The organism is Enterococcus crotali (assembly GCF_000633635.1).
Taxonomy (GTDB): Bacteria; Bacillota; Bacilli; order Lactobacillales; family Enterococcaceae; genus Enterococcus_L; species Enterococcus_L crotali.
Genome location: NZ_AYPQ01000001.1, coordinates 807,399 through 986,487 on the forward strand (window position 1 = coordinate 807,399; position 179,089 = coordinate 986,487).

149 protein-coding genes, 13 tRNA genes, 1 rRNA gene, 2 other RNA genes, 16 pseudogenes and 1 other annotated feature (1 of these 182 running past the window's edge) are annotated in these 179,089 nt (G+C 36.6%); of the genes and pseudogenes, 37 read left to right on the top strand and 144 right to left on the bottom strand.

Annotated features, from left to right (window positions below; all coding sequences use genetic code 11):
- From pyrE to V192_RS0103895, 15 genes are all read right to left on the bottom strand, one after another.
- Window positions 1-387: the 5' portion of an orotate phosphoribosyltransferase gene (gene pyrE, locus V192_RS0103825; RefSeq protein WP_025869025.1), read on the bottom strand. Its footprint begins 249 nt before the window's first position; the window shows 387 of its 636 coding nt (coding positions 1-387); its start codon is at window positions 385-387; its stop codon lies off the left edge, out of view.
- Window positions 384-1,103, bottom strand: coding sequence for an orotidine-5'-phosphate decarboxylase (gene pyrF / locus V192_RS0103830; RefSeq protein ID WP_025869026.1), 720 nt, complete (start codon window positions 1,101-1,103; stop codon window positions 384-386). Before pyrF ends, pyrE begins: the two co-directional genes overlap by 4 nt.
- Window positions 1,100-2,029 (bottom strand): dihydroorotate dehydrogenase, encoded by a 930-nt coding sequence (locus V192_RS0103835; protein ID WP_025869027.1) that lies wholly within the window; start codon window positions 2,027-2,029, stop codon window positions 1,100-1,102. Before V192_RS0103835 ends, pyrF begins: the two co-directional genes overlap by 4 nt.
- Window positions 2,026-2,808, bottom strand: coding sequence for a dihydroorotate dehydrogenase electron transfer subunit (locus tag V192_RS0103840; RefSeq protein ID WP_025869028.1), 783 nt, complete (start codon window positions 2,806-2,808; stop codon window positions 2,026-2,028). Before V192_RS0103840 ends, V192_RS0103835 begins: the two co-directional genes overlap by 4 nt.
- A 134-nt stretch (window positions 2,809-2,942) precedes the next feature.
- Window positions 2,943-6,122, bottom strand: coding sequence for a carbamoyl-phosphate synthase large subunit (gene carB, locus V192_RS0103845; protein WP_025869029.1), 3,180 nt, complete (start codon window positions 6,120-6,122; stop codon window positions 2,943-2,945).
- Window positions 6,122-7,201: a carbamoyl phosphate synthase small subunit gene (locus V192_RS0103850; RefSeq protein ID WP_025869030.1), complete on the bottom strand. Its 1,080-nt coding sequence runs from the start codon at window positions 7,199-7,201 to the stop codon at window positions 6,122-6,124. The genes carB and V192_RS0103850 overlap by 1 nt, the downstream gene beginning before the upstream one ends.
- 2 nt (window positions 7,202-7,203) lie before the next feature.
- Window positions 7,204-8,487 (bottom strand): dihydroorotase, encoded by a 1,284-nt coding sequence (locus V192_RS0103855; protein ID WP_025869031.1) that lies wholly within the window; start codon window positions 8,485-8,487, stop codon window positions 7,204-7,206.
- A 9-nt stretch (window positions 8,488-8,496) separates the two neighbouring features.
- Window positions 8,497-9,423 carry an aspartate carbamoyltransferase catalytic subunit gene (locus V192_RS0103860; protein ID WP_025869032.1) on the bottom strand — a complete coding sequence of 309 codons (927 nt, stop codon included), beginning with the start codon at window positions 9,421-9,423 and terminating at the stop codon, window positions 8,497-8,499.
- A gap of 158 nt (window positions 9,424-9,581) precedes the next feature.
- Entirely contained in the window at window positions 9,582-10,868 is a 1,287-nt protein-coding gene (locus tag V192_RS0103865) for a solute carrier family 23 protein (RefSeq protein WP_025869033.1), read from the bottom strand.
- Between the two features lie 33 nt (window positions 10,869-10,901).
- On the bottom strand, window positions 10,902-11,546 hold the full coding sequence (gene pyrR / locus V192_RS0103870; protein WP_025869034.1) for a bifunctional pyr operon transcriptional regulator/uracil phosphoribosyltransferase PyrR: 645 nt from the start codon (window positions 11,544-11,546) through the stop codon (window positions 10,902-10,904).
- Between the two features lie 319 nt (window positions 11,547-11,865).
- Window positions 11,866-12,771, bottom strand: a complete 906-nt coding sequence (locus V192_RS0103875) for an RluA family pseudouridine synthase (RefSeq protein ID WP_025869035.1) — start codon at window positions 12,769-12,771, stop codon at window positions 11,866-11,868.
- A complete protein-coding gene (lspA, locus tag V192_RS0103880; RefSeq protein WP_025869036.1) occupies window positions 12,758-13,234 on the bottom strand; it encodes a signal peptidase II in 477 nt (158 codons plus the stop codon). The genes V192_RS0103875 and lspA overlap by 14 nt, the downstream gene beginning before the upstream one ends.
- A 6-nt stretch (window positions 13,235-13,240) precedes the next feature.
- Window positions 13,241-13,942 (bottom strand): CBS domain-containing protein, encoded by a 702-nt coding sequence (locus V192_RS0103885; RefSeq protein ID WP_025869037.1) that lies wholly within the window; start codon window positions 13,940-13,942, stop codon window positions 13,241-13,243.
- The gene (locus V192_RS0103890; RefSeq protein WP_025869038.1) at window positions 13,942-14,325 is read right to left on the bottom strand and encodes a hypothetical protein; all 384 of its coding nucleotides are present in this window, start codon (window positions 14,323-14,325) and stop codon (window positions 13,942-13,944) included. The genes V192_RS0103885 and V192_RS0103890 overlap by 1 nt, the downstream gene beginning before the upstream one ends.
- A 140-nt stretch (window positions 14,326-14,465) precedes the next feature.
- On the bottom strand, window positions 14,466-16,136 hold the full coding sequence (locus V192_RS0103895; protein ID WP_025869039.1) for a formate--tetrahydrofolate ligase: 1,671 nt from the start codon (window positions 16,134-16,136) through the stop codon (window positions 14,466-14,468).
- Window positions 16,137-16,319: 183 nt separating this feature from the next.
- On the opposite strand from V192_RS0103895, the gene V192_RS0103900 reads away from it, so the two are divergent.
- Complete coding sequence (locus tag V192_RS0103900) at window positions 16,320-16,520, top strand: cold-shock protein (RefSeq protein ID WP_025869040.1); 201 nt, start codon at window positions 16,320-16,322, stop codon at window positions 16,518-16,520.
- A 38-nt stretch (window positions 16,521-16,558) separates the two neighbouring features.
- On the opposite strand, the gene V192_RS0103905 is transcribed toward V192_RS0103900, so the two are convergent.
- Window positions 16,559-17,002, bottom strand: a complete 444-nt coding sequence (locus V192_RS0103905; protein ID WP_025869041.1) for an EbsA family protein — start codon at window positions 17,000-17,002, stop codon at window positions 16,559-16,561.
- Between the two features lie 82 nt (window positions 17,003-17,084).
- Between V192_RS0103905 and V192_RS0103910 the strand changes: the two genes are divergently transcribed.
- A complete protein-coding gene (locus V192_RS0103910; protein ID WP_025869042.1) occupies window positions 17,085-17,480 on the top strand; it encodes a ribonuclease HI family protein in 396 nt (131 codons plus the stop codon).
- Between the two features lie 157 nt (window positions 17,481-17,637).
- Here the strand turns inward: V192_RS0103910 and ybaK are convergent, their stop codons facing one another.
- The 5 genes and pseudogenes from ybaK to V192_RS0103935 form a co-directional block, all read right to left on the bottom strand.
- Window positions 17,638-18,090 (bottom strand): Cys-tRNA(Pro) deacylase, encoded by a 453-nt coding sequence (gene ybaK / locus V192_RS0103915; RefSeq protein ID WP_051581930.1) that lies wholly within the window; start codon window positions 18,088-18,090, stop codon window positions 17,638-17,640.
- Between the two features lie 136 nt (window positions 18,091-18,226).
- A pseudogene (gene aroD / locus V192_RS19225) lies at window positions 18,227-18,981 on the bottom strand (type I 3-dehydroquinate dehydratase).
- A 14-nt stretch (window positions 18,982-18,995) separates the two neighbouring features.
- Window positions 18,996-20,198 (bottom strand): MFS transporter, encoded by a 1,203-nt coding sequence (locus tag V192_RS0103925; protein ID WP_025869044.1) that lies wholly within the window; start codon window positions 20,196-20,198, stop codon window positions 18,996-18,998.
- Between the two features lie 16 nt (window positions 20,199-20,214).
- Window positions 20,215-21,093, bottom strand: coding sequence for a shikimate dehydrogenase (locus V192_RS0103930; RefSeq protein ID WP_025869045.1), 879 nt, complete (start codon window positions 21,091-21,093; stop codon window positions 20,215-20,217).
- A 16-nt stretch (window positions 21,094-21,109) separates the two neighbouring features.
- Window positions 21,110-23,170: an oxidoreductase gene (locus V192_RS0103935; protein WP_025869046.1), complete on the bottom strand. Its 2,061-nt coding sequence runs from the start codon at window positions 23,168-23,170 to the stop codon at window positions 21,110-21,112.
- A 395-nt stretch (window positions 23,171-23,565) separates the two neighbouring features.
- Between V192_RS0103935 and V192_RS0103940 the strand changes: the two genes are divergently transcribed.
- Entirely contained in the window at window positions 23,566-24,519 is a 954-nt protein-coding gene (locus tag V192_RS0103940; RefSeq protein WP_025869047.1) for a LysR family transcriptional regulator, read from the top strand.
- A gap of 25 nt (window positions 24,520-24,544) precedes the next feature.
- Here V192_RS0103940 and V192_RS0103945 read toward each other — a convergent pair whose 3' ends face one another.
- The gene (locus V192_RS0103945; protein ID WP_025869048.1) at window positions 24,545-25,717 is read right to left on the bottom strand and encodes a class I SAM-dependent rRNA methyltransferase; all 1,173 of its coding nucleotides are present in this window, start codon (window positions 25,715-25,717) and stop codon (window positions 24,545-24,547) included.
- Window positions 25,718-26,031: 314 nt separating this feature from the next.
- Here V192_RS0103945 and V192_RS0103950 point away from each other — a divergent pair, with 314 nt between their 5' ends.
- The 3 genes from V192_RS0103950 to V192_RS0103960 all read left to right on the top strand — a co-directional run bounded on the left by V192_RS0103950 (window position 26,032) and on the right by V192_RS0103960 (window position 29,505).
- Complete coding sequence (locus V192_RS0103950) at window positions 26,032-28,131, top strand: LTA synthase family protein (RefSeq protein WP_128080797.1); 2,100 nt, start codon at window positions 26,032-26,034, stop codon at window positions 28,129-28,131.
- Between the two features lie 107 nt (window positions 28,132-28,238).
- The gene (locus V192_RS0103955; RefSeq protein ID WP_025869050.1) at window positions 28,239-28,949 is read left to right on the top strand and encodes a hypothetical protein; all 711 of its coding nucleotides are present in this window, start codon (window positions 28,239-28,241) and stop codon (window positions 28,947-28,949) included.
- Between the two features lie 4 nt (window positions 28,950-28,953).
- On the top strand, window positions 28,954-29,505 hold the full coding sequence (locus tag V192_RS0103960; protein WP_025869051.1) for a hypothetical protein: 552 nt from the start codon (window positions 28,954-28,956) through the stop codon (window positions 29,503-29,505).
- Window positions 29,506-29,549: 44 nt separating this feature from the next.
- Here the strand turns inward: V192_RS0103960 and V192_RS0103965 are convergent, their stop codons facing one another.
- Window positions 29,550-31,019: a sensor histidine kinase gene (locus tag V192_RS0103965; protein ID WP_025869052.1), complete on the bottom strand. Its 1,470-nt coding sequence runs from the start codon at window positions 31,017-31,019 to the stop codon at window positions 29,550-29,552.
- The gene (locus V192_RS0103970; RefSeq protein WP_025869053.1) at window positions 31,020-31,739 is read right to left on the bottom strand and encodes a response regulator transcription factor; all 720 of its coding nucleotides are present in this window, start codon (window positions 31,737-31,739) and stop codon (window positions 31,020-31,022) included.
- A 150-nt stretch (window positions 31,740-31,889) separates the two neighbouring features.
- Here V192_RS0103970 and V192_RS0103975 point away from each other — a divergent pair, with 150 nt between their 5' ends.
- A complete protein-coding gene (locus tag V192_RS0103975; RefSeq protein WP_025869054.1) occupies window positions 31,890-32,663 on the top strand; it encodes a Cof-type HAD-IIB family hydrolase in 774 nt (257 codons plus the stop codon).
- 25 nt (window positions 32,664-32,688) lie between these two features.
- Here the strand turns inward: V192_RS0103975 and V192_RS0103980 are convergent, their stop codons facing one another.
- Window positions 32,689-32,877, bottom strand: a complete 189-nt coding sequence (locus V192_RS0103980; protein ID WP_025869055.1) for a hypothetical protein — start codon at window positions 32,875-32,877, stop codon at window positions 32,689-32,691.
- 253 nt (window positions 32,878-33,130) lie between these two features.
- On the opposite strand from V192_RS0103980, the gene V192_RS0103985 reads away from it, so the two are divergent.
- Window positions 33,131-33,892 (top strand): threonine/serine exporter family protein, encoded by a 762-nt coding sequence (locus V192_RS0103985; RefSeq protein ID WP_025869056.1) that lies wholly within the window; start codon window positions 33,131-33,133, stop codon window positions 33,890-33,892.
- A gap of 12 nt (window positions 33,893-33,904) precedes the next feature.
- Entirely contained in the window at window positions 33,905-34,363 is a 459-nt protein-coding gene (locus tag V192_RS0103990) for a threonine/serine exporter family protein (protein ID WP_025869057.1), read from the top strand.
- 44 nt (window positions 34,364-34,407) lie between these two features.
- On the opposite strand, the gene V192_RS0103995 is transcribed toward V192_RS0103990, so the two are convergent.
- From V192_RS0103995 to V192_RS19230, 6 genes are all read right to left on the bottom strand, one after another.
- A complete protein-coding gene (locus tag V192_RS0103995; RefSeq protein WP_025869058.1) occupies window positions 34,408-35,193 on the bottom strand; it encodes an ABC transporter ATP-binding protein in 786 nt (261 codons plus the stop codon).
- The gene (locus V192_RS0104000; protein ID WP_025869059.1) at window positions 35,190-36,077 is read right to left on the bottom strand and encodes an ABC transporter permease; all 888 of its coding nucleotides are present in this window, start codon (window positions 36,075-36,077) and stop codon (window positions 35,190-35,192) included. Before V192_RS0104000 ends, V192_RS0103995 begins: the two co-directional genes overlap by 4 nt.
- An 18-nt stretch (window positions 36,078-36,095) precedes the next feature.
- Window positions 36,096-37,085 carry a tryptophan ABC transporter substrate-binding protein gene (gene trpX / locus V192_RS0104005; RefSeq protein ID WP_025869060.1) on the bottom strand — a complete coding sequence of 330 codons (990 nt, stop codon included), beginning with the start codon at window positions 37,083-37,085 and terminating at the stop codon, window positions 36,096-36,098.
- 393 nt (window positions 37,086-37,478) lie between these two features.
- Window positions 37,479-38,045 (bottom strand): GNAT family protein, encoded by a 567-nt coding sequence (locus V192_RS0104010; protein ID WP_029948116.1) that lies wholly within the window; start codon window positions 38,043-38,045, stop codon window positions 37,479-37,481.
- Window positions 38,046-38,157: 112 nt separating this feature from the next.
- A complete protein-coding gene (locus V192_RS21905) occupies window positions 38,158-38,301 on the bottom strand; it encodes a hypothetical protein (RefSeq protein WP_239644558.1) in 144 nt (47 codons plus the stop codon).
- A gap of 23 nt (window positions 38,302-38,324) precedes the next feature.
- Window positions 38,325-38,819: a hypothetical protein gene (locus V192_RS19230; RefSeq protein ID WP_239644559.1), complete on the bottom strand. Its 495-nt coding sequence runs from the start codon at window positions 38,817-38,819 to the stop codon at window positions 38,325-38,327.
- 524 nt (window positions 38,820-39,343) lie between these two features.
- Here V192_RS19230 and V192_RS0104020 point away from each other — a divergent pair.
- Complete coding sequence (locus V192_RS0104020) at window positions 39,344-40,462, top strand: 5-methyltetrahydropteroyltriglutamate--homocysteine S-methyltransferase (RefSeq protein ID WP_025869061.1); 1,119 nt, start codon at window positions 39,344-39,346, stop codon at window positions 40,460-40,462.
- Window positions 40,463-40,482: 20 nt separating this feature from the next.
- Window positions 40,483-41,604, top strand: coding sequence for a 5-methyltetrahydropteroyltriglutamate--homocysteine S-methyltransferase (locus tag V192_RS0104025; RefSeq protein ID WP_025869062.1), 1,122 nt, complete (start codon window positions 40,483-40,485; stop codon window positions 41,602-41,604).
- Window positions 41,605-41,646: 42 nt separating this feature from the next.
- Here the strand turns inward: V192_RS0104025 and V192_RS0104030 are convergent, their stop codons facing one another.
- Window positions 41,647-42,591 (bottom strand): DUF7916 family protein, encoded by a 945-nt coding sequence (locus V192_RS0104030; protein ID WP_025869063.1) that lies wholly within the window; start codon window positions 42,589-42,591, stop codon window positions 41,647-41,649.
- Between the two features lie 247 nt (window positions 42,592-42,838).
- On the opposite strand from V192_RS0104030, the gene efbA reads away from it, so the two are divergent.
- Entirely contained in the window at window positions 42,839-44,545 is a 1,707-nt protein-coding gene (efbA, locus tag V192_RS0104035; protein WP_025869064.1) for a fibronectin-binding protein EfbA, read from the top strand.
- 29 nt (window positions 44,546-44,574) lie between these two features.
- Here efbA and V192_RS21910 read toward each other — a convergent pair whose 3' ends face one another.
- The 3 genes from V192_RS21910 to V192_RS0104045 form a co-directional block, all read right to left on the bottom strand.
- On the bottom strand, window positions 44,575-45,507 hold the full coding sequence (locus V192_RS21910) for a peptidoglycan D,D-transpeptidase FtsI family protein (protein ID WP_239644568.1): 933 nt from the start codon (window positions 45,505-45,507) through the stop codon (window positions 44,575-44,577).
- The gene (locus tag V192_RS21915; protein WP_239644560.1) at window positions 45,507-46,382 is read right to left on the bottom strand and encodes a penicillin-binding protein 2; all 876 of its coding nucleotides are present in this window, start codon (window positions 46,380-46,382) and stop codon (window positions 45,507-45,509) included. Before V192_RS21915 ends, V192_RS21910 begins: the two co-directional genes overlap by 1 nt.
- Window positions 46,383-46,553: 171 nt before the next feature.
- Entirely contained in the window at window positions 46,554-46,958 is a 405-nt protein-coding gene (locus V192_RS0104045) for a MerR family transcriptional regulator (RefSeq protein WP_051581924.1), read from the bottom strand.
- 105 nt (window positions 46,959-47,063) lie between these two features.
- Here V192_RS0104045 and V192_RS0104050 point away from each other — a divergent pair, with 105 nt between their 5' ends.
- Window positions 47,064-47,900, top strand: a complete 837-nt coding sequence (locus tag V192_RS0104050) for an oxidoreductase (protein WP_025869066.1) — start codon at window positions 47,064-47,066, stop codon at window positions 47,898-47,900.
- Between the two features lie 66 nt (window positions 47,901-47,966).
- Here the strand turns inward: V192_RS0104050 and V192_RS0104055 are convergent, their stop codons facing one another.
- Window positions 47,967-49,415: a DEAD/DEAH box helicase gene (locus V192_RS0104055; RefSeq protein ID WP_025869067.1), complete on the bottom strand. Its 1,449-nt coding sequence runs from the start codon at window positions 49,413-49,415 to the stop codon at window positions 47,967-47,969.
- A 665-nt stretch (window positions 49,416-50,080) separates the two neighbouring features.
- Between V192_RS0104055 and V192_RS0104060 the strand changes: the two genes are divergently transcribed.
- Complete coding sequence (locus V192_RS0104060) at window positions 50,081-50,719, top strand: DUF998 domain-containing protein (protein WP_025869068.1); 639 nt, start codon at window positions 50,081-50,083, stop codon at window positions 50,717-50,719.
- A gap of 84 nt (window positions 50,720-50,803) precedes the next feature.
- Here the strand turns inward: V192_RS0104060 and V192_RS0104065 are convergent, their stop codons facing one another.
- The 24 genes and pseudogenes from V192_RS0104065 to V192_RS0104175 all read right to left on the bottom strand — a co-directional run bounded on the left by V192_RS0104065 (window position 50,804) and on the right by V192_RS0104175 (window position 77,480).
- Entirely contained in the window at window positions 50,804-53,047 is a 2,244-nt protein-coding gene (locus tag V192_RS0104065) for an ATP-binding cassette domain-containing protein (protein WP_025869069.1), read from the bottom strand.
- 395 nt (window positions 53,048-53,442) lie between these two features.
- Entirely contained in the window at window positions 53,443-54,426 is a 984-nt protein-coding gene (locus tag V192_RS0104070) for an aldo/keto reductase (RefSeq protein ID WP_025869070.1), read from the bottom strand.
- A 520-nt stretch (window positions 54,427-54,946) separates the two neighbouring features.
- Window positions 54,947-55,462, bottom strand: coding sequence for a YjbQ family protein (locus V192_RS0104075; RefSeq protein ID WP_025869071.1), 516 nt, complete (start codon window positions 55,460-55,462; stop codon window positions 54,947-54,949).
- Window positions 55,463-55,465: 3 nt separating this feature from the next.
- A complete protein-coding gene (locus tag V192_RS0104080; protein ID WP_025869072.1) occupies window positions 55,466-56,167 on the bottom strand; it encodes a triose-phosphate isomerase in 702 nt (233 codons plus the stop codon).
- Window positions 56,168-56,181: 14 nt separating this feature from the next.
- The gene (locus tag V192_RS0104085) at window positions 56,182-57,009 is read right to left on the bottom strand and encodes a class II fructose-bisphosphate aldolase (protein ID WP_025869073.1); all 828 of its coding nucleotides are present in this window, start codon (window positions 57,007-57,009) and stop codon (window positions 56,182-56,184) included.
- An 11-nt stretch (window positions 57,010-57,020) separates the two neighbouring features.
- Window positions 57,021-57,305, bottom strand: a complete 285-nt coding sequence (locus tag V192_RS0104090) for a PTS sugar transporter subunit IIB (RefSeq protein WP_025869074.1) — start codon at window positions 57,303-57,305, stop codon at window positions 57,021-57,023.
- Window positions 57,306-57,330: 25 nt separating this feature from the next.
- Window positions 57,331-58,668, bottom strand: coding sequence for a PTS galactitol transporter subunit IIC (locus tag V192_RS0104095; RefSeq protein WP_025869075.1), 1,338 nt, complete (start codon window positions 58,666-58,668; stop codon window positions 57,331-57,333).
- A gap of 18 nt (window positions 58,669-58,686) precedes the next feature.
- Complete coding sequence (locus tag V192_RS0104100; protein ID WP_025869076.1) at window positions 58,687-59,142, bottom strand: PTS sugar transporter subunit IIA; 456 nt, start codon at window positions 59,140-59,142, stop codon at window positions 58,687-58,689.
- Between the two features lie 2 nt (window positions 59,143-59,144).
- A complete protein-coding gene (locus V192_RS0104105; protein ID WP_025869077.1) occupies window positions 59,145-61,118 on the bottom strand; it encodes a BglG family transcription antiterminator in 1,974 nt (657 codons plus the stop codon).
- 188 nt (window positions 61,119-61,306) lie between these two features.
- Complete coding sequence (locus V192_RS0104110; RefSeq protein ID WP_025869078.1) at window positions 61,307-62,212, bottom strand: magnesium transporter CorA family protein; 906 nt, start codon at window positions 62,210-62,212, stop codon at window positions 61,307-61,309.
- 148 nt (window positions 62,213-62,360) lie between these two features.
- Window positions 62,361-62,789, bottom strand: coding sequence for a MarR family winged helix-turn-helix transcriptional regulator (locus V192_RS0104115; protein WP_025869079.1), 429 nt, complete (start codon window positions 62,787-62,789; stop codon window positions 62,361-62,363).
- Window positions 62,790-62,992: 203 nt separating this feature from the next.
- The gene (locus V192_RS0104120; RefSeq protein WP_025869080.1) at window positions 62,993-63,961 is read right to left on the bottom strand and encodes a LacI family DNA-binding transcriptional regulator; all 969 of its coding nucleotides are present in this window, start codon (window positions 63,959-63,961) and stop codon (window positions 62,993-62,995) included.
- Window positions 63,962-63,974: 13 nt separating this feature from the next.
- Window positions 63,975-67,279 (bottom strand): annotated as a pseudogene (locus tag V192_RS19240) (GH36-type glycosyl hydrolase domain-containing protein).
- Window positions 67,280-67,293: 14 nt separating this feature from the next.
- Entirely contained in the window at window positions 67,294-69,444 is a 2,151-nt protein-coding gene (locus V192_RS0104130; protein ID WP_025869081.1) for a glycoside hydrolase family 3 N-terminal domain-containing protein, read from the bottom strand.
- A gap of 56 nt (window positions 69,445-69,500) precedes the next feature.
- Window positions 69,501-70,331: a carbohydrate ABC transporter permease gene (locus tag V192_RS0104135; RefSeq protein WP_025869082.1), complete on the bottom strand. Its 831-nt coding sequence runs from the start codon at window positions 70,329-70,331 to the stop codon at window positions 69,501-69,503.
- A 14-nt stretch (window positions 70,332-70,345) separates the two neighbouring features.
- Window positions 70,346-71,229, bottom strand: a pseudogene (locus tag V192_RS19245) (carbohydrate ABC transporter permease).
- A 118-nt stretch (window positions 71,230-71,347) separates the two neighbouring features.
- Entirely contained in the window at window positions 71,348-72,589 is a 1,242-nt protein-coding gene (locus V192_RS0104145; protein ID WP_025869083.1) for a sugar ABC transporter substrate-binding protein, read from the bottom strand.
- Between the two features lie 434 nt (window positions 72,590-73,023).
- A complete protein-coding gene (locus V192_RS22700; RefSeq protein ID WP_338030834.1) occupies window positions 73,024-73,266 on the bottom strand; it encodes a zinc-binding dehydrogenase in 243 nt (80 codons plus the stop codon).
- A gap of 39 nt (window positions 73,267-73,305) precedes the next feature.
- Window positions 73,306-74,049, bottom strand: coding sequence for a zinc-binding alcohol dehydrogenase family protein (locus V192_RS19250; protein WP_338030835.1), 744 nt, complete (start codon window positions 74,047-74,049; stop codon window positions 73,306-73,308).
- Between the two features lie 219 nt (window positions 74,050-74,268).
- Complete coding sequence (locus tag V192_RS0104155) at window positions 74,269-74,583, bottom strand: carboxymuconolactone decarboxylase family protein (RefSeq protein ID WP_025869084.1); 315 nt, start codon at window positions 74,581-74,583, stop codon at window positions 74,269-74,271.
- A gap of 23 nt (window positions 74,584-74,606) precedes the next feature.
- Complete coding sequence (locus V192_RS0104160; protein WP_025869085.1) at window positions 74,607-75,020, bottom strand: cupin domain-containing protein; 414 nt, start codon at window positions 75,018-75,020, stop codon at window positions 74,607-74,609.
- Window positions 75,021-75,056: 36 nt separating this feature from the next.
- Window positions 75,057-76,040 carry an aldo/keto reductase gene (locus V192_RS0104165; protein ID WP_025869086.1) on the bottom strand — a complete coding sequence of 328 codons (984 nt, stop codon included), beginning with the start codon at window positions 76,038-76,040 and terminating at the stop codon, window positions 75,057-75,059.
- A 164-nt stretch (window positions 76,041-76,204) separates the two neighbouring features.
- A complete protein-coding gene (locus V192_RS0104170; RefSeq protein WP_025869087.1) occupies window positions 76,205-77,011 on the bottom strand; it encodes a hypothetical protein in 807 nt (268 codons plus the stop codon).
- A 70-nt stretch (window positions 77,012-77,081) separates the two neighbouring features.
- Window positions 77,082-77,480: a MerR family transcriptional regulator gene (locus tag V192_RS0104175; protein WP_025869088.1), complete on the bottom strand. Its 399-nt coding sequence runs from the start codon at window positions 77,478-77,480 to the stop codon at window positions 77,082-77,084.
- A 142-nt stretch (window positions 77,481-77,622) separates the two neighbouring features.
- Here V192_RS0104175 and V192_RS21495 point away from each other — a divergent pair, with 142 nt between their 5' ends.
- Window positions 77,623-77,760: a hypothetical protein gene (locus V192_RS21495; protein WP_158001090.1), complete on the top strand. Its 138-nt coding sequence runs from the start codon at window positions 77,623-77,625 to the stop codon at window positions 77,758-77,760.
- Window positions 77,735-77,917: a hypothetical protein gene (locus tag V192_RS0104180; protein ID WP_025869089.1), complete on the top strand. Its 183-nt coding sequence runs from the start codon at window positions 77,735-77,737 to the stop codon at window positions 77,915-77,917. The genes V192_RS21495 and V192_RS0104180 overlap by 26 nt, the downstream gene beginning before the upstream one ends.
- A gap of 240 nt (window positions 77,918-78,157) precedes the next feature.
- Here V192_RS0104180 and V192_RS0104185 read toward each other — a convergent pair whose 3' ends face one another.
- From V192_RS0104185 to V192_RS20815, 9 genes and pseudogenes are all read right to left on the bottom strand, one after another.
- Complete coding sequence (locus tag V192_RS0104185) at window positions 78,158-78,862, bottom strand: SIS domain-containing protein (RefSeq protein WP_025869090.1); 705 nt, start codon at window positions 78,860-78,862, stop codon at window positions 78,158-78,160.
- 24 nt (window positions 78,863-78,886) lie between these two features.
- Window positions 78,887-79,528, bottom strand: a complete 642-nt coding sequence (locus V192_RS0104190; RefSeq protein WP_025869091.1) for an L-fuculose-phosphate aldolase — start codon at window positions 79,526-79,528, stop codon at window positions 78,887-78,889.
- 18 nt (window positions 79,529-79,546) lie between these two features.
- Window positions 79,547-81,324, bottom strand: a pseudogene (locus V192_RS19255) (L-fucose isomerase).
- Entirely contained in the window at window positions 81,311-82,801 is a 1,491-nt protein-coding gene (locus tag V192_RS0104200) for a rhamnulokinase (protein WP_025869092.1), read from the bottom strand. The pseudogene V192_RS19255 and the gene V192_RS0104200 overlap by 14 nt, the downstream one beginning before the upstream one ends.
- 4 nt (window positions 82,802-82,805) lie before the next feature.
- A complete protein-coding gene (locus V192_RS0104205; protein WP_204367676.1) occupies window positions 82,806-83,606 on the bottom strand; it encodes a PTS system mannose/fructose/sorbose family transporter subunit IID in 801 nt (266 codons plus the stop codon).
- Window positions 83,584-84,396 (bottom strand): PTS mannose/fructose/sorbose/N-acetylgalactosamine transporter subunit IIC, encoded by an 813-nt coding sequence (locus V192_RS0104210; RefSeq protein ID WP_025869094.1) that lies wholly within the window; start codon window positions 84,394-84,396, stop codon window positions 83,584-83,586. The genes V192_RS0104205 and V192_RS0104210 overlap by 23 nt, the downstream gene beginning before the upstream one ends.
- Before the next feature lie 63 nt (window positions 84,397-84,459).
- On the bottom strand, window positions 84,460-85,353 hold the full coding sequence (locus V192_RS21100) for a PTS sugar transporter subunit IIAB (RefSeq protein ID WP_025869095.1): 894 nt from the start codon (window positions 85,351-85,353) through the stop codon (window positions 84,460-84,462).
- Complete coding sequence (locus V192_RS0104220) at window positions 85,353-86,693, bottom strand: alpha-L-fucosidase (RefSeq protein ID WP_025869096.1); 1,341 nt, start codon at window positions 86,691-86,693, stop codon at window positions 85,353-85,355. Before V192_RS0104220 ends, V192_RS21100 begins: the two co-directional genes overlap by 1 nt.
- A 17-nt stretch (window positions 86,694-86,710) precedes the next feature.
- Complete coding sequence (locus V192_RS20815; protein ID WP_025869097.1) at window positions 86,711-87,409, bottom strand: GntR family transcriptional regulator; 699 nt, start codon at window positions 87,407-87,409, stop codon at window positions 86,711-86,713.
- Window positions 87,410-87,584: 175 nt separating this feature from the next.
- Between V192_RS20815 and V192_RS0104230 the strand changes: the two genes are divergently transcribed.
- The gene (locus tag V192_RS0104230) at window positions 87,585-88,325 is read left to right on the top strand and encodes a DeoR/GlpR family DNA-binding transcription regulator (RefSeq protein ID WP_025869098.1); all 741 of its coding nucleotides are present in this window, start codon (window positions 87,585-87,587) and stop codon (window positions 88,323-88,325) included.
- Window positions 88,326-88,413: 88 nt separating this feature from the next.
- Here the strand turns inward: V192_RS0104230 and V192_RS0104235 are convergent, their stop codons facing one another.
- Window positions 88,414-89,565: a hydroxymethylglutaryl-CoA synthase gene (locus V192_RS0104235; protein ID WP_025869099.1), complete on the bottom strand. Its 1,152-nt coding sequence runs from the start codon at window positions 89,563-89,565 to the stop codon at window positions 88,414-88,416.
- Window positions 89,566-89,750: 185 nt separating this feature from the next.
- Between V192_RS0104235 and V192_RS21105 the strand changes: the two are divergent.
- Window positions 89,751-92,170 (top strand): annotated as a pseudogene (locus V192_RS21105) (hydroxymethylglutaryl-CoA reductase, degradative).
- Window positions 92,171-92,277: 107 nt separating this feature from the next.
- Here V192_RS21105 and V192_RS0104250 read toward each other — a convergent pair.
- Complete coding sequence (locus V192_RS0104250) at window positions 92,278-92,823, bottom strand: NADPH-dependent FMN reductase (RefSeq protein WP_025869100.1); 546 nt, start codon at window positions 92,821-92,823, stop codon at window positions 92,278-92,280.
- Between the two features lie 379 nt (window positions 92,824-93,202).
- Window positions 93,203-93,715, bottom strand: a complete 513-nt coding sequence (locus V192_RS0104255; RefSeq protein ID WP_128080789.1) for a hypothetical protein — start codon at window positions 93,713-93,715, stop codon at window positions 93,203-93,205.
- A 565-nt stretch (window positions 93,716-94,280) separates the two neighbouring features.
- Between V192_RS0104255 and V192_RS0104260 the strand changes: the two genes are divergently transcribed.
- From V192_RS0104260 to V192_RS0104275, 3 genes are all read left to right on the top strand, one after another.
- Window positions 94,281-94,733, top strand: coding sequence for a MarR family winged helix-turn-helix transcriptional regulator (locus V192_RS0104260; protein ID WP_025869102.1), 453 nt, complete (start codon window positions 94,281-94,283; stop codon window positions 94,731-94,733).
- Between the two features lie 27 nt (window positions 94,734-94,760).
- Complete coding sequence (locus V192_RS21110; RefSeq protein ID WP_025869103.1) at window positions 94,761-95,585, top strand: sulfite exporter TauE/SafE family protein; 825 nt, start codon at window positions 94,761-94,763, stop codon at window positions 95,583-95,585.
- A gap of 763 nt (window positions 95,586-96,348) precedes the next feature.
- Entirely contained in the window at window positions 96,349-96,678 is a 330-nt protein-coding gene (locus tag V192_RS0104275) for an outer membrane protein assembly factor BamD (protein ID WP_025869105.1), read from the top strand.
- Window positions 96,679-97,471: 793 nt separating this feature from the next.
- Here V192_RS0104275 and rplS read toward each other — a convergent pair.
- The 5 genes from rplS to V192_RS0104300 all read right to left on the bottom strand — a co-directional run bounded on the left by rplS (window position 97,472) and on the right by V192_RS0104300 (window position 101,385).
- Window positions 97,472-97,819, bottom strand: coding sequence for a 50S ribosomal protein L19 (gene rplS, locus V192_RS0104280; protein ID WP_010761540.1), 348 nt, complete (start codon window positions 97,817-97,819; stop codon window positions 97,472-97,474).
- A gap of 134 nt (window positions 97,820-97,953) precedes the next feature.
- Window positions 97,954-98,610: a chloramphenicol acetyltransferase gene (locus tag V192_RS0104285; RefSeq protein ID WP_025869106.1), complete on the bottom strand. Its 657-nt coding sequence runs from the start codon at window positions 98,608-98,610 to the stop codon at window positions 97,954-97,956.
- A gap of 36 nt (window positions 98,611-98,646) precedes the next feature.
- Window positions 98,647-99,384, bottom strand: a complete 738-nt coding sequence (gene trmD / locus V192_RS0104290) for a tRNA (guanosine(37)-N1)-methyltransferase TrmD (RefSeq protein WP_025869107.1) — start codon at window positions 99,382-99,384, stop codon at window positions 98,647-98,649.
- Entirely contained in the window at window positions 99,374-99,898 is a 525-nt protein-coding gene (gene rimM / locus V192_RS0104295; protein WP_025869108.1) for a ribosome maturation factor RimM, read from the bottom strand. Before rimM ends, trmD begins: the two co-directional genes overlap by 11 nt.
- 119 nt (window positions 99,899-100,017) lie before the next feature.
- Window positions 100,018-101,385 (bottom strand): Nramp family divalent metal transporter, encoded by a 1,368-nt coding sequence (locus tag V192_RS0104300; RefSeq protein ID WP_025869109.1) that lies wholly within the window; start codon window positions 101,383-101,385, stop codon window positions 100,018-100,020.
- Between the two features lie 499 nt (window positions 101,386-101,884).
- Here V192_RS0104300 and V192_RS0104305 point away from each other — a divergent pair.
- Window positions 101,885-102,274: pseudogene (locus V192_RS0104305) on the top strand (TVP38/TMEM64 family protein); the annotation flags it as partial.
- A gap of 86 nt (window positions 102,275-102,360) precedes the next feature.
- A complete protein-coding gene (locus V192_RS0104310; RefSeq protein WP_025869111.1) occupies window positions 102,361-104,163 on the top strand; it encodes a glycerophosphoryl diester phosphodiesterase membrane domain-containing protein in 1,803 nt (600 codons plus the stop codon).
- A gap of 48 nt (window positions 104,164-104,211) precedes the next feature.
- On the opposite strand, the gene nth is transcribed toward V192_RS0104310, so the two are convergent.
- The 7 genes and pseudogenes from nth to V192_RS19275 all read right to left on the bottom strand — a co-directional run bounded on the left by nth (window position 104,212) and on the right by V192_RS19275 (window position 109,891).
- Window positions 104,212-104,859 (bottom strand): endonuclease III, encoded by a 648-nt coding sequence (nth, locus tag V192_RS0104315; protein WP_025869112.1) that lies wholly within the window; start codon window positions 104,857-104,859, stop codon window positions 104,212-104,214.
- A gap of 11 nt (window positions 104,860-104,870) precedes the next feature.
- Window positions 104,871-105,586 (bottom strand): annotated as a pseudogene (locus V192_RS19270) (DnaD domain protein).
- Window positions 105,587-105,622: 36 nt separating this feature from the next.
- A complete protein-coding gene (locus tag V192_RS0104325; RefSeq protein WP_025869113.1) occupies window positions 105,623-107,122 on the bottom strand; it encodes a carboxypeptidase M32 in 1,500 nt (499 codons plus the stop codon).
- A gap of 9 nt (window positions 107,123-107,131) precedes the next feature.
- Window positions 107,132-108,295 (bottom strand): THUMP domain-containing class I SAM-dependent RNA methyltransferase, encoded by a 1,164-nt coding sequence (locus V192_RS0104330; RefSeq protein ID WP_025869114.1) that lies wholly within the window; start codon window positions 108,293-108,295, stop codon window positions 107,132-107,134.
- A gap of 131 nt (window positions 108,296-108,426) precedes the next feature.
- Window positions 108,427-108,801, bottom strand: an RNA gene (gene rnpB, locus V192_RS21115) — RNase P RNA component class B.
- 23 nt (window positions 108,802-108,824) lie between these two features.
- On the bottom strand, window positions 108,825-109,256 hold the full coding sequence (gene gpsB / locus V192_RS0104335; RefSeq protein ID WP_025869115.1) for a cell division regulator GpsB: 432 nt from the start codon (window positions 109,254-109,256) through the stop codon (window positions 108,825-108,827).
- A gap of 93 nt (window positions 109,257-109,349) precedes the next feature.
- A pseudogene (locus V192_RS19275) lies at window positions 109,350-109,891 on the bottom strand (SLOG family protein).
- A 61-nt stretch (window positions 109,892-109,952) separates the two neighbouring features.
- On the opposite strand from V192_RS19275, the gene recU reads away from it, so the two are divergent.
- The gene (gene recU / locus V192_RS0104345; protein WP_035010757.1) at window positions 109,953-110,594 is read left to right on the top strand and encodes a Holliday junction resolvase RecU; all 642 of its coding nucleotides are present in this window, start codon (window positions 109,953-109,955) and stop codon (window positions 110,592-110,594) included.
- A complete protein-coding gene (locus tag V192_RS0104350) occupies window positions 110,584-112,914 on the top strand; it encodes a PBP1A family penicillin-binding protein (RefSeq protein WP_025869117.1) in 2,331 nt (776 codons plus the stop codon). Before recU ends, V192_RS0104350 begins: the two co-directional genes overlap by 11 nt.
- A 45-nt stretch (window positions 112,915-112,959) precedes the next feature.
- Here V192_RS0104350 and V192_RS0104355 read toward each other — a convergent pair whose 3' ends face one another.
- The 4 genes from V192_RS0104355 to V192_RS0104370 form a co-directional block, all read right to left on the bottom strand.
- Window positions 112,960-114,561 (bottom strand): CTP synthase, encoded by a 1,602-nt coding sequence (locus V192_RS0104355; protein ID WP_025869118.1) that lies wholly within the window; start codon window positions 114,559-114,561, stop codon window positions 112,960-112,962.
- A gap of 242 nt (window positions 114,562-114,803) precedes the next feature.
- Window positions 114,804-116,474 carry a peptide ABC transporter substrate-binding protein gene (locus V192_RS0104360; RefSeq protein ID WP_025869119.1) on the bottom strand — a complete coding sequence of 557 codons (1,671 nt, stop codon included), beginning with the start codon at window positions 116,472-116,474 and terminating at the stop codon, window positions 114,804-114,806.
- 33 nt (window positions 116,475-116,507) lie between these two features.
- Window positions 116,508-117,878 carry a transglutaminase family protein gene (locus V192_RS0104365; protein WP_025869120.1) on the bottom strand — a complete coding sequence of 457 codons (1,371 nt, stop codon included), beginning with the start codon at window positions 117,876-117,878 and terminating at the stop codon, window positions 116,508-116,510.
- 16 nt (window positions 117,879-117,894) lie between these two features.
- Entirely contained in the window at window positions 117,895-118,959 is a 1,065-nt protein-coding gene (locus V192_RS0104370; protein WP_025869121.1) for a dipeptide epimerase, read from the bottom strand.
- Between the two features lie 285 nt (window positions 118,960-119,244).
- Here V192_RS0104370 and V192_RS0104375 point away from each other — a divergent pair, with 285 nt between their 5' ends.
- On the top strand, window positions 119,245-119,811 hold the full coding sequence (locus tag V192_RS0104375) for a helix-turn-helix domain-containing protein (RefSeq protein ID WP_025869122.1): 567 nt from the start codon (window positions 119,245-119,247) through the stop codon (window positions 119,809-119,811).
- Between the two features lie 123 nt (window positions 119,812-119,934).
- A complete protein-coding gene (locus V192_RS0104380; protein WP_025869123.1) occupies window positions 119,935-120,276 on the top strand; it encodes a metal-sulfur cluster assembly factor in 342 nt (113 codons plus the stop codon).
- 357 nt (window positions 120,277-120,633) lie between these two features.
- On the opposite strand, the gene V192_RS0104385 is transcribed toward V192_RS0104380, so the two are convergent.
- From V192_RS0104385 to ppdK, 7 genes and pseudogenes are all read right to left on the bottom strand, one after another.
- Window positions 120,634-121,068: a hypothetical protein gene (locus V192_RS0104385; RefSeq protein ID WP_025869124.1), complete on the bottom strand. Its 435-nt coding sequence runs from the start codon at window positions 121,066-121,068 to the stop codon at window positions 120,634-120,636.
- Between the two features lie 473 nt (window positions 121,069-121,541).
- Window positions 121,542-121,889, bottom strand: coding sequence for an EamA family transporter (locus tag V192_RS0104400; protein WP_025869125.1), 348 nt, complete (start codon window positions 121,887-121,889; stop codon window positions 121,542-121,544).
- Window positions 121,886-122,254: an EamA family transporter gene (locus tag V192_RS0104405; protein ID WP_025869126.1), complete on the bottom strand. Its 369-nt coding sequence runs from the start codon at window positions 122,252-122,254 to the stop codon at window positions 121,886-121,888. Before V192_RS0104405 ends, V192_RS0104400 begins: the two co-directional genes overlap by 4 nt.
- 15 nt (window positions 122,255-122,269) lie before the next feature.
- Entirely contained in the window at window positions 122,270-123,238 is a 969-nt protein-coding gene (locus tag V192_RS0104410; RefSeq protein WP_025869127.1) for an alpha/beta hydrolase, read from the bottom strand.
- A 190-nt stretch (window positions 123,239-123,428) separates the two neighbouring features.
- Window positions 123,429-124,729 (bottom strand): annotated as a pseudogene (lysA, locus tag V192_RS19280) (diaminopimelate decarboxylase).
- A gap of 91 nt (window positions 124,730-124,820) precedes the next feature.
- On the bottom strand, window positions 124,821-125,921 hold the full coding sequence (locus V192_RS0104420) for a serine hydrolase domain-containing protein (protein ID WP_025869128.1): 1,101 nt from the start codon (window positions 125,919-125,921) through the stop codon (window positions 124,821-124,823).
- A 135-nt stretch (window positions 125,922-126,056) separates the two neighbouring features.
- Complete coding sequence (gene ppdK, locus V192_RS0104425; RefSeq protein WP_025869129.1) at window positions 126,057-128,666, bottom strand: pyruvate, phosphate dikinase; 2,610 nt, start codon at window positions 128,664-128,666, stop codon at window positions 126,057-126,059.
- 171 nt (window positions 128,667-128,837) lie between these two features.
- Between ppdK and ccpN the strand changes: the two genes are divergently transcribed.
- From ccpN to V192_RS0104440, 3 genes are all read left to right on the top strand, one after another.
- Window positions 128,838-129,473 carry a transcriptional regulator CcpN gene (gene ccpN, locus V192_RS0104430; protein ID WP_025869130.1) on the top strand — a complete coding sequence of 212 codons (636 nt, stop codon included), beginning with the start codon at window positions 128,838-128,840 and terminating at the stop codon, window positions 129,471-129,473.
- Between the two features lie 116 nt (window positions 129,474-129,589).
- Window positions 129,590-130,405, top strand: a complete 816-nt coding sequence (locus V192_RS0104435; RefSeq protein WP_025869131.1) for a pyruvate, water dikinase regulatory protein — start codon at window positions 129,590-129,592, stop codon at window positions 130,403-130,405.
- Window positions 130,406-130,417: 12 nt separating this feature from the next.
- The gene (locus V192_RS0104440; protein ID WP_025869132.1) at window positions 130,418-132,313 is read left to right on the top strand and encodes a fructose-bisphosphatase class III; all 1,896 of its coding nucleotides are present in this window, start codon (window positions 130,418-130,420) and stop codon (window positions 132,311-132,313) included.
- Window positions 132,314-132,360: 47 nt separating this feature from the next.
- On the opposite strand, the gene V192_RS0104445 is transcribed toward V192_RS0104440, so the two are convergent.
- Both V192_RS0104445 and V192_RS0104450 read right to left on the bottom strand, forming a co-directional pair.
- A complete protein-coding gene (locus tag V192_RS0104445) occupies window positions 132,361-133,020 on the bottom strand; it encodes an ABC transporter ATP-binding protein (RefSeq protein ID WP_025869133.1) in 660 nt (219 codons plus the stop codon).
- Window positions 133,021-133,035: 15 nt separating this feature from the next.
- The gene (locus V192_RS0104450; RefSeq protein WP_025869134.1) at window positions 133,036-134,559 is read right to left on the bottom strand and encodes an ABC transporter permease; all 1,524 of its coding nucleotides are present in this window, start codon (window positions 134,557-134,559) and stop codon (window positions 133,036-133,038) included.
- 339 nt (window positions 134,560-134,898) lie between these two features.
- Between V192_RS0104450 and V192_RS19285 the strand changes: the two are divergent.
- Window positions 134,899-135,833 (top strand): annotated as a pseudogene (locus V192_RS19285) (serine hydrolase); the annotation flags it as partial.
- Between the two features lie 46 nt (window positions 135,834-135,879).
- On the opposite strand, the gene V192_RS0104460 reads toward V192_RS19285, so the two are convergent.
- From V192_RS0104460 to V192_RS0104505, 10 genes are all read right to left on the bottom strand, one after another.
- A complete protein-coding gene (locus V192_RS0104460) occupies window positions 135,880-136,518 on the bottom strand; it encodes a V-type ATP synthase subunit D (RefSeq protein ID WP_025869135.1) in 639 nt (212 codons plus the stop codon).
- A gap of 6 nt (window positions 136,519-136,524) precedes the next feature.
- Window positions 136,525-137,901 (bottom strand): V-type ATP synthase subunit B, encoded by a 1,377-nt coding sequence (locus tag V192_RS0104465; protein WP_025869136.1) that lies wholly within the window; start codon window positions 137,899-137,901, stop codon window positions 136,525-136,527.
- Window positions 137,894-139,675 carry a V-type ATP synthase subunit A gene (locus tag V192_RS0104470; protein ID WP_025869137.1) on the bottom strand — a complete coding sequence of 594 codons (1,782 nt, stop codon included), beginning with the start codon at window positions 139,673-139,675 and terminating at the stop codon, window positions 137,894-137,896. The genes V192_RS0104465 and V192_RS0104470 overlap by 8 nt, the downstream gene beginning before the upstream one ends.
- Window positions 139,676-139,802: 127 nt before the next feature.
- Window positions 139,803-140,114, bottom strand: a complete 312-nt coding sequence (locus V192_RS0104475; RefSeq protein ID WP_025869138.1) for a V-type ATP synthase subunit F — start codon at window positions 140,112-140,114, stop codon at window positions 139,803-139,805.
- Window positions 140,104-141,105, bottom strand: coding sequence for a V-type ATPase subunit (locus tag V192_RS0104480; protein ID WP_025869139.1), 1,002 nt, complete (start codon window positions 141,103-141,105; stop codon window positions 140,104-140,106). The genes V192_RS0104475 and V192_RS0104480 overlap by 11 nt, the downstream gene beginning before the upstream one ends.
- A 97-nt stretch (window positions 141,106-141,202) precedes the next feature.
- Window positions 141,203-141,784 carry a hypothetical protein gene (locus V192_RS0104485; protein ID WP_025869140.1) on the bottom strand — a complete coding sequence of 194 codons (582 nt, stop codon included), beginning with the start codon at window positions 141,782-141,784 and terminating at the stop codon, window positions 141,203-141,205.
- Between the two features lie 13 nt (window positions 141,785-141,797).
- Complete coding sequence (locus V192_RS0104490; RefSeq protein WP_010760283.1) at window positions 141,798-142,271, bottom strand: V-type ATP synthase subunit K; 474 nt, start codon at window positions 142,269-142,271, stop codon at window positions 141,798-141,800.
- A gap of 15 nt (window positions 142,272-142,286) precedes the next feature.
- Entirely contained in the window at window positions 142,287-144,290 is a 2,004-nt protein-coding gene (locus V192_RS0104495; RefSeq protein WP_025869141.1) for a V-type ATP synthase subunit I, read from the bottom strand.
- The gene (locus tag V192_RS0104500) at window positions 144,277-144,603 is read right to left on the bottom strand and encodes a hypothetical protein (RefSeq protein WP_025869142.1); all 327 of its coding nucleotides are present in this window, start codon (window positions 144,601-144,603) and stop codon (window positions 144,277-144,279) included. The genes V192_RS0104495 and V192_RS0104500 overlap by 14 nt, the downstream gene beginning before the upstream one ends.
- Window positions 144,604-144,769: 166 nt before the next feature.
- Window positions 144,770-144,817: a sequence feature (sodium ion sensor (DUF1646 type); this cis-regulatory element may regulate processes involved in with the transportation of sodium ions), on the bottom strand.
- A gap of 215 nt (window positions 144,818-145,032) precedes the next feature.
- Window positions 145,033-145,350, bottom strand: a complete 318-nt coding sequence (locus V192_RS0104505) for a hypothetical protein (RefSeq protein ID WP_025869143.1) — start codon at window positions 145,348-145,350, stop codon at window positions 145,033-145,035.
- 336 nt (window positions 145,351-145,686) lie between these two features.
- On the opposite strand from V192_RS0104505, the gene V192_RS0104510 reads away from it, so the two are divergent.
- The 3 genes from V192_RS0104510 to V192_RS19290 all read left to right on the top strand — a co-directional run bounded on the left by V192_RS0104510 (window position 145,687) and on the right by V192_RS19290 (window position 149,072).
- Entirely contained in the window at window positions 145,687-146,016 is a 330-nt protein-coding gene (locus tag V192_RS0104510; protein ID WP_025869144.1) for a hypothetical protein, read from the top strand.
- Between the two features lie 460 nt (window positions 146,017-146,476).
- The gene (locus tag V192_RS0104520) at window positions 146,477-147,391 is read left to right on the top strand and encodes a helix-turn-helix domain-containing protein (protein WP_025869145.1); all 915 of its coding nucleotides are present in this window, start codon (window positions 146,477-146,479) and stop codon (window positions 147,389-147,391) included.
- Between the two features lie 559 nt (window positions 147,392-147,950).
- Window positions 147,951-149,072 carry a glycosyltransferase family protein gene (locus tag V192_RS19290; RefSeq protein ID WP_239644561.1) on the top strand — a complete coding sequence of 374 codons (1,122 nt, stop codon included), beginning with the start codon at window positions 147,951-147,953 and terminating at the stop codon, window positions 149,070-149,072.
- Window positions 149,073-150,089: 1,017 nt separating this feature from the next.
- Here V192_RS19290 and V192_RS0104530 read toward each other — a convergent pair.
- The 3 genes and pseudogenes from V192_RS0104530 to V192_RS0104540 form a co-directional block, all read right to left on the bottom strand.
- Window positions 150,090-150,902, bottom strand: coding sequence for a hypothetical protein (locus V192_RS0104530; RefSeq protein ID WP_128080791.1), 813 nt, complete (start codon window positions 150,900-150,902; stop codon window positions 150,090-150,092).
- 512 nt (window positions 150,903-151,414) lie between these two features.
- Window positions 151,415-151,498: pseudogene (locus V192_RS21680) on the bottom strand (oxidoreductase); the annotation flags it as partial.
- A 71-nt stretch (window positions 151,499-151,569) separates the two neighbouring features.
- Window positions 151,570-152,142, bottom strand: coding sequence for a DapH/DapD/GlmU-related protein (locus tag V192_RS0104540; RefSeq protein ID WP_025869147.1), 573 nt, complete (start codon window positions 152,140-152,142; stop codon window positions 151,570-151,572).
- Between the two features lie 124 nt (window positions 152,143-152,266).
- Here V192_RS0104540 and V192_RS19295 point away from each other — a divergent pair.
- Window positions 152,267-153,132 (top strand): annotated as a pseudogene (locus V192_RS19295) (LysR family transcriptional regulator).
- A 243-nt stretch (window positions 153,133-153,375) separates the two neighbouring features.
- Here the strand turns inward: V192_RS19295 and ssrA are convergent.
- The 18 genes and pseudogenes from ssrA to V192_RS0104635 form a co-directional block, all read right to left on the bottom strand.
- Window positions 153,376-153,742: a transfer-messenger RNA gene (gene ssrA / locus V192_RS21120) on the bottom strand.
- Between the two features lie 136 nt (window positions 153,743-153,878).
- The gene (locus tag V192_RS0104550; protein WP_025869148.1) at window positions 153,879-154,202 is read right to left on the bottom strand and encodes a DMT family transporter; all 324 of its coding nucleotides are present in this window, start codon (window positions 154,200-154,202) and stop codon (window positions 153,879-153,881) included.
- 175 nt (window positions 154,203-154,377) lie between these two features.
- A complete protein-coding gene (locus V192_RS0104555) occupies window positions 154,378-154,809 on the bottom strand; it encodes a VOC family protein (RefSeq protein ID WP_025869149.1) in 432 nt (143 codons plus the stop codon).
- A gap of 66 nt (window positions 154,810-154,875) precedes the next feature.
- Entirely contained in the window at window positions 154,876-155,355 is a 480-nt protein-coding gene (locus V192_RS0104560) for a GAF domain-containing protein (protein ID WP_025869150.1), read from the bottom strand.
- Between the two features lie 619 nt (window positions 155,356-155,974).
- The gene (locus V192_RS0104565) at window positions 155,975-156,772 is read right to left on the bottom strand and encodes a MurR/RpiR family transcriptional regulator (RefSeq protein ID WP_025869151.1); all 798 of its coding nucleotides are present in this window, start codon (window positions 156,770-156,772) and stop codon (window positions 155,975-155,977) included.
- A gap of 11 nt (window positions 156,773-156,783) precedes the next feature.
- Window positions 156,784-157,880: pseudogene (gene aguA / locus V192_RS0104570) on the bottom strand (agmatine deiminase).
- 118 nt (window positions 157,881-157,998) lie between these two features.
- The gene (gene arcC, locus V192_RS0104580; protein ID WP_025869152.1) at window positions 157,999-158,937 is read right to left on the bottom strand and encodes a carbamate kinase; all 939 of its coding nucleotides are present in this window, start codon (window positions 158,935-158,937) and stop codon (window positions 157,999-158,001) included.
- 10 nt (window positions 158,938-158,947) lie between these two features.
- Window positions 158,948-160,038 (bottom strand): annotated as a pseudogene (gene aguA / locus V192_RS19300) (agmatine deiminase).
- The gene (locus V192_RS0104590; protein ID WP_025869153.1) at window positions 160,025-161,431 is read right to left on the bottom strand and encodes an APC family permease; all 1,407 of its coding nucleotides are present in this window, start codon (window positions 161,429-161,431) and stop codon (window positions 160,025-160,027) included. The pseudogene aguA (V192_RS19300) and the gene V192_RS0104590 overlap by 14 nt, the downstream one beginning before the upstream one ends.
- Window positions 161,432-161,522: 91 nt before the next feature.
- A complete protein-coding gene (gene ptcA, locus V192_RS0104595; protein ID WP_025869154.1) occupies window positions 161,523-162,548 on the bottom strand; it encodes a putrescine carbamoyltransferase in 1,026 nt (341 codons plus the stop codon).
- A gap of 564 nt (window positions 162,549-163,112) precedes the next feature.
- Complete coding sequence (locus V192_RS22805; protein WP_025869155.1) at window positions 163,113-163,889, bottom strand: helix-turn-helix domain-containing protein; 777 nt, start codon at window positions 163,887-163,889, stop codon at window positions 163,113-163,115.
- Between the two features lie 249 nt (window positions 163,890-164,138).
- A complete protein-coding gene (locus tag V192_RS0104605; protein ID WP_025869156.1) occupies window positions 164,139-165,569 on the bottom strand; it encodes a 6-phospho-beta-glucosidase in 1,431 nt (476 codons plus the stop codon).
- 39 nt (window positions 165,570-165,608) lie between these two features.
- A complete protein-coding gene (locus V192_RS0104610) occupies window positions 165,609-167,492 on the bottom strand; it encodes a beta-glucoside-specific PTS transporter subunit IIABC (protein WP_025869157.1) in 1,884 nt (627 codons plus the stop codon).
- 124 nt (window positions 167,493-167,616) lie between these two features.
- Window positions 167,617-168,453 (bottom strand): BglG family transcription antiterminator LicT, encoded by an 837-nt coding sequence (gene licT, locus V192_RS0104615; protein ID WP_025869158.1) that lies wholly within the window; start codon window positions 168,451-168,453, stop codon window positions 167,617-167,619.
- A gap of 267 nt (window positions 168,454-168,720) precedes the next feature.
- Window positions 168,721-169,766: pseudogene (locus V192_RS21925) on the bottom strand (tyrosine-protein phosphatase).
- Window positions 169,767-169,775: 9 nt separating this feature from the next.
- Window positions 169,776-171,035 (bottom strand): PTS sugar transporter subunit IIC, encoded by a 1,260-nt coding sequence (locus tag V192_RS0104625; protein WP_025869159.1) that lies wholly within the window; start codon window positions 171,033-171,035, stop codon window positions 169,776-169,778.
- 24 nt (window positions 171,036-171,059) lie between these two features.
- Window positions 171,060-171,362 (bottom strand): PTS sugar transporter subunit IIB, encoded by a 303-nt coding sequence (locus V192_RS0104630; RefSeq protein ID WP_025869160.1) that lies wholly within the window; start codon window positions 171,360-171,362, stop codon window positions 171,060-171,062.
- 26 nt (window positions 171,363-171,388) lie between these two features.
- Complete coding sequence (locus V192_RS0104635) at window positions 171,389-171,724, bottom strand: PTS lactose/cellobiose transporter subunit IIA (RefSeq protein WP_025869161.1); 336 nt, start codon at window positions 171,722-171,724, stop codon at window positions 171,389-171,391.
- A 254-nt stretch (window positions 171,725-171,978) separates the two neighbouring features.
- Between V192_RS0104635 and V192_RS0104640 the strand changes: the two genes are divergently transcribed.
- Complete coding sequence (locus tag V192_RS0104640) at window positions 171,979-174,639, top strand: sigma-54-dependent transcriptional regulator (protein WP_025869162.1); 2,661 nt, start codon at window positions 171,979-171,981, stop codon at window positions 174,637-174,639.
- A 128-nt stretch (window positions 174,640-174,767) separates the two neighbouring features.
- Here the strand turns inward: V192_RS0104640 and V192_RS19310 are convergent.
- Window positions 174,768-175,977: pseudogene (locus V192_RS19310) on the bottom strand (MFS transporter).
- Between the two features lie 143 nt (window positions 175,978-176,120).
- Here V192_RS19310 and V192_RS0104650 point away from each other — a divergent pair.
- Window positions 176,121-176,657, top strand: coding sequence for a PadR family transcriptional regulator (locus V192_RS0104650; RefSeq protein ID WP_025869163.1), 537 nt, complete (start codon window positions 176,121-176,123; stop codon window positions 176,655-176,657).
- Between the two features lie 412 nt (window positions 176,658-177,069).
- On the opposite strand, the gene V192_RS0104655 is transcribed toward V192_RS0104650, so the two are convergent.
- From V192_RS0104655 to rrf, 15 genes are all read right to left on the bottom strand, one after another.
- Window positions 177,070-177,486 carry a VOC family protein gene (locus V192_RS0104655; RefSeq protein WP_025869164.1) on the bottom strand — a complete coding sequence of 139 codons (417 nt, stop codon included), beginning with the start codon at window positions 177,484-177,486 and terminating at the stop codon, window positions 177,070-177,072.
- 161 nt (window positions 177,487-177,647) lie between these two features.
- Window positions 177,648-177,731, bottom strand: a tRNA-Leu gene (locus V192_RS0104660).
- Window positions 177,732-177,747: 16 nt separating this feature from the next.
- Window positions 177,748-177,818, bottom strand: a tRNA-Cys gene (locus V192_RS0104665).
- 33 nt (window positions 177,819-177,851) lie between these two features.
- Window positions 177,852-177,923, bottom strand: a tRNA-Gln gene (locus tag V192_RS0104670).
- 15 nt (window positions 177,924-177,938) lie between these two features.
- Window positions 177,939-178,011 (bottom strand) — tRNA-His (locus V192_RS0104675).
- 31 nt (window positions 178,012-178,042) lie between these two features.
- Window positions 178,043-178,115: transfer RNA gene (locus V192_RS0104680), tRNA-His, on the bottom strand.
- Window positions 178,116-178,128: 13 nt separating this feature from the next.
- Window positions 178,129-178,199, bottom strand: a tRNA-Trp gene (locus tag V192_RS0104685).
- 9 nt (window positions 178,200-178,208) lie between these two features.
- Window positions 178,209-178,289 (bottom strand) — tRNA-Tyr (locus tag V192_RS0104690).
- 3 nt (window positions 178,290-178,292) lie between these two features.
- Window positions 178,293-178,365, bottom strand: a tRNA-Phe gene (locus V192_RS0104695).
- A gap of 14 nt (window positions 178,366-178,379) precedes the next feature.
- Window positions 178,380-178,453, bottom strand: a tRNA-Asp gene (locus V192_RS0104700).
- Window positions 178,454-178,462: 9 nt separating this feature from the next.
- Window positions 178,463-178,535 (bottom strand) — tRNA-Val (locus V192_RS0104705).
- A 12-nt stretch (window positions 178,536-178,547) separates the two neighbouring features.
- Window positions 178,548-178,619, bottom strand: a tRNA-Glu gene (locus V192_RS0104710).
- A gap of 15 nt (window positions 178,620-178,634) precedes the next feature.
- Window positions 178,635-178,723, bottom strand: a tRNA-Ser gene (locus V192_RS0104715).
- Window positions 178,724-178,770: 47 nt separating this feature from the next.
- A tRNA-Asn gene (locus tag V192_RS0104720) sits at window positions 178,771-178,844 on the bottom strand.
- Between the two features lie 7 nt (window positions 178,845-178,851).
- Window positions 178,852-178,967 (bottom strand): 5S ribosomal RNA (gene rrf, locus V192_RS0104725).
- Window positions 178,968-179,089 lie beyond the last annotated feature (122 nt).

The window sequence follows — 179,089 nt, forward strand, 5'->3', positions numbered from 1 at the left end:
TCCAGTCGAAATCAAGTCTTCGATCACAACCATTTTTTGACCTTTAAAAATACGACCTTCGATTTGGTTGCCTTTTCCATGTTCTTTCGCTTTACTGCGAATATAAACCATCGGCAAATCCAAAATATCTGCTACCCAAGCGGCATGGGGAATCCCTGCTGTCGCTGTTCCTGCAATAACTTGTACATCTGGATAAGCTGCTTTGATTTTCTCTGCTAAGCCTTTGGCAATATCTTTACGAACAACTGGATAGCTCATGGTGATCCGGTTATCACAATAGATTGGACTTTTGATGCCACTCGCCCATGTAAATGGTTCATTCGGGCTTAAAAAGACTGCTTCGATTTCTAATAAATCTTTGGCAATTTTTTTTGCTAATTCTGTCATTTGCTTGCTCCATTCCACTCATTTTTTATTTGTTGGTATGCTTTATAAGGTTCCTTAGCCTGTGTGATCGGTCGTCCTACTACAATATATGTCGAGCCGATTTTTCTTGCATCTGTTGGTGTCACGACACGTTGTTGATCGCCAATATCACTACCGCTTGGACGTATCCCTGGGGTTAAACACACAAATGTATCACTTGTTGCTTGATGAATGTCAGCGGCCTCTAATGCAGAACAAACGACACCATCTAGACCAGCTTTTTCGGTACACTCCGCATAGTGAATCACACTTTCCTTTAAAGGGACTTCAATCAATTGATCTTGTTGCATTTCTTGTTCACTTGTTGAAGTAAGCTGGGTCACAGCAATCAAAATAGGCACTTGTGCTCCAGGTTGGGTTCCTTTTATTAAGCCTGCTTTTGCGGCTTCCATCATTTTAACGCCACCTGCCGCATGAACATTCGTAATATCGACACCGAGTTTGGCTAGGCCGACCATTGATTTTTCAACAGTATTTGGAATATCATGTAATTTTAAATCAAGAAAAACAGCATGACCCATTCCTTTCAACCAGCGAACGATCTCTGGTCCTTCTTGATAAAACAGTTCCATTCCTACTTTAACGAATAACGATTCCTCTTTAGGGAATTTAGTTAAAAAATCGGCTACTTCTATTTTTGAAGGGAAGTCTAAAGCAATGATTGGTCGTTGACTCATACGTTTTTTTCCTCCCGAACGTCTTTGATTAGTTGCTCTAATGACTCAATACCAAGTTCCGCCATCCTTTTCGGCAACTCATCGATCAATTTAGGGCAAATATACGGATCTGTAAAATTAGCAGTCCCAACGGCTACAGCGCTTGCTCCTGCCATAAACATTTCTAAGACATCATCTACCGTTTGAACACCACCCATACCAATAATCGGCAAGCTTGAAATTTGAGAAACCTGATGGATCAAACGAATGGCTACAGGCTTGATTGCAGGTCCTGACAAACCTCCTGTTTGATTAGCCAATACCGGACGACGAGTTTTTAAATCGATCCGCATCCCTAACAATGTATTGATCATTGAAAAACCGTCTGCTCCGCCCGCTTCGATTGCTTGAGCGATTGGCACAATATCTGTCACATTTGGGGAGAGTTTTACGTAAATTGGAACTTTAGCTACTTTTTTCACTGCTTGTGTTAATTGAAAAGCCACCTCTGGATCTGTTCCAAATGCAATTCCACCATGTTTTACATTGGGACAGGAAATATTTAATTCAATGGCTTTAACATTTGGCGCATCACCAATTTTACGACAAACCTCGACATAATCTTCTTCACAAGCTCCTGCAACATTAGCGATGATCGGTACATCATACGCTTCAAGTGCTGGAAGTTTGTCATGCATCACTACATCCAAGCCTGGATTTTGTAGACCAATCGCGTTTAGCATCCCACTAGGTGTTTCAGCTACTCTTGGTGTTGCATTTCCAAATCGTGCTTGCGGAGTTGTTGCTTTGATCATAATCGAGCCAAGTTTTCCTAAATCGTAATATTTAGCGTATTCTTCACCAAATCCAAAACAACCACTTGCAGGAATGATAGGATTTTTCAACTCTAAACCAGGAATACTGATTGCTAACGGATTTTTCATCATAAAACCACCTCACTGGCTCTAAAAATCGGCCCTTCATCACATACTTTGACGCTTTTCGTTCCTGTTTCGTCATCTGGCACATGACATACACATGCGTAGCATGCCCCCATTCCGCAAGCCATCCGCTGTTCTAAAGAAAGAAAAACATTCGGGTTCTCTGGAAAAACCTGTGCAATCATTTTTAACATTCCATTAGCACCACAGGCATAAACTGCATCAGGCTGCTCTTTTTGAATTGCATCCAACAAAAGATTCCCTACATTGCCTTCAACGCCAAATGAACCATCGTCTGTCGCAAATCTCGTATCCCCTAAAGCGACAAATTCATCTTGGAAATAAGCAACTTCTTTAGAAGCATAGCCAAGAAAATGGACAACCTCAATGCCTTTTTGCTTTAATTGTTTTGACAATTCATACATAGGGGGAATCCCGATCCCGCCACCAATCACATACGCTTTTTGACCAGCTGTTAGACAGTTCACGTCAAATCCATTTCCTAACGGTCCCATAACATCTAGGACATCACCTGTCGAAAGTTCAGAAAAAATTTTAGTTCCATCCCCTTCTGTTCGGTATATGATCGTACATGTCTTATCTTTTTTATTAATTTGATTGATGCTGATCGGTCTTCTTAAAAGCATATCTGCTCGCGGTACTTTTATATGAATAAACTGCCCAGGCTTGTCCATCTCATTGACTAATTCTCCTGTCAACGTCATTCGGAAAATTCTCGGCGCTAATTGTTGTTGAGAGGTGATCGTCATTATTTCCTGTTTCATTTGTTCCACTCCTTTACAACTTAGGGGTGAGAAAGAGTAACTATTACGCTTCGATCAAATCATATGCAGTGCTAAAGCACTACTATCTTGAATGTTTCGGAGATAAACACTTTTTTCTCACCGTTTATTTGAAATTAGATTGACTCGGTTGAAAATGCACGTGATTCTAAGACTTTTAAAATGGCTTCTGCTGTATCTAAAGAGGTGAATAATGGTACGCCATGTTCCACAGCTTCTCGACGAATCAAAAATCCATCTTGATTAAGATCCGAACGATTTTTATCCATGGTATTTACAACGACTTGTGCTTCACCACTACGTATCAAGTCTAGAACCGTTTCACCGCCTTCGTTTATTTTAAGAACGGTTTTCACTGACAGTCCATTGTTTATAAGGAAATCTGCCGTTCCTTTTGTTGCAATCAGGCTATACCCGATATCATTGAAACGTTTTGCTAATACTAGAGCTTCTTCTTTCGTCTCATCAGCGATTGTAAACAGTACTGCACCAAAACTAGGCAAATGCAGCCCGGAAGCTTCAAAGGCTTTATATAGTGCTTTTTCTAAGCTGTAATCAGAGCCCATCACCTCACCAGTAGATTTCATTTCAGGTCCTAAGTACGTATCGACTTTTTGAAGTTTCGTAAATGAAAAGACCGGCGCTTTGATGTGAACTTGCTGGCTTTCAGGATATAGACCGTCTTGATAGCCTAAATCAACTAGTTTCTCACCAAGAATTGCTTTTGTTGCTACTTGAGCCATCGGAATTCCGGTAATTTTACTTAAAAATGGGACGGTTCGACTTGCTCGAGGGTTGACTTCAATCACATAAACTTTCTCCTCGTGAATAACAAATTGGATATTCATCATACCGATACAGTTAAGGCCAATTGCTAGTTTTTTTGTATAATCTGCAATTGTTTGTTGAATTTCTTTTGATAAAGTTTGCGGTGGATAAACGGCCATTGAATCCCCTGAATGGACTCCAGCACGTTCAATGTGCTCCATAATGCCTGGAATCAAGACTGTCTGACCATCACAAATCGCATCGACTTCGCATTCCTTACCCAATAAATAACTGTCCACTAGCACCGGATGTTCAGGAGATGCTTTAACTGCATTGCGCATATAATCTTCTAAGTCTTTTTGATTCTCAACGATCTCCATTGCCCGACCACCAAGTACATAGCTCGGACGAACCAATACGGGATACCCGATTTTATTGGCTACCGCGACTGCTTCTTCAGCACTCGTAGCAGTATCTCCTGGTGGTTGAGGAATATCTAATTCTTGTAATGCTTGTTCAAATAAATCACGATTTTCAGCTCTATCCAAATCTTCGATCGATGTTCCTAAGATTTTCACGCCTTGTTTGACTAATGGTTCAGCTAAATTGATTGCTGTCTGACCACCGAATTGGACGATCACTCCAGTTGGTTGTTCTAATTCGATCACATTCATCACATCTTCTAATGTTAATGGTTCGAAATATAGTTTATCTGAAATCGAAAAGTCTGTTGAGACTGTTTCAGGATTACTATTCATAATAATTGCTTCATAACCTGCGGCTTGGATCGCTTTTACTGAGTGGACTGTTGCATAGTCAAACTCCACACCTTGCCCGATTCTAATAGGTCCTGAGCCCAATACTAATACAGATGGTTTTTCAGAGCGAATACTTTCGTTTTCAAATTCATAAGTACTGTAAAAATAAGGTGTTTGTGATTCAAATTCTGCAGCACAAGTATCGACCATTTTGTAGACAGGAAGTACGTTTTGTTCGTGCCGATAGTCTGCAACAGCTTGCTCGCTTAACTGCCATAATTCAGCAATTTTTCTATCAGTAAACCCATTTTGTTTGGCCTCTTTTAAAATCCCAACATCTTTGATATTTTCTTGCAAGGCTGTTTCCAACTCAAAAATATGAAGCAGCTTATCTAGGAAGAATAAATCGATTTTGGTAAGTGTAGCTAAATCTTCGATCGTGAACCCTCGGCGAATCGCTTCTGATAGATAAAATAATCGGTCATCTTGTGCTTTCACGATTTTTTCAGTCAATAACTCATCGCTAACTTCTTGCATTTCTTTCAACTCGTTGTGGTATGCGCCGATTTCAAGTGAGCGAACGGCTTTTAACAATGACTCTTCAATGTTACGACCAATTGCCATGACCTCGCCAGTTGCTTTCATTTGAGTGCCTAAACGTCGTTCCCCTTTTTCAAACTTATCAAATGGCCAACGGGGGATTTTAGCAACAACATAGTCCAATGCCGGCTCAAACTCTGCATAAGTTGTCTCTGTAACAGGATTTTTCATTTCATCTAATGTTAACCCCACAGCAATTTTTGCAGCTAATTTGGCAATAGGATATCCCGTTGCTTTACTAGCCAAAGCGGACGAGCGAGATACTCGTGGATTGACTTCAATCACATAATAATTAAAACTGTGAGGATCCAAAGCTAACTGAACATTACAGCCACCTTCTATTTTTAACGCTCGGATGATTTTTAGAGAAGCATCACGAAGCATTTGATATTCATGATCAGACAAGGTTTGACTTGGTGCAAATACGATTGAGTCACCTGTATGGATTCCGACAGGATCGAAATTTTCCATGTTACAGACAACGATCGCATTATCCGCAGAATCACGCATGACTTCATACTCGATTTCTTTAAATCCAGCAATACTTTTTTCAATCAAACATTGAGTAGCGGGAGATAATTTCAGCCCATTTTCAGCGATAATCCGCAGCTCTTCTTCATTATCACACATGCCACCACCTGTACCGCCTAAGGTAAATGCAGGACGTACAATGATTGGATAACCGATCGTATTAGCAAAGTCTACCGCTTGTTCAACAGTATTGACGATCTCACTTTCAGGGATCGGTTGGTCTAAGTCTTCCATTAACTGTTTAAATAAATCACGATCTTCTGCTTGGTCGATCGCATCCAATTTTGTTCCCAACAGCTCAATCTTTAATTCATCTAGAATACCAGAAGCAGCTAATTCCATTGCCATATTTAGTCCTGTTTGACCACCTAATGTCGGCAGGATTGCATCTGGACGTTCTTTTCGTAAAATACGAGAAACAAATTCTAATGTGATTGGCTCTATATATACTTGATCTGCAATTTCTTTATCTGTCATGATTGTAGCTGGATTTGAGTTGACCAAAACCACTTCATATCCTTCTTCTCTTAAAGCAAGACAAGCCTGTGTACCGGCATAATCAAATTCAGCGGCTTGGCCAATTATAATTGGTCCAGAACCAATTACCATGATTTTTTTGATGTCTGTTCTTTTTGGCATTAGTCTTGCTCCTTCCATGCATCCATTAATTCCATAAATTCGTCAAACAAATGAAGCCCATCGTGTGGACCCGGTGCGGCATCTGGGTGATATTGCACTGTAAAAGCAGGATATTGGCGATGTCTAACACCTTCTACTGAACCATCATTGACTTCCGCATGAGTAATCAACAACTTTTCAGGATCAACGGTTGTTTCATCTACTGCATATCCATGGTTTTGCGAGGTAAAATCAATTCTTCCTGTGGCGATTTCTCTAACAGGATGATTTAAGCCACGATGACCAAATTTCATTTTGTACGTATCTGCTCCATTTGCTAAAGCAAACAGTTGATGGCCTAGACAAATTCCGAAAATCGGTACCTTCCCTTGAATAGCTCGAATCATTTCGATTGCTTCTGGCACATCCTTGGGGTCACCTGGTCCATTTGTCAGCATCACACCATCTGGTGAAAGTTCTAAAATCGTTTCAGCATCAGTGTTGTATGGTAAAACGGTCAAGTTACAATGGCGCTTTGATAGTTCTCTTAAAATACTATGTTTCAAGCCAAAATCAACGACGACAACATTACGTCCAATACCCGGACTTGGATATGGTTTTGTTGTAGAAACTTGAGCTACTTGATTCTTAGGTAAAACGGTTGCTTTTAGCTGATCAAATTCATGAGTCAAATCATCATCAGCATCTACAAAAGCTGCTTTCATTGTTCCGACCGAACGAAGTTTTCTTGTTAATGCACGCGTGTCGATTCCTGAAATTCCAGGAATCCCTTTTCTTTTTAGAAATTCATCCAACGTCATCTGGGCACGCCAATTTGATGCAAGTCGTGCATGTTCTTTGACGATTACGCCTTTACAAGTTGGAGAGATCGATTCATAATCATCGCGATTGACACCATAGTTGCCGACCATCGGGTAGGTAAATGTAATAATTTGACCATTGAAACTTTGGTCAGTGATTGTTTCTTGATAGCCTGTCATACTTGTTGTAAACACGATTTCGCCCACAACATTAACATCTGCACCAAATGCTTTTCCTTCAAAAACGGTTCCGTCTTCTAGTATCAATAGTCGCTTCAAATTTATGCATCTCCCTTAGACCAAGCTGACTGTCCATCAACAAATGTCATTAATGTATTTCCTTTAACCTTCCAGCCAACAAATGGAGTATTGATTCCCATTGACTCAAACTCTTTGTCATCAATGGCTTCTTCTAACTCTAAATCAAAAACGGCGATATCTGCTTGAGAACCGATTGTAAGTGTCCCTGCATCTAGACCAAAAATCTCAGCAGGCTTCGTTGCCATCCAGTTGATCACTTGTTCTAATGTGAATTTTCCAGTTTCAACAAAATTCGTATAAATCAATTGAAATGCTGTCTCACTCCCTACAATTCCAAATGGTGCCTTTAAAAAGGTTTGATTTTTTTCTTCCAATCCATGAGGCGCATGATCTGTTGCGATACAATCAATCGTTCCATCCAGTAAACCTTCGATCAAGGCATCACGATCAGATGTTGCTCTAAGAGGTGGATTCATTTTCCAAAAACCGTTATCCTCTGGAATATCTTCATCAACTAAAATCAAGTGGTGAGGAGCAACTTCCGCCGTGACATGAATGCCAGCGCGTTTTGCATCGCGGATCACACGAACACTTTCTTTCGTTGAAACGTGACAAACATGGTAGTGAACCCCAGTTTCCCCTGCTAAAACAACATCTCGAGCAATCTGTGATGCTTCTGTAGAGCTTAAAATCCCTGGTAAACCTAGTTTTTTAGAAATCTCACCTTCATGCATGACTCCGCCAAAAAGGAGTGACTCATCTTCTGTATGGGCCACGATTGCCATATCCAGTGCCGCAGCTTCTTTCATGGCAAGGTACATTGTACCGGCAGTCTGTACACCTACTCCGTCATTTGTAAATGCAAAAGCGCCCACTTCTTTTAACGCTTTTTGATCTGTCAATGTCTCACTACGTAATTCTTCAGTGATTGGCGCATATTGTAGCACTTTTACCACCGCATTCTTTTCAATGATTTCATAGACTTCTTTTAATTTCTCAGCGGTATCCGGTACAGGATTTAAATTAGGCATAGCACAAACAGTTGTATATCCACCTCTTGCAGCTGATTTGCTACCAGTTTCGATTGTTTCTTTGTAAGTAAAGCCCGGCTCTCTTAGATGAACATGGACGTCAACTAATCCTGGAGTGATCAGCTGTCCTTTAGCATCGTAGACTTTTTCAAATGTACTTTCGTCAAAAGATTCTCCAATTGCTCTGATCTTACCATCTTCGATCCAAATTTCTGCTGGAATTAACTGGTTGTCTTTTTTAATGATTTTTCCATTTTTGATAAGTGTTTTCATGTTGTTCACCTATGCCTTTCCGTGTAATACTGCTTCTAAAATTGCCATTCTCATATAAACACCATTGCTCATCTGCTGGATGATTTTAGATTGAATTCCTTCTACCAAAGAATCCGCCAATTCAACATCTCGATTAACAGGAGCAGGATGCATAATGATTGCATGTTTTTGCAGACGTTTCGCTCGCTCAACAGTTAAACCATATTGCTGATGGTACTCTTCTTTTGAAAACATTTCGGAGCCATCATGACGTTCATGTTGTACTCTAAGCAACATCATCACATCGACAGTTTCAACCACTTCGTCTAAAGGCATATAATGTCCATATGCTTCAAATTGCTTGTCGTACCATTCTTCTGGTCCTGAGAAGAAGATGGTTGCACCAAGTCGTTTTAGCATCTGCATATTTGATTTTGCCACTCTAGAGTGAGTGATATCACCAACAATTGCAATTTTTAATCCTTCAAAGTGTTTAAATTCCTCATATATTGTCATCAAATCTAGTAAACATTGGGTAGGATGTTGACCACTACCATCTCCACCATTAATGATGGAACATTGGATCGTTTTGCTTTGGATCAGTTCATCATAGTAATTTTCTTCGCCATGACGAATGACTGCCACATCAACTCCGATTGCCGACATTGTCAGCACTGTATCATAAAGCGTCTCACCTTTTTTTACCGAGCTCATACTTTCTTCAAACTCGATTACTTCGATCCCTAATTTTTTTTCTGCAACGTCAAAGCTCTTATGCGTTCGTGTGCTATTTTCAAAGAACAAATTTGTGGCAAAGTATTGCTTTTTCTCTGGCTGCCATGTCGCTCCTCGTTTAAATTCCTGTGCACGATGGATCAGGCCCATAACTTCCTGGTCACTTAATGCTTCAACGGTTAAAAGATGTTTTAAACTGATACGTTCAGATGTGATGATCATGCATTCATTCCTCCTTGTTTTAAAAGCTGGAAGAGCTCGTTCATCCTTGACAGAAAAATAGAAAATTATGGCTGCGGTGCTCATTACCTCATTTATAATTTGTCTTTTTTCCGAGAGGCTAGCTCTTGAAGCTAGATAACGATCGTAACAACGTTTCTCTAGTTAGACGTTTCTTCACTACGTGCTGTTTCAGGTAAGATCAAGTTTAAAATAATTCCTAAGACTGTTGCTAATGCCATTGATGATAACTCAAAGGTATCTAGTTTAAAGACTAAACCACCGATACCAATGACTAAGATCACTGATGCAATCAGTAAATTCTTTTTCTTGTCAAAATTGATTTGATTATCGATTAGGATTTTCAATCCGCTTGCCGCAATTACTCCGAATAAGACGAAGCTGATTCCCGAAATAACTGGGCCAGGTATGCTTAAGATGATTGCGCTCAATTTCCCTACAAAGCCAAGTCCAACGGCGAATACCGCTGCTCCTGCAATAACGAACACACTATGTACTCGTGTAATTGCAAGCACTCCGATATTTTCTCCATAGCTTGTGACAGGAGGGCCACCGACCAAACCTGCTACAATCTGTGCAGCACCATCGCCCATCAATGTTTTTGATAAACCTGGATCTTGGAAGAAGTTTCGTTTTGTTAGTTTATTTAAAACCATCAAGTGACCGATATGTTCTGTCATTGTGACAAAAGCGATTGGTGCCATTGTTGTAATTGCATTTAAATGAAGTTTTGGTTGATATTGAACAAAAGGAATTTCAAACTTTGGCATAGCAAACCAAGCTGCATTTTTGATTGGTTCGATGTCTACGATTCCGAACAATAACGCAACGAGATAACCACTAACGATTCCGAGTAAAATTGGAATCAAGCCTAAAAATCCTTTGAAAAACATGTTATAAAAGATAGTTAATCCAAGTGTGATCAAGGCCACTGCGATAAATTTAAAATCGTACTCTCCATTGTTGAACATGGCATTATTTGCTGCATTAGAAGCAAGTCCTAATCCGATGACCATCACAACTGGTCCAACTACGATCGGTGGTAAAATTTTATCTAACCAAGCTGAGCCAATTTTACTAATGATGATTGAAACGATTAGATAAACTAACCCTGTTGTCATTGCACCTTGAGCGATCGCCGGATAGCCGTCGCTTTTCATCAGCATCTGCATAGCTGCGATAAAGGCAAAACTACTTCCTAGATAAGCCGGGATCTTCCCTTTCGTTACGAATAAATAGACGATTGTTCCAAGACCAGAACTGACTAAAGCAATTCCGGGATCGATTCCTACTAAAATCGGAACTAAAACTGTTGCACCGAACATTGTAAATAAATGCTGTAAACTCAAACCGATCCAATGTGCTGTCTTTGGTCTATCATGAATATCTAAAACTGCTTCTTCATTGCGAAATTCTTTTTCTGTCATCTCAACCTACCCTATCTTTGCTATTGTATTTGTCTACTCTTCTGTGCTTGCGATCAAAATTCGATCTGCTCCGTCTTTTTCTTCTACTTCAACTATGATTTCTTCTGCCATTGACGTTGGAATATTTTTCCCAACATAATCTGCTCGAATCGGAAGTTCTCTGTGTCCTCTATCTACTAGGACTGCTAATGAAATTTTTCTTGGTCGTCCAAGGTCCATTACTGCGTCCATTGCCGCCCGGATTGTTCGACCTGTAAAGAGTACGTCATCAATTAAAATCACTTCTTTTCCTTCTAGTGAGACGGGAATATCCGATGAGTGAAGTTCTGGTTCTTCTAATGAGCGGTCTTTCATTGATTGTCCATCCATATCGTCGCGGTATAACGTAATATCCAGCTCACCAACTGGGACCTCAATATTTTCTAATTGTTTTAAACGTTCGGCAATCCTTTGAGCAATGTAGATTCCTCGAGTTTTGATCCCTACCAAAACGATATCTTGAATTCCTTTGTTTCTTTCGATAATTTCATAAGTGATTCTAGTTAGTGCGCGTTTCATGGTTACTGCATCAACGACTTCTTTTTTTGCATTTTTTTCTCCTCCTGAAAAGTTGATTTTTACAGATGCCTTATGGGCAACTTGTTTCAGTGTAAAGGCGTTACACTTGCTCTTTTTCATGTGTCTTAGTGCTTGTTTTTCCTTATTTTAAGTAGTTTAGGCTTTTGGGTGGTTCGCTCACTTCGTTCGCCAAGTTCTGTTCATCATCGAATCACTTTGTTCTTTATGTTTCACAGCAAACAAAAAATCCTCCCACCCGTGTTCGGATAGGAGGATTGAATTTATCTATACAAAGATACCATTCAGTTCACACAGATTTTTTCTAAGCGCACTTAGATATTGTTCTGCATGTTTCCTTCTTAGCCTCACGGGACTACTCTTAAAGGATTACTTATTTAATTTTCTTTCTCAAACAGTGTACCTTTTCTTTTGAAATAAATCAATCATTATTTCTTAATTGGTCCAAAGTTTTTTCAAAAAGCTCTGGCAATGGTGCTTCAAAGACCATCATTTGGCCAGTTGTGGGATGTTTAAAGCCTAGTACTTCTGCGTGCAAAAATTGACCCTTGCCTTTTAACGTTTTTCTTGGTCCATAGAGTGGATCACCTGCAACTGGAAATCCAATGTATTTCATGTGAACACGTATTTGATGGGTACGTCCGGTTTCTAGCTGTAATTGAACGAGTGTATACCCCTCAAATCGTTCTAACACTTCAAAGTGAGTGACTGCTGGCTTGCCACCTTCGATCACCGCCTGCATCTTCCGATCATTTTTTGAACGACCGATTGGTGCATTGATTTCGCCTTTATCATGAGATATTTCACCATGTACTAAGGCCACATATTTTCTAAGTGAGGTCTTATCTTTTAATTGCTCTGCTAGAGCAACATGAGCTTTATCATTTTTAGCAACCATCAGTAAACCAGACGTATCTTTATCGATGCGGTGAACGATACCTGGACGAATGATCCCATTGATCGATGACAAATCTTTGATATGATACAATAAAGCATTTACTAGTGTTCCATGTTGATGTCCAGCAGATGGATGAACCACCATGCCTTGAGGTTTATTAATAACTAAAACATCATCATCTTCATAAACGATTTCAATTGGAATATCTTCAGCCAAAACATCAAGTTCTTCTGGTTCTGGCACATTGATGCTGATTTCGTCATTTTCTTTTACTTTATAATTTGAGCGAGTGATCTCACCGTTGACCGTAATATTTTGATCTTTTAACCACTGTTGAATTTGCGAACGGGAATGATCTTTCAATAACTCAGTTAAAACCTTATCGATCCGTCCTTTTTCCTGTTTTACTTTTACATTAATTTGCTCCATTTTTTCCATCCTTTGCTGCTTTTTCGTCTAAAATCAAATAAATAAAAATACATACTACACCAATAACCAGTACAGAGTCAGCAACATTGAATATAGGAAAGCTAATAAATTCTGTTTGGAACATATCAACAACATACCCTAGACGGATGCGATCAATAAAATTTCCGATTGCTCCAGCTAAGACTAAACTCAAACCAACTGTAAACCACTTACTTCCATTGATATTTTTAACTAAAATATACATCACTACAATGACTACAATCACTGTAACGATATAAAAAAACCACATTTTCCCTTCTAAAAGACTCCATGCGGCCCCGGTGTTACGAAGATTCGTAAATGACAAAAATCCAGGAATAAACTCCTTAGTTTCTCCTAATTGAATATTGGTCACCGTTAAATATTTGACCCATTGATCTAAACCGATCAAAACTGCACTGATAATTAGATACACTGCTAACAACGGCTTTCATTCCTTCTCTAAATTATTATATAAATCTCTTGGACGGATAATACCAAGTAAACTGCCATTTGGATTACCATCTTTTGTAATCAGGATTGCTTCTAGTTTAACCTGGCTCACAAACATTTCCTCAACTTGAAACACTGTCGTCTCTTTGCTGACAAATTGGTAGTTGCTCTCTTTATAATTGCTTGCTAAAAGTTCAGAGGCTTTTCTTCCTTCTAAGTGAATATCTCCTTTTGAACTTTCAATCGCTAACCAGATTCCTAAACCACGAACAGTGATCAACCCTTTAAATAACCCATCATCATAAATCGGAAATTGGGAGTATTGCTTACGAGCAACAATCGACAAAATTTCTTTGATTGAAATATTTATATCAAAACCGGTCACTTTCTTGGCAAACCGTGGGAGAACTTTTTCTGGACTGATCAATGCTTTTTCGATTTCAAACATGCGATCGACTGCCCAATCATTGGGTTCCGCTATCACAAAATCAGTTGAAATTCGTTCATGGACAATAGCATTTCTTAATTGAGCCATTTGTAGTAAATCATCTTGAAAGAGCGGAATTTGACTATCTTTTTTTCTAGATAAGCGTCGAACCATTTCACTAAAGCCCATATTCGTTGGGTTATCTAATTGTTCTCGAAACCACTTCTCGATGCGATTAAAACTACTTAAAAATTCTTCTGCTCTTACGCCCATCACATTTTCTCCTTAATAACATACGCTTTGTTCAACATAGAAAATACAAAAATAAGATAAATAACAAGCAACAGTCCAATTCCTACTATATTCAAATGCAACACAGGAATTAAAAACATTCCAACAAAGAGTATAACATAAACCAAGATCAAAGTTGGATTCATTGTTATTTCTAGATCAATAGTATGCCCATGATCATTCACCACAAGAGGCGCACTCTTCAAAAAGAAGAACTTAGCCTGCAGCGTGCATTCTGATTCATTTGTCTCGATTTGTTTCGTTTCATTTTGGCTTAAGTAAAACCACTTCTTATCATTTTTTAGGACCTCGATCGGACTCCCCATTCCATAAAATCCGGTATTTCTAGTACAACGAATATTCATGCTGATTCCTCCTCGAGCTTTAGTCTAAAGTATATAACAAAATCTGGTAGACTGGAAGAAAGAAGTTATCTTGAGTTAAAATAGATTACATGAAAAAAACAAAAGCCGATTAAAAATAGACTTTTGTTTTTTTATATAGATCAAAATAATCCAATCGCATTCCCATCTTTATCAACATCCATCTTTAAAGCTGCTGGTTTTTTAGGCAAACCTGGCATCGTCATGACGTCTCCTGTCAATGCAACAATAAAACCCGCACCAACTTTTGGTACTAATTCACGAATCGTTATCGTAAATCCCTCTGGACGCCCCAATGCTTGAGGATCATCCGATAAAGAATATTGCGTTTTAGCCATGCACACAGGTAGACGGTCCCAGCCATATTTTTCAAAAGTAGCCAGTTGATTTCGCGCTTTTTTGGAGAAAATCACATCATTTCCACCATAGATTTTCGTTACGATTGTGTTGATTTTATCCTCCAGATCCATACCGTTTTGATAAATCGTTTTAAAATCTGCTGTTTGCTTTTCGATAACTTGAGTGACACGTTTGGCTAATGCGACGCCACCTTCAGCGCCTTTTTCCCAAACACTTGTTAATTCAACTGGCACATGTATTGATTCACATAAATCACGTAAGGCTACGATTTCATTCTCGCTATCATTGATAAACTCGTTTATAGCAACTATTACCGGTAATCCATAACTTTTCATGTTCTCAATATGTTTTTGTAAATTTGAAAACCCTTTGACTAAAGCCGGAATATTTTCTGTATTTAATTCTTGCTTATCCACTCCTCCGTGCATTTTTAACGCACGGATCGTCGCAACAATTACAACAGCATCAGGAGCTTTTTTCAGGTTAGGTACTTTAATATCTAAGAATTTTTCTCCCCCTAAGTCAGCGCCAAAGCCTGCTTCGGTCACAACATAATCCCCAAGTTTCAATGCGGTTTTCGTTGCTAATATACTATTGCAGCCATGAGCGATATTTGCAAAAGGTCCGCCATGAACAAATGCGGCAGTGCCGTAAATGGTTTGAACTAGATTAGGTTTGATCGCCTCTTTTAACAACAAAGTCAATGCCCCTTGCACACCCAAATCGCTAACAGACACTGGCTCACGATCAAAGGTATAGCCAACAACGATATTCCCTAACCTAGACTTCAAATCTTCTAAATCTGTTGCTAAACATAATATAGCCATGATTTCACTGGCCACTGTAATATCAAAGCCATCTTCACGCGGCATCCCTTGCATCGGACCGCCTAAACCTACATTGACATGACGCAATGCACGATCATTTAAATCTACAACTCTTTTCCAGATAATTCTTCTCACATCAATATCAAGTTCATTTCCTTGTTGAATGTGATTATCCAACAGTGCTGAAAGCGCATTGTTAGCAGTTGTAATGGCGTGCATATCCCCAGTAAAATGCAGATTGATCTCTTCCATAGGTAGCACTTGAGCATAACCTCCACCGGTCGCTCCACCTTTGATCCCCATAACAGGTCCTAAAGAAGGCTCCCGTAATGCAATCACAGTCTTTTTACCAATTAAATTCAACGCATCACCTAAACCGATCGTGACAGTCGATTTTCCCTCTCCTGCTGGTGTGGGATTGATAGATGTGACTAGAATCAATTTTCCTTCTTCATTTTTTGACAAACGCTGAATCGTTGAAAAATCGATTTTGGCTTTATATTTCCCAAATAATTCTAGATCTTCATTGGTTAATCCAATACTTTCTCCTACTTTATTGATAGGTAATAAATCAACCTCCTGAGAAATCTCGATATCCGTCTTCATAAAACACCCTCTTTTCCCGAACTATACATACATATATTTCGAATTCGTTCAGTTATTCCTTATTATACCGTTAAATACCACCTATTTCCATCATAAAAACAGATTTTTTACAAAAGATTGACGGGTTGCTGTTTTCACTTTATAATGATGCTAGACTTTAGAAAATAAAGGAGCGTGATTTGAATGGAAAAAGGGTTCGTCAAGTGGTTCGATAATAGAAAAGGTTACGGCTTTATTGGTTACAATGAGGACGAGGAGATCTTTGTTCATTTCACAGCAATCGAAGAAGATGGCTTTAAGTCATTGGAAGAAAATCAAGCCGTAGAATTTGAAGTGATGGAAGGTACACGTGGTTTACAAGCCGCACATGTGAAGAAAATATAAAAAAAACAGCATCCACACAATGTGTGGATGCTGTTTTCTTAATAATGTTTGCTGATGGTTAATTTCGGATCTTCAATAATTGCCGCTGTGAACGTCTGCTGCTGTTTCAGCGACGCTATAAATGCTGTTTTATTTTTTTTCGTCATAATAAACATCTGTGAACGCTCTTTCAATTCAGAGGATTTCACTTCGATGCATTTAGGACCGACTCGAATGGTTTCGATTGCGGATAATGTTATTTTTTTTCGTTTAATTGGTAATAAAGCATGTATAATCAACTGATCATCGTCGATTATAAAATAACGATTGCAGCCTAATAATGCAAAGAAAACGAATATACCCAAAACAATATTACTAATCAAATAAGGACGAGTATGTTCCAATGTCAAAATTAAACTTAAAAACAAAATGCCAAATGTACAAGACCAATAAATTATCAACGTTGATAATTCTGGTTGCCAATGATAGACTTTTTTCTTCATGTAGCGACCCCTTAATAAAAATTCAGTATGTTATAATAGTAACATACTTCAAGTTTGAACTAAAAGAAATAAGGAGAATTTTATGTTACGATTATATGTCGATGCTGCAACAAAAGGAAATCCAGGTCCTAGCGGTGGCGGAATCGTTATTGTAGGAGACGAGCTTCACGAGCAATTACATGTTCCTCTTGGAGAATGTTCTAATCACGAAGCTGAATTTAAAGTTTTTATTAAAGCCTTGGAATTAGTCATCGAAAAACAGCTAAATAACCAGACTGTCCTGATTCATTCTGATAGCAAGATCGTTGTTCAAACCATCGAAAAACAATATGCTAAGAACCCTCTATTCAAACCTTATCTTAAAATCTTTCAACAAATAGAAAATAACTTTCCCTTATTGCTGGTAAAATGGCTTCCTGAGAGCCAAAATAAAGGAGCAGATACTTTAGCTCGTCAAGCAATACAAAAATACCTGTAATCGATAATTGAAGCAAAAAGCTTCTCCTCTTTAGCCTTTAAAATCCCCCATCGAGAAAATAAAACAATACTCTTTCTTTGGGTTCTTTTTATTGTGCATTTTCGAATTTCTAGATTATCCATGATTCAAGCTGTTTTGTAGATTTTTTGATTGATTCTCACATCGTCAAAGCTACTATTTTCCCATTTGTTACTTGAAGAATCGATGATGGGGTCAATTCGATCTGCATTCCTCTTTTGCCAGCTGATACAATAATCGTTTCAAAGTTTTCTGCTTCTTTTGCAACATAAGTTGGAAACAATTTTTTCATGCCTATCGGTGAACAGCCACCTCGAATATATCCTGTTGTTTCTTCCAAATCTTTTAAATGGAGCATATCAACTTTTTTATTTCCACTTGCACTAGCTAATTTTTTTAAGTCTAGTTCTTTATTCCCTGGAATCACCGCTACAACGGGGCCTGTTTTATTCCCAACCGTTACTAGGGTTTTAAATATTTTCCCATCTTCGATCCCAATTTTTTCAGCAACGCTATTTGCACTTAAATGATCTTCGCTCCATTCAAATTCATATTCTTTATATGTGATTTTATGTTGTTCAACAATTCGCATTGCATTTGTTTTTTGTGTCTTCTTTTTCTTAGCCAATTTTATTCACCTCACAATTAAGTTTATCAAAGAAATCAACGGATGCAAGAAAAATAGACTAGTCAGAAGTGAGTTGCTACGTTTCTGACTAGTCTATTGATTATAATGCTAAAGTTTTAAGAATTTCGCGTAGTTCTCCTACAGGCACTTGACCTGGTGCTGATGCTTTTTTAGCAGCACCAAAAGTCATCGCAGAACCAAACGCTTCACCGCACATACGACTGACCATTCCTAGTTGTCCCATAGACATTGTAACAATTGGTCGATCTGCATGTTTTGTTTTCATTTCATTAGTTGCTTCTAAAAGCGTTAACACATCGTCTGAAGATTGCGGCATAACAGCGATTTTACAGATATCCGCATTTTTTTCCTGCATTTTGCATAACCTTGAAATAATCTCACTTCTTTCAGGTGTTTTGTCAAAATCATGATTACACATCACGATTTTGATCTTTTTTTCATGCGCTGCTTGAATCGTTTCTTGAACGAGAGTGTCATCCATAAACAATTCAACATCTAATAAGTCGATTGCCCCTTGTTCAATAACTGTTTTGTATAAACCAAAGTATTGCTCATCCGTGAAAGCAATTTCTCCGCCTTCTTGTTTTGTTCTGAAGGTGAAAAGTACTGGTTTATCAGATAAAATTTCTGCGATTTTTTTGACATTTCAGCAGCCACTTGAAAATCTGCAACTTGATCAAAAAAATCAACACGCCATTCAACTAAATCACAATCGATCGTTAACAAATGCTTAGCTTCTTCTATTAATTCTGTTTCATTTTTACCTACTAGAGGAACAATGATCTTTGGACTCCCACTTCCGAGAGTCACATTTTTAACTGTAACTGTGTTCATTTTTTGTATCCTTCCTATTTAGATGTATCGATTGTTTGGCGGTAACGAATAAAAATAATGACCGCTAAGACAAAACCGATCCCTGCAATGATCGTATCGAATAACATAATACCACGTACATTGGTTTTGGCAATTTGAGCTGCCGCCACTGGAATAACAAATGAAGCAATACTCCCAAATGTATAATAGATCCCTGTGATCGTCCCTTTACCTGCTGGGAACATTTCGCCCATTACTGTTAATCCCAATTGTAACACGCCTCCAGCTGCAAAGAAACCAACTAAAGCCGCTCCGATCATACAAACAAGTGGTGTTGGGAATAACCACATAATCGCGATCGTCAAAAATGAAACAAAGGTATAAATAACAACTAAATAAACTGAACGAACTTTTGAAGCCATAATTGCTGTAAATGCTACACATAATAATGAACCAATAGAATAATACGAAACTAGTACACCTGCATCTGTTTGGGCCATACCTGCCACTTGTTCACCATAAGTTCCGATAAACTGACTGATTAGATAAAACGTTGCTTGTGCGATAAAACCATAGATAACAAAGGCAACTCCTTCTATTGCCATTTTAGGTTTTGACTTAAATTTAACTGCTGGAGCCTGTTCAACCACTTCTTCTGTTTCTTCTGCAAGTTTTGCATCTGCATCTGGGAAAGGTTGTTTCCACAAGTAAATCGCATTTACTCCTAATAAAATTGCAGCGATCATGAAGGACCAACCAAACCATAAATGGTTAGAAGCTAAAAATTTAATGAGCAGTGGTAAAGCGAATTGACCACCTTGAATAAAGGCTTTTAACAAAACTGTTGCTGTTCCTGCTGTTTTTGGAAATGACTCCATCAACGCAGGATACGTACCAGAATCAAGGAATGAATTGGAGATTCCAGCAATTACTGCGAAAAACATCGCTAACTCAACACTCGGGCTATACAATATACCAAAGAAGTAGGCCGCATACGTCACCATTCCTAAGTAAATGAATGGCTTACGTCCAAATTTATCAGACAAGCGTCCTGAAATCATGATCGCAATCAAACGCCCGATCCCTAGCATTGAAATAACTTTGGCGATTCCCATCAAATCAGTGTCCCATTGTGTCATCAAAGAATTTTGATTTTGTGAAATAATAATAACGCCCATCCCATGGACAATGTAGTTGATATATAGACCTATGGCGGTCGGTGTGTATTTATTTTTCATCATTTTCTCCTAACTGTTAGTCCTTAAATAGTAGTTCTTTAATATAGTCAACCGGCATATCTTCCCCAGTAAAGTGTTTGAATGCTTCTGCCCCTTGATAAAGCATCATGCCTAATCCGTTGATTGTTTTCTTCGCGCCATGTTCACGAGCAAATTTTAGTAATTTTGTTTCTTTAGGAATGTAAACCACATCAAAAACCACTAAATCTGGACGGATAACTTCTGGATCATTGATTAGACTTTCTTCTTGTAGAGGTTTCATTCCAACTCCAGTCGCATCGATATAGATACTACTTTCGCTAATTGACTGCTTAAACGCTGCCTGATCAGATAAATCACTTACTGTTGCTGTACATTCAGTATTTTCGTTGATTTTTTTCACAGTCTCCTCAGCAGTTTTATAGTGTTGATCATTGATATTAAAAATCCGTAACTCTTTGGCACCGTCTAAAGCAGCTTGGATCGCAATTGCAGTACCTGCTCCGCCAGCACCGGTCATTGTAACGATTTGATCCTTTACTTCTACGCCTTCTTCTCTTAAGGCACGCATAGCGCCCGTTCCATCTGTTACATGTCCAACTAAATGACCTTTTCCGTCTTTATTTGTCACTGTATTTACTGCGCCAACTAATTTTGCCGCTGGTGAAAGCTCATCTAAATAAGGAATAATTGCTTGTTTATTTGGCATAGAAACATTTGAACCACGAATTCCTAATGCACGAATCCCTTGCACTGCATCTTTCAATTCTTCATTACCAACTTCAAATGCCATGTAGGCGTAATCTAAACCTAATTTTGCAAATGCTTCATTATGCATGGTTGGTGATAAACTATGACGAATCGGTGTTGCTATCAAACTAATCAATAATGTGTGCCCGTCAATTCTTTCTGTCATTTTAAATTCCCTCGCTTTATATAGTTTGTGTTGCTTTTTGCAAATTTTTAGCTTGTTCAAATAACATTTTTTGCGTCCGAGTATTTTCCAGTACCTCAATTGTTTTTAAAATATCCCGAGCTTCTCTAGTTCCTTCCATGATTCGTCTAGCAACCTTACTATCTCCCATATTTAAAAGTACAGCACCGTTACTTCTAGCATACTGATCTAGTTCACGGATCATCGGTGCCTCAGCACGCATACCTAAACATACAAACCCTAAGTCAAATGGCAACTCGATCATTTCATCATTTTTTTCAACTAAGAAACTATGTTCTTTAACTTCCATCAGTTTTGTTTCTACATGAACTTCTACGCCGAATTTTTCTACGATTTCCATCATTGCAAGCTTAGTGATCAAATCTAAATCTTTTCCAATTTCACCTTGCATTTCCACAATACTAACTTTTTTAGCGCCACGTTCAGCGTAATATTCTACAACGTCCAAACCTACAGCACCACCGCCGATCACAACGATTTCTTTTCCTTCGAATTCTTGGAATTTTGACATATCATCTAAAATGTCAAAAATAGAAAAGATTTTTCTGTTTGGATTATCTAATTGTTCTTTTAAACCATTGATTGGTGGCAATAAAGGTTTTGCACCAGTTGCATTCACAATAATATCTGGTCCGATTGCTTCAATGTCTGACAATGTTGCAGTGTGATTGAGATGAATCGCTAAGTTATCCAGTTCTTTACAACGATTGATTTCATACGTAATGAAATCATCGATTCTTTTCTTATCCGGGAAACGAGCTATTTCATGCCCTAAACCACCTAGATAATCTTTTTGTTCAAAGAGTTCAACATTTACCCCAACTTCAGCCGCTGTTGCAGCAGCTTCAAGTCCAGTCGTTCCCCCACCGATCACCACCATTTTGGTTGGATGTAACACAGGCTTCATTTTGTAATCATCTTCATAATGTAGATCTGGATTGACTGTACAACGCATTGGACGTGCTTTAGCAATTCGATGGTCTGCACAACCAATATTGCAAGAAATACATTTTCTTAACAGATCTTCTTGTCCGTTCGCTACTTTATTGACCCAATTAGGCTCTGCAATCAATCCTCGACCCATTGCCAATAAATCTGCATCGCCAGACTCTAGTATTTCTGTCGCACGTTTTGGACTACGAATATTTCCAGAAGTCACAGTAACTTTGTCAGGGAAGCGTTCTTTGACAGCTTTTGACATGTAAGCACGCCAACCATCCGCTAAGTTCATTTTATCGATTTGATATTGTAAGCTGTCATTCAAGGCAGCAGAGACATTTAAAATATCTACTTCATCTGCAAAATAACTTAAAATTTCGATCGTGTCTTCTAATGTATTGCCGCCTTCCAATAATTCATCCGCACTAAACCGAAGTGAAATCGGGAAAAACGGGCCGACAGCTTTTCGGACTGCTTCAACGACTAATTTAGTCAAACGAGCGCGATTTTCTGGACTTCCGCCAAATTTATCCGTTCGTTTATTGTATAAAGGTGATAGAAATTGACTTAAAAGATACGAATGTCCTGCGTGAATTTCTACACAATCAAAGCCAGCACGTTGCGCTCTTAAGGCTCCATCTGCATAGCGATCAACGATTCCATAAATTTCTTCTTCAGTCAATGGACGTGGAATTGGATTGCCTTTTTTTGAAGGAATGTTTGATGCTGAAACAGGTTGCTCTCCTTCTAAACGTAATCCATAGGCCGATGCTCCTGCATGGTTGATTTGAACTGAAGTACAGGCGCCATAAGCATGCATTTTTTCATTAAAATGCCATAGTCCAGATATATATTGATCATTATCCATTCTTAATTGGCGAGCACCATTTGTCCCCATAGGATAATCAATACAGACGTTTTCTAACGTAATTAAACCAGTTCCACCTTTAGCACGTTGTTCATAATATGACACATGCTGCATACTGAATGTTCCATCCATATTGGCGAAGTTCGTTCCCATTGGTGGCATAACAACACGGTTTTTTAAGGTCATTCGTTTTACAGTTAAAGGTTCAAAGATTGCTTGATAATTATTCATGATAACCTCCTAAATTTAAAAGCGAAGCGAGCTCGTTCAGCTCTGACAGAAAAACAGGAAATTGTGACTGAGGTGCTTTTTGCCTCATTCATCATTTATCTTTTTTCCGAAGAGCTAGCCCGCGTAGCTAGATAACATAAAAGCGGAAACAGCTCGTTCATTTTTTGTTAAAAAGCGAGTTCACTAAAATGTTTTTATGATTGTTACTTTATTCACAATCCCTATGAATTTATTCTAATCCATCAAACCAATAAAATCTAATGAATGTTTTTTATACTTTCTATAAATGAAATTTATGTATAGACCTTGCTTCATTTTTGCTTTATTTGATGCATATTTCTAAAATTATTGATAAACTGTGCTTATAAATGAATTACTGATAAGGAGTATTACTTATGAATTTGCGACAACTAGAGTTTTTTAGAATGTTGGCCGATACCCAACATATGACCCATGCAGCCAAATTATTAAATACCACACAGCCTAATTTAAGCCACTCCATGTCAGAATTAGAAAAAGAATTGGACGCACAACTATTTGAAAAAAAAGGAAGAAACATTCAATTAACAAAATATGGGAAATTTTTCTATACATATGTTTCAACTGCTTTAGAAGAATTAGCTAAAGGTGAACGTGCTTTAAAGGAATTAGTTAGTCCAGAAAAAGGCTTGATTGATTTTGGTTTCATTTACACAGCAGGTTCCTTTTTAGCTCCGATGTTGATGAAGGAATTTTCAACCTATCCTGGCAATGAACAAATCCGCTTTAACTTATTTCAAGGCAATTCGTCTGATATGACGGATTTACTCTTAAAAGAAGATGTGGATATTGCGATTACATCTAAGCTAAAAGAAGACGAACAACTTAACTACGAGATTTTAACGGAACAAGAGATTGTTTTGGTTGTGCCATTAACTCATCCTTTAGCTGCATATGACAGTATTTCGTTAAAACAAACAAGTGATTATCCTTTTGTTTATTTTAACGAACGAAGTGGTTTACGTCCTTATCTGGATAAACTATTCACTGCAGCTTCTATCACACCAACAATCGTTTGTGAAGTAGAAGAAGATCACACCATGCTTGGATTTGTAGCGCATGATTATGGAATCGCAATGATGCCAAAAATCCCATCCATTTCTGCTTATAATGTCAAAATCTTGACTATTGAGGACAATGTTTACCCGCGTTATATTTATTTAGCGACCAAAAAGGATCATTTTCTTTCACCGGCTGCTTTACGCTTTAAAGAGTTTATTGTTCCATTTGCGCAAATATGTTTTATCAATAGAAAAAAAGCCCGAAACAAAATCAGTTTTTGTTTCGGGCTTTTTCCGAATAGAGAATGAAAGCAAAAGCAGCCAAACTCAGGGTCTATTTTTTAATTTCGATGAAAAAAACTTTCAAATAATTTCCCTCTTCAAAGTGCTTGTTTGTTTTAAAATCACTAGGTAATTGATAGGTTTCCTTGAACTCATATCGAACCTGTTTTTCTTCTAATGCTTCAATAATCATTTTTTTATATTTATCCAAAGAGATATTTGCAGCATTGGTTGAAGCAATCAGTAAACCTTTGTCCTTTAAAATAGCAACGGAATCCTTGATCAACTCACCATAATTTTTAGCCACAGAAAAAACTTTTTTCTTATTTCGAGCAAAACTTGGTGGATCTAGAATGATTACATCATAACTTAGCTGCTTACGAACTGCATATTTAAAATACTCAAAAACATCCATTACGATGATTTTTTGATCGTCTATCGCCAAGTGATTCACTTCAAACTGCTCCTTAGTCTTAGGCAAACTACGCTTAGCTAAATCAACACTCGTTGTCATACTTGAACCGCCCATTGCACTAGCAACAGAGAAAGCTCCTGTATAGCTAAACATATTCAATACTGTTTTCCCTGCGGCAATCCCTTCTACCAAACGTCCTCGTACTTCCTTTTGATCTAGAAAAATCCCTGTCATCAGACCATCATTTAAATACGTGGCATAAGTGACACCATTTTCATAAACCAATAGTGGTTCCGGCGCATCTAGCCCGAATAATTTTTGAGATTCCGGTAATGACTTGTTAGCGAAACGGATCTTTTCATAGGCTCCTTTAATCTCTGGAAAAGCTACTCTAAAAGCTTGGATAATTTCTTGCTTCTTCTTATATAGAGTTTCGTTATACCAAGAAAATACTGCGAAATCATCATAACGGTCAATAATCAAACCGCCAAGTCCATCTCCTTCTCCGTTAAATAAGCGATAAGCGGATGTCGACTCATCTTGCTCAAATACCACGCGCCGATTTTTCGCATTTACAAATAGCCCTTCTAGAAAAGGTGAATCCACATTCCCCTGCCAATTAACGAGCCAGCCTATTCCTTTGTTCTGTTCCCCAAGGTAACCAGTTGCAATAAATTTACCTTTACTGTCGATAAATTTGACCCATTCCTGTGAAAACGACTTTTGCTCATCGAATAAATCTTCCTTTTGGATAAGGGGATATCCGCCTTTAAATTTTTTTTCAGATTTTTTTGTGACCATTATATTCATTTTTCATTACATCCTTTAGACAAATTTGACTTTTTTTATAGGCAAGCATGCCCTTGCCCGTGTCCTTATCATTCGCTAGTATATCAAAAAATATCGCTTCTGTCGCTAGCTTTAACTACTTTACTATCCATCAACATATTAAGAAAAGTAAAATTTTATTAACTTTTCCGCCTCAAAAATCTGATTTAAATTGACATAAAATTGTAGAGAGAGTAAAATTGGAACAGTATATCGAAAGCATTTGAAACATTTCATTGCTTTCTTTTAGATTTGACTTTGGAAAGGATACGTTTACTTTGAATATTATAAAAAAAATGCATATGCCTAAATTTTTAAATACCCGGCTGGGACTTTTTGGGTTTGTTGCTGTGTTGATTTGGCTGAAAAACATTTTTGCTTATACAGTTGATTTTCATTTAAGAATTGAAAATGCTCTAGAATATTTCATTCTCTTTATCAATCCAATCGCTTCTACCTTTTTCTTATTAGCGATTGCATTATATATAAGAAGAAAGAAAGCTTCTTATATTACCATGATGGTGATTTATTTCTTGATGTCGTTACTGTTATTTTCAAACGTGGTGTATTACAGAGAATTTACTGACTTTATCACTGTCAACACTATGCTTGGTGCTGGTAAAGTCGCTAGTGGTCTTGGTGAAAGTGCTCTACGCTTGTTTAGACCTTATGATGTGCTTTATTGGCTTGATTTTATTATTGTCGGAATTTTGTTGATCACTAAAAAAATCAAGATGGATGAACGTCCAGTTAGAGCCCGTGTTGCCGTTTCAATCAGTATGTTGTCTGCTTTGTTCTTTGTAGCAAACTTAACTTTAGCTGAAACTGCCCGCCCTCAATTATTAGGACGTCAATTTTCTCGTGACTACATCGTTAAGTTTTTAGGTTTAAATGCTTTCACAGTGTATGATGGCGTGACTACTTACCAAACGAACCAAGTCCGAGCCGAAGCTAGTGAAAATGATATGGATGCTGTTTCTGATTATGTTAAAGACCATTACGCAGCACCGAACCCAGATACATTTGGTATGGCCAAGGGTAAAAATGTTATCTATATCCACTTGGAAAGTTTCCAACAATTTTTGATCGATTACAAATTAAAAGATGAAAAAGGTGTTGAACATGTCGTCACACCATTCATCAACAGCTTATATCACAGTAACAGCACCTATAGTTTTGACAACTTCTTCCATCAAGTGGGACAAGGAAAAACAAGTGATGCTGAAACAATGTTTGAAAATTCATTATTTGGATTAGATCAAGGTTCTTTATTTACTCAAGTCGGTGGTAAAAATACCTTTGAAGCCGCTCCTGCTATTTTAGGTCAAGAAGCAGGTTACACCAGTGCTGTCTTCCACGGAAACGCTGGTAACTTTTGGAATCGTAATGAGACGTACAAACATTTGGGCTATAATTACTTCTTTGATGCAAATTACTACGATGTCAATGAAGATAATTCATTCCAATATGGCTTGCATGACAAACCATTTTTCCAACAGTCTACACAGTACTTGGAACATTTACAACAACCATTTTATTCTAAATTTATTGCTGTTTCTAACCACTATCCATATTCTCAATTTACAAATGACGAAGCTGGATTCCCGATTGCTCAAACATCTGACGAAACAATCAATGGTTATTTCGCTACAGCAAACTATCTAGATAAATCAGTTGAAGAGTTCTTTAACTATTTAAAAGCGTCTGGCTTGTATGATAACTCTGTCATTGTCCTTTACGGTGATCATTATGGTATTTCAACTTCTAGAAATGATAACTTAGCTGAATTAGTTGGTAAAACAAAATCAACTTGGAATGACTTTGATAACTCAACAATGCAACGTGTTCCATACATGATTCATGTTCCAGGTCAAACAAACGGTGGTATCAATCATACTTACGGTGGTCAAATCGATGCTTTGCCTACCCTATTACACTTAATGGGTATTGATACTAAAAATTATATTCAAATGGGACAAGATTTGTTCTCTAAAGAAAATGAACAACTAGTTGCCTTTAGAAACGGGAACTATGTTTCACCCAAATATACGATGCTTGGCTCTAGTATCTATGAGACAGCTACAGGTCGATTGCTAGAAGAACCAACTGAACAAGAAAAACAAGAAGCGAAAGAATTGAAAGACAAAGCGAATCTACAGCTTCAAATGTCCGACCAAACAACCAATGGCGATTTGCTACGTTTCTACACAAACAGTGGATTAACACCAGTAAATCCAGATGATTATAATTACAAAGATCAATTAAAACAATTAGAGAAAATCGAAGAAGACAAAGGTAAAAAATCAACGAGTGTTTACAGTAAAAACAATAACACCTCAACGGTCGATAAATACCATACGGAATCTTACCAAGATTATCTAAAATCTGGAAAATAACACAAAACAATCATAAAAGCTTGAGTAAATTACTCAAGCTTTTTTATATCTTATTCATAATTAATTCATATTCTTCTTTTATACTTAGTTTAGTGAGGTGAATAGATTTGAAAAGCATACGTTACGCTTTCGCCAGCGTTTCTTACCATAAAAAAATTTCCTTTGGCATTGGTGTCTGCTCTGCTTTTTTTCTTTTTGTTTTAACCGGTCTTTTGAATCTTATTGACATTGAAAAATCGTTTTATGACCAAATAAGCAAGCTGGTTAATGCTGCCGACTATCACATCAATTATCAAAAAACTATTCAGTTTTACTCCTCATTATATCTAATTACGTTCTTTGTGTGGGGAATTCTGATGACTACTTTGCTTGTTTTCTCGTTAAAAATAAAAAAACAAGATATGATGAAATGGCGCATTATGGGATTTTCCAATCGATTTGTCATTAAGCAATCTATATTAGAAAGCGTTATTCCAATGATCACCGGAATGATCACTGTGGCTGTGTTTCTCATTGTCTGTCAACATACATATGAATATATCTTGATACAGGCCAGGCCGTTGTTTACACAGAGTTTAGGCATCAAACCAGTTGCTTTTTTCTCATCGAACATATTGGTAGAAAGTACGCCCAATCATTTAGCAAGTACGGCTAGTAATACACATTTTTTATCTATGAGGATTAGCAGCTTACCGATTGTCGCCATTTTCAAAGCTTTTTCAAGAAACTGTCTATTATTATTGTGTGTCACATCTGGAATCACCCTATTTTCAACCTATTTTCTTTCATTAAATTCAAAAAAAGTATTTAGGACGTGAGTAAATGAATTTTCCTTTAGCAAAAAATTGGACCGAAGATAGTTTTAATGAACTATTTCAACAACAACATATGACTGTCGTTTTAGAGGATCAAAGCAGTATTCAAGCAGATTTTTACTTTCTCATTGATAAAACATTCGATATGAAACAGTCGATGGCGATTGGTTTTATTTTATCTGAGAATACTTTTTTACCTTATCTTTCTATCAGAGACAATCTCTTTGTCGGCTCTTCTATCAAAGAAAAAGATAAAAAGCAGTTGCTCAATACATTATTTGATTATGTCACTCTTGATTCTAGCGTATTGATCAAATCAGAAGATGCTTTGACCACTTTTGAACAAATCAAACTGCAGTTAGTCCAATTACTTCTTATAGATAAAGATATCATCATTATTGATGATATCTTTCAAAAACTCTCTATTGCACAACGTCAAGAACTATTACCATTGCTTCAAAAAATAGCGAAAGAAAAAAAGAAAGCTATTTTAGTTCTAACAAATGATATTCAAATCGCTGAAAGTCCTTATATGGATAAAATTATCAAAACAGCTTAAAAAAGATCTAGTTAAACAATTTTGTTTAACTAGATCTTTTTTATTTAGTCTTCATCTTCTATTTCTACGTCAGGAAATGAAATAGTAAAGCTTGTCCCCTTACCTTCTTCACTTGCTACACTAATCTTCCCTTTGTGCAAACGAACCAACTGCTGAACAATTGATAGACCTAATCCAGACTCGCCATATTTAGTGTTTTTCCTAGATGGATCTACTTTATAATAACGATCCCAAATATTTTGCACTTGTTCTTCTGACATTCCAATACCGGTATCAGAAATCGTGATAATCGTTTCTAAGTAGCCTTTTTGTAAGTGAACCCGAATCTCGCCATCTTGGGTAAACTGTATGGCATTTTGAATAATATTGACCATGATCTGAACAAAACGATCATAATCTGCATACACATCAATTGCTTCATCCGCTTCTAAAATAAGCGTATCATTTGCAGAAGCTGCCTTACTCTCTAACTGGGTAAGAATATTCTTCAACGTTTCAGTTGCATCAAATTTTTTCACCACAATACTAATTTGGTTCGTTCTGATTTTTTCATAATCTAGGTTTTCATTCACTAATCGAATTAAACGAGATGTTTCATTTTGCATGAGCTTGATAGCATTTTCTCTTTGTGTTTCTGGAATTGCATTATATTGTAGTCCCTCTAACAATCCATTGATCGTCGTCAAAGGAGTTCTCATCTCATGAGAAGCATCTGCCATGAATTGTCGCCGTCGATCTTCTTGACGATCGATTTCTTCTCTCGATTCTTTCAGTGATTCGGCCATTTTATTAAAATCTTCTGCTAAATCATCAAATTCATCCTTATCATGTGTTATGAGTTTGATATCAAAATTACCGCTAGTTATCTCTTTCGTTGCTTTTCTCATACGGTTGATCCGCTTTACTTGAAAACTAGCGAAGAAATAGCTCAAGATCAATCCTACAATACTCGATATGATAAATCCTTTAAACAAGTTGGCTGTGATTGCATCGACACTGTCAGAAACATTCTTAGCCGGTTGAGTGATCACTAGTGCTCCTATGATCGTATTTTCATTTGACTGGGCATTGGTTTGGCTCACTGGCAGCATCACATAAGATGACATTTGCTTATTCCCATAAATATCTTTATCTATCGTTGTATACTCTTGCTGTCCAGCCATCAAACTGTCCCAATTACTTTCGATCAATGAGTAATCCAATTTCCTTTTTGTATTGACTGGATATTGAATCGCCATTTCCCGATCGATAAAAACAAACTGCACGTCTTGATTACTTAAGACACTCTCAGACAGGGTAAATGACATATTCAGTAATTCCTGATCTGTCATTCCAGGATAACGATTGATCGAGTCTTTCGTCTTCCAGGCTGACTGAGCATACCCTCGCAGCTGCTCATAATTTGTATCCTGCATCGTTTTTTTTGTAAGTTGTGTAAAAGAGGTGCCCACAATCAAAATAATGAGAATAATCACACCCCAAAAGGCTAGTAATTGTTGATATAAATATTTCATCTAAGCTACTCCAGAATCATCAAATTTATACCCGACGCCCCAAACCGTTTGAATCACTTGCGGTCCTACTTTTTCAATTTTTTGACGTAATTTTTTTATATGCGCATCTACCGTACGCTCATCTCCAAAATATTGATAATCCCAAACCATTTCAAGTAATTGTTCTCGTGAAAAGACTTGCCTTGGTTTTTTCGCTAAAGTATACAACAAATCAAATTCTTTTGGCGTTAATCCGTCGATCAGTTTATTATCGAGATACGCTTCTCTTGTCTTAGTATTCATTTTAAAATGGTCTGTCTCTACATCAAATTGATCATCTGAACGATTCGCACCATCTGGAGCATGTTCACCGATCTCTGAACGGCGATGTAATGCTTTTATCCGAGCAATCAGTGTTAGAGGGCTAAATGGTTTTGTGACATAATCATCCGCTCCCATTTCCAAACCTATAACTTGATCACTTTCAGAATCTCTAGCAGTCAACATAATAATCGGAACTGTATTAGAAACTTTACGGACTTCACGACATACCGCCATGCCATCCATCGTTGGTAAGTTCAAATCTAGGGTGATCATGTCCCATTTTTCAGGATTTTCTAAAAATGCATCCAATCCTTCCTTTCCATCATATTTAAATGTAGCTTCCCAGCCTTCATTTAAGAAAAACATTTGCATCATTTCTGAAACTGATTCGTTATCTTCTATCATTAACACGTTCATTATTTACTCGCCTCTTCCCTTCAAGTTTAACGTCATCTATATTATACTCTAAAAACTAGCTAGCTCCAATAACTTCTACCTTTCTTCAAAAAAGCTTTGTCTTTTGTTCAATCTTTGATAAGATTAGGGATGAAAGGACGTTGAAAATTCATGGAAAATATACAAGCAGTTGCTTTTTTTGATTTAGATGGAACATTATTGAACAACAAATCACAAATTACGCCTGAAATAACAGAGGCTATCCGCTCTTTAAAAGCCAATAATGTCTTACCGATGATTGCTACTGGCCGAACAGTTGTAGAGATCGAACATATTATGAAAGACAGCGGTATTGATTCAGCAATTGTCATGAACGGTCAATTTATTCAAGTAGAAGGGAAAAGAGTTTATTCAGATGAGTTTAGCTATGACGAATGTCTGAAAATGTATGAGCACGTCAAAAGCTTGGGACATGAGATTTCCTACTATAATGACCAACAAATTTGGTGTTCTGGTCACAACGAAATCGTTGCAAATGCATATTCGTTTATTCATTCAGAAGTCCCTGTAATCGATCATTCCAGCTTAAAAGATAAAACAGTTAATATGATGTTGGTTTTATCTGAAGATGGTGACGAGCATTACCTCAAACATTTTCCAGAAATGACCTTTTACCGCAACGGTCCCTACTCTATTGATACTGTTAGAAAAGGTGTTTCTAAAGGAACAGGAGTTAAAAATCTGTTTCAAGCCTTAAATTTACCAGCTGTTCCGACTTTTGCTTTTGGTGATGGGATCAATGATCTTGCTCTTTTTGAAGCGTGCGATAATAAGATTGCAATGGGCAATGCACGGATCGAATTAAAAGAGCGTTCTAGTTTTATTACTAAGAAAAATACAGAAGGCGGAATTGTTCATGCCTTAAAGCACTTTGATTTGATATAAAAAATCGTGCAAAAAATCCCACTTCTTATTTAGAAGATGGGATTTCTTTTTTATGTCTTTTTTGATGAACACAGATAACGGTTCCTGTCACTTGAATCAGTAAGAGAAAAAGCAAAATTGCACTTAATCCTATATGTCCCTGATCGAATGTCCTTTTTAACAATACAAGTAAAATCAGACTGCTTACTGAATAAAGTGACCATTGTTTATCCATAATATCTAGACCCCTTTGGTTTGTTATCTATAAGGATAGGACTTTTAGATACAAAAAGCAAGGATCTTTTAGGTATATGTGAATTTTCCAACAATTTTTTAGTATTTCTTTATATTTCTAAGGAAACTCTAAACTTATGACTCGCACATTTTTTAATTCTTTTTCCTTTTAAAATGCTCTATCCATTTCAAACAGTTCAAATAAATGATACACTGATTTTACTGCAAATTTTACTGTAAGGAGTTTTTGATTTATGGATGTACAAAAACACTCAAATATACAACTTATTTTAGATACCTGTTTAATGGCAGGGAAAATCATGACAGAAAGTGGTTCTGAAGTTTATCGTGTGGAAGATACAATGAATCGAATTGCTGAAAATGCTGGTCAAAAGGAAAGCGTTAGTTATGTAACGGCAACAGGTCTGTTTATGGGATTTCGTTCAAGCAATTATACGCAATTAGAAAATGTAACTGAACGAAGTATCAACTTAGAAAACGTAGCCATCGTTAATAACCTATCCCGAAAATTTGCTGACAAGGAAATCTCGTTGGAGGAACTTCACCTAAAACTTACGAATATCAATCATGAAGCGCCAACTTATTCGATTCCGTTACAAATCTTTGCATCTGGGATCGTCAGTTGTACATTGATGTATATTTTTGGTGGGAATTGGAACGATTTTTTTGCGACCTTCTTCATTGGAATGATAGGTTTTAGTGTTGCTTACTTCACTAAAAAATGGCTGAACATCAAATTTTTGGATGATTTTCTGGCGGCTTTTACAATTGGTTTGTTGGCTTATTTAGCAGTGAGGTTTCACTTAGCTGGAAATATTGATAATATTATCATCGGTGCTGTCATGCCCCTTGTGCCAGGCGTTGCTATCACAAACTCATTCCGAGATATTTTGGCGGGACATTTACTAAGTGGCACTGCTCGCGCAACAGAAGCGATTTTTATTGCTGGATCGATCGGTATTGGAATCGCGATTGTTTTTAAATTATTTATGTAAGGAGAAGTGAATGTGGAAGTTGTGATTCATTGTTTATTTAGCTATATTAGTACAGTTACTTTTGGCATCGTTACAAATGTGCCTAGAAAAGCGCTAAATGCTTGTGGTATCACTGGCGCTTTTGGCTGGATGATTTATTGGTCTACTAAAAATCTCGAAGCAGGAGGGATTTTTGCTAATTTTCTTGGTGCAATCGGTATTGGTCTGTTAAGTATTTATTTTTCACGTAGAAAAAAAATGCCAATGACGATCTTCAATATTCCTAGCCTGGTTCCTCTAGTTCCAGGAGGACCTGCCTATCAAGCTGTTAGAAGTATTGTTTTGGGAGATTACGTTGGTGGAGCTCATTTCATCATCAAAGTAATTATGACCGCAGGCGCGATTGCTGCCGGTTTTATGGTCACTGGTATTGTTGAACGTTTATTGAAAAATATATTGGATAAAAATAAATCTGTCATCAAAAATCAATAAAAAATCATTCAAGTAGCTCTCTAAGCTCTTGAATGATTTTTTATTTAGTCAATCGAAATCTCTTGCTCTCCTTCTTCAAAGAACAATAGTAAATCTTGCAAGGACAACTTCTCTTTTTCTTCTTTATTTAAATCTTTGATGATTCGTCCTTTTTGTAAAACAATCAACCGATTTCCGTAGTTTAAAGCATCCTCCATACGATGAGTGATCATTAAACAGGTTAGCTGACCTTCTTTGATTCGCTGATCTGTCAACTGCATCAATTGCTTCGAGGTTTTGGGATCTAAAGCGGCAGTGTGTTCATCCAAAAGCAATAGCTCTGGTTTGGTCAGAGTTGCCATCAGCAGACTTAACGCTTGTCTTTGTCCACCAGAAAGGTTACCCGTTGGTGTATCTAAGTGATTTTCTAAGCCATTTCCAACTTCACTGCAGATCTTAGTAAAAAAAGCTCTTTCTTCATTCAATTTGCGTAGCCGAAAGCCTCGTCTTTTTCCTCGATGGAGTGCCAATAGTAAGTTCTCAGCAACAGTCATTCTTGGTGCTGTACCCATTTTCGGATCTTGAAAAACCCGCGATAGATATTGGGCACGTTTTTCTTCAGAATAAGTAGTAATATTCTGATTGTTGATAAACAAGTCCCCTTCACTTAAAGATAATGTTCCTGCAATACTATTGAATAATGTACTCTTGCCAGCCCCGTTGCCACCTAGTACTGTGACGAATTCCCTTTGAGAAATTGTCAAGTTCACATGATTTAAAATCGTTTTTATCTCATTCATTCCATTATCAATATTTTTCGTTGCATTTTTCAGCTCTAAAACGACACTCATTTGTCTCCCTCCTTTTGCGATAAGAAATGCAGATTCAAAGCCTTTTTCAGTTGTGGAATCATTAGACATGCAGCTAGTATTACTGCAGAGAAGATTTTTAGATACGTTGTGTCAAAGCCAAGCTTGATTACAAATAAAATCAATAATTGATAGATAATACTTCCAACAACAACAGCCACTAAGCGTTCAGCAAAAGTCAATTCACCAAAAAGCACTTCTCCTATAATGATCGATGCTAGCCCGATAACGATCACGCCTGTTCCCTTATTTACATCTGCATAACCATCATTTTGAGCAATAAGTGCGCCAGATAATGCAATCACACCATTTGATAAGGTTAACCCTAGTATTTTCATAGAATCTGTTTTTATTCCGATCGATCGAGCCATATGCTCATTATCACCTGTTGCAATGTATGCTTGACCTAAATTTGTATTAAAGAAAAACAGTAATAAGCTAATAATGATCGTGAGGACAATCACCCCTAAAAAGATAATGTCATAATAATTAGGTAAATTTAGTTGAAAAAAGAAGTCCTGAATTTTGGGTTTATTCAATAAAGAGAGGTTTGGTGTCTGCATTACATAAAGAATCACCGAATTCAAACCGGACATAACTAAAATACCCGCTAAAATTACTGGAATCTTGCCCTTAGTAAAGAGTAATCCTGTCACCAAACCGGCGCACATACCCGCTAAAACCCCCAGTAGAGTTGCTAAAATCGGATGGATTCCAGATGTGATTGCTGTAACACAAACTGCTCCTCCTAACGGAAATGAGCCTTCTGTCGTCATATCTGGAAAATTTAAAATACGATAAGTCATAAAAATGCCTAATCCTAGTATTGCCCATAACATTCCTTGTCCAATTGCTGAAACAATCATTTGATCCTCTCCCTATACTTATTCTATAATAGTCGCTTTTGATTTAATTTTATCTGAAATTGAAATACCTAATTTTTCTGCTTGCTTTTGATTGATGATAATATCGCCTGTTTTAAAAGTATAAATCGGCGTTGTTGCAGGCTTGGCTGTTCCTGATAAAATAGCTGCAGCCATTTTCCCTGTTTGAACGCCTAAGTCAAATTGATTGATCCCAACTGTAGCAAGCCCACCTTGTTCAACCATTGTATCAACAGATGGGATAATCGGTGTTTTGGTTTTGTTGGCTTCATTGACGACTGTTTGCATCGCATTAGCTATCGTATTATCCGTTGGGATATAGATCGTATCAACTTCACTTGTCATGACTTGAACGGTTTGCGCTATTTCATTACTGGAAGGCACAGCAAATGTTTTCACGGTCAATCCTTTTTTCTCGGCCGCTTTTTTTGCTTCCTCTACTTGGAATTTAGAATTTTCTTCAGATGAGGCATAAAGAATACCGATCTTTTTACTTTTCGGTAATATTTCTGTTAATAAATCAAATTGAGCGTCTACTGGGGACTTATCGCTAACTCCAGTAATGTTTCCTCCTGGTGTTTGGTTATTTTTAACTAAGCCCGCACTAACAGGATCAGTGATAGCACCCAGAACAATAGGTATTGCGGTCGTCGTATTTGCCAATGCTTGAGCTGCCGGTGTGGCAATACCAATCAAAACATCTGCCTTTTTTTCTTGGACTAATTGCTGGCTCATAGTTGCTAATTTACTTTGATCAGCTTGACCATTTTGAAACGCGATCGTCATATTTTTACCATCTTCATACCCTTTTTCTTTCAGTCCAGCTTGAATTCCTTTATATATCTTATCCAAAGCAGGATGACTAACAAACTGCAACACCCCGACTGTTGGTAACTTTTCTGGAGTAGCTTCTTTTTTTTCTACAAAAAATGATCCGATTAAAAAAATAACAATGACTGCTACCACGATCGATAAACGATTTTTTTTCATATCTTCTCCCCCTAATTAAACACTGACTTATTTTGTAAAATCATTAAATTCAAACAAAAAAACAACGACAAATCCTAAAAAGGAGTGGTCGTTGTTTTATAACAAAAACCACATAGATCATCCATCGTCTATGTGGTCAAAATTCATCTTGAACAAACCGACATAGATACAAATTTTAGAATTTGTCTTCTAAAGTTGCATCTATGAGAGTATCATACATACAACTATCTACGCCAGTTTTGCCATGAATTATTCAATTCGCTGATTGGTTTTGATAGTCGGTTCATGTAATCACTCCTCTAGTTTTTCTATTAAAGCAAGTTTACACTAAAAAGAATTTGTTCGTCAAGCCTAAAAATAGACTAATTTAAGATTTTTTTGATTTTGTGTTCTTTATTTTGTTTTTTTTAACTGTCTACGGTAGCTGCAACTGTCTTTATTTTCTTTAAAAGGATAGAAATCTAAGTTTGTAAACATTTTCTGAGAAGCTTTATTCCAATTGAAAATTTCACTTACCGTAATAAAATCACGGTTCATTTTTTTTGATTTATAAATAAAATATTTTGTGACCATTCGACCGATTCGGCGATTACGAAACGCTTGATCGATCACGATAGCATAATCATCTTCTGCTAGCCAGACGTCTCCAATAATCTGACAATGGTCACCATCGTTGTATTCAATATAATAAAGGAGCCCGTGCTGATTTTGCCATTCATACATTCGTTTGATTTGTTCTTTGCTGTATATGATTTTTATTCCGACAATATTGCGCATACTTTCTGGATCTTGATACCATTTTAGAGACTCTTTACGCATTTTATCAAAAGGAAGCAAGCGAACTTTCTCATTGATTCGGACTTTTTTTACTGGTTTACGATTGAAAGAGGACTCAGTATTTCTCTGAGTCCTCTTATTTAATAAGTCAGTTGCCAAAGTCCGCCATTTAATACTTGTCACGTCGTTCACTTCTCACATAGACCCGCTGTAATTTAGTTCTTTTTATAAAAAGTCCCAATAAAATGAATTGAATAAATTCTTTCATATCAAGCCCTTCTTTCTAAAATTTGATTTATTGCGCTACTGGTTCAGCCTCTGCCGATTGTTCTACTGCTTGCCCATCCACTGCTGTTGATTGAGTTGTTTCGGCAGTTGAATCTTTTGGTTCTGTTACTGAAGAAGCTGGCGGTTCAACACTTTGTTCTAGACTAGACAACGGCAACTGATTTAAAGCCAGAATTAATAAGGTATTGACATCAAAACTTGCATCAATAGGAATCCTATTTTTTCTTTGCCATTTTCAAAGAAAATGACCGTCACTTCATCCCTTTTAACAGCATATTTCTCTTCGATTTTCTCTGGATCATATACAATAGGATAAACAAATATACTGTGATTAAATTCTTTGATTTTTTTAGAATCTTTTAACACTTGAATCACTTGATTGTATGTTTTTCCACTTGGCACTGAAAACAAAACAGTCATAGCAGTTTTTTCACTGATTTCTTTATCTGCCGTTTGGGCATCTAAGTAGCTTGCTTTTTTTGTTAGTTTTTCTTGACTCACTAGAGATTTGATTTCAGATGAACGAATATTGGCCTGTACCCGAGGTACTACTATAAATAAACTTATAATCAACACAACAATCACAGCTATAATAATTGCAGTAAGTTTTTTCTGTCTGTTTAAAGAAGCTACAAAATCATCCTTAACATCAATAAAATTTTTCTTCATTTGTTCTCTCCTCTACAACTTATATTCTTATTATACTAGTAGTTTATTCCTTTGCCTAGTATAACAAATAAAGCGAGATCTTTTTTTACAAAAAATTAGAATATTTCCGCGAATAAAGTCAATAAATATTAAAAAACAACAATAATAAAAAGGGGATTTCAGCTGTTGACAAAACAAAGTACGTAGCCTATACTTTCATTAATGATGAATATATTAAAATACGATGAAAAGAAGAGTACTATTTTTAGATAATTGATGAGAGAGTCTCGGTTGCTGAAAAGAGATAGTTTGAAAAAATAGGAAGATGGTCTTTTCGTAAATAGTGGCCAACACTTGTACAGTCATTATTGGGAGCGCCCATTATAGCGCCAAGGTATCGATCATAATATTTGTACCTATAGAGGAAAATCTTGTGAGAGATTTTTGAATTAAAGGTGGTAACACGATTAGTCGTCCTTTACTTTTGCAAAAGTATTGGGCTTTTTTTGTGTTCTTTAATAAATCAACTAAATGGAGGAATCAATATGCCTAACAGTAACCCAAAAATCCCTTTTCGCTATGATATTGTTGGAAGTTTTCTACGGCCAGATTCGTTGAAAAAGGCTCGTAGCGCTTTCGCCAATGGTCGCATTTCCAAAGAAGAATTAACAACCGTTGAAGATCAAACAATCATTACTCTCATTGAAAAGCAAAAAGAAGCTGGTCTTCACGCAGTAACCGATGGTGAATTTCGCCGTCGTTGGTGGCATTTGGACTTTATTGCAGGTCTAAATGGCATCACTGTATACGACTTTCAAACAACTGCCTTTGGTCTCACAACTGATGCTCAAGGAAGCTATGTCAGCGGACCGTTATCGTTTTCAACTGATCATCCATTTCTTGATCATTTTCGATTTACACAAAAACATGCATCGCCTATTTTAGCGAAACAAACGATCCCTGGACCGAATATGATTTTCTTAGATTCATTGATTTTATCAAAACAATACAATGAAAATCCTATTTATGACTCCTTAGAAGCGTTCAAAAACGACTTGATCACAACCTATCAAGAAGCGATCCAAGCTTTCTATGACGCAGGCTGTCGCTACCTACAATTAGACGATACAAGTTGGGGTGGATTATTCGATGACCGATTCCGTGAAATGATCAAAACAAATGGGTTTGATGCCGATGTCCTCTTAGATGACTTTCAAGAGGTGACCGAAAAAGTTTTAGCCAATAAACCAGATGACCTTGCCGTTACCTTCCATTTCTGTAAAGGTAATTTCCAATCTCACTGGCTGTATAATGGTTCTTATGAAAAAATCGCCAAAAATTTATTTTCGATCGAAGCCTTCGATGGCTTTTTCTTAGAATACGACGATGAACGCTCTGGCAGCTTTGAGCCGCTTAAGGATTTAAAAGATCAACGAATTGTTCTAGGTTTAGTGACAACGAAACATGGTCAACTAGAAGAACCTTCTGAAATCACAAAGCGCATCAATGAAGCCAGTAAATTTGTGCCATTGGATCAAATTTGCCTCTCCCCTCAATGTGGATTTGCTTCCACTCATGAAGGAAATCATCTAACAGAGGTTGAACAATGGGAAAAAATCGAGCTTGTAAAAACGATTGCCGAAACGATTTGGCAAGACGCTTAAAATAAAAAGGAGGCAATAATATGACTATTATTAAAGAAATTCCATTTCGCTACGATCAAGTAGGTAGTTTTTTGCGACCAGACGTGCTAAAAAAAGCCAGAGTAGATTTTCAAAATCAAACAATCTCGGCTGCTGAATTAAAAGGAGTTGAAGATGCTGCGATCATCGACTTGATCAACAAACAAGTTGAAAATGGCTTAAAAGCTGTAACGGATGGTGAGTTTCGCCGTAGTTGGTGGCATCTAGATTTTCTTTGGGGACTAAACGGCGTGGAACAAACCACTCCTGAACACGGCTATCAGTTTAATCAAGTTGAAACGAGAGCCGCATCTTACCAAATAACTGATAAAGTTACTTTTAACGCTGAACACCCGTTCTTTGACGCTTTTACATTCTTAAAAGAGCACACACCGGAAGGAGCTGTCCCAAAAGCTACAATTCCTTCTCCTACCTTACTTTTTAATCGTAAAAGTGATACATTTACTTATGCAAGTTATACAGATGAAGCTGTTTTTATCGATGATTTAGCTAAAGCATATCATCAAACCATTCTAAAATTTTATGACTTAGGTTGCCGTTATCTACAATTAGATGATACTTCTTGGGGAATGTATACAGGTTTTATTGAGAATGCTAAGACACAAGAGGAAATCAAGCACTGGCAACAACAATGTGAAGCAGGCGTTGCTGTTATAAACAAGTTACTTAAAGATTTGCCCGAAGATTTAACAATTACAATGCATGTTTGCCGTGGGAATTATAAGTCTGACTGGGCAATTGCTGGACCCTATGACCACGTTGTTGCTTATTTAGCGCAATTAAATATCGATGGCTACTTTTTAGAGTATGATGATGATCGCTCTGGTGGATTTGAGCCATTAGAGCGAATTTACAAAAACGGACCAGCAAAAAAAGTCGTCCTTGGTTTAGTAACGTCTAAATTTGCTGCACTGGAACCAGTTGCTCGTTTGACAAGTCGAATCAATGAGGCAACGTCCTTCATTCCACTGGAAAATCTTTGCCTTTCTCCTCAATGTGGTTTTGCTTCTACAGAAGAAGGAAATCATTTAACAGAAGATGAACAGTGGGCAAAAGTCCGACTAGTTGTCGACACAGCTAAAGCTGTTTGGCAAGATGCTTAAATAAAAACAAGAAATGGTCGAATAACCATTTCTTGTTTTTATTTATCGATTAACTGAACGAGCCATCCGGTTGATTGTATGGCGCATGCCTCTAATCGCAACTGACATTTCATAAATATTTTCTACAGGAGCTAATCCACCATATCCTGCATCACCAATATGCTGGATATCCACTCCACAAATTTTATTTGTCAAGGCGATTTGGCGAATCGTCTCTTTACTTGCACTTTCCTGGCTGGTACCAATTGCAGACATAGTCAATAAATCGTATTTTTTCGCAATTGCGACAGCAGCTTTCATATCATCTTCTGTAAAGCCTTGGACAGTTCCTACAGCAGGCAATAACAAAATATCCGCACCTGCTTTGGCATAGGCTTCTACTGCTTCTGTCGACACAACTGGTTCATCAGAGCCTGCACTGTGCATTTTTCCAGCAATGATCAAGCCAGAGAAATTTTCTTTGGCGACTTTAACTGCTTTAGCTATTTCTAGATTGGTCACACCAGTCCCAGGATTTCCCGTTAAACAAATAAAATCCACACCCATTTTTTCCGCTTTTTGTATCGTTTCTTTTGAACTTGTCCGACCATTACTGATGGTTAGCTTTTCACTAAACATCGCTGAAGATTCATCTACTGGTTCTAAATTTACACCGATTGGACGACCTACAAGCTCCTTTAAAATAGGAATCGGGTTGATGTTATTTCTTTCTGGATGCTGCCAATAGGTCATAACTTCTTCTAAAGACATTCCAGGAATTCCTTGCACGACTGGATTGAAACAGTCGAAAACATTCAGTAAAATCAAGTCTGCCCCAAAAGCAGCAGCCACTTCTGCATTGCTGATGTCTCCGGCTTGTGGTGAGGCCACTACTACATTTTCAGACAAAATCGTCCGCCCTTCACTAGCCTTGATCGACTGCTTTAATTCTTCGGCAGTCATTTTTGCTACTTCGCTATAGCTTGCACTAATTAATCTTTTTACCATGACATTTCCTCCTCGTATATTCTATAATAATCAGGTTTTGCCTGTGCAACAGACTCACTCCTCTTTACCTAAACCGCAGAATAAATAACACTTTATTGATTATACCAAAAATCTTAAGAAAGCGCAGTCATTTAATCATTTGCTTAATCAATTTCACATTCTACCACTTTTATTTTCCAGTTCCTTTATAATTAAAAAGAACTCCGTTATAATGATACTATTATGTATATAGAATTGAGGGATGTTTATGTCATTTGATGGCGTATTTACTCATGGAATGGTTTCAGAACTATCTGAAACGTTAGTCAGCGGTCGAATTTCAAAAATTCACCAACCGTATGAAAATGAAATTATTTTAGTTATCCGTACAAAAGGGAAAAATCATAAATTGCTCTTGTCAGCTCATCCAAGTTATACTCGCGTACAACTGACGGAAATTGCCTATGCTAATCCTGAAACACCACCAAACTTTGTGATGATGTTGCGCAAGTTTCTTGAAGGAGCTATTTTAGAGCAGATTCATCAGGTCAACAATGACCGTGTGATCCATTTTACTTTTACTAAAAGAGATGAGTTGGGCGACTTACAAAACATTGTGCTGATCGTTGAATTGATGGGCAGACACAGTACGATCGTCTTAATAAACAAAGAAAATGGTAAAATTTTAGATGCAATCAAACATATCGGTAGTTCTCAAAACAGCTATCGTTCTTTACTACCTGGTGCTGAATACATCGATCCACCAAAACAAGAACAAGAAAATCCTTTTTTGACGAGTAATGAAAAAGTTTTTGAAATCCTTTCAAAAGCGACAGAACTAAATGGCAGCTACTTACAAAAGAATTTTCAAGGTCTAGGTAAAGATACTGCGGACGAATTGGCCTTTCAATTAAATGGGCGACCAAATGAAAAAATGCTGGTGTGGCAATCTTTTTGGACTTCAATTGAAACTAGAACTGATCCAACACTAACAATAACAGAGAAAAAAGAATACTTTACCCCACTGCCATTTGCTTCTCTTGAAGGAAAACAAGAGCACTTTGAATCATTAAGCCAACTGCTAGATGCTTTTTATGGCGGAAAAGCCGAAAAAGACCGAGTAAAACAGCAAGGCGGCGAGTTGATCCACAAAATCGAAAATGAATTGAAACGAAATCAAAGTAAAGTCGTGAAGCTTCAACAAACATTAGCTGATACCGAACATGCTGAAAACTATCGTCGTGATGGGGAGCTGCTCACAACCTTTATGGCCCAAGTCCCAAAAGGAGCTGAATTTGTTGAGCTGCCAAATTATTATGAGGAAGATCAGCTATTAAAAATAAAATTAAATCCCGCCCTGACACCCAACCAAAATGCCCAAAAATATTTCCAAAAATATCAAAAACTTAAAAATGCAGTAAAGGTCGTACATGGACAGATTGAACAAGCAACTCAGGAAATCAGCTATTTGGAATCTGTTTTAGCTCAGCTGGAAATCGCTGGTCCTATGGATATTGAAATGATTCGTGAGGAATTGATCGAACAAGGATATGTAAAGAAACGTGGTCCTAAAAAACAAAAACAACCGAAAAAAAGTAAACCAGAAGAATTTTATTCCAGTGACGGCAGCTTGATTCTTGTCGGTCGTAACAATCTGCAAAATGATCAACTTACCCTTAGAACAGCTAAAAAGACAGATATTTGGTTACACGCAAAGGATATTCCTGGCTCTCATGTGATCATCAAAGCAAGCGATCCATCTGATGAAACATTACTAGAAGCAGCCAATCTTGCAGCATATTATTCTAAATATCGATTATCTGCACAAGTCCCTGTTGATTACGTCCAAGTAAAACATGTTCACAAACCGAATGGTGCAAAACCTGGGTATGTTATTTATGAAAATCAAAAAACAATTTATGTTACACCAGATGAACAATTATTAGATACATTAAAAAAGAACTTTCCTCAGTAGGAAAGTTCTTTTTTAGGTTCATTTTCATTTTATTCAGCCACCATAGCTCGCTGAACAAGTTTATTAGATACTTCAGAGATAATCGTGTTTGCTGAAACACCTTCTAATGCTGGTTTTTTGAGCGTCATATAAAAAATATACTTTGGATCTTCAGTTGGCGTAATCGTAACAACCGAATGTAAGTATTCCTGTTTTTGATAACTGCCATTTTCAAAAAACTCAGCTGTCCCAGTCTTAGCTGAAACATTTAATCCTTCTATTGCATATTCTTTTCCCATTCCATACTTAGGATCAACGGTAACGTCTTTCATGTATTCCAAGACTTTTCCAGCTGTGTCAGCAGAAATAGGTGTTCCTACAACTTCTGGCTGCATTAGTGTTTCCTCTCCATTTTCTGAAACAATTTTACTAACGATACTAGGTTTTAGCATTTTCCCACCATTAGCAATCGCAGTATAGGCTTGAAGCATTTGTAAATGTGTGACAGAAATCCCCTGTCCATAAGACGTCATCGCTCTATCCACTGTGGTCTTATTTTGGATCTCTCCAGCAGCTTCGCCAGCTAAGCCAATGTTGGTACTTTTACCAAAGCCAAATTTGTTCAGATACTCTTGCCATAAGTCCGGCATTCGTTCTTGAAGTGTAACCATCCCAACATTACTTGACCAAGCTAAGCCTTGTCTAAAAGTCATATCCCCTTCTCCAACACCATTGTTCCAATCGCTGATCACTGTATCATCGATTTTAATACTTCCTGAGGCAAATTGTTCACTTTCATTAAACTTATTTTCTTGAAGGGCACTTGCTACCATCATGCTTTTCATCGTTGAACCTGGTTCATAAACATCTTCTACAAGAATATTTCGCCAGCTATTGTCAACCTCACCCAAACCTTTTTTTGTATCTAATTCAAAAGTTGGACGTTGGGAAGTCGCAACTATCTTGCCGGTTTTGGCCTCCATCAAGTTGCGGTGATATGCTCTGGTCGATATTTTTCCTCCGCATTGTCTAATAGCTCCTCTAGATAAAACTGGAGATTACTATCTAATGTGGTGTAGACATCACTTCCATCAACTCGCTTATTTTCTTTTACACTACCAGGTTTTACGTCACCCAAGGCAGAGTTTTTTTCGTAGCTACGAGAACCATTTTTGCCAGATAGGGTATCATTATACGCTTCTTCGATCCCCATTTCTCCCTGTTCTTTACCTTGGTCATCTTGCTGAGTATAGCCAATAAAATAAGAGGCGAATTTTCCAACTTGGTAAGCGCGTTTTTTTTCTTCTTTAAAATATATGCCAGAAATTTTTTGCTTATCTAATTCTTCTTGAATACTTCGTTTTGTTTCAAAATTCAAATTTTTACCATTTGTACCAAATTCAACAGTTGTTACAGTCTCTCCTTCTTCATTTACACTAGGTTTTAATTGCTTTAATGTGGTATTTTCATCTATTTTTACATATTTTTTAAAAATATCCGCAATCGCTGTCCAATCTTTTTCTTGTACATATAATTTCTTGCCGTCTAAATCAGTATAGTTTTTATCTAAAATCGCATAAAGTGAAAATGCACTTGAATCTTCAACTAATATATTGCCATTCCTATCAAAAATCGATCCTCGTTTAGCTTCCAATGTTTCGTGTACTTCGTAGAGCTCTTTCGATTTTTCAGAAAGAGAAACTCCTGCAACTTTCCCTGTAATCAAGATGCTCGACAATCGAATCGTAAATAATAAAAAAATCAAAATGGTTAAAAATAAAACAATAATGCCGACTCGTTTTCGATTTTTGATGGTTGTAAGATTATGCTTATTCATTATCTCTTTAAATTTTTTCATTCTAAGGTATCTCCAAATTGTATTTTACTGTTACCACTGCTAAAAATAACTATTTATAAGCAGAATTTTTACTACTTTGACTTCTTCATTTTACCTCTTCTATACATCATTTTTTTGCTCTTGATTGGTTTCTTAAACAAAAATTAGAGTATTGTAACAATAAAAATACATTTAATGATTTATCTTAGGATTTCTATAATCAATCCCTTCTTGTGAAAATATTTCTTCGTAATATTGTTCCTTTTCTTCTAAAATCCGAATTTTTCTCTTTAATTTTATTAATTCTTTTTCAGCATTTTCTCGTTGTTTAGTAATCAGCTGTGAACGTTCATTAATCGTTGTATTCCCAGCTTCACAAAAATCTATGTACCGTTTTACCTCAGTTAAACTCATTCCTGTTGTCCTTAATGTTTGAACGATTTGCACCCAGTCTAAGTCTTCAATTGAAAATTGGCGTACATTGTACTCATTTCTAGTGACATGAGGAAATAATCCTTGGTTTTCATAAAACCGTAATGTATGGGGTGAAATGTCCATTTTTTTTGCTACTTCGTTGACTGTATACAGCTTTTTCATCTTCTTTCCATTTGACTGAGAGTTACTCTCAAGGTTTATAGTTTGATTGTACCATGATAAAGCGCCTTAAAATGTTGCTATGAAAAAAGTATTAGGAGGAAAAAAATGACAAATAACGAAAAGGTTTGGTTTATAACAGGAGCCTCAACAGGCTTTGGAAAAGCACTTACTTTAGCATTGCTTGAGCGCCATTATCGAGTGGTCGCTACCGCACGAAATCCCCAAGATATTGAACGTTATTTAACAAACGAGACTGATGTGTTAGTCTTGCCTTTAGATGTTACCGACAAAGGACAAATCGAACACGCGGTCAAGCGTACGATTGACTATTTTGGTCAGATTGATGTGCTTGTAAACAACGCAGGAATTGGGTATTTTTCCTCAATTGAAGAAGCCGATGAACAGGAGGTTTGGAAATTATTTGATGTTAATTTTTTTGGCCTGGCGAACGTAACGAATGAAATCTTACCAATAATGAGAAATGCACAAGCAGGGCATATTTTAAATATCTCTTCAGTTGGCGGTCTTGTCGCGTTTTCCGGATTTGGGTATTATCATGCCAGTAAATTCGCTTTAGAAGGCTACTCAGAAGCACTTTATCAAGAAGTAAAACCACTTGGAATTTATGTCACGTTAATAGAACCAGGTGATTTTACCACTGATTTTGCAGGTCGTTCCGCCAAAGAAAATACAAGAAAAATTGTTGATTATGAAGAAACTGCTGGAAAAAATATTCGTGGTCTTCGTCAATTAAGCGGTCATCAACCAGGAAATCCAACATTGGCAGCGAATGCGATGATCAAAATGACTGAAAGTTCAATGACACCACCCTTGCGGTTATTGTTAGGAAGCGATGCTTATACGTATGCAACTGAGAAAAATAAAGCCGCCCAAATAATGATTGAAACCTGGAAAGAGCTAACACTAACAACCGACTATTGAAGAGGATTGATTCAACATAAAAAAGTACGTAACTCAGAGATCGATTGAGTTACGTACTTTTTTAGATTATTTTTTTCTAGCAACATGAACTTTCAATTGCTTACCTTTGATCGTTCGTTCTTTCATGGCTTGGATGACGAGTTGGCCTTTTCCATTTAAAATATCAACATAGGTCACATTCTCTTGAATGGTAATAATTCCGATGTCCTCTGAAGCAACTCCTTCAATTTTTGAAATAGTTCCTACAAAGTCAAGCGCTCGTAATTTCTTTTTCTTACCACCATTGAAGTAAACTTTTGTGATTTCCTCATTTACTCGTTTTGCTTTTTGATGTTTTAGTTTTTGTTTTGTTGTGATTTTGGCTTCAAATGCAGTTTTGCTTCTCGCAACTAATTTAGCATTTGGTAATGTGATGTGCGTCATGCTCAGTTCTGCAAAATGTTCGATTTCTTTTTTCAGCGTTTCTTCCTTCGGTGTGACAAAAGTTAGCGCAAATCCTTCTTTTCCAGCCCGACCTGTTCGTCCTACACGATGGATGTAGCTTTCTTTTTCAAAAGGAACATCTAGATTGATGACATGTGTGATATTTTCGATATCAATACCACGAGCCGCTACGTCTGTCGCTACAAGATAACGAAACTTCCCTTTTCTAAAAGCATCCATTACGTCAAATCGATCTTCTTGCATCATACCACCATGCAATTTGCCAACAGGATAACCTGCTTCAACCAAGAAATCGTACGTATCGTTGACTTTTTCTTGTGTATTCCCAAAAATAATGCAAGTATCCGGATTTTCAACAATTGTCACAGCTTCTAAAGCGTCCATTTTACTTTTTTCAGTAACAGCTAAAAAAGCATGTTGGATTTTTGGCGTTGTTTTTTCTGTCGCAGCAATTTTTATCACCGTTGGTTCATGCAGATAGGAACGGCTCATTTGTTCGATAGCATTTGGCATCGTTGCAGAGAATAACAAGGTATTTTTGTTTTTTTGCAGAGCTGCGATAATTTCTTTTACTTGATCGATAAAGCCCATATTCAGCATTTCATCCGCTTCATCAATAACGAGACAATTGATTTTTTCAAGTGGTAGACTTCCTTTGATTATATGATCTAGTACTCGTCCAGGTGTTCCTACCACAATATGACTTTTTTGTTTTAATTCTGATTTTTGTTTGATATACGATGCTTTTCCATAAACTGCAGTTGCTTTAATTCGTTTATAGCGACCAATATTGATCAAATCTTCTTGAACTTGCTGCGCTAGTTCTCGGGTGGGTTCCAATACAAGAACTTGCGGTTTGTTTTCAGCCCATTCTACTTTTTCACAAAGCGGGATGCCAAAACTAGCGGTTTTTCCACTCCCTGTCTGTGACTGAACCAAAACATCTTTTCCGTCCAATACGGCTGGAATAACGGCTTGTTGAACAGCCGTAGGTGTATTATAGCCTAAATCTGATATTGCTTTTACGATTACATCACTTAATCTATCATCAACAAAATATGTTTTATCCATGTTTCCCTCATTCTTCTATCTATTCGATTATTTTTTTAACGAGCATTTAATTGATAAAATAGAAACAGAGAACGAGGTTAGGATAGAAACTTATTTCTAAAGAGTTGCTTCTACCGTTTATTCGAATTCCAAGTAACTGGTTATAACGCTTAGAGTTATAGACCCGCGCCTCTTCTTTTTTATACTTATCACTCAATTGCTTATTATCTACGAAAAAGCATTGAACTGCAAGCTTTCAAGAATTCTTTTTCTAAATTTTTATTTTTCATTCGATTATTTATCAATCGTTTGCTCCATATTTGAGGGAAATCGCTCACCATATACTTTGAAGTCAGAGAGTTTGCTCATTTCAGCATTAGACAAGTGGTGGTCCGAACATGATATTGCTAGTGAACATGAGTTGACTAAAACCATTATTCATCCCCAGCTTGGTGAATGAATGTTTGAACATACTAGCTATACCCTTTCTGATAAAAATAATCTCAAAATGTATGTCAGCCTACCTAAAAAAGGCAGTGCTACAGAAAAAAAGATTGCAAACTTTTTAAGTAAACGCGACCGCAGTCTCTAGACAAAAAGAAAGCAAAATTTTAGCCAAAAGCCACATAAAAAGCTAAAATTAAATTTGAAATAGACTGATGACAACATATAAAGAAGGTTTTTTTATGAGATTTCTAAAGAAATATGGTTTTTTTATCATGATTTTGGTTATTTTAAGCGAGCTTATTGTGCCGTTTATCTTGATTGCTTTTTATCCTAATTATGATCCACTCTCAATGTTGATCAGCGACTTTGGTGAAGATGGCAGCCCAACAAAAACGTTTTTTAAAATATGGCAACTGGTTGACGGTAGTCTCCTTCTCTTAACCATCCCTAGTTTTTATGAACGATTCAAAAAAACATCCAAACAATTGGCTGTTTGGTTTAGCGTTATGATAGCCATTTTTGCAGTAGGTGACTGTCTTGTTACTAGCCTATTTGACCGCTCGCCTAGCGTAGCAACTATTGATATTGAAGCTGTGATCCATGATTATGCATCCGGTGTTGGTTTTGTAGCACTACTTATTGCGATTTTTCTTTTAATCAGGCTTTATATTTTAGAAGAAAACCAGTTAGCTATTCGTGGACTTTTCATTGTTTTTATCATTTCAGCTTTTTTTATGTTTCTATTTGCAGCACCAAAAATCCCCGTTGTAAGAGCGCTTCACATTCCTTATCGTGGGCTTTGGCAGCGAGCCAATTTATTATTTCTTTATCTGCCATTCTTCTTTGTGGCTATTGAAAATGTACATTCGAAAAAATAGAATCAAAAGACTGGAACAAAAATGACTGGGAGATAGCCTTATCAGCTATCTCCCAGTCACAGTTCCTACATACCCTACATAACATTACAAATATGGTTTAGTAATCAAGTCACTTGAAGTTGCTAACTCTTGTGGAGTGCCGCTAAACATTAACTCGCCCCCCTTATTCCCCCCCTCTGGTCCCATCTCAATAACCCAATCTGCTTGCTTAATAATACTTAAATGATGCTCTAAAAGAATCAAACTACTACCTTCATCGACCATTTGATTAAACAATTTCAACAACTGACCAATATCTGATAAATGTAAGCCATCCGTCGGCTCATCCAACAAATAAATCATGCCTTTCTTATGAAGTTGGTTTGCTAATTTCAAACGCTGTTGCTCGCCTCCTGAAAGTGTTGTTAAAGATTGGTTCAAACGTAGATAGCCCAATCCTACCTCTATTAACGTTGATAATTCCTTTTTGAAAACTTGATCAATAAAAAACTCACAACTCTCATTAACAGTCATCGCTAAAACATCCACAATTGTTTTGCCTTTATACGTGTATTTTAATAGTTCAGGATCATAACGTGTGCCATGACAAACTTCACAAATGGTCACGATATCTTCCATAAAAGCCATATCAGAAACAATCACGCCTTTTCCGTGACATCTTTTACAAGCACCTTTTGAATTATAGCTAAATAAGGCAGCACTTACGCCATTTTCTTTAGCGAACAGTTCACGAATTTTTCCAAAGATGTCCAAATAAGTTAAAGGCGTAGAGCGTAAATTGATCCCAATACTTTTTTGTGAAATGGCTACAATCTCTTGATTATTCTCAATGGCAGTTTGACGAATAACCTCGCCTAACGAAGATTTTCCTGAACCAGCAACGCCACAAATCACAGTTAATATACCTAAGGGAATTTCTACGGAAAAGTTTTTTAAGTTGTGGCGAGTCGCATTCTTTATAACAAAAAAATCTTTTGGTTTACGCGGTTTTACTTTTATAGGAGTTGTCGTCTTTAACGCAGTGCTCGTTATTGTCTTTGTTTTAAGAAACTTAGTATAATCGCCAGCAAATTGAAGTTTTCCACCCTCTTCTCCTGCACCAGGTCCCAAATCAAGAATATAGTCAGCGGAACGAATCAGCTGCGGATTATGTTCCACTAAAATCACAGTATTCCCTTTGATCTTTAAAGAAAGTAAGGCATTATTGATACGTTCAACATCTTTAGGATGTAAACCTGCGCTTGGCTCGTCTAAAATATACATCATGTCATTTAATGCGCTGTTAATATATTTTGAAATTCTAATACGTTGTGCCTCCCCACCAGAAAGACTACCGGTCGATCTACCTAAAGTTAGATAGCTTAAGCCAATATCAATTAAAGCGTCTAATCGTTTTTGAATTTCAGGCTTAATATCTACAGCTAGCGGGTCATTGATTTTCTCAATGAAAGACATTAATTCATCTAGCGAGTACATCACAGCATCGGCAATACTTTTCCCAAAAATTTTACAGCTTCTCACTCGCTCATTTACTCGAGTGCCATGACACTCTGGACACGTTTCAACTGTCACAAAACGATCCAATTGCTTTTGATGTCTTTTTCCTTCATCTGATTGAAGAATACTCCGTTTCATTCGAGGTATCAGCCCTTCAAATAGTGCTGTATGCGGCCATTTTTCAGATGGATTTTTCAATTTTTGTTGTGGTGCATATAAAAATGATTCTAGTTCTTTTTTTGAATAGTCCTTTATCTTTTTATTCAAATCAAATAGACCACTATCTGCATAACGTTTCCAGCGCCAAAAGCCAGGCTGAAAAGTGGGAAAATCAATTGGTCCTTCGTTCAGTGATTTATTAAAATCGACTAACTTATGAATATCGATAGTTGTTATAGTTCCAATACCATCACATTCTAGACATTTGCCGTCAGGATGATTGAAAGAAAAAGTATCGGAATAACCAACAAATGGTTTCCCTACTCTTGAAAAAAGTAACCGTAAAAAAGTATAAATATCTGTATAACTTCCCACCGTCGACCGAGAATTTGCTGACAGTTTCTTTTGCTCAATGACAATTGCAACAGGTAAATTTTCTATATTTTCAACAGTTGGTCTACCGTATTTAGGCAAATATTTTTGTAAAAAACTTGGAAAAGTATCATTCAACTCTCTACGCGACTCAGCAGCCAAAGTATCAAAAATCAAAGAAGATTTACCTGATCCAGAAACACCTGTCACAACTGTTAATCGGTGTTTAGGAATTTGAGTCGTCACATGTTTTAAATTATTTTGGGTAGCATTTTTTATCTTGATCCATTCATTTTCCATATCGTTCCTCCTATTTAATCAATAAAGTCTTCTCCATAGTTTAAATAATGACTGCGGCTATTCTCCCTTAACTATTTATTATAGAACTATAGATAGTCTATTGCGAATAATGCGATGTTCTACTCTTATTGATCATACGTTTACAAAAAACATTCACTTCAGGATATTATCATTTATGAAAAAGATTGCACTTAGATTCAAATCAAACTAAACTTTCTAGAGTTGTCTGTTCAAACCCTTTTCACACAAGACTTGTTCCCAACAGATAATCAAGCGACATCTATAAAAAGACTTTTAGTATCATCTGAAGTTTCTCCACGCGACACTAAAAGTCTTTTTGATATTCAGTTTTTTTATTTCTCTTTTTTAAGACTTTTGCTCAAATATGTCTTTTTTTAACGCCCAGTACGTTTTTTCTCTGCATCTGGATATCGATCGCCCACAATGTTAATTCTTTGTAGAGCTTTGGTAATGATCGCTTTTTCTTCTGAAGTAAACGTAATGTCTAATGCATGGATATTCTCTAAAATACGTGCTTTTTTAGTTGTCCCTGGTATTGGAACGATCCAAGGCTTTTGATCAAGTATCCAGGCAATCGCAAGTTGTGCTATTGTAACATTCTTAGCCTGAGCAAGTTCTTGCATAAAATCAAGTAAGACTTGATTAGCCTTCATTGCTTCTAGGGTAAATCTAGGTAGCTCTCCCCGATTGTCATTTTCGTTAAACTTAGTATTTTGGTTCAACTTACCTGTGAGATATCCTCGGCCAAGTGGGCTATATGAAACCAAGCCAATTCCAAGCTCTTCTAATACTTGAAAAATTTGTTTTTCAGGTTCACGCCACCAAATTGAATACTCACTTTCCACAGCTGCCAAAGGCTCAACGCTATGCGCTTTCCGTATCGTTTGGGGTCCTGCCTCTGAAAGACCCCAGTGTAAAATTTTCCCTTCTTGTTTAAGTTTTTGAATTGTTAGTGCCACTTCTTCAATCGGAGTATTTGGATCAATTCGATGGATATAATATAAATCGATATAATCTGTTTTCAATCGCTTTAATGAGCCTTCTACAGCTGCCATGATTGTTTTTGAACTACTATCTGGTTCATTTTTCAATCCATTAATTTTAAAACCGCCCTTCGTTGCGAGCTGTATCTGATTTCTTTTTCCAGCGATTGCTTCTCCGACTAATTCCTCATTTGTGTAAGGACCATATACTTCTGCGGTATCAAACATTTGGATTCCTGCATCAATTGCGGTGTGAACGACTTCGATCATTTCATTTTTGTCTTTTGCAGGACCTCGATGATAATTTAATCCCATACAGCCAAACCCGATTGCTGACGTTTCTAATCCACTTGTGCCAAGTTGTCTTTGTCTCATAAATCATTTCATCCTTTCTGAATCACGTTTTGATACGGAACTAATTTAACTTATTTTATCTGTTAGAGTACACTATAAGTCAAGCACTATATCAGCTAAAAATCAGCAAATGTAGTGATTCTGTGAAAGTTTTATTGAATTAATATGAATAAAGAAACTACACAATCATTTACAGATAGATAAAAAGCACTGTACCATAAATTTAAACAAAATTAGAAAGAAGAATCTCAGAAGGATCAACGAAGAATTAGCCTTCATGATTCCTTAGGTCATCGGTTCCTTCTTAGCCATAATAACAATTATAATTTTTGTAAAACATTTAAGAAAAAAGTAACGATAATTGATAGACTTACCAAAAAGATCAGACAAACTCCAGAAAGTTTGTCTGATCTTTTCTATTCAACCAACATTGTCAGGTTAGTACTCTTCTTTAGAACTCATTACTAACAATTCGTCTCTTTCGGCTACATTCAATCTATACACATATCCATGTTTTCCTATCTTGGCTTTTCGGTTAAACTTATTCCCCCAAAATCATTAACAGGCATTTTCTGCTTCGTTTACGATTTTGATCAAAATCTATAAAATATATAGAACCAACCGAACCAATTTGAATACTTGCATCTTTGACAATGAATGTTTCGCTAGCACCAAATAGCGAAGCTCTAATATGGGCATCACCATTTAAGATTGTTCCTGGATCACAAGGATAATTGGGATCGTCCAAGCTCATTAGAAACTCAAGATGTTTAGCGCCTGGATAACGATAGTTTGTTTCTTCTGACAACTCCCTTGGAATGATCTTATCTAGAATTCGATTTAAATCCACTTGTAGAAATTCGTCGCCATTAAAATCCACATCATGGACATACTCCTCAAAAATCACTGAACAGGTGGTATGTGGTGATTGAACCATGCAGATACCATTTTGAAGTCCACTTTCTTTCACAGCTTGCTTTACTTCCTCAGTGATATTGTGATAACTGACACGTTGTCCATTAGACGTTAAATCTAACTCCGTCGTATATGTTTTCATCTCTTATTGCTCCTTTACCTCTGTTCTGATTTTAACAACTTCTCTCACCAGATCACGCAACGTTTGAAGAGGATCTTTTGCGCAGACGATCCCACTTGTACCACCTGTTCCATCCGCGCCAGATTCTAAGGCCTGACGAACATCCTCAACAGTGCTGATTCCTGCAGCTTGAAGTACAAATGTCTTAGGTGAAACAGATTTGACCGCTTGATTTGTTTGTCTCATATATGAAGTGTCACTAATATTTCCAGTACCGATCAATTCGGTCGGCTCACAAACCATTACATCAGGGGTGAGCATTGCAATTGCTTGAGCTTCTGTAATCGAATCTGCACAGGCAATAACTAAAATTCCTTGTTCTTCTGCTCTTTTCATAATGGTAACTAACTGATTGATCCCTATAGGATGTTCAGCATGGTTCAAAAATGTTGCTTGTACGCCTGCTTCCACAAGCCCTTCTGGTAAAATATACCCCATACCTGGACCAACAGTTAAACCGTCCATATGTTGCACCGTAATAATCAAATGGTTTGTTGCTTGAGCAATGCGATACGCATCTACATACTGAACTGTGAAAAAAATATCTAGGTCATATTTTCCAGCCAATTCATCTGCCTCTTTTGCTAAATTTAACGCTGCATCTCCATATAAATATGCTTTGGGGTTTACACAGAAAAATGGCGCTCGAACCGTTCTTTTTTTCAACATACTCACCTCTTTTATTTAGTTGCAAATACTGTATAGTAATGTTCCAATGTATTTTCCAGTGCTTGATTGGTTAGCTTTTTTAACTGAAAATAATCTGTTGGAGACTCTCGTTCAATTGCTTTCATTGCAGCCGTAATAAAATCAGTAAATATATTGATTTTACTTATTCCTTCTGTTGCACATCGATGCAAGTTCTCATCACCTGAAGATGAACCTCCATGTAAGACGAGCGGTGTTTGTACAGCTGCTTTAAGTTCTGCTAAACGCTCAAAACTAATTTTAGGTGTTCCTTTGTAAAAACCATGAGCTGTCCCAATCGAAACGGCTAAAGAATCTACATTTGTCATTTCAGCAAAACGCACTGCATCCATTACTTTTGTATAAATGGAATCGCTATGATCATGATTTTCATAATTCACACCAGAGCCCACAAAACCGATTTCTGCTTCAACGACAACTTCTCTTTCATGGGCATAATCTGCTATTTCTTTGGAACGACGAGCATTTTCTGCAAATGAATCAAGGGACGCATCGATCATAACAGATGAAAAACCTAAATCTATCGCTTGCTTTATGATTTTTTCATCTTGTCCATGATCTAAGTGTAATACCACGGGTACATTTGCTTTTCTTGCAAAATAGTTTCCAATCAAGGCCGCCTCTTCTAATGACATCATATCCATATGCGCTTGCGCAAAGGCCAGAATCAATGGCTTATTCAGACGTTCAGCCACAGTTACATATGAACGTGCTGAATCTAAATCAAAGAAATTAGCAGCAGGAATGGCATATTGATCTTTTTGAGCATTTTCAAATAATTCTTTAGATGTAACTAACAAAATAATTCCTCCTATTCTTTGATTTTAGCTTCGATTTCTTGATACATTTCTTCAGTTCCCATTCCCGTCAATAATGGCAATCCCATAATTATTTTATCCTTTATTTTATCTGGTACGACAGTTGTGCTAACGATAATATCGTAATCATCTATTCGGTTCATCTCATCTGCGACTTTTGATTGATATAAACGCACATCATTTTCATACCCCTTTTCTTTCAACCATTCTTTCACTTTGTTTGTGACGATTGTAGAAGTAGCTACACCTGTGCCACACATGATCAACATTTTTTTCATCATCGATCCTTCCTCTCATTTCTATTTATTTAGTTCCTTGTCTTCTAGGTAAAATTTTATTCACATAGATCATTCCGCAAAGTACAACTACACCTATGATCGCTAAACCACCCCAGCTCAATAGTTTTGTCAAGCCAACATACATCCACGTCGTCCATAAACCACCCTCAGCTAGTGCCGTAATACTTGAATTCCCTTGTAAGTCAAAGTTTGCTGCCTTTGCTGACATCGTCACTAAAGGTGCGACCCAAGAAGTGATATAAAGAATACTTACCATATAAATTGAACCTGCGATAACCGTTCGAACGATGTTTCCAGCAAAAACGGCAGCCATTAAACAAACTAAGAAAGGAATCGTTGCAAGGTCTCCAAACGGTAGGGTTGTATTTCCTGGTAAAATAACGGCTAATAAAATTGTAATTGGTACCAATAACAGAGAAGATGACAACACTGCTGGATGTCCTACTGATAGTGCTGCATCCATCCCAATGTATAATTCTCTTCCAGGAAAACGCTTCTTCACAAATTCATTTGCCGCTTCTGATATTGGTGTCAAGCCTTCCATCAATAAAGCAACCATTTTCGGCATCAAAACCATCACAGCACCTGTTTTAACTGCAAGTTGTAAAACTCCAGCAACATCATATCCTGCAAAAAGTCCAATCACTAAACCAATTAGAAAACCCATCACAGTCGAATCACCGAAAATACCAAAACGTTTTTGGATCGTTTCAGGATCTGCTTTCCAGTTTTTGATTCCAGGAATACGATCAAACAACCAATTCATTGGAATCGCAAAGATAAAACCAGGTGCCGCAGTCCCATGAGGAAAGGTAATATTAGGAAAGCCATAGAATTTTTTCACGATGGGTCCTAAAATATCACCGAATAACAAAATCATCATCATATAAACAACAGTTGCTGCGATTCCAATCGCAAAATTGCCAGTCAAGGCATAGACCAACGATGCAATAAATGCACCATGCCAAAAATTCCAAATATCAACATTCAATGTCTTAGTTAACCCTAAAATGATCAACACCACATTTAGTAATACACCTATCGGAATTGCCAAACTTCCTAAAACAGTTCCATATGAAATTGCCGCAGCTGCAGGCCACCCTACATCGATCGTTGTCAAATTTAGACCAAATCGTTCTACCATAGCTTGTGCTGCAGGTCCTAAACTGCTACTTAATAAATCAATCACCAAATTTAACCCTACAAATCCAACACCGACCGTCAAAGCAGAAGTAAAAGCTTTAGCTGGTTTTGTTCCAAGAATCATACCAAACACAAATATCAAGATCGGTAAAACGACGATTGCTCCTAAGTCAACAAACCACTGTAATGCATCTAACATATTCTTTCCCCCATTTCTTTACGCTAAGCCAACATGATGAATAATTTCAATAAATTCTGATTTTGTTTGGCAATGATATAATTTTTCCATTATTTCTGGTTGTTGAATCATACCAATCAGTTTTTGCAACATTTCTAATTGTTCATGCGGTTCTTTCAAAGCCAGCATAAAAATCATCTGAACATCGACTGGCTTATCTGCTGTTCCCATTTCAAAAAATGTGATCGGTTCTTTTAATGACATAAAAGCAATCTGAGATTTTTTTACATACTCACTGTCCGTATGTGGAATTGCAACGCCAATATTATTAACTGGAAGTCCTGTTGGAAAACGTTCTTCTCTTTCAATAATATGTTGGAGAAAACTATCTGTAATAAACTGTTTCTCTCTTAATTCTTTTGTTAATCGTTGAAATGCTTCATTTCTGTCTTTAACTTCTACCTGAAATTCTGCAATCTCACTATTAAAATACATCGTCAACATTCCCTCCTTTTCAAACAAGCTATCAGTTCTTCCACACTTTGACTTTGGATGATCTGTTCAACACGCTCTTTTGAATCGATTCTGTCATATAAAGCTGAAACTAAGTCTTTTGCTATGACCATATCCTTTTCTGCAATTGCTATGGTGACGATCAGACGAACCTGATTGACTCCCCACTGAATCGGTTGCTTAGTCGTCATAAAAGATAACTTCGTTGCTTTAACTGTATCTGGTGCCCCGTGTGGAATCGCTACTCCACTAACAATACTGGTATTACCTAGCTCTTCCCTTTGAGCTATTGACTCTTTAAATCCTTCATTCACCAACCCTAATTCTTGATATTGTTGAATTAAATAGTCTAAAACCTCTTCTTTTTGATAAAAGTCTTGGTCTAAAAAAATTAATTCTTTTTGAATAAATGGGATCAAAGAGATTGTGCTATTTTCATTTGAATACGTAAACGTTTTTTCATGTTCACTGATGTTGGATAAATAAGTTGCAATCATTGCCACTTCTTCTGCGGTGGGTAAAGCTGATACGTGAAGAACTGGAATTTTCTCCATTTCAAGTGGAATTGCGGCAATGATCAAGTCGATATCATCCACTGGATTTTCCAAGAGCTGTTTTTCTGTTCCAATTTCGACAACGACACTTGCAGGCAAGTTTTGTTTGATGCGATTAAAAATCAACTCAGATGTTGCTAATCCATTGCCACAAACAATCAGCACATGTTTCGTCAATTGAATTTTTTCAAAAGCAACTTGAAAATGAATCGTCAAAAAGGATACTTCATCTTCATTTAAAAAGAGTGAGTAGTATTTTTCAAAAACCACAGACGCAAATTGCGTTAAGGTGAACATCGTAGTGTATTGCTTCTTTATACTATCCTTAAGTGGATTTCTCACATAAATATCATTTTTCAGTCTGTGGAGCATCGGCATGATATGGGCAATCAACGACTGAAATAGCTGCTCATCTTTATCCACTTGTACATCAAGCAAATGTGTCATATCATTGATCAAGGCATTCGTGACATCCTTCATTTTTTGATCCGTGGGTAGATCTGATACTCCGGGCATAACACTGTGCGCAAACAATAATGAACATACATATTGGATATCATTTTTGGAAAAAAGGCACTTTAATTCTTGATTGATTTCTTCTGAGAAGTTTAGAGCAACCATGTAAAGCTGCATTTTCTGTAAATCCTTAAAAACAAACTCATTTTGTTTTTCCACATGATGTCCAGCTTTAAGCCTCGTTAGAAAAATAATCAGGGACATTTTTAAAGAGTGAACAAAATAATCATTAAGTATTTTTCCGGTATGAATCATTATTTTTTCAATAAACTCGTGCACTAATTTAATGATTTGTGGGTCGATAATTTCAGAAAGAAAATTCAAACTATCTTTTTGACTTTTTTCAGCATATGGATGGTATCTTTTGCTGTAGCGTATTAAATATTTCTTATAGACTTTTTGAATCACCGTTTCTTTTTCCAAAGCATTCGTTTTACGTTCATGAAGTTCAAGAAGCTCAGTCTTTTTTAAATAATGTAGCACTTCATCCATATCTTTTTTGATCGATTGTTTACTGACTAAAAATTGCGTTGCATAATCGTCATACGTTATTTTTTCATCGTAAAGTAAAATAGCTGAAATCATGCTCAATTGCCGGTAAACAGGCGAAAATGCTTCCTCTTCTAACACAAGAATGCGATTTTGTTGCAGCATTCCTTTTAAACGTTCTTTTGCTTCCTTGGTTCCACTTAAATAAATTCCTTTTCTTGGCGCTCGATCAATCGTTAAGTCATTTTCACTAAGGTAAGCCTCAATATTTTTTAAGTCTCCATAGGTCGTCTTATTTGATACAGAGAGCTTCTTACTGAAAAAGTTGGTTGCTTGATATTCTTGTTGCTGCAGTAGTAAACGAATCAACTCATTTTCTCGTTTTGTTCGTTTTTCCATTTATCACACCTCCGGAAAGCGCTTTCCATAAATGAAGTATACGAATATTTTAATAGATAGTAAATCATCTTCTAGTTCCACATTAATGTGGAACTCGTTATTATGCTCGTTATTTTATGCATTAAGAAAGAAACAAAAAACAGTATCGGGAATCATTTCCCCATACTGTTTAGCGATTTGTCTCTCTATTATTTTAAAATCAGACGTAAGATAAATGATAAACCAAACCAACCGATCATACTTATACCAATGGCAATCACCCAGCCTAAAAGGTTATGTTCTAAAGGTAAAGGCATATTCATCCCAAAAAAGCCAGTTACTATTGTTGGAATTGTTAATAAAATAGAAAGGACAGTCAAAATTTTCATCGTATCATTCAAATTATTATTTAAAATATTATTATACGTACCAGATAATTGCTGTAAAACTTGTGCTGTTAACTGCGCCATTTCAACTAGTTGTTTTGCCTCGATCAATGTATCTTCCCACTGTTCTTTTTCAACTTCATCCAACGATTGGAAAATCGCGTTCATTTTGATTTGTTTTAATAAAACCGCATTTTGTTTGGTCGCAGATATAAAATAAGCAACGCCTGTTTCTACATCTGATAGCGCTAATAAATTCTTTTTAGTTGTTTTTTCTTTCAACATCGCATTAATATGATTTCGCTCTCGATTCATTTCTTCTATCACAGGGAAAAATTTGTCTGTAATCAAGAATAAGCTTGAAAATAAGAATTTAAACACAGAAATTTCTGGATTACTTTGTAGATACTTTTCCATATGTTGAGTAATATAAGCATTTGCATGATTCGTTATCGTCAATAATTGTTTATTTTTAATTAAAAATGTCATTGGTACAGCTTCATAGTGATTATCATTCTTTTTATTTTGCGGGACATTGTAAATCAAGATAAAAGCATCCAGTTCATTATCATACTCTATACGGGCCCGCTCATTTTTATCTAGTGCATAAGAGATAATCTCACTATCAATACCATATTGTTTATATAAATCCGAATCAGTTGCAATCTGATCGGAATCAATGTTGATCCAAATATTTTCACCCTTACCAAATTTTTTTTCCATTATCATATGAAAACCTCCTAATTATAAATACATACTGGGTTCCAATCCCCCTTGATAGAAAAAAGTTTATAGTCTCAGGGCTTATTTATTATCTTATTTTTTGAAAACGAGAACATGCAACCTGATAAGGTTATTTACAAGCAAAGAAATCTTCTTATTTCTCTTCAAAGTTCTTTCTAGCTTTCATTATGTTGCTTTCCAGTTGTTCTTGTTCTTCTTTAGTCAACCCATTACGAACTTTCTTATCTAACTGTTCAAAAATTAGATTGACTTGTTCAACCAACTGCTTACCTTCATCAGTAAGGAAAATATTTTTCTGTCGCTCGTTGTCTTTAGGTATTTTGCGATAAATCAGATTTCGTTCTTCTAAGCCTTTTAAAATATTTGTGACTGTTGCTTGTTTTTTACCTAAATAATCTGCTATTTCTCGTTGAATGGTTCCCGGATGAAGAAAAATGTAACTAAGACTACGGGCTTGTAAACTATTTAATTGTAATGTTTTCAATCTCGTCCCTACATATGTTTGTTGTAGCATAGCTAGTAAATAAACTTTTTCTGCTAGACCGTCTCGATTTGAAATCATTTCTCATCACCTCTTCCTTAATAGTTTAAACTAAAACAGTTTATTTTACAACTATTTAAAAAGCATCTATTTATATATAAAAAGGTGAGCGAGATATAACTCTTCGAGTCATATCCCACTCACATGGAATCCGGATAAATGGCGGGAGCAAAAGCAATCCTTTCGGAAATGAACATCATTTTAGAATGTATTAGTTGCAAGCTTTAAGTCCTTTTAGAAAACGAGTCACCCTCAATAAAACTGGTATAAATATGTTCATCTTCGGTTTGTTCTCCAGCAATCAACTGAATAATTTTTTCAGCAGCCAACATCCCCCAACGGTGTTTAGAATAAGAAATCGTGGCTAAGCGTGGCTGTACAAAAGCGCTAATATCAATATTATCGAAACCAATCAAACGAATATCCCGACCTATTTTATAATTGGCTTCTTTCGCATATTTATAGATACCGATCGCCATCTCATCATTCAATGCAAAAATATCGACTGGCAATTCTGGTTGTTTCTCCATAATTTGTTTCGCTGCTCGATAGCCTGACGGCTCAGTAAAATCTCCTGAGACGATCTGATACTCAACACCGAAGCGCGCCAATTCCTTGATGCTTGCCTCTAAGCGCTCTTGTCCGTCATAACTTTTTTTAGGGCCTGAAACGATAAATATTTTTTTTGTTTGACTAGCTACTGCCTTCTCAATCGCTAACGTGGCCCCTCCTTTATTATCTAACAAAACCTTGCGGACGTTTTGATGGGTGATTACTCGGTCTAATATCACAAGAAAATGACCGCGATCCGCAAATTGCTCAATTTCTTGATTTTTAAAGGTCCAATCCAGTACAATTGCCCCATCGATCATCCGTTCGGGAATAAATAGATGCGATTTATTGCCACTGCAGACAATCATTTCAAAGTCATGAGCTTCCAACCCTTTTTTGATCCCATCAAGTAATTCACCATAAAAACTACCACCATAATCAGCAAGGTACACTCCAATAATATTCGTTTGTTGCCTTTTCAGCGTACGAGCAGCCATGTTAGGAACATAATCCAATTCATCTGCAATCGCTTGAATTCTTGCTCTAGTTGCTTCAGTGACTTTTGGACTACCGTTTAGTGCATAAGAAACAGTTGAAATTGAAACCCCTGCTTTTTTTGCAATTTCCTTGATTCCTACCATGTACGCTCATCTCCTAACAAAAAATATCTAGTTGGTTTTCTTTTTGATTTAAATGCGTTCTCAATTTATCTATAGAAACAATTAATCCACCTTGACGATATGGATTGCGTTCTCGCGTTGCGGCTAGTTCTTTACCATTCACTAAGATCATTTCTTTTGGATCACCCAAATGAAAAATGATCGTTACTTCTTTACCTGCTATTTGATAAATCATCTCTAATCCGTCTAGTTCAATTGGCAATACTGGATCAAGCACCAGTTGCTCTTTATCTTCTCTGATCCCTAAAACATTCGACAGCAGTTGATTCATGTAAATACCTGGTCCACTGGAATAAATCCGCCAACCGCCTTTCACACCAACACGCCCCTCTTTTAGTTGGCTAAACTGTTCCTGCGCATCATATCTGGTTTTGAAATCGCCGTCAGAGCTACTAAAGTAAGCATTTGCTTGGCGTATTTCAGCATTTTTGACATGTGTCTTGATTTGAATCGGGTTGATTCTGTTTAATGCTTGCCAAGTTTCCTCAACATGCCCTAGCTTAGCCATTGCCTCAGTATAACGAATGTGGGCATGCACATATTGTAAACCAATTTCCCGACCAAAATTCGCTGCTTGTTCCGCTCGTTTAAAGTTTGTGCTTACACCGCCTCGATAAGTCGCCGGATGATTCATCAGACGAACACCATCTGGAAATTCTAAATATTCTTTTATAATACCATAATGGTGCTCAACTTGCTCAATCGTTAACAATTCAGCAATTATACTACGAGTCATAGGCAGTAGACGATACTGGATTCCTGTCTTTTTGTCGGTTGGGTGAATCATTAATTCAACATGCTCGGTATCTTCCATGTAAACAAACCCTGGAATCGTTTCTGTTGATAACATGTATTTTTCAAAATCTGCTTTAATGTTTGCAGCTAGTTCCTGTAAATGCTCACCATAGACACTATCGATTTCTACAAGCAAACCAGATAGTTTTTCAACTACTTGATAGGTTAATGCCACAGTCCAGCTACTTGCCATATACTTTTTCAGTTTGTTGTCATACGGCTGTAGCGTATCATCCCAATCCCCATCGCTATAACAAGATAAATAGGTTCCTTGTAAGAATGATCTTCAATGAACTGAATTTCTTTTTTTACATGTTCAAGTAATGGATACGCTTCAGTTGTTTTTGTGAAAGTTATGCGGTCAGTATACGGAACTTTTTCTTTTAAAATCTCAAAATCTTTTGTTTTAGCCAAATAATCAGCTATAATTTTCATCGGCCAGACTATGATATCGCCATGGCTCTCATCTGCTTTTTGCTTTTCATAGCGATCGAACATGAACCACTGCGGCCAATTTCCATCATCTTCAAATTGATTAGCATACACATTTTTGATGATCGAGCCCACAACTTCTGGTCGATTGACTGCAAAGAAATACTCTGTAGGTCCTTGGGACACATCTCTAGTTCCCCAAGCAGCACCGCCGTATTGTTCCAATCCGTGTGGTGAAAGATAGTGCACCAGCATATTATGTGTATACCATCGAGATAAAACATTCATTGATTCTACGGCTTCTGTTTTGTGGGAGAGTTGAAAGTTATTCAACAGTCCATTAACAAAGGCCAGATACTGAACATTTTCCTGTTCTTGAGTTGTTCTTATTACTTGAAACGGCGAGCCAGTGATGTTGCCTTGAATCTGCATCGAAAATCCTTGGCTTGCTTCAATAACAAATGTCGTTAGAACACCTTCTGATTGACTAGATAAAAACAATCGTTCGTCCGTCAATTCAAAAGGCTGATCAATTGCAAAATAATACGTCAAATCTGGATAATTTTCATGAATCACAGAATCAGTTGACGCTTTCACCGTAACCAACTGGCTTGTTTTCGTTACTTCGTATGCAGGTTCTTGCTCATCTGCATTCATTACTAGCTGATTCGTTACAGCAAAAGTACGTTTTATGCCCTTGAGACTCGTTACTTCTGTGCGAACTTCTCGTGTATCACACAAAGTAAAAGTTTTCACTATGATTATATCATCCTCTAATTTATAATACCATGCAGCATTGTTCAATCCCATCTCAAAGGCAGAGGGCATCGTTAGTATACGCCAATTTCCACCTTCTTTAATATAGATTCTTTGCCCTGATTGCTTCAAGATATTTAAAGAATTACGGCTATTACTCATTAATTTGTTCATCGATGTATTTCCCAAGACGATTTGAGAATTGAACAGACCGTACATATAAACTGTTGTACTCAGTATGGGCTGTTCCACGCTTAATTCTGTTCCACTTAAAAGAATATGTCCATGCGCTCTTTCCATCGCAACTTCTTTTTCTTTCAAGACAACATGATGATAATCCTGAGTAAAAAACGAAGCAACCTTACCATCGATTCGCTCAACTAAATGTTGATACGGAAACAGCTCAACTAATTCTTCTTCAGTAAATGTGTCTCCTGTAATTGGTGTACCTACTTTTTTTTCAATGCAAGTTCCTTTTCCATCAATTACTTCTTTTTTTAAGCTCTCATAACTTTTTTTGATATCTTCCCTCAAAACCAAAGGCTGTTTGATCACTGCTTCTTGATTTTTTAGCGGAGCGCCATAAAAAACTATGGTTGTTTCTTGTTCTGTTACGTTATATTTTTCTGTTTGCAAAGCAATATAAGCAAACTCATATTGGTAAACTTCATTTGCTAAAAAAGCTTGACTCAGAGCCTTCACTTGGTTTGTTTCTTTGTAATCACGTCCAAAAAATTGATAGCCATCTGTCGAAAAACTGACGATTGGATTTAAACTACCTTGCTCAACAACCGGGAAATTGCCCTCTTGCGGTTGGTTTTGTCTAGACGAAATAACAATACTTCCATTCTCTTTTGTTACATGATGATCCACATATTGTGACATATAGGCTTCGTTTGAACGAACAGCCCCGGTTGTTGCATTACCGATATCTTGACCGTAGATGACATCGACTTTTTGCCCAGTTCCTGCTAATTCCACTTGCCAAAACCAAATGCCTGATTCTGCTACTTGAAAATCAACTCGATAGGTCACGTCTAAAAAATTTCCTTGCCAAGATATTTGCTCTTTGCCGATATAAAGTTGACTAGTTGCATTAGAACCAATCATCGGTACCGACTGAATGCCATTTTCATCGTGAACTCTTAAATAAAGCTGATTTAAACTACCATCTAACGCATTTCCATTTAGTTGATTGATCATTATATTTTCATGCAGGATTTCGTAAAGGTCGCCATTTTCTAAAAAGGAGACCGTTGTTCCGTTATGCTTAAATAATTGCTTATTATGCGTCATATTTCTCTTCCCATCTACTTTAATAATTTGAATGTTTTTGTTAATACATCTTTACTACTTGATCCGATCATTACATCAAACATTCCAGCATCACTGGTATTTTGTTGATTGCTATGAACATAACGTAACAATTCCTCGGTAATTTTAAACTGGACGGTCTTTTTACCACGTGCAGGAATTAATACTTTTTCAAATCCTTTTAATTCTTTTACCGGGCGAACAACTTCACCGATTTGGTCTCGAATGTATAATTGAACCGTTTCTTCACCAGCGATGTCCGACTGATTTTCAATTGTAACGGTCGCTGTAATGGCTTCATTCAAGGTTAACTCGCTAGCATCTAGCTGCAAATCAGAATAAACAAATGTACTGTAGCTTAAACCAAAACCAAAGGGATATTTTGCAAAATTGGAAACATCCAAATATTTTGTTTCATATTTCTCTTGTGAGCCAGGTTTATACGGTCTACCTGTGTTATCGTAATTGTAATACACTGGCACTTGTCCTACCGTTTCAGGAAATGACATACTTAAACGCCCACTCGGATTGTATTCACCATATAAAATATCTGCTAAGGCTGCGCCGCCTTCGGTTCCTGGAAACCAAGCCTCTACGATCGCTTTTGCAGAATCGATCCCTTGAAGATCTAACGGTCGGCCATTGTAAAGCGTCACGATGAGATTATCATTTACAGCTTGTATCTCTTTGAATAAATCCAATTGAGCTTGAGGTAAGCGAATATCACTACGACTTGAGGCTTCACCACTCATCCAGTCTTCTTCACCAAGAGCTAAGACGACTTTATCTGCCTTTTTAGCAAGAGAAACTGCTTCGTCAATCGCTGCTTGACTGGGTTCAAAATAATCAAACGCTTCTTTTCCAATCACATAATCTCCGCCAAGCTGAGCAACACCTTGTATCAGAGAAACCGCTTCTGCTTTTTCCCCTTGCCAAGACCAAACGCCTAAGACATCATTTGAAGCTGCTGCAGGTCCCACAATCGCCACTTTCTCTTGCTTAGATAACGGTAAACTATTTTCATTTTTCAGCAAAACGATCGATTTTCTAGCAACTTCTCTAGCTGCTGCACGATGCTCTTTTGATAGGACAACTTCTTTTTCTAAAGCAACATCTGCTCCCCGATGAGGATTTTCAAACAATCCTAGGTCATTTTTCAATGTCAAGATACGTAAAACAGCTTCATCCAATAGTGACTCGTCTACACTATTTTCTTCTATCAGTTCTTTCAAATTTTCTGTAAAACATGTCGTCATCATTTCAATATCAACACCTGCTTCAATCGCAAGTTGGGCCGCTTGTTTTTTGTCTTGGGCTACACCATGAGGAATCAGCTCGATCACAGCTCCCCAATCAGAAATAACAACACCGTCAAAACCAAATTCTTTTCGTAATACCTCTCTAAATAGCCATTTATTTCCTGTTGCAGGAACTCCGTCAACTGTATTAAAGGATGTCATGACTAATTTAGCCCCTGCATCAAGAGCCGCTTGATAACTAGGTAGGTAACTCTCCCTTAGTTGTCTTTCCGACATATTTACAGTGTTGTAGTCACGCCCACCGATCGCTGCACCATATGCCGCAAAATGCTTGACACAAGCCGCCACACGAAAGAAATCATTTGTTAAATCTTCTCCTTGATAGCCTTTAACAAACGCTTCTGCAAAGCGACTATTTAAAAAAGGATCTTCACCCGTTGATTCCATGACACGTCCCCAGCGAGGGTCACGAACCAAATCAACCATCGGTGAAAACGTCACATGTAAACCAGACACTGCTGCTTCTTTTGCTGAGACTTCCGCCACTTTTTTAGCTGCCTCTAAATCCCACGAACTGCCTAAACCAAGGGGAATTGGAAAGATCGTACGAAATCCATGAATAATATCAGCCATCAGAATCGTAGGAATCCCTAGCCGATTGTTCTCCATATAAGCTTTTTGTACCCGAATCGCTTCTTTTGCTCCTGAAATGCCGAGTGTTGTTCCAGCATTGTTGATGTCATCGTGGGTTAAACCAAGATTGGTCATGGGTCCTGTTTTTTCTTCTGCTTTTTCAGAATAGAATTCTGCTGCTAATTGCAAGAGTTGTCCTACTTTTTCATCTAATGTCATTTGCGTCAATAATTCAATCAGTTGCTTTTGCTCCATATTTATTCACCTTTTCCTTTTTATTTGGAAGATACTCGTAGTTTTAACTTGAATTGTTATTTAATTCCTGAAACATTGAACCCTTGTAAAATATATTTTTGAAAAATCGAGAACACGATCAAAATTGGAATAACCATAAAAGTTGCACCCGCCATCTGTAACGCATAGTTTGTCCCATGTTGGCCTTGTAGCAGCTGTAGCCCAACAGATAGAGTATAATATTTTTCATCATTAGCGATGATCAACGGCCATAAGAATGAATTCCATCCACCAATAAAGGTCAAAATACCCTGAACCGCTAAAATAGGACGACTTACAGGTAAAATGATTTTAAAGAAGATATACCATTCACTCGCACCGTCTAGTCGTGCGGCTTCAAGCATTTCATTTGAAATAGTATTCATAAATTGTCGAAATAAAAAGATCCCAAAAGCGCCTGCTAACCCGGGTAAAACAATGCCTATCAACGTATTGGTAAGACCCACTGAATTCAACAGGAGATAAACTGGAATCATTGTCACTTGTCCTGGAATCATCATAGTTGCTAAAACCATCATGAAAAGCCAGTTTTTGCCTTTAAAATCAAACTTGGCAAAACCATAACCTGCCATAGCATTCAATAAAAGCCCTACAAACGAACAAGCCGTAATAATCAACGTATTTTTAAGATAGGTCCCAAAGTTTAATCTGATAAATAGTTCTTTAAAATTATCGAATGTCGCTGCCTTTGGTAATAGACTAGGAACGATCTGGTTGATTTCTGCATTGGTTTTAAATGAAGAAAAGATCATCCACAAAAACGGGAAAAAGGTCATAACACCCAGAACGCCTAAGAGGATACCTATAAAAAGCTTGAAACTCATTTGAGCATTTTTATGTGACTGCATATCGTTCCCTCCTTTTATCCTTCATTTTCTTTTTGCTTTGTTTGAATTTTCATTTGAATGCCTGTCACGATAATGATCGCAATAAATAAAATCACTGAACCCGCAGCTGCATAACCAAATTTATTATATTGAAACCCTCTTTGATAAATGAATAATGCGACTGATAAGGTACTATCAAGCGGACCACCTTTGGTCATGACGAATGGTTCATCAAAGAATTGGAACCAGCCAATCAAAGTTGTCACGGTTACAAAGAAAATCGAAAATTTCAGTAATGGAATGGTAATTTTTAGAATCTGTTGCCATTTGTTAGCACCATCGATTTCTGCCGCTTCATAATATTCTTTGGGGATTCCTTGGATCGCTGCTAAAAAAATCAGCATATTTAAGCCAATCGCTTTCCAAACAGCTATGATGATCAACGAAGTTTCGATGTACCGGGATCTGTTAGCCACATGATGGGACCAACATTTATATAGGATAATAGATGATTTAATAACCCAATCGTTGGATTGTATAAGTACATCCAAACAACCGATACTGCCACTGTATTTGTGATCGAGGGACTATAAAATACTAAACGCATAAAAGAAAAAAATTTGTTTTCTCCAAAATTGATCATAATTGCTAAAGCTAAGGAAGCAATAATCACCAGTGGTACGCCGATAATGACATAATAAGCAGTATTGAACATTGCTTGACCGAATACCTTGTCATTAAATATGTTCAAATAATTATCCAAACCGACAAAATTGATCCGGGAAAAATCAGCTAAACCAGCCAAACTCATATCCGTAAAACTAATGGTTACTGCTATAAAAATGGGGATAATCGAAAAAACAAGTAATAAAGCAATAGCTGGAGCTATAAAAAAATAAGGTGACTTTGATTTTTTCATTTTTTTCTTTCCTCCTTATAAATAACCAAAAGGAATAAAAACAAGCATTCTAGTAGTTGTACACCTATTTAAAATGAACAACTTATTCTATGTTTTTATTCCCTTCGCCTCATTACTATTACTTGATCAGCGTCTCTGTTTGCTCATTTAGTTCATCCATAGCATCTTGAAGATTCTTGCCACTTACAACAACTTGTTCCCATTGCTTCATGAAGTTTTGTGAAATCTCATCCCATTGCTTTAATAAAGGCATTGGTTGTGATTCATTTAGTTGTTTTCCAAATACTGAAATCAATGGATCACTTTTGAAAACCTCAGCGTCCCATGATTTCTTGTTTGTTGGGAGTGAGTTGGTGCTTTCAAAAAATTTTGTTTGATTTTCAGGTTTTGAAAGGTATTCGATCAGTTTCAGTGCATCAGTTTTTTTCTTAGAGCTGTTAAATACAGCCAAGTTTGCTCCACCAGTAACAGACATATTGTTTACAGGTCCCTTGGGTAATTCAGCAACACCCCATTTTCCGTCAATATCAGGAGCGGAATCCTTGATACTATTGATCATCCATGGACCACTGATAAACATCGGAACAACTCCTTCGCCACCAAAACTTTGACCGATTTCCAAACCTAAATCTGTTTTAGGAGCCGAGCCATCTTGAACTAGTTTATCCAAGAATTTTAAAGCATCTACCATTTCTGGCTGATTAAAAAGCGGTCTATCTTTCTTATCAAATAATTCCGAGCCATTTTGTCGAGCAAACATGAACCCAAAAGTCGGCTCTTTCAGCTCCACTCCAAATCCATATTTATTATCACCGCGTGCCGCTAGCTTTTTAGCTGCCTCAGCTAATTCATCCCATGTTTTTGGCGCTTCTTTATACCCCACACTTTCTAGTAAATCTTTTCTATAATATAATCCACGAGTTTCTGTATACCAAGGAACGGCATATGTTTGCCCGCTGAATTCAGTTGTTGCGACAGAACCATCAAAGAAGTTATCTGCTTTCATCACATTACTTTTCTTTACATCATCGCTTATATCCATCAATGCGCCCGCATCAACAAATTCGCTCATATACGTTGTCCCCATTTGGACTACATCAGGGCCTTCTTTAGAAGCAACTGCTGTGAGTAACTTATCTCTTGAAGTAGCCCAAGGAATGCTTTGAATCTTGACTTTGATTCCTGATTCTTTCGTAAATTCATCCACAATCGGCTTGATTCCTTGATCCCCATCACCCATATACCAAAATATCAATTCGTCTGAAGCGCTTTCTTTATTTCCTGAAGAACAGGCTGCCATAACACCTACAGTTGCAAATAAAGTAGTACCTAATAAGCAAAGCTTTTTCCAAGATTTCATACTTCCACTCCCTTAATAATATTTAGTGAAACGTTTCTACAAAAATGATTATATTCTCTAGAGAAATAAAAAGCAAGCGTTTTCTTTCGCTTTATAGACATTTTATGAACAGTAATAAAAGCTTCATCAAGAATTCTAGTAGAAACGTTTCACTGAAAATTCAATAAAGAAAACAGTTTATTCAACAGAATTTAAATGGAATGTTGCGTAATATAGTTCTTTGATCAACTTATCAATACAGGAGAAAAATAACACAACTTAAAAAAGCAGCTCAGATATCCAGTCTTTTGACTGACATCTGAATTGCTTTTTTGAGACTCATCCTCTATTTTCTTATCTCCTTGAATTATCATAAAGAGAGCGGTATAAATAACAGGAAAGAAATAGTGCCTTTAGAATTATAAGGAGTTGAATACTGCTAACTCGGCCGCTTTTTATTGAAAGTCAGATAACACAACTTTTCCAATAGAATTACCTGATTCAATCAACGCATGTACCTTTCTCATATTTTCAGCATTGATTGGTGAAAATTCTCTTTTTAAAGTGGGGGTTAATTGATTTGTTTCAATTAAGTTGGCGATCTCATTTAATATTTCATGTTGTCTCACCATATCGGAAGTTTCGTATTTTTCTCGAGTAAACATCAATTCCCAATGGAAAGAAACACTTTTATCCATTAATGCGCCTAAATTTACTGGTTTGTTCAGTCTGGTGATTTAGGTAATGTGTCCTTCTGGATTAATGATCTTGCACATTTCATCCCAATTTTTTTCTGTACTATATAAATTTAAAATATAGTCAGTCCCGGATAATCCAAGTTCAGCTAACTGCTCAGATAAAGAAAAATGATGATTAATGACTTCATCTGCTCCTAGTGATTTTATCCATTCGATACTCTCATCTTTTGAAGCTGTTGCGAGAACCTTTAAGCCACTCATTTTAGCAAGTTGTATCGCAACTGATCCAACTCCACCTGCACCATTGATAATCAAAATTGTTTTTCCGGCATCCTTAGATTTATCAATATTCATCCGATCATACATTGATTCCCAAGCAGTTAAAGAGGTTAAAGGTAAGGCAGCAGCGTTAGCAAAATCCAGATTTTTAGGTTTTCTTCCGACAATTCTTTCATCTACAATATGATATTGTGCATTGGTTCCGCTACGTTCTAGAGCACCTGCATAAAAAACTTCATCACCAATTTCAAATAAAGAGCAATTTTCTCCCACCTCTGTTACAACCCCTGAAGCGTCCCAGCCTAAAATACGATAATCCTTAATAGTACTATCTTTAGGACTCCTTGCACCAATGTCCACTGGATTAACAGACACTGCCTTGACTTCCACTAAAAGATCTCTTGGTTTTAGATCATGAGGTTTTTCAATTTCCAAATCTAAAAAACTATTTCTATCGTCTATCGGTAAATATTCTTTTAACCCAACGGCCTTCATCATAATCATAAAATCATCCCTTTCCTTCTTATTCGCTTATTGTACACCTCCTATATTCTTTATGTAAGAACGCACATTTTTGTGCATTAGGAAGGAATCAATAGTACATCTGAAGAGAAAGGGAAAGCAGTGGAAGCAAAATACATCTTCTTTTTATTTGTAGTAGTCAACATCAAATTAATCTTGTTTCTTTGGTAAAAGCGTCATTATAGTAATAGGATCGTTATTTTATTCACCGAAAATTTCTTTTGCTAGAGCAAACGCAGACCACGCTTTTGGCCATCCTGTATAAAAAGCTAAATGAGTGATTAATTCCACCATTTCTTCTTTTGTCACGCCATTTTGTTTGGCCATTTTCATATGAGCTTCTAATTGCGGTACACCTTGCGTTAATAAGCTTGAACAAGTAATCAAGCTACGATCACGTGGTGAAAGTTGTTCTTCTCTCGACCAAACTTCCCCAAATAACACGTCATCATTTAATTCTGCAAATTTTGGTGCAAAAGCACCTAATTGATCTCTGCCAGCAGTTTGTTTTTTCATTAGGTAGGACTCCCATCTTTTATTCATTTTTTTAATTGATCATATGATTCATCAGAAACAGGTTCTAACCATTCAGGCGTGCCCGCTGTAATCGCTAAATGTTCAAACCAGCTATCGCTTGTCGCTCCATGCCAATGCTTCACGCCATCGTGAGTGACGATCACATCACCAGCAGTTAAAAATTGAGCAGCCTTCCCCTCTTCTTGATACCAACCTTCGCCACCAGTTACTAATAACAGTTGAAATCCATCATGGTGAATATGCCAATGATTACGACAGCCAGGTTCAAAGGTAACATTGCCCACACCTACATTGACCTTGGGATCTGCAATTAAATTGTTTAAATAACTTTGACCGATAAAATATTGCGCATACGCCTCATTTTTTTCTCCTACAGGAAAAATCACACCGTTTTTTACTTCTTCAAATTTTGCCATTCGTTATTCCTCCACTTTTTATTCGTTTATACAAATTTATTTATGACCAATGATGACATGGGGAACATAAGGTTCTTCTAAGAACTGCACCTCAGCTTCAGTTAAAATCAAATCCAGAGCAGGAATTGCATTCATCAAATGACTTTCTTTTGTTGCCCCAATAATAGGTGCCACAACAGGCCCTTTTTGAAGCAACCAAGCTAGAGCAACTTGGACACGTTCCACACCTCGTTTTTCAGCGATTTCAGCTACTCGTTCAACGATGATTCGATCTTGATCAGCCGTGGTATCATATTTTGACCTCGCTGTTTTATCTGTTTCAAAACGCTTCGTTTGTGCACTCCAATCACGAGTCAAGCGACCAGATGCTAATGGACTATATGGTGTAACGGCAATTTTTTGATCTTCGCACAAAGGGAGCATTTCTCTTTCTTCCTCACGGTATAGCAAATTCAGATGATTTTGCATCGATACAAATTTTGTCCAACCATTTTTTTCAGCCACTGCTTGTGCTTTCGCAAATTGCCAGGCAAACATCGCAGAAGCGCCAATATAACGGACTTTTCCAGATTTGACTACATCATACAAAGCTTCCATCGTTTCTTCGATCGGTGTATTGTAATCCCAACGATGAATGATATATAAATCAACATAATCCATCCCTAAACGTTCTAAACTAGCATCAATTTGATGGAAAATCTCTTTTCTTGAAAGTCCGCCACTATTGGGAACATTTTTTTTCATCGTAGTAAACAATTTGGTTGCAACAACGATTTCATCACGATTCGCATATTCATTTAACGCTTTACCAAGAATGCGTTCACTGGCACCATATGAATAAACATTGGCTGTATCAAAAAAATTGATTCCTAAATCCAAGGCCTTTTTAATCACCTTTTTGCTTTCTTCCTCTTCCAATACCCATTCGTGAAAGCCACTATTAGGATCACCAAAGCCCATTGCACCTAAACAGATTCTTGAAACTTCCATTCCCGTATTGCCAAATTTTACATAGTTCATTTTATTTCCTCCCTATTATAAATTACTTTTTTACCACTACATACATTTTACTTCTTAAAGTGAACTCTAAGTCAAGGACTAGAAGCAATAAATAAAAAAAATTCTGAATCATGCTCCCCTTCTTAAATACTTAGAAGTAGAGGATGATTCAGAAATTTATTCTTTTAATCATTTAATATATCAGAAATCCAATGACCAAATTCACATGCTAAATGCAATTGATGCTGTTGAATCATGTAGTTTGGTAAAATACTAGGAAATTCAACTAGCGCTTTAAAACGAAACCCATTTTCTTCTTTTTTAACTTGATGACGAACACCGCCAATAATTGTGCCATTTTCCAAGCGTGCTGAGCCAGCTGCTTGAACCTCGTAGCCAGGAGTCAATTTCGATTGTAACCCTTCTTCATCGCCATAATGTGCAAAAAAATGTGTAGGTAATGGTGAGCCACCAGTGACTTCAACAACTTCTTGAATGGTTGGTGTAATACTTTGCAGCACATAATGATCTGGATTTGATCCAAGATTCATTGCTAAATGAACTTGATTGTTTTTCATCATGATTTCTGTAATGCGCTGCATAACCTCATGAGGTTCCAAATCACTATTTGGCACAACAATTTCTGTCATACTATATTTTCGCTTGCCCTGTGAGATTTTTGTTGCGATAACAGAGCCAAAATTGCCAAGGGCAGATTTTTTCTTTAAATGATTGCGAAGCTGATCAAGCCCTATATTCATTTTAATTCTTAACACTTCGTTTTGCATTGCTTCGACATTTTTTTGCTTCATCCATTCGTCAAATGATGAATCATCAGAAATATTTGCAATATTTTTTAAAACTTTATACGTTTTGATCAACCGTTTGTATTCCCACTCAATCACTTTTTCAGATGGAACAACCAGCCCATCTATTTCAAATATCAGTTTATCTGTTTTGATCATTGGTATTCCACTATCTAAATCTGACAATTTTTATTTTCCCTCTGTAGTGCTTGAAGAAATACGGTATAACATGTAACATAATGGCTCAATTTCTCTTTCAGATTATCTTATTCATATTAAAATCTCTTAGTGTGTTTTCAACAGGAATCATATGTTCATCATAATTGGCTAATTTAAACTCTAGCCGTTCAATAGCTGTATTTAATTCTGATGCTTTTTCTTTCAGTTCTGCAATCTGGTCAGCAATGATTTCTTTACGAGCTGGAACTGTTTCATTTCCAACTTGAAATAGTGTCAAATATTCCACTAACGATTCAATAGATAAGCCAGCATTTCTCATCTGTCTGCTAAAAACGATCCAGCGTAAATCTTCTTCATCAAAATTACGAATCCCATTAGCACTGCGTTTTACAGGTGGAATCAAACCAATTCGTTCATAATATCTGATCGTATCTGCAGAAACCCCACTTAATTCACTTACTCTTTTTATATTCATGTCCTGTTCCTCCTCTACGCAATCCTTGATAAGCCTCTTTCTTCTTCATTATAAAACAAGTTTCTTCTCTTTTACAAACTTTCTTACTGACTTAGAATTCACTTCAAGAGATAAATTAGCCTCACAATGAACCATTGGAGGAATGACAAACGTTAGTGTTACACTTGTTGAATCTGGTGACATTCGCACAGAATTCCATTATGATAGTGCTCAAGTCACTGAACCGATGCCTGAATATATGACGATAATCCATTTTGACTACGTTAGACCCAGCAAATAAATTAGCCGCTGGTGAACTTGTCAGAATGGCAACAAGAATTATTGAAAGTGTAGCAATTGAACCTACGCAATTACGAGATAGTATGATTCAAACATTGGCAAAACGCGTGGTGGATTTTAAAAAGCAAACTGAATTGGCTGCTTCGACTGATTTTTAATGGTTTATTTTAAAAGAATAATCGATTGATGGATGGATGGCGTAATTTTTTTAGCATAAAGTGAAAAACTTATCTTCCGGTCTGTGCTTTATCAATTTCACATAACTGGTACAACAAAAGTGAATAAGAGGTGAGAAACAAGTAGCTTATACTACTCATCTCTCGACCTCTTTTTAATCGATTCACCAAAATTAGTAGTTCTTTCATAAGTGAATAAACCATGAAAAAACAATCTTTTAATCAAATATGAAAAATTCGATCTGCATAGCGTTTCTCAATTTCCAAATTGTATTCCATTCCTCCATCAATATTAGCACTCCTATACACAGGAGGAACAAAGCCACGTTGCACCATAAGCTCAAATGCTTGATACATCGTTTGCTGCAATAACAATGTCGCTGCAAATGAAGACGTCCCGCAAACCTTTGTATCCAATCCTGGAATACTCAAAGCAGCATCTCCTTCAATTGAATGGTTATCTAATACTACATCAGCATATTCGTACAACAATTTACCATTACTATGTCGTGAAGTAGACTGTTTAGACACAGAGAGCGCTGTCACTACAATCAGCTTATTTCCATGCTCTTTGATTCTTTCTGCTAATTCAATGCTCATTGGATTACGCCCAGAATTGGAAATCAGGAAAAAGACATCATTAGGACAGATCATCATCTTGTGCCCTAACATTTTCCCCACACCTTCGAATTGTTCATACATCCCACCGGCAGGGTCCATAATTGTTTTTGAAGGAATTAATCCACCCGCACGGCCGCTGATTTCAAGAGCCCCAGCGTAAGAATGACCACTTCCAAAGGCTTGCGTAACGCCCCCCTCGATGATTCCATCTGCAACGATTTCTGCCGCTTTAGCAATATTTTCACGTTCTTTTATTTCTAAAAGATCCGTTAATTTTCGACATTCATCAAAAAAAGTAAGGCTCATAATTACTTGCTCCTTTCGTTTCTATCAGATTTGACCATATGTTTCAAACTTGGTAGCCATCCGCAACATTTCAGCATCGTCCAAAACAACAGGTTCTCCAACACTTTTAGCCCGGTAATAGATGTTTGAACAATACTCGACTTCTTCTAAAACATTATAGGCATTTTCAAGATCTTTATGTCCCACTAAAACACCATGATTTGCAAGTAAAACAGCCTTTCGGTCCTCCATCGCCGCATAAGCATTTTCGGCTAATTCTTTTGTTCCATAACTCGCATATTTTGCACAGCGCACGTCCGGTCCTGCCACAGCAATCATATAATGAGTAGCTGGCAAGGTCCAACGTAATTCAGCCAGTACCGTCGAATAAATCGTATGTGCATGAATCAAACTATTTAAGTCCGTTCTTTTTTCATAAAATATTTTATGCATAAACCATTCACTAGAAGGCTTCTTATCGCCTTCAACAACTGTCCCTTCCAAAGTCATTAAAACTAAATCAGCTTCTGATATTTCTTGAAAAGGAATACCTGAAGGCGTAATCAGCATCAACTTGTTTTCCCGATCAAAGATGCTAAGATTGCCGCCGGTTCCCAAGGTATAGTTGTCTTGAAGCAATTTTTTCCCATAAGTAATAAGTTTTTTTCTTTCTTCGATCATTTGCATATATTTAACTTCCCATCTTTATTTATATAAGGGTCCATAGAATTGACAAGCAGCAAAATCTGCACCTTCTAAATTGTCCGTGCCAAAACCGGAAAAAGCATGAGGTCTAAAAATTCGATTTTTTGCTACATTGTGGAATGATACAGGGATTCTTAACATACTAGCCAGAGTGATCAATTCAGCTCCTACGTGTCCATAAACAGAAGCACAGTGATTGGATCCCCAGTAATTCATGACTTCATATACATCTGTAGACTCATCTGCTAAGCTGGGCGCAAACCAAATGGTCGGCCAGGTTTGGTCCGTTCTTTGATCTAGTACTTCATGTATTTCACTTTCCAGTTCACAGGTAAAGCCTTCAATGAGTTGAATCGTTGGGCCAACCCCCTCTACAAGATTGATTCTAATCATCGTCAAGGGCATTTCACCTTCTGAGGCATATTGTGAAGAAAAACCGCCGCCCCGAAAATATTCATAATTTGCTCGACACCACTTTGTTTTCTCTAAGCACTTTTGAATATCCGCTTCTGTCATTTGCCAAAACTCTTTCATAATAGAAGAACCCTTCTCATCTTTTACAGCCCCAGTTCCATCTAGTGCCGATGCTCCCGAATTTAGCAAATGAAGAATACCACCTTTAGCTTTGCCTTGTAATTTTTTGCCCGTGATTCGCTCAACAGCTTCTGGTGACCAGTAGGTTCGAACATCGGAAAAATTGGTGCCTTATTCGTTAAAAGAGTTGCCAATAGCATTGAAGCGCCATTTAGCGAGTCATTTTCTGTTGCAAAAGCAGTCGGTGTTCTTCGACCATTCCAATCAAAAGTTGACGTCATGATTGCTTCAGCAAAATCACCATTTGGTAACCAATCAGTCCATTGACGTTGACCTTGAAATCCTCCTGCTATGGCATTTCTGCCTCTGGCTTCTTCCAACCAGCCACGTTCTTCTAATTTTGGATTACCAAATAAAATATCACGAATGATCACTGCTTGTTTGGCAATAAATGACCAGTCCTCTGATTCTGGAATCACTTTGGATTTAGTAATGACATCGGAATAGTTTTTTCCTTGATTTATATCGATTCCTTCATGGCAATTCATTTCGATCCACTTTAAAGCCTTCTCGTACTCAACTGGATCATAGATCGTTAACTGCATTCTCCTTAATATTTCTGTCATATCAACAAATTCCACATTCATACCAAGATAGTCATTAAAAAATTTACTGTCGATTTGTGAACCTGCGATTCCCATAGACGAAGATCCGATATTGACATAAGATTTATTTTTCATTTGCCCAACAGTGATAGCTGCCCGAGCAAAAGATAAGATTTTTTCTTGAACATCTTCTGGTACCGTCTGATCATCTAGATCTTGCACATCCTGTCCGTAGATTTTAAACGCTGGGATCCCCTTTTGTGCATAGCCTGACATCGCAGCAGCTAGATAAACTGCTCCTGGGCGTTCGGTCCCATTAAAACCCCAAATCGCTTTAATATGAGTTGACTCCAAATCCATTGTTTCTGTTCCGTAACACCAGCAAGGAGTAACTGAAAGAGTAGCTACTATGTTTTCTTGTAAAAATTGTTCACGTACAATTCCAGCATCCCCTTGACCGCCGATTGTACGGTCGGCTACGATACATTGAACAGAAGTCCCGTCCGCATAATGTAGATTTTTCTCAATTAGTTCTTTAGCAGCCATTGCCATATTCATTGTTTGTTCTTCAAGACTTTCTCTAACGCCCCCTTGTCTGCCATCAATTGTTGGGCGAATACCGATTTTAGGATAATTCATTGGTTCTATCCTCCATTATCTTTTTATAAATAAGATAATCAGCGTTCCATTTACTGACCTCTTTTGGCTCGTAGTGTTCAAATACTACATTCTTGCTGATTAATTGTTCTAACTGCCTTCTTGATGCAGCTTTATTGGCTTCAAATTGCATTAAACAGTTACCAATTGCTGAAGCTTCAGATAAGCCTGCCTTCACTCTTTTATTCAGACAATTAGCCGTATACTGACATAATATCGTCGATTTAGCGCCGCCTCCAACGATTATTATTTGCTTGTCCTCGATCCTTAGATCAGTGTTAACATTTAATTCATCTATGGTATGTCGATATTTAAAGGCTAAGCTTTTATATATACTTTCAAAAATTTCAGTAGCCTTCTGTGGTACATTTTGATGCGTTTTCTCTGCGAACTGCTGAATTTTTTTGACGATATTTCCAGGCGTTGCAAAATCCGGAGCATCTGTATCGAAGAAGCAAATATTCTCTTCATTTTTATCATGTTGACCAATCATGCTTGTTATTTTTGAGTAATGATATCTTTCCCCAATCGTTTGATAGTCTCTTATTGCTTCTTCGATCAGCCATAATCCAGTAAGATTCTTTAATAATAGCGTTTTGCCAGAAGCACTTTTTTCATTAGAAAATTCTAAATCCATTATTTCTTGTGTGATCATCGGTGTTTCCACTTCTAAACCAAGCAAAGACCAAGTACCCGATGAGATAAACAGGTGATCTTTTAGCTCCGGAATACTATATACGGCACTGGCAGTATCATGAGCAGCAACATTGATCACTTTTACATTATCCAGTGATAACTCTGGCACGATATTCGGCTTCACTTTTCCTAAAACAGTCCCTGCTGCAACGAGCTCTGGAAAAATGCGATCTGGTAAATCCAATTTCTCAATCAGTTCTTGATCCCATTGCTTATTATATGGATTTATTAATTGTGTAGTGGATGCAATACTCAGTTCTGTTCGTGCGATTCCTGTTAGAAAATAGTTCAGTAAATCGGGAATCAGCAGGAAATGTTGTGCTTGATCGAGCACTCCAAATTCCTTTTGTGCTACTAATTGAAACAAGGAATTGATCGCTAACGTCTGCAGTCCAGTTCGTTCAAACAAGTAATCTTTACTTAGCTCTGATTGAACCCTACTATAGGTTTGATCTGTATAATTATCCCGATAAGAATAGGGTAAGGTAACCAAACCTTCTTTACCAACCAAGCCAAAATCCACTCCCCAAGTATCAATTCCAATACTTTGAAAATCCGGTACACTGGAATGTGCTAGTTGAAGTCCAACTATTATTTCCTTAAAAATCTTGTTGATATCCCAATAGATATGATTATTCTTATAAATGTTATACGCTTTAAAACGGTGAATTTCTCTAAATGTAATGGCTTCATCTACTAATTCCCCTAAGACTACGCGCCCTGAAGAGCCACCTAAGTCAATTGCTACAACCGTTGTGTTCATCTCGCTACCCTAAAATGTTCAAAGCTCGTAATAGAATCGCTAACACAACAATAAACAAAATCGCCCTAGTAGAATTAAAATGCTTTGTTCCAAGCAAATAATAAACCAGTGCTACAACTAATACTGGTACTAGCATTGGCATAATTTGATCCAATGTTTCTTGCAGTTTTAATGTGACTTCTCCAGATTTAAATTCCCAAACAATCGGGGCTTTTACAACAGAAGGAATCAGCGCACCGATCACAGTGATCCCAAGAAGTGTTGCAGCGTCGGTTAAAGCTGATAGACGACCAGACATGGCGCCAACTAATTTCGCTCCTTGTTTATAGCCAATAAACACAGTATGATAGCGAAAAATCAGAATAGCTATATTCACTAAAATCCATATCAACACACCGATTGCATTGCCATTCAAAGCCATATATGACGCAACAGAACCGAAGACCGTTGGGAAAAGTACGCCGAAAATCGTATCTCCAACGCCAGCAAACGAACCCATTAACCCTGTTTTAATACTTGAGACGGCTTCTTTAGATTCAATGCCTTCGATTTCTTCTGCTGCGATATCGATACCTAAAATAAACCCACCCATATGTGGCGTAGTATTAAAAAACTGATTATGAACGAGCATCATCTTTTGCAAATCCTCTTGTTCTGGATACAATTTTTGCAGGGCAGGCAGCATCGCATAAAGATAGCCTGGCGCCATCATTTTTTCATAGTTCCAAGCCATTTGACTGCCGTATAGCCAATTGATACTAACTTTTTTCAAATCTTGCTTATTAATCTTCGTATTCTCCATCATGAAGACCTCCATTCATATTTGCTGAATAGACAACGGTTTGTTGTTCCTTTTGATTTTGTTCCTTGATCGTGTCTTTAAAGGCTTTCAAAGCTAAACCAAAACCAATCAATGCGACACCAAACATCGGAACACTTAAATAAGCCACTGCCGCAAATCCCACAATAAAATAAGTAATATAATTTTTTACTGGTAGATACCTGAGTAAAATTGCAATCCCTACGGCTGGAAGTAATCCCCCCGCTGATGCCAATCCATTCGTTAGCCATGCCGGAATGTAGTTCAACATTAGATTTACTAACCCTTCTCCAAACACCAACATGACAAAAACAGGCAAGGACCGTGAAAGTCCCCATGATAACACACCTAAACGATTGTTTAATTTAACCTTCTTAACATCTGTTTTAGCGATAGCTTTATCAATTCTCTTTTGGAAAAATACATTACAAAATCTTGCCAAAATATCTAACTGGACCATCAACAATCCGACTGGAATAGCTAAACTTAAGCCAAATTCAACCCCTTTATTCGACAAAATAGCAAACGTTGTTCCAATGATCGAAGCTGTCATATAATCAGGAACTGATGCGCCTCCGTACGCCTGTATCCCTAACCCCATTAGTTGAAGCGTTGCTCCAACTGCTAACCCTGTTTTGATATCTCCCATAATGATTCCCGCAAGCATTCCGATAATAACTGCTTGTCCAGCTAGAATATTTGTCCCCAACATTTCAACTACACCGATAAACGCTAAAAGCGTCAATAGAATGATTTGCCATATTTCAATGTTCATTTATGTTCCTCCTCGATTTAAAAGTTGAGCGAGCCTTGTTTCATTTTCAATAGAAAAAGCCAATCAGAGATAATCAGAGATTTTTTTCTTTTCTTCATTTGGCACCATTTGAACATTTACGTTGATGTTTTGATGTTCAAGATATAGTAAATCGTTTAATTCCTCTTTAGAGATATAAACAGACTTCTTCAACAACTCCCTATGTTCCTTTTTAGACATATTACCGACCGTAACACTGGGCATTTGCACACCAAACTCAAACAATTGCTTCACTATCGAAGGATTTTTTACGATGATCAAAAGCCTTTCTTCGCTGTAAAAACCTTCATTGATTCGTTTAGCTGCATTGTCAATTGTTAAGATACTTAATTTGATATTTTTAGGACAAGCCGCTCGTAAGGCAGACTTTTCCATGTCACTTTTAACAATTGTATCGTCAATGATCATGACCCTTGTAGCTGATAAATGACCGATCCAAGAAGTTGCAACTTGTCCGTGAATCAGCCTTTCGTCGATTCTTATCTGAATAATTCCATTTTTTTCTACATTTACTGGAATAATTATTTTTTTCTCCACGGCCTTATCCTCTGTTTGTTTTCCTTCATAGCTAAACAGCTGATCTGTTTTAGCAAGAACATCAGAAATTCTTTCTCCTAGAGCGATTGGAATGAGGAATTGCAACGAAATTCCTGTTAAAATCCCTACTGTAGAGGTTCGATTTTCATAAACCATTTTTGACGCGTTATACGGCGTTCCACCATAAATATCTGTTAAGAAAATAAACTCTTGGTCTCGGCGACTATCCAAAATTGCATTGATTTTTTCGATTAGATCATCTCTGGACAACTCCTCTGTAAACGACACGGCAAAAATATTATCGTGTTTTCCAGTAATCATTTCACAACTTGAAAGGCACGCTTCAGAATATTGCCCATGAGCAACAATGAGATAATTCATTACAATTCCTCCTTTAAAATCAATTCAATAACAGGAACAGTACTAAAAGGTTTTCGAATCGGTAAGTTTAAGATGACTGACTCTGGATCTAACGATTCTTTGATGTTTACCTCCGTAATTTCTTTACGCAAGTCTTTATAGGACGGCCGTACTCCTGTAATTGTTTTCGAATCTTTAAATTGTATTTCAGACCCATCACTCATTAAACGTGCGAATTTGATTTTACCTCCTAATCCGTTAAGCAAAATCGTACGATAAGGCCATGAGAAACAGTGTAAATAGATGCGATTCCCCTTTTGAGTATATCGGCAATCTTGTGGCGCTTCATAGTCACTACGTCGACAACCATAAATCGCTTCTGAATGATATTTCATCCAGTCTTGTATTTCACTTAATATTTCTAAACTAGTTTTATCCCACTCCCCTCTGCCATTTGGACCAACATTAAGCAGCATGTTGCCATTTTTCGAGACATTATCAACTAATAATTGAATGATCGTATCTGCGCTTTTCCAGTCTAGATTATTCCGGTCATATCCCCAACTGCCATTTAATGTCTGACAAGCTTCCCAAATCAATTCCTTTCCATTTTTTTCCATTCCGTTGGTTCGTTGGTATTGTTCTGGTGTCCCTATACCTCTGTGAAGGTCTAATCGATCATTGATGATTATTTGAGGTTGCAGCTCTAAAATAAGTTCTTCTAGTTTTTCAGAATCCCACTCTGCTTTTCCTTTTCCAATAGAATTTCCCCAATCCCTCGTAGGATAAGAAAAATCAAACCATAGATAATCAATCGTTCCATAATTCGTTAACAGCTCTCTAATTTGGTCTTTCATAAATTGCTGATAGGTAACCATATCTCCTGGATGCGTTTTAATATATTCCAGATTATTCCGCTCCGGATGATACCCATCAACTAGAAAATCAGCACGCTGCCAATCCAGTAAAGAATAATAAAAGCCAACTCGAAGCCCTTCTTTTTTAAAAGCCGTCACTAATTCATCCAGCAAATCTTTCCCATACGGTGTATTCGTGATTTTATAGTCAGAATAATCCGTGTCCCATAAGGCAAATCCGTCGTGATGTTTCGCTGTAATGACAACATATTTAAAGCCAATGTCTTTTGCTTGTTTTGCCCATTCTTCCGGCTTTAACAAATCAGGATCAAACACCTCAAAATATTTCCGATATTCCTCTACGCTTTGTTCCTCCAGTGTCATTCCCCACTCATGGCGTGCTGCTACCGAATACAAGCCAAAGTGGATAAACAAGCCAAATCGATCATGGACAAACCATTTCGGATCCCCATAATTTTCTGGCCACTCAATTTCTCTTACCATCTTAATTCCTCCATTTATCAAAACGATTTCAGCGTCAGCTGATAATGTTTATAATCCAAAAATGTTTCAATGATTTCATAAATTTTTCCATCAATAAAACTTTTCTTATAAAATTTAATTACAGGCGTTCCAATACTTAAATTGATTTTTGCCAAATCTTCGCTAGAAATATCATCAACAATTTGGATTGTCTCTTCAAATTCAGTGTTAAATGTATTGATTTGGAAATGTTGATAGAAATTTTTTGACACAGAAAGGCCATCTTTTGCTGTAAGAAAATCGAAACTTGAAAAATATCTCTCTGGTATAAAATTTCGTTGTAACGTAAATGCTTGCCCATTAACATACTTTATTCGCTCGACCACATAGACTTTTTCTACCTCTTTTATTTTCAATAGCTGATTATTGACATGATCAACACTTTCATAGATGTTGACGAGCTCTGTTTTTTGAGTATCCATTTTTGAAAAGCAGTTATTTTCAGTGAAATAGACTTTTCGATCCACCATTGATTTTGTGACAAAGGTGCCTGCTCCTTGTTTTCTATAAATCAGATTCATGTGTTCTAAAATTGAGAATGCTTTGGTAATCGTTGTTTTACTAACTCCATATTTTTCCATCAATTCTTTTTCTGTAGGGAGTTTATCTTCTGGAAATACTACCTTCTCTTGAATCTGCTTTTTTAGATCATTCACAATATGTTCATATTTGTTCACACCGCCACCACTTTCCCTCATTCACCATGATAAATTTAATAAGTAAATCGCTTACACACATGTTACAATAGTCTTATCGCAAATTCTATAAATAAAAAAATATTGAATTTTATTCACAAAAACAGAATAAATTATCCATTTTTATTCAAATAAGTTCACAACGGAGGAATGTTATATGCTTGAAAATGAACGACAAGAGGAGATACTTGCAGTTATCAGAAAGAAGAAATACATTAAACCAAAAGAATTAAGCCAATCACTATTTGTCAGCCTTTCCACTATTAGAAGAGATCTTATTCATCTTGAAAAACTAGGTCTGATCCATAAAAATCACGGACAAGTATCTCTTTTTGAAAACAATGAACCCGCTCATGAATTAAGAGAAAAAGACCATTCTATCGAAAAAAATTATATCGCTAAACTCGCCTCCAATTATTTAGAAAATGGAAAAACTATCTTTTTAGATTCAAGTACCACGACAAATGCTTTATGTCCTTATATCAATGAATTCAGTAATTTGACCATAATTACGAATAGCTTGAAAAATTCCCTTGACCTCTCCACTAATCCCTCTAATCAGGTAATCGTTACAGGTGGCACTTTAAAACCATATTCAGTGTCTTTATTAGGAGAAAAAGCCTCTTCTTTTATCCAGGAATTCAATGCAGATTTAGCTTTTTTTTCATGTAAAAGTTTTGATTTATCTGGGGTTTACGAGGAGGACTTTCAACAAGGGTATTTAAAAAACAATATGATTTCACAAGCAAAAACAGCGATATTACTAAGTGATCTCTCTAAGTTGTATAAAAAAATTTTTTTACGTTTTCAACCTATGCAGCAATTGACACGATCATTCTTGATCAAAAACCAGATAATAAGTTTATTGAAAGCTGTCATTCTCTTGGATGTGAATTAGATTGGTAATAAAAAATCGATAACATCGTGTATTAAACTGCTGTAAAAAGCACTTCAATACACGATGTTATCGATCGTTTTTAATTAAGTTAATTTTCCTTGTAAAATCTTACTGTATTTAAAACAGAGGTAATACTATATAAAAGTGGGTCCTCATAATCTTGATCTACATTAATTTCCAGGTGATCATTAAACATCTCTTCATACGCTGAAATCGACAACTTTTCTCGTTCCTGTAACTGTTTTTGATGAAGATCCGTTAATAAATATTTTTGATAACCTTCAACCAGTGTGCCACTAAAGAATTCGGCTACCGCACCAGATCCATAGCTAAATAAACCGATTTGGTCTCCTGCATTCAACTGACCATTTTCCAACAATGAAATCAAACCAAGATACAATGAACCAGTATAAAGATTGCCGACTTGTCGACTATAAATAATACTTGCTTCATATTTCGCCAAAATTCGTTCTTGCTCTTCTTGCGATTCCTCTTCCAACGCAGCTAATAAGGCTTTTTTCCCCATTTTTGTATAGGGAATGTGGAAAGCCAACGCATGAAAATCCGCTATCGTCTTTTTTTGTCGTTCTTGATATTCATCCCAGACTTTTTGAAATGCTTGGATATAGGTCTCATTTGATAAATGTCCGTCCACCATTGGATAATCATGTCCGACTGGCCGCCAAAAATCATAGATATCTTGTGTTAACGCCACACTATCATCGTTCAATTCCAACATTCTTGGATTACTTGATATTAACATAGCAACAGCCCCGGCACCTTGCGTTGGTTCCCCACCAGAAGCTAATCCATACTTAGCAATATCAGAAGCAATCACTAATACTTTGCTGTCTGGATGACGATAAATATGAGCTACGGCAAACTGTAAAGCCGCGGTTCCCGCATAACAAGCTTCCTTTATTTCAAATGCACGCGCAAATGGTTGAATCCCTAATAAACGATGTAAAACAACCGCCGACGCCTTCGATTCATCGATGCCAGACTCCGTTCCTACGATTACCATATCGATTTGTGCTTGATCTTCCTCTGTTAAAATATTTTTTGCGGCATTTGCAGCAAACGTCACAATATCTTGTGTTTTTTTGTTGACCGCCATTTTGTCTTGTCCAATACCAATATGAAATTTATTTGGATCTACCCCTCTTGCCAAAGCTAAATCGGTCATATCTACATAGTATGGTGGAACAAAAAAACTAATTTTATCGATACCAATAGTCATTGTTTATCTCCTCTATCATTTTTCTCAATTCGTTACCTACTATAATTTATCATAAATTCGAACAAGATTGGTAGAAAAAAGAACAATTTAAAATTTGTTAAAGAATTTTAGAACTTCTATTAATATGATTTATAGAGTATTCTTTTTTCACAAACCATGGTATATTTCATATTGGAGGTGACGTCGTGGAAATCGTAATTATCGACGCCTTGAGAACACCTAACGGCAAGTATCGAGGACAATTAAAATCATTATCTGCAGTAGAACTAGGTACAATCGCTGCAAAAGAGTTACTTAAACGAAACGAAAAAGCAGTAAAACATATACAAAGAGTCGTTTTTGGAAACGTGCTACAGGCTGGCAATGGGCAAAATCCAGCAAGACAAATAGCACTTAATAGCGGATTAAACTTTGAGGTTCCGGCTTTTACCGTCAATGAAGTTTGTGGTTCAGGCATGAAAGCTATCAGCTTAGCAAGACAAGCTCTACTGTTAGGTGAAGCTGATATTGTTTTAGCAGGAGGAACAGAAAGCATGACTACTGCTCCTGCAATCACTTACAAAGAACAAGACACCTACACAAAACCTGTTCCAACCATGATGGTAGACGGACTAACTGATGCTTTTAGCGGTAAAGCTATGGGATTGACCGCAGAAAACGTGGCTGAACAATTTGCCATTTCACAACAAATGCAAGATGAATTTGCGGCCCAATCACAACAAAAAGCAGCAATAGCTCAAGAAAAAGGTAATTTCATCGATGAGATAGTCCCTATCACTATTGAAGGTTCTATTTTGAAAGAGGATGAAGGGATCAGAAAAGATACCACAGTCGAAAAATTAAGCACCTTAAAGACTGTCTTCAAAGAGAATGGTTCTGTTACTGCGGGGAATGCTTCCACAATCAGTGACGGTGCTTCAGCCATGCTGTTAACAACCAAAGCCTTTGCCGAGCAACATCACATGCCTTACATTGCCGTTATAAAAGATGTCACTGAGGTCGGTATTGATCCTAGTATTATGGGTATTTCACCGATCAAAGCCATTGAAACCTTGTTAGAGCGCAATAACATGCGCGTTGAAGACATTGATTTATTTGAAATCAATGAAGCCTTTGCTGCTTCTTCAATCGTGGTTAAAAATGAATTAAACATCCCTGACGAAAAACTCAATATTTGGGGCGGAAGTATTGCCCTAGGTCATCCTATTGGCGCTTCTGGAACAAGGATCGTGTCTACTCTAGCTCGCCAATTAGAATCAACTACTAGTCACTTTGGCATCGCTGCACTTTGTGTTGGTGGTGGTTTAGGACTCGCTATGCTCCTTGAACGACCTCTTAAGCCTAGCGCTGATAAAAAATTTTATCAGTTATCACAAGAAGAACGATTAACATTTTTACAAAAAACAGGAACGCTTTCTCTCAAAAACAGATTAGAGTTAGAGAATATGTCTTTAGATGAAGATATCGCAAGTCACTTGATTGAAAATCAAATCAGCGAAATGGCTTTGCCACTTGGTGTTATAACAGACATTTTAGTAAATGAAAAAAACTATCAAGTACCCATGGCGACTGAAGAACCTTCAGTGATTGCAGCATGTAGTAATGGTGCTAAAATATTAAGAAACGCCGGTGGAATTCACAGTGAACTATCCGAAGGTCTTTTAAGAGGCCAAATCGTTTTCATGAATGTTTTAAATGGACTCTCTATAGAAGAAAAAATCAACCGATCAACAGCAGAAATTTCGCACATGCAAAAAAAAGCTATCCGTCTATTGTAAAACGCGGCGGTGGCTTAAAAAAAATCCAAGTCCGCCATTTTCCTGAGGATACTAGTTATCTATCCGTAGACCTACTCGTTGATACAAAAGATGCTATGGGCGCCAACATTCTTAATTCTATTTTAGAAGGGGTTGCTGATTTATTCAGGCAATGGTTTGATGAAGAGATTCTATTCAGTATCTTAAGTAATTATGCGACAGAATCTTTAGTAACTGCCACTTGCTCGATCCCATTTGCCAATTTAAGTAAAAATAGAGATTTAGCGGCTGGCAAACTGATCGCAGAAAAAATTACTGCAGCTTCAACATTCGCTCAGCTAGACCCCTATCGTGCTGCTACACATAATAAAGGAATCATGAACGGTGTAGAAGCTGTTATTTTAGCTACAGGTAATGATACTCGTGCAGTAGCAGCTGCTGCCCATGCCTATGCAGCTAACAATGGAACATATCACGGGTTAAGCCAGTGGCAACTTGTAGATGGAGCCTTGCAAGGAAAAATCGAGCTTCCTTTAGCAATAGGAACTGTTGGAGGGGCTATCGGTATTTTACCTAAAGCACAGGCTGTATTAGAGATTTTAAATGTCGCAAGCGCCAAAGAGTTGTCAGAAGTGATTGCAGCTGTAGGTTTAGCACAAAATTTAGCGGCATTACGAGCGTTGGTCACTGAAGGAATCCAACAAGGTCACATGTCCTTACAGGCACGTTCATTGGCGATGTCGATTGGGGCAAAAGGCACAGAAATCGACGTGATTGCCGAAAAATTAAAACAAGGAACAATGAATCAAGAACAAGCTTCAGCCTTTTTAATAAAATTAAGACAATAGCAAAAAAAGAATCTAGAGGAAATTCTCTAGATTCTTTTTTGTCCTGCGTTAAAATGCCTTTACACAATTTGTAAATGAAGCAAGAAACGACTTATTCTTATTGGTAACTATTTAAAATTAGAAACGAATTGGCTGAATTTTTCTCCAGCCCCAGCTAAAAAGTCTTTTGTACCCTCATTATTTGGTTCAAGATTTTCATTAAACAATTTATCAGATTGACCAATATATAACTCAGGTTGTTGCATAGTCGGCATATCTAAAAATACCAATGATTGACGCAACACATGATTAGCCAAGACTCCTGAAATACCAGAGATCGATTGAGAAGCTACTAACGCAGGTTTACCTGCCCAAACATTTTCACCCCAAGGACGAGATGCAACATCTAATGCATTTTTTAATGCGGCTGAAATACTTCTGTTGTGTTCAGGTGTAACAAAAATAAATGCATCTTGAGCTGCAACGTCTTTTCTAAAAGTCGTATACTCTTCTGGAGAATTTGCATCATAGTCCTGATTGTACAATGGTAAGTCTTTAATGTTTAAAAATGTTACATCTGAATCTGCTGGCAACCCTTTTACAATTGCTTTTGCGACTGCCTCTGAATAAGAATTCTTTCTTGTAGATCCTACAATTACACCATATTTTGTCATAATAGATACTCCCTTTCACTTACTTTTAGTAAGTTAATGTAATTTCATATTATCACATCTATTTAGAGAATGCAAGTCAAAAATATTATCTCAACTAATACCTCGCTCAACCAACTGTTCAATAAACGTTTTTAAGAACGTTACAACTTGTCTCAAGAAATAATTTTTCTACTAATTAAACACAAACAACCACCATGACTTCCTTGATATTATGCACAGGAAAGTCATTGATGGTTATTTTTTCACTCACTTATTTGCTAGAATCACCATAACGATCTATAGTCGATTCCCTTATCCTATCGATCAATATTATTTCGATCTGACATTTACTAAAATTCCACTCTAAGTATACGCCTTATTCCTTAAGAGCAGTAGTCATTTATCCGATTAACTCATACTCAGGTGAAATCTGTGAAGCACTAAGATTCTCAACTAATTCGCTAACCTTTCCTTTAAACAAGCAATTCCCCGCTGCTAAACTTGTATAATCTATTGGTCTTATCAACTCTGCCGGTTTCGGTAACACAACAGCCCGACTCTTTTCTAATATCTCTGCTACAAATTGAGAACAAAAATAATATTTTTCACGTTGATATTGAATTGAGAGCTTACAACAAACTAATCCAATGATATTGTATCGGTACTGTTGCTTTTGCATGATCATTCGTTGGACTTCGGACAGCGCTTGTGTAAAGACAGATTTGGATACTTTCAGTTCGTATAAGGCACAAGGCATATCTTTATGGTAGTCAAAAAAACAATTAGTCAAGCTCTCTTGAATAAGTCCTGCGGGTAGAGGAAAGTGCGGCTGCTTACGACCAAAACTATAGAATTGCGATAACGTATCGTCAAAGGCAATGGAGACATGTGTGTAATCATCTGTCGTAGCCATTTGGATTAATCTTGAAATATATGTTGTAGAACGAGTTAAAAGAATATAAATACTTTTCATGGTAACCTCCCTTTTGCTTGTCAGCGCATCATTTATCTACTGTACCACTCATCTGATACAGAGGTGATGTTCTTATTTTATTAAATATAATTGATTTGTGTTATACCGTTGATATAACGTAAAGAATGATTTAATGTCTTTTTAGAAACTTACTGATTGTTATGCTTTCATTTTAATCTATGGTAATTCTCACATGGTATACGCTACATTAAAAATTAAAAACAAATTGCTTCGGACTATTCAAGCATCTTTTTTACGATAATAGATGGACTGTAATCGTTTATATTTTCATTCTTTTAATAAATTTTACCCTTTGATAGCTTTTATATTTAGCTGTTCCATTTCTTTCATTAAACAAATCATTCTTTTTTCAATCATCACTTTTAGAACTATAATTTTTTCATGACCAAAAAAAGTTCAATATCATTTTTTTGTAAGCTTGACGTACAATAAAATTGTATGCTACGATGACAATATACTTGATATTACTAAGGAGGTTTTTTCTATGTCTACAACACAACAAAATATCGTAACATCTTTTATCACTTTGACCGAAAAAATAGCAAATAGTAAAACTAACGTTCTTGACTTTGGTAGTCCAGAAATGACTTTTTACCGTGGAGAAATCCATATGATTAAAATGATTGGTGATTTTCCTGGGATATACAGTTCTGAACTTGCCCGTAAGTTAGGAATTACTCGATCGGTGGTTCATCGAACTATAGGAATTTTACAAAAAAGAAAGTTACTCTTTAAAGAACCTAATGTAGACGATAAGAAAAAAGTTCACCTTTTCCTAAGTGATGCAGGTCAACAAGCCTACCACTTTCATGAAGAATACCATAAAAAATACGATCAAGAGCTTTTTGATTACCTTAATCAACTCTCTCCTGATCAATTAGACGTTGTTGGCGGATTCCTAAAGCATGCGACTGAATTGATCGATCATCATGCTTAAATCAGTGATAGAAATGAGGTTATGATAATGACAACTTACATTTTAGGTGTTTCAATTTTAGGAGTATTTGTCGGGGTGGTATCTGGCATGTTTGGGCTCGGTGGCGGTGGAATCATTGTTCCCGCATTACTTCCTTTACTTCCATTAATTGGAGTAACACAATCAGAGCTAATGTTTATGGCTATGGGCACATCCTTTGCCACAATGATTATAAGTACTTCTGCGACTGCCTATAATCAGTATCGAAATCAAAATATTGATTTTACTCAGGTTAAATCATTTTTACCATTACTGTTATTAACTGCTTTAGTTACCAGTCAGATCATCACTACAATCAATCAAAATTTTCTGAAGCTCTTTTTCTCCTTTTTTTTAGTTTATTTTGGCTCTAAAATGCTCATTCAAAGTAAACAAGAAATCAGGCAGATTAGAGAAAAACCAAATTTTTCTAAAACTAAAAATTATCTTGCAGCAATTGGTATCGGATTGATTGCAACTTTAGGAGGTGTTTCTGGCTCCGGTTTAATTGTTCCCTTTTTCAATAAAGCAGGCATGAATATCAAAAAAGCAATTGGAACTGCTACTTTTTGCGGGGTTTTCTTAACCATCTTTGCTACAATTGGATTTATTATTAGTGGTCTAACATACCCTAATTTACCATCTTATTCATTAGGCTTCATTCATCTCCCTACTGTTGCCATCATTTCAATATTATCTGTCCCTATGTCAAAAGTTGGTGTTAAATTAATGCTAAAAATTTCTGATAATAATATCAAACGTTATTTTGCGTCGTTCCTAATTACTCTTAGTCTCTATATGATATTCATGGCTGTAAAAGCGTTACTTGACTAATCACAACAATTTGGTATTCATCCTAAATTGTAAAAGCTTTGAGCACCTATCGGTCGCTAAATAATTGATTAGTGCTCTAATTTTTTAATAGTCGTATGATAAACAATCTTGTATATATACCATTTAGATTGCAGTAAACTGAAACCTGTATTTTATATGGACAAATGTTTCTTCATAAGAAAATAAGAAAAATGAAACTCTTGATAACTTCAATTAAATTGAATTTCTTCTGGATTTATATTTTATTCAATGCCTTGCTCATATTTAATCATCCTTTTTGATTGTTTCGATTTTCTTAATTGTTAGTTTTGGAGTATGTTTCTAGTATTGCTAATTCTTTACGTAGTTTCATAGCTACGAAAACTGTAATAACATCAGCAATTGGCTGTGCGAAAATAATGCCATTTTTTCCAAAAATATATGTAAAAATCAAGATAATTGGTATAAAACAAATTCCTTGTCTACAAATCCCTAATAAAAAGCCCTCTTTTACCTTACCTATTGCTAAAAGAAGTGATGAATATATTGTATAAAAGCCAAATATCATAAATGATAAACCATTTTTTGAAAAACATCAGATCAGGCGAGCAAATATAAACGACGAAAGATTTTGTAGCAAAGTTAAATATTAACGAGACGATATTCGGGGAAAAATCTGATTGAAATTAAAAAGTACGATTCTGCAATCTGCATAGTTCGTGCCTCTTATTTTGTGATATAATCAATTTGTTACAAATATTAATTTGTGAAATGGGGAGAAATATTGAAAAGATTAAGTACTATATTAGTAGCGTTGTTTGTAGTTATTGCATTGGTGGGTTGTGGAACTAAAGAAGTAAAACCAGATTACACTGAAGCAAAAGCAGAAGAAGCTTTAAACAACGGTGAGGATTTGGAAGGTAAAACAGTGAAAATTAAAGTATTAGAGTATGTCCCAGATGGACCGCTAGGTTATACAATTCAAGCTGGAGAACACCTCAATTTTATTTCTTCGGATAACCCTAAAATAAAAAATGGGGACGAATTAGTAGTCAAGATCAAAAAAGTCGAGAATCTAATGGGTTCTTTCATAATCACCTATGATAAAGTATAATTAAAAGATTGTGAACACTCTATATTTTTAGAGTGTTTTTTATAGATTTCAATAAACTATGAAATAAATAAAAAAAGAGTGATACAACAAGGTGGAGAGAATAATTGCCGAACGGTAATTTTAAATACTTTGAGCATTACAAAGATTCATATAGAGATAAGTAAAAAGGTTCCGTTAATCTAACTAGCAAATCAAAGGTAGCTCAGAAAGAAGCTCACTCTTGAGTACTGTGGACTTGCTAATGGCGTGAAAATATAATTGGAAATGATACCTTGTTAGTAAAATAGATACTATTCTAGTTAATAATATTTTGAAGGATTTTCACTACAGTGAAAGAAACTTGTCAAATAAGTATGTCTCCATTATTAAGTCAAAGCTTAAAAATATTTTTAGCTATGCAGCAAAAAAAAAGGTTACCTTATTGATAATCCCATCGATAAAGTCGAAATACCATATAAAAGAGATCAAAACTCTTCTAAAAATTAGAGATAAATTTTTAGAAACTGAAGAGTACGAAGAAATTATAGCCATTTCTATGGACCACAATAGGCGTTACAGGCTATTGTTCCAGTGGTTATACCTTACAGGAACGAGAGTCTGATCAAACTATATCAAAGGAATTAAAGATAAATAAAAAAAAGACATCGAACTTTTGTAGCCCCCTTGCCCCTTTTCTGCCTCCTTTTACTTTTAAAAAAAATTATTATCAAATCCATATATCAATTAATAAAACAAAGCAAAAAATAAAACCCCTTGAAAATCAAAGGGTTCATTGTTAATCAATAACAAGTTTTTAGCGACGGATTTCTTTAATACGAGCTGCTTTACCATGTAATGCACGTAAGTAATAAAGTTTCGCACGACGAACTTTACCATAGCGTACTACTTCGATTTGAGCAACACGTGGTGTGTGTAATGGGAATGTACGTTCCACACCAACACCGTTAGAAATTTTACGTACTGTATAAGTTTCGCTGATACCAGCGCCGCGGCGTCCGATAACAACTCCTTCAAATAACTGGATACGTTCGCGTGTTCCTTCGACTACTTTCGCATGAACGCGAACAGTGTCTCCAGGACGAAACGCAGGGATATCCGTACGTAATTGTTCTTGTGTTAATTCTTGAATTAATGGATTCATTCTTTTTTCTCCTCATTCCAAACATTCTTATGGCAACTGCCACAGCGGAATATCGTAATAGTTGAGCGCTTTGCACTCACTGAAATAGTGTAACATAGGTATTCAGAGCTGTAAAGTAATTTTCTTGATATCTCTTAGATAATCGGTTCGATCACAAGATTATCTAAATATCTTTGCAATTGATTGACCAATTTCCCTAAATGGATGCCATCAACGAGACGATGATTGACCTGAACAGAATAAGGTAAGACTAAATGATCTCCTTGCTTTTCAAACTTTCCCCAAGTCACTTTTGGTATCGAATCATCACGATCCATACTTAATTCATTTCCTAAATTTGTGAAAGAAAACCAAGGTAAACATGAAAATTGAATCATTGTATCTTGTTGATACTTCGATTTTGGAAAGTAGACTTGTTGAAGTTCACTAGCTTTTTTTGCTTCGTTAGAAAATTCCTTCAAGCTACCTTCAAAATCAAGTGTAACGATATGAAATAGTTCACTATTCATTTTTAAATCAGTAAAACTAGGAATCAATCGCTCAAGTAAAACAACCTCTTCCCCACGAATTTTATACCGAAAATTTTCAATAGAATTCATGACATTTGTCGTAGCTCCAATCAAGCCATAATAAAAAGAAATATCGTTACGTTTCACGTACTGATAAAAATGAGTCACATCAATTTGCGTTGTTATGTCATAAAGAGGGAACACATTATCTCCAGAAAAAAAATCAAAATGTTCTTTACGATCCCAAGTTGTTTGATCAATGACTTTGGCTGGTACGACCATCCTTAGACCTCCTTTTAAACTAGAGACAACCTGTTGCTATACTTTCTCGTTTCGAATTTCTTCCAACCATTTTTCTTGTTGTTCTGTTAAGTCAACTTTTTCAAGCATATCTGGTCTACGCTCTAAAGTTCTTCTTAATGATTCTTTTTGCTGCCATTCATCGATTAATTTATGATTTCCGTTGGTAAGTACTTCGGGTACAGTCATCCCCTTGAATTCAGCAGGACGTGTGTATTGCGGATGTTCAAGCAACCCAGTTGAATGTGAGTCAGTTTGCGCAGATAGTTTATTCCCCAACACATCAGGAAGCAAACGAACCGTGGCATCGATCATGACCATAGCACCTAACTCTCCACCAGTTAAAACATAATCCCCTAATGAAACTTCATCCGTAACCAATGAACGAATCCGCTCATCGTATCCTTCGTAATGACCACAGATAAAAACCAAATGCTCTTCTTCGGAAAACTCTTCCGCCATTTTCTGGTCAAATCGTTTACCAGCTGGATCTAGTAAAATCACACGTTTTTTAGTTTCCGGAGAACCTTCTTCAATTCTTCGTAAATTATCATAAATCGGCTGCACTTTTAAAAGCATCCCAGCGCCACCGCCATAAGGATAATCATCAACCGACTGATGCTTATTATCTGAATGATCCCGGAAATTAGATACATTGATTTCCAGTAAGTTTTTATCTACAGCTTTCCCAATGATCGATTCTCCCATCGGCCCTTCAAACATTCTTGGAAAAAGCGTCAATACATCAATTTTCATCATCGATCAAGCCTTCTGGAATTTCTACACGAACGATTCCTTCTTCTAAATCAACAGATTTAACAACAGATTCAATATAAGGGATCAAAACATCTTTTTTCTTTGGTCTTTGAACAACCCAGACATCATTAGCACCTGGTGAAAGAATTTCTTTGATTTTTCCTAGTTCTTCGCCATTTTCGTCAATAACAGTCAAGCCAATGATCTCGTGATAGTAAAACTCATCTCCAGGTAGATCTTTCAACTCGTCTTTCGACACTTTCAAAATTCCATCACGATATTTCTCGACATCATTAATTGAAAAATGATCTTCAAATGTTACAATATCAAAATTTTTATGTTTGCGATGAGTTTTGATCGTTAATTCGATTGGCGCCTTTTTTTCTTGAAATAATGTCAAAACTGATCCTTTTTTATAGCGTAGTTCTGGAAAATCTGTTTGAGAAATTACACGTACTTCCCCTTTTAAGCCTTGGGTATTGACGATTTTCCCAACATTTAAATATTCAGTCACTTAAAACCCTCATTTCAAAATTTTAGTCTTGTTTATTCTACCATTTCTATAGGCTGAATTCTATTATATATACATAAAAAGAAAGCCATTCAATGAAGAATCGCTTTCTTTTTAACTTTCTATGCGTTGACACCTGTTAATGTTCCGTAAATTAAGAACAAATTCAAAGCCGTCAATACAATCGCGATGATCCATGCCAGAACTTTTACCCACATTGGATTAGCAAATTTGCCCATGATTTTTTTATCACTCGTATACATCGTCAATGGAATAATCGAGATTGGTAAAGCGATACTTAAAAATACTTGGGTATACAACAACAAATCTTCCACCGCGGACTCTCTACCGCCGTATATAATCACGCAAACGATTACTGGAACGATCGCAATCAGACGTGTTACAACTCTACGCATCCATAGCGGCATTTTCAAATGAATAAAGCCTTCCATCACAATTTGTCCTGAAAGTGTCCCAGTGATCGTTGAATTTTGTCCAGAAGCAAGTAAAGCAATAGCAAATAAAATACTTAAAACTGGACTGGCAATATTTCCTACAATATCAGGATTTTTCAACGCATCAAACAAATCAACAAACTTCCCTAGATCACTATTTGTGCCATAAAATAAAGCACCACCCAAAATCAACAATAAACAATTCACGATAAAAGCCACCGTTAATTGAATATTTGAATCCCAAATTGTAAAACGAATCGCTTTGGCCTTTTCCTTGTCATCGTTACGATCAAACTTTCTTGCTTGAGCAATGGAAGAATGCAAATATAGATTATGCGGCATAACTGTAGCACCTACAATTCCTAGCGCTAAAAACAACATTGATTTATCACTAGCAATCCGAGTATCAGGAATAAAGCCTCGCAATACTTCCCCAATATTCGGATCAGCAAGAGCAACCTCGTAAGCAAAAACAAAAAAGATAACAGCAATCAAACAGGCTACAATTGCTTCAATTTTTCTAAAGCCTAATTTTGTCAAAAGTAACAGTAATAAAACATCAAAGGTTGTAATCAATACACCGATCAATAGTGGAAAGCCAAACAGTAATTGTAAGGCTACCGCTCCACCAATTACTTCAGCAATATCTGTTGCCATGATCGCAAGTTCTGTAATGATCCATAAAACAAAACCCGTTTTTTTGCTTGTATGCTCTCTGGTCGCCTGAGCTAGGTCTCTACCTGTCACAATTCCTAATTTAGCGGCCATACTTTGGAGCAACATTGCAATCAAGCTTGATAATAAGATGACACTTAACAAAGCATATTTATATTCTGCACCACCAGCGATCGATGTAATCCAGTTTCCAGGATCCATATAGCCAACTGCTACAAGTGCTCCTGGTCCGCTATAAGCCATCAATGTTCGCCAAAAGCTAGCATTTTTTGGAACATCAACTGTATTGTTGATTTCTTCTAAACTAGGGCCATTTGCATATTCCAACAACTTTTCTGCTTCATTTTTCTCTTCTTTCATGTTTATCCTTCTTCCAACTATAAATCATCAGGTTTATATTATTATATTTTTAGGTACACCTTAATCCTTAAAACAATTATAATCCTCTCATTGTTGCTTGTAAATAGGAAACACTTAGTTATTTTTTCAATTAGGGCTAAAGTAGGATGTTTTTAACTGCGATTCTTTGTATAATAATTTTATCAGATTGGTTCTTACAACTTTGTTCGTCAAAATCGATAAATAACAATGGTAAAATAATAGGAAGACTTTTATAATAAAGATAGTTAATTTTAAGGAGATGATACACATGAGCATCGCGCTTTCAAGAAAAATTATTAACTGCATTTCAATCGTAGGAATCATCGCAACGATTTCTGTAACGATTTATTTTATGCGATTAGGTGTTTTTAAGGATGTAGACGCGTTGAGAGGGTTAGTCGGTGACTCAGTCATCTTAGGACCTGTACTGTTTATTTTGGTGCAGATCGTTCAAGTTGTTATTCCAATCATTCCAGGCGGCATCAGTTGTGCTGCAGGTGTTTTGATTTTTGGTCCTTTGGCTGGATTCATTTATAATTACGTGGGTATTGCGATCGGCTCTGTCATCATATTCATGTTAGGCCGCCAATACGGTAAACCATTTATCTTAAGTTTAGTTAGTGATAAGACTTATAATAAGTACATTGGTTGGTTGGATAACGAAAAACGTTTTGAGCGCCTATTCGCCTTAGCAATTTTTCTTCCGATCGCACCAGATGATGCGCTTTGTTTAATGGCTGGTTTAACCAAAATGTCACTAAAGAAATTTACTTTGATCATTATTTTAGCAAAACCTGCGTCAATTTTCTTATATAGCTTAGCTTTGATATATGGTGGTACTTATTTAAACGGTTTGCTAGGATTTTAAAATAAAAAATTATATAATAAAGACTTGAATGGGATGCTTTCGTGTCCTATTTTCTTTTTTCAATTTACATAAGGGTGGAATAATTCATGAAATACCTAAAAAATAGTGTTAAAAATCTAATCGACTTTTTTGCTGGCACTTCAGCCTATCTTCGTGATGTCTTGTTGATGCACGGCTTTATGCTTTTCATTTTGCTCCCTCTTTTAGCTAGCTCTACCCGTTTTATTTTAAAGCGGGGAAATATCAATTATCTGTCATATGATACACTTCCAATAATTTTTGCAAAGCATCCTGGTGTGTTAATTGCTTTGATCATTGTATTATTGGCGATTGTGATCAGTGTGTTTTTTGAGTTTACCTTTTTATTGTTAAGTATTTTTTTCATTAAAAAAAAGCAGCCGATTTCTCTAACAAACTTGTTAAAAGGAACGTTACTTCAGCTTAAAAAAATTCGTTTCAGTACCATACTATTCTTCTTATTTTATTTTTTCTTAGTTTTACCGCTTAGTGGTTTAGGTTTTAATTCAGATTTATTGGCAAAAATAAAAATTCCAGCGTTTATAATGGATTTCATTTTTGCTAATCGCGTAACTATTATTGCCTTGGTTCTTTTGGGCTATCTACTCTTTTTCTATCTTTCTATCCGTTTGATTTTTGCATTACCTGAAATGATTTTAAGAGATGTACCCTTTCGTCAAGCAGTCAAAGAAAGCTGGCGTTCAACGAAAAATCACTTCTTTAGGATTCTTGGGCAGTTTATCGTGATTGGCGGAAGTATTCTACTGGTTTTTATTCTGAGTACTACCCTGATTCTTAGTGCTCAAGCAATTATTGAAACGACATTTCCTAGTTATGCTTTAGTCAGTGCAGTCGTTGCAATGACACTTTTACAGTTTATTTTACTGCTTAATATTATCTTCTCAACTGTAGGAATTTTTTATATTACAATCGATTATATGGACGATGAGGGGTTCTTACCTGACTTACCTCAATGGTTTTTCACTCAACCTACACAGCAGAAAAAAGAATGGACTGCTCTAAAAGTTAGCGGATTTGCCTTTATTGCAGTGATTTTTGGGATTGGCGTTGGTACTTACAACACTGATTTCCTAAGTAAGCCTTCCGTGACAGAGCCGTTAACATTCTCTCACAGAGGGGTTGACGCAAATAATGGTGTGCAAAACACTTTGCCTGCTCTTGAAAAAACAAGCGCAGAGCATCCTAACTATATCGAGATGGATGTTCAAGAAACCAAAGACAAACAATTTGTAGTCATGCATGACTTTAATTTGAAAAAACTTACTGGTGTGGATAAAAGGCCTAATCAATTGACCTTAACCGAATTGACTAAATTAACTGCTAGGGAAAATGGAATGGAAGCAAAAGTGTGTTCCTTTGATGAGTACTTAGCCAAAGCCAAAGAGCTAAACCAAAAGCTACTGATCGAGATCAAGACTACACCACAAGACAGCCCAGATTTAGTTGAACATTTCATTGAAAAATACCGTTCGATCATTTTATCAGAAAAGCATATTATTCAAACGTTAACTTTTAGCACAGCAACAGAACTAAAAGAAAAAGAACCTGACTTTTATGTTGGCTATATTCTTCCATTTAATATTGTAGGGCCACCCGTTTCAAATGTGGACTTTTTTACAATGGAGTATACAACTTTAAATCGAAATTTCATCAATGCTGCACATAATGATGGCAAAAAAGTTTATGCTTGGACTATCAATGATGAAGATACAATGACGCGGATGATGTTTTACGGTGTGGATGGAATTGTCACAGATGAGTTAAAACTGCTCAATGAAACAATCAAAACGGATTTAGATGAACTGACTTATTCAGATAAACTGTTTCATTTCGTTATAGGAATCGGTTAAAAAGATAAATAGAGTGACGTAAACGATAAATTGTCTACGTCACTCTATTTATTTTGAATTCATTCGTGTTTTGCCCTCTTGGCACATATAAAGAAGCGGACAGATATCACATTTAGGATTACGCGCTAAGCAATGATAGCGTCCAAAAAAAATCATCGTATGATGGGTTTTTACCCATAATTCTTTAGGAATTTTTCTCATCAATGTTTGTTCAACTTCCATGACATTAGCATCTAATTTGCAGATCCGTAAACGCTTTGACACTCGTTCAACATGGGTATCAACTGCAATTGCTGGTTCACCAAAAGCATCCCCCATCACCACATTAGCTGTTTTACGACCAACGCCTGGCAAAGAAACTAGTTCTTCTCGAGTTTCAGGTACTTTTCCATCAAATTGATCTAGCAATTGAGCGGCACACGCTTTAATATTCTTGGCTTTATTTCGATACAGACCGATTGTTTTGATTTTTTGAATAATCTCATCTATCGGGGCTGCCGCCAGTGCCTCAGGGGTTGGATAGGCCGCAAATAATGCAGGTGTTGCTTTATTCACAGAAACATCCGTTGCTTGAGCACTTAAAATAACAGCGATTAATAGTTGGAATGGACTTTTATGGGTCAATTCACATGCAGCTTCCGGGAACATATCATACATGATTTCTATAGCTTCCATTGTTTTTTCTTTGGAAAGCATTTATCTACCTCCTATTCACTATCTTCTGGGTTTAGCCAATTGTGAAGAGTAACTTTAGGAATTGGCTCATTTTGAGCACCTTGTTGCTCGATTTCCTTTTGAATCAACGCTTGTTTTCGACGTTTTTGATCTTCAGCCACTTGCTCTTTTGTCGTAATATTTTTACGCTCCCAAGCAAGTAAGATTCGATCGATATATTTTAAACTATACGCTTGATTTAACACGGCTTCTCTTAAGGCTAGTCGGATAAGTTCTGGTTGATAGTGATCTGTTTCAAGCCACTGTCCGATCATTTCCAGTTCAATTGGCGATAACTGGCGTCCAAACTCTTTTTCAAACCCTTGATAAAGCTGCTTGATCGTTTCTTCTGATGTCGCCTCTTTTTGCTTTTCCGTCTGTTTTTGCTGCAAAGATCAATTTTTTCAAAAATCGGTAGTAAATCATACGTATCCATCATTTGACCTTGATCGTTTTGTTTTGTTTCAATGATCAAAAAGCCACGTGAAACAAGTTGATTCATCAATTTATAAATAACATCGATTGGCTTGCCCATCATTTGACTGATTTCAGCTAAATCTGGAAACAAATCACCTTTTGCTTGGGAACGAAACAACTGCAGCCAGAATAAAAATTCTTCGTCCGTTAGACCTATTTTTTGATAATTCTCAATGACCAAATTGGAGACAGTCGTTTCACCGGCTTTCAGGTATTCATTGATAGATAACATAACTGCTCCCTCATTTCTGTTGCTAGATAATAATTGTTATTCTTTGATTTTATAGACATCATAATAGATTGATTTCATATAATCAATCAAATATTGTGGATTCAGTGCTTCACCCGTCGCATCTAAAATCAATTGATTTGGTTTTCTTGAGGCACCATATTGGTGGATATAATCAGTTAACCAGTTTTTGATTGAAGAGTAATCATCACTAGCTAAAACTGCATCTACATCAAGCTCTTTGCCCATTGCATGACGTAGTTGAGCAGCATACATGTAGCCTAAGGCATAAGATGGGAAATAACCAAAACTACCGCCAGACCAATGAACATCCTGTACGATGCCTTCTAAATCATTCTTAGGTCGAATCCCTAAATATTCTTCGTACTTATCATTCCAGATTTGAGGTAGATCATCGACGGAAACCTCTTCATTAAAAATCATTTTTTCAATTTCATAACGAATAATGATATGAAGTGGGTAAGTTAAACTGTCTGCTTCAATTCGCACCAAACTCGCCTTTGTCTCTTTTAATGAATCATAAAAAGTATCAAAATCAATATCATCAAAAGTACCTTCTGTGCACTCTTTAAAAAATGGGAATTGTTTTTGCCAAAACTGTTTATTACTACCAATAATAATTTCATTAAATAACGATTGAGACTCATGGATCCCCATAGAAGCGCCAGTTGAAAGTGGCGTGTAATCATATTTTGGATCGATACTTTGCTCGTAGATTCCATGACCCGCTTCATGGATGACACCAAATGTTGCCATTGAAAAATTCGTTTCATCCCAACGCGTTGTGATCCGTGCATCATTGCGATTCAAATCTAGCATGAATGGATGAACCGTATCATCTAAACGTCCACGAGAAAAATCATAGCCTAACTGCTCTGCAACTCCTGTTACAAAGGTTCTTTGTTGTTCTTTTGTTACACGTCTAGATAAAAAATCAGTACGAGGGACTGTTCCTTTTTCAGCAATCTGGGCTCTAATTTCCATGATTCCTGTTTTTAATTGAGTAAAAATTTGATCTAATTTTTCAACACTTAACCCAGGTTCATATTGATTCAACAAGACATCATAATTTGTTGCTTCATCTTTTTTCCAAAATGGAATAAATTCCTTTAAGAAATCGATAATCGTTTGGATTTCGTTTTTCATTTTAGCGAAATCTTTCGCTTTTCTAGCTTGCAGCCATGCTGTATGAGCATTGGTCAATGCAGTATTATACGCCTGCATCCGCTCAGCAGGAATGCTATGATTTAACTCATATTCTTCTTTGATCTTCTTATAAACGGCTAAACCGACTTCTGATAGCTCATCAGAGTGCGTGTCAAAATAAGCTAGAGCTTCTTGAACTTTTGGTCCCACGCTACGCTCAAATGACATTCCTGATAAATAACCGACAGCTTCGCCTCTAAACGCACTGCTCGCTTCTGGCATTCCAGTTTGGCTGTCCCATTCTAGCAAACCCAAAGCTTGGTTTATCAATTCGATTTCTCTGATTTCTTGCAAAAATTCTTGTTCTTTCATAACATTCACCTACTCTTCTCTTGGTTTTCTCGGTGGTCTTTCTCCCCAATATTGGAACAAATCAGTACGTAATGCACCATTATATAATTTTCTCTTTTTCGTAGCTCTTGCGCCATAATATTGTTCAAACGTTAAATCACTCGTTAAGATATATTTGCTCCACGTTTTAAGTGGACGAAAAACTTCGCCCATTTCTTTGTATAATTTACGCACGGATTCTTCTTCGCCTAAACGTTCTCCATAAGGCGGATTAGCAACCATTACACCGTATTCTTTTTCTGTCGTAAAATCACGCAACGCTAGCTGTTTGAATGTGATTGAATCACCTAAACCAATTTCTTCCGCATTCGCTTTGGCGATTTCGATCATTTTGCCATTGATATCAGATCCCATAATATCTAATTCAATATCATAATCGGCTTTCTCATCTGCTTCTTTACGAACTTTTTCAAAAACTGCAGAATCAAACCAATCCCATGTTTCACAAACAAATTCACGGTTAAACCCTGGTGCAATATTATGACCAATTAACGCTGCTTCAATACAAATAGTACCAGAACCACAAACCGGATCGTAAAAAGGACGATCTTTGCGCCAATTCGTTAACGCCACTAATGCCGCTGCCATATTCTCTTTTAGCGGTGCCCCACCTTTTTCAATACGATACCCCCGTTTAAATAAACTAGGCCCAGTTGTATCAATCGTTACAGTCACATGATCTTTTAAAAGAGCAACTTCTAATTGGAAAAATGCACCTGTTTCTGCTAGAGGCACGGTCGCAGGACGATGGTAAACTTCTCTCAAACGATTAACGATCGCTTTTTTAGTGATCGATTGGCAATCTGGTGTGCTGTATAATTTAGATTTGATGGATTTTCCAGCAACTGGAAATTCTGCATCCATCGGTAAATAATCTTCCCATGGTAATGCTTTAACTTTTTCAAATAACTCATCAAAGCTAAACGCATCAAATTCGCCAACAATAATTTTGATACGGTCTGCTGTTCTCAACCATAAATTAGCCGTAGCGATGGTTTCCATCGTCCCTTCAAATAAGGCTTTGCCATTTTCGACTTCGCATGGAATACCTAAATCACGTAATTCTTTCCCTACTAATGCTTCTAAACCACTTGCTGCCGTTGCAACAAGTTTAAATGTCTTTTCTTCTGTCATTATATCTCCTCTTGTTCTTGTTATCGTTAAGAACTGTTCCTTACTCTATCTATACTAAAATTTTGTTTATCTCTTACTTTAAAAAAAGCCTTCACAACAAAGTTGGAAGGTCATCCTGAATACTTGTAATTTTCTGTAAGCCATGTTCTGTATCGAATGCCTCTCAGGGAAAGACACTCGACGGTCATCATCTATCTGCAGAATTAATTCTGCCTCTTCTACTCGTTCATTTCCTTTAGAAGAGCGCCCCTACCATTGTTTGGGTTGCTCGCTCGAGGGGTTTACCGCGTTCCACCAATTCCGTTTCCAAAATTGCTTCGTCACTGTGGCACTTTCAAGGGTACTTTGACATAGTCGAAACCTTAGTCATTTTTCCTGCCGTTATTCTATTACTAGAATACCTTAGCTTATGATTTCGCTAAGCACGAACACTACAGACATCTCAGTCTGTGCGAGCATGGACTTTCCTCAGCCTGAATAAATTCAAACCGCGATCACCCGAAAATTACAAAATACTGCTTTCAATCGATTAAAATTGACGTGTTTCTGAATTGTCTATCTCGCGTTCATATGGATTGTGCAAGTTGCTTTCATATGGATTAGAATGGCTCATACCTGAAATTGGATTTGAAGCAGGAGTGTCATCTAATTTTTTACCGAAAACCTCGCGTTCTAAATTAGACAAACGTTTTAGAATATCGAAGTTTGTAACAGCTGCACTTTTAGGCATTTCTTGTCCGCCGCGTGGTGGCATTGCTTGTTGTACTTTAGAAGCTTGATCAAGTTTTGCTAGTAACCGGTTATTTTCTTCTTGTAACGTTAAAATTTCTTTGTTATACGCTTCATAATCCTTGATTACGTTATCTAAAAACTCATCAACTTCAACTGGATCATACCCACGCATTTTTGTTTTAAATTCTTTTTGTAAAATATCTTTTGGACTGTATACTAAATTTGCCATACTTACACCTCATTATTTTCTTTGATTAGGATAAAAGTTCATAGTTCAACAGCATTATTGTATCGGAAAATCGTCAGAAAATCAAACAGATTCTCACGAATCCATCGAGTTTTGTAAATCATCCATCGTTATCTGGCGGATTTCGTAAGGAAATTTCTCCGAAAAAAGTTCCGCATCCTTTAAAAAATACTGCGTCTTTCCTGGATATTCCTTATCATAAACAAGTAAACTTGCTCCAGAATGTTCCAATAAAAATCGTGTATGCATTTTTAATTGTGCTGGCGATTTATAAGGTTGATGACTCACTGAGTCGACAAAATCTGCTAAAAGTTCAACTTTTTCTAAATTTGCGCGATTTTTTCATTCCAATTATTCCCAAAATCTTTAAATGGATAGATCAATCCTAGCATTAATTCCGGATAATCGTTCTTCAATTCTGCTACGACTTCCGCTGCCCAAATCTCTGTTCCAAGATTGCCTGAAACCAAAACCCACTCCAATCCAGTATCTAAATAGCCCATAATTTCCTTTTTTAATACATTTTTAATAACTGTAATTTTAGGGTCATTGTCCTGAAAAGCCCCGATTTCAAAGCTTTTATAACCAGTAACATAAAGTGTTTTTACGTTTTCCATAGACATTCCTTTTCTTTCATAAAGATTTTTTGTTATAATGTTGGCTAGGAGTGTGATAGAAATGGCTTTTCATTATCCTAATGGTACTCCCTATAATAATCATGAAGCACCCAAAACAAAAAAACAAGTAAAAAAACAAAAATCAATCCAATTTGGTAAACGAGGAATGGATTTCGAGGAAGAAATCAATAAAAGTAATGCTTATTATCAGATGCACAGTAAAGCTGTCGTCCATAAAAAGCCCACACCCGTTCAAATTGTAAAAGTTGATTATCCCAGCCGAAGTGCCGCTGTCATCAAAGAAGCTTACTTTAGACAAGCTTCTACTACTGATTACAATGGGGTCTATAAAGGATATTATCTGGATTTTGAAGCGAAGGAAACCAAGAATAAAACCTCTTTTCCTTTTAAAAACTTTCATCAACACCAGATCGACCATATCCAACAATGTTTGGCTCAAGACGGAATTTGCTTTGTTCTATTGTGGTTCTCTTCATTGAATAGATGTTTCTTTTTTAGCGGAGAAGAATTAGTAACTTGTTGGTCAGAACAAGAAAAAACTGGGAAAAAATCGTTGCCTTTATCTATTATTGAAAAAAATGGAATAGAGATCCAAATTGGAATTGCACCGCGGGTACCCTACTTGGATGCAGTCGAGCAACATATTCAATCAAACAAAGGAGTTGCGATTAATGACAACTGATGAAATAAGTTCACGTGCAGCTAGACACGGACATACCTCTACTTCTAACGGTAATACAAACATACCGTCTAATGGTGGTAAAAAACCAAAGAAAAAACGAATCTTTTTAAAAATATTTCTAGGATTAGTTATTCTTGGAATCGTCGGTCTTCTGGCAGGTGTCGGTCTTTTCTGGTCCTACGCTAAAGATGCTCCTAAAATAGAAGACGATAAACTAAGTGCTACAGTCTCTTCAAAATTATACGATGCAAATAATGAAGTCTTTGAAGAACTCGGTGCTGAAAAACGAGAAATGATCAAACCAACAGATGTACCTCAATTACTTAAAGATGCTGTCGTATCGGTCGAAGACAAGCGTTTTTACAAGCATAGCGGTGTTGATCCGATTCGAATACTTGGTTCTGCTTTCTCAAACTTTAAGACAGGTGGTCTGCAAGGTGGTAGTACACTGACGCAACAATTGATCAAACTTTCTTATTTTTCTACAAAGGAAAAAGATCAAAATCTTAAGCGAAAAGCTCAAGAAGCCTGGATGGCAATGCAGTTAGAAAAAGAAAAATCAAAAGAAGAGATTTTAACGTATTATATCAATAAAGTCTATATGGCAAATGGCTTATACGGTATGGAAACTGCTGCTCAGTCATATTTTGGAAAACCACTAGCTGAGCTGTCGCTTCCCCAAACTGCGCTTTTAGCTGGGATGCCGCAAGCCCCCAACGACTATGATCCATATGTAAAACCTGATGTGGCTAAAGAACGACGTGACGTTGTTTTATACACAATGAAAGAAAATGAGAAAATCACTCAAAAAGAATATGAGGATGCTAAAGCTACTCCAATCGACGATGGCCTGCAACCTTTAAAACAATCAAATGAAAATCGTAAAATTGTTGATAATTATATCAAGGAAGTTATCGCTGAAGTGGAAAGTATGGGCAAAAATGTGTACACAGACGGTTTGGACATACATACCAATCTTGACATGAACGCACAAAAACGACTGTATGATATCATTAATAGCGATACTTATGTAGAATATCCTGATCCAGATTTCCAAGTGGCTTCAACTGTGATCGATGTCAAAACAGGTCAAGTCAAAGCACAAATCGGCGGACGAAATATTCCTGATGACGTGCAGCTTGGCGAGAATTTAGCCCTAAATGTTCGACGTGATGTTGGTTCAACAATGAAGCCCATCGCTGACTATGGTCCAGCCATTGAAAACCTTAATTACTCAACTGGACGAATCATGATGGATCAACCAACCACTTATGAAGGAACCAATATTCCTGTAACAAATGCTGATATGCAATATTACGGTGCTCTTACTATGAGAAAAGCGATCATGTACTCACGTAATACCACAGCAATCCAAACATTCGATACTGTAGGTAGCGACAAATCAGCAGAGTTCCTTAAAAACTTAGGGATCGAATTTAAAGATATTGTTGCTGCAAATGCAATTTCAAGTAACACGAACGAGATCGATGGAACAAAATACGGTGTGTCTTCTTTAAAACTAGCTGCGGCATATGCTGCTTTTGCTAATATGGGCGTATACAATAAGCCTTACTACGTTAACAAAGTTGTATATCAAGACGGCTCAGAAGATGTAACTGAAACTGAAAGTAAACGTGCTATGAAAGATTCAACCGCTTATATGATGACTGACATGCTTAAAGACGTAATAACTGGAGGAACAGCCTTCAATGCAGGAGTTCCTGGTCTCATCCAAGCAGGTAAAACCGGTACAGCCAACTATACTGAAGATGATCTGATTAAAATGGGTGCTTCGCAATCGTCTAGTATTGCTCCTGACAGTACTTTCGTTGGCTATACACCTCATTATGCTGTTTCAGTTTGGACAGGCTATAACGATCGAAAAACTCCGATTCCTTTTGAATATTGGGGAACCGCTTCTGATGTTTACCGAGAAATGATGACCTATCTTTCTGAAGGTGTTTCAAATGATGATTGGACAATGCCTGACAGCGTGATTCGTTCTGGTAGCGAGCTCTATGTAAAAGGAGCTTACGAAGAAAACTTGTTGCCTTCAAATACAAGTTATGATACTTCTGCTTCTTGGGAAAATCCAATAAGCTCTGAACCAGCAACAACAAGTAGTTCTACTTCTGCTTCACAAACAGAACCATCATCAACACAACCTAGTGATCAGCCAGTTTCTTCTACACAACCGTCAGAGCAACCAAGTTCAACACCACCAACGGAGCCACCAGCAAGTAGTGATCCACCAGAACAACCATCGAGTACGCCTCCTGAACAAAATAATGCAGCTGGAAGACGATCCCCTTCCAGCTGATGTATAAATAAAAAGATACGATGCTCTCGCATCGTATCTTTTTATTTATTGATTATTTAAAGCGGCCTCAACGAAACCTTTAAACAAATGTTGCGGTCTATTTGGTCTAGAAATCAATTCTGGATGGAATTGGCAACCAACGAAGAATTTTTTATCTGGTAATTCAACAATTTCAACTAAGCGATTGTCTGGCGAAACCCCAGAGAATACTAAGCCCTTTTCTTCAAATAATTGGCGATATTTATTATTGAATTCATAGCGATGACGATGACGTTCTTGAACCACTTCTTGTCCTTCGTATGTCGCAGCTGTAACACTACCTTTTTTCAGTTTACATGGGTATAAACCTAAACGTAATGTTCCACCAAGATTTTCAACATTTTCTTGATCTGACATCAAATCAATGATGTTATTAAGAATATCTGGATTATTTTCAGCAGATCCTGCATCTTCTAATTTTACAACATTACGAGCAAATTCAACACAGGCCATTTGCATACCTAAACAGATACCTAAGAATGGCACATCATTTTCGCGGGCAAAACGAATCGCTTCGATTTTTCCTTCCACTCCACGATCACCAAAACCACCAGGTACTAAAATGCCATCAGCAGCTTTTAAAGTCTCCGCAACATTTTCTTCTGTTAGCTCTTGTGAATCGATCCAATCAATGACAATATCAGAATCAAAAGCAAAACCAGCATGTTTCAATGCTTCTACCACTGAAAGATAGGCATCAGGAAGTTCCACATACTTACCTACTAAAGCAATTCTAGTTGTCTTCTTTAAGCCTAGTACTTTTTCTTCTAAAGCACGCCATTCCGTCATATCTGCAGCTGGTACATCTAGTTTTAAGTGATCACAAACAATTTGGTCCATATTTTGAGCTTGTAATGCTAATGGAATTGAATAAAGCGTCTCAACGTCACGTGATTCAATAACCGCTTCTGGTGCTACATCACAAAATTGAGCTAATTTATTTTTTGTTCCTTGAGAAACTGGTAATTCTGTACGAACGACTAAAATATTGGGTTGAATCCCTAAACTACGTAATTCTTTTACACTGTGTTGCGTTGGTTTAGTTTTCATCTCGCCCGCCGCTTTTAGATACGGAATCAGCGTTGTATGGATATACATCACGTTGTCACTGCCAACGTCTGCTTTCATTTGACGTAACGCTTCTAAAAACGGTAGTGATTCGATGTCACCGACTGTTCCTCCGACTTCTGTAATAATAATATCCGCATCTGTCATAGTTGCTGCACGCATGATTTTATCTTTGATTTCATTTGTGATATGAGGAATAACTTGTACAGTTGCCCCTAAATACTCACCCTTACGTTCTTTTCTCAATACCTCTGAATAAATCTTCCCTGTTGTCACATTTGAATATTTATTTAAGTTGATATCGATAAAACGTTCATAGTGACCTAAGTCTAAGTCTGTTTCGGCACCATCATCTGTGACAAAAACTTCTCCATGTTGATAAGGACTCATTGTTCCTGGATCCACGTTGATATAGGGATCAAATTTTTGAATCGTTACTTTCAAGCCGCGATTTTTTAATAAACGCCCTAAAGATGCGGCAACAATACCCTTCCCAATCGAAGAAACTACGCCGCCTGTAACAAAAATGTATTTTGTCATAATATAAAAAACCCTTTCTGAAAATAGATTTGTAGAGATAAGTAAACAACAAATTACTTTCTTGCTTGTTATGAAAAAGTAAAAGCTCCCTATTCAAAATGAATAGGGAGCTGAAATTTGTTGTAAACTTCTGACCTTCTCAAAGGTGCCCAAGTAGTATAATACAAGCAAATTAGTTTGAGGTCAAGTTTTTCTATTGGAAGATTTTTGTTTTTTTAGTAAAGTTTTAACGCTTCGTCCATTTATTCTTTAATGTAAGCATTTTTATATGTGCTCGTTGCACCAAAGTTATGATATTCGATTCCTTCCACTCCTGGACGGACCAATTGTCCTCTGGCTTGTTGATACAATGGAATCAAGGCTACATCTTCTTCTACTAATACTTTTTCAGCTTCAATCAATGCTTGCCAACGTTTTTCTGGTTCATTTGCATATTTATTTGATGCATCATCGATTAGCTGATCGTATTTTTCGCTGCGGTAGCTTGTTTTATTTTTCGTGCTAACTGAACTTTCTAAGAAAGTCATCGGGTCTTGGTAATCAGGTCCCCACATGCTGACAGAAAGCTCATAGTCACCTTTTTTCATCAGTTCGATCGAGTTATTCAACGGAACAGTTTTTACATTAACTTTCAAACCTGGTAATGTTTTTTCTAGTTGACCTTGAATGAATTCAGCTACTTTTTTATCTCCATCACCATCTTTGGATAGTAATTCGATCGTCACATCACCGTTCAATTCTTTTTTCGCTTTTTCTAAATATTCGTTCGCTAGTTTTTCATCTGTTTTTACTAAGTCGCCTGCTTCTTTCCTGAAATCTTCTCCTGTTTCGGGATTAGCAACAAAATCTTTAGGAATATAGCCATAAATATCTTTAGAACCATCAGCTAAAATGTTTTCAACTAAGCTTTTCTTGTCAAGTGCATAGGCAACTGCTTTTCGCACATTTTCATTGGCAAAGATCGATGGCTTATCATTTCTTTTTTGGTTCATTCTTAACGAGTAAACTTTGGAGCGTTGGATCGCTTCGTAATCTGGATTGTCTTTATTTTGTTTCGCAAAATCTCCGGTTAAAATGGCTACGTCTAGCTCACCTGACTCATAAAGATTGAACACAGTGTTGGTCTCTTTTAAAACTTCAAAATGAATTTTTTCTGATTTTATTTTATCTGCATCATAATAATTAGGATTTGCTTCTAAATCCCAAGACATTGATGCTTGATCCCAATTTTTCATTAGGAATGGTCCATTAGAAACAATATTTTCGCTAGATGTTCCGTATTCTTTGCCTTTTTCCGTCACAAACTTTTCATTTTGCGGGAAGAAAGGTGAAAATGCTAGTAATGACGTGAAATAAGTGACTGGTTTAGCCATTTTGATTTCAAGTGTATAATCGTCTAATGCTTTTACGCCTAATTCGTCTGCTGATTTTTCTTCGTTTACAATCTCTGTTCCGTTAAGAATCGTTCCATCCATCAAGAAAAAGTAATTCGCTTGATTTTTAGGGTCTGCCATTTTTTTCCAAGCGAAAACAAAATCATTGGCTGTTACCTTATCGCCATTTGACCATTTGGCATCATCTCTCAATTTTATTGTATATGTTTTACCATCTTCTGAAATCTCAGGCATGTCTTTGGCAACGGCTGGAATAATCGCATCTTTTTCATCTAACTGATAAAGCCCTTCAAAAACATTCGATTGTGCATTAACGCTTGGTTCATCTTGAGTGAAAATCGTATCCATCGAGCCCACTTCAGATGCTTCCATCAAATTCAATACCTTTGTTGATTTTTGACCAGATGTAGCTGTTTTGTCTGTGCTGTCTGCTGATTTATCGCTTGTATTCCCCCCACAAGCTGAAAGCAGCAGTATTGTTGTGATCAATGTGATGCTTTGTTTTAACCCATTTTTCATACGTTCCCACCTATTCCTTCTCTTTTTTATTTATTACACAAGTTCCTCCATTGCAATCAACTCTTGTTTTACCTCTAAATATGCATAAGGAAGTCCTTGGTCTTCATATTCAAATTCTCCACGCTGATTATCGATCGGATCTGCTCGTAAAAACTGCTTTGGCGGATTGAAGTCTGTTTGGATCTCACTGTTTGCAGGCATCCTGAAAATATCTAAATTGCCAAAGTAATAATTCCAGCGATCTAAATCACCATTTCTACGTGCACCGCCGCCAAACGATAGATCGGCAAAGACCCAACCATAAGGCGCCACATAAAATTGTGTCCAGTCATGACAGCCAGTATAGTATTGCGATACATATAGCCCTGACTGCCATTTTGCCGGGATATTAGCCATGCGACACAAGGTTATAAACAAAATTGCTTGGACGCCACAGTCACCCTTTAAATTGACCGCTGCATACTCTGAGATATTATCGATCGTAAAATATTCGCGCATAAATGAATAATTGACTTTTGTTGTGATAAAATCATAGATTTTTCGGGCTCTTTTAATTGGATTAGTCTCACCTGCCAAAATCTCAGTGAGCAATTGTTCCAAATATGGTGTGAAACGAATATGAGGCAACGCTTCACTCAATTCAAATTCTGGTTGAAGTTCAGAGGCTTTTTCTGGATCTAATTCAACATAATCGACTTGATTGATATAACTATATTCCACTGAGAATACTTGATCTTCTTCCAAAGTTGTTTCGAAATAAACGGTACGTTGGTCTTCATTCTCTGGTGCAATAAAGGTCGCTTCTGGTGATGTCTTTAGAATCTGAATATCAGAAACCTGTTTACACTCCTTGGGTAAAGGCAGATATACCTTAACTATTTCTCCAGGACGTTCGTATTCTTTTTTGACTTGAATACTGGTTTTTAAATGAATTTTTACCTTTCTTCCCCCATGTTCTTTCATCATTTGAACATTTTGGGTCAATTCTTGTTTTCTTAAGCGATCGACTTCGTTATCCTCTTTTACAAGTAACCGTGCTTCATAATCACCTTGTGTTTTGATCAAATTCATTAAAAAGCGACGCTGAAAATGAATCTTTCCGTCGATATAAAGCCAATCTACTTTTCCAGTTTCTTTTAAGTGCGTTAACTCATGATCTTGGTAGTCTTTGAATGTTTCTTTCATCATCTTATTTGCTTCAACAAAGTCAAATGGGTACTCGTTAATACCGACGATTCGGATAATATCTTGTTCGATTTCTAAGCGTTTCCTTAATGATTCTGGTATATCATTCGATAGCAAGTGTTGAATCAATTTATCAGCACCTTCAAAATCACCATAATTTTTTAATTTGATCACGTCTTCTGGTAGAGGCACACTCATATATTTTAGATCATAATACATTTGACACTCACCTTCCTTATTTACTTAAACCTAAACCGGCTTTATTTGATAGTGCAATCGTACTAGTCGCTGTAAGTCCAACACCACCAGGAATTGCTACTTCATTGAGACCGAATGTTGCATCTAAATCAGCTCTTGTGATATTTTTAGTTGCAGCAGCAAGATGAGCCGCAGCTGTCACGCCAATATTGGTTTCTTCGACCATACACCCAATCATGCACTCAACACCAGCTGCTTCACAGATATTGTTGATTTTCAGCGCTTCATGTATGCCACCGCATTTCATCAACTTGATATTCACAAAATCAACTGCATGCGCTTTGATCAAACGTAAAGCATCTTTGGAATCAAAGCAGCTCTCATCGGACATGATTGGTGTCGCTACATTTGCTGTAACAAATGCTAACCCGTCGATATCGTAATATGCTACTGGTTGTTCCACTAATTCAATCCCATACTCTGCTAAGTGGTTGATTGTGTTTACAGCCTCTTTAGGTTTCCATCCTTGATTAGCGTCTAAGCGTAAATTTATCTGACTGCCGACCGCATCTCTAATGGTTTTGATTCTAGCAACATCAGCGGCAAATCCAGTTCCCACTTTTATTTTCAAAGTATCAAAGCCCTGTGAAACTGCTAGCTTTGCCTTTTCAGCCATCACCTCAGGCTGATCGATCCCGATCGTCATATCCGTTTTAACGTTTGAATCAAATCCTCCCAAAAGTTTATAAACCGGCAGATTTGCTTTTTTTCCAAATAGATCGTAACAGGCAATATCTATTGCTGTTTTTGCTGATGGTGCTTTGGCAGCCGCAGCATTCATAATACTGTGGATTTTTTCAATATCTAACGGATCAACACCGACCAGTTGTTTTTCAAATAATTGAATGCATTCAGTGGTGCCTTTTAATGTTTCGCCTGTAATCAAAATTCCCGGCGAACCTTCCCCATAACCGATCATTCCTTCATCCGTCTCGATTTCAACGACTGCGCTCATTGAATGTTCGATCGTCCCTAATGAAATCGTGATTGGTTCTTTCAATTTAACTGCTTTTGATACTACATTGATTTTAGTTATTTTCACTTCATTTCCCCCAATATTCTGCGCTTTTATCTATTCAATTTTATAGTTTAAAAAAATCTTAACATTACCAAATGATAATTTAATCATTCTTTTTTTAATTTTGAATTAAATTTTCACACATTTTTTGAATTAGTAGTTACAATTTTAAGTTTACTCTATGGAAATGTCAATATATTAATGAGATTTCCACGTGTTTTTTCTCATTAAAACCTAAGTGCTTGTAATTTTGTAACGAATTCGAGATAATATGAATGAAAAAAGGATTCTAACAAAGGACGGCTGCAAATGGAATTTAGAAAAATAAAGACCCTAAGGAAAGAAAAGAAAATCACTTTAACTGAACTTGGAGAAAAAACTGGCTATTCCGCTAGCTTTTTATCACAAATTGAGCGCGGTACGAACCGCCCTTCGCTTGAAGCACTAAGAAAAATTGCTGACTCATTGGGAGTCACCGTAGCTTATTTATTGGCAAATGAAGCACCACAGGTTATACAAGATGACGAGACTACGGAGAATGGTTATAAGATCATCCGTAACTCTTCAGGTACTGTTTATAATCCGTGGCAGACAAACTCTACTTATTATGATACATTGTTCAATTTACCTGTACATACAAATAATATGGTGATTTCTAAAATCTATATCGATGCTCAATCTTCATCCAGCGGTCGGAAAATTGCTCATAATCTTTGTGAAATTAATTACGTTTTAAAAGGTGAAGCAACGGTTGAGCTAAAAGACGAAGTGCTTCTCTTACAAGAAGGAGACGCGATATTTTTGGAGGCTTTTACCCCACATAATATTCTTAACGCCACTGAAAATGAGCTAATGCTCTTTACTCTACAGTTTTAATTTAACCGATTCTCGTCGTTTTTTTCAGTTTTCAACACAGGCTCATTGAAAAAGATTCTCATTTACAAAGCTTTTAAAAAAAGGTATCATATGGAAAGAACGAACTGTAAAGGAGTGGATACAATGACTGAAACAAATCAAGAATGGTCTACTGAAGAGATTGAAGATATCAAGGAACAAATATTAACTGCTCTAGAAACTGTGATTGACCCTGAACTCGGAATCGATATCGTTAATTTAGGATTAATCTATGAAGTTGAATTTGCACAAAACGGTGATACTGTCATCAAAATGACCTTAACAACCATGGGTTGCCCTCTAGCTGATGTTTTAACTGATCAAATCCATGAAGCCTTAAAAGAAATTCCAGAAGTAAAAAATCCAGAAGTAAAACTTGTCTGGTATCCAGCGTGGACGACTGATAAAATGTCGCGGTATGCTCGAATTGCTTTAGGTATCAGATAAGACGAATATATCAATGATCCTACCGTTGAAAATTCAATCATTCCAACAAATCGAATAGGTCTCCTAACTGTTTTTAATATAACTGTTAGGAGGCTTTTTTTGTGAATCTCTCCAACTCTTGTTTTCAGCTTCTATGCTAAGCAAGAATTTCCACTATATTTACATGATCTTGCCTCCAAAATGCCAACACTTTCTATAAGTCAATTATACACGACATTAAATCTTAAGTAAATTCCATTTATTGAAATTAAAATAACAACGAGTTCTTACTAAGAAAAGAAGGGTTCGCTATCATTGAACCCTTCTTTTTAGCGAGGAATGCTAGTTTTTCAAAGAACCCAGCTATTTTGGTATCATTCACTCACCATTTTCATCTGCTTTTGCTGACTTTACCTGCCATTTTCCATCAGCTGTAATCGCTAGTAGATAGTTATCCGCATCTTTTGGGATTTGAACAACTACTTTTCCAGAATAGCTTCCTACTTTATCCACTAAAGTTGCTACAGTCAGACCACTACTATCCAACAGTTTAACCGTAAATGTAGCTTTTCCATCATGTGTAAGAGTAATAATCACTGGACCTTTTTTGAAAGCTAAATTGCTGATCACTTCATCCCCCATACCGCTTTTTGACAGTAGTGTACCACTTGTTTTATCATCACCGCTACTATAGCTACTGCTAGCCCCTACTCCATAATTATCATCTCTGGCACTTTGGGGGCTATTGTATTCTAATTTACACCCTGACAAAACAAACAATAAAACAAATAATAATCGTATATTTCTTTTCATGCATTTCCCTCCTTACATCCGCACAATGACACATCCTGATAAAAGCATTAACAACATAATCAAAACCAAAACACTTTTTAAGCCGTTCTTCATACTACCGCCTCCTTCATAGTGGAGCTTTTTATTTAATATATAAGATTATTTTCAATACCACCTTTCATAAATCACCCAACATTCTTTTCTACACAAAAAAGCATTACTGTAAGTATTCTCCAAAAGATTACTTACAATAATGCTTCATTGATTTTACTTATTTCTTATTTGCTTTCAAAACTGCATTTAGCATGATGATCCCTGTAATGATCGTTGTCAAAGCCTGTATTAACTTGATTTTATCGAGTTTTTTTGATTTATTAGACATCGTAATCCCTCCTGCTAGTTATGAGTCCATCATACAACTAGAATGCTCTCATTACCAATAACAAGCCTGCGTTATTGTCAGTCTTTTTAAACTAAGAAACGAACCGAATTCCTCACTGACTAATAATAAAAACACCAACAATGATCAACACAACTGCCAAAACTTTTCGAATACTCAGCTTTTCTTTAAAGATAAAATAAGAAATGATCACTGTCCAAACATAGGTCAAAGAGGTCATTGGAAATGCGATAGAATAGTCTAGAAATTTTAACAAAACGATATTCGTTAATGCACTTAAAATATATAAAAAGGAACCTAAATAAATCCAACCGTTCGTCAGTACAAGCTTTAAACTTAATCGTGGAAGATCATTCATCCCTTTTTTTAAAGCCAATGCCCCTGCACTTCCAGAGAATGTCGTAATGATAAGAATCGTCAAGACTGCTGCATAATTGATCATACGGTTTCCTCATTTCCTTCGATTCCCAAGAGAACTGATCCTGCGATAATAAATCCTGTACCTAACAATTTATACCAAGTAATACTCTCATTTAAAAATAGCGCTCCTAAAACAATCGACAAAGCAAACCCTAAACTCATCATCGGTTGTAAAATGGAGACTTCTCCATAGCGAAATGCTGCCATCATGAAAAACATTCCAGCGCCTGCAGCTATAAACCCCACAACATATAAAACAATTGCATAACCACCTGTCCCATCGGCACCAAATTTCCATGCCAATTGACCTAAACTACTTAATACAGCGGCAATCAAGATCAGTAAAATACCTAAGCTTAGTTTCTGTTGCTTATTTTTTGCATCCATATTTGTTCTCCTTTCCTAACAATAGCGAGCAATAAATTCAAAAACAGTATCAAAATAATGTGCTGGTTCATAGATAAATGAAGATAAATGAGGAGCCTTTTCAATGATCAAACTTTCTTTCACGCCATTCGTTGCCTCCATATTTTCATAAAGCATTTGGTGAGGAACAAATTTATCACCTGTGCCATGTATAAACAAAGTAGGTAAATCATTTTTTGCTAATTGAGCGACTGAAGACGCTTCTTTAAGCGAATACCCAACTTTTTTTCTAGCCCAGCGATCAGCAATAGTCAAGATAGGAAATGCTGGTAATTTGAAAGCCGAACGTAGCATTGCACCAAACTCACTGTAAACTGAAGAGTAGCCACAATCAACAATCAGTCCTTTAATATTTTTTGGTAATGTTTCGCCGCTTACCATCATCACTGTAGACGCTCCCATCGAGCCACCAAACAAAACGATTTCAGCTTGAGGCTCGATCGTCAGTACCTCATTGATCCATTTTAATAAATCCAAACGATCCAGCCAGCCCATGCCAATAATATTCCCTGTACTTTGGCCATGCGCTCTTAGATCTGGGATCAACATATTATAGTGTTGTTCAGAAAACTTAGACGCCACAAAAGACATATCACGCTGACCAAAGGAACGATAGCCATGAACACAGATTACCCATTTTTTACTTTCAGGATGTGGAATAATCAAACGACTATACAGTTTTTCCTCTCCGACCTTTAACCAATGATCCTGAGCAAATGACTCTTGCCAAAAAGCCGAGCCAAGTTCATTTTGTTCTTTCTCAATAAGATCATATTGAGATGTTCCTTTATTAAAATTATCAGGGTTCATCATTTTATGTCCTGTTTGGTCATACCACTTATTGTTTCTAAAAAGTGCTACATTCAAGAAAAAGTTTGCTGCATAAACGGAAACAGCAATAAACACAATAACTAAAATAACCAAAACTAATAATAACCACTTCAAAAACAACACCTCACTTCTAAGATTTAAGTCCTAATTTAAGTATACTCCTATTTATGGAAAAAAGTATGGATGTACTCAAACAATCAACTTTCAAAAAAAACGTGAGTAGAATATAACTCTTCGAGTCATATCTTACTCACGTGGAATCTGGATAAACAGTGATAGAAACACAAATCCTTCGGTTCAATACCTATTCACAATCCAAAGCAATCAGGTCTTCAAACGTTTCACGGCGAATGGCTAGCTTATCTTGTCCATTTTCTACAAAAACAACTGCAGGTTTAGGATTTCGATTATAGTTATTGGCCATCGAATAACCATAGGCACCAGTACTTGTAATAGCGAATAAATCTCCTGGTTCCATCGGCGGCAATTCGATATTTTTGATCAAAACATCGCCAGATTCACAGTACTTCCCAACAATTCTAAATTCTTTTGGCAATTCTGAGCTAATCCGATTCGCTAAGAAGCCATCATATACTGCATCGTATAAAGCTGGTCGGATATTGTCTCCCATACCTCCATCCACTGAAACGTAGCGACGGACCTCTGGAATCACTTTTTGTGAGCCAACAGTATAGATCGTCGTTCCAGCTTCAGCAATGATACTGCGCCCTGGTTCGATCCAAATTTCTGGGAATGAATAATCAAGTAATTCACATTGACCTTTTACAGCATTTACGATTGCTTTGACGAACGCTTCAGGTTCTAGCGGATCGTCTGCTTTGGTATATTGCACGCCAAAGCCACCACCCATGTTTAAAATATCCACTGTATATCCTAATGTTTGTTTCCACTCATTTAAAATCAACAACATTTTCTCAACAGCCGCTAAAAAACCTTCCGCGGAAAAATTTGTGATCCAATATGACAATGTGCTCCTTTTAAAATAAAGCGCTCCTCTGCTAAAAGCATTTCTAATGCTTGTGTAGCTTGCCCACTATTCACATCGAAGCCAAATTTAGAATCTACTTGCCCTGTCAATATATATTCATGAGTTTCAGCGTCTACACCTGGCGTAATACGAAACATAACATTCTGCTTCTTGTCCTTTTCTTTTAAAATAGCACTTAATAACTCGATCTCATAAAAATTATCGATAATAATGGTGCCTACGCCCTGCTCAACAGCATACGCCAACTCTTCTTTGGTCTTATTATTTCCATGAAATTCGATGTTCTCAGGTGACATACCACCTTTGATCGCTGTATAAATTTCTCCAGCAGAAACGACATCACAACCAAGCTCTTCTTCTTCTAAAAGCTTATACATCGCTAAACAGCAAAAGGCTTTACTTGCATAAATCACCTTGTTTTTTACTCCTAAAGAGTTGAATGTTTGTTTAAATCCTCTTGCACGCTCTCGAATATGCGCAACATCATAAACAAATAATGGTGTCCCATATTTCTCGGCTAAACGAACCGTGTCACATCCACCGATCGTTAAATGCTCTTGTTCATTAAATTCTGCTGTTCCAAATAATAGTGGCATCTCTTCACCTTCTTCAATTGATTTATTAAAAATAATAGCATAAAAATGAAAAACTTCCTATCTATTTTTCATCATCTTCACAAATAGTCACTCAAATTTTTAGTAATTGATCGTATAGTTCCTCACTCAATGCCTGCATTCCGTTATTAGCCGCTTGATTTGCAAAAAGAATCACTATATTTTGATTATCCTGATCACCATAAATAACAGTATCATAACCACCTAAATTACCTTCTGAGTATTTCAAATCATCAAAATAGACCATCCCTGCCTGATACCCTGCTTTTTTTACATTTGCAAGTTGCTCATATTCCTCTTGTTCAAACAGTTTCCCATCTTCTAAGCTTTGAATAAATAGCCAAAAATCCTCGGTTGACATGTACATATTGCCTGCTCCTAACAAACTAGAAAACAGCTTTTCACTGGCTGGAGATGGATCTGTTTGATAATCTTTCCCCGCATAAAAATAAGGTTTTGGAATTGCTTCATCTTTAGGTAAAGTATCCCAAAAATAAGTGTTGGTCAATGCTAACGTATCAATCACTCTTTTTTGGATAACTTCTTCATAGGATTGACCTGTTAGTTTAGAGATAATCCCAGCAAGCAGCGTATAATTACTATTAGTATAATTAAATTCCTTATTTTCAGTAACAGACAATGCCTCTAAAACATTATCTAGTTGACTCGTCTGATCTGTCAAAAGTTTATCCGGTTCCTCTTCTGCCATCAAGATACCAGAACTATGATTGAGCAAGTCTTGAATTGTAATTGTCTTACTAAATTTGATATCAGGATAAAAAGTGTCTAATGTTGTTTCCACTGTCAGTTTTTTTTCTTTGACCAGTTCAAAAATAATCGTACTTGTAATCACTTTTTGTAAGGAAGCAATTGGAAAAATTCCATTTACTTTATTTAGTCGCTTATTTTGCACATCGGCATAGCCATAGCTTTGCTGATAAAAAATCTGGTTTTCGTGGATCAACAACGCCTCTCCTTTAAAGTGACTATCCCTAATCAGCTGATTAATCAGTTCTTTTGAGCTTGATTTAGTCGTGGCCTGTTCCTTTGATTTTTCCTCTGACATAGGGTTTATCAATCGTTCGTTTTCTTTATTAAAAAACCAATTACCCAGCAAAATAGACAGTAATAAGACGGCACCTAGCCAAACAAGCCAATTCCAGCGCTTACTCATTTCGTTCACTTCTTTCTCAAAATACTTCTGTCATAAATTATACCATTTATAAAACAAAAAACAGACTACTAAGAAAAAGAAAAACGATAGACTAAAACAATGCCCTAAAAAAGGCCTATTTTAGTCTATCGTTTTTTATTGCTCTTGAGCAATCGTTAAAATTGCCGCTGGAATTCGGTACGGTGAGCATGAAATATAGTCTACGCCTATTTTTTTTAAGAAACGAATAGACTGAGGATCACCACCGACCTCACCACATACACCGATTTTGATCGCCGAATCGAAGTTTCTTATTTTATCCACTGCAATCTTCATCAACGTACCTACACCTTCTTCGTCAATATGCTGAAAAGGGTCTTCTTTTAGTAACTTTTTCTCCTGATAAGCACCAATGAATTTTCCTGCGTCATCTCGTGAAAAACCATAAGTCAGCTGAGTTAGATCATTTGTTCCAAAACTAAAAAAGTCAGCAACTTCTGCAATTTTATCAGCAGTCAAACAGGCTCTAGGGATTTCCAGCATTGTTCCTATTTTATAAGAAATTACTTGACCCGTGTTATCAAATACGTTTTCAATGGTCTGAACTAGACGCTCTCTTAACCATTTCATCTCCTCTTGACTACCGATTAGAGGAATCATGATTTCAGGGACATTTGTGTTAGCCTCGTCTTTTTGAGCAACCTCTATCGCACTTTCAATAATAGCGGCTACTTGCATTTCGTAAATTTGCGGTGTGGTAACTGCTAAACGGCAACCACGATGGCCAAGCATAGGGTTTTGCTCATGCAGTTCTTCAATGCGATGCTTGATCTCAGCCGTCGTCCGCTGTGTTGCCTCTGCTAAATAGTTGATCTCTTCTTCAGTTTGCGGCAAAAACTCATGTAATGGCGGATCCAGCAAACGGATAGTACATTCTTTCCCTTTTAATAAAGTAAAGATCGCTCGAAAATCTTCTTTTTGAAACTCTTTTAATTTATTCAAAGGAGGCATTAAGGCTTCCTCGTTTAGTGCAAGAATCATTTTGCGCATTTCAACAATTCGTTCTTCACCGAAAAACATATGCTCTGTTCTAGCTAAACCAATTCCTTGTGCGCCTAGTTTAAGTGCTGTTTTAATATCTGCCGGTGTTTCGGCGTTGGCTTTGACACTGATGCCTCCTTCTTCTTTAGCCCAATCTGTGATTGTTTCTAGCAGTTGCCATTCGTCCCCTTCAACATAAGGAATACTCCCTCTATAGATGGTTCCTGTTGTTCCGTCTACAGAGATTGTCTCCCCTTGATGTAAAGTAACATCGCCCGCTGTTGCCTGCTCCAAAAATTCATCCACATAAATTTCTTCACAACCCGCAACACAACAAACACCCATTCCTCTGGCAACGACAGCCGCATGAGAGGTCATCCCACCTCTTGATGTGACGATTGCTTCACTTACCACCATCCCTTCAATATCTTCCGGTGAAGTTTCTTGACGAATCAAAATGACTTTTTCTCCTTGATCGCTCGCTTTTTTGGCCTGCTCTGCAGTAAAATAGATACTTCCGTTAGCGGCACCTGGACTTGCTGGTAATCCTGTAGCAAAAATTTGCGCATTTTTTAAGTGATCTGGTTCAAAAACTGGATGAAGTAATTGCGTCACCATTGACGGGTTGATTCGTTGGATCGCTTCTTTTTTTGAAATAATTCCTTCTTCTACTAATTGAATACAAACTTTAAAAGCAGATTTTGCCGTTCGCTTGCCATCTCTCGTTTGCAAAAGATATAGTTTGCCATTTTCTATTGTAAATTCAATGTCCTGCATATCGCGATAATGACTTTCCAACATAGAACTCAAGGTCAGAAATTCTTGATAGACCTCTGGTAGCAACATCTTAAGTTCACTAATCGGTTGAGGCGTCCGAATTCCTGCCACAACATCTTCTCCCTGAGCATTCAATAAGAATTCACCGAAAATTCCCTTTTCGCCAGTTGCTGGATTTCTTGTAAAAGCGACACCAGTGCCGCTAGCAGAGCCAAAGTTTCCGAAAACCATTTCTTGGATATTAACTGCTGTGCCCAATGAATCAGGAATATCATGTAAACGACGGTAGGTGATCGCTCTCCGATTATTCCATGAATGAAAAACCGCTTCTACTGCTAAGGTTAGCTGTTCATAGGGATCTTGAGGAAATGGCCGATGAGTCACTTCTAGAAAAATGTCTTTATAAACCGCTACCAATTCCCGCCAATCTTCAGCCTGCATATCAATATCTGAACAATATTTTTTCTTTGATTTATAAAAATCCAGCTGTTCTTCAAATCGGTTCTTGTCGATTCCGCAAACAACATCACCAAACATTTGCAGCAGCCTTCTATAGCAATCATAAGCAAAACGAGCATCGTCTGTTTTTTCAATCAAACCGATAACAGTCTTGTCATTTAAACCTAAATTTAAAATTGTATCCATCATTCCAGGCATTGAAAATTTTGAGCCGCTTCTTACTGAAACCAACAATGGATCAGAACTATCACCAAAACGCTTGTTTGTCCTACTCTCCATGCTGACGATATGTTGTCGGATCTCTGTGTTAAGTTCAGTAGAAATCTCTTCTTTTTTTTCTAAATAATCCAAACACGCCTCTGTTGTTATCGTAAATCCTGTAGGTACAGGCAACTTCAATTTTGTCATTTCAGCCAAATTGGCACCTTTTCCACCTAGTAAATCTTTCTGTTCTTTACTTCCTTCCGAAAAATCAATCACATATTTCACGAGCAAACTCTCCTTCTCTTATATAGTGTATCACATTTAACTAATTATGATTATATTGTGTATCACATTGGTTGTCAACAAGAATTAGTATGACTTATTTTTATGGTTGCTTTATTTTTATAAGAAATATATAATCATTAGTGTGTCACATTTAGAAAGTAGGTTGATAAAATGAAACTTACCTCAAGACAATTGGAGATCATCAAAATCGTCAAGGAAAATGAGCCCATCAGTGGCGATAGCATCGCAAAAACACTGGGTTTAAGCCGAGCAACCTTGCGAAGTGATTTAGCTATTTTGACGATGACTGGTTTGCTTGATGCAAGACCAAAAGTTGGCTACTTTTATACAGGTCAAACAATTGAACCTTTACTCTATGAAAAACTGTATAAAAAAACGGTCAAAGATATCATGCTTCCTCCCATACTTATTCATCAAAGCACAACTGTTTATGATGCTGTAACTAATTTGTTTATGTACGATGTTGGTTCTTTATATGTAAAAAATGACCAAGATGAATTAAATGGTGTCTTATCTCGTAAAGACCTATTACGGGCAGCTATCAGTAATCCGAATACCGAGAAAACACCGGTAGCTATGATTATGAGCCGAATGCCAAACATTATTACGATCACAAGTGATCGAACGATTTTGGAAGCTGGCGGATTGTTATTGCAGCATAGCATCGATACCTTGCCTGTCGTTGAAATAGATCAGCCAAAAAAAGTGATCGGAAAAGTAACAAAAACCCGGATGATGGCTTATTTCATCAACGCTGGGAATGACATTGAAAAAGAAAATTACTAGATGATCAGAAAAAAATCTTTGAAGTTTTTCACAAGTAGATTATTGACGAGATTCACTGTACCATACAACTAAATTTATTCTGTGAGGAGTAACCATAGAAAAAGGAGAGTATAATCATGCAAACAGACAAAATCAAGATTTATTTAGTATCAGATTCAGTTGGAGAAACGGCCCAAAAAATTATTTCTGCCGTTTCAGCCCAATACCCCAGTATCGACATGAGCGATATTCAACGCTTCCCTTTTATTACAGATGAAGAATTACTTCAGCCTATTTTAAGAGATGCTCTACATGATAAAGCAATCGTCGTTACAACACTGGTAAATAAAAAACTGGTCGCCTTGGTCAAAGATTTCGCCAATCGAACGAGCTTGCAATATGTCGATTATATGAGTCCATTAAGCGAAATAATTGAAGGAACATTTGGCGTTCAGCCATTACAGGAGCCTGGTGCAATCCATAAGTTGAACGAACAATATTTTAGTCGTGTTTCTGCTATTGAATTTGCTGTGAGATATGACGATGGAAAAGATTCAAAAGGCTTTTTAGAAGCTGATTATGTATTATTAGGGGTTTCCCGCACTTCAAAAACACCTTTAAGTATGTATATGGCTAACAGAAATCACAAAGTTGCTAATCTGCCTTTGATTCCAGAGGTTTCTTTGCCTGCTGAGTTAGATCAAATCGATCCTAAAAAAATTATTGGCTTAACAGCTAGTATCGACAGTTTAATGGATATTCGTAAATCTCGCCTACATTCTTTAGGTTTGAAAGAAGATTCCGCATATACTAATGCAGACCGTATTCAGGAAGAATTAGATTATGCTAATCGTGTGTTTGAAAAATATAATGCTCTGGTCATCAATGTAGATAAAAAATCCATTGAAGAAACCTCAACAATCATTGAAGATTTAGTTCAAAACAAACAGTAAGGAGATCTTTAGATGAGTAACGTTCAAGACAATGAGCTGATTGCCGAAATCATAAATCTCGAAGCTATTTTAAATCTACCTAAAGGGACGGAGCATTTTATCAGCGATCTCCATGGAGAATTTGATGCGTTTGATCACATTTTAAGAAACGGTTCAGGCAGTATTCGCGACAAGGTTTATACCTTATTCAACCAAGAACTTTCTGCACAACAGCTGAATGACCTTTGTTTTTTAATTTATTATCCCGATTCAAAGATCCATTCTTTAAAGAAGCAACAGGCGTTGGCTCAAAATTGGTGGTTTGAAACAATCGAACGTTTATTGATCATTGTTCGTTTCACATCAAGTAAATATACTCGCTCTAAAGTTCGCAAAGCATTGCCTAAAACCTACGCATATATTCTAGAAGAACTAATTTATCAATATGATGAAACGACTGATAAAAAAGCGTATTATCACCAAATAATTAATGTGATCATTGAACTTGGCGAGGCGGAACGCTTTATAACAGATCTTGCTTACTTAATTCAGCGCTTCGTGATCGATCATTTGCATGTGATCGGAGATATCTACGATCGAGGCCCTCATCCTGATAAAATAATGGATGCCTTGATCAACTATCATTCCCTAGATATCCAATGGGGAAATCATGATATCATATGGATCGGTGCTGTCAGTGGATCAAAAGCTTGTTTAGCTAATGTCTTGCGAATTTGTGCTCGTTATGGAAATCTCGACCTTTTAGAAGAAGCTTACGGGATTGATTTGCATTTATTAAAAGCGTATAGCCGTAAAATATATCAGGAAAATCAGTCATTTTCACCTAAGAAAAATCCATACAGAAACCTTACTCAGACAGAAACAACAGATGCGATGAAGATTCAGCAAGCGATGGCCATCATACAAGAAAAACTTGAAGGCCAACTCATCAAGCGTCGACCTGAATTTCAAACGGATCATCGTTTATTACTAGATAAAATTCATAAGAATCAACTTGTGATCAATAATCAAACTTACAAATTAGTCAACACTTGTTTTCAAACTGTGGATTGGTATGATCCTTACCAATTGTCTACGGAGGAAGAGTCAGTCATCACCGATTTATTGCAGCAATTTCAACATTCGAAAAAATTGAATCAGCATATGGCTTTTCTGATAGAAAAAGGCTCGCTTTATCTGTCTTACAACCATAATTTATTGATTCACGGCTGTATTCCTCTTACTGAGGACGGTTCTTTTCAATCTATAACCTTTAATAATAATACGTATGCAGGTAAGAAATTACTTGATTTCTTTGAATCGACTATTAAACATGCCTTTGCTAAACCGTGGCAAACGGAAGATTTTTCAACAGATATCGTCTGGTATCTTTGGTGTGGTGAAAGCTCTTCGCTGTTCGGTAAAAAAGCAATGAAAACGTTTGAACGTTATTTTATCAATGAGAGCAGCACACATGTGGAGGTGAAAAACTCGTATTATGAGTTAAGAAATAACGCAAATATTTGCAAACATATCCTAAATGAATTTGGGCTTAATGACGATGATTCCCATATCATCAATGGGCACACTCCTGTAAAACAAATCAAAGGAGAATCACCGATCAAAGCTGATGGCACGATGCTTGTCATAGATGGCGGTTTTTCACGATCCTATCAAAAAGTAACTGGGATCGGCGGTTACACGCTTTTATACAATTCTTTCGGGATGCAGTTAGCAGCACACAAGCCTTTCTCTGATAAAAATACTGCAATCGAACAAAATGATGATATTATATCTACACGTCAAATTGTTGATCGCCAAAAAAAACGCTTGAAAGTCAAAGATACTACAATTGGCACAACCTTGATCAAAGAAGCAGAGCTGTTAAAGCAACAACTAGCAGCTAACCACCGTTCAGCTGTTAACTAAAACAAGAACTAAGACAACATTGATTGCTTGCCTTAGTTCTTGTTTTTTTATTTAAGCACATTGAACGCTCGATTTCTTAATTCATAGACTTTATCACATGCATCAGCCACTTCCTGCTCATGCGTCACAATAACAACACACTTTTGCTGTTCATGCGCTACCTTTTGAAAAAGTTGAACCATTTCTTTTGAGGTGTGTTCATCTAGATTTCCTGTCGGCTCATCAGCCACGATCAATTCATGATCACAACACAGCGCTCTAACGATTGCGACACGCTGCTGTTGTCCACCAGAAAGCTGTGTGACGTTTTGACTTGCCAGCTTTTCATCAATCCCTACTTTGGCTAAATTTTCTAAAGCATATGCTTTTTTATCCGTTTGTTTGGAAGCAGATATTGCCATCGCAGTCAAAACATTATCTAGTGCCGACATATAAGGTAGTAAATTATACGCTTGAAAAATAATCGAGACATCATTTTTCCGGTAATTTCTAAGCCCTATTTTACTTAAAGACTCACCGTTGTATAAAATCGTTCCTACTTTAGGTATATCTAATCCAGCAATCAACGAAAGAAAGGTCGTTTTTCCAGAGCCACTTGCCCCTAAAATTGCATACATCTTCCCTCGTTGAAATTCTAAATTCACATTTTTATACAAAAATTCCTGTTCGTTTTTATACCAATAACCTACTTCTTGCGTCTGTAACATCGCATTCCCTCTTTTCTATGTGGTCAATATTTTTTTAGGCTGTAATCTTAAAATTCCGATGGACGATAAAAGAATCGAGAAGAAACTAATCAAAATACCTAATCCTGCTAAGATTGCAATCTCTTTTGGTTGAACAGAGATATTCAACTCTTCAATAGCATTTTTTGTTTCTTCAGAACTCTTGCTAAGTCTGTTCATATCACCTCTAGGACCACCTTGTTTTTGTTCTCCTCCACCCATTCCAGGAGAACCTTCTTGATTATTCCCTGTTTGCTGAATAGTTTCTGTTTGTTGATTGATCAATTGCTCACCAACTACATTCCCTACGATGCCGCCACTAACAGTCGCAATCGCTAACGCGACTAGCATACAAATAATGATTTCACTAAAAAATTGTAAAACAACTTTGAAACGAGACTCTCCCAGCGACAATAATACACCTATCTCATATCGTCTTTCCCTAATAGTCATCATCACGATCAAGGTCAAAATGATCACTCCAGCCACCGCTACCAAAATAACAATGTTTTTTGCAAAACTTGCAACATTATTCAATGGTTGCAGCATTTGTTGGTAGGCTTGATCATTCGTTTGTAAACTGAAGCTGTCTGTATCGATCAGTTTTTCAGCTTTTTCAACAAAAGAATCCATTTGTTTTGGATCATCAAGAGTATAAGCTGCAGAGTCGATCGTCCCTTTTGAATCATCCCCTTTTAAGGTATTAGCAAATGTGTAAGAAGTATAAAGGGTGTTCGCTGGATTTAAAAAATTAAACATCATCCCCATACTGTCACCATTCTCGGAAGTTTCGTAAATCCCTTTAACGATTAGTTCATAGCTTTTTGTCTCATCTTCCGGATCTGTCACTTTGAAGCTATCACCGACTTTCAGCTCATTTGCCTCAGCCAAAGTTTGTTCAATAACAACATTAGCTGAACCTTCGTCTGATTCACTGATTCCTTCTCCACTGATAATTTTGGCAACACCTTCAGAAAAATCACTTTGCTTTGCCAGATCCATTACACCACTTATTTGAAAATCACTTTGTTTTGAACCAGACATTGGTCCGCCGCCCATACGACCGCCTTCTCGAGGCTGCTCTTCTGGTATTTCATTGCTTTGACTCCCCTCAGTAGATGACATTGTGGCCTCACTTTCAGATTCATTGGAAATCGGTGTGATACCATCGCCTGCTCCAGCTGAAGATGATGCTAGAAAAGAATAGGATTTCACATTATCCAGTGCTGCAATCTTTTGCGCATCTGCTAATGAAACTGGCGTTAAACTAAAACTACCTGGATCTGGTCTCTCACCACTATCACTCTCCTGACTTTTTTTCATTGCAGCTTCTCGATTAGCTGAAAGCGTGACGGTTGCACCTACACTTTTTTTAGCATTTTCCGTTGCTGTCAGCGCCGCACTTTGAATCGTTAATCCAGCCAAAACAAAAATCAAGATAGCGGAAAAAACAGCACATAATAAAAATGTTCGTCCCTTTTTTGTTTTCATGCTTACTATTGCTCGTTTAATAAAATTCATATAATTCCTCCTTGATTTATCACTAACCCCACTACGCTTTCGTTGAAAATCATAAAAATAAAATAGCTGTTCTTTTTCTATCTTTCATTTTGGACTTCAAGCATCACTTGGAACTTATCTGAGCGTAGTGCTTGTGAACAGGTACAACATTAGTTCATCTACCTTAAACAAACCTTAAATCAGAATCGTACTTTGTCTTTTATCTGACCTTGCAAATCTATTGAAAAAATGATTAAATGGTTGTGATCGTATTTTTAGTTGAACGGTCTGGATAATTTTTGATATGATTGTAATAACTTATTTTTTGAAAGGAACGAAAGGTATTTGGAAAAAAAGAAAATGACTCTATATGGGATGATTTTCTCTATTTGTTTCTTTTTGATTGTGTCGTTCTTTTTTTCACCTCATACAGTAGACTACGCAAATGAAACAGAATCGAGTGAAAAAATTCCTATTCCAGCAAAAAAAACGGATGATTCTGCCGTTAAAAATATAAAAACTCCTGAAAAGGAATCTCCTGAATTGACAGATTTTTACCATAAAGTCGAGCAAACCATGATAGATGCTGCTAAAAACTTCAACGGCGATGTTGGAATGACTTATGTAGACTTAACAACGGGAAAGCAAATTTCAGTCAACGGAACAACAGAATTTTACAGTGCCAGTACAATCAAGGTTCCTTTAGCTATGATGATTGCTGACAAAGTTCAATCTGGTAGTTTAAAATGGGATGATCAGCTTACTTTTAACGAAAAAGAAGACTATGAGGATGGGACTGGAATTATCATCAATGATATTCAGCCAAAGTATTCACTAAGAACATTACAAGAATACAGCATCACGTATTCTGACAATATTGCTAAAAATATGTTGTATGACACATTTGGCGGAGATATTGCGGCGAAAAAAGCCTCTATGCTCATTTCTTGCAAAAAGAAACCGAATGGGACGATGCAAAATTTACTTCTGAGGACGCAGCAAAAATACTCAAAATCCTCTACAAAGAAAAAGCAACAAATCAGGAGTATCAAACAATTTATGACTACATGAAAAATACAGTCTTTCATGAACGAATGGATACACCCACAACATCGGGTAAAGTAGCACACAAAATTGGATCATATGCGGGTTTTCTACATGATATTGGTATTTTAGAAACAGAGCAGCCATTCATTCTCACCATATTTACTAATGGACAAACAGATGCTGGTATTCCATTTATTGCTTCGGTTACAGATCAGTTGTGGAACATTCAAAGTAATGACTATCCCAAAAATAAAGCTATGATAATGGAATTATCCACTATCACAGCTTTATTTTTTATGTGGCATTGCTGCCCATATTTTTAATTTTAATGAGACGAGTAATCTCACTACGCTCGTTTTCTTCCAACTTCATTTGAATATAATAGATCGTTTCTTCTAACTGAGGAATCGTCATGTACTCTAAGGCATTTACACGTCGCCGCGTTTTTTCGATTTCTTCTGACATCAGCTGGCACGTCTTCTCCACTTCAGCTAGTTCCAATAATTTCGGCAAAATAGTCGAAATTTTATCAAAAACACTATCTAATTCTGCATTTGAATTTAGATAACCATAATTCAAAGGCGCTTGTGTCACCGTTTCATCATAGTGAAAGTTCATGATTGGTACAGTAACGCTCATAATATTTTTTTCAATCACATCTAATGTGATATCATCAGCCGGTACAGCTACTAATTCTTCAATGAATGCTTCATTTAAAGTAGCATTAGCCAATACAAAATTAGACAATGCCGTCGTCAATTCCTGCTCTACATCGATCCGTAACTGATTATTTTTTTTGACAAGCAAGATAAAACGACGCATCAGTTCATCTTGTTTATCTTTTAATAATTTGTGCCCACGCGTTGCTGTGCCAAGTTGTTTTTTTAAACGAGAGAGTTCCATTCTTGTAGGATTCACATTTAACCGAGCCACTTTTGATCACTCTCCTTCAGTCAAATACTCATCTAACATGTCATCTTTGATTCGTTTTAATTCTGTTCTTGGTAACATCGACAAGAGCTCCCAGCCAAGATCCAGCGTTTCATCAATCGAACGATTCGTGTAAAATCCTTGATTTACGTATTCTTTTTCAAATCGATCCGCAAATTTCGCATAAATTTTATCAACATCAGACAATGCGGACTCTCCAAGCACGACAGCTAGCTCTTTGGCTTGTTTTCCTTGAGCATAGGCCGCAAACAACTGATTCATGGTCGGCGCATGATCGATCCGTGTCTTCCCTTCACCAGTCCCCTTATCTTTTAGACGTGATAATGATGGTAATACATCGATTGGCGGCTGGATGCCGCTCTTGTACAAGTCTCTAGACAAAATAATTTGTCCTTCGGTAATATAGCCTGTTAAATCAGGGATCGGATGCGTCTTATCATCTTCTGGCATCGTTAAAATCGGTATCTGGGTCACAGAACCTTTTAACCCGCGAATACGACCTGCACGTTCATAAAGTGTCGCTAAATTGGTGTAAAGATAACCTGGATAGCCACGTCGACCAGGTACTTCGCGACGTGCAGCAGAGATTTCACGTAATGCTTCACAGTAATTGGTCATGTCTGTCATGATCACAAGAACATGCATCCCTTTTTCATACGCTAAATATTCGGCTGCAGTGAGCGCCATTCTCGGTGTAGCGATTCGCTCGATTGCAGGATCATTAGCTAGATTCATAAACATCACCGAACGATCAATGGCACCTGTTTGACGGAAATCTTCCATGAAAAATTCAGCTTCTTCAAAAGTAATCCCGATTGCCGCAAAAACAACCGCAAATTCTTCATCGCTATTTAGCACATTTGCCTGGCGAGCGATTTGCGCGGCTAGTTCTTTATGTGGCAAACCTGAACCCGAAAATACCGGTAATTTTTGCCCACGAACTAAAGTATTTAAATGATCAATCGCAGAAATTCCAGTTTGGATAAACTCATCTGGATAGTCTCTGGCAACAGGATTGATGACTTCACCATTGATATCAAGCATTTTCTCAGGTAAAATTTCAGGTCCATTGTCTTTGGGACGACCTAATCCATCAAAAATTCGACCCACCATATCTTCTGAAACACCTAATTCAAGAGGATGACCTAAAAAACGAACTTTTGAATCGCGCAGATTGATGCCGCTGGTTCCTTCAAAAATCTGAACCATTGCTTTGTCACCATTGATCTCAAGCACTTGTCCACGCCGAATTTCACCGTTTTGCATCCGCACCTCAATCAATTCTTCATATTTTACGCCTTCCACTTTTTCAACGATCATTAAGGGACCGACAACTTCATTAATCGTACGATATTCTTTAATCATTTGTCATCCCTCCGTCTGCAACAATTCGCTTCAGTTGTTGTTTAATGTCATCTACTAGTTCATCTAATTGATCGATTTGCTCTTCCGGCAAGTATTTACTTCTAGCGATTTGGTCTCTTAGACTTACAGTTCCAGCCATAATCTCGGATAAATAAGCCCCTAAAGTCAAAGCCATTTGTCCTTCTTTGTAGAAAGTCAAAATCAAATGCAGCATTTTATACTGTTTTTCCCTTGACGTAAACGTATCCACCTCATCAAACGCATTTTGCTGTAAATAATCCTCACGAATCGATTTTGCAACTTCTAAAGTTAAGCGATCTTTATCTGACAATGAATCGATCCCAACCAAACGAACGATTTCATCTAATTGTGACTCTTCTTGTAAAATACGCATACCTTCTTGAACCATTTCAGACCAATCAACTTGTAGCTGCTGATCTAAATATTTCCCCACTTCTGAATCGTATAAAGAATAGCTTTGTAACCAATTGATCGATGGAAAATGACGTTTCTGTGCTAAAGTAGCGTCCAAGCCCCAGAAAACTTTTACTACACGCAGCGTATTTTGAGTAACTGGCTCAGAAATATCTCCACCAGACGGCGAAACTGCACTAATTGCGGTAATGCTTCCTTCACGATGGTCTTTTCCTAATGCAATAACTTGTCCAGCCCGTTCATAATATTCAGCTAATCGACTACCTAAATACGCAGGATAACCCTCGTCACCGGGCATTTCCTCTAAGCGTCCGCTCATTTCACGTAAAGCTTCAGCCCAACGAGAAGTTGAATCGGCCATGATCGCCACAGAATAGCCCATATCACGGAAGTATTCTGCAATGGTGATTCCTGTATAGATGGACGCTTCACGAGCTGCTACTGGCATATTAGAGGTATTGGCGATCAAGACTGTTCGCTCCATTACAGACTCGCCTGTACTTGGATCGATCAACTCAGGAAATTCATTCAATACATCTGTCATTTCGTTCCCGCGTTCACCACAACCAACATAGACAACTAAATCAACATCTGCCCATTTCGCAATTTGATGTTGAACAACTGTTTTTCCTGCACCAAATGGGCCTGGAACGGCTGCTGCTCCACCTTTAGTTACTGGAAAAAAGGTGTCGATGACCCGTTGACCTGTTAGAAGTGGGACATCTGGATTTAATTTTTCTAAAATTGGACGACTACGACGAACAGGCCATTTTTGCATCATAGTAAATTCTTGTTCACCAGTTGCAGTTTCAATGATATAAATGGTTTCTTCGATCGTAAACTCACCTTGCTTAACCTCTTTTACAGTTCCGCGGATGCCAAAAGGAACCATGATTTTATGCGGAATCACCTTTGTTTCTTGAACGAATCCAATAATATCTCCTGTGGAAACTTCGTCTCCTATAGAAACGGTTGGTTCAAATAGCCATTTTTTACTTCTGTCTAACGCTGGAATTTGCACTCCTCTACTTAAAAAGTTACTTTCTGTTACGTTAGCAAGTGTATCCAACGGGCGTTGAATCCCGTCAAACATCTCCGAAATCAATCCAGGTGCCAGTTCAACTGATAATGCTTCACCCGTTGTTATAACTGGCTCACCAGGACCGATTCCCGTTGTTTCCTCATAGACTTGAATAGATGCGACATCTCCTCGCATCTCAATAATTTCTCCGATAACACCCAGATCTCCTACATGACAAATATCCTGAATACTTGCATCAGACATATTCTCAGCCATCACTAAAGGGCCGGATACTTTAATAATTCTACCAGTTTGCAAAATCATTCCTCCTATTCAGTAAAGCTGAGCAGGCGTTTAGCTTTTAAACAAATTAATTTATCTATTTGCCAAAAGATCTAGCCTGCGAATTTAAATCACACCTACTGCTGAACATCTCTTCAACAGTCTACAAAATATTCTGACCAACGGCTCTTTCAACATTATCCTGAATTTCCTTCAAGCCGATACCTTTAGTTCCATTATGACTTGGGATCAGTATAATCGCCGGAGTGACTTCACTTTTATACCGTTGAATCGTTTCAACGGCTAATTCAGAAGCATCTTCTGTCACAAAGATAACGCCAAAATTATTCTTTGCCATTGATTCGATCGTCTCTCTAACTTGATTTGACGAAACCGCGTAAACAACCTCAAAGCCAAAAAGTTTGAAAGGCATCACAGAATCTCTATCACCGATTACACCGATTTTATACACCATCTGTCACACGCATCCTTTCTCTAATGACTTCTATTGGAAAATCACTTCGTTTACTAACTAAAATCAAGCGTAGATTCTTCCATTCCACTTCCTTAGCATTTAAAAAAGCCAGCAGCGGCAATGGACCAAACGCCATGATTTTTGCTTTATCATACAAACTTGTCAGATAATTATCTTTGACTTTTTCAAATGCAACCAAATCCAATTCTTTGGTTTCAGCAGAAACAATCGGTGCGAGCAAGGTACCATAACTCGTTCCTAAAACAAATTCTGTAAACACAGCTAATGACTGGTCTGTATATTCTAAAAATTGTTCTTTTGAAATATTGCCTGAACTGGATAAAACTGTTGATAAGAAATTTTCATGCTGTCCTTGAATAATTCCTCTAGCCATTGTGGAAATATTGGTTAAATCAATAAAAGCTATGACCTCTGCTTTGATATCTTGATCACCTATTTTTTCAGCTAACTGGCGTTGAAAGGTTAGAAAATTCCGATCATAGATAATATCGATTGCCTGTAGCATAGAAGATTCTTGAAAATAATCCAATACTTCAAGAATCGCTGACATTAATGCCTCTGGTAATTCTGTCGATAGACGTGTACGAATTGCACTTTTTAACGTCTCAATGGAATAACGACCATCATCAATAAACAGATAATCCAACTCTTTTCCAGTTAGCTCAGCTTTAGTCAAAACTTTTAAATTATGAAACGTGATTCTAGATGTATAGATTGTTATGACTTCTGGTTCTGGCGCCATTTCGTACAACCATTCATATAATCTGCCTTTCTCTTTTGAATAGATATATTCAAACCGTTCAGTGAAATCAGCTGTCATATACGCACCATACACAGTATTTTTCAAAATATCCTTTAGTTCTTCTGTATTTTTAGCATTCAATAATTGTTCATATTGAGCATTACTCAATAATTCTGTTTCTTTAAGACGAATCAAAGGATTGATTTGATTATATGCAGTCTCTTTCATCAGGATCCTCCTAATCTAGTAAGTAACGATGTTCCTCTTAGTCATCTTGAGCTTAGCTAGATAACACATTGCAAAACATACTCTTTAAACATTCGTTTTATTGAAACAACAGTTCCGCTATTTTAAAGCTTTCCATTTTTTTGATTTCCTGAACAAGGGTAGAAAATAAAAAGTTATATTCGATTCCCTCTTTGGCAATAATAAATCCGCCAACAGCTGGAATCACTTCTTTCTCTAATCTCAGAGTCAACCGATCAGTAGAATGTGCCAACAACCATTGTTCTGACAACTTTCCTTTTGAAAAAGCACCTAATTGCAACACAACTTCGCCTTCAATCGGTAGTTGAACAATGATTTGCTGAGCAAATAGCTGAAATTCACTCTCTGACCATTGATTCATCCGCCCGACTGCTTCTGTAAATAACTGTTCTAAGTAGCCTTGTTTTTGATTCAATGTGGCTTGTTTGATCTCCAACTGTTGTCGATTTTGTTTTTGCTTAAATGATTTATTGACCTGTTCTTCATTTTTTTCGATTATTTTACTCTCTTGTAAAATCAAGGCTTCTTCTTGTTCTTGATATTCTCGGTCGATCCGTTTCATTTCTGCTTCTTTCATCTCCGAAACTTCTGTTTGACCTTTTTTTAGAATTTGCTCGACGATTTTTTCGATTGCATCCATGTTTTTCCTCCTGTTACTTCACATTTAGTACAAGTAAGAATGAGATAACGAACCCAAGAATGGCATAAGTTTCAACCATGGCAGCGTAAATGATCCCTTTTGTTGCATGCTCTGGTTTCTTCGCTAAAATTTGAATACCAGCTGCTGCTACACGACCTTGCGCAATCCCAGAAAATAAACCAGCAAATGCGATCGGCAATGATGCAACAAAATAATCCAACCCTTGAACCATTGTCATATCATTGTTTAAATTAATAAAAATCAAGAAAGCAATAACAAATCCGTACAATCCTTGTGTACCCGGCAAGAGTTGTAAAATCAAGGCCTGCCCAAATTTTTCTGGTTGTTCTGTTGTCAATGCTGCAGCTGCTTCACCAGTAAAACCAACACCTTTTGCTGAACCAATTCCAGCTAAAATCGTTGCCATTGCCATTCCTAAGACTGCAAAAAGAATGCCACCGTTGTTGTTAATTAAGTAATCTATCATGTTATTATTCCTCCACTATTCTTTGACTTTTGATTTTTTTTCAATGTTCATATATTTTTCTTCTGTTTTTAGCGGTTTAAACGCACGACCACCGCCAGAGTAGAATTTTCCGAAAAACTCCACATATTGTAGACGTGCACCATGTACATAAGCACTCAATAAGCTTAAAAAGAGATTCAATGCATGCAAAGCAATAATCAATAAAATTCCGACTGTAAACCTAGCTACAGGCGGCATAAATGCTACTAGCATATTAAAAGCTGCAGCAATACTCCCACCAGAAATCCCTAACGCCATTAGTCGAGTATAGCTGACTAAATCTCCAATATAACTGGTCAACCCATATAAACCATATAATCCTTTAGCCAAGCCTTTAACTTTTGATTTCGTTTGAATAATCGGCACGATCACAATAGATAACGCAGATATGACTGCTACAACAATCCCTGCTGTCACTAATCCGTCATTATCGAATACCAGCATCCCCAAAACAATAATCAAAATACCTACCAATAACCCTTGCCAAGCAAAGCTTTCGCTGATACTATCCAAATATCGTTTGCGCTTGGTCAGTTCGATCCCATTGACCATTAACCCAGTTAATAGCTGAATAAATCCGAAAATAACCGATAAAATCAAAATCGTATTGACATCTTCTGTGGTCGATAAAATTGGAAATGGCAGTTGAATACCAAACAATACTTTTGGCAAAGCCTCGCCAAAAATCGACCCATAAATAAAACCCCAGATAATTGTTGGAAACGATAAAATCAGAAAGAAATCAGCAAACCGCTTCATTCCACGTGGTAAAACTAAAAACTTTAGTGCAAGTAATGCACCAAAAAGCATTAATAAACCATAGCCAATATCAGCCACCATCATTCCAAAAAATACCATATAAAATGGTGTCATGATCGGCGTTGGATCGATTTCATCATATTTTGGCAAGCTATACATCTCCGTAAGCATCTCAAATGGTGTCACGAGAGAATTATTTTTTAACTTTACTGGGATATCCGTTTGAATTTCAGTGGCTGTCGGCTGGTCAAAAGCGATATACACTTCATTCTTTGGCAATGTGTCTTCTAATGCACTCGTCAATTCTCGTTTTTCATCTACTGGAATCCACCCTTGCATAATAAAGAAATACGTTGTATTCAACAGATGTTTTTTCGCTTCTTCACGATGAATATACGCATAGGTCATCTCTTCAGCAAGAAACAATTCTTCCAAATGAGCTCGATGAGAAGACAGCTCGCTCTTAGTGTGCTTTTCTTGTTCGACAAGTAATGCCAATTGTTCCTTATTCTGTTGGTAGGCTTCTTTAGGCAGGATATCGTATGGATAATTGAATTCGTTAAAACTATAACGTGCGGTGATTTCCGCGACCTGTGCTAGTTGACTTTTTAAATAAACCAAGCTGTAATACACATGATTTTGACTATGATAAATTTCCTCGACATAAATAGAGTCAAGGTTTTCTAGATCTGCTAAAAATAACGTATGGTTGGCTGAACTGATCGAGCCAAGTAAAATATCTGTATTTTCAGATGGATTCATTTTGGGGACGATATCTAAATATTGCCAACGAGCAAGCCATTTTTCCTTGGATAACAGCTCTTTTCTGGTAGAATCAATTCTCGCCAATTCCCTTTTTAGCTCAGCTATTTCCTTTAAATAACCACTGATTTTCCCTTCATCAAAATTCTCTTCCAATGAAGTCAGTGTCCGAACCTGTCTTTTTAACGGTTTATTTTTTGAGGAGCTCTCTGAAAAACGTTCGATAAATGTTAATGAATCTTGAATTTCCAACAACATTGTTTGAAAACGTTTCTTTTGACTGTCATCTTCTGCCAATAATGTTTGGGCGAAGTTTTTTTCTATATAAGAACTATCTACATTTGAATGAAAAAAATCTTTGATCTCGATTGCTTGCATCCCTTGAATGGCTTGAAGAATTGCTTCTTCTTTTTCTGAAGCAGCTATGATCGTCATTTTTTCCATTTTATTGACTGCCATAGATTTTTTTCACCCTTTCTATTACATAATCAATAATAGATTCCTGATTCTTTTCATATTTTTCTCTAAAATCTTGATTTTGTTCTTTCGCTTCACTTAGTAAAATATCTTTTTCTTTTTGCAGCTCCGCGTTTTTTTGTGTCTCTAATTCATGAAGAAGTGCTGTGATTTTCTCCTGACTTACCATTTGTTTTTGCTTGAATTCCTCTGCTTTTTTTTGTTCGTATAAGTCAAGTTCCGTTTTAACCGTTTGTCTCATTGTTTCAACATTTATTTCTGCTTCGCGAATTTTATCTAGTGCCTCTAAAACCATTTTTTCACCCCTAGCATCAGATTATTTTGTCTTCATCCTTATTATTCAATGTCTACCCTTTTATTACAATCAAAAAGAGAATAACTCTTGCTTTTTTTAACGCAAATCGTATTCCCTTAAAAATTTTGATTGAAAAATAAAAAAAGGGCGTAAGTTCAAAAAACCATTCTTCTCACCCCTTGAAGAACCTGATCCTTGAAGCTTGCGCCCAACCATTTTTATTCATATGTCTGTATCTTAGCAAAAAAATACTAAAATTACAACTGATTTTCTAGTAAACTTTATCTGACTTATAAAAAAAAGTCCACCTTCATTTGAAGATGGACAAGGAGTCTTACTCATGAGAGTAAATGAAAAAAAGTTTATTGTTAGGATAAGTTTATCTTACTACCCTACTTCTATTTTTACAAATAATACGCACAGTAATCTCTAAAAAAAGAAAGCTTCTAATTCATATGGCGCACGACTTACTCGCTCGACAATCGTTTCTTTCCAGACATCAGTGAACCAATCATACTGCATTTGATTGATAATACTTTTTTTCAATTCAACCATAAACGATTCTTCATTGATCTCGTCTTCATAAAATGAGCCCATCAAGGCTATAAGTTTCGTGTTATTATGTTGCTGAAATCGATATACTCGACCCTTTTCTATGTAATAAAACCAATGATTAATAATAATTGCAAAACGATCTTCTCTATTTTCCAATAAGATCCTAAACTTTTCAGGTGTGATTTTTTGCATAACTGTACTCCTTTTACTATTCCCTACTACCCATCAATAAGAATTATTTTAGATTAAATCAAGTGAATAAACATAAAAACTACTCTTTTTCATTTTTGTTTAACTAGTTTTTGACCAAAATCCTTGTTTATCATATCAAACATTTAATGGATAGACAATCTTAGTTTGAATCAAGACTTCTTTTTCAATCTTCAAATTATGATAATCTGATTGAATTCTTAAAAAAGTGAATAAAACGGGTGATTTTTCAAATTATTTTATTTTTATGTCCGAAATTCCGTACTATCTGATATAATCAAAGAAAGAGTAATCAATTCAACAACTGGAGGAGAAACAATGGAACAACATTTGGTAAAGATAACAACAACTTTCCATAATACATGGTTAGTCTCTCAAAAAAGCGATGCTTTTTCTGAGAAAAATGATATTCTATTTGGCGATACATTGCGGCTATCCATTTCTAAAAATGATTCTTACTTTTTTTCAAAAGCGATCGCTTTAACCTATAATCAAGAAATTCTCTCTAGAGAAATACCGACTGATAGTGAGGTCGAGTTTTTTGATTACATGAAAATGGTTGAAGAGAAATCATTTTCAAAGAGCCTAGCGGCCAAATATGGTTTAGAAGCCTATATCATGCCTGTACCGTTGGAAGAGTCTAATTAAAAGCAAATCAAATAATAGCCTCTGATTTACTTCATTCAACAGGAAAAGTAAATCAGAAGCTACTATTTTGCACTTTTTTTGTTACGCACTTTTTATTTATACATTTAGTTTTTTAGTTAAATTCTTTGTTTACAAAATTGTTTTCTAATCCAATTTAAATAAGAGATAGTTCAATACGTTTTAGACTCCTCCTGTAACTACAAATACAGAAATAGCACTAGCAACAACTGCTATTAATGAAATCATAAACACACCTCCACTCATTTTTTTAAAAATCAACGTTTGCAAACAAATAATTTTCCTTAGGTAAAGAATAACAAACAGACGAAAAAAAATAAAGCCTTAAAATTCAAAAGTGCGAAATTAGCATAAAAATCCGAAAAAATATTTATTTTTTTATTAAAAATAGGAATATATTGTTAAATTCATGCTATAATCGCATAAGAAGGGAGAGAAACGCTTGGATATCACAGAAACTTTACGTTTTTTTAGACATAAATTGAAGTTAACTCAAAGAGAAATGATGTCTGAATTTACAGATCCATCAACTTATTCAAAAATTGAAAGCGGCAAACGCTCTTTAAAAGTAAATGAACTAGAAGAAATACTAAATCAAACATCCATTAGTGTTGAGGAATTCTTTAGTTTCACAACATTTGATAAGCAACAACAAGATTTCAGAGAAACATTCTATTATTGCGGTGCTCATTTAGAAAATAAAACCACGAAACAAAAGTTGCTAAATTATTATTATTCACTACAAAATAAAGAAAAAAAATCATTACGAGATTTATCAAATTATATTGGTATTAAAAATTTTTTCAATGCACATTGGGAAGAAGTTCATCCAGTGACTTTAGAGGAAGTAAATGATATTTTTGAAGATTTACTGAACAAATCTTTCTATATTCAATATGATTATATTATCACAGCAAATTTGATTCGTTTTTTCAATGCAAAGCAATCTGATTTATTACTTGCAAGGATGTTCCCAATAAAATACGAAGAACAACGTGATTTCACTACTAAAAAATTTGCTCATAATATCTTGATCAATTTAATTTCAATGCGGTTATACGCAAAAGATTATAATAGCGCTGAAAAATATATCAAGCTAGCAAAAAAACAAGATAAACAGAATGAAAATTACAGTTTTAAGTTGAACCTTCAATATTTAACAAATCTCTTAAATTATATTCTTGAAGGTGAACCTATTTATATGGAACGAGTATATGACTTTATACATCTATTGGAAAATACAGGTGACATTTTACAAGCTGAACAAGTAAAAAAAGAAGTGAAAATGTTAACACATGAGCGAGATAGCGAAAAAATGCTAAATAACTATGCGGTCGGATTACTTAAAGAGTCCTAGTTTAACAAACCAAGAATATCCCACCTCTTTCAAGGTGGGATAAGGAGTATTACTCAGATTGAGTAAAATGAAAATACTGTTAGGGTACATTTATAATACTACATCGTGTTACAAATATCAACCCTTTGGTCAATAAATATTCTATATTTGTTCGTTTGTTGTTTTTCCTTCCAAATACCTTAAGTTTGCCTTCTAGTCATTCACCCATTTTACTATCCTACTCAATGATTTTCACCTAAAAAAATTATTTTAGCTTTTAAATTCAGATTCCCCTGTGAGTATTGTTTCTTAATATCAATTATTTTATATTTTTATTCGTTATTCTGTTAAAATAAAGAAAATAAGATAAAGCAGGCGAACATTTTTGAATATAAAATATAACAAAACCAACCTAATCATTTTATTACTTTTATTATGGATCAGTATTCTTTCAATCTTTCCGTACTTTTTTAACAACTATATTTTTAGTCAAGATGATCTAATCTTTCATCGAACAAGATTAGAAAGCTATACTCAAGCTGTTAGACACCTTGATTTTTTCCCCCGAGTCTTCCCAACGATGGGTTTAAATTTTGGCTATGGCGCCGATTTATTCTATCCATCTATTTTGTTGCTGCCTTTTGCGTTTTTTAGAATCATCGGACTCTCTTTTGTTCCTTCCTACTATTTGTATCAATTATTGATCAGTTTTATTACTGCTATTACTTCTTATTATTTTCTGTATTCTATAAAAAAGACAAAAAAACAAGCACTTTTATTTGCTTGCTTTTATACTCTTTCTACTTATCGATTGATTGATCAATCTGTTCGTGCAGCGCTTGGAGAAACCTTAGCTTTTGCATTCTTGCCATTGTTTGTTCTGGGAGTCTACTCCATTTTTTATAGTGATAAACACCGCTGGCAATTACTTGGTATTGGAATGAGTTTATTGATTGCTGGTCATTTGATTACTGCCTTTTACTCTGTTGTCTTATTGTTGGTCTTCCTATTGATCAATTGGAGAAAATGTAAGTGGCCTCAAATGAAAAGCTTGATTAAAGCTGGTTTATTATCTCTTGGTTTATCTGCGTGGTTTTTATTTCCTTATTTTGAACAAATCTATCATTTAACATTTAATTTTAGTAATACAACACTTTGGGCAAGCGGTTTGAATTTTAGCTTAGGTAATTTGTTTTTAAATAGTCTTTCCAATCTGAGTGCGCCATTCACCGAATTAAAACCTAATATTGGACTATTACTTTTAGTTGCTACCATTATTGCTGCTGTTCATTTCCGAACATTAACACCTTCCAATAAACGCCTTACATTCGTCACAATTTTTATGCTCTTATTTGCTACAAATATTTTCCCGTGGGGCTTGTTTAAAGGATCAGTGTTGGCGATGATCCAGTTTCCTTGGCGATTATTATTATTTGCCTCTTTTTTTACCAGTTTACTTGCGGTTTGTTTGATTGAACAATTCCGGCTTTTTTCTGGTAAATATCTAGCCGTATTTATTGCTCTATGTAGTTTGTTAACAATCAGCTTTAACGTGAACAATTTAATGCAAAGTAACATCCAAAATAATGTTACTGTGACCAATGAAAATTTTAATGATTTTTATGCATCTGAAATCGGTCATGGCAAAGAATATCTCATCAAAGGGACGGATTTCAAAAGCTATTTTGCCGCTCCTGCCTGATCATCGACGGCATTCCTTATACCAATTCAGCTAGCCAAACCAACAACACATATAATTATAGCAGCTACACCTTTCAAACGAATGGGACTCAAGAAGTGCAACTAACTAAGTTTTATTACAAGGGCTATGAAGTAAGCGACGGAACCAAAAAAATCGACTCATATAATAAAGCTGGTTTAGTCACAGTAAAACTGGATTCTGGTGTTCATACGCTTACTATCTCATATAAAAAAACAATGATACAAAGAGTCTCAGTTATCCTTTCAATTTTAGTGATCTGTGTAATGGTTTTGTTCAAGCAAAAAACGACTAGCCGACGATAATGCCGTAATGCTAAAATGATTTTTTTGATTAAAAACAAAACACTATTTCTCAGCATGGTCCTTTTTGAGCTTTGCTAAGAAACATTTAAAACATTCCCATTTCTATAGACAGAAAAAGGGAAAAACCTACGATAAAGGTTTCTACAGTAATGACTGCCCATACTAAATTCAATATACTATAACTCATTATTTTAATTGAAGTTAGTGTGGTTTTTCGTTTATCAAAGGACCAAAAATAAGTTATGGGTATACTTAATAATGACAAGATGAGCAGAATAAGAATAAGTGTCTGCTCATTAGACATATCGGAAAACCTAAACCCAAAAGCTAACTGCACGCAAACAAAAATACTCGCTGTTAATAAACAATATACTCTTGAATGACATTTTTTTATTCCAAAGAATAATGCTAAACACAAAATAACTAACGGAAATATCGGAAATATTAATAATGACATTCTTTCACCTACTACTTTTTTTAAGTTTCAACTTTTTCTAGATTTAACCATTGAAGGTTTGTACTCCTAAAATAGTTAAAGCCAAATTGAACATTCTGCTCGTTAAGTTGCCTGACTGATTTTGGAGTATTTATCTGATTTTCACATATCATGTTCAATAGGTGTCTCAAATACCATCTGGAGAAGAACCATTTTTATTTGTTATGTTCTTACAAGAATAAATGTAAAGCTTTTTTCCTATTCTGCATTTTCAATACTAAATTTCACTGAAAAATTACTGTATTCTTTTAATTCATCTATTTTAATCGACTCCTCGATATTGCCTTTAATCCCATGTTCTGATTTAATGATTAAGATTATTTGGAATTGCTCTTTATATTTAGTTAGCCAATCGAGCTTTTCACTCGTTGAAGCATAAATAAGCCATTCATAGTCCTTTGCTATCGTCTTATAGCCCGCAACTTCTAGTGGTTCTATAAACATACGTGCATTGTATCTTTTTAGTTCTTTTACTTTGTCCGTTATCTCAGCAAAATCAAACGGTTGAACTTTGTCAGTCAACTGATAAGACTCAGCTAAATATGAATCAACTTCGGTGAGAAATTCATTTCCAAACAGCTCACTAACTCTAATATTAAGCGCCTCAATCAAGTTAGAATATAGCCAAAGGGATTCCTCTTCATCATGAACAACAGTCGTTTTGAATTCTAAACGATTTTTTGCTTTTTTTTTGCTTATATCTTTTGTTATATCCGTAACATATTTTTCTTCAGCCGTTTTTAAATCATTCTCACTGAATAAAATCGACATCCTGACACTGCCACCTTCGTCGGCTAATATTCTATTCATTTTTGCTTTTGTGTTTTTTAGCCCTAAATCATTTTGAATAAAATCAGTTGCTAATTCATCTGCATACTTTCTATCTGTACTTGACACGCAACCTGTTATAAAGAACAATAATCCCATTAAAATCAACAATCTTTTCATTTGGTCATACTCATTTCTAAAATTTATTATTTTTGAAAACTCATTTAAAAAAGCTAGGTTCAATCAAATATCTTATCCGATCATCTTTGTTTAACTAAATAGACTTTTGTATTTCAACGCATCTAAGAACCATTTTTTCCCCTTTATTGATATTGTTTTCTACTTTTTTACATCTTCAACTATTATTTCGGCTAACAATATTGCTGTAGCAGAGTAGAAATACTGGCCTATATTTTTAATAGCTAAGACCCACTTCTTAAAAGTTCATTATCCTATCTTTATTGTACCAGAAACGAATGTTTTTGATAGGTTGCTTTTTATTAATCTTAGGCGTGATCGTACTGGCTGTTGTTATGATTTTTGTTGTATAGCAAATTTATCATGTGCTTGGATTGATCTCCTAAAGTAACTTTATTTTAGGGCTTCAATAATATAAGTCGGATTTGTGAATAGCTAGTCTTCAAAAATATATATACTTGTCAGAAAAGCATTAATTCTATTGCGATAAGAAAATAGAATAGAAGTTTTATAATACTGGGGTTCTTTTTAACTTTTTATTTAACCCAAACTGTAAATCACCAAGGTTGACTAGTTGGGCCTACAGTAAATTCATTAACATTCACATCTTCTGGTTGATCGATTGCATAAACAACAATTTTATCTTTAATTGTCATTGTTCTCTTTAGAACTTAAATATGCAACTCTAATTGAACTACTTCCGTTATTTTGCCTATTCATCTTCTTCGATTTTTCGAATCACTCTGGCTGGACTACCCACTACGACCACATTATCAGGAACATCTTTTGTCACCGTTGAGTCTGCCGCAACAATCGAATTTTTTCCAATTGTGATTCCAGGTAAAACAGTCACATTTGCCCCAAGCCATGCGTTCTTCTTAATACAGATCGGCTCTACCTTGATTCCGCGCCGATTTTTAGGAGAAATCAAATGATTTACTGTAATTAATCTAGATCCTGGACCAATCAATACTTGATCTTCGATCGTAATACCACCCAAATCAACAAAAGTCACATTTTGATTAATAAAAATATCTTTGCCAAAGATAATATGCTTACCGAAATCACTATAAAAAGGTTGGGAAATTTTCACAGATGAATCAATTTTTTGCCCAGTAATTTTCTCTAGATGCTCTAAGACCTTTTCATTAGGATAATACTGTGCATTCATCATCATTATTAATTGCTCGTTATTCTGCTTTACTAAATAGATTTCCTTAAACAAGGGTGAATCTTTTACTATCTCTTTTCCTACAATTTTCTGCTGTAAATCCATGTTTTCCATTTATTTTCCTCCTGACATATCCATTAAATTTTCACTATCCAAAGTATATACGAATCCGTTATACTTAACTAATACCAATAAAACATAGATAACTATTCTTTTTAGTTATAGGAAGGACGATTAAATGGAGCTTCGTGTATTAACGTATTTTTTAGCAGTCGCAAGAGAAAAAACAATTAGTAAAGCAGCTGAAGTCCTGCATCTGTCTCAGCCAACCCTTTCAAAGCAATTAAAAGAATTAGAAGACGAACTTGGTGTGACCTTATTTACTAGAGGAAATCGATCCATCACATTAACCGAAGATGGTATCTATTTAATGAATAGAGGGAAAGAAATTCTATCTTTGGTTGAATCAACGACAACAAATCTCGGCAAAAATGAAGTAATCAGTGGAGAAATAACGATTGGCGGTGGAGAAACACAAGCTTCGAGTTTGTTGGGCGTATTTTGCACGAGCTAAGAGATCATTATCCAGAAGTTAATCTACACCTCTATAGTGGTAATGCGGATGATGTATTGGAAAAAATTGATAAGGGTCTTGTAGATTTTGGGCTCGTTATAGATCCAGTAGAAAAACAAAAATACGAATATATTCGACTGCCTTTAATTGATTCTTGGGGAATTTTAGTCAATACCTCACATCCTTTAGCTAGTCAACAAACAGTGCAGCCAGAAGATATTCAACATACGCCTTTACTTATTTCAAATCAATCATTCGTTGATAATCAGCTGTCTGAATGGTTTGGAGGAAATATAGAGCACCTGAATGTTGTTGGCACATATAACCTGCTTTATAATGCGTCGTTGTTGGCAAAAAAAGGCGTTGCGAGCGTTCTTTGTATTGACGGAATTGTAAATACGTCTAACACAAACCTAACCTTCGTTCCTTTTTTTCCACCATTAACCGCAAATATCAACATTGTTTGGAAAAAAGACAAGAGCTTTTCAAGTGCATCAAAGGAGTTTTTACGCTTACTGAAGTTGGTTTAGTTTCTTTGTTGTTTTCTCAGAAAAAACGGTATTGATTTACATTGGGGCGGTGTAGATTTAAAACAGTATAGTTAAAATTATTTAGACTCTATTGAATGTATATATCAAAGGGAAGACCAACTACCCCTTTGTTTGTAAATTTCGTAGAATTGTAACGATGGTACTCAATGCAAAAAAATAGACAGTAGAAACGCTGTACAAACCTCTGTACATCACCGTTTCTACTGTCTGTCTCCATAAAAAGTATGGAGACGGCGGGAGTCGAACCCGCGTCCAAACACATTGCCACTTAAACTTCTACGCTCATAGTCATACTATTTTAAGGCTTCGCTGAAGTTCATGCCGCATAACAGGCCCAAACTCTCGCTAGTCTGATGATCTCTTCTACATTTTACAGACGGAAAAATGTAGTGTATCCCACTTAATTTGAGACCCTTACCCGAGCACATGGCGATGCCGGGAGGATCTTCACCCGCTGTTTTTACGCAGCTAGAGCGAAAGTATTGTTTGTGTTTTTAGCAGTTATATTTAACTGTAACGTTTTTACGTAGACGTAACCTACGAAACGCGATTCAAGCTCAACTATGCCTGTCGAATCCGTAACGTCCCCGTTAAGATTAAATAGCATAATATACGCTTTTGTTAGTATAACATATTTATCTTGAATTTTAAAGGTTTAAGAGCTGATTACTTCCCTTTTGTTTGTAACTAGATAACACTTTTTAAAACAGTTTTCAGATCAAAAATCAATGACCTGTTCCAAAAGTATTGACTAAAACTGTACCGATCACAATAAAACCAATACCGATCACTGTTGGCGTATTGATCTGTTCTTTCCAGTAAACCACTGAAAAAATCGTGATCAAGATAATTCCAACCGCTCCCCACAAAGCATACGCTACATTTAACGGCATATATTTGATCGCCTTAGACAAACTATAAAAACAGACAACATATGCAATCAGACATTCCACCGATGGTAATAGCTTAGTGAATCCGTCAGTTGCTTTTAATAAATTTGTTGCAATAACTTCACTTATTATGGCAATAAAAAGATAGATATACCCTATCAAACTCGTTCCCTCCTCTTATAACACCTAAATCATTATAGCAAAATTCTAGCTAAAAGAAACCTAGATTTTTTAAACTAATTAACAGCAAGTTTTAGATAAAAAAACATCAACAGATTTAGTGATTCAAAATCCATTGATGCGTTTTCTTCTATTTTATTCATTTCTTTCCAAATCAAGGTTCAACATAATAATTCAACATCCAATTGATGCCAAATTTATCAACGACCATCCCATATTTTTTCGACCAGAATGTTTCTCCCAGCGGCATTGTTACTTTTCCCTCTTCAGCCAATCGATTGAAAATTCGATCGATTTTCGCTTCATCTTCCGTGCTTATCACTAAAGATACATTATTTCCTTGAGTAAATGTTAAACCCATTCCATCTGGCACATCAGAAAACATAACAGGAACACCTTCAATTGTCATGGATGCATTGATTACCAAATCTTTCCAAGCCTCAGGTGTTGGGTGTTCAGGATCTTTTGGCGCATCCGCAAAAGTCATGATCCCTTCATTTTTCACCTCGAACACAGACTCATAGAAAGCAATTGCAGCCGCCGCTTCGTTTTTAAAATTCAGATAGACTTCTAACATGTTCGTCATCCTCTCAAGCTATTTTCAATAATTATCTCATGACAAAATAGATTAAGCGAAAGGAACGCTCATATTTTAATCAAAGTCTGTATCTATCAACAAGGTTGCGACAAAGTTTTCTAAATATTTTTGATCCATCTCATCATAGCCATTAGTTACTGAACTATCCAAATCTAAAACACCAAGTAATTTTCCCTCTTTGACCATTGGCACGACAATTTCTGAATGAGCTGCTGAATCACAAGAGATATAATTTTGATGATTTTTCACATCATCGACGATCAATGTCTTACGTGTTTCAGCCGATTCACCACAAACGCCTTTTCCCATCTTGATTCGAGTACAAGAAACCTTTCCTTGAAATGGACCTAGAACTAATTCTTCCCCATCAAACAAGTAATAGCCGGCAAAAACTGTATTTGGTAATGCATCCGCTAATAATGCAGACGAATTGGCAAGATTGGCAATTTTATCATGTTCGATTTCAATAATTGCTGCTTGTTGCTGTATTAGAAGCTGGTAAGCTGCTGACTTTTCTTCTTTAGTATTCCACATTGTTTCGTCACACTCTTTTCTGTAGTTAAAAATAGTTAATTTAGTTGGCTTTTTTTATTATAGCATATCTTTTCTTTAAACTATTTTTCAAACTTTCACATAAAAAGAAAGATCGCTAGCCTATTATTTTGTCAATACTTTGTTTTTTTATTAGGAAAGATATTCATACTCTTCATAACAAGTTCAAACGAATTCATACTTTCTTCAAGCTTTTTTATGTTTGATTTAATCTATTAAGGTTATAGTTTAATCATAGTAAACAACCAATATATTTTGTGGATGAACGTGGTGTTAAAACTCTTTGAGGACTAACGGATGTTTATTCTCGACCTGATGAGGTGTAGGTTCGAATCCTACCGTCCACGTACGTGCAATTTTTGCACTTGATCATACAATCATTAACCAAGAAAGGACAGATGTTTCATGACAAAATTTTTAGTTACAGGTGCAACCTTATCAGCCCTTACCCTTGCTGCGTATTCGCTTTTTAAGCACATGCCAAAACATCAACATGACTATGGCAAACTATAACAACAAAGTTGTCCTGAACTAAACATGTTCAAGACAACTTTTTTTGTTATATAATTGATACTTTACTCACAAAGAGTGACACGTTGATTTATTTAAACACCAAATGATATTCCCCTTCTTCGGCGTTATCTAAATATTGATATAAAATCAATTCCATAATTGCCAACATTGAAATATGAGAAGTAATTTCCATTTTATTTAAAAAGAGCTCATCTGTAAATACATAAAAATTAATATCACTCATATTTTGAACTACATTATTATCTGCACCTGTGATTGAAACAAGTAAGGGATGTGTTGTATTCTTTAAACGCTGGATCAATTGAATCCATTCTTCATCTTTTCCTTGATAGGTCAAAATCAACACCATGTCTTCAGTCTTTATTTGCTTTTGTACGACCGCGCGCATTGATTGATCTTCAGGAAAAACCACTAAAAATCCTGCAGCAACAAATAAGTACTTCACGTACTGCATTAGTTGCTTATTCATCCCTTTAGCAAATAGATAAATTATAGGTTTTTCCTTTAAGTATTCCCCAACCTTGACTAAACTATTTTTATCGATCACCCGAACAGATTCATTAATATTTTTAAGATACTCTTCTCGGTAATCTTTTTGAGAAACAACAAAAGGGCTGACTTTTTCCTCTTTTTTTTGATTTAAAAGCGTATATTTGATGACTGTTGTAAATTCACTATATCCTGAAAAACCAATTTTTCTAACAAATCGAAGAAAGGTCGTTGTGGATACAAAACAATCATCCGCTACTTCACGAATACTTTTATTTTTAATTTCATTTAGGTTTTTCACAACATAGTCAAACAGTAGGTGCTCATTTTTCGTTAATTCTGAAACGTGAGGGTTCACTACTTCAAAAAAGTCCATTTTCTTCCCTCCTAGCTGTTTTTAGGAATACTTTGAGCAATACAATGAATATTTCCGCCACCCAGCAGAATTTCACGGGCAGAAACACCAATAATTTTGCGGTTTGGGTATATTTTTTCTAACAATACTTTTGCAGCATGATCATTTTTATCGTTAAATAAAGGATAAATGATGCCTCCATTCGCTGTGTAATAGCTAACGTAAGTCGCAGTCAGTCGATCTCCTGGAAACCGCGGCAGCATTCCATTAACTGGGTCCACGCCTTGGCTTTCTTCTGTTGTGATATACATCGGTTCAGGCATCAGCATCTTATGAATAATCAATTTACGGCCTTTGGCATCTGTTTCCTTTTTCAGCTGTTCATATGCAGCGTTTGAGATTTCATATTGAGGATCATTAGGATCATTGGTCCATGTCAGTACGATCTCACCAGGACGAACAATATTGATCATATTGTCGATGTCTCCGTTTGTTTCATCTAAAAAGAAGCCTTGTTTCAGCCATATGATTTTTTCTACATTACAGTAAACCTTCAGCACTTCTTCGATTTCCTCTTTTGAAAGTTTACCATTTCTACCTTCTGAAAGTAAAACTTCTTCTGTCGTATATAATGTTCCATCACCATCAAAATGAATCGAACAACCTTCTAAAATAAATTTTTCTAAAGAATAGTAGTCCATCCTATTAAACTCGCATAATTTTTCAGCGATCAAATCATCTTGATCCCATGGAAAATATAGTCCATCTAACAAGCCGCCCCATGCATTAAAACGCCAATCTACTCCACGAACTTCACCAGTTTTATTTGTTACATATATTGGTCCATAATCTTTGATCCAAGCATCATTATTACTCATTTCCATCACTCGGATCGATTCTGGAAGTATTTGCCGGGCATTTTTATATTGCTTAGCTGAAACCAACATCGTTACTGGTTCAAACATCGCAATCGTTTGGGCTACTTCAGCGTAAGCTGCTTGAGCAGGTTTAGCGCCATTACGCCAATTGTCAGCTCGTTCTGGCCAGATCATATAGGTTTCTTCATGCGGCTCAAATTCTCCAGGTACAAAAAACCATCCATTTTAGGATTGCTAATTGTTAATTTCATACGAGCTTGTCTCCTTTACCTTATCCGTTACTAGCATTTTTATATGTAAGCGATATATTTTTAATATATCAGAAAAAAAGAGCAGAAACTAGTTTTTGCCTCTACTCTTCTAATAAAACTAACTCGTTATAATTGTACCGGTTTCTTCAGTTAACAAATTTTTGATATTTTCTAAGGAGGTGATCACGGCTTTGCCATTGGTATTTTCTTTAATAAATGTTATTGCCGCTTGTACTTTAGGCAACATACTGCCTGGTGCAAACTGATTTTCTTCCATATACTTCTCCATATCAGCAACCGTGACTTTCGTTAGATCAGATTGATTTGGTTGATTAAAATTGATGCTGACATGATCCACACCTGTTAAAATCACTAACATATCTGCTTGAATTAAAGCGGCAATTTTTTCAGAAGCGAAATCTTTATCAATCACAGCTTCTATTCCATGATACGTATCATCTTTCAAAATAACTGGAATTCCTCCTCCTCCGCCTGCAATTGTTACAATACTATTTTCGACCAGTTGCTGAATAACTGGATATTCAACGATATCGATCGGTTTTGGTGAAGGAACGACTTTACGATAACCGCGACCAGCATCTTCTATATACGTTGCAGATGTTTGTTTTTTTTCTCTCTCCATTTCGTCCTGACTTAAAAAAGGACCGATGGGTTTACTTGGTGTTTGAAATGCTGGATCTGTTTCACTGACAACCACTTGGGTCAAAAGAGTTGCTACATTTTTTGAAATATTTCTTTTTTTCAATTCATCAACTAAAGCGTTCTCCAACCAATAGCCAATACTACCTTGAGTCATTGCAACAGCGGTGTCAACAGGCATTGCTGGATTTTTTTCTGTTGCACCTACTTGCTGTTGTAATAATAAGTTCCCAACCTGTGGCCCATTGCCATGTGTGATGATCAATTCATGGCCTGCTTCAATAAAATCAGCTAAATAATAAGCCGTTTGTACTAATGCTTGTTGCTGCCCTTTGGCACTAGGATCTGTAGTTAAAATGGCATTTCCTCCAAGAGCCACTACGATACGTTTTTTCACTTATTTCACCTCACTTTGGTACTTGTTGGGTAATACAATGGATATTCCCACCGCCTAAAAGAATTTCTCTAGCAGGCACGCCAACAATTTTTCTATCAGGATATAATTTTTGTAATAACGCAATGGCTTTTTCATCATTTGGATCATCGAATAAAGGTAAAACGATCCCGCCATTTGCCGTGTAATAATTTGCATAACTAGCAGCCAAACGATCTCCTTTTTCTCTAGCAATGTTCCTGCTACTGCATCAACGCCTAAACTTTCTTCTTCTGTAATTAAAATCGGTTTAGGTACATATAATTTATGAACAACTAGTTTGCGGCCCTTGGCATCTGTTTCGTTTTCTAAAATATCCAAACATTCTTTTGAAATTTCATATTGTGGATCACCTTTGTCATCTGTCCAAGCTAATACAACTTCTCCTGGTTTGGTAAAATTCACAATATTATCTACATGACCATTAGTTTCATCTAAATAAATACCACGCTTTAACCAAATGATTTTTTCTAGTGACAAGTATTCTTTTAGAACTTGTTCTATTTGTTCTTTTGAAAGCTGCGAATTTCTACCTTCTGATAGTAGACATTCTTCTGTTGTGATCAACGTTCCTTCACCATCTACATGAATAGAACCACCTTCTAAGACAAAATCATTTAAACGATATCGATCGAGCCACTCTACTTCACAAATTTTTTGTGCTACTTGGTCATCCTTATCCCAAGGGAAATAAAGACCATCGACTAAGCCTCCCCATGAATTGAAGGTCCAATCCACACCACGAATGTCTCCTTCATCATTCTTCACAAAAGTTGGTCCACAATCTCGAACCCAAGCATCATCGTTAGCAATTTCAACAACACGAATATCTTCTGGCAACATATGACGGGCATTATCATATTGTTCAGCAGAGACACCCACAGTCACTGGTTCAAACTCACTGATTGCAGCAGCCACATCTACAAATGTTTTCTGCGCAGGTTTGCCACCGTTACGCCAATTATCTGGACGTTCTGGCCATAAAATATATACGCCCCGATGCGCTTCAAATTCCCCAGGCATGCGGAAACCGTCTTTTTTCGGTGAACTATCAATTGTTTTCATGTTTTAAACTCTCCTTCTCTTGATTTTTTTCTGCTTCTTTTTTAGCATACTCTTTATCCCCTAAGCGAATACAAATTTCTCCAATGATCGTTGCAGCCAGAGTTCCGATCAAAATCGGTATTTTTTCCGTAAACTCTGTACTAGATAACGGAACAATCGAGAAAAATAAAGTAATAGCTAACAATGCTAATGGAATATAAGCAATAATTTTTAATAAAACAGGTCCTCCCGGCACTTTGAATGGTCTTTCTTTATTTGGATCGATTTTACGTAATTTCAAAAAAGCTGGAAACATCATGATATAGGAAAGCAATAATGCCACCACATTCAAGGCAAAGAACGCCCAAAAGATATTTTCATTTGGAATAAACGGTGCTGCCACTACTAACACTGAGGCAACTATTCCATTTACAATGGAAGCACCGACTGGCATTTCATTTTTAGGATTTTCTTTGGCGAATACTTTTGGCATATCATGATTTTTGGCAGCATAAAAAGCAACATAGTTTACGCCTAGTGCCCAAGAAATTAGATTCGCCGCTAATGTATACATAAACAATAACCCAATAATGATCACAAACGGATTGATTCCACCGACTAGTAAAATAAAGCTATCGATCAGCCCACCTGACGTTGATAATTGATCTGCTGGGACAGCTGCTCCCATTCCAAATGCAGCAAATAGGTAGAAGAATGCGATCAAAATACCTCCGAAGATAATTGCCTGCGGAATTTGTTTTTTAGGATTTTCCATATCACTCGCTAACGTTGTAACCACTTCAAAGCCCAAGAAGTTAAACAAAATAACTGAGATAAAACTTAAACTTTCTAGATCAAACGTTGGTAATAGTGCTTTTCCAGAAAAATCATTGGCCATCCCTTTGGTCACCGCATGATAGATTCCTAATACACCTAGGCAAACCATGATCGCTACTTTTGCAAAAGCTGCAAGGTTTAAAATCCATTTACTATCACTAACAGGATAACAGCTAATGAATGTCACTGCCCAAATAAAGACTAATTGACCAATCACTAATGCTGGTGTTCCCAGCTCCAAACCAAAGATCTGTGTCATCACTTCCGTAAAAAGAACAGCCAAGCTTGCCATCCAAATTGGAAAATTTATCCAATAAAACCAAGCGACTCGTGCTCCCCAACGACGGCCAAAAGCCATTTTGACCCAATCATAGATGCCACCGTCTCCTGTATACGTGGTCCCTAGTTCAGCGGAAATCAACCCATAGGGCAGGAAAAATAAAATAAGTAAAATACCCCACCAGAAAAATTGTGATGAACCAATTGCAGCGGCAGGAGCAGCAGATTCAACAACAAGTATGACAACAACTGCCATTAGAACTGCGTCAAACAACCGAAATTTCTTTTTTTCTTTCATGTTTTGTACGCACCTTTCATTAAAGAAATGGAAATAGAAGTAGAAAAGATTTTATGATCGACTCCACTTCGTTTCCATCATTTCTCTAAATTCACTTAGCAACTACAGCATTTCTCAACATCAATTCAAATTCAGCATTATACTGTTCGCCAACTGCTTCACTAGCATAATCTAGATACGGATTCATAAAGTAAACTAATAATGAACGCATTGCCGTTAAACGATTTTCAGCTTCATCTAAAACGATAGAGTAAGGAGCATCTAATACTTCGTCTGTCACTTCTTCCCCTCTTGTTGCAGGTAAACAATGTAAGAATTTAACATGAGGTGCCGCTCTATCGATCAAGCCTTGATTTACTTGATATTTTGGATAGAAGGTCGCCATCCGTTCTTCTTCTGATAATTCAGCTTCATATAAGCCATACCAAACATCTGTATAAATAAAATCGGCGTCTCTCATTGCTTCTTCTGGATCTTCTGTGATCAAAACACTGCCGCCAGAAAGCTCAGCATTTTTACGACCGATCGCCAATGTTTCTTCTTTGATTTGGAAGCCTTTTGGTCCGAATTGAACAAAATCCATTCCCATTTTTGTTGCCATAAACATTGTAGAAACACAGACTTGAGTGGCATCTCCTACAAAGACGATTTTACAATCACTAAGTTTTTTCCCTGCTGGCAAATGTTCTGTCATTGTAATGATATCGCCTAATTCTTGTGTAGGATGGTTATAATCACTCATACCATTGATAACTGGGATCGTTGCATCTTTTGCCAGATCGACAATGGTTTGATGACGTTCAACACGAGCCATTAAGATATCTACTAAACGTGATAACACGCGAGCTGTATCTCCTAAAGATTCGTGACCGCCCAATTGAATTTGTCCCGGCGCTAAATATTGTGCATGGCCGCCAAGTTGTGTCATTGCTGTTTCAAAAGATACTCTAGTGCGAGTTGACGATTGTTCAAAAATCATTCCTAATGTTTTATTTTTTAAGAGCGGCGGATAGTAACCATTTTTAATTGATTCTTTTAATTTTAAAGCTAGTTGGATCATAAAATCGATTTCTGCTTTCGTAAAATCATTTGTATCAACAAAGTCTCTTTTTCTCATCATTGCTTCCACCAATCCATTTTTAGTTTTTTATTGTCGGATTCCTCGAGTTTTCCTTTTGACACACTAAGGATACCTCGATTGTTACACTTTTTAAAGCGGTTTCCACGCTCTTGATAAGGAGAAAAGCAGCTTGTATTTTGTTCCATTTTACGTAACAGGTTACAGGCCTTTATGCAAAAATGAGTGGAACATAACTCTTCGAGTCATATCCCACTCACGTGTAATCCGGATATACGGAGGGAGCAGAAGCAATCACTACACTTCGCTTCGATCACATCAAATTCTAAGTGCTAATTCGGAAATAAGCTGAAATTGCTGTAAAACACAGCGAAGAACGTGTTGATGCTTTCTCACCAAAGGCTCGTCGCAGATAAACATTGTTGCACAGTACATACTTGGTCACAAAAAATTTGAAGAGCACCAAGTAGGTACCAATCATCATCAGTTCGTAAAATCACTGTGATTCTTGGCAATTTTCGTGAATTCCTTCTTATTTCTCGGGATTAAACACTTCTGTCCCATTCTCTTTAATTAGATACCATCAAAAAATTGCTGTTTGTTTTAACTTGCTCGTTTAGAATAATTTACCCCCATCACCAGACAAATTAGTCCTACAATTAGCGAAGCTAAGCCATTTGATAAAAAATAATCAAAATAATCATTTATATTCGTGTAAAGCCCTGTAAATAAGCCTGTCAAGTAACTGCCAAACATCGAAGCAAAACCTAATAATGAAAAAAATAAAAAAAGATTTAGTTTAAAGATATATGTGACAGCAATGACCAGCCAAATTATTATCAGCCAAAGCAGTGCCAATGGAATCCCTAAATTCATTAACCATTTTGTCTGGTTGATTTGCGAGAGATACAGTGAATATTGGATACTGGCTAACAAGGGAATCAATAATAAACTAGCCGTAAAAAAGGCTTTTATTAATTTACCTCCCATAGATTTATACAAGGTAATTCCTATTGCTATTGCATAGATCAAACTACTCGTTACAATTAATGACCATGATAAATGACCAGTAATTAACAGATCTACTAACAGACAAACACCAATACTTATTACACTTAAAATAGCTAAAGTCAGATTTACATACTGATAAACGGTTTTTTTCTTTAATTCTATCATTACCTTCTTATCTCCTTTCAATAAGTTATCCAAAGATATTTCATAAATATCACTCAATATAATAATATTTTCGATATCAGGATAGCTTTTCCCTGTTTCCCAATTTGAAATGGCTTGTCTTGAAATAAATAGTTGTTTCGCAACTTCCTCTTGAGTCATTTCCAATTCTTTTCTTCGTGACTTTAATTGTTCCCCAATATTCATATTTTCCTCCTTCTAAATCTAAATTAACCATCTTTATATCATTGTACCAGAAAGTATTACTTGCAAACGGAAAAAAAGGGATGCAATAAACTATTGCATCCTTGATTTAACAAGCTTTTTGAAATAGACACAACTATTTCTCTTACTCATTGATAACAACAAAAACACAACTACTCTAGCTGTGTTTTTGTTGTTATTCTATTCAATATTTTTTTACTTTAAAATCCACTTACCTTTAAGGCGTAACTCTTAGTTTGTTAAATCTTCCCCATTAGTCGCAATGACTTTTTTATACCAGTCAAATGATTTTTTCTTCGAACGTTTCAACGTACCATTGCCCTCATTATCACGATCGACATAGATAAAGCCATAACGYTTTTTCATTTCRCCTGTTCCKGCTGAAACAAGATCGATACAGCCCCATGTTGTATACCCTAATAGGTCTACGCCRTCAAGTTCTACCGCATCTTTCATCGCTTGGATATGTGCGGCTAAATACTCGATACGATAATCATCGATCACGTTGCCATTTTCGTCTGGTGTATCTACTGCTCCTAAGCCATTTTCAACGATAAACAATGGTTTTTGGTAACGATCATATAAGTCATTCATTGTTGTACGTAAGCCTAGTGGATCGATTTGCCAGCCCCATTCACTTGCTTCCAAGTATGGATTCTTCACTGAGGCAAAGATGTTTCCAGCTGTTTTTTCATTGATCGCAGGATCAGTTGATTGAACACGAGATGAATAATAAGAGAAGGAGATGAAATCCACTGTGTRTGCTTTCAGTAATTCTAAATCACCGTCTTCGATCGGTAATTCAATGCCTTCACGTTCTAATTCTTTCAACGCATAAGCTGGGTATTCTCCACGAGATTGCACATCGATAAAGAAGAAATTCTCACGATCAGCCTTGCGYGCTGCCCAGACATCTTCGGGTTTACATGTATAGGCATAGTTTGTCCCAGCCGCTAACATACAACCGACTTGGTTTTCTGGATCGACTTCATGAGCRATTTTGGTTGCGATGGCACTTGCTAGTAACTCGTGATGTGCCGCTTGGTATTTRACTTGTTCTTTGTTTTCGCCTTCTTCAAAGTAAAGACCTGCGCCCATAAATGGTGCRTGTAAAATCATATTGATTTCGTTGAACGTTAACCAGTATTTTACTAAGCCTTTATAACGGTTGAARATCACGTTACATAGATTTTCGTAAAAACCAACCATTTCACGACTCCGCCATGCGCCATATTTTTCTACTAAGTGCATTGGACAATCAAAGTGAGTGATCGTTACAAGGGGTTCTATATTGTATTTGCGGCATTCTTTGAACAAATCTTCATAGAACTTCAAACCTTCTTCATTTGGCTCTGTTTCGTCTCCTAGAGGGAAAATACGGCTCCATGCGATYGATAAACGATAAGTTTTAAAGCCCATTTCGCCAAATAATGCGATGTCCTCTTTGTAACGGTGGTACATGTCGATCGCATTTTGAGCTGGGTAAAAATGTTCGYCATCAAACGCAAACATTTTCTTCTCCCCTGTGATCACYGGAAAACGATCTGGTCCTACTGGTGCAAGATCCACGTTCGCTAAACCGCGTCCTCCTTCGTTATATCCGCCTTCACATTGATTGGCAGCTGTCGCGCCGCCCCATAAAAAGTCTTTTCTAAATCCCATTTAAATCATCCTCCAATATATTAGAATAAAAGGTTCTTGTTATCGAATAACCTTCATTACTTGTTCACCTGGTTCAGACAATGATTTGGTCAACGTAATAATATCACCAAAATCTGCTGAATTTGTTACAACAACGGGTGTAATTACATTATAGCCTTTTTCAGAAATTTTTTCTAAGTCAAATTCAATTAATTTATCTCCAAGTTTAATCTTTTGACCTTTTTCAACAAAGTATTCATAACCATCACCATTTAATTGAACCGTGTCGATCCCGATATGAATCAATAATTCCACTCCAGAATCACTGGTTAAACCAATTGCATGTTTAGAATCAAAAATTGCTGTTACAGTTCCTGAAACTGGTGCGTAAACAACACCTTCTGCTGGTTTAACTGCAAAACCTTTACCTAAAATTTCCTCAGAAAACATTCCATCTTCTACCTCAGCTAAAGGGACTATCTGACCCTTGATCGGTGCAGCCACTTCTGAAATAGAACGCATGTCAGTTGATTGAATGTCTTCACTTTTATTCGGAGTTACTTTTATTGCTTCAGCTACCGGGTCTTTATAGAGAATATATGAAATGACAAAAGAAATCACAATACTAATTGCAGCTCCGATACAAGCCATATATAAGTGGCTTAACGTATCATCACCAATATAACTTGGAAGTGTTAGCAAACCTGGTGAACCACCAGTAAAGTTCTTCACTCGAGTGATTCCCATAAATAAACCACCAATTCCCCCACCAATCATTGCAGAATATAAAGGTGTTTTATATTTTAAATTGACCCCATACAAAGCAGGCTCAGTGATCCCAAACAAACCAGTTAAACCCGCGGAAGCTGCTACTTGTTTGATCGATGGATCCTTACTTTTCACACCAACAGCTAATGAAGCAGCACCTTGACCAAGGTTTGACGCTAACATACCAGGATAGATCACACTATCATACCCTGTTGTCATGCGATTGTTGATTCCGATCGGTACTAAACCATAGTGAGTCCCCGTCGCGACAAACAATGGTGTCAATGCCCCAATAATCGTTGGTACTAACCAAGGACTAAAGTTTTCCAAAGCCTTGATTCCATTTGAGATACCATCACTAATAAAATAGCCGACCGGTCCAATAACCACTAAAGAAACTGTCCCGACAATAGCAATGGTAATCAATGGTTTACTGAAAAATTTAATTGCTTTAGGTGATACTTTATCGGCAATCGGTTCTACATAAGACATAAACCAAACAGCTAAAATAATTGGAATCACTGATGAGCCATATGTTACTGCAGAAATCGGTAAGCCAAATAAATGAATCCCGCCTTCTCCTGCTTCTTTGATTGCATTAACCATTCCAACAAAATTTGGATGGAGTAAAATTCCACCAACCATCATCGCCAAATACATATTCGTTTTAAATTTTTGTGCAGATGATGCTGCGAGTAAAATCGGTAAAAAATAAAAAGCTGAATCTGCCATAAAATCAATAATAATATACGTCTGCCCGGTTTTATCGATTGCATTGAAGACAACTAAAAGTGACAAAACAGCTTTTAACATCCCAGCAGCTGTAATCGCTGGTAAAATTGGTGTAAAGATACCTGTGATCGTGTCGATAATTTTCGAAGCCGCACCACGATCATCATTCTCATTAGATTCAGTTTGTTCGCCGTCTAAAGAAGGAATTTCTTTTAAAATTTCTTTATAGACACTCCCTACATCACTACCAATGATGACTTGATATTGCCCACCTTTCGAAACAACCCCCATCACGCCAGCTGTATCTTTCAACGTATCTGTTTGTGCCACTTTTTCATCTTTCAAATTGAAACGCAATCTTGTCGCACAGTGAGTCAAACCAGAAATATTCTGTTTACCACCGATTTTTTCAATGATTGTTTGTGCTAATTCTTGATAATTCATCGTTCATCCCCCTAAATTTTAAACATTAAATCCTAGCATCTGACAACATAAAAAATACCTAAGAAACCTCTTATTTCAAAGAGATTCTCTTAGGTATAGCCTGCTCTAACGCAGTAACAATCCTTTAATTGTTGGTTATTCTTCTGATGTGGATAGTGAGATAAATCATCTCATCTTCTTGTAAATCACGCCCAAATTCTTTGCTGATGTACTCGCGAATTTTCAATGCACAAAGGTATTCCTCTTGATATTTTTCCTTTAACATAAACAGGAATCCTTCGTCTTTATCTTTATCCAATTCAATACCGCTAAATAAGCGCTGTACAAAGAACTTTAAATGCGTAATAAACCGCTCATAATTTAACGTATATTCATCTAAATCCGTTTTATAATGATACTTAACAATATTGATGATTTTTTGAATAACTTTTGTCATCTCGGATACCTGACTGACTTGGGATAGATCCAGTTCTGCATTCACAATATGTAATGCAATAAACCCTGCTTCATCTTCAGGTAAGACAATATCCAGACGATTGGAAATCATATTCAACGCTTCTTTTCCGATCAGATACTCATGATTGTAAAAACGTTTGATTTCCCACAGAAGTGCATTTCTAACGGGTAAACCATTACTATGACGCTCGATCGCATAATCAATATGATCAGTCAAAGTAAGGTAGATATTTTCGTTTAACTTTTTCCCTAAGGAAACTTTGGCAAAACCAATAATCTCATTTGCAACCTGTAGATGCTCTAGACGAACATTTGATAGTAATTGAGTGAGTTTATTAGTACTTAAATCGGTATTACTTGTATAGACTTTTTCGATGAGATCATCATCAATACGATCACCGACATTTTTCTTAAAGCCAATCCCTTTACCCATCACTAGCACTTCATGACCATCAGCATTCAAAGACTTTACAATATTATTATTGATTACTTTTTTTACTTCCATAATATCTCCTCAATGAGATTCGATCAGCTAGCTAATAACATGTTAATCAAAGAAATGAAGTATAGCCTGAACATTCAGTAACAATCTTAATTTCTCTTGTTATTAAAACATGAAAGTAAAGCGTTGTCAACAAAGGAAATAATGTCTTGGATTAAGATGTACATACTTCCCCTTGTTTATTGCTCATCACTAGCAAACAACGAGACAGAACCAATTGGTCTATCTCGTTGCCATTATTGTTTACTTTCAAATGTTTTAAATTTCTATTTAGTACAAGTATTTACGCTTTAACCATTCTAACTTCGTATCATCAACATCTAAAACTTCTTTCAAGTACTTCTGGATCGTACCATAGCTTTGCTCAACAATAGCGTACGCGCCATCTAAATACTCTTTTCTAGTTTGTTGTAATGAGGCTAAAAAGGCTAGGACATCTTCATCCTCAGTATACTTTTTGTAAATGGCCATTCTTTTGGCATTTCTCGGAGCATTCATTTGATCAGTTAATAAATAATCTTGATAAATCTGTTCTTTATCAACGCCTAAAGCGCCCAAATATAGCGCCGCCGCCCAACCCGTGCGGTCTTTTCCACCTTGACAGTGAAAAATAAGTGGTGTTACGTCTTCTTGTAACAAAATATCGAAGAATCGTTTATATGCTTTGATCGCATTTTCTCCAATAACCAATTGTTCCATCTGTTTGATCATTGCATTACGATTTTTATTTAATTTGCTTCGTCCTTCTTCTGTCTGAACCATTTTTTCCAGCTGAGCGATCTTCTCTTCATCTTTTTTTGAAACAGATTGTGTACTTGCCTGCTGAGCAACATCAGCATGGGGATTAAAATTAAACGTTTCACTAGTCAAAATCGGTTTATTTGGGTCTTTCTTTATTTCTTCGGGTGACCGAAAATCAATGATTCGCTTCACTTTCATTCGTTCAATGTATGCTTGTCCTTGTGCATCTAGCTGATGTAAGGCATCTGAACGAAAAATTTTCCCCAGCTTGTCATACGACCATCAGTTGTCATATACCCACCCATATCTCGACAATTATACAAATTTGTCAAAGGTAAACGACGTTCCGCTCCTATAAAAGTTTCTGAATCAGTTTTTAACTTAAAGTAAAGACGTTCCTGACTATTTGGATCAGAAAAGCTTTGCCAACCCTTTTTAGTACATTCCAGATAGCTGACCGTTTCTAGTTTAGAACTGTCTGTTCCATAGAATACTTTTACAGGTAGTTCTACTGTATCAGGAATTTTAATTGCTAACGCCTCTTCTTCTCTCTTGACTTGAAGTGCTTGCATCATTTCACGCTCCTATTGATTTTCAAGATTTACTTTTTCTTCGGCGACTCCTTGACTATCCAATTTTTTCATAAATGGTAGATACAATAATAATACCACAACAAATTGAATCAATTGCACGACCAATCCTTGCCATCCTGCTGCCATGAAACCAGATAGGAAAGTTGGCAGATTTTTAGGGACATTGACACTGATTACAGGTAAAAATCCAATAATCGTCGCAATATAAGCAATCCCAATACAAACAGCAGCCGAAAGTGTCAACGGAATGAAAATAATGGCATTCATGATCATTGGGATCCCAAATTTCATTGGTTCAGTGATTCCAAAAATACTTGGTACTAAAGAAATTTTCCCAATCGATTTGAACTTTTCACTTCTACTCATCCAAACTAGAATAACAGCTAAAGCTAATGCTCTAGGTCCTTTAAACGCATCCAAGAAGAATGAATTGATGATATTCGTCGCTACTTCTCCTGCTGCGACAGCTTCCATGTTTGCGTAGGCTTGTGTCGTAAACAACACCGCAATAACTGAGCCTACTACCATACTTCCATGGATACCGAAGAACCATAACAATTCGGATAAAAACATAATGAATAATGCTGACCAAATCGAACCTCCTAATGATTCAAGTGGTGTTTGAAGATTGGTATAAATGAAATCATGGATATTTCCAAATTTAGTTTCAGCAAACCCAGTACTGATCATAATCACGACAATAAAAATAATAGCAGCGGGAACAATCGCTTCAAATGTTTTAGCAATCGCCGTTGGTACACTTTCCGGCATTCTAAACGTAATCCGTTTTTCTACCATTTTAGCGAAGACCCATGTAACAACTAAGGCTACAATCATCCCAACAAAAATCCCTTTGGAGCCTAGATACGTTAGTTCAAAGGCCATAGCTGGTTTTTCTTTACCAATATCAAAAGCAGTTATTGGCGTCAGAACAAAGAAAGAAGCTAGCGAGAGAATGATTGAAGAAATGATATCCCCTTTTTTCTCTCTTGCCATTGCACTTGAAATACCGATAATGACATATATCGTTATAAGATTACTTGAAATCGACGTTCCCAATGAACAAGCTTTAACGACCATTTCTGGCAGACCAGGAATCATTCCGATAATCGTTGTCAGACTGCCTACGATCGTAATCGGTAACGTCATCATCATTCCATTGGCAATACTCTTAACAAACGTATTATTTGAAAACTTATTGACAAATACATTCAACCCATTAGTAAATGAACTTTTTTTCGTTTCAGACATTTGTACTCCTCCTTTTAACTCCCTTTATTTTGCAGCAATAACATCTTGGGCTTTTTTAAAGACCTTTTCGCCATTCATCATGCCGTAATCCATCATTTCGATCACTAAAACTGGAATATCTGGATACTCTTTTTTTACATCATCTTGTTGGTAGCCAACTTGTGGTCCTAACAAAATAATATCTGACCCTGTCACTCTTTCTTCCAATTCACTGAGCCCGCATGCAGAAATATCTGCTTGAATTCCTTGTGAGTTGGCATATTCCTCCATTTTTTTGACTAACATTCCTGTTGACATCCCGCCGGCACATGCTAATGTAATTTTCATCCTAATCACCTTTTCTTTCTTATTTTTTATGCGTTCCCTTTAATTAAGTTACGCAGTTCTTGCAGTTCCTCGTGTAAATCAATAAATTCTTTGGTAAAATCTGTTGCAGTAATTGCCGCCATCATATGATCTTGCGCATGAGTTAAAAACATCGTTGCTGGTTCATCAGGATTACTAGCAAATTTTTGTAATATATCCGTGTGCTGCTGATGGGCAATTTTTAAATTTCCTTTACTTTCCTCTAATCCTTTTTTAGCACCTGCAATATCTCCAGCCTTAGCTTCTTTGATTGCATTCATTGCAAGCGACTTGGCATTCCCTGCATAAACAATAATCTGCATCACATCTGTCTCTGAAATCATTTGATTTTCTCCCTTCAAACACTAATTACGTTGTCATAGTTATATAAGCAATAAGCGTGCCAAACAATTAAAACACCAGTAAACCAGGCTTTAGTAAAATGTGTTTCGTTCACACAGAAAATGAAACACATTTATTCTCTACAATAAAACACATTGTCGAAAATAAAACACATGACTTTGACTATTTCACCTTGTATCATTATACTTAGTTCATAGAACACAACACACACTATCCATCAAAGGTCGGGAAAATAATGAAAAGAATCGATAAAGTCGCAAAATTACTCACTCAATACTCTGAAAAGCAACCTGTAACTGCTAGTGAACTTGCTGAGCAATTGAATGTCACTCGAGCAAATATTAGTAGTGACTTAAATCAGCTAGTGAAACTGGGGAAAGCAAAAAAAAGCGGTACCAAACCTGTTTACTTCTTCTCCACAGCTCCAAAAGAACAAACTAGTAGTAATATCTTGGATGAATTCATAAAAAAAAGCCCAAGTCTTTTTCACTGTGGTGAACAAGCTAAAGCGGCAGTCTTATATCCGCCAAACGGTATGCATATTTTATTAACAGGCGAAACGGGTGTCGGAAAAAGTATGTTTGCTGAATTGATCTATACGTATGCCAAATCACAGAACAAAGTGAAAGCGGATTCTAACTTTATCACCTTTAACTGTGCAGATTATGCAAATAATCCACAATTACTGGTAGGGTCCATCTTTGGTATTCAAAAAGGCGCTTATACTGGCGCAGAGAGTGATCGGATAGGCTTGTTGGAAAAAGCAAACGGCGGTATCCTTTTCCTTGATGAAATCCATCGCTTACCACCTGAAGGTCAAGAAATGCTATTCACCTTTATTGATCGAGGCATTTACCGCAGACTTGGTGAGACTAGCAGTGAACGCCAGGCTCAGGTGCTACTTGTTTGTGCAACGACAGAAGAAACCTCATCCGTTTTATTACAAACATTTATACGCCGAATTCCAATGAGAATTGAGATCCCTAATTTAATCGATCGCGGTTTAGAAGAGCGCTTAAGTTTAATTTCAACTTTCTTCCAAACAGAAACAAAAAAATTAGGCACACCGATCGAAGTATCTACTAATACGATTCGAGCTCTCTTAGGATACCATTGCCCAAATAACGTGGGACAACTAAAAGCAGACATTCAACTACTTTGTGCAAAATCCTACTCACAATTTATTGCTCGGCAGGAAGAAACAATTAAAATTAGTAGCTATGAGTTACCTCATTATATTAGAGAAGGTCTCTATAATAACGAAGATCGTAAAAAAATCTGGCTGCTGCTGCCAAATATGAATGCCCGTTTTTTCCTGTTCAACGAAAAAGAGACGACACTCTTTTTGCCAAACGATGTAAAAGGAACAGACATCTATCAAATCATTGAACAAAAAATGAGTGACATGGAACGAATCGGTCTTGATATTTCCCAAACTTCTGAAATCATCGATACAACGATTACGAATTATTATCATTCCTATAACACAAGTTCAGCTGTTGATCTAACAAGCCTAGAACAAATCGTCGGTTCAGAAATCGTGGCAACGGCGAATAAAGTCTGTGAAAAAGCGTCCCGTTTACTAAATGTTTATCTATCTGATAATGTCCGTTACGGATTGGCACTACATTTATATAACACAATTCAACGGGTCAAAAGAGGTCAAACGATCAATAATCCGCGAATCAATGAAATAAAGCAAGAACATCCCCGTCTATTTGAAACAGCTCAACACTGTCTTTCTGTTATCGAAGCAGATTTTAGTGTTCAACTTCCTGAAGATGAAGCCGGTTTTCTTGCACTCTTTTTTACAGCTGATGAACAGAAAAGTAAAAAAAGCGCCACAGTCGAAGTTATCGTTGTCGCTCACGGTGAGTCAACCGCTACAAGTATGGCGAATGTTGTCAACAAACTTTTAGGTGAACAAATAGCGGTCGGTTTTGACATGAATCTAGAAGAAAAACCGCTTATCACGTTGACTAACATTCATAATTATCTTTCCGCTAAAGATCAACAAAAAGATGTTCTTCTACTAGTGGATATGGGTTCTTTAATCAATTTTAGTGATGAATTAGAAAAAAAATTAAAGATTCACATCCGTTGTATTGAACTTGTCAGTACGCTGCATGTTTTGGAAGCTAGCAGAAAAGCGTCATTAGGATATGGATTAAATGAAGTATTTGAGTCTACAAAAAACATTAGAGGTCTTTCTAGTTATCAGAAGAATAGCGAGGAACCGAAAAAATTAAAACTATATATCCTTACCTTATGTACTACGGGGGAAGGATCCGCACAATTAATCAAAAAAATGCTAAGCAGTCGCCTAAATTTACGAGGTAAGGCATGTGAAATCGTGTCCTTACAAATGACTGATCAAACATTATTAGAGCAAACGATCACCAATTTAAAGCAATCTGGAAAAATCATCTGTACAATCGGTACGTTTCAATTTCCTTTCTCTACGCCACATTTCTCGATTACTGATGCATTGGATGAAGCAAAGACAGAAAAAATTCAATCACTTATCGATTACGAAATTGCTTTTGAGGGCATGCGGACGAATATTTCAAGCATGCTGGAATATAAAGATGGTGAAAAGTTGATCACTTCAATGCGTGAATGGGTCGAAACGATGGCTGAAGAAATTAATCCAAGTGTCTCCTATGAAATAAAAGTCGGCTTAGCTTGTCATGTTGTTTGCATGATCGATCGTTTAAAACAAGGGAAAAATGTCAGTAGTTTCCCAAAATCTTCAGTATTTCAATCAAAATATACATCTGAAATCAATAGCGTCGAAAAAAACTGTCAGTTTCTTGAAACCTACTATGCCGTCATCATACCAAAAGATGAAGTTTTCTATATTACAGCCTTTTTTATGAATGAGTCTCTTATGTAAAAAAAGATTGGAACATAACTCTTTGAGTCATATCCCAATCACATGATATCTCTAAAACTGAGGGAGCAGAATCAGCTCCCTCTTATTTCTAAGAGCTAAATACTTCTCTTTTAATTTTTTTTATAAATTTATGCTTCCTCATATTCTTCTTTTGTCGCAAAGTATTGATTATGAATAATTACAAAAACTAAACCAATCAATACCATAAAAGCTGCAAAATAAAAAGTGACACTAGAGTTCCAAATTTCTGCAAGTTTTCCAGCTACGAAAGGTGCAATCGCACCACCAAAAAAGCGAATAAAACTATAAGAAGATGATGCTACACTTCTTTCAATATCTGGTATTTCCATCGCAATCGTTGTCAATAGTGTATTGATCAGCCCTTGAAATAATCCAGCCATGATCACACCTATAGCGACTAATTCCGGCGTTTTTGCATTAAATCCAATAAAACTCAAGCAAGCCAAGAAAAAGAATAACGCAAGTAAAATAGTCCGATACGTATTGATTTGTTTTTCCAAAATCGGTGCAATAAATACTGAAGCCACAGCTAGTAACGCTCCCCAACCAAAAAAGACAAACCCAACTTGCATTTCCGAAAATCCTTCAAGTAAAAATGGTGCATACGCCAATAATGTAAAAAACCAAAATTATACAGTAATGCGATGATTCCAACTGAACGTAATTTATGATTGCTCAAGGCTTTGATTCCTGCAAGTAAAGCAACTTTTTTCTTTGGTTTAGCAATCGGCGTCAATAAAAAGCCAATCGCTAATGTTGCAATCAACATCAATGTCGCTACACCAAAAAATGGCATACGCCAAGACATACTACCCAATACACCACCAAGTAAAGGACCAATAGCCATACCCAGTCCCATAGAGGCTTCATACATAATGATTGCTTTCTCCGTTTGTCCAGCCAAAACACCGACAATCGCTGATAAAGCCGTTGAGATAAATAAAGCATTTCCTAATCCCCAACCTGCTCGCAAATAAATCAGTCCTTCGATCGTTTCCGAAAAACCTGCCAAACATGAAAATGCGATAATAATAACTAATCCATAAATCAATGTTTTTTTGCACCGATTCGACTGGAAATAAAACCAGTAAATAGCATCATGACTCCTGTTACCAGCATATAGCTAGTAAATAATAGCGTCGTTTGTGCTGGTGTCGCATCCAACTGCTTTGCGATTGTTTTTAAAATCGGATCAACTAACCCAATTCCCATAAATGCAATCATACAAGTAAATGCAACCGCATAAGCCGAGCGTAATCCACCCTTTTCTACTTCCACTACTTCTAAACGTTCCTCTAAATATTCTGATTCTTCCACTTTATAACCTTCTCTCTGTATAAAAAAATACTACAAAAATAAATACATGTCAATATTTACATGTATTTATTTATAATATTTTCATTTATTTTGTGCTATAATAAAAAATAAGCGGATTCAAAAAGAGAAGGAGAATCGTTGAGATGAATACTCTTAGTTATATTTTGCTTTGTATGTTAGTTAGAAAACCTTGTACCGGCTACGAATTGAAGCAATATCTTGCGCTTTTTTGGGAAGCTCATCATAGTCAAATCTACACTTCTTTAGGAAAACTTTTAAAAGAAGAATATGTTTCAGTTGAAAATGATGAAAAACACTCACAGAAAAAAATCTATCATTTAACTGATAAAGGCGAAAAGATCGTCAATACCTGGATTCAAGAAGAAACAAAAGAACCTTCACAAAAAGATGAATTTCTTGCAAAAATCTATGTTGCTTCAATTTTAGATAAAGATACTGTGAAAGGTCTACTGTTTGAAAGAAAACAGCACCAATTAAAATTATTAAAACAAAATCAAACTAAACAAATGCAAATCGATCAATTAACTGATCCTGAAGAACAACAAAAAAACTTTGGACGATTTCTTGTGATCCAAAGAAAAATACGAATCTGTGAAGAAGAACTTCGCTGGTGTCAATGGGCTGAAGAACAAGTAGAACAACTATTTTCAAACAAATAAATAGAAACAATACAAAGAGGATGACTATCCCAGCTCATCCTCTTTGTGTTGTTCTATAAATTATCTTGTTTCTGATAAGGTATTTTCATAGTAGTTGATCGATAACCTCTTCAAGTTTATTTTCTGGATATCTTTCATATAATCTTCAACTATATTCTAGACAGCATGAGAATATCGAGGGACAGTAATTGGAAATTCATACCCTACAATTTATATTAAGACATTTTCTATTTTTTCTTGCTGGTACATTTCTAAAAAGCTTTTTATTCATAGTTAATTATAGCTAGCATAACTATAATTGCTTCTATAGTCACCTTACCATCTTCTCCATGCATTATCATATCCACATCATAAAAGGTGCTTAAAACGCATCTTTTATCCCTTTGAACTGCATATAAATCTCAATAAACTTTTAAAATAACTTTGAAGCTTTTTTGATCAGCACATCAAAGTCTTCCTTTCCTACATTTGATTGAGTAAGAGTAATTAAATGACCATCAGGATCTGTAATTGTCATTTCTATCGCATTCCATGGTTGTTGCTCAAGAGAATCCACTATTACTTTTGGAGAAATCCTATTTGCTAGCCTTTCGATGTCTTCAACTAATATATTTAAGTAATTAGAGTCTCCCACAATAAAGTTATTAGATTGAATTAACATAATATCTTGATACTTGTCTAATCGCAAATGATTCATTAATACCACACTTTTATCATTTCTGAATTTAAATATACTTTTAAATCCTAATGCTTTTTCATACCATTTTTCTGATTTTTCAATGTCACTAACTAAAAGCTTATTAAACATTGGCATTGGATAAAATTCCATGATTATTGCCCCCTTCCTTAAGTTGATATATAAATAATAAGCTATTACGCAACGTCATGGTCAAGGGATATATAAAGTATTTTACACGCCAAAATTCTAGAGAATTTCTTAAAAAAAAAACGAAAAAACACCAACGTAAGAATACGTTAGTGTTTTCAGTATACCGGCGGCCGGGGTCGAACCGGCACGCCCTCGCGGGCACTGGATTTTGAGTCCAGCGCGTCTGCCAATTCCGCCACGCCGGCATGAAATAAATTTGCAAGGCGGTAACCGGATTTGAACCGGTGATGAAGGTTTTGCAGACCTCTGCCTTACCACTTGGCTATACCGCCATATTACAATTTAAAATTCTCAAATTGAGAAAACTGGGGTAGCTGGATTCGAACCAACGCATGACAGGATCAAAACCTGTTGCCTTACCGCTTGGCTATACCCCAAAAATTAAAGCTAAGGGCGACTGATGGGAATCGAACCCACGCGTGGCGGAACCACAATCCGCTGTGTTAACCACTTCACCACAATCGCCATAAAACATATAATAAAAATTAAAGCTAAGGGCGACTGATGGGGATCGAACCCACGCATGGCGGAACCACAATCCGCTGTGTTAACCACTTCACCACAATCGCCATAAATTATTAACAGGGATAGTAGGAATCGAACCCACAATGACGGTTTTGGAGACCGTAGTTATACCGTTTAACTATATCCCTACTATGTAATGGAGGAAAGTGGATTCGAACCACTGAACCCTAAGGAACGGATTTACAGTCCGTCGCGTTTAGCCACTTCGCTATTCCTCCAAATGGCGCAAGACAGAATCGAACTGCCGACACACGGAGCTTCAATCCGTTGCTCTACCAACTGAGCTACTGCGCCAAAAACTTATAAAACGGTCTGGACGGGACTCGAACCCGCGACCTCCTGCGTGACAGGCAGGCATTCTAACCAGCTGAACTACCAAACCGTAATTTAATGGAGGTTGACGGGATCGAACCGCCGACCCCCTGCTTGTAAGGCAGGTGCTCTCCCAGCTGAGCTAAACCTCCAAAAAATATAAATGACCCGTACGGGAATCGAACCCGTGATACCGCCGTGAAAGGGCGGTGTCTTAACCGCTTGACCAACGGGCCAATAAAAACTTAATACGGAGAGTAAGGGATTCGAACCCTTGAGACAGCGTTAGCCGCCTACATGATTTCCAATCATGCTCCTTCGGCCACTCGGACAACTCTCCAGAGTTAAAAGAAGCAAAGCATTACTCATAAGTCCTATATTAAGGAACTCCGGCAGTAGGACTCGAACCTACGACATCATGATTAACAGTCATGCGCTACTACCAACTGAGCTATGCCGGAATAATTAGCGTGGCGACGTCCTACTCTCACAAAGGGAAACCCTTCACTACAATCGGCGCTAAGAAGCTTAACTTCTGTGTTCGGCATGGGAACAGGTGTATCCTTCTCGCTATCGCCACCACACTGGGTGTTGTAACTATTAAGTTGAGTGATTATTCACTCAAAACTGGATTGAAGTAAGTAATCAAATTCCGAAAAACCTTTTTATTTCGTTTCTTTGGTTAAGTCCTCGACCGATTAGTATT

What these genes read in the sequence shown, in the direction of transcription:
- pyrF (WP_025869026.1), bottom strand. Translation starts at nt 1,103, where the DNA reads ATGAGTCAACGACCAATCATTGCTTTAGACTTCCCTTCAAAAATAGAA.
- V192_RS0103835 (WP_025869027.1), bottom strand. Translation starts at nt 2,029, where the DNA reads ATGATGAAAAATCCGTTAGCAATCAGTATTCCTGGTTTAGAGTTGAAA.
- V192_RS0103840 (WP_025869028.1), bottom strand. Translation starts at nt 2,808, where the DNA reads ATGAAACAGGAAATAATGACGATCACCTCTCAACAACAATTAGCGCCG.
- carB (WP_025869029.1), bottom strand. Translation starts at nt 6,122, where the DNA reads ATGCCAAAAAGAACAGACATCAAAAAAATCATGGTAATTGGTTCTGGA.
- V192_RS0103855 (WP_025869031.1), bottom strand. Translation starts at nt 8,487, where the DNA reads ATGAAAACACTTATCAAAAATGGAAAAATCATTAAAAAAGACAACCAG.
- V192_RS0103860 (WP_025869032.1), bottom strand. Translation starts at nt 9,423, where the DNA reads ATGATCATCACATCTGAACGTATCAGTTTAAAACATCTTTTAACCGTT.
- V192_RS0103865 (WP_025869033.1), bottom strand. Translation starts at nt 10,868, where the DNA reads ATGACAGAAAAAGAATTTCGCAATGAAGAAGCAGTTTTAGATATTCAT.
- pyrR (WP_025869034.1), bottom strand. Translation starts at nt 11,546, where the DNA reads ATGAAAAAGAGCAAGTGTAACGCCTTTACACTGAAACAAGTTGCCCAT.
- V192_RS0103875 (WP_025869035.1), bottom strand. Translation starts at nt 12,771, where the DNA reads ATGGAGCAAATTAATGTAAAAGTAAAACAGGAAAAAGGACGGATCGAT.
- V192_RS0103885 (WP_025869037.1), bottom strand. Translation starts at nt 13,942, where the DNA reads ATGGGCGTAAGAGCAGAAGAATTTTTAAGTAGTTTTAATCGCATCGAG.
- V192_RS0103890 (WP_025869038.1), bottom strand. Translation starts at nt 14,325, where the DNA reads ATGAATATTCGTTGTACTAGAAATACCGGATTTTATGGAATGGGGAGT.
- V192_RS0103895 (WP_025869039.1), bottom strand. Translation starts at nt 16,136, where the DNA reads ATGAAGACGGATATCGAGATTTCTCAGGAGGTTGATTTATTACCTATC.
- V192_RS0103900 (WP_025869040.1), top strand. Translation starts at nt 16,320, where the DNA reads ATGGAAAAAGGGTTCGTCAAGTGGTTCGATAATAGAAAAGGTTACGGC.
- V192_RS0103905 (WP_025869041.1), bottom strand. Translation starts at nt 17,002, where the DNA reads ATGAAGAAAAAAGTCTATCATTGGCAACCAGAATTATCAACGTTGATA.
- V192_RS0103910 (WP_025869042.1), top strand. Translation starts at nt 17,085, where the DNA reads ATGTTACGATTATATGTCGATGCTGCAACAAAAGGAAATCCAGGTCCT.
- ybaK (WP_051581930.1), bottom strand. Translation starts at nt 18,090, where the DNA reads ATGCGAATTGTTGAACAACATAAAATCACATATAAAGAATATGAATTT.
- V192_RS0103925 (WP_025869044.1), bottom strand. Translation starts at nt 20,198, where the DNA reads ATGAAAAATAAATACACACCGACCGCCATAGGTCTATATATCAACTAC.
- V192_RS0103930 (WP_025869045.1), bottom strand. Translation starts at nt 21,093, where the DNA reads ATGACAGAAAGAATTGACGGGCACACATTATTGATTAGTTTGATAGCA.
- V192_RS0103935 (WP_025869046.1), bottom strand. Translation starts at nt 23,170, where the DNA reads ATGAATAATTATCAAGCAATCTTTGAACCTTTAACTGTAAAACGAATG.
- V192_RS0103940 (WP_025869047.1), top strand. Translation starts at nt 23,566, where the DNA reads ATGAATTTGCGACAACTAGAGTTTTTTAGAATGTTGGCCGATACCCAA.
- V192_RS0103945 (WP_025869048.1), bottom strand. Translation starts at nt 25,717, where the DNA reads ATGAATATAATGGTCACAAAAAAATCTGAAAAAAAATTTAAAGGCGGA.
- V192_RS0103950 (WP_128080797.1), top strand. Translation starts at nt 26,032, where the DNA reads ATGCATATGCCTAAATTTTTAAATACCCGGCTGGGACTTTTTGGGTTT.
- V192_RS0103960 (WP_025869051.1), top strand. Translation starts at nt 28,954, where the DNA reads ATGAATTTTCCTTTAGCAAAAAATTGGACCGAAGATAGTTTTAATGAA.
- V192_RS0103965 (WP_025869052.1), bottom strand. Translation starts at nt 31,019, where the DNA reads ATGAAATATTTATATCAACAATTACTAGCCTTTTGGGGTGTGATTATT.
- V192_RS0103970 (WP_025869053.1), bottom strand. Translation starts at nt 31,739, where the DNA reads ATGAACGTGTTAATGATAGAAGATAACGAATCAGTTTCAGAAATGATG.
- V192_RS0103975 (WP_025869054.1), top strand. Translation starts at nt 31,890, where the DNA reads ATGGAAAATATACAAGCAGTTGCTTTTTTTGATTTAGATGGAACATTA.
- V192_RS0103980 (WP_025869055.1), bottom strand. Translation starts at nt 32,877, where the DNA reads ATGGATAAACAATGGTCACTTTATTCAGTAAGCAGTCTGATTTTACTT.
- V192_RS0103985 (WP_025869056.1), top strand. Translation starts at nt 33,131, where the DNA reads ATGGATGTACAAAAACACTCAAATATACAACTTATTTTAGATACCTGT.
- V192_RS0103995 (WP_025869058.1), bottom strand. Translation starts at nt 35,193, where the DNA reads ATGAGTGTCGTTTTAGAGCTGAAAAATGCAACGAAAAATATTGATAAT.
- V192_RS0104000 (WP_025869059.1), bottom strand. Translation starts at nt 36,077, where the DNA reads ATGATTGTTTCAGCAATTGGACAAGGAATGTTATGGGCAATACTAGGA.
- trpX (WP_025869060.1), bottom strand. Translation starts at nt 37,085, where the DNA reads ATGAAAAAAAATCGTTTATCGATCGTGGTAGCAGTCATTGTTATTTTT.
- V192_RS19230 (WP_239644559.1), bottom strand. Translation starts at nt 38,819, where the DNA reads ATGAAGAAAAATTTTATTGATGTTAAGGATGATTTTGTAGCTTCTTTA.
- V192_RS0104020 (WP_025869061.1), top strand. Translation starts at nt 39,344, where the DNA reads ATGCCTAACAGTAACCCAAAAATCCCTTTTCGCTATGATATTGTTGGA.
- V192_RS0104025 (WP_025869062.1), top strand. Translation starts at nt 40,483, where the DNA reads ATGACTATTATTAAAGAAATTCCATTTCGCTACGATCAAGTAGGTAGT.
- V192_RS0104030 (WP_025869063.1), bottom strand. Translation starts at nt 42,591, where the DNA reads ATGGTAAAAAGATTAATTAGTGCAAGCTATAGCGAAGTAGCAAAAATG.
- efbA (WP_025869064.1), top strand. Translation starts at nt 42,839, where the DNA reads ATGTCATTTGATGGCGTATTTACTCATGGAATGGTTTCAGAACTATCT.
- V192_RS21910 (WP_239644568.1), bottom strand. Translation starts at nt 45,507, where the DNA reads ATGGAGGCCAAAACCGGCAAGATAGTTGCGACTTCCCAACGTCCAACT.
- V192_RS21915 (WP_239644560.1), bottom strand. Translation starts at nt 46,382, where the DNA reads ATGAAAAAATTTAAAGAGATAATGAATAAGCATAATCTTACAACCATC.
- V192_RS0104045 (WP_051581924.1), bottom strand. Translation starts at nt 46,958, where the DNA reads ATGAAAAAGCTGTATACAGTCAACGAAGTAGCAAAAAAAATGGACATT.
- V192_RS0104050 (WP_025869066.1), top strand. Translation starts at nt 47,064, where the DNA reads ATGACAAATAACGAAAAGGTTTGGTTTATAACAGGAGCCTCAACAGGC.
- V192_RS0104055 (WP_025869067.1), bottom strand. Translation starts at nt 49,415, where the DNA reads ATGGATAAAACATATTTTGTTGATGATAGATTAAGTGATGTAATCGTA.
- V192_RS0104060 (WP_025869068.1), top strand. Translation starts at nt 50,081, where the DNA reads ATGAGATTTCTAAAGAAATATGGTTTTTTTATCATGATTTTGGTTATT.
- V192_RS0104065 (WP_025869069.1), bottom strand. Translation starts at nt 53,047, where the DNA reads ATGGAAAATGAATGGATCAAGATAAAAAATGCTACCCAAAATAATTTA.
- V192_RS0104070 (WP_025869070.1), bottom strand. Translation starts at nt 54,426, where the DNA reads ATGAGACAAAGACAACTTGGCACAAGTGGATTAGAAACGTCAGCAATC.
- V192_RS0104075 (WP_025869071.1), bottom strand. Translation starts at nt 55,462, where the DNA reads ATGAAAACATATACGACGGAGTTAGATTTAACGTCTAATGGACAACGT.
- V192_RS0104090 (WP_025869074.1), bottom strand. Translation starts at nt 57,305, where the DNA reads ATGAAAAAAATGTTGATCATGTGTGGCACAGGTGTAGCTACTTCTACA.
- V192_RS0104095 (WP_025869075.1), bottom strand. Translation starts at nt 58,668, where the DNA reads ATGTTAGATGCATTACAGTGGTTTGTTGACTTAGGAGCAATCGTCGTT.
- V192_RS0104100 (WP_025869076.1), bottom strand. Translation starts at nt 59,142, where the DNA reads ATGTATTTTAATAGTGAGATTGCAGAATTTCAGGTAGAAGTTAAAGAC.
- V192_RS0104105 (WP_025869077.1), bottom strand. Translation starts at nt 61,118, where the DNA reads ATGGAAAAACGAACAAAACGAGAAAATGAGTTGATTCGTTTACTACTG.
- V192_RS0104110 (WP_025869078.1), bottom strand. Translation starts at nt 62,212, where the DNA reads ATGATAATGGAAAAAAAATTTGGTAAGGGTGAAAATATTTGGATCAAC.
- V192_RS0104115 (WP_025869079.1), bottom strand. Translation starts at nt 62,789, where the DNA reads ATGATTTCAAATCGAGACGGTCTAGCAGAAAAAGTTTATTTACTAGCT.
- V192_RS0104120 (WP_025869080.1), bottom strand. Translation starts at nt 63,961, where the DNA reads ATGGTAGGAATCAAGGAAATTGCAAAAAAAGCAGGGGTTTCAATTTCA.
- V192_RS0104130 (WP_025869081.1), bottom strand. Translation starts at nt 69,444, where the DNA reads ATGGAGCAAAAGCAACTGATTGAATTATTGACGCAAATGACATTAGAT.
- V192_RS0104135 (WP_025869082.1), bottom strand. Translation starts at nt 70,331, where the DNA reads ATGCAGTCACATAAAAATGCTCAAATGAGTTTCAAGCTTTTTATAGGT.
- V192_RS0104145 (WP_025869083.1), bottom strand. Translation starts at nt 72,589, where the DNA reads ATGAAATCTTGGAAAAAGCTTTGCTTATTAGGTACTACTTTATTTGCA.
- V192_RS22700 (WP_338030834.1), bottom strand. Translation starts at nt 73,266, where the DNA reads ATGGATAAAAGTGTTTCTTTCCATTGGGAATTGATGTTTACTCGAGAA.
- V192_RS19250 (WP_338030835.1), bottom strand. Translation starts at nt 74,049, where the DNA reads ATGATTATGATGAAGGCCGTTGGGTTAAAAGAATATTTACCGATAGAC.
- V192_RS0104155 (WP_025869084.1), bottom strand. Translation starts at nt 74,583, where the DNA reads ATGAAAAAACAAACTGCTGGCAGAGATCAATTAGGTGCTTTTGCACCA.
- V192_RS0104160 (WP_025869085.1), bottom strand. Translation starts at nt 75,020, where the DNA reads ATGGCAAAATTTGAAGAAGTAAAAAACGGTGTGATTTTTCCTGTAGGA.
- V192_RS0104165 (WP_025869086.1), bottom strand. Translation starts at nt 76,040, where the DNA reads ATGAACTATGTAAAATTTGGCAATACGGGAATGGAAGTTTCAAGAATC.
- V192_RS0104175 (WP_025869088.1), bottom strand. Translation starts at nt 77,480, where the DNA reads ATGAATATAAAAAGAGTAAGTGAATTAAGTGGGGTTTCTGCAGATACG.
- V192_RS21495 (WP_158001090.1), top strand. Translation starts at nt 77,623, where the DNA reads ATGACAAACGTTAGTGTTACACTTGTTGAATCTGGTGACATTCGCACA.
- V192_RS0104185 (WP_025869090.1), bottom strand. Translation starts at nt 78,862, where the DNA reads ATGAGCCTTACTTTTTTTGATGAATGTCGAAAATTAACGGATCTTTTA.
- V192_RS0104190 (WP_025869091.1), bottom strand. Translation starts at nt 79,528, where the DNA reads ATGCAAATGATCGAAGAAAGAAAAAAACTTATTACTTATGGGAAAAAA.
- V192_RS0104200 (WP_025869092.1), bottom strand. Translation starts at nt 82,801, where the DNA reads ATGAACACAACGGTTGTAGCAATTGACTTAGGTGGCTCTTCAGGGCGC.
- V192_RS0104205 (WP_204367676.1), bottom strand. Translation starts at nt 83,606, where the DNA reads ATGATGGAGAATACGAAGATTAATAAGCAAGATTTGAAAAAAGTTAGT.
- V192_RS0104210 (WP_025869094.1), bottom strand. Translation starts at nt 84,396, where the DNA reads ATGAACATTGAAATATGGCAAATCATTCTATTGACGCTTTTAGCGTTT.
- V192_RS21100 (WP_025869095.1), bottom strand. Translation starts at nt 85,353, where the DNA reads ATGAATTATCTCATTGTTGCTCATGGGCAATATTCTGAAGCGTGCCTT.
- V192_RS0104220 (WP_025869096.1), bottom strand. Translation starts at nt 86,693, where the DNA reads ATGGTAAGAGAAATTGAGTGGCCAGAAAATTATGGGGATCCGAAATGG.
- V192_RS0104230 (WP_025869098.1), top strand. Translation starts at nt 87,585, where the DNA reads ATGCTTGAAAATGAACGACAAGAGGAGATACTTGCAGTTATCAGAAAG.
- V192_RS0104235 (WP_025869099.1), bottom strand. Translation starts at nt 89,565, where the DNA reads ATGACTATTGGTATCGATAAAATTAGTTTTTTTGTTCCACCATACTAT.
- V192_RS0104250 (WP_025869100.1), bottom strand. Translation starts at nt 92,823, where the DNA reads ATGACAAAATATGGTGTAATTGTAGGATCTACAAGAAAGAATTCTTAT.
- V192_RS0104255 (WP_128080789.1), bottom strand. Translation starts at nt 93,715, where the DNA reads ATGGCTACGACAGATGATTACACACATGTCTCCATTGCCTTTGACGAT.
- V192_RS0104260 (WP_025869102.1), top strand. Translation starts at nt 94,281, where the DNA reads ATGTCTACAACACAACAAAATATCGTAACATCTTTTATCACTTTGACC.
- V192_RS21110 (WP_025869103.1), top strand. Translation starts at nt 94,761, where the DNA reads ATGACAACTTACATTTTAGGTGTTTCAATTTTAGGAGTATTTGTCGGG.
- rplS (WP_010761540.1), bottom strand. Translation starts at nt 97,819, where the DNA reads ATGAATCCATTAATTCAAGAATTAACACAAGAACAATTACGTACGGAT.
- V192_RS0104285 (WP_025869106.1), bottom strand. Translation starts at nt 98,610, where the DNA reads ATGGTCGTACCAGCCAAAGTCATTGATCAAACAACTTGGGATCGTAAA.
- trmD (WP_025869107.1), bottom strand. Translation starts at nt 99,384, where the DNA reads ATGAAAATTGATGTATTGACGCTTTTTCCAAGAATGTTTGAAGGGCCG.
- V192_RS0104300 (WP_025869109.1), bottom strand. Translation starts at nt 101,385, where the DNA reads ATGAAAGAAGAGAAAAATGAAGCAGAAAAGTTGTTGGAATATGCAAAT.
- V192_RS0104310 (WP_025869111.1), top strand. Translation starts at nt 102,361, where the DNA reads ATGAAATACCTAAAAAATAGTGTTAAAAATCTAATCGACTTTTTTGCT.
- nth (WP_025869112.1), bottom strand. Translation starts at nt 104,859, where the DNA reads ATGCTTTCCAAAGAAAAAACAATGGAAGCTATAGAAATCATGTATGAT.
- V192_RS0104325 (WP_025869113.1), bottom strand. Translation starts at nt 107,122, where the DNA reads ATGAAAGAACAAGAATTTTTGCAAGAAATCAGAGAAATCGAATTGATA.
- V192_RS0104330 (WP_025869114.1), bottom strand. Translation starts at nt 108,295, where the DNA reads ATGACAGAAGAAAAGACATTTAAACTTGTTGCAACGGCAGCAAGTGGT.
- gpsB (WP_025869115.1), bottom strand. Translation starts at nt 109,256, where the DNA reads ATGGCAAATTTAGTATACAGTCCAAAAGATATTTTACAAAAAGAATTT.
- recU (WP_035010757.1), top strand. Translation starts at nt 109,953, where the DNA reads ATGGCTTTTCATTATCCTAATGGTACTCCCTATAATAATCATGAAGCA.
- V192_RS0104350 (WP_025869117.1), top strand. Translation starts at nt 110,584, where the DNA reads ATGACAACTGATGAAATAAGTTCACGTGCAGCTAGACACGGACATACC.
- V192_RS0104355 (WP_025869118.1), bottom strand. Translation starts at nt 114,561, where the DNA reads ATGACAAAATACATTTTTGTTACAGGCGGCGTAGTTTCTTCGATTGGG.
- V192_RS0104360 (WP_025869119.1), bottom strand. Translation starts at nt 116,474, where the DNA reads ATGAAAAATGGGTTAAAACAAAGCATCACATTGATCACAACAATACTG.
- V192_RS0104365 (WP_025869120.1), bottom strand. Translation starts at nt 117,878, where the DNA reads ATGTATTATGATCTAAAATATATGAGTGTGCCTCTACCAGAAGACGTG.
- V192_RS0104375 (WP_025869122.1), top strand. Translation starts at nt 119,245, where the DNA reads ATGGAATTTAGAAAAATAAAGACCCTAAGGAAAGAAAAGAAAATCACT.
- V192_RS0104380 (WP_025869123.1), top strand. Translation starts at nt 119,935, where the DNA reads ATGACTGAAACAAATCAAGAATGGTCTACTGAAGAGATTGAAGATATC.
- V192_RS0104385 (WP_025869124.1), bottom strand. Translation starts at nt 121,068, where the DNA reads ATGAAAAGAAATATACGATTATTATTTGTTTTATTGTTTGTTTTGTCA.
- V192_RS0104400 (WP_025869125.1), bottom strand. Translation starts at nt 121,889, where the DNA reads ATGATCAATTATGCAGCAGTCTTGACGATTCTTATCATTACGACATTC.
- V192_RS0104405 (WP_025869126.1), bottom strand. Translation starts at nt 122,254, where the DNA reads ATGGATGCAAAAAATAAGCAACAGAAACTAAGCTTAGGTATTTTACTG.
- V192_RS0104420 (WP_025869128.1), bottom strand. Translation starts at nt 125,921, where the DNA reads ATGAGTAAGCGCTGGAATTGGCTTGTTTGGCTAGGTGCCGTCTTATTA.
- ccpN (WP_025869130.1), top strand. Translation starts at nt 128,838, where the DNA reads ATGAAACTTACCTCAAGACAATTGGAGATCATCAAAATCGTCAAGGAA.
- V192_RS0104435 (WP_025869131.1), top strand. Translation starts at nt 129,590, where the DNA reads ATGCAAACAGACAAAATCAAGATTTATTTAGTATCAGATTCAGTTGGA.
- V192_RS0104440 (WP_025869132.1), top strand. Translation starts at nt 130,418, where the DNA reads ATGAGTAACGTTCAAGACAATGAGCTGATTGCCGAAATCATAAATCTC.
- V192_RS0104445 (WP_025869133.1), bottom strand. Translation starts at nt 133,020, where the DNA reads ATGTTACAGACGCAAGAAGTAGGTTATTGGTATAAAAACGAACAGGAA.
- V192_RS0104450 (WP_025869134.1), bottom strand. Translation starts at nt 134,559, where the DNA reads ATGAATTTTATTAAACGAGCAATAGTAAGCATGAAAACAAAAAAGGGA.
- V192_RS0104465 (WP_025869136.1), bottom strand. Translation starts at nt 137,901, where the DNA reads ATGATTAAAGAATATCGTACGATTAATGAAGTTGTCGGTCCCTTAATG.
- V192_RS0104475 (WP_025869138.1), bottom strand. Translation starts at nt 140,114, where the DNA reads ATGGTGTATAAAATCGGTGTAATCGGTGATAGAGATTCTGTGATGCCT.
- V192_RS0104480 (WP_025869139.1), bottom strand. Translation starts at nt 141,105, where the DNA reads ATGAAAGAGACTGCATATAATCAAATCAATCCTTTGATTCGTCTTAAA.
- V192_RS0104485 (WP_025869140.1), bottom strand. Translation starts at nt 141,784, where the DNA reads ATGGATGCAATCGAAAAAATCGTCGAGCAAATTCTAAAAAAAGGTCAA.
- V192_RS0104490 (WP_010760283.1), bottom strand. Translation starts at nt 142,271, where the DNA reads ATGATAGATTACTTAATTAACAACAACGGTGGCATTCTTTTTGCAGTC.
- V192_RS0104495 (WP_025869141.1), bottom strand. Translation starts at nt 144,290, where the DNA reads ATGGCAGTCAATAAAATGGAAAAAATGACGATCATAGCTGCTTCAGAA.
- V192_RS0104500 (WP_025869142.1), bottom strand. Translation starts at nt 144,603, where the DNA reads ATGGTTTTAGAGGCACTAGATAAAATTCGCGAAGCAGAAATAAATGTT.
- V192_RS0104505 (WP_025869143.1), bottom strand. Translation starts at nt 145,350, where the DNA reads ATGCAAAAAATCACACCTGAAAAGTTTAGGATCTTATTGGAAAATAGA.
- V192_RS0104510 (WP_025869144.1), top strand. Translation starts at nt 145,687, where the DNA reads ATGGAACAACATTTGGTAAAGATAACAACAACTTTCCATAATACATGG.
- V192_RS19290 (WP_239644561.1), top strand. Translation starts at nt 147,951, where the DNA reads ATGGGTTTAAATTTTGGCTATGGCGCCGATTTATTCTATCCATCTATT.
- V192_RS0104540 (WP_025869147.1), bottom strand. Translation starts at nt 152,142, where the DNA reads ATGGAAAACATGGATTTACAGCAGAAAATTGTAGGAAAAGAGATAGTA.
- V192_RS0104555 (WP_025869149.1), bottom strand. Translation starts at nt 154,809, where the DNA reads ATGACGAACATGTTAGAAGTCTATCTGAATTTTAAAAACGAAGCGGCG.
- V192_RS0104560 (WP_025869150.1), bottom strand. Translation starts at nt 155,355, where the DNA reads ATGTGGAATACTAAAGAAGAAAAGTCAGCAGCTTACCAGCTTCTAATA.
- V192_RS0104565 (WP_025869151.1), bottom strand. Translation starts at nt 156,772, where the DNA reads ATGGACTTTTTTGAAGTAGTGAACCCTCACGTTTCAGAATTAACGAAA.
- V192_RS0104590 (WP_025869153.1), bottom strand. Translation starts at nt 161,431, where the DNA reads ATGAAAGAAAAAAAGAAATTTCGGTTGTTTGACGCAGTTCTAATGGCA.
- ptcA (WP_025869154.1), bottom strand. Translation starts at nt 162,548, where the DNA reads ATGAGAAAAAGAGACTTTGTTGATACAAATGATTTTACGAAAGCAGAA.
- V192_RS22805 (WP_025869155.1), bottom strand. Translation starts at nt 163,889, where the DNA reads ATGAATATTGGGGAACAATTAAAGTCACGAAGAAAAGAATTGGAAATG.
- V192_RS0104610 (WP_025869157.1), bottom strand. Translation starts at nt 167,492, where the DNA reads ATGAATTATCAAGAATTAGCACAAACAATCATTGAAAAAATCGGTGGT.
- licT (WP_025869158.1), bottom strand. Translation starts at nt 168,453, where the DNA reads ATGGAAGTAAAAAAAGTAATCAATAATAATATTGTAAAGTCTTTGAAT.
- V192_RS0104625 (WP_025869159.1), bottom strand. Translation starts at nt 171,035, where the DNA reads ATGTCTGAAACGAAAAAAAGTTCATTTACTAATGGGTTGAATGTATTT.
- V192_RS0104630 (WP_025869160.1), bottom strand. Translation starts at nt 171,362, where the DNA reads ATGAAAATTACATTAGCATGTGCCGGCGGGATGTCAACAGGAATGTTA.
- V192_RS0104635 (WP_025869161.1), bottom strand. Translation starts at nt 171,724, where the DNA reads ATGATTTCAGAGACAGATGTGATGCAGATTATTGTTTATGCAGGGAAT.
- V192_RS0104640 (WP_025869162.1), top strand. Translation starts at nt 171,979, where the DNA reads ATGAAAAGAATCGATAAAGTCGCAAAATTACTCACTCAATACTCTGAA.
- V192_RS0104650 (WP_025869163.1), top strand. Translation starts at nt 176,121, where the DNA reads ATGAATACTCTTAGTTATATTTTGCTTTGTATGTTAGTTAGAAAACCT.
- V192_RS0104655 (WP_025869164.1), bottom strand. Translation starts at nt 177,486, where the DNA reads ATGGAATTTTATCCAATGCCAATGTTTAATAAGCTTTTAGTTAGTGAC.